The organism is Curtobacterium sp. VKM Ac-1376 (assembly GCF_015351025.1).
In the GTDB taxonomy this organism is placed as follows: domain Bacteria; phylum Actinomycetota; class Actinomycetes; order Actinomycetales; family Microbacteriaceae; genus Curtobacterium.
Genome location: NZ_JADKRV010000002.1, coordinates 115,181 through 343,404 on the forward strand (window position 1 = coordinate 115,181; position 228,224 = coordinate 343,404).

Consider the following 228,224-nt stretch of genomic DNA (forward strand, 5'->3'; position numbering starts at 1 on the left):
GGTCAGGGCACCGACGAGCAGCACCGGGACGCCCACGAAGGCACGCGAGCCACGGCGGCCACGGCGCGGGACCTGGGCACCGGCGGCGGCGGCACGGCGCGAGGCACGGACGCGGGGCGGGCGGGTCCCACCGCTGCGCCGGCGAGGACCGCGACCGCGGCGCTGGTGCAGGAACGCGAGGACGAGCAGCACGAGGCCTCCCAGGACGAACACGCCGCCGGCGACGAGCAGTGGCCCGACCGCAGGGGTCGCGGTGTCCTGCGGCCAGGTCACGGAGACGTCACTCGGGGCGGCCGCCCGGCCGTCGCTCACCACGAGGACGGAGACGTCCTGCGGCAGACGGACGGTGAACTGGCCGGCGCCGTCGTACTCCTGGTACCAGAGGTCGCTGCCCTTCGGCGACGGGACGCTCGTCCCGGTGCCGGTGGTGGTGCCGACGAGCGCGGCCTGCTCGGCGTCGAAGCGGAGCGTGGTGTGCTCGGCGTCCCCGACCCAGGCATCCACGTCGGCGGTCTTGCCGTAGGCGGCGAACACCTTGCCGGACCCGGAAATGTTGATGCGCTGGTACCCGGGGTTCGCGTTGAGGGTCGAGCCGGGGATGACGGTGACCGGAGCGGAACTGGTGGTCGTGCTCTCGGCGACGAGCGAGGACGGCGGGGCGAACACGGTCCGCTGTCCCACCGCCAGCGCGACGAGCAGCAGGCCGATGACGAAACTGACGATCGCCAGGACGAATCGCACGAACACTCTCCCTACCGCGCCGGGGTGGGGATGTCGGCGCGCGAATCAGCCACTCAGAATAGCGAGCAACGCTGGACGGCGCATCAATCCGCGCTGTCTCCGGACTCAGACGACCCCGTCCGGCCAGCACTACAATCAACCGGGGGCCGAACCGGGCCCTCCGCCGACCACCCAGGAGCGACACGTGGCGAACGACGAGGCCGAGTTCGGGACCGAGCTGCGCGGGTACCGCCGCGACGAGGTCGAGCGCTCACTGAACGACCTGCGCCGCGAGCTCATCAAGTCGAACAACGACCGCGCCGAGGCCGCGAAGGAGATCCGTCTCCTGCAGGCCCGCGTCTCCGAACTGCAGGGCGAGCTCGACGAGGCCGGCACACCCACCTACAGCGGTCTGGGCACCCGGCTCGAGTCCACACTGCGCGTCGCCGAGGAGCAGTCGACCAGGCTCATCAGCCAGGCCGACATCGATGCGCAACGCCTGCGTGCCTCGAGCCGCGCCGAGGCCGAGCGCACCGTCCGTGAGGCGCAGGAGGAGGCGAGCGACACCCTCGAGGACGCCCGCACCCGCGCCACCAACGAGCTCACCCGCGCCCGAGCCGAGGCCGCCGACACCGTCGAGCGTGCTCGTGCCGAGGCCGGCTTGCTCACGCAGGACGCCCGGAACGAGGCTGCCGCGATCCGCGGTGCTGCAGTGACCGAGGCCGCGGAGGTCCGCTCCGTCGCGATCCGCGAGACCAACGCGCTGCGCGCACAGGTCGAGCACGAGGTCGCCGAGCTGCGCGAGATCGCCCAGCGCGAGTCGGCCGATGCCCGCACCGCCGCTGCCGAACTCGACCGTGAGACCGAGCACCGCCGCTCCGTCTTCGAGGCCGACCACGCCCGGCGCACGGAGGACCTCGACCGCGAGGAGACCACCCGGCGCGATGCCCTCGAGCGCGAGGTCACCGAAGGACGAGCCGCGTGGCACCGGGAGCGCGACGAGGAGCAGCAGGCCCACGCCCTGGCGCTCGAGACCGGTCGCGCCGAGCTCGAGGCCGAGGTCACCCGCCGCCGCGCCGAGCTCGACAGCGAGCTCGGCGACCGCCGCCGCGAACTCGACGAGGAACTCGCCGCCGCGCGCGCCGAATGGGACCGCGAACTCGCCGCCGCCCGGACCGCGCTCGCGCAGGAGACGGAGGCAGCGCGGGCCCAGCTCCGCGTCGACGAGGAGCAGACCAGGATCGAGAACGAGCGCCTGGTGCAGGAGACCTCCGTCCGCATCGCCCGCGAACTCGAGGAGCACGACACCCGCATCGCACAGGAACGCGCCGAGGCCGACGCGGCCGCCGAGCGGGCGGTCCGCGAGCACGAGAACGCGATCGCCGCACGACGGGAGCGCGAGCACGCCGAGGTGGACGCCGAGATCGCCGACCGCCGCACCGCCGAGCTCGGGGTGCTCGAGGCCGAGCGCATCGCCCTGCGCCAGGAGATCGACACCGCCCGCGCCGACCTGGTGAAGGAGCGCGACGAGGCCCGTGCAGAGATCGCCCGGGAGCGCGATGAGGCCCGCACCACGCTCGAGTCCGAGCTCGCCGCCCGCCGCGACGACGCCGAGCAGGACTACCTGCGGAAGCACCACGAGACGGTGACCGAGACGCAGAAGTACCTGGACGAGGCGAACCTGCAGCTCGCCGAGGCCACCCGCCGCGCGACCGAGGCCCGTGAGCGTGCCGAACGCCTGCAGCAGGAGGCCGACGACCTCGAGCGCACCAGCACCGCCGAGGCCCAGGAGCACGCCCGCACCATCGTCGCCGACGCCCAGGACCGCGTGCACCGCATGGTCGCGGAGGCCGAGGAGCGCACTGCGGGGGTCATCGCCGAGGCCGAGGACCGCTTGGCAGCCATCCGCACCGAGCGCGAGGCGGTCGCTGGGTACCTGGAGAACCTCCGCGGCGTCCTCACGAACGCCACAGGGCTGCTGGGCACCGCACCCGGCGAGTCGTCGGCCCGGGCCGACGACGGCGAAGACTCGACCGGCCGCTGACGGACACCGGCCTGGAGGCGCGCCCCGCGCCTCCAGGCCGGCGCACGCCACGAGCTGGCGCACGCCACGGGCTGGCGCACGTCACGGGCCCGCCCAGATTGCGCGGTGTGCGTGTCAGACCGGCCAGTGCGTCGGCATCGGTGCGCTGCCCGGCACCACGAGGTCGGCGACGGCGTCGAGTACGATCCGCACGTACCGCTCCCCCACCCACAGGTGCTTCGCACCGGCGACGGGGACGACCCGGACGTTCGGGGCGAGCGCGAACCGCCCTGCAGCGTCTGCCGGCTGCAGGAAGTCGTCGTGCTCCGGCACGAGGGCGACGACCGGCACGTCGACGGCTGCCCAGCGCGCGAGTTCCTCGTCGGACGTGCGGTGCAGCGGCGGCGACAGCAGGACCACGCCGGCCACCCTGCCGGCCTCGACGTGTTCGAGCGCGTGCTTGAGGATCACCTCGGTGCCGAAGGACCACCCCACGAGCCACGGAGTCGGCAGCCCGCGGTCGACGACCTCGGCGACGGCCGCCCGCAGGTCGAACCCCTCTGCGACACCGTCGCCGAAGACCCCCTCGGACGTCCCGCGCGGCGAGGTCACCGAGCGGAAGTTGAACCGCAGGACCGCGATGTCGGCGAGGGCCGGCAGCCGGGCAGCCGCCTTCTTCAGCACGTGCGAGTCCATGAACCCGTGCGCGGTCGGCAGCGGGTGGAGGGTGACGATCGTGCCGCGGGCCGGGGCGTCGAGCGGTTCGGCGAGCTCCCCGACGAGGGTGAGGTGGTCATCCGTGACGAGTTCCACGTCCGTACGGCGGGCGGGCAGCTCGGTGGCGGACCGGATCTCGGTCGAGGGGTCGGTCATGCGATGCTCCAGCAGTGGTTGTGCCAGTGCCGCCGAGACGCCAGGTCTGCCGCGTCGCCGAGGACACCGTCGGTACGCCAGACGACCACGTGCGCGGTGCCGGGCACGACGGTGCCACCGCACCCCGGGCAGATGTACTCCTTCTGCGCGGACGCGGCGGAGATCGGCTGGACCTGGTACTCGCGGCCCCGGCGGACCTCGGTGCGCTTCCACCCGCCCATCAGCCGGTCGAGAGCGGTCTCCTCGTCATGGTCGAGGTCGCGACCACGGGGCCGCCGCGGTCGGTTGCTGCGCGGCACCCCGGCAGCCGATCAGTACCAGTTGTTGGCCTGGCTGTGACCCCATGCACCACACGGGGTGCCGTAGACACCGGCGATGTAGTTCAGGCCCCAGGTGATCTGCGTGGCGGGGTTGGTCTGCCAGTCGGCACCAGCGGTGGCCATCTTGCTGCCTGGGAGCGCCTGCGGGATGCCGTACGCACCGCTGGGGTTGTAGGCGTTCACCCGCCAGCCGGACTCCTTGTTCCAGAGCGAGACGAGGCAGTTGTACTGATCGGTGCCCCACCCGCGGGCTGTGACCTGCTCGAGCGCGATCGCCTGGGCGCTGCCGGGGTCGGGCGTGGCGGCAACGGCGCCGAGCGCGTTGGCAGCGGAGACGGGTGCGGTCTCGGTCGCTGCTGCATCCGCGGTGTCGTCGGTCGTGTCCGAGTCGGCCTCGTCCTCTTCGACGACGGGCTTGACCACCTTGGGCGCCGGGACGGTCACGCCGTAGCCGTCGCGCTCCGCGGCGACCTCGGCGTAGGTGCCGTGCGCGGTGTACTGCTGTGGCGCCGGGGCCTTCACGAGCACCGGGGTGTCGACAGCGGCCTGCGCGACGTCGGCCTGGAGCGGGTTGAAGAGTGAACCGCCGACGAAGAGGAACACGCCGACGAAGGAGAACAGCGGGACGGTGGCGCGCTTGCGGGCGAACGTGTTCACCGAGGAGACACGGCTGACCGCTGCCGTGGACGTCACGGTCGCGCGGCGCTGCTTCTGCGCAGGCGAGCCGACCGGTGCACTGACCACGTCGTGGGCGAAGGCTGCGACGCGCTCGTCGGAGACACGGTTCGCCGCCACCGACTTCGGCGTGGCGACCGTCGTCGCCGGCTGAGCCTGCGCGGTCACCCCGAGCGCCGACCTGTCGGTCGTGCGGGTTCGCTGCATTGCCGCGCGGCGCTCACCGGCAGCCTGGAGGCCGAGGTGCTCGCGGGAATCGCGGTCGGAGCTGATGTCTGCCGTGTGCCTGCCCATGAGTAGGAACAGGATAACGGAACGATCACGGAAAACGAAGCACCTGGGGACGGCGCGTCGTCACCGGACCGCGAGCATCACCTCGACGACGGCGTCGAGCAGCGCGTCGACCTGGGCCTCACGGTACCCACCGTGCTTCGGACGGAAGACGATTGACCGGACCTCGGTCAGGCTGAGTGGCTTGCCCTCGCGGAAGTAGCCGGCGAGTCGGGCGGCGAACGTGTCGACGTCCTTCGGGTGGTACCCGGTGCCGAGCACGCTGACCCGGCTGAACCGCTGACCGTCCGGACGCTCGAGGCGCGCCACGACGTCCGACGCCTTCGTCCGGGCCTCGGCGTACCAGGCCTTCTTGCCGACCTCGCTCATCTCACGCTCGCGCTCCCGGGCTGCGAAGGCGTCCTCGAGGCGCTCGAGTGCGGCGTCGACGTGGGACGTGGAGTACCCGCCCTTCCGCATCGAGAACGCGGTGGCGCGGATCTTCGCGGCCTCGATCCCGGGGGCGCTGTCGTCGGCGGAGTAGGCGCGCCGGGCGTCCTCGAGGAAACGCTCGACTTCGTCGACGTCGTAACCGAGGGCGGAACGGGCTGCGGTCGGGAAGGTGGTGGCCACGGCGTCATTCTGCCAGTCCCGACCCGTGGCACAACCTGGACGCGCTGAACGCGACACTCAGGCCGCACGGAGACGGTCGGCGATGAACGGTCAGTGGTTGACGACCAAGTACAGCACGTAGGCGACCGCGGCCGACGGAAGGATGCTGTCGATGCGATCGAGCAGGCCGCCGTGTCCGGGCAGGAACGACGAGATGTCCTTGATGCCGAGGTCGCGCTTGATCATCGACTCGGTCAGGTCGCCGAGCGTGGCAGACCCGGAGATGAGGACGCCGAGCACGACACCGGTCCACCAGGGCAGTCCGAGCATGAGCCAGGCCACCAGGATACCGACGACGATGCTCGCCGCGACGGACCCGGCGAAGCCCTCCCAGGTCTTCTTCGGGCTGATGCGCGGCGCCATCGGGTGCTTGCCCAGGTTCAGTCCGGTCGCGTAGGCACCGGTGTCGACCGCGACGACGATCAGGATGAACCCGATCACCCAGAGCGGGCCGTCGCGCTGTGCTGACAGCAGGACGACGCAGGCACCGAGCAGTGACACGTAGGCCTGCACGAACAGGCCGTTCGTGAGGTCGCGGACCACGTTGCCCGCCGATGGACGCGGCCTCGCGATGGCCACCTCGACCAGACGCCACACGCTGATCAGCACGATCCCGCCGAGCAGGGTGAAGAGCGCTGCAGCCTGTCCGAGGAGGAACGCAGCGGGCACGATGGCGACCGCTACCGCGACGCTCGGGATCCGCGGGACGTCGCGCCCGGCGAAGCGCATCGCGCTCGTGAGCTCGTACACTCCGACGCCGAGCAGGAACGCCGCCGCGACCATGAAGGACGGGGGCCAGATGAGCAGTGTGCCGAGCATGACGACGGCGAACGCGAGCGCGATGCCGATCGCCGCCGGCAGGTTGCGCCCGGTGCGAGCGGTCAGCGCCTCGTTGCGTGCGCCGAGGTCGGCCTTCCGCTGCCGGACCTGCGCTTCGAAATCGGCGCGCGCGGCCCGAGCCCGGGCATCGAAGTCCTGGCGGAGGCCCCGCTTCACGGGCCCGCTCGACGCGGGCCCGTGCTCTGCTGTGGGGCGGTCATCGCCCTGGTCGGGACGACGCATCAGACCTCGAGGAGTTCGGCTTCCTTCTTCTTCAGCGCGTCGTCGATCTGGTCGACGTGCTTCTTCGTCAAGGCTTCGAGGTCCTTGTCGCCGCGTGAGATCTCGTCGTCGGAGATCTCACCCTTGAGCGCGTCGAGGTCGTCCTTGGCCTTGCGACGGATGTTCCGGATGACGACCTTGTGGTCCTCGCCCTTGCTGCGCACGAGCTTCACGAACTCCTTGCGGCGGTCCTGGGTGAGCTCCGGGATCGTCACACGGACGATCTCGCCGTCGTTCGACGGGCTGGCGCCGAGGTTCGGGAACGTCGCGATGGAGCGTTCGATCTCCTTCAGCGCGGACTTGTCGTACGGCGTGACGATGAGCGTTCGGGCCTCGGGCGTCTGCAGCGACGCGAGCTGCGCGAGCGGCGTCGGGGTGCCGTAGTAGTCGACCGGGATCTTCTGGAAGAGCGCGGCGTTGATCCGGCCGGTTCGGACGGTCGAGAAGTCGTCCTTGGCGACCTCCACGGCCTTTGCCATCTTCTCGGTGGCTTCGGTGAGGACATCACTGATCACGGTGTTACTCCTTCGGTACTGGCGTCGAGTCTAGTCAGCGCGGCGGGTCAGTTGCTGACCACGGTGCCGATGCGCTCCCCGCGGATGGCTGCCTGGACGTTGCCGTCGCCCTCCATGCCGAAGACGTGCATCGGCATGCCGTTGTCCATGCAGAGCGAGAACGCGGTGGCGTCGACGACCTTCAGGCCCTTGAGCAGAGCGTCCTGGTAGGTGACGTGGTGCAGTTTCTCGGCCGAGGCGTCCTTCTTCGGGTCGGCGGTGTACACCCCGTCGACGCCGTTCTTGGCGACGAGGACCTCGTCGGCCTTGATCTCGAGCGCCCGCTGCGCCGCGACCGTGTCGGTGGAGAAGTAGGGCAGCCCGGCCCCGGCGCCGAAGATCACGACGCGGCCCTTCTCGAGGTGCCGCTCGGCGCGCCGCGGGATGTACGGCTCGGCGACCTGGGTCATCGCGATGGCCGACTGCACGCGCGTGGCGGCCCCGGCCTGCTCGAGGAAGTCCTGCAGGGCCAGGGCGTTCATCACGGTGCCGAGCATGCCCATGTAGTCGGCGCGACCGCGGTCCATGCCGCGCTGCGAGAGCTCGGCGCCACGGAAGAAGTTGCCCCCGCCGACCACGATCGCGATCTCGACCTCACGGGCGGCGACGGCGATCTCCTTGGCGATGGTGCCGATCACGTCGGGGTTGACACCGAGGGAGCCGGCGCCGAACGCCTCTCCCGACAGCTTCAGCAGTACGCGGCGTCGTCCGGTCTTCTCGTCGGTCATCTGGTCCGCACCCTTCGTCGTGGTCTCGTGGAAATGTACTCGCGGATGTCGCGCGCACCTGCGCGCGAAAACGGGGCCAGGAACCGGTTGGTTCCTGGCCCCGTCACGGGTTCGTTACGCGCCGACCTTGACGCGGGCGAAGCCCTGGATGGTGATGCCGGCGTTCTCGGCGGCCTTCGCGACGGAGATCTTGTTGTCCTTCGCGTAGTCCTGGTCGAGGAGCGCCACCTGCTTGATGTAAGCGTTCAGACGGCCCTCGACGATCTTCGGGAGCGCAGCCTCGGGCTTGCCCTCCTCGCGCGTGATCGCCTCGACGGTCGCGCGCTCCTTCTCGATGGCCTCGGCCGGGACCTCGTCGCGCGTCAGGTACGTCGGGTTCGCGAACGCGACGTGCTGGGCGATCGAACGGGCCTCCGCTGCGTTGTCACCCTCGTACGCGATGACGACGGCGATCTGCGGCGGCAGGTCCTGGCTGGTCTTGTGCAGGTAGATCTCGAAGGCCGAACCCTCGACACGGCGGACCGTTCGGACCTCGAGCTTCTCGCCCAGCGCAGCGGCGGCCTCGTTGACGACGTCGAGGACGGTCTTGCCGTCCAGGGGTGCGGCGTTGGCCGACGCGACGTCGGCGGCACCGGCGGCGGCGACCGCACCGAGCACCTTGTCGGCGAGGGTCGTGAACTTCTCGTTCTTCGCGACGAAGTCGGTCTCGCTCGCCAGTTCGACGACCGTGGCGGCGCCGTTCTCGGAGGTCGCGACGACGACACCCTCGGAGGTGGCACGGTCATCGCGCTTGGCGACGGCCTTGGCACCCTTGATGCGGAGCAGCTCGACGGCCTTGTCGTAGTCGCCGTCGGCCTCGACGAGCGCATTCTTCGCGTCCATCATGCCGGCGCCGAGGTCCTCGCGGAGCTTCTTCACGTCAGCAGCGGTGAAGTTTGCCATTGACTGGAGTCCTTTCTGGACTGTACGTGTGTGGAGAGTGGCGAAGCAGGCGCCGGACCCGGTCGGATCCGGCGCCTGCGACAGGTCACTCGGCGGGGGTGGTCTCCGCGGCTGCCTCGGCCTCGGCCGTGGGCTCCGCGTTCTTCGCCTCGTCGGCGATCGGCTCGCCGATCTCCTTCGCGGCGACCTGCGCGTCAGCGTCGTTCTCCTCGACGGTGCTGCCTTCCGCCGGAGCGGCGGGCGTCTCGGCCGTGGCCGCGTCGTCGCCACCGAGGAGCTCCTGCTCCCATGCGGCGAGGGGCTCGCTGGCCTCGTCGTCGTCCCCGCCGTTGTGACGGGTCTTCAGGCCCTCGGCCGCGGCGTCGGCAACGATGCGGGTGAGGAGACCGACGGAGCGGATCGCGTCGTCGTTGCCCGGGATCGGGTAGGTGATCTCGTCGGGGTCGCAGTTGGTGTCGAGGATGCCGATGATCGGGATACCGAGCTTCTGCGCCTCGTCGACTGCGAGGTGCTCCTTCTTCGTGTCGACGATCCAGAGCGCGCTCGGGGTCCGCGTGAGGTTACGGATACCACCGAGGGTCTTGTGGAGCTTGTCCAGCTCGCGCTTCTTGATGAGGAGCTCCTTCTTGGTGAAGCCCTTCGTCGTGTCGTCGAAGTCGATCTCCTCGAGCTCCTTCATGCGCGCGAGGCGCTTGGAGACCGTCTGGAAGTTCGTGAGCAGACCGCCGAGCCAACGCTGGTTGACGTACGGCTGGCCGACGCGGGTCGCCTGCTCGGCGATGGAGCCCTGCGCCTGCTTCTTGGTGCCCACGAAGAGGATCGTGCCACCGTGCGCGACCGTCTCCTTGACGAAGTCGTACGCGCGGTCGATGAAGGCCAGCGACTGCTGCAGGTCGATGATGTGGATACCCGAGCGCTCGGCGAGGATGAAGCGCTTCACCTTCGGGTTCCACCGACGGGTCTGGTGTCCGAAGTGGACGCCGCTGTCGAGCAGCTGGCGGATGGTGACGACGGCCATGTGCCGTCCTCCTTCTGTGTTCTCGGCGCGCAGGCGTGCTCTCGCACATCGCTACGGACCTGTTGCGGTTGTGTCGACCACGACCGGGGGGCGTGGTCCCTGGTGTCCTGGCACACGACCGCCCACTCGTGAGAGCGGGACCGGTGGTCGGGTGCCGAGCCGAAGACGGCGCTCCGTTGACGACCCTGTGGACACGCGAAGTCAGCGCGCATCAGCGCACTGCTGGATAGATGCTAACAGACGTCGCGGCCCGGATCACGTACGCCTCGCGGCTGACGCGATCCGGGCCTCCCAGCTGACGATCCGGGTGGATCAGGCCTTGGCGCTCACCGTGTCGCCCTCGGCGGAGATGCCCATCTCCTCGAGCGAACGGCCCTTCGTCTCCGGGATCTTGGCGATGACGAAGAACAGCGACAGCAGCGCGAACAGCGCGTAGATGCCGTAGGTGACGGTGAGGTTGAAGCCGGACAGCACCGGGAACGAGATCGTGACGATGAAGTTCGCGATCCAGTTGGCAGCGGAGCCGATGCCGAGCGCCGTCGCGCGGATGCGGTTCGGGAACATCTCGCCGAGCAGGACCCACATGAGCGGGCCCCAGGTGGCACCGAAGGAGACCACGAACAGGTTCGCGAAGATCAGCGCGATGACGCCCCACGAGCCGGGCAGGCTCGGGCTGCCGTCGACGATCACCGACTGCGAGAACGCGATCGCGACCATCGTGAGCGAGACGAACATGCCGGCGGAACCGGCGACGAGCAGCGGCTTGCGGCCGACCTTGTCCACCATGAAGATCGCGATGAAGGTGACGGCGACGTTCACCACCGAGGTGATGGTGGAGATCAGGAACGAGTCCTCCTCCTTGAACCCGACGGCCTGCCAGAGCGTCGTGGAGTAGTAGAAGATCACGTTGATCCCGACGAACTGCTGCAGCACGGCGAGGATGATGCCGACCCAGACGATGGGCTGGAGCCCGAAGCGGTTGCCCCGGATGGAGCCCTTCTTCTCGTTGGCCTCCTTCGCGATGCCGTCCTGGATCTCCTCGATACTCGTGTTGACGGTGTCACGCGGGACGATCTTCGTCATGACCTCGCGCGCGTCGTCGGTCCTGCCCTTGGTGAGCAGGTAGCGCGGCGACTCGGGCAGCGTGATCGCGAGGATGCCGTAGACCACCGACGGGATGACGCCGACCAGGAACATCCAGCGCCACGCCGGCAGGCCGAACACCTCGGCCGACGCACTGCCAGCGGTGACCGCGAAGAACTGGTCGGAGAGCAGGGCGGCGAAGATGCCGAGGGTGATCGCGAGCTGCTGGAACGAGGCCAGACGCCCACGGATCGCCTTCGGGGAGACCTCGGAGATGTACGCGGGGGCAATGACCGACGCGGTGCCGATGCCGAGACCGCCGATCAGGCGCCACAGGACGAAGTCCCATGTGGCGAAGGCGAAGCCGGACCCGACCGACGACACGAAGAACAGCACGGCGGCCCAGAACATCACGCGGGTGCGACCCCAGCGGTCGGCGAGACGACCCGCGAAGTAGGCGCCGAACGCACACCCGATCAACGCCGACGCGACCGCGAAACCGCTCGCCCCGTCGGAGAGGTCGAACTCGCCCTTGATGGCCTCGACCGCGCCGTTGATGACCGACGAGTCGAAGCCGAACAGGAAGCCACCGACCGCCGCCGCGATGGCGAACAGGGTGACCTTCCCCTTGAACGCACGGTCTTCGCCGTGCCCGGTGGTCGTGGACGACACGATGCTCCCTGAGTTCTGCCGCCGTGCGGTCGTGCAGCACGGTGCCCCGGCGGTCGGCTGGTTCGCCGTCCGAGCGGCGTTGCGTGGTCCGGAGCGGCCCCGACTGTACTCCTCGGTGGGGATCCGGTCACAACCGGGGGTGGGATCGGGTCGCGGAGGCCGGTGCGGACGCGGAACGACAGGGTCGACGTCGTACGACAGCTTGGGTTTAGTCGCGCTCGTCGCGGCTCGATTCCTCCCCAGGCCGGGAGGCACGGCTCCCCCTCCACGGATCGCCCCGCGCCCGCCACGGGTCGGCTTCCCCCTACCAGGCTGGGGTCATGCGGCCCATCTCCCCTCGCAGGCACCCCACCTCCCCTGGTCGGCACGCGACGATGTTGCTCGAGGTACTCGCGGTGCTCGCGGCACTCGCGGTACTCGGATCGCTCGGAGCGCTCGGAGCGGGTACGGGTGCGACCACGAGCCCCGGAGCTGGTGGCGATCCTGGTGCCCTGGCACCACGGGTCGCGACGGCGACGGCGACGGAGCGGGCGGCGGCTCCGTCGCCGCGTCCCGGGTCTGCTGCGGCCCCCTGGGGCTGGCCGACGGGGTCTCGGGTGGTCGAGCGTGCGTGGGAAGCGCCGTCCTCCGACTACGCCGCCGGGCATCGGGGGCTCGACGTCCCCGCCGCACTCGGACGGGTCGCTTCGGCGGTGGACGACGGCACCGTGGCGTTCGCGGGGGCGGTGGGGGGCCGGACCGTCGTGACGATCGACCACGGCGGCGGGCTGGTCAGCACGCTCGACTCGGTGACACCGCTGGTCACCGCCGGTGACGAGGTCGAGCAGGGCGACCCGGTCGGGACGGTCTCGGTCGGGCACTGCCCGGCCGCGGCACCGTGCCTGCACCTCGGTGCCCGGGTCGACGGCCGCTACGTCGACCCGATGCCGTACCTGCCGCCCGCGGAGTGGCCCGTGCTGCTGCCCGAGTCGTCGTGGCCTGGTTGACGGGCTTCAGGCGCGAGGGTGGGCGGTGCGGTAGACCTCGCGCAGTCGCGCTGAGGAGACGTGCGTGTAGATCTGCGTCGTGCCGAGGCTCGCGTGGCCGAGGAGTTCCTGCACCGCGCGCAGGTCCGCTCCCCCGTCGAGCAGGTGCGTCGCAGCCGTGTGGCGGAAGGTGTGCGGGCCGCTCGGCCCTTCCCCGGGCAGGTCACCGAGCAACCGCGCGACGACACGGTAGGCGCTGCGGACCCCGAGCCGGGCACCGCGGTCGCCGAGGAACAGCGCTGTCCCGGCCGGCCTCTCAGCCCTGGCGGCGAGCGCCGGTCGTCCGCGCTCCAGCCAGGCCTCGAGGGCATCCCGGGCCGGCACCCCGAACGGCACCACCCGCTCCTTGCTGCCCTTGCCGAGTACCCGAACGGTGAGTCGCCCGCGATCGAGATCCGTGACGTCGAGCCCGACGAGTTCGCTGACCCGGATGGCCGCGGCGTACAGGAGCTCCACCAGCGCCAGGTCCCGGAGCGCCGTCGGATCGTCCGTCGCCGCCCGCGCTCCGAGGCCGTCGAGCATCGTGCGTACCTGGTCCGTGGACACGATGCGCGGCAGGTGGGAAGCGCCCTTCGGCGCGCGCAGCCGGACTCCGGCGTCGGTCGCGGTCACCCCGGTCTCGCTCGCCCACCGGGTGAAGGCCCGCACCGACGACGACCGTCGCGCGATCGTCGACCTGGCGAGCCGCCGCTGATCGGCCTCCCACAGCCAGTCGCGCAGGAGTTCGAGTCCGACGTCGGAGGCATGGTCGGTGCCGCGTGCGGACGCGAACGCCACGAACTGCTCGAGGTCGTTCGCGTAGGCGCGGAGCGTCTGCTCGCTGAGCCCGCGGGCGTGCCGGGCGTGAGCGAGGAACGCATCCACCGCCGCCACGAGCCGGTCACCCGCTCGCTCCTGCTCGGCCTGCTCCGACTGTTCCGCCACGTCGTCAGGGTACGGCCGTGCACCGTCATGCTCGGCCCCACCCGCCGCCGCTCGGGACGACGAGCCCCTGCAGCTGTGCAAGAGCGAGCGCATCGGCGACCTCGGCCGCCGACATCCCGGAGCGCCGGGCGATCTCCTCCTGCGGCAACGCCCGACGGCCGAGGGCATCGAGCACCCTGAGCACCTCGGGGTCCTGGCGCGCGGACAGGAGCGGTTCGTCCGGCACCGCTCCCCCGATGTCCCCCACCGCAGCAGCCCGGCTCCCCGCGACGGGATCACGCGGGTGCACGACGATCTGAGCCCGCCCCTGGGCGATGAGCCGGTGACACCCCACCGACGCCGAGGACGCGAACGCCCCGGGCACCGCGAACACCGGCCGGCCGAGCTGCGCCGCGTGGTGAGCGGTGTTGAGTGCTCCCGAGCGGGCACCGGCCTCGACCACGACCGTGGCGTCGGCCAGAGCAGCGATGAGCCGGTTCCGCGCCAGGAAGCGCCACCGCGTCGGCCGCGTCCCCGGTGCCGACTCGGCCACGAGCGCGCCCTGCCTCGCCACGTTGTGGAGCAGCTGCACGTTGCCGGCCGGGTAGAGCTGGTCGATCCCGCCTGCCAGGACGGCGATCGTCGGGGTCCCGGCGGCGATCGCCACCCGGTGTGCGACGGCATCGATGCCGTAGGCACCGCCGCTGACGATCGCGCAGCCGGCGTCCGCTGCCGTCGAGGTGATCTCAGCCGCTGCCTCGGCACCGGCGACGGTGTTCGCTCGGGAGCCGACCACCCCGAGCGCCACGCGGTCGCTCCCGGGGAGCGGCGCGGCGCTGCGGGTCCAGAGGACGACCGGAGCGTGGGGGCCGAGGTCGTCGACGGCCGACGGCCACCCGTCGGACTCGGGGACGAGCAGGCGCGCCCCGACGGCGGCAGCAGCGGCGAGGGCCTCGCCGACGTCCAGATTGGCGAGCCGCGGCCGCCAACGCTCCACCGCGGTCCGCAGCACGCCCAGCAGCTCCGCGGGGTCCTCTGCTCCGGGTACCTCGGCCTCGACGCACCCGCCGAGCAGCGCATCGAACTCCTGGTCGACCGCCAGCAGGACAGCGCCGAGCGCCCGCTCCGGTCCCAGTCCGGCGAGGAGGTCCCCCGCGACGGAGTCTCCCGGCTCCACGATGACGGACCACGCCACCCGCGACGCCGCCTGCACGAGGTCCACCGAAGCTCCGCCCGCGCCGAGCGCGCGGGCCACCGCGTCGAGCAGGTCGGTCCCCGCCGGCTTCACAGCGCACTCCGCAGGGCGAGCGCGGCGCGGACGTGTCCAGCCGTCGGGCGGTCGGCCGCGTCGAGGTCGGCGAGTGTCCACGCCAGGCGCATCACCCGGTCCCATCCGCGCATGGTCAGCGTGCCGAGGTCGAGCGCCCGGTCGAGTTCCTTCGTCGATCCGGACTCGGCCCGTCCGTCGGCCCGCAGCCACGTGCCGTTGACCTCGGCGTTCCGCGACCAGCCGGTGCCCCGCAGCCGCTCCGTCATGCGGCCCCGCGCCGCCGCCACCTCCGCGCGTGCCTCGGTCGTGGTCGGGGTGCTGCCGTCGGCGCCGCGCATCCGCCCCGTGGTGACGCGGGGCACGAGCACCCGGATGTCCATACGGTCGAGGAGCGGCCCGGACATCCGCCCGAGGTACCGGCGGACAGTGCTCGGCGAGCACTCGCAGGGCTGTCCGTGGGCCCCGCCCGCGTTGCCGCACGGACAGGGGTTGGCGGCGAGCACGACCTGGCACCGAGCGGGGAAGTCGGCGGCACCGGCCGCGCGGTGGATCGTGATCCGCCCAGACTCCAGCGGCTGCCGCAACGCGTCGAGCACCGCCCTGGGGAACTCGGGTGCCTCGTCGAGGAACAGGACGCCGCCGGTGGCCCGCGACACCGCGCCCGGACGCAACATCCCCGACCCGCCGCCGATGAGGGAGACAGCGGAGGCGGAGTGGTGCGGCGCCTCCCACGGCGGCTTGGTGCTCCACGATGCCGGTCCCAGTCCGGCGACCGACCGGACGGCGGCGACCTCGAGCGCGGCCTCGTCGTCGAGGTCCGGCAGCAGGCCGGGCAGACGCTCGGCGAGCATGGTCTTACCCGCTCCGGGTGGACCGAGCAGGAGCGCGTGGTGCCCGCCTGCGGCCGCAGCGATCAGGGCTCGGACGCCGATCGGGTTCCCGACCACGTCCGACAGTTCCGCCACGGGCCGCGGGGCCGCGGGCACCGGGACCTGCAGCACCGGGTCGACCTCGACCGGCGGCAGGAGCGCGCCGGCGTCGATCACCGCCGCCCGGAGCGAGTCGACGCCGCGGATCCGGACTCCGGCGACCACGCGTGCCTCGGTCAGGTTGCCGACGGGCAGCACGACCCGGTCGACTCCGGCGTCGCGTGCGGCGAGCACCATCGGGATCACCCCGGGCACCGGGCGCACCCGGCCGTCGAGTCCGAGCTCTCCGATGTACACGATCCGCTCGGAGACGTCCGGGGCCAGACCGGCCCCCGCGAGCACCGCCATCGCGATGGCGAGGTCGAAGCCGGATCCCCGCTTCGGGATAGCAGCCGGAGTGAGGTTGACCGTGATCCGACGTGCCGGCAGCGGGCAGCCGGCATTCGCCGCGGCCGCACGCACCCGCTCGCGCGCTTCGGCGAGCGACGTGTCCGGCAGACCGATGATGCTGAACGCCGGCAGCTGACTCGTGAGGTGGGCTTCGACCTCGATGCGCCGACCGGTGACGCCGAGCAGGGCGACCGCCGCTGCACGTCCGATGTCCGTCACAGGACACCCGCCAGGTGCTCGACGACGGTTCGCGGTCCGTCGACGTGGACCGCGACGGCGTCGATGCGCACGGACCGCGCGGAGACCTCCGGGTGGGCCTCGAACCACTCGGGGACCAGGCGCCGTAGACGGGCGAGCTTCGTGGCCGTGATCGCCTCGAACGGATGCCCGGTTGCTGCTCCCGAGCGCGTCTTCACCTCGATGAACGCGAGGGTGCAGGAATCCCACGCGACGATGTCGATCTCACCTCTGGCACATCGCCAGTTCCGATCGAGCACGCGGAAACCCCGCGCCTCGAGCCACGTCGCTGCCTGTTCTTCCCCGAATCGCCCGAGTCGGCCGTTCCGGAGTGTTCGTCCCGGTGGACGTTGCACGCTCTGTTCCATGTGGTTGCCTCCACGGCAACGATCGCGTGCGACGGAACGCCTCGGGAGGTGGGCGGAAGAACTGTGGAATCAGTCGGAGGAAACCGCCCTGTGGAGGAAAGAAGAAGGACCCGGATGATCGTGATCACCCGGGTCCTTCTGCACGGTCGCTCAGTGGGCGGCTGCGTACGCTTCCTGCACCTGCGTCGAGATGCGGCCTCGCGAGGAGACCTCGTAGCCGTTCTCCTTCGCCCACTCGCGGATCTTGCCGAGCTCTTCGGAGTTGCCGCGCTTCGGAGCGGACTTCGGCGCGGCGCCGCCGCCCGTCCGGCGACCCGAGACCTTGCGTGCCGCGGCGATGTAGTCGGAGATCGCCTCGCGGAACTTGTCGACGTTGTCGTTCGTCAGGTCGATCTCGTATGACGAGCCGTCGAAAGCGAATTCGACGGTGCGGCCTTCACCGGTGGTGATGGGGGAATCATCGAGGTCGTCAACGAGCTGGACGGTGACCTTCTGCGCCATGTGGTGCTCCTGTTCGTGGGCGGGAAATCCACCCCAGAATAGCGCGGACAATCACCGGAGAGTCCAGATCAGCGGCGATTCCCCGAAAGGACGACAATTGACGATCACTCGTCGAGTGCCAGTTCCTTCGGCAGTTCGAGTTCCCGCGTCGTGAGTTCCTCGACATTAACGTCCTTGAACGTGAGGACGCGCACACCCTTCACGAAGCGGTCGGAACGGTAGACGTCCCACACCCACACGTCGTTCATGGTCAGTTCGAAGTAGAAGTCGTGCTCCGTGTCGCGGCGCACCAACTCGACCTCGTTCGCCAGGTAGAAACGCCGCTCCGTCTCGACCACGTAGCGGAACTGCGACACCACATCTCGGTACTCGCGGTACAGGGCCAGCTCGACCTCGCGGTCGTAGTCGTCGAATTCGTCCTCATCCATTGCGCCCACAGTCTACGGCGACGAACGGCCCCACGGACGACTGCGTCAGCCGACGAGGGCGTCGAGTTCGTCGAACCCGTCGAGGGAGACGCTCGAGGCCTGGTGCAGCCAGGACTTCCGGTGCAGCGCGTGCGCCCCGATCGTCCGGATCGCGTCGTAGTGCGCCGTCGACCCGTAGCCCTTGTTGGACACCCAGCCGTAGTGCGGTGCCTCGTCGTGCGCGGCGATCATCACGGCATCGCGCGCCACCTTCGCGACGACTGACGCCGCAGCCACCGACGCGCAGTCGCGGTCGGCCTTCACCCGCACGACGACCTCGAGCGGTTCCGTCGCGGGGCGGAGCGAGGCCGGCAGCGCACGGCTCAGCCAGTCGAACGAACCGTCGAGCACGACCACGGCGCGGTCGAGGGACAGCCCCTCGGCGACCAGGGACCCGAGCGCCTGCGCACCCGCCGCACCCAGTGCCGGGACGATCCCCTGCCGGTCGACGAACTCCGCCGGTGCCATGCCCACCGCCGTCCGTGCCCACCGTTGCACGACGGGCACGAGGTCGGTCCGACGGGTCTCCGACAGCAGCTTCGAGTCGGCGAGCCCCTGCGGCACCCGTCCGATGTCGAGCGTCACCGCGGCGACACCGACCCCGACGGGTCCGGCGATCGCACCGCGGCCGACCTCGTCCATGCCGATGACCGTCACACGGCCCTCGGCGAGCAGGCGTTTCTCGACCCGCAGCGACGGGCGCACGGCGGTCACTCCTTGCGCTCCTCCACGCCCGCGAACACCTCGGGGTGGTCGTCGAGCCAGGTCCAGCGGCTCACCGGCCACGAGATGACGAACGCGCGCCCGGTGACGTCGGACAGCGGCACGAAGCCCTTCGACGGGGTGTCCCCGTTGTAGCGGGAGTCCTTCGAGTCGTTGCGGTTGTCGCCCATCACCCAGATCGTGCCCTTGGGGACGGTGACGGAGAAGTCGGTGGCGGAGGCCGGAGCGCCGGCGGGCAGCTTCAGGTACGGCTCCTTGATCGGCACGCCGTTCACCGACATCTGCCCGAGGTCGTTGCAGCAGGAGACCTCGTCACCGGGAAGACCGATGACACGCTTGATGAGGTGGTCGTCGCTGTCACCGGTACCGAGGCCGACCTGCGTCAGGGCCCAGTCGATCGCCTTGGCGGGCTGGGTGTCCGGCGTGGCGCTCGGCACCTCGGACCCGGCGAGCCAGCCGCCCGGGTCCTTGAACACCACGACGTCCCCGCGCTTGAGCGAGACCATGTCCGGAACGAGTTCGTTCACGATCACGCGGTCGTTGATCTGCAGCGTGTTCTCCATCGACGCGGACGGGATGTAGAACGAGCGGATCAGGAAGGTCTTCACCAGGAACGACACGAGCAGTGCGGCGATGAAGATGATGACGAGGTCGCGGAGGAATGTGAGGACGCCGTTCCGCTGCTTCTCAGCACGTGGCCTGCGCCTGGAATCCTCTGTCGTATCCGTCATTTCCGCTCTCGTTCGAACCACCGACTCCCCGCAATGGGAAGAGCCCCCCGCCGATGCACAACCGTACATGGACGAGGGGCTCTCAGCGTCGTCCGGCTCGCGGACGGTCACTGTGAAGGCGATCAGGCGTCGCGCTTCTCCTTGATCTTGCGGCGGGCCGCCTTGCCACGGAGTTCGCGCAGGTAGTAGAGCTTCGCACGACGGACGTCACCCTTGGTGACGATCTCGATGTGGTCGATGATCGGCGAGTGCACCGGGAACCAGCGCTCGACGCCGACCTGGAAGCTCACCTTGCGGACCTTGAAGGTCTCGCCGATGCCGTGACCCTGACGGCCGATGACGACACCCTGGAAGACCTGGATACGCGAACGCGTGCCTTCGACGATGTTGACGTGCACCTTGATGGTGTCGCCGGGGCGGAAGTCCGGGACGTCGGTACGCAGCGATACTGCGTCGACGTTGTCGAGGAGCTGGCTCATGTTCGGTTCACTCTCTGCGGACGCACACGGGTCGCCGCGGATCGATGTCTGGAAGATTTGGTGGTGCGTGCCCGGAATCGGCGACTCCCCCGTGGCAGAGTCCAGCCAGGGCACATCGGTCAATACTGCCACAGAGAGCGCGTGGGACAAAACAGCGAGGATGGACCCATGATCGAACTGCGTACCCCCGCCGAGCTGGACGGCCTGCGCGTCGCCGGCCGGTTCGTGGCCGACGTCCTCGACGAGTTGCTCGACGCCATCGACGTGGGTGTGAACCTCCTCGACCTGGATCGGGTCGCCGCGCGGATGATCGCCGAACGCGGCGCCGAGAGCTGCTACGTCGACTACCACCCGTCCTTCGGCAAGTCGCCGTTCGGCAAGAACCTCTGCACGTCCGTGAACGACGCCGCCCTGCACGGCCTCCCCCACGATGCCGCGTTGCAGGACGGCGACCTGGTGAGCCTCGACTTCGCGGCGAGCGTCGACGGCTGGGTCGCGGACTCCGCGGTCAGCGTGCAGGTGGGCACGCCCCGCGACGAGGACCAGGCACTGATCGCCACGGTCGAGCGCGCACTGGCCGCCGGCATCGCGCAGGCGGCCCCCGGCAACAAGCTCGGCGACGTCTCGCACGCCATCGGTCACGTCGCGCACCAGGCGGGTCACGACGTCAACCTGCAGTTCGGCGGGCACGGGGTCGGCCGCACGATGCACGGCGATCCGCACGTGCCGAACGACGGACGCCCTGGTCGCGGGCTGAAGCTCCGCCCCGGCCTGGTCGTCGCGATCGAGCCGTGGCTCATGCAGACCACCGACGAGCTCTACCAGGACGACGACGGTTGGACGCTGCGGAGCGTCGACGGCTCGCGCGCCGCGCACGTCGAGCACACCGTGGCGGTCACCGAGACCGGCCCCGAGGTCCTGACCCTGCGCCGCGCCGAGCGCGCCGGCTGAACCGAACGCGGCCCCGGAAGCGACAGATCGCGGATCGAACCGCCGTCAGGTCCGCGAGAGCGACAGTTGTCCGCGGTCGTTCCGCGGCAGGCTGTCGCGTCAGCGTCAGCGTCAGCGTCAGCGTCAGCGTCAGCGTCAGCGCCGCCGTCGGCGCCGCCCTCAGCAGCGACCGCGCGGCTCCGCGCCGAGCAGCAGGTCCGGACGGACGCGACGCGTCCGCTCCACCTGCTGCTCGTGCCGCCACGCGGCGACCCGGCCGTGGTGCCCGCTGAGCAACACCTCGGGCACGGAGTAGTCTCGCCAGGACGCAGGCTTGGTGTACGAGGGGTACTCGAGCAGGCCGTCCTCGTGGGACTCCTCGACCAGGGACTCGGGATTGCCGACGACCCCGGGGACGAGCCGTCCGACGGCCTCGATCATCGCCATCGCGGCGACCTCGCCGCCGTTGAGCACGTAGTCACCGAGCGAGAGCTCGACCACGGTCGCGCGGGTCGACGCCCACTCGAAGACGCGGGCGTCGATGCCCTCGTACCGACCACAGGCGAAGACGAGGTGGTCGTGCTCGGCGAGCGAGCGCGCGATGGACTGCTTGAACGGCGTGCCGGCCGGCGTCGGGACCACCAGGGTCGACGACCCGTCATCACGGAGCAACGATGACAGCGCCTGGGCCCACGGCTCCGGCTTCATCACCATGCCGGCACCGCCGCCGTACGGGGTGTCGTCGACGGTCCGGTGCCGGTCCGTGGTCCACGAACGCAGGTCGTGCACGTGCAGGTCGAGGATCTTCTCCTGGCGCGCCCTGCCCAGCAGGGAGACGTCCAGTACGGAGAAGAACTCCGGGAAGATCGTCACGATGTCGATGCGCACGGGGCTACGCCTCGTCGGTCGGCGGCGTGATCGTCTCCGGGCGCGACGTGTCCTCCGGGTCCTCGAACAGACCGGCCGGCGGCGTCACGGTGACGGTGCCGGCGGCGATGTCGACCGCGGGCACGATGGCCGAGACGAACGGCACGAGGACCTCACCGCTGGACGGCGTGTCGATCGCGAGCAGGTCCTGCGCGGGCATGTGGTCCACGCGGGCGACGGTGCCGACCTCGACGCCGTCGCGCAGGACCTTCAGCCCGACGAGCTGGTGGTCGTACCAGGCGTCGTCCTCACCCGTTTCGGCGTCGGCGTCCTGCTCGACCCAGAGGATGATGCGCGCCAAGGACTCAGCCCCGGTGCGGTCGTCGATCCCGGCGAAGAACGCGACGGGGTGACCGTTGTACCAGCGGAGTTCGTCCAGCTCGAGGGTCTTGCCCGACCACGGTGAGTCGTCGGGGACCTGGAGCGTGAAGGTGGCGCCCGGGGTGAACCGACGATCCGGGTCGTCGGTGTAGAGCTCGAGCTTGATGCCGCCCTTGAGCCCGTGCGCCTTGGTGATTCGACCCACCCGGAGCTGGGTCGTCTCCCTAGGAATCGGTGTCCACCACGTCGACCCGCACGCGCTTGCCGTCGGCGAGAGCCGCGACGAGGGTACGGAGCGCCTTCGCGGTGCGCCCGGAGCGGCCGATCACGCGGCCGAGGTCCTCGGGGTGCACACGCACCTCGAGGACCTCGCCGCGTGGGGAGGTGGAGCTGGCGACGCGCACGTCGTCAGGGTGATCGACGATCCCCTTGACGAGGTGCGTCAGCGCGGATTCGAGCAAGGACTACGCCTCGGTCGTCTCGTCGGCGGTCTCGGCCTCGTCAGCCTTGGCGGCGGGGGCCGTCTTCTCCGACTTGGGCTTGAGGACGGCCTTCTTCGAGGAGTCGACCTGGAAGGGCTGCTTCGGCTCAGCGAGCTTGACCTTGGACTCGGTGTCCTTCTCGCCCTTGAACTTGGCCCAGTCGCCGGTCAGCTTGAGGAGGGCCGCGACCTGCTCGGTCGGCTGTGCGCCGACGCCGAGCCAGTAGAGCGCACGCTCGGACTGGACCTTGATGACCGAGGGCTCCTCGGTCGGGTGGTACTGACCGATCTCCTCGAGGACACGACCATCGCGCTTGGTGCGCGAGTCGGCGACGACGATGCGGTAGTAGGGCGCACGGATCTTACCGAGACGCTTCAGACGGATCTTGACAGCCACAATTGCTCCTGTTTGCTTTCGTTGTGGTTGAACTGGAACCGCGGGCGTGGGGGCACACACGGCGAAAGCTCGAGAGAGATCGCTCACAGCTGGATAGAGGGTCGAGCTGCGGCGATTCGACCGTTCATTCTTGCAGATTCCTGGCCGGGATGCGAGCCGACTCGCTACGGGGCGAGTCGGCGGACCGCTTCGAGGGCTTCGGACGTCGCCCGAACCGCGTCCACGCTCCGCGCGTCGCGTGCACCACCGACGACGGCGTACGGCACGCCGGCCGACCGGAGGCCCGTGACGAGCCCGTCAGGCGTGTCGCCCTCGGCGTCGATCGCGCGCTCCTGCCCGGCGCAGACCACGACGGTGTCCGCCGGCACCCCGACCTCGTCCCCGTGCTCGTCACGGATCCAGAGCACCCCGGGTTCGACGCGCAGGTACTCCTGGACGCCGCCGATCATCCGCACGCCGGCGTCACGCAGTCGGCCGATGGCGACCCAGCGCGAGGTGATCCCGATCCCCTGCCCGAACTTGCCCGCTCGGCGCAGCACCGTCACCTGCGACCCCGGCCGGGTGGTGCGCGGCGCCGTGGGGAGCCGCTGCGGGACGTCGCCGACGAGCACCTCGGAGACGTCGAGGTCCCACCGCGCCGCGAACTCCCCGGCCCGCACGACCTCGTCCGGCGACTCGGTCAGGAACGCCGCGGTGTCGACACCGATGCCGCCACCGCCGATGATCGCGACGGTGCCCTCGGGGACGCCGTCGCGCAGCGCCCGTTCGTAGGACAGCACGTGCGGCAGGTCGCTGCCGGGGACGTCGATGCTCCGCGGGACCACCCCGGCCGCGAGCACGACGGCGTCGCTGTCGACGAGGTCCCGAGCCGTGGCCGGGCGTCCGAGGCGGATCGTCGCGCCCCGCTCCGCGAGCTCGGCACGGGCGGACCGCACCGTGGCGGCGTAGTCCTCCTTGCCCGGCACGAGTGCAGCGAGGCCGAACTGGCCACCCAGGCGGTCGGACGCCTCCCAGAGGGTGACGTCGTGGCCCCGTCGAGCGGCGTCCACGGCGGCGGCGAGTCCGGCCGGCCCGCCCCCGACGACGTCGACGCGCTTCGGGTCGGTCGTCGGGCGTGCGGGGAACGCGACTTCGCGGGCGGCCCGGGGGTTGACGAGGCAGGACACCGGGGCGCCGACGATGGAACGGTCGAGGCACGCCTGGTTGCAGCCGATGCACGTGTTCACCAGGGCGAACCCGCCGGCGAGTGAGCGCGAGACGATGGCCGGGTCGGCGAGGAACGGCCGGGCCAGGGCGACGGCGTCGATCAGCCCGTCCTGCAGCACCGTTTCACCGTCGCGCAGGTCCGTCATCCGGTTCGAGGCGATCACCCGGACGTCCGGGTACGCCGATGCCCGGACGACGCCGGCGATCCGGGCGGCGTAGGCGAGCCAGGCGCCGTGCGGCACAGCAGCCTGCACGGTCGGGGTACGGGACTCGTGCCAGCCGATGCCGACCGAGATCCCGTCGAGTCCGAGCGGGAGCAGGTCGTGCACGAGGGCGTCGACGTCGTCGTCGGTCGACGAGCCGGGCATCAGGTCCGCGCCGGACAGCCGGATCGTCACGGCGAGCTCGGGCACCGCGGTGCGCACGGCCCGGACGACCTCGATGGCGAAGCGCCGACGTCGGACTGCGTCGCCGCCCCACTCGTCGTCGCGCAGGTTGGTGAGCGGCGACTGGAACTGGTTGATCAGGTACCCCTCGGACGCCATGATCTCGACGCCGTCGAACCCGACCTCGCGGGCGGTGCGGGCGGCGGCGGCGAAGTCGTCGATGGTCCGCTCGACCTCGGCCGACGTCAGCTCGGTGGGCACCACGCCGCGGGCAGCCGCCCAGGGCAGCGCTGACGGGGCCACGACGCGCTGCGGGTCGCCGTGTCGATCCGCCAACCCTGCGGCGAGCGCGTACCGCCCCGCGTGGAACAGCTGCGCGAGGATCGTCCCACCCTCGTCGTGCACGGCCCGGACCGCGACGCGGAACCGTTCGTCCGCTCCCCCGGCGCCGAAGACCGCGAAGTCCGGACCACCCCGCGCCTCGTCGTTCACGGCGATGCCGCCGGTGATGATGCACGCGGCCCCGCCGGCCGCACGTTCGCGGTAGAACGCTGCCATGCCGGCGCCGCCGTCGTCGCGCACCTCGAGCCCGGTGTGCATCGAGCCCATCACCACCCGGTTCGCCAGGTGCAGGGGCCCGAGGGTCCAGGGTGACGCGACGGTCAGGAGGGAGTCCGGCACGACGGGGGCGGAAGCGACGCTGCTCATACGCCTATTCTGCGGCGTCCACGCCCGGACCGTCAGCGGGCAGCACCGCGTCGCGGAGGGGCGACGTGGTGTCCGACCAGTACGGCGGCGCGATGACGGTCAGGCCGCCGTCGACCGACAGCACCTGGCCGGTGATGTAGCCGGCCTTGTCGGACAGCAGGAAGTCGACGGCGTCGGCCATGTCGTCGGCGGTCCCGGGGCGCTGCAGCGGGAGCTTCTCGAGCACGCTGTCCATGGGCGCCTGACCGGGGACCCTCGTGTAGAAGTACTCGAGCGAGTCGGTGTCGATGAGCCCGCCGTTCACCGCGTTGACGGTGATCTGCCGTGGGCCGAACTCGACCGCCATGTACTTCATGTAGGCCTCGCTCATCGCCTTCGCGGCCCCGAGCGCGGCGTAGGTCGGGAACGCGCGGAGCGACCCGTACGACGTCACGACGACGATGCGGCCGCCGCGGTCCATGAGTGCGGCGGCCCGCTGCGCACCGAGCACGAACGAGCGCGCGTTCGTCGCGTAGCTGCGGTCGAGGTGGTGCAGCTTGAGGTCCGCCACGGGCTTGAAGGCGCTCGCGGCGGCGTTCGCGACGAACATGTCGAGGCGCCCGTAGGTGTCGCGGACCAGGTCGAACAGGGCGTCGATCGACTCCGGCTGCTCGATGTCGACCTGCGCCGTGATGCCGTCGCCGCCGGCGGCCCTGACGTCGGCCAGCGATTCCTCGGCCAGGTCGGCGTTGCCCTTGTAGGTCACCACGACGGTGACGCCGCGCTGGCCGAGCTTCTGCGCGAGCAGGCGGCCGATGCCGCGCGACGCGCCCGTGATCAGTGCGATAGGCGCGCTCAGCGCGATGGGTACGTTGGTGCTGTCGGTCACTGCGGTCCTTCAGGTGAGTGGGAGACGAACTGGAGGCGCGGGGCGGGCCCGCCACGGGCCTCCAGTCCGGTGGTTGGTTGCGGTCTAGAACCCGGCCCGGCCGGTCACGACGGCGCGACCGACGATCAGCTTCTGGATCTCGTTGGTCCCCTCTTCGAAGCGCTGCGCGCGCGCGTCGCGGTAGACGCGCTCGATGGCGTTGCGCTTCCAGTAGCCCTGTCCACCGTGCACCTGCAGGGCCTTGTCGGTGACCCGCGCAAGCATGTCGACCGCGACCATCTTCGAGGCACTGGAGAGCGTGCCGGCGTCCGGGCGGTCCTCTTCGTAGGCGCGGGCGGCCTCGAGCACCAGGGCGCGGGCCGCGGCGATGTCGGCGTAGTTCTCGGCCAGGTAGAACTGGATCGCCTGCCGGCTGGAGAGCTGCTTGCCGAACGTCTCGCGCGTGTTCGCGTACTCGACGGCGAGCTCGTTCGCGCGCTCGGCGAGGCCGACGGCGCTCATCGCGACGGACACGCGGCTCGGCAGCAGGAAGCCGCCGAGTGCGACCTCGAGGCCCTGGCCCTCGTCGCCGAGCAGCGCGCTGGCGGGGACCGGCACGTCGGTGAAGCGCAGGATCGCGTGGTCGGTGCCGCGGATGCCCATGGTGTCCGAGTCGTCGATGACCTCTGCACCGGGCAGGCCGCTGTTCGGCATCAGGAACGCGACGGTGCCGTCCTGGCCGGTGGTGCCCTCGAGGCGGGCGGCGATGAGCCAGTAGTCGGCCTTGACGCCGAACGTGATGAGGTGCTTCTCACCGTTCATCACGTACGTGTCACCCTCGCGGCGGACGGTGGTGCGGATGTCTGCGCCGGTGCCCGCGGTCGCCTCGGTCAGCGTGAAGGCGACGAGCTTGTCACCGGCGACGCTCGGCTTGACGACCTGCTCGATCTGCTCGGGCGTCGCGTACGGGGCCATCGCGCGCCAGGTGCCGTTGATGACGTGCACGAGCATGCGGATGGAGGCATGCGAGCGGGAGATGGTCTCCATGATCTCGAGGTAGCGCGAGAACGGGATGTCCCGGCCGCCGAGCTCCGTCGGGGCGGCGAGACTCAGCCACCCCTTGTCCTTGAGCTCCTGGAACAGCTCGGGCGCGACCTGACCGGTGCGCTCGATCTCCTCGGCCCACTCCTCACCCCGACCGCGGACCCACTCGGTGACCTCGGCCTTGAGCTGCTGGAACGTGGTCTCGTCCAGCGACTGGTCGGTGGCGGTGATCGTCATCGTGTCTGGTTCTCCTTCGTCGCGACGAGCGCGGCTGCCTGCTCGCGCAGGACGTTCTTCTGGACCTTGCCCACCGCGTTGCGCGGGAGTTCGGCGGTGTACTCGAGTCGTTCCGGCCAGTAGTACTTGCTCACGCCGGCGTTGTCGAGGTACTGCTGCATCCCCGCGAAGTCGAGCGGCTCGTCGGTCCGCGCGTTGACGACCCAGGCGCAGGCGCGCTCGCCGAGCCGCTCGTCGGGCATCGCCACGATCGCGATGTCGGTGACGAGCGGGTGCTGGTACAGCAGGTTCTCGATCTCCACCACGGGGATCTTCTCGCCACCGCGGTTGATGACGTCCTTGACGCGCCCGGTGATCGACAGGAAGCCCTTCTCGTCGACCTTCGCCAGGTCGCCGGTGCGGTACCAGCCGTCCGCGGTGAAGACGTCGTCGGTCAGGTCGGGGCGGTCGAGGTAGCCGTCGAACATCGTCGGCGAGTGCAGCTCGAAGTTGCCCTCGGTGTCGGCGGGCAGCTCGTGGCCCTCGTCGTCGACGATGCGGATCCGGATGCCCGGCAGCCCCCGGCCGTCGTGTCCGTAGGCCTCGGCAGGGTCGTCACTCGGGCTGGACAGGGCCCCGAGGCAGGTCTCGCTCGTGCCGAAGGCGCCGAGGATGGCGCTGCCGAGCACCGTGCTCGCCCGCTGGGCCAGGGCCCGGGGCACCGCGGCACCGGTCGGCACGAAGATCCGGAGCGACTCGGGCTGCGGTGCGCCGGCCTCGACCAGGTCGACGAGGTCGGTCAGGAACGGCGTCGCGCACTGCACGAAGGATGCCCCCGCGACGCCGAACGCCTGCTCGAGCGCGACCCGCCCGTCCCACACCGGCTGGAGGACCTGCGGTGCTCCGAGCCGGAACGCCAGCAGCATGCCGTACAGGAACCCGGTCTGGTGGGCCAGCGGCGACGGGATGTAGATCCGGTCCGCGCTCGTCAGGCCGGACTGCGCCACGTGCATCGCGGTCGCGAGCCCGAGCGTGCGATGCGGGTGTTGGACGCCCTTCGGCTCCCCCGTGGTGCCCGACGTGAAGAGCAGCTGGCAGACGTCGTCCGGGCCGGGGGCGTGCGAGGCGATCTGGTCGAGGTCGACGTGCACGGCCGCGAGGGCGTTGTCGAAGTAGCGCCAGTGCCAGGCGCTCGCGACGACGCGGTGCAGGGCGTCGGCGGGCAGCGGCGGCTGGTTCGTCGGGGTGTCCCCCTGGCCGCGTGCCTCGGCGCGCAGGACGATGACGTGCTCGACCGACAGCCGGCGGTCCTGGGCCTTCGCCTCGTCGATGACGTCGAGCAGCTCGAGCGCGGGCCGGCGCTTCCGGAACACGTTCGGCAGGAACACCACGCGGGCGTGGGACCGAGCGAGGGTCATGGTCGTCTCGCGCGGGCCGAAGACCGGCATGATCGGGGTCGCGACGGCACCGATCTGGATCGTTCCGAGGGTGATCGAGACGAACTCGCGCCAGTTCGGCAGCTGCATCGCCACCGATTCGCCCCGGCGGACGCCGAGTTCGAGGAGCAGGGCGGAGACGCGGTCGGCCTCGTCCTGCAGCTCCTTCCACGTCGTGTTCACCGGTGCGGCACCTCCGACCTCGATGACGGCGAGGCCGTCGGGGTCGGCCTGCGACAGCGCGCGGACCTTCTCGCTGAGGACCAGGGGGTCGGCGTCGAGGCCGGGGAGTTCGGGCAGGGCGGGGGTGGGCCGAGCGGCAGGGGCGGGCTGCGCGGCAGGGGAGGGCCGCACGGCGTCGAGCGCTTCGTCCCTGCCGTCCGTCGCCGTGGTCGGGGGCGTCTGCGCCGGCGTGCCGAGGTGCGTCCGGACACCGGCGGCCTCGGCTTCCTCGATCCGGTCGTCGTGCGCCGCCCGGGCAGCGAGTCCGTCGCCGACGGACATGTCGAGGCCGACGGTGTTCATCGCCTCGAGGAAGGTGGGGTAGGAGATCCGGTAGGCGCGCGGGTAGGTGAGCCCCGACGTCCCCTCGGCCCGCGACGCTGCGACGGCGAGCGACATGAGCACGCGGTGGTCGTTGAACGACGACATGGGTGCGCCGTGCAGGCCCCCGGGTCCGACACCGGTGACGCGCAGTTCGTCCGCGCCCTGCTCGGCGCGGCCGCCCATCCGGTTCAGCTGGAGCATCGCCGCCACGCGGTCGGACTCCTTCAGCCGGATGTGCGCCACGTTCCAGAGTCGCGTCGTGCCCTCGGCGAAGGTCGCCATCGTCGACAGGATCGGCAGCAGGTCCGGGATCGGCTGGCAGTCGATGTCGAGCGGGCGCAGCGGGGACCCGTCGTGCTCGATCCGCACGAAGCCGGTCTCCTCGTCGATCCGCATCGGTACCCCCATCGCCGTCGCGAGGTCGAGGAACTCGCTCTCGGGGTGGTCCGTCTCGGCGGTGGTCGTCGCCGTCATGCCGCGCAGCAGCAGGTTCGACTCGCGGATGCCCGCAGCGGCGATGCCGAACGCGGCCGAGCCGATGTCCGGCGGGATGACGTAGTCGTGCGGGGTGGCCTGCTGGCCCGCCGGGATCCGGTACTCGAGCCAGTCGTCGGAGACGTCGACCCGGAGCCCGAACTGGCGCATCATCCGCACGGTGAGTTCGACGTACGGCTGCTCGTTGAGTCGCCCCCCTGTGATGTGGATCCGGGTCTCCTGCTCGGCGAACGGCGCCACCAGGAGCAGCCCGGACACCCACTGCGAGAGCGTGCCGGCGATCGAGACGTCGCCGCCGCGGGGCCGCTTCGGCTGGACGGTCACGGGCGGGCAGTCGTTCGTCGCCTCGAGGTCGATGCCCATCTGCTCGAGCGAGGTGAGCAGCGCCTTGATCGGTCGGCGCTGGAAGTACTTCATGCCCGACAGCGTCATCGGTCGGTCGGCCAGCGAGGCCAGGCCGGTCATGAAGTACAGGGTGGTGCCGGAAGACCCCATGTTGAGCAGGCCGTCCGCACCGCGCGAGCCGTGGTCGACCACGTCGGTGGCCTCGTACCGGCCGCCGAGCCCGGTGACGTGGTAAGCGTTGCCGCGGCGCTTGATGTCGACGCCGAGGGCGCGGAGCGTCCCCACCGTCCACTCCACCTGCCGGGTGGCGCTGATCCCGGAGACGACACTCGTACCCCTCGCGAGCGACGCGAGCACCAGCGCGCGGTGCGCGTGGTACTTCGAGACCGGGATGTCAAGTGCTCCGACGAGCGGGCCAGTCGTCCCGCGCACCACCAGCTGCATGCGTACCTCTTCCCTGGAGCGAACATTTCAACGGTACGCCCGGGGTGGAACTACCGAGAGTTCCATCCGCACGATCGGGACAACCGATCGTTGTGCGTGTCCGACAACGATCCGGGCAGGATGTACAGCATGGACATCCGCTTCACCGAGTCCCGCCCGTCGACCATCGGCGTCGAGTGGGAACTCCCGCTGGTCGACCGCTCGACCGGCGACCTCGCGCCCCGCGCCCCCGCCGTCATCGCCGCCGTGCACGAACGGCTCGGTGACCACGACCGCGTCACCGAGGAGCTGCTGACCAACACCGTCGAGGTCGTCTCGAGCGTCCACGACCGCGTGGGCGCGGCGACGAGTGAGTTGTCCGGCATCATCGGCGAGGTCGTCGACGCCGCCGAACCGCTCGACGCGCAGGTGATGTGCTCCGGCACGCACCCGTTCGCACAGTGGGACCAGCAGGAGATCACCCCGGACAGTGAGCACTACACGACCCTCATCGACCGCACACGCTGGTGGGGACGCCAGATGCTCATCTGGGGCGTCCACGTGCACATCGGTATCGACGACCGTGACAAGGCGCTCCCGATCCTCGGTGCGATGCTCGCCTACGTCCCGCACGTGCAGGCGTTCACGGCATCCAGCCCGTTCTGGGCCGGCATCGACACCGGGTACGCCTCGAACCGGGCGCTCATGTTCCAACAGCTGCCGACGGGCGGCTTGCCTCCTGCCCTCGGCGCCTGGGCCAACTTCGAAGAGGTCGTGGGCGACCTCACGCACACCGGTGTCATCGACAGCGTCAAGGACCTGCGCTGGGACATCCGCCCGTCGCCGGGGTGGGGCACGCTCGAGAACCGTGTCTCCGACGGTATCTCGACACTGCACGAGGTCGGGGCCGTCACCGCGCTCGTGCAGTGCCTGGTCACCGACATGTCCGACCGCCTCGACGCCGGTGAGACCCTGTCGACGATGCAGCCCTGGTTCGTCCGCGAGAACAAGTGGCGAGCGGCCCGCTACGGCATGGAGGCGGAGATCATCCTCAACGCCGGGGGCGACGAGCGACTCGTCACCGACGACGTGCACGATCTGGTCGAGCGACTCGACCCGGTGGCCGAACGCCTCGGCTGCCAGGACGAGCTGCACCACCTCGACACCATGATCGCGAACGGCGCGTCGTACCAGCGTCAGCTCCAGGTCGCGCAGGAGAACGGCGGCGACCTGCGCGAGGTCGTCCGCCACCTGGTGACGGAGTTCCGCGACGCGCTCTAGCAGACCTGGTCGTTTCGCGCGTACCTGGCCGGTTCTTTCGACCGGGTACGCCCGATTCGACTTCCCAGCGCGCGTGCGGTGGGAAGGAACGTGCGCAGACGGACGGGAGGCCCGTGGCGGATCCGCCACGGGCCTCCCGTCCGTCAGGTGGTCGCGACTAGCGACCCAGGAACTTCTGCAGCGACGCGAGCTCTTCCTCGGTCGGCGCCTTGCCGCCCTTGGCGCCGCCGAGTCCGAGTCCGGACCCCTGCGGGGCAGCCTGCGGCGCAGCCGCGGCACCGGCCGCGAGGGCCGCGCGCTTGGCCGGGTTACCGACCTTGGACTTCTTCTTGCCGCCCTGCTGCTGCTTCTTGCCGCCGTGCATGCCCGGGATCGGCCCCATGCCCGGCATCTGCGGCACGCCACCGCGGGCGACGGTCTTCATCATCTTCGCCGCCTGCTCGAACCGGTTCACGAGGGCATTCACCTCGGTGACGGTGGAGCCCGCACCGCGCGCGATGCGGAGTCGGCGCGAGCCGTTCAGCAGCTTCGGGAGCTCGCGCTCCTGCGGAGTCATCGACTGGATGATCGCCTCGGTCCGGACGATCTCGCGCTCGTCGAAGTTGTCGAGCGCCTCGCGCATGCCCTTCGCGCCGGGGAGCATGCCGAGCATGCCCTTGATCGACCCGGCCTTGCGGAGCTGCTGCATCTGCTGCAGGAAGTCGTTCAGGGTGAAGTTGTCGGTCGCGATCTTGTCCGCGACCTTGCGTGCCTCTTCCTCGTCGAAGGCACCCTGCGCCTGCTCGATGAGGGACAGGATGTCGCCGAGGTCGAGGATGCGGCTCGCCATGCGGTCCGGGTGGAAGGGCTCGAAGTCATCGAGCGACTCACCCGTCGACGCGAACATGATCGGCCGGCCCGTGATGCTGGCGACCGACAGGGCCGCACCACCGCGGGCATCACCGTCGAGCTTCGACAGGACGACACCGGTGAAGTCGACGCCTTCCTGGAAGGCACGCGCGGTGTTGACGGCGTCCTGACCGATCATCGCGTCGATGACGAACAGGACCTCGTCCGGGTTGACCGCCTTGCGGATGTTCGCGGCCTGCTTCATGAGCTCGGCGTCGACGCCGAGACGACCGGCGGTGTCCACGATGACGGTGTCGTACTGCTGGTCGACCGCGGCCTTGATGGCGTTCTTGGCGACCTTGACCGGGTCGCCGACGCCGTTGCCGGGCTCCGGCGCGAAGACGTGCACGCCGGCCTGCTCGCCGACGACCTGCAGCTGCTGCACGGCGTTCGGTCGCTGGAGGTCCGCCGCGACGAGCATCGGGGTGTGGCCGTCCTTCTTGAGCCACTTGCCGAGCTTGCCCGCGAGGGTGGTCTTCCCCGCACCCTGCAGCCCCGCGAGCATGATGACCGTCGGCGGCTTCTTCGCGAACTCGAGGCGTCGCTGCTGCCCGCCCAAGATGCCGACGAGTTCCTCGTTGACGATCTGGACGACCTGCTGGGCCGGGTTCAGCGCGCGGTTGACCTCGTCGGAGAGGGCACGCTCGCGCACGGAAGCGGTGAACGCCTTGACGACCTCGAGCGCGACGTCGGCGTCGAGGAGCGCCCGCCGGATCTCGCGGACGGTGCCGTCGACGTCGGACGGAGTCAGCCGACCCTTGCTCCGCAGATTGCGGAAGGTCTCGGTCAGCCGATCGGAGAGTGAGCCGAATTGCGCCATGATCCGTCGATTCTACAAGGCTCCCGCCGACGTCACCGGCCGGTTCACCACCGGAGGACGTCCTCGGTGGTTCGACGGCACGGCACAGGCCCCGCCGGGCGGTCCGGAGCCGATCACGGACAGACGGGAGGCGCGGTGCCAGCTGGCACCGCGCCTCCCGTCCGTCTGCCGGGTGCGTCGACGGCTGCCGCCCGGTCCGCGGGCCGGTGAGCGGTCCCGACCCGCCGCGTGCGCGACGCCGAGGTCGCGTGGAGTGTCGTCCGGCGGCGCGGCGGGCGACAGATCGTGCGACCTCGGCGAACCCGAGCGGCGCGTCCTCTGACCGGCAACACCTCGGTGTGCACGAGACGCGGCCGAGTTCGAAGGCGTCTCGCGATGACGCCGGCGTCTCTTGCCCCTTCCTCCCGCGTCAGGCCGCGGCGAGCCGAGCGTGCACGCGCTCCAGGCGGGCGCGCCACCACGCCGTGCGGTCGGGAGACGCGGCGAACCGCTCCACCATCGCCGAGGAGACCTCGACCCGACGCACGGGCACGCGACCGTCGACCGGTACCAGCGGGTCCACCGTGACGTCGCCCGCGAACATCGCCGCCGTCCCGAGCCCCGCGGCGTACCCCGGGGTCATCGCCGCGGCGGCGAGGAACGTCCCCATGCCGAGGCCGACCGAGGTGTCGAGGGCACTCGAGACCACGCACGGCAGCCCGGCCGACGCGATGACCGCCCGCGCCGCCGTGATCCCACCGAGCGGCTGTGCCTTCACGACGAGCACGTCGGCGGCGCCGGCCCGGGCGACCGCGAGCGGATCCGTGGCCTTCCGCACGCTCTCGTCCGCGGCGATCCGGACACCGAGGCCCGCGATCCGCGACCGCAGCTCTGCCAGCTCGGGCACGGTCGCAGCCGGCTGTTCGGCGTACTGCAGGTCGAACGGCGCGAGGCGCTCGAGCGCGACCACAGCCTGCTCGACGCTCCACAGGCCGTTCGCGTCGACCCGGACGGCAGCATCCGGCCCCATCACCCGCCGGACCGCCGCGACCCGGGCGACGTCGTCGTCGACGGTCGTGCCGGGCTCGGCGACCTTGACCTTGGCGGTGGTGCAACCCGGGTACCGCGCGAGCAGGTCGGCGACGTCGTCGGGGGCGATCCCCGGGACGGTGGCGTTGACCGGCACTGAGTCGGCGGCGGGCTCGTGGTCGGTCCACCCGAAGTCGATCGCCGCTCGCAGCCAAGCCGCGGCCTCGGCATCGTCGTACTCGACGAACGGCGAGAACTCCGTCCATCCCGAGGGGCCGCGGAGGACGACGGCCTCCCGAGTGGTGATGCCGCGGAACCGCACCCGCATGGGCAGGGCGACCACGTGCGCGTCGGCGAGGAGTTCGGCGAGGTCGGGGAGCACCTCGCCATCCTCCCACCGCACCCAGGGGCCCCGCCGGTTCCTCGGAGGGGACCGCCAGGGCAGGGCACTAGCATGCATCGGTCGGCCCAGGTCGGCGGAGGGACGACCCGGAACGAGGGAGGCTCGGTGGCGGCGGAACCGCAGCAGCGCGCGTCACAGCAGCGCGCATCGCAGCGCACGACCGACCCGGCACGCGCCGGGAAGCCAGCGGTCGCCCGTTCCGTCGGCGCGGTGCCACCCCGCGACTCCGACGAGTTCGCCCGGCTCATGCACCGGAACACGGTCGACGTCCGGCAGACCGGCGAACGCAAGCGTCGCAACCCCGTCGTCGGGAAGATCGCCCTCGGCCTCGCGGTGGTGTCCGCCGCGGTCGACGCCAGCGCCTTCGCCGTGTTCATGGGTGGCGACACGAACTTCGCGTTCGGCATCTGCTTCGTCGTCGTGTTCCTCACCCTCATCGCCGCCGTCCTCGGCTTCGTCGCGGCGGTCGGGTCGTTCGGCCGCTGGTACGGGGCGATCGGTGTCGTCCTGGCCTTCTTCGCGAACCCCGTGATCCTCATCGTGATCATGGTGTTCGTGGCGCCGGAGATCCTCACCGACATGGGCGCCTGACGGAGCGCACCCGCACGGCCTGACCCGGCCCCACCGGCGCTCGGCGGTACGTTGGGGACATGGCTGCTCCCGTCTCCGACCTGTTCGACCCCGACGTCTGGACCGCGGCTCCGATCGCGGCGCAGTTCACGGACATCACGTACCACAAGCACCTCTCGAAGGGCATCGTGCGGGTCGCGTTCGACCGGCCCGAGGTACGGAACGCCTTCCGCCCGCGCACCGTCGACGAGCTGTACCGCGCCCTCGACGACGCACGCCAGGACCCCCGTGTCGGCGTCGTCCTGCTCACCGGCAACGGCCCGAGCCCGAAGGACGGCGGCTGGGCGTTCTGCTCCGGCGGCGACCAGCGCATCCGCGGGCGCAGCGGGTACCAGTACGTCGGTGACGAGGGCGCGCCGCCCGAGGGGGTCGACCCCGCCGCCGCGCAGGCCTCGATGGGTCGGCTGCACATCCTCGAGGTCCAGCGCCTCATCCGCATGATGCCCAAGGTCGTCATCGCCGTCGTCCCCGGGTGGGCGGCCGGCGGTGGGCATTCGCTGCACGCCATCTGCGACCTCACCATCGCCAGCGCCGAGCACGGCAGGTTCAAGCAGACCGACGCCGACGTCGGCTCGTTCGACGGCGGCTACGGCAGCGCCTACTACGCCAAGCAGATCGGCCAGAAGTTCGCCCGTGAGGTCTTCTTCCTGGCTCAGGAGTACTCGGCGCAGCGCGCGTACGAGATGGGGGCGGTGAACGCCGTCGTCCCGCACGAGGACCTGGAGCGCGAGGCGATCCGCTGGGGAGAGATCGTCCTGGGCAAGTCGCCGACGGCCATCCGGATGCTCAAGTACGCCTTCAACGCCGTGGACGACGGCATGGTCGGCCAGCAGGTCTTCGCCGGCGAGGCCACGCGGCTGGCCTACGGCACCGACGAGGCCGTCGAGGGCCGCGACTCGTTCCTCGAGAAGCGCGCCCCCGAGTGGACCGCGTTCCCCTGGCACTACTGATGGCCCGTCCGCTGGTCGCGACCGGTACGTCGGACCCGATGGCCGTGCTGCGCGGCCTGGAGGCAGCGCTCGCCGGCGGCCCCGCCCTGCTCCCCGTCGCCGAGGGGGCTCCGGCGCTGCCGGCGCCGCCACCGGTCGAGGTCAGGCAGCCGGTCGCCCTGGTCGTCGAGACGAGCGGGTCCACCGGCACGGGCAAACGCGTGGCGCTCTCGTCCGAGGCGCTCCTCGCCGGTGCGGCGGCGGCGGACGCGGCCCTCGGCGGGCCTGGCCGGTGGTTGCTCGCGCTGCCGACGCACTACATCGCGGGCCTCAACGTCCTGACCCGCTCGATCACCGCGGGGACCGAGCCCGTCGTCGTGGCGCCGGGGCACTTCGCGGCGGCGGCCTTCGCCGAGGCGGCCGACCGGCTGGTCACCGGACCAGCAGCACCCCGTCGCTACACCTCGCTCGTCCCGGTACAGCTCGCCCGGGTGCTCGACGACCCCGGTGCCACCCGGGCCCTCGCCCGCTTCGACGCCGTGCTCGTCGGCGGCCAGGCGACCCCGGCGCCACTGCGGCAGCGGGCGCTCGACGCCGGGGTGGGGATCGTGACGACGTACGGCGCGAGTGAGACGAGCGGCGGTTGCGTGTACGACGGCGTCCCGTTCGGCACGGTCCGCACGGCACTCGTCGACGGCGAACTGCACCTGGCCGGGCCGATGCTCGCCGAGGGGTACCTGGCCGACGACGCCAGGACGGCGGCCGCCTTCGTCGAGCGGGACGGGCTGCGCTGGTACCGGACCGGTGACGCCGCGGCCGTGTCCGACGGGGTCGTCCGGGTGCTCGGCCGTCTGGACGACGTGGTGATCTCGGGTGGCGAGAAGGTCCATCTCGGTGCGGTCGAGCGGCTGGTGCGCGAGCTGCCCGGGCAGGAGGCCGCGGTCGTCACCCGACGGCCGGCGGGGGCGTGGGGCGAGGTGCCGGTCGTCGTCACCGACCGACCGCTCGACCTCGGCGTCGTCCGCGGGCACGTCGGAGCGGTCCTCGGCCGTGCGGCACGGCCCGTTGAGGTCCTCGTCCTGGACCGGCTCCCGATGCTGGCATCGGGCAAACCCGATCGTCGGACCGTGCAGGCGCTCGCCGATCCGGCGCACCCGTAGCGACTGCGAGTCCGCCGGGGCAAGTCGGCAATAGGATCGGTGGTCGTGGCACGAACGAAGAACACGACGCAGAAGCAGGGCCGATCGGGCAACCCGGCGAAGGCCGCTGCCCCGGCCCGCACGAAGCGCAGGGCGACCGCACGCGACTGGATCGGCGGCGCACGACTGCGCACCCTGACGCTCGGTGTCGTCCCGGTCGTGATGGGCACCGCCGTCGCGTTCGTCGACAGCGGTGAACCGGGCGACTTCGGCGACTGGATGGCGAAGGACGGACACCTCGCCGTCGCGCTGCTCGCACTCGCCGTCGCGCTGTTCCTGCAGATCGGCGTGAACTACAGCAACGACTACTCGGACGGCGTCCGCGGCACGGACCAGTACCGCGTGGGTCCCGCCCGGCTCACCGGCGCGGGACTCGCGAAGCCCCGCACCGTGCTCACCGTCGCGCTGACCTTCTTCGGGTCGGCCGCGGTCGCCGGGCTCGTCATCGTGCTGCTCACCCAGCTGTGGTGGCTGCTGCTCGTCGGGGCTGCCGCCATCGCCGCGGCGTGGTTCTACACCGGCGGCAAGAAGCCGTACGGGTACAACGCCCTCGGCGAGGTCTTCGTCTTCGTCTTCTTCGGTCTGGTCGCCGTGCTCGGAACGCAGTTCGTGCAGATCCGCGAGGTCACGATCAGCGGGTGGGCGGCCGCGGTCGCCGCCGGGTTCTTCGCGTGTGCGGTCCTCATGGTGAACAACATCCGTGACATCGACGAGGACCGCCTCGCCGGCAAGCGCACGCTCGCCGTGGTCGTCGGCCGTCCGGTGGCGCGGGTGCTCTTCGGCCTGTTCCTGCTGCTGCCGTACGTCGTGCTGCTCTGGTTCGTGCTGCTCTACTTCCGCACGGGCTTCACGTACTTCTCGCTGCTGCTGGCGTTGCCGGCACTCGCGATCGGGGTGTCGTCGCGGAAACCGCGCGAGCTCATCACCGCGCTGCAGCTGTCCTCGTTCGCCTCGCTCGCGTTCGGAGTGGTGCTCGGGGTGACGCTGGCCGTCCAGCCGTAGCGACGCTGTCCGTCCACCCGGAGCGGCGCCGGGGCCCAGCCGGACCGGCTCAGTCGGTGTCGGTGTCGCCGCGGGTCTCGTGCCGGTCGGCCTTCGACACCGGGCGGACGACCGGGGTGGTGGCGTCCGAGTCCGCGGCGTCGACGAAGTCGTCCTCGAAGTCCGAGTCGGCGTCCCGCTCCGGCGCGCCGCGGCGGTTCGCCAGGCTCAGGGCGACCTGCGTGCGCAGTCTGGACAGCGCGATGTACGAGACGAGCAGGCCGACCAGGGCGGCGACGATCGTCGCCCAGTACCAGGGCATCGGCGTCAGGAGCAGGAGGAGCACGAGCGCCGCCGCGAAGATGCCGAGCCGGGCCAGGGTGTACAGGAGCCACGCTTTCACACGGTGAGTCTACGGAAGCGCCGATGGGCAGGGGCGTCACAGGGTCCCGACCTAGACTTCACGACATGGTCCGCTTGTGGTTGATCGTCGCTGTCGCCGCCGTCGCCTTCACGGTGTACGCGGCCATCGACTGTGCCACGATGCCCCACCAGCGCGTCCGTTCCCTGCGCCGCGGCGTGTGGGTACTGCTCGTCATCGTCCTGCCCGTGCTCGGCGGGGTCCTGTGGTTCCTGCTCGGTCGCACGCCGGCAGCCGACCCGGGCACATCCGCCCGGTACCGTGGACCCGAAGACGACCCGGACTTCCTCGGCAGCACGCCGCCTCCGGGGGACACCCTGATGGACAAGGACCAGGACGACGCGACCCTCCGAGACCTCGAAGACCAGTTCCACGACCGAGACGACGACGGCCGCACCGATCGCTGACGGTCCGGTCGGTTCCGGCAGTCCCGCGACCGACACCGCCCTGGCACTCCTGCAGGAGCTCGCGCGCGCCGGCGTCACCGACGTCGTGGTCAGCCCGGGCTCACGCTCCCAGGCGCTCGCGCTGGCCGCCGTCGCGCTGGAACGCGCCGGCGGTGTCACGGTCCACGTGCGACTCGACGAGCGCACGGCGGGCTTCTTCGCGCTCGGGCTCGCCGTCGAGACGCACCGACCCGCCGCGGTGGTCACCACCTCGGGCACCGCGGTCGCGAACCTGCACCCCGCCGTGCTCGAGGCCCACCACTCCGGCGTGCCGATGATCGTCCTCAGCGCCGACCGACCCGACGAACTCCGGGGGATCGGCAGCAACCAGACCACGGTGCAGCCCGGGATCTTCGGTCAGGCCGTCGCGTTCGTCCGCGACGTCGAAGCGCCGTCGTCACACGGCATGGACGCCTCGATCCGCGGCACCCTCCGCACCCTCGCCCGGCAGGCGGTCGCAGCAGCAGCCGGACACGCCGGGCAGCCGGGGCCTGCGCAGCTCAACGTCGCGTTCCGCGAACCGCTGTCGGCGGGACTCTCCGACGACCGGGTCGAGGGGGTCCCGGACGACGAGATCGACCTCGGGTTCGCCACCCGCCGGGCGCACACCGGGCTACCGGTCGCCGACCTCGCCCCCGACGACGAACCCGGCACCGTCGTCATCGCCGGACACGACGCCGGCGAGGACGCCGAGCGGATCGCCTGGGAACTCGGGGCACCGCTCCTCGCCGAGGTGTCGAGCGGTGCGCGCTTCGGCCGCAACCTGGTCGTGACGTACCGCGAGCTGCTGCACGACGCGGACTTCGGCGGCGCCGTCCGCCGAGCCGTCGTGCTCGGCCACCCGACCCTCAGCCGAGAGGTCCCCGCGCTCCTGCAGCGCGACGACGTGGAGACGATCGTGGTCCGAGGACCGGCGGCCGACCCGTTCGACCCGGCCCGTGCCTCCCGACCGGACGCCGCGACCACCTTCGCGTCCGACGTCCGCGTGACGGGCCGGACCGGCCCGGAGCACAGGGCGTGGGTCGGCCGCTGGGTCGGTGCGAGCCGCCAGCTGCTCGGCGCCGGTGACGCGGGCCCGGACCTGGACGCGAAGCGCTCGGCCGACCGAGCAGAGCGGAACAGGTTCCTGCGCGACGAGGTCACGCTCCGGCGCCGCCCCGTCGACCGCGCCATGCTCGCCGACGCCGTGTGGGGCGTGACCTGGCCGCACGACCGGCTCGTGCTCGGCGCCTCGCAGATCATCCGCGTCGCGGACGGGCGGGTGCTCGGCAAGAAGCTGCGGGTGCACGCGAGCCGCGGCCTCGCGGGCATCGACGGCACGGTGTCGACCGCGCTCGGCATCGCGGCGGCCCTCGAGCAGTCGTCGGCCTCGGTCGGCACCACGCGCGTGCTCCTCGGCGACCTGACGCTGCTGCACGACCTGGGTGCCTTCGTCACCGGCACCGAGGAACGCACGCACCGGGTGCAGGTCATCGTCGGCAACGACCACGGCGGAGCGATCTTCCGCGGGCTCGAGGTGGCACGCACGACGCCCGAGGCGGACATGCGGCGGATGATGTCCACCCCGCAGCACGTCGACGTCGAGCGCGTCGTCACGGGCCTCGGCTGGGAGTACCGCCGCGCGGAGACCTGGGGCGACCTCGAGCGCGTGCTCACCGACCCGGCCGAACGCGTCGTCATCGAGGTACCCCTGGCCGACTGAGCCGATCGGGGCACCCGGTCCCGGCGTCAGGCCAGCGCGTCCGTGATCGGGCGGAACTTCAGTGCGGTCTCGGCGACCTCGCGGGCCGGGTCCGATCCGGCCACGATCCCCGCCCCGGCCCAGGCGCGGACGGTCCCGTCCTCGTCGATCCGGGCGCTCCGGAGCGCGAGCATCCACTCGCCGTCGCCCGTCGCGCTCATCCAGCCGACCGGCCCGGCGTAGCGCCCGCGATCGACGTCCTCGAGCTCAGCGACGAGCCGGACGGCCACGTCGGTCGGGGTGCCGGCCACCGCCGCCGTCGGGTGCAGGGCGTCGGCCACGTCGAGCGAGGTGGTGTGCGGCGGCAGCGTGGCCTGCACGTCCGTCGCCAGGTGCCACAGGTTCGGCAGCTGCAGCCGGAACGGCTCGGGGTCGGCACGCAGGTCGGTCGCGAGCGGTCGCAGTGCCGCGAGCAGGCTGTCGATCGCGAACGCGTGTTCCTCGACGTCCTTCGTGCTCGCGGCGAGGGCCTCGGCCGCTGCACGGTCGGACTCCTCGTCGGCACCCCGCGCGGCGCTGCCGGCGAGCACCCGGGCGGTCAACCGCGTGCCGTCGGTGCGGGCGAGCGTCTCCGGGGTGGCCCCGACGAGCCCGTCGACGGCGAAGGTCACGCACTGGGGGTAGGTGGTGGCCAGGTCGAGCAGCAGGGCGCGGTGGTCGGCCCCCTCGGGCAGGGTGCCGACGAGGTCCCGTGCCAGGACGACCTTCTGCGCCGTACCGGCGAGGATGCGCCGGACGGCCTCGGCGACGTTCGTGGTGTAGGTGGCCTCGTCGATGCGACCGGCGCGGAGCACGACGGAGACGTGCGGGCCGACGTGGGGGACCGGCACCGAGGTCCGGGTGAAGGCGAGAGGCTCCGCGCCGACCGTGGTGTCGATCGCGGTGAGCCAGGCCTTGCCGCGACGGCGGCCGACGACCACACGGGGGACGATCAGCACGCTCTCGTCGGCGGAGTCGTCGGCGAACGCGAACGAGCCGAACGCGACGAGTCCCGACCCGCGCAGCTGCACCGGGTCGTCGACGGTCGCGGCCTCGACGACGGCGCGCCAGGTCGCCGCCGCGTCCCGCATCCGGTCCGGGCCGGTGAAGGTGAACCGGACGGCCTCGCCGATTCCGACGATGCCGTCGCCGTTCCGGACGAAGGCGAGGGGACGGTCGCGGAGCGTGTGGCGGAGGACGGCGCCCGGGTCGTCGAGGATCCGGGTCGAGACCGTCAGCGGGGGTGCCGCCGTGGTGGTTCGGGTCACGGCTCCGATGCTACGCGCGCTCGGGGACCCGCCTGGTCGCTGCGAGTCCGGTGATCGCTCGGTCCGGACCTCTAGGATGGATCGGGTGAGCAGAGCGGACCTGAACAAGCGGCCGGACGAGGTTGCGGCGATGTTCGACGACGTCGCGGCCAAGTACGACCTCACGAACGACATCCTCTCGGCGGGCAACGCCCCGCTGTGGCGTGTCGCGACCGTCCGTGCCGTCGATCCCCAGCCGGGCGAGAAGATCCTCGACATCGCGGCGGGCACGGGGACGAGTGCCGCTGCCTTCGCCAAGAAGGGTGCCGAGGTCACCGCACTCGACCTCTCCGCCGGCATGATCGCCGTCGGCCGCGAGCGCCACCCCGAGATCATCTTCGTCGAGGGTGATGCCGAGCAGCTGCCCTTCGACGACGACACGTTCGACGCCGTCACGATCTCGTTCGGGCTGCGCAACGTCAACGACCCGAAGCAGGCGCTCGCCGAGATGCTCCGCGTCCTGAAGCCCGGCGGCCGCGTCGTCATCTGCGAGTTCTCGACGCCGCCCCGTGCGCTGCTGCGGTTCGGCTACGGCACCTACCTGAAGCGCGTGCTCCCCGGCATCGCGCGGCTCTCGAGCAGCAACCCCGCCGCCTACCGCTACCTGGCCGAGTCGATCGACGCCTGGCCCGACCAGCAGGTGCTGACCCAGTGGCTCCGGGGCGTCGGGTTCTCCCTGGTGGCCTACCGCAACCTGACCGCCGGTATCGTCGCACTGCACCGCGGTCGCAAGCCGGTGGCGGACACGGTGCGCGAGTCCGCGGCCCGCCGTGCGAAGGCGCGACGCGACCACCAGAACACCGGCGAGCAGCCGCGCGTCGACCCGGCCGGCGACTGACCGGTCACCCCCACCCGAAGACGGAGCAGCACTTGAATCCGAGCGTCCCGGTCGCGCGTCGCGCGCCGAGCCTCCGCGCCTCGCTGGGCATCGGCGAGCGGTTGTTCGCCACCCCTGCCGACCGGCGCTTCATCTCCGCCGTGGACGACGGGCTCGAGCTCGTCGAGCAGGGGCTCGAGGACGCCATGCGCTCCACTGACACCCTGGCCGACACGACCAGCCGGTACCTGCTGTCCGCCGGCGGCAAGCGCATCCGCCCGACGTTGACCCTGCTCATCGCGCAGCTCGGTGACGGCGTGACCGACGCCGTGGTCAAGGCCGCCGTCAGCATCGAGACCACGCACCTGGCCTCGCTCTACCACGACGACGTCATGGACGAGGCTCCCGTCCGGCGCGGCGTCCCCGCCGCCCAGATCACCTACGGCAACAACGTCGCGATCCTCACCGGAGACCTGCTCTTCGCCCGCGCCAGCCTCATCACCGCCGACCTCGGTACCGAGGGCATCCGGATGCAGGCGGAGACCTTCCAACGCCTGTGCATGGGCCAGCTGCACGAGACCACCGGCCCGCAGCCCGAGGACGACCCCGTACAGCACTACATCCAGGTGCTCAGTGACAAGACGGGTTCGCTCATCGCGACCGCCGCCCGCGCCGGCGTGATGTTCTCCGGCGCAGACCGTTCCTACCTCGGAGCCGTCGGGACGTTCGGCGAGAAGGTCGGTGTCGCCTTCCAGCTCGTCGACGACGTCATCGACCTGGCCCCGGCCACGGACAAGACCGGCAAGATCGCGGGCAACGACCTGCGCGCCGGCGTCGACACCCTGCCGGTCCTGCAGCTGCGTCGGATGGCCGCGACCGACCCGTCGGCCCACGACCTGGTCGAGCGCATCGAGCGCGACGTCAACGGTGCCCCCGACGAGGCCGTCGGCTCGGCCCCGTACCAGTCCGCGGTCGCCGCACTGCGCGAGCACGAGGCCACCGCGGCGACGCGGGCGGTCGCCGTCACCTGGGCGCGCCAAGCCGTCGACGCCCTCGACCCGCTGCCCGACGGCACCGTGAAACGGGCGCTCACCCGGTTCGCCGAATCCGTCGTCGACCGCAGCCGCTGAACAACCCCTCCCGACACGGCGCGCCCACCGCAGCCGGACGGAAGGCCCCCGGGAACCCCCACCCGAACGAACTGGAGACGATCACAGTGCCCACCCTCCGACTCGCCATCGTCGGCGCCGGCCCGGCTGGCATCTACGCCGCGGACATCCTGCTGCGCGAGGCCCACGGCTACGACGTGTCGATCGACCTGTTCGAGCAGCTCCCCGCACCCTACGGTCTGGTCCGCTACGGCGTCGCCCCGGACCACCCGCGCATCAAGGGCATCATCAACGCCCTGCGCGACGTCCTCGACCGCGGTGTCGTCCGGCTGTTCGGCAACGTCCGCTACGGCGAGGACATCACCCTCGAGGACCTCAAGAAGCACTACAACGCCGTCGTCTTCTCGACGGGTGCGATCAAGGACGCCGACCTCGACGTCCCCGGCGTCGACCTCGACGGCTCGTACGGTGCAGCCGAGTTCGTGAGCTGGTTCGACGGGCACCCGGACGTCCCCCGAACCTGGCCGCTGAACGCCGAGAGCGTCGCCGTGATCGGTGTCGGCAACGTCGCCCTCGACGTCTCCCGCATCCTGGCGAAGCACGCCGAGGACCTGCTGCCGACCGAGATCCCGGCGAACGTCCACGAGGGGCTCAAGGCATCACCCGTCACGGACGTGCACGTCTTCGGGCGCCGCGGCCCCGCGCAGGTGAAGTTCACGCCGCTCGAGCTCCGCGAGCTCGGTGAGATGCGCGACGTCGACATGGTCGTGTACGACGAGGACTTCGACCACGACGAGGCCTCGAAGACCGCCATCGCCACCAACAAGCAGGTCATGGTGATCAACCGCGTGCTCGAGCAGTGGCGCACGCGAGAGGTCGGTCAGGCGAGCCGCCGACTGCACCTGCACTTCTACGCGAAGCCGGTCGAGTTCGTCGGCGACGAGCAGGGCAAGCTGACCGCCATCCGCTACGAGCGCACCCGCCCGAACGGTGAGGGCGGCGTCGAGGGGACCGGCGAGATCCGCGAGATCCCGATCCAGGCCGCCTACCGCGCGGTCGGGTACTTCGGCTCACCGCTGCCCGGCGTCCCGTTCGACGAGCGACACGGGGTGATCCCGAACCACGAGGGCCAGGTCCTCGACGACGACAACCAGCAGATCCCCGGTGTCTACGCAACCGGCTGGATCAAGCGCGGCCCGGTCGGCCTGATCGGACACACGAAGTCCGACGCGATGGAGACCGTCCAGCACATCGTCAACGACCAGGCGAGCTGGTGGACCCCGGAGGATCCGTCCGACGCCGCGATCCCCGCCCTGCTCCGCGAGCGTGGTGTCGAGTACACCGACCTCGAGGGCTGGCACAACCTGGACACCCACGAGCAGGCCCTCGGCGCGCGCGACGGTCGTGAACGCATCAAGGTCGTGCCCCGCGACGAGATGATCGACGTCTCGCTCGGACGCGCCGACGAGCCGACGAGCTGACCGCGATGACCGGCCCGCGCCCCGCCCCGCCCACCGCGGAGCGGGGCGCGTCCGTCATCGGCGCGCGGCTGCAGGGCGTCGACGTCGCGCGCGCGGTCGCGTTGCTCGGCATGATGGCCGCCCACGTCGGCGGCGTCGCGGACCAGCTCGAGTGGACCGATCCGGCCACCTGGTCCGCCGTGGCACACGGTCGTCCGTCCGCCCTGTTCGCGGTGCTCGCCGGCGTCTCGATCGGCCTCACGAGCGGTCGGACCGCTCCGCCGGCGCCACCGACGATCGGACGCGTCCGCGCACGCCTGGCGGTCCGCGCCGCGGTGGTGGTCGCGATCGGGTTCGTCCTGATCGCCCTCGACACCCCGGTGTACGTCATCCTGCCGACCTACGGCGTGCTGTTCCTGCTGGTGGTCCCCGTGCTCCGACTCCGTCCCGCGCCGTTGCTCGGCATCGCGGCCTGCGCCGCGGTGCTGTCGCCGATCGTGGCGACCGCGATCGCTCCCGCCTACGCGGACGCCGGCATGGTCGGCGTGCAGCTCGGCCTGGTGTACCCCGTGGTCACGTTCCTGGCGTACGTCCTGGTCGGACTGGCGGTCGCCCGTTCCGGCCTGGGCCCACGCCGCCGGTTCCCGGACGACGCGCCAGCGGCGTGTGGGCCGTGCCGGTGGGGAGAGGCCCGGGGCCGGCAGGTCGCGCTCCTCGCGTCCGGTGCGCTGGTCGCCGCCGCCGCGTACGTCGTCGGCGCGGTCCTCGCCCCGCTGCCGGACGACGCGGCCCTGGCGTTCCCGGGGGTTCCGTACGCGGGGGCGAGCAGCACGCCCGCCGAAGCCCTCGCCCAGCTGTTCCTGTCGCCGCGCGACCACTCGTCGTCGATCGTCGACGTGATCGGTTCCGCAGGGGTGGCGGTCGCGGTCATCGCACTCTGCACGCTCGTGTTCGACGGTCGCGGCCGGATCGCCGAGCGGATCGCGTTCCCGCTCGCCGCGGTCGGCTCGATGCCGCTGACGATCTACTCGGGGCACCTCGTGGTGATCGCCCTGCTGCCCGCGTACCCGGGGTCGGCCGAGGCGTGGGGGTGGTTCGCCCTCGGCTCGGTGGTCTTCGCGATGCTCTGGCGGCGGTTCCTCGGCCGGGGCCCGCTCGAGCGCGTGGTCGGGGCACTGGCGTCCCTCGTCCCGATGCGCTGAGCGTGCTTGGCGGAGGCGATCCGCGCCTCCCGAACGCCCGGTGCGCTACTGCAGCGCCGCCGTCAGCCGCGCGACGTTGTCGAGCACCTGCGACCGACGCGGCCGGTCGAGCCACGCGTCGAGCGTGAGCTCGAAGCTGTGCTCCTTGTAGGCGTCCTGCACCTCGCGCAGCGCTTCGACGAAGCGGCGCCCGCGCACCATGACGGACACCTCGAGGTTCAGGCTGAACGACCGCATGTCCATGTTGCTCGAGCCGATCACCGACACCTCGTCATCGATCGTGAAGTGCTTCGCGTGCAGGATCGTCGGTGCTCGGTACAGCCAGATCCTGACGCCGGCGCGCAGGAGTTCCTCGTAGTACGAGCGCTGCGCGTGCCACGTCATCGTGTGGTCGCCCATCTCGCCGACGAACAGTTCGACCTCGACCCCGCGCTGGGCCGTCGTGGTGATGGCGTAGAGCATCGAGTCGTCCGGTACGAAGTACGGCGACGTGATCGAGACCTTCCGCTGGGCCGAGTAGAGCAGCGCGTTGAAGAGGCGGAGGTTGTTCTCGCCGTCGAAGCCCGGGCCGGACGGCACCACCTGGCAGTCGAGGGCGTCGCCGCGGTCGGCGCGCTGCACGGGGTCGCTCTCACGCAGGAGCAGCTCGTCGGTCTCGCTGTACCAGTCGGTGACGAACAGGGCGTTGAGTCCGGCGACGACCGGGCCCTCGAACCGGGCGAACAGGTCCTTGTAGACCATGCCCTTCTCGACGTGCGCCTTGATGTCGTACGACGCGTCGATCAGGTTCTGTGACCCGGTGAACGCGACCGAGCCGTCGATGACCATGATCTTCCGGTGGTTGCGCAGGTCGGGGCGCTGGAACTTCCCCTGCAGCGGCAGGAGCGGCAGCATGAGGTGCCACTCGAGGCCGGCGCCGTCCATGAACGCGAGCGTGTCCCGGTAGCCGGGGTAGCCGCGGCTGGCCCAGTGGTCGAGCAGGAACCGGACCGTGACCCCGCGGGCCTGGGCGCGGGCGAGCGCCTCGAAGAACGGGCGCGTCGTGTCGTCGAGGGTCGCGATGTAGAACTCGACGTGCACGAACCGGCGCGACTGGTCGATCGCCCTGGTCATCTCGGCGATGGACCCCTCGGAGTCGGGGTAGAGCTCTGCGGAGTTGCCACCGACCAGGGGCATCGAGCCGAGCTCGCGGTTCAGCTTCGTGATGCTCTCGAGCCACAGCGGCCACGGGTGGTCGCGGCGTACGCGTTCGATGCCCTCGGTCTGCTCGAGGATGTAGGCGTTGATCTCGGTCTGCTTCTCACGGCGTGCGCGCGGCAGCTTCGTCGACCCGATGACCAGGAAGACGATGAACCCGATGTAGGGGATGAGGAAGATGGCGAGCAGCCAGGCGGTCGCGGTCTGCGGCTTCCGGTTGATCGGGACGTAGATGATCGAGAAGACGCGGATCGCCAGGTCCAACAGGACGAGCAGGACGGTGATCGCGACGCTGAGCCAGTGCTCCACGGGGTGCCGGTGTCGGGTGTCGTTCAGGCGCCGCGCGTCAGCGGAAGTTGATGAACTGCAGCGGCACGTCGAACTCTTCACCCTTGAGGAGCTGGATCGTGTTCTGCAGGTCGTCGCGGCTCTTCGAGGAGACGCGGAGCTCGTCGCCCTGGATCTGGCTCTTCACGCTCTTCGCGGCGTTGGCCCGCAGGAAGGCGCCGATCTTCTTCGCGACGTCCTGCTCGATGCCGTTCTTGAACTTCACCTCGATGCGGTACTCCTTGCCCGAGGGGTACGGGTCACCGGCGTCGAGGCTCTTCAGGCTGATGTTGCGCTTGATCGCCTTGCTCTGCAGCACGTCGAGCACGGCCTTCGCCCGCTCTTCGGAGTTCGCCTTGATGAGGACGTCCTCACCGCTGAAGGCGATCGAAGCGTCGGCACCCTTGAAGTCGTACCGCTGCTCGATCTCCTTGGCGGCCTGGTTGAGGGCGTTCTCCGCCTCCATCTTGTCGACCTTGCTCACCACGTCGAAGGAACTGTCTGCCATGCGGGACAGCCTAACGGCGGACTGGGCCCACGTCGCCGGTACCCGGATGCCGCGCCAGCGGCGTCCGGGCCGTGCCGATGGGGGGAGGGCCGGTTCCGGCCGCGTGGAGCGGCTCGTGGTGGTCACGACCACCGTCCCGGATCCGCTATGCTCTTGTGCGCGCCTTCGGTTGGTGATCACACCGGCTGGGTGCGCATGGCAAGTTACCCAAGCGGCCAAAGGGATCTGACTGTAAATCAGCCGGCGTAGCCTTCGGGGGTTCGAATCCCTCACTTGCCACCAGCACCGAGAACGGCCCCGTCCATGCGGACGGGGCCGTTCTCGTCTCCGGACGCGCTTCCTCCCTTTCCGGGAGGATGGTCGCATGGCCGACCTCACCCCGTCCCAGTTCGCCGACCTCGCCGAGTCGATCGCCCGCGACGCAGCGGCCCTGGCCGCACGGCGGCGCGCCGAGGGCGTCGAGGTCGCCGATCGGAAGTCGAGCATCGTCGACGTGGTGACCGCCGCCGACCGGGAGGTCGAGGCCCTCATCCGCGCCCGCATCGCCGAGGCCCGCCCCGACGACGCCTTCCACGGTGAGGAGTCCGGCTCCGCCTCCGGTGCGTCCGGTTTCACGTGGGTGGTCGATCCGATCGACGGCACGGTCAACTACCTGTACGGCAGCGCCGAGTACGGGGTGAGCGTCGGCGTCGTGCGCGGTGCCCCGGACCCGATGACGTGGGAGCCCGTCGCCGGGATCGTCGTCGCCCCCGCCACCGGGACCGTCTTCCGAGCGGCGGCCGGGCAGGGTGCGACGCGCGACGGGGTGCCGCTGTCCGTCGGGTCGCCGGCCTCGCTCGCCGAGACGCTCGTCGCCACCGGTTTCGGGTACACGGCCGACCGCCGTCGGGAGCAGGTCCGCGTGCTCGCTGGCCTGATCGGCGAGGTGCGCGACATCCGCCGCGGGGGAGCAGCGTCGCTGGACTGCTGCGCGGTCGGAGCCGGGGTCGTCGATGCCTACTACGAGCGCGGGATCAACCCGTGGGACATGGCGGGCGGGGCGCTCGTGGCGCAGGAGGCCGGGGCGTCGATCCGGATCTGGGAGGCCGGCGGCACCCGGTCCTTCCTGTTCGCGAGCCCGGCGGTCGCCGACGAACTCGAGGCTCTGGTGCGCGGCCTCGAGACCGACGCGCTCGGCGCCCTCCACGCCTGACGACCCGCCGGCCCCTCGGCCCGGGGTGCCCGACGGACGGGTCAGGACTGGCGACGTGCGGCGACGTTTGCTAGCGTGCTCAGGTCCCGTTATCTGCTCGTTACCATCGAGCGAGCCCTTCCCCGATCAGGATCGCCACCGCACGCATGCCGCATTCCCCTCTGTCGTCCGCTCCCACCGACGGTTCCGTCGACGCCGCCACCCCGGTCGTCCACCTGACCCGACGAGCTCGGATCGAGGCGGAGCGCGCAGCGGCCAAGGGCTCGACCACGCTGTCGGCGCAGACCCCGGCGTCCCCGTCCTTCGACGACGTGGTCGGGCCGGCGACGCCGATGACCCCGGCGGCCCCCGTCTCGCCCGTCGACTTCGCGCCGGCCTCGCCCGCGCGGCCGGCGTCCCGGATCGCCACGCCGCCGGCCCCCACCTCGCCGATCGTCCAGGCCGTTCCGGCCCGTACGTCCGCGCGCGCAGCCGCGGCCGCACCGTCCGTCCCGCAGCGGCGTCGCGTCTCCGGCCAGGTCCCCGCGTCCCGCCGTCGGGCTGCGGGCGCCACACGGGCCGCGGCGGCGACCGCCCCGGTCGACCGCGCGACCCGGCACATCGCCGCGTCCTCTCCCCGGACGATCCCCGCCCCGAAGCAGGGCGCCTCGTTCCGCCGAGCGGCCTCGCGTGTCACCGCCGTCGGCGCACTGCTCTTCGTCGCCGGTCTCGTCGTCTCGACGTCCCTGCCCGCGCAGGCACTGTGGGTGCCCGAGTCCGGTTCCACTGCGGCGCGTTCGAGCGCGGGCGGTGCGACCCAGTCGATGAGCGTCGGTGCCTCGGCAGACGGTTCGACCGCGCGCGACCAGTACACGGTGTCGGACGCCACCCAGTACGCCAACGTCGACTCGTCGAGCTTCACGAACGACCCGACCGGCACCATCCAGTGGCCGTTCCTGACCGGGGTCCCGATCACCTCGGGCTTCGGCGGGCGCCAGGTCGCCGGCTGCTCGTTCTGCTCGACGAACCACATGGGCGTCGACTTCGCTCCCGGCGAGGGCACCCCGATCGGCGTCATCGCCGCCGGCACCGTCATCAAGGTGCAGGCGAACGACGGCGGCTTCGGCAACGACGTCTGGGTGGAGCACGACGTGGACGGCAAGCAGTTCGTCAGTGTCTACGGCCACATGGAGGACAACTCCTTCAAGGTGGTCACCGGCCAGCAGGTCGAGGTGGGCGACGTCCTCGGTCTCGTCGGCAGCACGGGCAACTCCACCGGTCCCCACCTGCACCTCGAGGTGCACGTCGACGGGGTCCCCGTGGACCCCCTCGCGTGGCTCAAGGCCAACGCGAACTAGCGGTCGACGACGCGGCACGCCCGGGCGTCGTCACCGGTTCCGGAGCCGTGTCGGAGTTCTGCTATCCTCGTGTGGTGCCGTTCGCGGCACATCGCCCCGATAGCTCAGTGGTAGAGCACCTCCATGGTAAGGAGGGGGTCGTCAGTTCAATCCTGACTCGGGGCTCCGACCCGGTGCGCGTGTCGCTCCGGATCTCTGGCGGGGTAGCTCAGTTGGTTAGAGCACACGACTCATAATCGTGGGGTCGCGGGTTCAAGTCCCGCCCTCGCTACCGCAAGCCCGGCGATCTCCTCGCCGGGCTTTCGTCGTTCCCGGCACCACTCGGCGGTGCACCGAAGCGCGGGACCCCGGCGTCCCTCCGAGACGCCGCCTCGTGCGTGAGGCGCTCCCTCGTGCGTGAGACGCCGCCTGGTGGGTGAGGCGCCGCCGAACACCGCGGCGTCTCACCGGCACCACGGCGTCCTCCGAACACGACGGCGTCGTGCGAACGCGCTACCGCGTCCGGTGCGATCCCGTGTCGGTACGGACCGCGAGCACCCCGGCCGTGCGGAACGCGCTCTCGATCGCGGCGGTGACCTCCTGCCAGTCCGCTCGACGGCGGTTCGCGCCGATGCTGCCGCCCGACACCGCCGTGACGTGGCCAGCCCGCCGCAGCGTGATCGTGGTGGACGCGCCGTCGACGGTCATCGACAGCTCGTACCGGCGGTACTCCCGCGACGGGTGCGCGAGCGCCCCGAGCAGGATGGTGAGCAGCCGGCTGCCGGCGGTCGCGGTGAGCGTGCCGCCCGTCGACTCGACGTGGTGGCCGGTGCTGCGGAGCGCCGCGCCGGCGACCTCCATCGCGGTGCAGCGGTCGCCCGTGTGCACGGCGAACTCCGTCGCGGTGTCCATCGGCCCTCCCCGTCCCGAACGAACTCGTGCCGTGGCACGCGCCGATTCCCCCGAACCGGACGAGGTCACTCTATCCGATGCATCCTCACGGACGGCAGGCCCCAAGACGGGCGTCGGTACACTGCCGTGGTGTCAGTGAACCCCGAGCTCGTCGGCAGGACGTTCCCGCCGGCCCTGCCCTACCTGGTCGGCCGCGAGAAGGTGCGCGAGTTCTCGCGTGCGGTGTTCGCGACCAACCCCGTCCACCACGACCCCGAGGCCGCGCGTGCCGCCGGCTACGACGACGTGGTCGCTCCGCCGACCTTCGCGGTCGTCGTGCAGGAGGCCACACTCGCGCAGCTCCTCAACGAGCCCGACGCCGGCATCGACTTCTCCCGGGTCGTCCACGGCGAGCAGGCCTTCACCTACGACCGGCCGATCGTCGCCGGTGACGAACTCACCGCCACGTTGACGGTGACCAGCGTGAAGACCCTCGGGGGCAACGCGATGGTCACGGCCCAGAGCATCATGAACGACGCCGCGGGGGAGCACGTCGTCACGGCGACCTCCACCCTCGTGGTCCGAGGAGACGACGCATGACCGCCGCACCCACCACCGCGCTCGAGGTCGGCACCGTCGTCGCCCAGCGTGACGTGCACATCACCCGCGATTCGCTCGTCCGGTACGCCGGTGCCTCCGGGGACTTCAACCCGATCCACTACCGCGACGACGTCGCCGCGACGGTCGGGCTGCCCGGCGTCCTCGCCCACGGCATGCTCACCATGGGCATCGCGGTGCAGCCCGTGTCCGAGTGGCTCGGCGACAGTGGCTGGGTCGCGGGCTACGGCGTCCGTTTCACCCGCCCCGTGGTCGTCGACCCGAAGGACGGTGCCACCGTCGGCATCATCGCGAAGGTCGGCACCGTCGACGACGACGGTCGCCCGGTGCGCATCGACCTCACCGTGACCGCCGCCGGGCAGACCGTGCTCGGCAAGGCGCAGGTCACGGTGGTGTTCCGCTGACCGTGTCGGAGCCGGTGCTCGCCGACCTGACGACGCTCCGCGTCGGTGGTCCGGCAGCCCGGTTGCTCACGGCCACGACGACCGATGAACTCGTCGTCCACGCATCCGAGGCGTTCGACGACCACGAGTGGCTCGTCCTCGGCGGCGGCAGCAACCTGCTGGTCGCCGACCAGGGCTTCGACGGCACGGTCGTGCTGGTCCGCACCACCGGCCTCGACGCGGACCGCGATGCCGACGGCGTCACCGTCCGCGTCGCCGCGGGGGAACCCTGGGATCCCTTCGTCGCCACGACCGTCGCGAACGGCTGGACCGGCCTGGAGGCCCTCAGCGGCATCCCGGGCACCGTCGGTGCGTCTCCGGTGCAGAACATCGGCGCCTACGGGGTCGAGCTCTCCGACGTGCTCACCCGCGTCGAGTTCCTCGATGCGGCCACGGGTGAGCGCGCGTGGGTGCCAGGAGCCGAGCTGGCGCTCGGCTACCGCACGTCGACGCTCAAGCGCGGCCGACGCGGTGTCGTGCTGACGGTCGAGTTCCGGCTCGGTCTGGCAGGGGAGCACGGCGTGCCCGTGCGGTACGCGCAGCTGGCCGGTTCGCTCGGCGTCTCGCTCGGTGCCCTCGTGGCGCCCACCACCGTCCGCGACGAGGTCCTCCGGCTCCGAGCCTCGAAGGGCATGGTGCTGGACGCCGACGACCCCGACACCTGGAGTGCCGGGTCGTTCTTCACGAACCCGATCGTCTCCCAGGCCTTCGCCGAGACCCTGCCCGCCGAGGCTCCCCGCTGGCCGGCCGGCTCCGACGTGAAGCTCAGCGCGGCCTGGCTCATCGAGCACGCCGGTGTCCACCGCGGGTACGCGGTGCCGGGGTCGCGCGCGGCGATCTCGTCGAAGCACACGCTCGCCCTCACCAACCGCGGCGGCGCGACGGCAGCGCAGGTCGCCGAGCTCGCCCGCTTCGTCCAGGTGACCGTCCTGAACCGATTCGGTGTCTCGCTCGTTCCGGAACCCGTCGTGGTCGGGGACCTGGTCGGCTGAAGGGGCGCGCACGACGCCCCACGGGCCTCCCGGAACACCGACGGGCCACCTCGATGAGGTGGCCCGTTCTGCGTGGTCGGGACTAGGAGAAGAACGTCGCCAGGCGCGCGACGCCCTCGGCGATGTCGTCGTCACCCAGGGCGTACGACAGGCGCAGGTACCCGGAGGGACCGAAGGCCTCACCGGGCACCACGGCGACCTCAGCGTGCTCGAGGATCAGGTCGGCGAGCTCGAGCGTCGTGGTCGGCGTGCTACCGGCCCACTCTCGTCCGAGCAGCTCCGTGACGTCCGGGTACACGTAGAAGGCGCCCTGTGGGGTCGGCGTCGTGAAGCCCGGGATCGCGTTGAGGCCGTCGACGATCGACTTCCGGCGGCGGTCGAACGCCTCGCGCATGGCGGTGACGGGTTCCTGCGGGCCGGTCAGCGCGGCGATCGCGGCGCGCTGCGAGACGTTCGAGACGTTCGACGACAGGTGGGACTGCAGGTTCGACGCGGCCTTGACGGCGTCGATCGGCCCGATGAGCCACCCGACGCGCCAGCCGGTCATCGCGTAGGTCTTCGCGACGCCGTTGACCAGGATCGCGGTGTCGGCGAGGGCGGGCACTTCGTGCAGGATGCCGGAGAACCGGACGCCGTCGTACACCAGGTCCTGGTAGATCTCGTCGCTGATCACCCAGATGCCGTGCTCGAGCGCCCACTCGCCGATGGCCCGGGTCTGCTCGGCTGAGTACACGGCGCCGGTCGGGTTCGACGGCGAGCAGAACAGCAGTGCCTTCGTCTTCGGCGTGCGGGCGGCCTCGAGCTGCTCGACCGTGACGAGGTAGTCCTGGTCGCTGCCGGCGAAGACCTCGACGGGCTCGCCGCCGGCCAGCCGGATCGCCTCGGGGTAGGTGGTCCAGTACGGGGCGGGGAGCAGGACCTCGTCACCGGCGTCCACGATGGTCTGGAAGGCCTGGTAGACGGCCTGCTTGCCGCCGTTCGTGACGATGACCTGCGACGGGTCGACGGTGATCCCGGACACCCGTGCGGTCTTCTCGGCGATCGCCCGCTTCAGTTCGGGCAGGCCGGTGGCCGGCGTGTACCGATGGTTCTTCGGGTCCTGCGCGGCCTGGACGGCAGCGTCGACGACGTGCTGTGGCGTCGCGAAGTCGGGCTCGCCCGCGGCGAACGAGATCACCGGTCGTCCTGCGGCCTTGAGCGCCTTCGCCTTCGCATCGACCTTGAGCGTCGCGGACTCCGCGATCGCCGCGATGCGGGTCGCGATGCGCTGCCGATCGGTCGGGGCGGGGGCGAGGGTGTCGACGGACACGGGGGCGGTGGACTCGGGGCCGGGGGCTGCGGTGCTCACGGGTGCCAGCCTATCGGCGCGGCACGCCGTGGCGGGGGCCAAGTGGACACCGTGTGACGGACTCCCGTACACTCGACCACCGGAACACGGAACGGTATCGGGCCGTGTCTCGAAGGGCGGTGGCTCAATTGGTAGAGCAGCGGTCTCCAAAACCGCAGGTTGCAGGTTCGAGTCCTGTCCGCCCTGCAACTCTGGAAGGGTAAAAGTTGGCGAGCAAAGACATGGAGACGACGGCGGACGACGTCGTCGCCAAGGCGAAGCAGGACCGGGCCGAGCGCCGCGGACCCATCGCTGCCATCGTGCTCTTCATCCGCCAGGTGATCGGCGAACTGCGCAAGGTCGTGACGCCGACCCGCAAGGAACTCTTCAGCTACACGGGCGTCGTCCTCGTGTTCGTCGTCGTCATGATGATCCTGGTGTCGATCCTGGACTTCGTGTTCGGACTCGGCGTCGGGTACGTCTTCGGCAACGGGCCCACGGCCTGACCCGGACGTCGGCGGCCGTCCGCGGCCGCCCCGAGGAGTACGGTCGCCCGAGACGGCGTCGATCGTGACGGCGTCGACCAGGACCACGACCGCACGCCACCCCGACCCGAACCACCGAACGGAAAGAACCGACTGTGTCTGACAACTCCCGCGATGACATCGACCTCGCGACGGCTGCCGAGCAGTCCTCCGAGGTCGAGGAGAACCAGGAAGGCGACGTCGAGACCGGCGAGGGACGCTCCGTCGAGTCCGCTGAAGAGCGTGCGATCTCGATCGAGAGCGACGACGACGAGTCGCTCGGCCTCAGCTCGGAGCCCGACGACGGCAGCGTCGACGCCGGCCTCGATGAAGCACTGACCGCCCTGCAGGAAGCCCGCGACCCCGAGGCAGACGCTGTCGTCGACGACGCGCTCGAGATCGACTCCGCCGACGAGGCCGAGGCCGCCGTCGAGGCCGTCGAGGACGAGGAAGAGGTCGAGCTCGAGACCGAGACCGCCGCGGAGGCGAACGAGACGCTCGCCGCCGACGAGGCACTCGACGCCGAGGACGACGAAGACGACGAGCCCGCCGAGGTCGACCCGTACGAGGCCTTCAAGGCCGAGCTGCGGATGAAGCCGGGCAAGTGGTACGTCATCCACTCCTACGCCGGCTTTGAGCGCCGCGTGAAGTCGAACATCGAGAACCGCATGGTCTCGATGTCGATGGAGGACTACATCTACCAGGTCGAGGTCCCGATGGAGGACGTCGTCGAGATCAAGAACGGTCAGCGCAAGCTCGTCACGCGCGTCCGGATCCCCTCGTACGTGCTCGTCCGCATGGACCTCAACGAGGACTCGTGGTCCGTCGTCCGGCACACTCCCGGCGTCACCGGCTTCGTCGGCAACGCCCACAACCCGACCCCGCTCCGTTTCGACGAGGCGTTCGGGATGCTGAAGTCCCTCGTGCAGGTCGCAGAGGCCGCCCCGACCAAGGGTGGCGCGAAGGGCAGTGGGTCGCTGCAGGCACAGCCCGCGGCCGAGGTCGACTTCGAGGTCGGCGAGACGATCACCATCAAGGAAGGCTCGTTCGCGGGTCTGCCGGGTTCGATCTCCGAGATCAAGCCGGAGAGCGGCAAGCTCACCGTCCTCGTCTCGCTGTTCGAGCGCGAGACCCCGGTCGAGCTCAGCTTCGACCAGGTCACCAAGCTGTAGCGCTCAGCGCAGACGAACACAGCCACATCCACTACACTGAACGGGTTTTGGCCCGCACGCCTCGTGCGTGTGGGCCTTCACCGCTGTCCGGAACGGCCGGACCAGCGGGAGAGTGCACGGGTCCCCGTGCGTTCGATTCCAGGAGGAAGACAAGTCATGGCACCGAAGAAGAAGGTCACGGGCCTGATCAAGCTGCAGATCAACGCGGGAGCCGCCAACCCGGCCCCCCCGATCGGTCCGGCGCTCGGTCAGCACGGCGTCAACATCATGGAGTTCTGCAAGGCGTACAACGCGGCGACCGAGTCGCAGCGTGGCAACGTCGTGCCGGTCGAGATCACCGTCTACGAGGACCGTTCGTTCACGTTCGTCCTGAAGACCCCGCCGGCCGCCGAGCTCATCAAGAAGGCTGCTGGTGTGCAGAAGGGGTCATCGACCCCGCACACGGTGAAGGTCGCGAAGATCTCGATGGACCAGGTCCGTCAGATCGCCGAGACCAAGCAGGCCGACCTGAACGCCAACGACATCGAGCAGGCCGCGAAGATCATCGCCGGCACCGCACGCTCGATGGGCATCACGGTCGAGGCCTAAGCACCGATCGGGCTCCGGCCCACCACCAGACACCTTTCCGTGGGAGAGCCTCGCCGGCTCGCCAACCACGTATCTCGCAAGGAGACCACCATGGCGAAGAAGTCCAAGGCCTACCAGGCCGCGGCCGCGAAGATCGAGGCCGACAAGTTCTACACCCCGACCGAGGCAGTCGCCCTGGCCAAGGAGACCGGTTCCTCCAAGACCGACTCCACGGTCGAGGTCGCGCTGAAGCTCGGCGTCGACCCCCGCAAGGCCGACCAGATGGTCCGCGGCACGGTCATCCTGCCGCACGGCACGGGCAAGACCGCCCGCGTCATCGTGTTCGCGACGGGTGCAGCTGCTGAGGCAGCGATCGCTGCCGGCGCTGACGAGGTCGGTGGCGACGAGCTCATCGCGAAGGTCGCCGAGGGCTACACCTCGTTCGACTCCGCCGTCGCGACCCCGGAGCTCATGGGCAAGGTCGGTCGTCTCGGCAAGGTGCTCGGCCCGCGTGGCCTCATGCCGAACCCGAAGACCGGTACCGTGACCCCGAACGTGGCGCAGGCCGTCAACGACATCAAGGGCGGCAAGATCGAGTTCCGCGTCGACAAGCACGCCAACGTGCACTTCGTCGTCGGCAAGGCCTCGTTCACCCCGGAGCAGCTCGACGAGAACATCTCGACCGCGCTCGAGGAGATCAACCGCCTCAAGCCGTCGTCGTCGAAGGGCCGCTACGTCATGAAGGGCGCCGTCTCGACGACCTTCGGTCCCGGCATCCCGCTGGACGTCAACAGCATCTGAGTCGAGTGACTCGTGGAAGGGCCCGCACCGGCGACGGTGCGGGCCCTTCCTGCACGTCGGACGACGGTCCCGATAGCGTGGGGCCGTGCGTACCCTCGTGAACTCGCTCCGGCTCATCGCCCTGATCGCCGTCGTCGTCGCGGTCGTCGCGCAGTGGCTGGAGAGCTCCCGGAGCCCGACGTACTCATTCTGGAACTTCTTCGGCTACTTCACGATCCAGTCGAACCTGATCATCGCCGTGGCACTCGCGGTGACGCTCGTCGCCGGGGCCCGTCGCAAGCGGGCGGAACTCGCCGTCTCGGTGCTCCGTGGTGCCGCGACGGTGTACATCGCGACGACCGGCATCGTCTACAACACCCTGTTGTCGAACGCCGACGTCTCGGCCTCCGTGCCGTGGTCGAACGACATCGTGCACAGGATCATCCCGGTGTACGCCGTCCTGGACTGGCTGCTGTTCTCCGACCGGGCGCGGCTGCTGTTCCGGCACGTGTGGTGGTTCCTGGTCTACCCCGCCGTGTGGGTCGTCGTCGTGCTGGTCCGCGGTGCCACGGACGGCTGGGTGCCGTACCCGTTCCTCGACCCGGCGCAGGGCTACGGCGTCGTGGCGATCTACGTCGTCGGGATCGCCGTGTCGATCGGGTTGCTCGGCGTCCTCGTGGTGGGGATGAGCCGACTCCGCCTGGTGCGGGTCTAGGAGCGGAAGCCGCGCAGCTTGTCGAGCACCAGGTCGGCCAGCTGCACGAGCCCGCGGATCTGCTCGTCGTCGCGGTCCACCCAGCGGCACTCCGGCTCGTCGGCGACCGGGACGAAGCCGTCGTGGCGTTCCCAGACGAACAGGGTGCGGTCGGCGCCGAGGACGTACTGCTGCCACCAGACCTGCCGCAGGTAGTGCCGGGGGATGCTGCGCCAGGCCTTCCCGGTGGTCTTGATCTCGGCGAGCACCACGCGGGACGACCCGTCGACGCCGACGCCGTCCGGGGTGGCGAGGTGCGCACGGTTCGCGGCGGCGTGGAACAGGTGGGCCGAGGGCTGGATGCCGTGCGTGGCGGCCACCCACGCGGCGATCACCGGTTCGCGGTCCTTGCCGTGCTCGGTGAACGCGTTGCCGGAGAACCGGGAGCCGTAGCGCTTGTCGGTGACGACGGCGTCGACGGCGCGCAGTGACGCGAGCCGGGCGACGTCGGTGGCGGTGATGCCCATCGCGCGGGCGCGGAGCCAGGCGACGCGGTCGGACGAGTGCGCGACGATGCGCTCGGTGTGGCCGCGCAGGGCGGTGAAGGCGTCACGAGCAGCCGGGGCCGGCGTACCGGGGGCGGGAAGGGCCTCCGAGCCGGGGTCCAGGTCGCCCCACAGGGTGGGCTGCACGGTCGTCACCCGACGATTGTCCCCCCGACCACCGGCAAGACCGAAACCGACGCGCTCACGCGACCTCGGGGTGTGCGTCAGGAGACCAGCTCGCGCCCCTCGGCGAAGGCGACCAGCTCGTCCACCCCGATGGGGGAGAGCGCGTACCCGATGGCGAGCGCGGCGGCGCCCTGCAGTGCGGCGAGGGACCCGGCACGGGACTGCGCGATGACCAGGTGTTCGGTGGCCAGCGGCATCGAGCGCGCGTACACGACCTCCCGGACGCCGGCGAGCAGGTGCTCTCCGGCCTGTGTGATCGAGCCGCCGAGGACGATCACCGACGGGTTCATCAGCGAGATGCACGTCGCCAGGACCTCGCCGATGTCGCGCCCCGCCTGCCGGACGGCGTAGATGGCGTCGAGGTCGGACCGGTTTACCAGGTCGATCACGTCCGCGCTCGTGTGCACGTCGTGGCCCTTGGCACGGAGTGCGCGGGCGATGGCGGGCCCGGAGGCCACGGCCTCCAGGCAGCCGGTGTTGCCGCAGTGGCACGGGACGTCGCCGGCGCTCGAGACCCGGACGTGGCCGATGTCGCCAGCGGTACCCTGTGCCCCTCGCTGCAGCCGCCCCTCGGAGACGATGCCGGAGCCGATGCCGGTGGCCACCTTCACGAAGAGCAGGTGGTGGACGTCGGGCCACCCGTGCTCCCGCTCGCCGAGTGCCGCGATGTTGACGTCGTTGTCGAGCAGGACGTGTGCCGCGATGTGCTGGTGGAGCCACGACGGGACGTCGAAGCCGTCCCAGCCGGGCATGATCGGGGGGTTCGCGGGGCGTCCGGTGGAGAACTCGACCGGACCGGGGACACCGATGCCGATCGCGATGATGTCCTGCCGGCTGCGACCGACCTCCGCGAGGAGCTCGTCGATGGTCTCGACGAGCCAGGACAGCGTGGGGAGAGGACCTGCGGCGATGTCGATCCGGGCCTCGCGGGTGGCGAGCGGTGTCGCGACCAGGTCGGTGACGGCGACGCGACCGTGCGACGCGCCGAGGTCGGCGGCGATCACGAGCCGGGCGCGCGGCTTCAGGGCCACCTGCGCCGGTGGCCGACCCCCCGTGGAGACCGCGGTGTCGACGGCGCCGACCAGCCCGATGTCGATCAGGGAGTCGAGGCGCACGCCGATGGTGGAGCGTGCGAGTCCTGTCAGGGCGGCGAGCTCGGCCCTGGTGCGCGGCACGCCGTCGCGGAGGATCTGGAAGAGCTCGCTCGTCCCGACCGGAGGCGACGTTGCCGTCCGGTTCAAGTCGACCATGTGGGGAGTGAAGCACACATCGATCGCGCCACGCAACGAAGTCCGTCGAGATTCCTCGGACTTTTGCTTGACCGCCGACAAAAGTGCTCGTAGTGTGACGAACGGTCAGTGACGACCGCACCATCTCGACGAGGAGAACCCCCTGGTGACCCAACCGCTCTCGGTCCAGCTCTACACCGTGCGTGACGCGCTCTCGGCAGACCTGCCCGGCACGCTCCGCCGCATCGCCGACATCGGCTACACGAACGTGGAGGCCTTCGGCTTCGTCGACAACGCCGACGAACTCGCCGCGGCCCTGCGCGACGCCGGCCTCGCCGCTCCGAGCGGTCACGCCCGCCTGCTGGACGCGGGTGAGCAGGACCTCGAGCGCATCTTCCACGCCTCGGTCACGATCGGTCTCGGCACGCTCATCGACCCGCACATCGACGAGGCCCGCTGGACCACCCGCGAGGACGTCGAGGCCATCGCCCGCGAACTCAGCGCCCTCGCACCGCGCGCGGCCGACCACGGGCTCGTCCTGGGCTACCACAACCACGCGTTCGAGTTCTCGAACCGCATCGACGGCGTCAGTGCCTACGAGGTCTTCGCCGACGCGCTGTCCGACGACGTCGTGCTCGAACTCGACACCTACTGGGTGCAGGTCGGCGGCGACGACCCGGTGGCGATCATCGGGAAGTACGGCGACCGCGTCCAGTTCCTGCACGTCAAGGACGGCGACGGCTCACACGACGACAAGCAGCAGGTGGCCGTGGGCAACGGCATCATGCCGATCCGCGAGATCATCGCCGCTGCGCCCGACGCGCTGCACGTCGTCGAGCTCGACGACCACGAGGGTGACGTGTTCCAGGCCGTCGCCGACTCCTACACGTTCCTCGAGGGGGCCCGCGCATGACCGACACCGTTGTGGACGACGAGACCACCAGCACCACCAAGACCGGCCCGGTCGGCGTCGGTGTCATCGGCGCCGGGGTCATCTCCGACCAGTACCTGTCGAACCTCACCGTCTTCCCCGACGTGGTGGTCCGCTTCATCGCCGACATCGACCTGCCCCGTGCCGCAGCGCAGGCCGAGAAGTGGGGCGTCCCCGGATCGGGCACCGTCGAGGAGCTCCTGGCCGACGACGACATCGAGATCGTCGTCAACCTGACGATCCCGGCCGCCCACGTCGAGGTCGCCCTGCAGGCCCTCGCCGCAGGCAAGCACGTGTGGGGCGAGAAGCCCTACGCCCTCGACCGCGAGAGCGCCACGCAGCTCCGCGACGCCGCGGCAGCAGCGGGCAAGACCGTCAGCGTCGCCCCGGACACGTTCCTCGGCGCCGGACTGCAGACCGCGCTCCGCACGATCCGCGAGGGTCGGATCGGGAAGCCCCTCAACGGCCTGACGCTCTTCCAGAGCCCCGGCCCCGAGTCGTGGCACCCGAGCCCCGAGTTCCTCTTCGCGTACGGCGCCGGCCCGCTCTTCGACATCGGCCCGTACTACATCACGACGCTCGTGCAGACGTTCGGTGCGGTGAAGAAGGTCACCGCGACGGCCTCGAAGTCCCGTGCGACGCGCACCATCGGCTCCGGTCCGAAGGCGGGCACCGAGTTCCCGGTCGAGGTCCCGACGAACCACTCCGCGTTGATCGAGTTCGAGGACGGCGGGAGCGCGCAGAGCGTCTTCTCGTTCGAGTCGGACAGGGGTCGCACCGGCTTCGTCGAGATCGCGGGGGAGACCGGCACAGTCGTGTTCCCCGACCCCAACAACTTCGACGGTGACACCGAGCTCTACGCGCTCGGCAGCGAGGAGCCCGAGACGATCCCCGCGGTCGGCTCGACCTACTCGCGCGGCACCGGCGTGGTCGACCTCGCACGCTCGCTGCGTGCGGGCGACGAGAACCGCGTCCCCGGTGCGCTCGCCTTCCACGTCCTCGACGTGATGGTCTCCATCGCCGAGGCCGCAGAACGTGGCGAGGCGGTGCTCGTCGAGAGCACCGTGTCGCCCTCCCAGACCCTCCCCGAGGGTTGGGATCCCGCGGAACACACCCTGGCCTGACCGGTCGCGTGCGTCCCGCACCCACAGCAGCACCACTGCCACCACCACCCGCACCACCCGCACCACCCGCACCACCCGCACCACCCGCACCACCCGCACCACCCGCAAGATCCTTGCCCCATCCCTGCACCATCTCAACGACGAGAAAGTAGAGAGTCATGCGCACTGTCACCCGCGCACTGGCCATCACCGCGGCCGCCGCACTCACCGTGTCCGGCCTCGCAGCCTGCTCCTCCGGATCGTCCGGCGACGCCGGCGACTCCAAGACGCTCACCTACTGGGCGTCCAACCAGGGCACGTCCCTGCAGAACGACAAGGAGGTGCTGACCCCCGTCCTCGAGAAGTTCACGAAGGAGACCGGGATCAAGGTCGACCTCCAGGTCATCGGCTGGAACGACCTGCAGACCAAGATCCAGACCGCCGTCACCTCGGGCCAGGGCCCGGACGTCGTCAACATCGGCAACACCTGGGCGACCTCGCTGCAGGCCACCGGCGCCTTCCAGGAGTTCGGTGACGCCGAGATGAAGGCGATCGGCGGTGCCGACAAGTTCGGCAAGGTCGCGCTCTCCACCGGTGGCGCCCCCGGCGAGACGGTCACGAGCGTCCCGCTCTACGGGCTCGCCTACGGCCTGTACTACAACAAGAAGATGCTCGCGGACGCCGGGATCACCCCGCCCACCACGTGGGAGGACATGGTCGCGGACGCCAAGAAGCTGACCAAGGGTGACACCTACGGGTTCAGCCTCGCCGGCGGTTCGTACACCGAGAACTCGCACTTCGCCTTCATCAACTCGGCGCAGAACGGTGGCGAGTGGTTCGACGAGGACGGCAAGCCGACCTTCACGTCGAAGGCCAACGTCGACGGAATCAAGCGCTACCTCGACCTGATGCAGGACGCCAAGGTCGCGAACCCGTCGAACGCGCAGTACGACAACGCGACGCAGTCCACCACGGACTTCGCGAAGAAGAAGGCCGCGTTCATCCTCAACCAGAACAACGCCAACGCGACCATCGAGTCCCTCGGGATGAAGTCGTCCGAGTACGGCGTCGTCGCCCTGCCCGCACCGACCGGCGGCGAGGAGATCGCCTCGTTCCCGGCCGGTATCAACCTCTCCGTCTTCAAGAACACGAAGAACAAGGAGGGCGCGCTCAAGTTCGTCAAGTACATGACGGACATGGACACGCAGACGACGCTGGACAAGCCGTACTCGGCTCTGCCGGTGCTCGCCGAGGCTGCTGACTCCGTCACCGACGAGCAGACGAAGACGTTCCTCGACATCTACAACAACAAGGCGAAGCCGCTCCCGCTCGTGCCCGCCGAGGACCAGTTCGAGTCCACGGTCGGCAAGGCGATGAACGACATGTTCGCCAAGATCGCGACCGGCTCCAAGGTCTCCGAGGCCGACATCAAGTCGGCCCTGCAGACGGCTCAGGACCAGGTGTCCCAGGCCGCCGGTTGATCCTCCCTGGAGGCCCGGGTCGCGTCCGCCGGACGCGCCCGGGCCTCCGCCCCTGACGTTCCAGGGCCGACCACCCGTCGGCCGTGAGGCTCACGCCCCACGCACCCCGCGCCTCTCCCCACGGCCTCGGCCGCCACGCTGCTCCGCAAGCTCCGCATCGCGTCGGAACCGGGCCGCGTGGGCCCACGCCGCTGCCACGGCCCCCGCGGACCGCACCTGCACGCCCCTCCTGCCGAAAGGCCACCGCCCATGTCCACGACGGTCCTGCCCGACTCGGAGCGCATCGACCTGACGCACACGAAGGGTCCGACGATGTCGGGCCGTCCGCCAGGTCGCAAGCGCAAGACCCACTGGCTGCCCTACGCGCTCGTCGCGCCGGCCATCCTGTTCGAGCTGCTCATCCACATCGTCCCGATGCTCACCGGCATCTGGATCTCGTTCATCCAGCTCACCAAGTACTTCATCGCCAACTGGGGCGCCGCACCCTTCGACGGGTTCAAGAACTACCAGGTCGCGATCGACTTCGACCAGGCGATCGGCCGCGGGGTCCTCAACTCGTTCCTCATCACCTGTGCCTTCACGGTCCTGGTCGTCGGGCTCTCCTGGACCTTCGGCATGGCCGCGGCCGTCGCGCTGCAGAAGCCGTTCGCGGGTCGCGGGCTGTTCCGCACCCTGTTCCTGGTGCCCTACGCGCTGCCGATGTACGCCGGTGTGATCACGTGGAAGTTCATGTTCCAGCGTGACTCCGGAGCGCTCAACCACCTGTTGGTCGATCAACTCGGACTGTTCGGCGGGAACGCCCCGTTCTGGCTCATCGGCAACAACGCCTTCGTCGCGGTCGTCGTCGTGGCGATCTGGAAGACCTGGCCGTTCGCGTTCCTGATGCTCATGGCCGGCCTGCAGTCCGTCCCGAACGACGTCTACGAGGCCGCCTCGGTCGACGGTGCGAAGCCGTTCCGCCAGTGGCGCTCGATCACGCTGCCGATGGTCCGCCCCGTCAACGTGACGCTCGTGCTCGTGATGTTCCTGTGGACGTTCAACGACTTCAACACGCCGTTCGTGCTGTTCGGCTCGACCGCGCAGCCACCCGCCGCGGACCTGCTGAGCTTCCACATCTACAACGCGTCGTTCATCACCTGGAACTTCGGTTCGGGTGCCGCGATGAGCGTCCTGCTCCTCCTCTTCCTGCTCGTCGTCACCGGCATCTACCTCGCCGTGACCAACCGGAGGTCCGTCCGTGCGTGAGACAACTGGCGCCAAGTCCTTCAAGATCATCACCCTGATCGTCCTGACCCTGTTCACGGTCGTTCCCTTGTACGTGATGGTCACCACGGCGATCAAGCCGCTCGGCGACGTGCAGGACAACTTCACGTGGATCCCGACCACCATCACCTTCCAGCCGTTCATCGACATGTGGTCGACGGTGCCGCTCGGCCGGTACTTCATCAACTCGCTCGTGGTGTGCACCGTGGCGACGGTGTTCTCGCTCATCATCGCGACGTTCGCCGCCTACGGTGTCTCGCGCTGGAACTTCAAGGGCAAGAGCACCTTCACCACCGCGGTGCTCTCCACGCAGATGTTCCCCGGCGTGCTGTTCCTGCTCCCGCTGTTCCTCATCTTCACGAACCTCGGCAACACCCTGGGCATCCAGCTCGTCGGGTCGTGGCTCGGCCTGATCATCACCTACCTGACGTTCACGCTGCCGTTCTCGATCTGGATGCTCGCGGGCTACTTCGAGACGATCCCGCGCGAGCTCGACGAGGCCGCCATGGTGGACGGTTCGGGCCCGATGGGTGCGCTGTTCCGCGTCATCCTGCCGTCGGCCCGTCCGGGCATGGTGGCGGTCGGGATCTACTCGTTCATGACGGCCTGGGGTGAGGTCCTCTTCGCCTCGGTCATGACGAACGGTCTCGGCTCGACACTGGCGGTCGGTCTGCAGCAGTACTCGACGCAGACGAACGTGTACTGGAACCAGATCATGGCGGCGAGCCTCGTGGTCAGCATCCCGGTCGTGATCGCGTTCCTCGTGGTCCAGCGCCAGTTCGTCGCCGGTCTGACCGCCGGTGCGGTGAAGTAGGCGACAGCCCTTCCACAAGACACCGGTGTTCGTGCTCGACACCCCCGCAGGACGCGGTGCCAGCGCGAACACCGGTGTTCTGCCGTCCCCCCCCCCCGACCACGCGACGATCCGACAGGATGCGACCATGACCGAGACCCGCGGGCGGCAGCTGCTGCCCGGACAGACCAGCCGCGTGCACGTGTACGACGTCGAGACCCGCACCTCGCGGCTCGTCTTCGAGTCCGACTCGGTGCTCGTCGAAGCACCGAACGTCCTCGACGCCGGCACCCTCGTGCTCAACGGGAACGGCGACCTCTGGCTGCTCCGGTTGCCGTCGTCCGACAGCGGTACCGTGCTCGACGAGACCGCACTCGTCCCCGTGCCGATGGACGGCGTCGACGAGATCAACAACGACCACGTGCTCGATCCCTCGGGGTCCTCGATCGTGGTGAGCGCCCGGGACGGTGAGCTCTACCGGGTCCCGCTGCCCGACGGCGGCCCGACGACCCGGATCACCGACGTCGCCGCTGCGCTGCCGGTCCGGCGCAAGTTCTACCTGCACGGCATCGCCCCGGACGGCAGCGCCCTCGCGGCCATCGTCGGCGACCTGTCCGACGAGGGCGTGTGGACCACCGACGTCGCCCTCGTCGACCCGGAGACCGGTGCGCCCACCTTCGTCACACGCGACGAACACCCCGACGACGGCTGCACGTTCAGCCCGTCGGGCGGGATCCTGCTCTGGAACACAGAGCGCTTCACCCCGGGCACCGCGCAGCTGGCCGTGCTCTGGCCGGGGCACGACAGCCCGGTCCGCCTGACCGACGACGACCGCGTGAACTGGTTCCCGCACCTCTCCCCGGACGCTTCGCACCTGCTGTACCTGTCGTACGAGCCCGGCGTGCAGGGCCACCCGGCCGACCACCGCGTCGAGCTCCGGCTCATGCCGGGTTCGCTCGTGCGGGGCGCCCGGATCGCCGTGGTGCCGGAGACCCTCGTCGCGCTCCGCGGCGGGCAGGGGACGGTCAACGTGCCGCCGTGGGCGCCGGACTCGACCTGGTTCGCGTACTGCGACTACCCGGTGGCCTGAGCCGCGGCACCGGACGCGAGCAGGCCGGGAGGCACGGTGCGCTGCGGATGCGCGCCGTGCCTCCCGGCCTGTGCAGTGCGGACGCTAGTGGGCCTCGCGCACCTGCCCCTGCTTGATGTGGAGGCGGCGCTCCGCCCGCTTCGCCACCCACGAGTCGTGCGTGACGATCACGACCGTCAGGCCGCGCTCCTTCCACTGCTTCTCGATGAGGCCCATGATCTCGTCACGGGTCGCCTCGTCGAGTGCGCCCGTCGGTTCGTCGGCGAGCAGGACGCTCGGGTTCTTCACCAGCGCTCGAGCGATGGCGACGCGCTGCTGCTGCCCACCGGACAGCTCCGTCGGCAGGTGGTCGAGCCGCTCGCCCAGCCCGACCTCGCGGAGCGCCGCCGTCGCCCGCTCACGGACCTCGCTGCGTGACCGGTTCGCGAGCGACCCGGCGAACGCCGTCTCGACGTTCTCGAGCGCCGTCAGGGTCGGGATCAGGTTGAAGCTCTGGAACACGAACCCGATCTCGGTCGCCCGCAGGTCGGTCAGTGCACGGTCGCCGAGCTTCGCCACGTCGCGGTCGCCGCCGAGGTGGATCGACCCAGCGGTCGGCCGGTCCAGCGCGCCGAGCATCTGCAGCAGCGTCGACTTGCCGCCGCCGGTCGGCCCCTGGATCGCGACGAGCTGCCCCTGCGGGATCGTCAGGTCGACGTTCGTCAGGGCGGTCACGGTGCGGTTCTTCTGCTTGTACGTCTTGCTGACGTTCGTCAGCCGGTACATCGGACTGGAGGCGCGGTTCGCCTCCGCCGCGTCGGCTGCGGTGTCGGTGCTGGTCACGGTGGTTCCTCCTGGTCGCGTGGTGGGGTTCGCATCGGTGGTCGGGACGGCGCCCGTGGCCGGTCCGGGCATCAGGCGACGCTCCGCAGTGCCTCGGCCGGACGGAGCCGGCTCGCACGCCAGCCACCGAGCGCGCCCGCGAGCAGACCGCCGAGGATCGCCAGGCCGATCGCCAGCAGGATCACCTCGACCGTGACCGGGGCGTGCAGGACGACGTCGGTCGTCGACGCTGTGCTCGCGCCGCCGCCACCGCCGAACCCGCCGGCCGGGGCGCCGCCGCCCGCGCCGCTGCCCGCCGCTGCGGTCGCCGCGCCGCCGGGCATGCCGCCGCCTGCCCCGCCGCCCGCGCCGCCGCCACCGGCGGTCGTGCTCGAGGCGCTCGCCGAGATCGTCGGGCTGATGATGTTCACCACGAGGATGCCGATCAGGCCGGCCGCGGCGCCGAGGACACCGCCGATCAGGCCCTGGACCAGGGACTCACCGGCGACCTGCCGGGTGATCCGGCCGTTCGACCAGCCGATCGCCTTCAGCGTGCCGAATTCGCGGGTGCGTCGGGTGACGCCGGAGATCGTGAACAGGATCGCGATGAGGAAGGCCGCTGCCAGGACCACGATCGACAGCCACTTGCCGAGGTTGGAGACCAGGCTCGACGCGGTGCTCAGGGAGCCGGACACGCTGGAGGCCAGGTCCGCCTCGGTGGAGACGGTCGCCGTGGTGAGTTGCTTCTGCAGCGTGGTCTTGATCGTGCTGACGTCCGACGACGACTCGGCGGACACGTAGATCGAGGTGACCTTGCCGTCGAGGTCGGCCAGCGCCTGTGCGGTGTCGAGCGGGATGTAGGTGTTCGAGCCCGTCGTCGAGGACGACCCGGTCGAGCTGACGATGCCGATCACGGTGAAGTCCGAGCCACCGATGTCGATCGTGTCGCCGACCGCCTTGGACTCGCTCTTCGCGTAGGACGCGTCGAGCACGACGACGTCCTTGCCGGCGTCCTTCGACGTGAACGAGCGCCCCTTCGTGAGCTCGGTGCTGGTCAGCGGACCGACGGCGTCACCGGACACCGGGATACCGGTGACGGTGAACGAGTCGACGCTGAACGAGCCACCGCCGAAGCCGCCGCCGCCGCCACCGCTCGGCGGACCCTGCTGCGTCGTGCTGCTGTCGCTGCTGCTGTCGTCGGTGGACTGCTGCTGGACCTGGCCGGAGAACGTGCTGTTCTCGAGGGTCAGCACGCCCGTCGCCGCGGAGACCCCGTCGGTGCTCGTGATCGTCGACAGGTTCGACGCGTTCAGCGTGCTCGTGCCGCGCGAGACCGCGAGCCTCGACTGGGAGAGGTCCGTCGAGCCGCTGTCGTCGCTGCTGCTGTCGCCCTGGCTGCCGAAGTCGAAGCTCGGACGTCCTCCGCTCGCCGACTGGGTCGCGGTCTTCGTCACCGTGATGTCGGTGCCGACGCCGTAGACGGACTGCAGCACGCTCTTCTGGGCCGCCTGCACGCCGCCCGAGATCGAGGACACGATCACCACGAGGGCGATGGCCAGGGCCATGCCGATCGCGATGATGACGGTCTGCTTCTTGCGGTTGGTGAGCTCGCGCCTGAGGTAGGTCAGGAACATGGTTCTCCTCGGTGGTGGCCGGCGGGGATCACCGGCCGCGCAGAGCACGCGGCGGGGCCGACGAGGAGAACCTATGGAGCGTTGTTGTGGTGCACACTGCCACTTCCGATGAACTGTCTAAGGGGCGCACAGTCGGAACGAACCTCGGGAAGACCGCGCGCTCCGAGCAGGGGAGTACACAGATCGGCCAGGGGCTGCCCACAGATCGCTCATAGGAAACTCTCGATACTCGAAGACGTGACCATCTCCCAGCCTGCAGCAGCCCCGCGCCTCACGCGTGCCGACGGAACCCCGTTGCGCATCCTCGTCGTCGACGACGAAGCCAGCCTCACCGACCTCCTGTCCATGGCGCTCCGGTACGAGGGCTGGGACGTGAAGAGCGCGAACGGCGGGCAGGACGCCCTGACCACGGCGCGGGAGTTCAAGCCCGACGCCATGGTGCTCGACGTGATGATGCCGGACCTCGACGGCCTGCAGGTGCTGAGCCGGCTCCGGCAGAACAACGACGACACCCCGGTGCTGTTCCTCACCGCGAAGGACAGCGTCGAGGACCGCGTCACCGGCCTCACCGCCGGCGGCGACGACTACGTCACGAAGCCGTTCTCGCTCGAGGAAGTCGTGGCGCGCCTCCGTGGGCTCATCCGCCGCTCGCAGATCTCGATCTCGGAGGCCGGGGACTCTCGCATCGTCGTGGGCGACCTGGTGCTCGACGAGGAGTCCTACGAGGTCACCCGTGCCGGACGCTCCATCGAGCTGACCGCCACCGAGTTCGAGTTGCTCCGGTTCCTCATGCGCAACCCCCGACGTGTGCTGTCGAAGGCGCAGATCCTCGATCGCGTGTGGTCGTACGACTTCGGCGGCAAGTCGTCGGTGGTCGAGATCTACATCTCCTACCTGCGCAAGAAGATCGACGCGGGCGAGACCCCGATGATCCACACGGTGCGCGGCGTCGGGTACGTCATCAAGCCGACCTCGTGACCCTGCGGCGTCGGCTCGTCCTGAGCATCGTCGCCCTCGTCGTGGCCGTCAGCGCGGTGATCGGGGCGGCGAGCATCGTCGCCCTCGCGTCGATCCAGACCGACGCGATCGACAAGCAGATCACGAGCGCCACCCACCGAGCGCAGCGGTACCTGCAGGAGAACGAGTCGGGGCAACCCGGCATCGACCTGTCCCGTCCGTCCGGGCAGGCGGCCGGGACCCTGACCGCGTACTTCGTCGACGGCCAGGTCGTGATCGCGAGCATCCTGGACGAGTACGGACGTCCGAGCGGCATCACCCAGTCGAGCGCGCAGGCCCTCGGCACCGTGCGCGTCGGCGCTGAGCCGGCCACGGTCGACGTCGGGGCCGACATCGGTCGGTACCGGGTCGCGGCCGTCACCGTCGGACCCGCTGTCCTGGTCGTCGGCCTGCCGATGGCGCCCGTGGACGACAGCGTGTGGAAGCTGTTCGGCGTCGTGATGACCGTCGTCGCCGCGGCGCTGCTGGCAGGTTCGATCGTCGCCGCGGTCGTCGTCCGGAGATCCCTCCGCCCGCTCGAGCGCGTCGCCGAGACCGCTTCGACCGTCGCCCGGATGCCCCTCGACCGCAGCGACGCCCTCGACGGTGTCCGGGTCCCCGACACCGATCCCCGCACCGAGGTCGGCCGGGTCGGCAGCGCGTTCAACCGGATGCTCGGGCACATCAGCGGCGCCATGCAGGCCCGGGAGCGCTCGGAGCAGAAGGTCCGGCAGTTCGTCGCGGATGCCTCGCACGAGCTCCGCACCCCGCTCGCCTCGGTCCGCGGGTACGCCGAGCTCACCCGACGGATGGGCGGCGACCTGCCGAAGGACGTCGTGTACGCGATGAGCCGCATCGAGTCGGAGTCCATCCGGATGACCTCGATGGTCGAGGACCTGCTGCTCCTCGCCCGCCTCGACGAGGGCCGGGAGATCCAGTTCGACGAGGTCGACCTCACCGGCCTGGTGCTGGACGCCGTGAACGACGCGCACGCGGCGTCGCCCGGCCACGTCATCGAGGTCGACGTCCCGCCGGAACCCGTCTCCGTCGTCGGGGACGCCGCGCGCCTGCACCAGGTCATCGTGAACCTCGTCACGAACGCCAGGACCCACACGCCCGAGGGCACGCGCATCACGGTGGGCATCGCCTCGGCCGCCGGCGGAGTGGACCTGACCGTGCGGGACACGGGCCAGGGCATCGACCCCGAGTTCCTGCCGAAGCTGTTCGAACGCTTCGCCCGTGCCGACAGCTCGCGCTCCCGCACCGTCGGGTCGACCGGGCTCGGGCTCGCGATCGTGGATGCGGTCGTCCAGGCACACGGCGGCAGCGTCGAGGTGACGAGCGAGCCGGGGGACACCGTGTTCACGGTGCACCTGCCGCTCGACCCGGCACGGGCTGCCGCGTCCGCGTCTGCGGCCCCCGGGGGATCCGACGGGCCCGCGGAGTCCGCGGACTGGTCCGCGACGCCGGCTGCGGTGGACGGCACGCACTAGCGGACGGGAGGCGCGGGGCGGGCCCGCACCGCGCCTCCCGTCCGTGTTTGGTCTCGTCCGCGACGTCTGGTACAGTTCTCGAAGCCAAAGACCGCCGGATGTCGTGCTGCTTGCAACGTGTTTGTGAACATCGTGACCGAAGGTCCTCATCCGTGAGGCATCCCGCGCAGGTGTTCCGAACCACTCCTTCCGTTCGCGGGGGAGCAGCTCCGAGCCTCTGCGCCGGAGCTTTTTTCGTGTGTGGGCCTGGGGCTGCCGGCAAGAACCCCAAGGAGAACCATGGCGAACAAGGAAGCTGCGGTCGCCGAGCTCACGGAGTCCTTCCGTAGCTCGAACGCCGTTCTGCTCACCGAGTACCGCGGTCTCACGGTCGCGCAGCTCAAGGAGCTCCGCAACTCGATCCGTGAGCACGCCACGTACGCCGTGGTGAAGAACACGCTGACCAAGATCGCGGCGAACAACGCCGGCATCTCGTCGTTCGACGACGAGCTCGCCGGTCCGTCCGCTCTCGCCTTCGTCCACGGTGACACCGTCGCCGTCGCGAAGTCGCTGCGTGCATTCGCCAAGGCGAACCCCGAGCTCGTGGTGAAGGGCGGTTACTTCGACGGTAACCCGCTCACCGCGACCGAGGTGGACAAGCTCGCCGACCTCGAGTCCCGCGAAGTGCTGCTCGGCAAGCTCGCCGGCGCCTTCAAGGCCTCGCTGTTCGGTGCTGCGTACCTGTTCAACGCACCCCTCTCGCAGGCCGTCCGCACCGTGGACGCCCTTCGCGAGAAGCAGGAGTCCGCGGCCTGACCAGGCACGCGTTCCACACCCACACCACGCATCAGTAAGTAGTAGGAGAAAATCATGGCGAAGCTTTCGCAGGACGAGCTCATCGAGGCCTTCAAGGAGCTCACGCTCATCGAGCTCTCGGACTTCGTGAAGAAGTTCGAAGAGGTCTTCGAGGTCACCGCTGCTGCCCCCGTCGCGGTCGCCGCGGCCGGTGGCGCTGCTGCCCCCGCCGAGGAGGTCGAGGAGAAGACCGAGTTCGACGTCGTGCTCAAGTCGGCCGGTGACAAGAAGATCCAGGTCATCAAGGAGGTCCGTAGCCTCACGTCGCTCGGCCTGGGCGAGGCCAAGGCGCTCGTCGAGACCGCCGACGCCAAGGTCCTCGAGGGTGTCAACAAGGAGACCGCCGACAAGGCCAAGGAGGCCCTCGAGGCCGCCGGCGCCACGATCGAGCTCGCGTAGTCTCGACCGTTTCGGTCACGAAGGCCGCTGCCCCTCGGGGTGGCGGCCTTCGTCGCGTGCGGGGCGTGTGTGCGGGCGGCGGGCGCGCGGGTGCGGGTTGCTTTCGTGGAAGCGACACTTTGCCGCCGAAGGTTCACGGGGAACTGTCGCCTTCACGGCATCGCCTGACCTCGCTTGACGAGATCTGTCGCTTTCGCAGTGCACACGGCTCGGGCCTGGAGGGGCGGCCGCTTTCCACAGATCGACTCCCGGTGTCGAAACTGATCGCCCCGAGCGACAGAGTGCTGTCGTGCACCCCGCCCTCGCGGTCGATCTCCTCGCCACTCGGAATTTCGGCCGGGGTGGGCGGCGGGCGGGTCAGCGCAGGGTGCTGTGGCGGCGGCCGTAGGCGAGGTAGAGCAGGGCGCCGGCCACCATCCAGATGCCGAACGCGATCCAGGTGGTGACGCCGAGGAACACCGCGAGGAGCACGCAGCTGAGGGCGCCGAGGACCGGGACGACGGGGAACAGCGGGACGCGGTACGAGCGCTCGAGGTCGGGCTTCGAGCGGCGGAGCACGATGACGGACACGTTCACCAGGGCGAAGGCCACCAGGGTGCCGATGCTCGTGGCGTCCGCGAGTTCCCCGAGGGGCACGAGCGCGGCGACGATCGTCACCGCGATCCCGATGATGAGCGTGTTCGCGATGGGGGTCCCGGTGCGGCGGGACACCCGGCCGAACACCTTCGGCACCAGGCCGTCGCGGGACATCGTGAGCAGGATGCGGGTCTGGCCGTACAGGACGGTGAGCACGACACTCGCGATCGCGACGACGGCTCCGATCGAGAACACCAGGGCGACGAGGGGCTGCCCGGTGACGTCCACGACGATGCGGACGAGCGAGGCCTCGGACGACGAGAACGCGGTCCAGGAACGCGCACCGATGGCGGCGATCGCGACCAGGATGTACAGCGTCGTGATGAGCACGATGGACCAGATGATCGCGCGGGGCAGGTCGCGGCGGGGGTTCTTCGCCTCTTCACCGGCGGTCGACGCAGCGTCGAACCCGATGTACGAGAAGAACAGTCTCGACGCAGCGGCGGTGACCCCGGCGGCACCCATCGGGGCCAGCGGCTCGAAGTTCTGCGCCCGGAACGCCGTGAACGCCACGACGACGAAGAAGACGAGCAGGGCGATCTTCACGATCACCATGACGGTGTTGACCCAGGCGCTCTCGCGGGCACCCGGAAGCAGGACGACGGTCGCGAGCAGGACGAGGACCGCGGCGGGCAGGTTGACCACGCCGCCGTCACCCGGGGGAGCGGACAGCGCGGTGGGCAGGTGCAGCCCGAACACGCGCAGGGTCTCGTCGACGTACTCGCTCGCGCCCACGGCCACGGCGGCCACCGAGACGGCGTACTCGAGCACGAGGCACCACCCGCAGATCCAGGCGATGCCCTCGCCCATCGTGGCGTAGGTGTAGGAGTAGCTCGACCCGGAGGTCGGGACGGCGCCGGCCATCTCGGCGTACGACAGCGCCGACAGCAGCGCCGCGATGCCCGCGAGGACGAACGAGATCCACACCGCCGGTCCAGCGAGCGGCACGGCGGTCCCGAGCACCACGAGGATGCCGGTGCCGAGCGTCGCGCCGACGCTGATCATCGTCAGGTGCCAGACGCCGAGCGAGCGGCGGAGCGGTGCCCCGTTCACGCCGACGGCTGCCTCGGCCTGCAGCTGCTCGATCGGCTTGCGGCGGGCGAGCTGTGCCCGCAGGGACGTGGGACGGGACGGCGCGGACGACATGGGACCTCGGTGGTGCGGGGACGGGGACGGCACATGCTCGCACGCCCCCTGAACGGGGTCAAATGCCACCGGGGGCAGCGCCGGTACCTTGTCCACAGCCGGACGCCGATGCCCGCCGACGGGGATACGGTTGCTCCATGAGCATGGGACCCAGCGGCCGGGGTGGTGGCCCGCGCGGCAGTGGGCGCATCTCGAGCGGCGACTTCCGCGCGCAGAAGGCCGCCAACGCCGAGGCGCCGAAGATCCCGCACCTGGTTCGACGCATCGCCGCGCTGTTCGAGCCGCACCGCCGGGCGATCGTCCTGACGGTCGTGCTCGTCCTGATCGGTGCGGCCGTCTCGGTCGTGCCGCCGCTGCTCACCCAGCAGGCGTTCGACCGCGGGCTGTTCCCGCCGTCCGGCCGACCCGACGTGCCGGTGCTGGTCGAGCTCGTGACGGCGATGGTCCTGCTGTGGATCGCGAGCGCCGGCGTCGGCGTCTGGCAGACCTACCTGACCGCGACGGTGGGCAACAAGGTCATGGGCGCGATGCGGATGCGCCTGTTCGCGCACCTGCAGCAGATGGAGCTCGCGTTCTTCACCCGCACGAAGACGGGCGTCATCCAGTCCCGGCTGCAGAACGACGTCGGTGGCGTCGCGAGCGTGCTGAACAACACGATCTCGTCGGTCCTCGGCAACACCGTGACCGTGATCGCGGCCGTGGTCGCGATGCTGCTGCTGAGCTGGCAGATGACCCTGGTCGCGGTGGTGCTGCTGCCGTTGCTCGTCATCGCGCAGCGCCGGGTGGGGCAGGTCCGCGCCCGGATCGCGGGGCAGACGCAGGAGTCGCTGTCGGACATGACGGCGATCACGCAGGAGGCGCTGAGTGTCTCGGGCATCCTGCTCGCGAAGAGCTTCAACCAGCAGGCGAGCGAGACCCGTCGCTACGGTGACGAGAACCGCAACCAGATCACGCTGCAGGTCCGGCAGCAGATGTCCGGGCAGTGGTTCTTCGCGATCGTGCAGATCTTCCTGTCGATCATCCCGGCGATCATCTACGTCGTCGCCGCGTACCTGATCATCGGCGACGTCCCGATCACGGCCGGCACGATCGTCGCGTTCACGACGGTGCAGTCGCGCCTGCTGTTCCCGACCGTCGGGCTGCTCCGGGTGGTGCTCGACCTGCAGACCTCCGGCGCGCTGTTCGCCCGCATCTTCGAGTACTTCGACCTGAAGCCCGCGATCACGGACTCGCCAACCGCACAGCCCGTCGACGAGACGAAGGTCGGCCACGTCGCCTTCGAGGACGTCGTCTTCACCTACCCCGACGGCGAAGCCGACAAGCCGACGTTGCGTGGAGTGTCGTTCGAGCTCCGACCCGGGCAGTTCGCGGCGTTCGTCGGTCCCTCCGGTGCCGGCAAGACGACGGTGTCCTACCTGGTGCCGCGGCTGTACGAGGCGACCGAGGGGTCGGTGCGGTTCGCGGGGCAGGACGTCCGCGACCTGGCGCACGAGGACCTCATGCGGCACATCGGCATCGTCAGCCAGGAGACGTACCTGTTCCACGCCACCATCGGCGAGAACCTGCGGTACGCCAAACCCGGTGCCTCGGACGACGAGCTCGAGCGGGCGGCCAGGGCGGCGAACATCCACGACACGATCGCGTCGTTCCCGGACGGCTACGCCACCGTGGTGGGGGAGCGGGGCTACCGGCTGTCCGGCGGTGAGAAACAGCGCATCGCCATCGCCCGCGTGCTGCTCAAGGACCCGCCGGTGCTCGTCCTCGACGAGGCCACGAGCGCGCTCGACTCGATCTCCGAGCACGTCGTGCAGACCGCGCTCGATGCCGCCGCGGCGGGCCGTACGACCATCTCGATCGCGCACCGTCTGTCGACGATCCGCGACGCGGACGTCATCTTCGTCCTCGACCACGGCCGGATCGTCGAGCAGGGCACGCACGACGAGCTCCTGGCGCTCGACGGCACCTACGCGCAGCTGCACCGGCAGCAGAACACGTCGGCGGACGCCGTCCGCCCCTGACGCCGTCCGTCCCGCGGTCCACCTGACCGGGTGACGGACGGGAGGCCCCTGCCCGCCCGCCACGGGCCTCCCGTCCGCCGCGCAGCGCGACCAGGGCGCGCTGTCCGCGCACGACACATCCCAGCGGGCCGGCGGGGCAGCGTCCTAGACTCTCGCCGTGCGTTACGCGAACTCCGTGGTCGACCTCGTCGGCGACACACCGCTCGTCAAGCTCAACCGGGTCACCGACGGGGTGCGGGCGACCATCCTGGTGAAGGTCGAGTACCTGAACCCCGGTGGGTCGTCCAAGGACCGCATCGCCACGCGGATCCTGGACGCGGCCGAGGCGTCTGGTGACCTGCGACCAGGCGGCACCATCGTCGAACCGACGTCCGGCAACACCGGGGTCGGCCTCGCACTCGTCGCGCAGCAGCGCGGCTACCGGTGCGTCTTCGTCCTGCCGGACAAGGTCGGCGAGGACAAGCGGAACGTCCTCACTGCCTACGGCGCCGAGATCGTCGTCACCCCGACCGCCGTCGCGCCGGAGCACCCGGAGTCGTACTACTCCGTGTCGGACCGGCTCGTCCGGGAGATCCCGGGCGCCTACAAGCCGAACCAGTACGCGAACCCGAACGGTCCCCGCAGCCACTACGAGACCACCGGTCCGGAGATCTGGCGCGACACCGAGGGGCAGATCACCCACTTCGTCGCCGGTGTCGGCACGGGCGGCACCATCTCGGGTACCGGCCGGTTCCTCAAGGAAGTCTCCGACGCTCGCGTACGCATCGTCGGCGCCGACCCCGAGGGCTCCGTGTACTCCGGTGGCACCGGCCGTCCCTACCTGGTCGAGGGCGTCGGCGAGGACTTCTGGCCGGGTGCCTACGACGCTGGCGTACCCGACGAGATCATCGCGGTGTCGGACGCCGACTCGTTCGCGATGACCCGGCGGCTCGCCCGCGAAGAGGGCCTGCTCGTCGGCGGGTCCAGCGGCATGGCGGTCGTGGCGGCCCTCCGCGCGGCCCGCGACCTGACCGAGGACGACGTGGTCGTGGTCCTGCTGCCCGACGGCGGCCGCGGGTACCTCGGCAAGATCTTCAACGACCGGTGGATGCGCTCGTACGGCTTCGCCGAGACCGATGACGAGCGCACCGTGGGGTCGCTCATCGCGGGCAAGGACGGCCGCCTGCCCGACCTCGTCCACGCCCACCCGGCGGACACCGTGCGTGACGTCGTCGACATCATGACCAAGTACGGCGTCTCGCAGATGCCGGTGCTCAGCGCCGAGCCGCCCGTCGTCATCGGCGAGGTCGTCGGCGCCGTCGAGGAGAAGGCGCTGCTCGAGCAGGTCTTCACCGGCACCGCGAAGATGGCGGACGCGCTGTCCGGCTTCGTCGGCGACCCGCTGCCCCTCATCGGCGTCGGCGAGTCCGTGTCGTCGGCGCGTCGTGCCCTCGAGTCGGCGGACGCGCTCCTGGTCGTCGCGGACGGCAAGCCCGTCACCGTGCTGACCCGGCACGACCTCCTCACCTACCTCTCCGAGTAAGGAACCCAGCGAGCATGACCGAGTTCAGCACCCGCGCCGTCCACGCCGGCCAGGAGCCCGACGAGACCACCGGCGCCGTCATCCCACCGATCCACCTGACGTCGACGTACGTGCAGGACGGCGTCGGCGGCATGCGCAACGGCTACGAGTACTCGCGTGCCGGCAACCCGACGCGCGACTCGTTGCAGACGCTCCTCGCCGACCTCGACGGCGGCGTCGCGGCGTCGTCGTTCGCCTCCGGCCTCGCCGCCGAGGACGCCCTGCTCCGCGCCGCGCTCGTCCCCGGCGGCCGGGTCGTGATGGGCAACGACGTCTACGGCGGCACCCATCGCCTGGTCAACCGGCTGCACGTGCCGTGGGGCGTCGAGCTCGTCGTCGTCGACATGAGCGACCTCGACCAGGTCCGCGCCGCACTGCAGGGCGCACCGGCGACGACGGTGCTGTGGGTCGAGACGCCGACGAACCCGCTCATGAAGATCGCCGACATCGCAGCACTGGCGACCCTCGGGCACGAGTCCGGCGCGCTCGTCGTCGTCGACAACACCTTCGCATCGCCGTACCTGCAGCAGCCGCTGTCCCTCGGTGCCGACGTGGTCGTGTACTCGACGACGAAGTACCTGGGTGGGCACTCGGACGTCGTCGGCGGCGCCGTCGTGCTGGCGGACGAGGAACTCGCCGCGAAGGTCCAGTTCCTGCAGTTCGGCGCCGGAGCGATCTCGTCGCCGTTCGACGCGTACCTGACCACCCGCGGCATCAAGACGCTCGCGCTGCGGATGGAGCGACACTCCACCAACGCGCAGGCCGTGGCCGAGGCGCTCGTGGTCGCACCGGGTGTCGAGCGCGTCTACTACCCGGGTCTCACCGACCACCCGGGGCACGACGTCGCGGCACGGCAGATGCGCGGGTTCGGCGGCATGCTGTCCGTCGCACTGTCCGGCGGCGCCGAGGCCGCGAAGCGGTTCGCTGAGTCGACGGAGCTGTTCTTGCTCGCCGAGTCGCTCGGCGGGGTCGAGTCGCTCATCGGGTACCCGAGCGAGATGACCCACGCGTCGGTGCAGGGCACCGAGCTCGCCGTCCCGGAGAACGTGGTGCGGCTGTCGGTCGGCATCGAGGCCGCCGGTGACCTGGTGGCGGACCTGCAGCAGGCGCTGTCCCGCTGACCCGGCTGTCCCGCTGCCCGCCTGCGGTCGAACCGCTGAACCGGATCGTGGCAGCGGGGACCGGTCGCTCCGGCCGCGCGCCGTCGTGCCTCGCCCTACGATGATCGGGTGAGCACAACGGCGTCGCGGACGGGTCTGCTGAGCGGACCGTACGCCCTCGCGACGGTCGGCATGGTGGCCATCGTCGGCGTCGCGGCGTTCCAGAACTTGGCGATGACGACGATCATGCCGGTGATCAGCCGCGACCTCGACGGCGAGACCCTGTACGCGCTGGCGTTCGCGGCGCCGCTCGCCGCTGGTGTGCCGGGCATGGTGCTGGCGGGCAACTGGACTGACCGTGCCGGCGGGCGCATCGTGGCCTGGGTGTCCGCGGTCTTCTTCGCGGTCGGCACGGCAGTGGTGATGCTCGCGCCGACCATGGAGGTGTTCCTGGCCGGCCGGCTGCTCGAGGGCTTCGGTGCGGGGGCGATCGACGTGGTGCTCTACGTGCTCGTCGCCCGCATCTTCCCCGCCGCGCTGCACGGACCGGTCTTCGCCGGGTTCGCCGCGGCGTGGGTCGTCCCCGCACTCATCGGTCCGGCCCTCGCCGGCATCGTCACCGACGCGTGGAACTGGCACTGGGTCTTAGCCGGGGCGCTCGCCATCGCCCTCGTCGCGTTCGCCCTGCTGGTGCCGACGCTCGGCCGGTTGCACGCTCCGCCAGCGGCGCTGCGACCGCCGTGGCAGCGGGTGCGGATCGGGTGGTCGGTCGCGGCAGCCGTGTCGATCCTGCTCCTCAACGTCGCGCCGGACCTCCCGCCCTCGGGCACGGTCGCGGCGGTGCTGATCGGACTCGTCGGGACGTGGTTCGCGCTCCGGCCCCTGCTGCCGGCGGGGACCTTCCGCGCGGCGGCGGGGCTGCCGTCGGTGGTGCTGTTGCGCGGGCTGGTGGCGGCGTCGTTCTTCGGCAGCGAGGCGTACGTGCCGTTCCTGCTGCAGGCCGAGCACGGACTGTCCGCGTCGGCCGCCGGGCTCGCGCTGACGGTGGCCGCGCTGAGCTGGGCGGCATCGAGCTGGGCGCACGGACGGCTGGGGGAGCAGCGGCTCACCGCCCGGCGCACGTTCGGGGTCGGGCTCGCGCTGGTCCTGGTGAGCCTGCTGACGGCGTTCGCAGTGGCCGCGCTCGACCTGCCCTGGTCGGTGCTCGTGGCCGGATGGTTCGTCGGAGGTGCAGGCATGGGCGCGATCTACCCGCGCGCCTCGATGCTGACGCTGCGGTTCTCCGGCGAGGGCGACGACGGATTCGCGAGTTCCGCGCTCACGATCGCGGACTCGGCTGGCAGTGTCATCGGCCTCGCGGTGACGGGGCTGCTCTTCACCGCGACCGGGGGTGCCGACGGCACGGTGTCGTTCACCCTGGTCTTCGCCGCGATGATCAGCTTCGCGGTGCTCGCCGTCGCCGCCGTCCGCCGACTCGGACCCGTGCCCGCGCCGGCAGGGCCGTCGCCGCACGCACCGGCGTCCGGGTAGCGTGGCAGACCGGACCGAAGAGGAGACACCGTGCTGCGCATCGTCGCCGTGACCGTCGCCCTGGCGGCGGCACTCTCCCTGGCCGGGTGCCAGGGCACGACGTCGGCAGCGCCCACTCCCGTGCAGAGCACCGACCTGACGAGTTCCGACGGCGGCTTCGCCGAGCATGCCGTGATCGGTGTCGTGCTGGTGCACGAGGACGCTGCCCTCGCCGACGGACTGCGCACCGGACTCACCGACGCCGGATTTCGACCGGACGTCCGCGTCGCATCGGCGACGGGCGCAGCGTCGTCCCAGCGGACGGCTGTCGCCCAACTCGTCCGGAAGGGCGCGAAGGCGCTGCTCGTGCACGCGGCCCGACCGTCGACGCTCACCGGTGTGGTCCAGACCGCCCACGACGCCGGTGTGGTGGTGGTCTCCCTCGGCGACCCGTTGCCCGCGACGGGGACGGGTGGCGACGGGGTCTCCGCGGACTACCGGGTGCCGTCGGGCGCGGACGACGACGACCTGGCGGCAGCGGCGGTCGAGGTGGTGCAGTCGCTGCAGCGCGGGGAGAAGCCGGAGACGAACCCGGCCGAGGGCGACAGCACCGACGCCGAGTAGGCGCTCTCCGGGTCAGTGCGGCCGCGGCTCAGTACGGCTTCGGGTCGGTGCGGATCAGCTCAGCTCCACCAGGCCGGGAACGACAGCGTGATCGTCTCGACCAGGGCCTTCCGCGACCGCCGGGGACCGGCGAGCCAGGCCTCGATCGCCCCGACGAAGCCCTGCGCCACGAAGCCCGCAGCGACGTCGTCCAGGAGCTCGGGGCGGCGGGCGGCACCCAGCTCACGGATGAGCAGGGCGCTCGACACGGTGAAGTGCTCGACCAACAGCCGGTGCAGCGAGGCGTCGTTCGGGTCGGGGAGCCCCTTGCCGTAGATGTCCCGGTGCGTGGTCACGTGCTCGACGACGGCGTTGATCCCACGCCGGGTGATCGCCGTGAACTCGGCAGCGTCCGCACCCCTGGCGGCGGCCGCACGGCGCTCGTCGGCATCGTCCTGGCGGATGCGGTCGAGTTCCGGGGTCAGGACGTCGGCGAGCAGTGATCCGGGGGAGACGGCGTGCGAGTAGAACGTCGCCCGGTTGATGCCGGCGGCGCGTGTCACGTCGGCGACGGTGATCTCCGACACGGGTCGGTCCGCCGCCAGTCGCAGGATCGCCTCGCGCAGCGCAGCCGTGGTGTGCAGGATCCGGGCATCCACCATGACACCCACCCCCTCTTCTGGTCCGGTTCACCCGGTGCCCCCGAGCAGTCCGACGGTACCGCATGGTGCGGTCGTCACGGGGGCCGGTCGCCAGCCAGAACACGCGGGGCACGTGGATCGAGGGCGTCGAGCGCGCCCGTCCGACCGTAGGATGGTTCCACGGACGAATCGATTCGATCGATCCCGTGATCACCGCTCCCGCCCTCACCGTCGAAGGACTCCTGTTTCGTGACCGCGCCCGCCACCACCGGTTCGCTCCGTGTCGTCCTGCACCCCGGAGACTCCCTCTCCCGCGGGCAGCGACTCGTCTACGTCTTCGTCCTGGGTGCCCTCACGGCGCTCGGGCCGTTCACGATCGACCTCTACCTGCCGGCGTTCCCGGCGCTCAAGGAGCAGTTCGGTGTCACCGACGGCGCCGTCCAGCTGACGCTCACGGCAACGACGCTCGGCTTCGCCATCGGGCAGCTCCTCGTCGGCCCGTGGAGCGACAAGGTCGGTCGCCGATTGCCACTCATCATCGCGACGACGGTGCACATCGCCGCGTCCATCGGTGCCGCGACGGCACCGAACATCGAGCTGCTGGCGATGTTCCGCGTCCTGCAGGGCATGGGGGCCGCGGCGGGCGGCGTCGTCGCGATGGCGACGGTCCGCGACCTGTTCGGCGGCAAGCCGCTCGTCCGGATGCTGTCCCGACTGGCGATGGTGAACGGCCTCGCGCCGATCCTGGCGCCGCTCATCGGGTCGCAGATGCTGCAGTTCACCAGCTGGCGCGGGATCTTCGTCTTCCTCTCCTTCTACGGTCTGGCCGTGGTGATCGCCTCGATCCTGCTCATCGTCGAGACGCTGCCGCCGGCTCGTCGCCGCGAGGCCGGCCACTCCACCATGAGGCAGCGGTACAAGGCCCTGTTCTCGGACCGGATCTTCGTCGGTGTCGCGCTCATCGGGGCCATGGTGTTCAGCGGCCTGTTCTCGTACCTCAGCGCCTCCCCGTTCCTGTTCCAGCAGGTCTACGGCCTCGACGCGCAGCAGTACGGACTGCTCTTCGCCGTGAACTCCGTCGGGGTCGTCCTCGGTGTGCAGATCTCGGCACGGCTCGCACAGCGCGTCGGCCCGCAGTGGATCCTGGCCTGCTCGACGGCGACGCTGCTGCTCGCGTCGATCGCGATCATCGTCCTCGACCAGCTCGGCGCCGGACTGGTCGGCGTGCTCGTACCGCTCTGGTTCTTCATCGCCGCGTGCGGGTTCTCGTTCCCGCTCGTGCAGGTCATCGGACTCGCCGCCCACGGGAAAGAGGCGGGGACCGCCGCGTCGGTGCTCGGCGCCCTCAACTTCGGGGTCGCCGGTCTGATCTCGCCCGTGGTGGGCTGGCTCGGCATCACGACCGCCACCCCGATGGCGATGGTGATGGCGTCGACCGCGGCCGTCGCGGTCATCATGCTGTGGGTCGTGGTGCGGCCGCGGACGGTCCCGGCACTCACCCACTGACGACAGGGCGCCCCGAGACGCTGCCGGCGACGGTCTGGAGGCCCGGCTCGCGCCCGACACGCAGCCGCCTGTGACGAGACGCGGCCGGCTCCCGTGCCGCCGCGATCAGCAGCCGTCGCCGTCAGACGCCGAGCAGCCCGGTGAACTCGACGACGAGCAGCCCGCCGACGACGACCGCGGCGAGCCCGCCGACGATCAGGTAGGCCGACCCCAGCTCGTACCAGGCACGGCTCGAGGGGTAGCGCTTCGCGAAGGTCCGCGCGGTGACGGGACGGGGCTCCTCGGTGACCTGCACGCCCAGCACCTCGACGACCTGCTCGAGGCCGTCGTCGCCCCACACGTCCGCCCGGATCCGGAACAGGTGCGCGCCGGTCGCGTCGAACGCCACGAGTTCCCGCACGGTGCGGTCGACCGAGGAACCGTAGGTCGTCACGAGGGCCAGGCTGTGCACCCTGTCGCGGGGGACCCGGCGGTGGGGTGTCGCCACGCCGCGCACCGTCACCTCGTCGTCGTCGATGCCGATGTACGCCGAGCGCAACCGCGCGAAGACGACCCCGACGGCGACGGCGATCGCGACCACCAGGCCGGCGACCACGGCCCACGTCCGGAACGGGAACGAGACCCAGACGAGGGCGACCGCGAGCGGCACCGCAGAGAACACGATGCTCAGCGCGGTGGAGCGGACGAGGGACCGACGGGGTCGCAGGACGACCTCGAAGACACCGGCCCGCACGTGCGGAGTCGTGGGAACAGCCATGTCCCCCATGTGCGACTCCTCGTCCCGTGGGGTGCCCGGGCGCGCGGATCAGCACGCCCTCCGAGCGACGCCCCTGCCACTCGATGCACCGCGGCCAGCCCGTCCCGGAGCCGACCGCTCGGTCAGCATAGGGGACCGACGGGTGCGGGGGACAGCCCGTTCCACCCCGGTGCAGCGTTTCACGGCCAGCCGGAGGAGGACAGGGCACACGCTGGTCCGTCGAGTGGGGGACCGGACCAGCCCCGGTACGACGAAGGACCCGCACCGACCGGTGCGGGTCCTTCGTCGTGATGGCGGAGAATGGGGGATTCGAACCCCCGAGGGCTTGCACCCAACACGCTTTCCAAGCGTGCGCCATAGGCCACTAGGCGAATTCTCCTGACACCGTCTCGCGACGGCGACACCCAATGGTACAGGTTCTCCGCGGCGCTCACGACCGCGTGTCGTTCGGCCGGGTGCTCCCAGACGTCGTGCCGTGTCCGACGACTACCCTGGGCGTCGTGTCGACCCGTATCTACATCACGTCAGCAGAAGGGCACACGGGCAAGAGCACCGTCGCCCTCGGTGTCCTCGAGACCCTCGCTCGTTCCGTCGGTCGTGTCGGCGTGTTCCGGCCCGTCGCCCGTTCGGTCGTCGAACCCGACTACGTGCTCGAGCTCCTGCTGCAGCACACCGCCGTCGGGATCTCCTACGACGACGCGGTGGGGGTCACCTACGACGACGTCCACGCGGACCCCGAGGCTGCGCTCGGCACGATCCTCACCCGGTTCGCCCAGGTCGAGCGGCTGTGCGACGCCGTCGTCGTGCTCGGGTCGGACTACACCGACGTCGGCAGCCCCACGGAGTTGTCCTTCAACGCCAGGGTCGCCGCCAACCTCGGTGCCCCGGTGCTGCTCGTGCTCGGTGGACGCGACACCGCCGAGCGCGAGGCACGCACTCCCGAGGACATGGCCCAGGTCGCGGACGTCACGACGAGCGAGCTGCGGGCGGCACACGCGCAGCTGTTCGGCGTCGTGGTGAACCGCGCCGACCCCGACGCCCTGGCCGCCATCGTCGCGAGTGTCGAGCAGGCCGTGCACGACGACCACCCGGACGTGCCGGTGTGGGCGATCCCCGAGGACCGGGTGCTCGTGGCCCCCACGATCCGCGCGCTGCTGCAGGCCACCGACGCGACCCTGGTCCGCGGAGACGACGCCCTGCTCGATCGCGAGGCCCTCGGCACCGTCGTCGCCGGCATGAGCATGGAGAACGTCCTGCCCCGCCTGATCGAGGGCGGCATCGTCGTGGTCCCCGGCGACCGCAGCGACGTCCTCATCGCCACCCTGCTCGCGAACCAGTCCGAGACCTTCCCGAGCCTGGCGGGCGTGATCCTGAACGGCGGGTTCGAGATCTCGCCCCAGGTGTCGCGGCTGCTCGAGGGCCTGTCCAGTTCGCTGCCGATCGCCCACAACGACCTCGGCACCTACGACACCGCGCTCCGGATCACCCAGACCCGCGGGCGACTTGCGGCCGACTCGCCCCGCAAGGCCGACCTCGCGCTCGCCCTGTTCGAGCAGCACGTCGACGCCGACGCCCTGCGCAACCGGCTGCAGCTCGCCCCGTCCGGTGTCGTCACGCCGCTCATGTTCGAGCACGGGCTGCTCGACCGGGCCCGCAGCTACGGCAAGCGCATCGTCCTGCCCGAGGGCGAGGACGACCGCATCCTGCGTGCCGCGTCGACCCTGCTGCAGCGCCAGGTGTGCGAGCTCACGATCCTCGGTGACCCGGCGGCGATCCGCACGCGGGCGACCGAGCTCGGCCTCGACCTCGAGGCCGCGCAGCTCGTGTCCCCGTTCGACCCCGCGCTCCGCGAGCGCTTCGCCGAGGAGTACGCCAGGCTCCGCGCCCACAAGGGCATGTCGATCGAGCTCGCCCGCGACACCGTCACCGACGTCTCCTACTTCGGCACGATGATGGTGCAGCTCGGCCTGGCCGACGGCATGGTCTCGGGCGCGAAGCACACCACGGCGCACACCATCCGGCCGTCGTTCGAGATCATCAAGACCCGCCCGGACACCTCCGTCGTGTCGAGCGTGTTCCTGATGGCGCTCGCCGACCGCGTGCTCGTGTACGGCGACTGCGCGGTGATCCCGGACCCGACGAGCGAACAGCTCGCCGACATCGCGATCTCGTCCGCCGAGACCGCGACCCAGTTCGGCATCGACCCCCGCGTCGCGATGCTCAGCTACTCCACCGGCGACAGCGGTTCCGGCGCCGACGTGGACAAGGTGCGCGCCGGCACCGCGTTCGTCCGGGAGCGCCGACCCGACCTGCTCGTCGAGGGACCGATCCAGTACGACGCCGCCGCCGACCCCACGGTGGCGCACACGAAGATGCCGGACTCCCCGGTGGCCGGTCGGGCGACGGTCTTCATCTTCCCGGACCTCAACACCGGCAACAACACGTACAAGGCCGTGCAGCGCTCGGCCGGCGCCGTCGCGATCGGCCCGGTCCTGCAGGGCCTGCGCAAGCCGATCAACGACCTGTCCCGGGGTGCCCTCGTGGGCGACATCGTGAACACCGTCGCGATCACCGCGATCCAGGCCGGCACCGCGTCCGACGCACGCTGACCGCGCGACCCGCACCGCGCCTCCAGACCGGCCGACCAGGCCAAGAGCAGAAAGCGACACCACCGTGACCGCAGCCCTCGTCGTCAACTCCGGCTCGAGTTCGTTCAAGTACCAGCTCATCGAGCTCGAGGACGAACGGACGCTCGCCTCCGGGCTCGTGGAGCGCATCGGCGAGTCCGCCGGGGCGTGGAAGCACACGAACGCGCTGACGGGGGAGTCGTCGTCGAACGACGCCGCGTCCGTGCCCGACCACGCCGCCGGCTTCCAGGCGATGATCGACGCCTTCGCGAAGGTCGGCCCGTCGTTCGACGAGCACCCGCCCGCCGTCGTCGGTCACCGTGTCGTGCACGGCGGGACCACCTTCGACCGCGCCACGATCGTGACCGACGAGGTCGAGCAGCAGATCGAGGACCTGAACAGCCTCGCGCCGCTGCACAACCCCGCGAACCTCGAGGGGATCCGCGCCGCGAAGCAGGTGTTCTCGGACGTCCCGCACGTCGCCGTCTTCGACACCGCGTTCCACCAGACGATGCCGCCGCACGCCTACACCTACGCGATCCCCGCCGACCTGGCGGCCGAGTACGCGATCCGCCGGTACGGCATGCACGGCACGAGCCACAAGTACGTCTCGGAGCAGGCCGCGGTGTTCCTCGGCCGGCCGCTGTCCGAGCTCAAGACCATCGTCCTGCACCTCGGCAACGGGGCGTCGGCGGCCGCGATCGACGGCGGGAGGTCGATCGAGACCTCGATGGGGCTCACGCCGCTCGAGGGGCTCGTCATGGGCACCCGCTCCGGCGACCTCGACCCCGCCGTGCTCATCCACCTGCACCGCGAGGCCGGGCTGTCCTTCGACGAGCTCGACACCATGCTCAACAAGCAGTCCGGGCTGCTCGGGCTGACCGGCAACGGTGACATGCGGGACGTGCAGGACGCCGCCACCAAGGGTGACGAGCAGGCGGAGGCGGCGCTCGCCGTGTACCGCCACCGCATCCGCCGGTACGTCGGTGCCTACACGGCGCAGCTCGGCGGCCTCGACGCGGTCGTGTTCACCGCGGGGGTCGGCGAGAACAACGCGTTGCTGCGGCGGCGCGTGCTCGCGGGGCTCGAGCACCTGGGCATCGAGATCGACCCGGACCGCAACGAGCTGGCGTCGCGGGACGCACGCCGTATCTCGACGGACGCGTCACGGGTCGCAGTGCTCGTGATCCCGACGAACGAGGAGCTCGAGATCGCCCGGCAGTCGGCCGCGGTCGCGCTCTGAGGGGCGCGCCGCGCGCGGTGCAGCGCGCGCGGTGCAGCGCGCGCGGTGCAGGCTGCGCCTGCGACATCAGGTCAGGGCGTCCAGCGCCGCGGGGATCGGGGTGTCGCCGCTCGTGACCTCGAACTGCACGCCCACCGCCGCGTCGTCGAGCAGTGCGTGCAACACCACCGTCGCGACGTCGGCACGGGGGATCGAGCCGCGGGGGACCGTCCTGCCGACGTCCACGGTGCCCTGCGGGGGCGTGTCGATCAGACCCCCGGGGCGGACGATCGTCCACCGGAGACGGCGGGCACGCAGGTTCGCGTCCGCCTCGGCCTTCGCGCGCAGGTAGACCTGGAAGACGGCGGCGTCGTCACGCGCCGGCACGACCGCGAGCTCGCGGTCGTACGTGTCCGCCGCCATCGCCGAGATCATCACGTAGCGGTCGATGCCCGCGCGCTCGGCCGCGTCGGCCAGCAGGATCGCGCCGTCACGGTCGACCGTGAGCTTCCGCTCGGCGCCGCTGTCCGGGCCGGCGCCAGCGGCGAACACCACGGCGTCGACGCCGCGGAGGCGCAGCGCGAGGTCATCGCTGCCGAGCTGCTCCAGGTCTGCGACGACCGCACGGGCACCCTGCTGCTCGACGTCGGAGACGTGTGCGGGGTTACGGACGATGGCGACGGCGTCGTGGCCGGCGTCGGTGATCTGACGGGCGAGGAGGAGGGCGATCTGGCCGTGTCCTCCGGCGATGGCGATCTTCATGTGTCCGATCCTGCCCGTCGCATCCGGTAGACTTCTCGGCGGCTCCTCACGTGACGCCATCCAGGCCAACTCCCCCAGGGCGGAAACGCAGCAAGGGTAACCGGGCTCTGGCGGGTGCGTGAGGGGTCTTCTTCGTTGCAGGGGTCTTTTCGCTGCCGGGGTCGGTGCGCCTGCCGGCCCGACCATTCCCGGTGGCGGACCCCCCTTTCGGGGAGGTCCCGCGGTGCTTTCGGTCATCGCCTGCGGACACGAACCTGTTCATGTGTAAAGATCTTCCTCAGGAATCCCCAACCAGGATTTCGACCCTCCACCGCCTCACCAGCGGAGGAGTCCGAGGATCAGGTGGCGGGCGCGCCCGCCAGGAAAAGAGACACGCATGCGCAGGCACGCGTCGCTGCTCGGTACCCGGGTACCCACGGCAGCGTACGAATGGACATGACGGATCACCGGTGCCGGCGGACGAACTCGACGACGAGTATCGGACGACCGGCGTCTCCTCCTGCGCGGCGGCGTCGTCGCCACGGTGACGGCGCTCGTCGCCGCCACCGTGGCGATCCAACCCGCGGCGGCGGCGCCCGCCGACGTCGCCGAGGCCGAGGGGTTGCTGCTCAGCGGCTCGGGCATCGTCGACGTCGACGGCATCGCGCAGCTCGGCGGTGCGTACTCGGCACGCGGCGCGACCTCGGGTGGTGGCACCACGAACCAGCCGCTGAACCTCACGGCGCTCAACACGCTCGGGGTCAACCTCGGCAACGACGTCGACCTGCTCGGCCCGAACGGCATCCTCACCCTCGGTGTCGACGGCCAGTACGCCACGACCTCGGCCACCGGCGCGACGGCGTCCTCCGGCCTGCTCACGAACGACGGCGGCATCGGGGTCGGCACCGGCTCCGGCACCGGTGCGGCGACGCTGGACCTCAACCCGCTGTTCTCGCGCGTCGGCGCGGACACCACGGTGCTCGCGAACGCGCAGCTGCAGGTCGGCGCCCTCGCGTCCCGCATCCAGGCCACGCGCGGCACGACGGTCGAGACGACGACCGACTACCGGATCGCCGGCGCGAACCTGAACCTGACGAGCCCCGCCGTCGCCGGGCTCAGCACCTCGCTGCGGAACGACCTGCGCGCCCTGTCGAGCACGGTGAACGCCACCGTCGGCGCGGACGGCGCCCTGTCCGGCACGACGACCGCGCTGACCGGTGCGCTCCAGCGACTGCTCCGCTCGACGAGCCTCGGACTCGTCAACCTGAACGGCACGAACGTCACCGCCACCGTCGACCTGAACCTCGACGACACGCTGACCCGCGTGCTCCAGGACCCGCTGACCGACGGCGCGGTGACGATCACCCCGTCGACCGGTGCGATCACGGTCGACCTCGACCGGCTCACCACGCTGAACGACCAGCCGGCGAACACGTCGGTGCTGACCGAGGCCGCCGTGAGCTCGATCAACCGGAGCATCACGACGATCCTCGGCACGCAGCTGCCCACCGCGCTGCAGACCGCGGTCGTGAACACCATCAACTCCACCGACGTGCGCGTGGACGTCACGGCGAACGTCAACGCCGTCGGCCTCCCGCTCGCCGCGCTGGCGCTCCGGGCGGACACCACGCTCGGTGCCCTCGCCGGCACCTCGCCCGCCACCGCCACGGTGACCGCGACCGGCGGCCCCCTCGGCCTGAACGTCCTCGGCACGCTGCTCGCCCCGGCGGTCAACTCGATCGTGCTGCCCGCGCTGCAGACGATCGTGCGACCCCTCGTCACGGGCACCGCCCTGACGAACCTCGGCACGACGCTCACGGCGACGACCTCGGCCGCCTCCACGCTGCTCAGCCCGGTCGTGCTGCTGCTCCGCCAGATCGTGGACATCACCGTGAACGCGCAGGACAGCACCGGCTTCCGCGACCCCCGCGGGTACGACACCGGTTCACGGAGCGTGCACGCCCTGCGGCTCTCGGTCCTGCCCGGCGTGGACGCGGCCACCGTGGACCTCGCCACCTCGACCGTCCGTGCGACGGCCTTCACGGCACCGACCATCACGGCGCCCACGGCCGGCCAGCAGTTCAGCGTGCCGTCGGCGACCTCGACCCGCAGCATCGCCGTGAGCGGTGCCGGTGAGCCCGGCGCCACCATCGCCGTACGCCTGGGCGACGGCGTGACCGGTACCGCGACCGTCGCTGCCGACGGCACGTGGACGACGACCATCGCCGACGTCCCCACCGGCGAGTACACCGCGACCGCGACCCAGGCGGTCGGCGGCTCGGCGGCCGGCAGCGTGACGCAGGAGTTCTCCGTCGTCGCGCAGCGTCCGCTGACGATCACCACCCCGACGGCCGGTCAGACCTTCACCACCACGGGGGAGACCGCCCCGGTCACCCTGACGGGCACGTCGACGGCGAACGCACGGATCAGCGTCGACCTCGGTGGCGGCCTCACCGCGACCGGCGCGGCCGACGACGCCGGCGCCTGGAGCGTCACCGTCCCCGAGGTCCCGGTCGGCGAGCAGACGGCGAGCGTCACGCAGACCGTCGGTGACAGCACCTCGAGCCCCGTGACCCGCGACTTCCGGGTCGTGGCGGCGGCTGGGCTCACGGTGGACACCCCCACGGCGGACCAGGAATTCCCGGTCGCCGGTGACACGCGCTCCGTTCCCTTCTCGGGCAGCGCACAGCCCGGCTCCCGTGTCGACGTCGACCTGGGTGGCGGTCTCACCGCGACCACCGGCGCGAACGCCGACGGCACCTGGTCGACCAGCGTCACCGACGTCCCCGTCGGCGAGTACTCGGCGCAGGTGACCCAGACCGCCGGTGGCACGACGAGCACCCCGGTCACCCGTGACTTCACCGTGACGGCGGCACCCGCCCTCATGATCGACGAGCCCGCCGACGGCAGCACCATCACGGTCGCGGACGAGACCTCGACGACGCCCGTGACGGTGTCCGGCACGGCAGCCCCGGACGCCCGGGTCGCGGTCGGCATCGGCGGGTCTTTCACGGCCGTGGTCACCGCGGACGAGGACGGCGCCTGGACGACCACCTTCGCCGACGTCCCGGTCGGTGCGCGCACCGTCACGGCGCGGCAGACGGTCGACGGCACCACCTCGGGGCCGGTGTCCTCCGCGTTCACGGTGGCCGCGGGTGACGCGCTCGTGATCACCTCGCCCGAGGACGGCGACGTGGTCACGGTCCTCGACGCGGACACCACCACCGACCTCGACGTCGCCGGCAGTGCCGAGCCCGGTGCCGGGGTGCGCGTCTCGCTCGGCGAGGGCCTGAGCGCCACCACCACGGCGGACGACGACGGCATCTGGACGGTCACCGTCACCGACGTCCCGGTCGGCCGTCACACCATCACGGCGACGCAGACCGTCGGCGGGACCACCTCGCCGGCCGTCCGTCAGGTCGTCACGGTGCAGGCCGGCGCTCCGCTCGCGGTCACCGCTCCGGCGCAGGACGCCACCGTCACGGTCGCGACCGACGACTCCGAGGCCGACGTCACCGTGCGGGGTACCGCCCAGCCCGGTGCCCGCATCGAGGTCGTCCTGGACGACGGTGACGCGGTGTCCACCACGGTGAACCCGCAGGGCACCTGGTCGGTGGTCCTCGAGGGCATCGGCACCGGTGACCACACCGCGACGGTCACCCAGACCGTCGACGGCGCGACCTCGGCACCGGTCGAACGCGACTTCTCGGTCGAGGCCGGCGACGAGCTCGTCATCGAGGCCCCGACCGACGCGCAGGAGGTCCCGGCCGGCACCGGCGGACAGGCGAACGTCGTCGTCCGCGGCACCGCCGAACCGGGCGCGACCGTCGCCGTGACGATCGACGACGGCGACCCCGTCGAGGTCCTCGCCGACACGGCGGGCGACTGGGCGCTGCCGGCCACGCAGCTCGGCATCGGCGACCACAGCGTCGAGGCCGTGCAGACCGTGAACGGCACCGACGGCCCGGTCGTCACCCGGGACTTCACCGTGGTCCCCGGCAACGCCATCGTCATCGACACCCCGGCGAGCGGCGCACGCTTCGTCGTGGTCGACGGTGACGCCACCGCGACCGTCCGCATCACCGGCTCGGCCGAGCCCGGTGCCGACGTGACCGTCTCTGTCGGTCCCGGCACCCGGTTCACCACCACGGCCGACGCCGACGGGGAGTGGGCGGTCGACGCGACCGGACTCGCCCCGGCCGGCCTGTACACCGTGACCGCGAGCCAGGAGGTCGAGGACGTCGTCACGAGCGCCGTCCCGATCACCTTCGAGGTCGTCACCGCGAACGCGCTGACGATCACGGGCCCCGACACGGACTCGATCACCGTCGCCGGCCCGGACGTCGTCCGCGACGTCACGGTCACCGGCACCGGCCAGCCCGGTGCAACGGTCACAGCGACCCTCGCCGGGTCCGACGACCAGGAGACGACGGTCGGCGCCGGCGGCACGTGGTCGGTCACGTTCCCCGACCTCGGGGTTGACGAGCACCAGGTCGCGGTCACCCAGACCCTGCCCGGCACCGTCTCCGACCCGCGCACCTCCGACCCGGTCGAGCGCACGGTCACGATCGAGGCCGCCGAGGCGGTCACGATCACCGCACCGGGGACCGACGTGGTCCTCCTCGTGCCGGACGCCGACGCCACGCGCGACGTCGTCGTCACGGGCTCGGCCGAGCCGGGCGCACCGGTGACGGTGCGACTCGGCGACGACGAGGCGACCACCACCGTGGACGCGGACGGCGACTGGACGGTCACGTTCGGTGGGGTCGGTGTCGGCACCCCGACGCTCACCGCCAGCCAGACGGTCGGCGGGACCACCGCCTCCAGTCCGGACCAGACCGTCACGGTGCGGGCCGGAACCGCGCTCGCCATCGTGACCCCGGAGGACGGCGACGTCCTGACGGTCGCCGACACGTCCGGCACCGCCGACGTCGAGGTGACCGGTCGGGCGCAGCCCGACGCCCAGGTGACGGTCCGGCTCTCGACCGGCGAGACCGACACGGTGACCGCGGACGAGGACGGCCGGTGGGAGACCACCTTCCAGGACGTCCCGGTCGGTGACCACCGCGTCACCGCGACGCAGGTCGTCGGCGGGCAGACGTCGACGCCGGTGACGGCCGCCGTGTCGGTCCGTGCCGGAGCCCCGCTCGTCGTGACCACCCCGCGGGGTGCCACCACCGTCACGGTGGCGGACGACGACGCCACCACCGGGCTCGACTTCGCCGGCACCGGTGAGCCCGGCGCGACCGTCACGGTCGACCTCGGCGACGGCGGGACCGCCACGGCCACCGTGGACGAGGACGGCGACTGGGAGACGACGGTCGAGGACGTGCCGACCGGCTCGTTCACGGCCTCGGTGACACAGGCGATCAACGGCACCACCAGTGCAGCGGTCGAACGACCGGTGTCCGTGGTCGCCGCTGCCGACCTCACCATCCGTGAGCCCGGCGACGACCCGATCACGGTGGCCGACGGTGACGCGACGACGACCGTGACGGTCGCCGGTGACGCCCAGCCCGGCGCCACGGTGACGGTCACCGTGGACGACCGCGACCCCGTCGAGGTCACTGCCGGTGACGACGGCTCGTGGAGCGTCGGCGTGCCGGACCTCGGCGTCGGCGAGCACACCGTCGAGGTGACGCAGACCGTGGACGGCTCGACCTCGACGACCCCGGTCGAGACGGCGTTCGAGATCGAGGCGGGCGCGCCCGTCGTCATCACCGAGCCGACGGCCGACCAGGAGTACACGGTCGCCGACGGGGACGGCACGACGACGGTCGACGTCGCCGGGACCGCCGAGCCGGGCGCGACCATCGTGGTCGACCTGGGCGACGGAAGCACCGAGTCGACCACCGCGGACGACGACGGCGCGTGGAGCGTCTCGGTCCCCGGTGTGCCGGCCGGCACCACGACCGTCAGCGTCACGCAGCGCATCGACGACACCGAGTCGGCGCCGGTGACGGTGGACGTCCGCGTCCTCGTCGGCGACCCGATCACGATCGCCACCCCGGCGGACGGGACCACGATCCGTGTCGCCCAGCGCGACTCGGTCGCGACCCTCACCGCCGCGGGAGCCGCCGAGGCCGGTGCCGAGGTCCGTGTCACGATCGACGGGGGAGACCCCCGGACGGTGACCGCGACCGACGCGGGGACCTGGAGCGTGGACCTGCCGGACGTCATCGTCGGTGACCACACGATCCGGGCGACCCAGACGGTCGACGGCTCGACGTCCCCAGCGGTGCGCAGCACCTTCACCGTGGCACCCGGTGCCGCGCTGACGGTCACCGCCCCGGCGGACGACACCACGTTCACCGTTCCGAGCACCGACCCCACCGCGACGGTCCCGGTCGGCGGCGAGGGCCAGCCCGGCGCGACGGTCCGCGTCGTCCTCGACGACGCCGACCCGGTCGTGGTCCGTGTCGGCACCGACGGACGGTGGGAGAGCGCCCTCGTCGACGTGCCGGCGGGTGAGCACACGCTCGTCGTCACCCAGGTCGTGAACGGCACGACGTCCGATGCGATCGAGCGCGACGTGACCGTCGTGGTCGGCGCTGCGGACGCGATCGTCGTGACCGCCCCGGCTGACGGCGCCGACGTCCGGGTGCTCGGCGGTTCGACCGACGTCCGCGTGACCGGTACCTCGGCACCGAACGCCGCCGTCTCGGTCCGCATCGACGACGGCACCGCGGTCACCACGACCGCGGACGACGACGGTGCGTGGTCCGTGACGGTGCCGGACGTCGCCGAGGGATCCCACACGGTCACCGCCAGCCAGACGGTCGACGGCGCCACCACGGATGCACCCGAGGTCGGTTTCACGGTGACGGCGGCGGCGCCGGTCACGGTGACCAGCCCGACCGACGGTCAGGCGTTCCCGACCACCGGTTCGACGACGTCGATCCCGGTGAGCGGCACGGCCGAGCCCGGTGCCACGATCGCGGTCGCCATCGACGGCCGCACCGCCAGCACGACCGCCGGCGACGACGGTTCGTGGACGGTCACGGTGAGCGGAGTCCCGGTCGGCGACCACACGGTGTCGGTGACGCAGACGGTCGGCGGTCGGACCTCCGACCCGGTGACCACCGACGTGACGGTCATCGCCGTGCAGGCGACGGACATCGTGATCACGAGCCCCGAACCCGGTCAGCTCATCCCCGCGGACGGCTTCAGCGACACTGGTTCGTTCGCGGTGACGGGTCAGGCCGCCCCGGGCGCGGCGGTGACGGTGACCCTGTCCACCGGACAGGTCCGCACCACCACGGCCGACGCCGAGGGTGCCTGGAACGTCAGCTTCGCGCAGGTGCCCGAGGGGGAGTGGACGATCCGTGCCACCCAGTCCGTGGACGGCACGACGGCGGCGGCCCCCGAGGTGTCGATCGTGGTCGACGCGGTCGAGCCGCTCGCCGTCACCTCGCCCACCCCGGGCGAGCGGCACGCCGCGGACGAGGACGGTGACCACGACCTGATGGTGACGGGCACCGCCGAGCCGGGAGCGACGGTCACCGTGCAGCCGATGGGCCGCGACGCGGTCACGACGACGGTGGCGGAATCGGGCGAGTGGTGGGCCATGGCCGAGCTGCCGGTCGGCGTGCACATGCTGCGCGTGACCCAGACGATCGGCGGAGCAACCTCGCAGGCGCAGATGGTCCGCGTCATGGTCGAGGACCCAGCGGTCGACCCGGAGGACCCGGAGGAGCCCGGCACCCCGGGCACCCCCGGTACCCCGGGGTCGCCCGGTACGCCCGGTACGCCCGGTACGCCCGGTACGCCCGGTACGCCCGGTACCCCCGGTCTGCCGGGCACGCCCGGAACGCCAGGCACGCCGGGGACCGGCAACGGCACCGGGACGGGCACCGGCAACGGTGGCGGCACGGGCACGGGCACGGGCACCGGCACGGGCTCCGGCTCCCGCATCGGTGCAGGTGGCCTCGCCTACACCGGCGCGGAGGTCGCACCGCTCGCCGGCACGGCCGCCGGGATCGTGCTCCTCGGATTCCTGCTGCTGGGGCTCTCCCGCCTCGCAGGCGGGCTCCGTCGCCGCACCCGCGGCTGAGTCAGCACCGCGTCACACACCGCGTCTCTCGTCCGTCGTCAGCACGGACGGGAGGCGCGGTGTCGTGTGCGCACTCGGCCCGCCCCGCCAGGTGGTCCGGCCCGGCAGGAGGACCTGTGGACGGCCACGCGGGTTGTCGGCCGTGACGGCTACCCTTGTCGCGTGGTCACCGCCCTGTATCGCCGTTACCGGCCCGAGAACTTCGCCGAGCTGATCGGGCAGTCGCAGGTCACCGACCCGCTCCGCACGGCGCTCCGCACCAACCGCGTCAACCACGCCTACCTCTTCAGCGGCCCGCGCGGCTGCGGCAAGACGACGTCGGCCCGCATCCTCGCGCGCTGCCTGAACTGTGCCGAAGGCCCGACCGACACCCCGTGTGGCGTCTGCCCGAGCTGCGTCGAACTCGCCCGCGACGGCAGCGGATCGCTCGACGTCATCGAGATCGATGCCGCCAGCCACAACGGCGTCGACGACGCCCGTGACCTCCGCGATCGTGCGGTGTTCGCCCCGGCGCGCGACCGCTACAAGATCTTCATCCTGGACGAGGCGCACATGGTGACGCCGCAGGGGTTCAACGCGCTGCTCAAGCTGGTGGAGGAACCGCCGGAGCACGTCAAGTTCATCTTCGCGACGACCGAGCCCGAGAAGGTCATCGGCACCATCCGGTCGCGCACCCACCACTACCCGTTCCGGCTCGTCCCGCCCGCGGTGATGCTCGAGTACGTCGAGCAGCTGTGCACGCAGGAGTCCGTGTCCGTCGCGCCCGGTGTGCTGCCCCTGGTCGTGCGTGCCGGAGGCGGATCCGTCCGAGACACCCTGTCCCTGCTCGACCAGCTGATGGCCGGCAGCGAGGACGGCGCCATCGCCTACGAGCGAGCCGTCGCCCTGCTCGGCTACACCGATGCAGCCCTGCTCGACGACGTCGTCGACGCCCTGGCCGTCGCCGACCCGGCATCCGCGTTCGCCGCGATCGACCGCGTCGTGCAGACCGGGCAGGACCCCCGCCGGTTCGTCGAGGACCTGCTCGAGCGCCTGCGCGACCTGATCGTCGTCGCGGCGACGAACGAGAGCGCCGCCGCCGTCCTGCGCGGGGTCTCGCCGGACGAGCTCGACACGATGAGCCGCCAGGCCGGGGTCTTCGGTGCGACCGGGCTCTCCCGTTCGGCGGACATCGCGAACCGTGCCCTCACCGAGATGACCGGTGCGACCTCGCCCCGGTTGCACCTCGAACTCATGACCGCCCGCATGCTCGTGCCCGAGGCCGACGACACCCAGCGCGGTGCGCTCGCCCGGGTCGAACGGCTCGAACGGCGCGTCGGTGTCGGCGACGCCGGCGGGCACCAAGCCGGTGCCGGGGAGCAGTCCGCTCCCGCCGCTGCTGCACCCCGTCGTGAGCAGCCGGCTGCCGCGGCTGCCGCGGCTCCCGCAGCTCCCGCAGCTCCTGCTCCGTCCCTCGCCCCGACGCCCACTCCGGCAGCGGCTCGCACGACGACGCCCGAGCGTCCCGTCGAGCAGCCCGCCGCGCCGCAGGCCGACTCCGGAGCCGTGGCTCGCGATGCCGCAGCGTCGTGGGCAGCGGTCGCTCCGAGTGCTCCCGCGCCGACCTCGGCCGAGGCCTCGAAGCCCGAGTCCTCGAATCCCGAGGCCTCGAAACCCGCGGCCGAGCCGGTCAGTCCGTCGTCCACCGGTCAGGGCACGACGATCGGTGACGAGCCCGCCGTCCGGACCGTCGGTGCCGTCGGCTTCCAGCAGATGCGCGACTCCTGGCCGCAGGTCGTCGAGCACGTGCAGCACGCGAAGCGCTCGGCATGGTCGGTCGTCGTCACCGCGCAGGTCACCGCGCTCCGTGACGACGTGCTGACGCTGACGTTCCCGAGCCAGCAGGACGTCGCCTCGTTCAAGGAGATGTCCGATCCGTCGGCCAGCGTCAGCGAACTGCTGCGCGCGGCGATCGTGGACGTGCTGGGCCTCCGCGTGAAGTTCGTCGCGCGCGGGCCGGGGCAGCAGCGGCAGCAGCAGTCTGCTCCGACACAGCAGACCGCACCGACCCAGCGTCCGACCCCGGCTGCCCAGGCGCCCGCTCCGCAGGCCCCCGCTGCCGCCGTGGCAGAGTCCCCGGCACCGGAGTCCGCTGCGGCCCCCACGCCGGCGGCTGCTCCTGGCACGGAGCCGAAGGCTGCGTCCTCCGCAGCGCCGGAGTCGAAGGCAGCGCCGGAGCCGAAGGCAGCGCCGGAGCCGAAGGCAGCGCCGGAGCCGAAGGCAGCGCCGGCTGCGTCCGCGCCGCAGCGCGACCGGGCACCGGCCGATTCGACCCCCGCCCCCTCGGGTGTGCCGGTGACGGACTGGGCCGTCGCGACCATCCCCGCCAGCGACCCCACCGCCGACGCCCTCCCGGAGTCCGTCGAGCCCAGCTGGGCAGCGCCGTTCGGCACCGTGCCGGCGTCCGCGCCGGTCGCCCCTGCCGAGACCACCACGGCGCAGCCGGAGCCGACACCGTCCGCCGCACCGACACGACCGACCGGTGTCACGGCTGGGCAGCCCGACCAGCCGACCACCCCTGGTTCGCAGGCGGCGCCCGAAGCGGCAGACGTGCCTCCCGGCGGTCCCGTCGTGCCGGGCATGCCGGTCGACGACTACCCACTCGACGACGAACCGTACGACGACGGCGCCCCGTTCCCCGACCCGGGGATCGGTCGTGGCTCGGCGCTCGCAGCCGGCGCGCCCGCAGCCGCGGCGTCGGGAGGCCCGGCGCAGCAGGCCGCACCGCAGCGCGCGGCCCAGCCAGCCGCCGCTCCTCCGCGGACGGCTCCGCCCGCCCGTCGTGCCCCGGTGGCTGGTCGCTACGGCGAGGCCGTCGTGCGTGAGATCCTCAACGCCCAGTTCATCGAGGAGACCGCTCTCCACCAGGAAGGCGCCTGATGTACGACGGCATCGTCCAGGACCTCATCGACGAGTTCGGCCGCCTGCCCGGCATCGGACCGAAGTCGGCGCAGCGCATCGCGTTCCACATCCTGCAGACCGAGTCCTTCGACCCGACGCGGCTGTCCGAACTGCTCGCCGACGTCAAGGAGCGCGTGCGCTTCTGCGAGGTGTGTGGCAACGTCACCGAGAACGTCCAGTGCAGCATCTGCCGCGACCCGCGCCGCTCGCCGGCCACGATCTGCGTGGTGGAAGAGGCGAAGGACGTCGCGGCGATCGAGCGCACCCGGGAGTTCCGCGGGCTGTACCACGTGCTCGGCGGCGCGATCAGCCCGATCGACGGTATCGGCCCTGACGACCTGCGGATCCAGCAGCTCATGACCCGCCTGGCCGACGGCACGGTGGACGAGATCATCATCGCGACCGACCCGAACCTCGAGGGCGAGGCGACGGCGACCTACCTCAGCCGTCTGCTCGTCCCGATGGGCATCCGGACGACGCGACTCGCCTCGGGCCTGCCCGTCGGCGGCGACCTGGAGTACGCCGACGAGGTCACGCTCGGCCGTGCCTTCGAGGGACGGCGTGTGGTCGGCGGCTGAGCACCGCGCAGGATCCTTGCGTCCGGGCAGCCCGCACGCAACATCCCCGAAACACCGACTACCATTGTGAGACCGCGTGACCTCGCGGTGTCGCCGTCCCCGGGAGTACCAGCCAGTGGCCTTGATCGTGCAGAAGTTCGGTGGTTCATCCGTCGCGGACGCCGAGAGCATCAAGCGCGTGGCGAAGCGGATCGTCGAGACGAAGAAGGCCGGCAACGACGTCGTCGTGGCGGTCTCGGCGATGGGTGACACGACCGACGAACTGGTCGACCTGGCGCACTCGGTCACCCCCATCCCCGCCGGTCGCGAGCTCGACATGCTCCTCACAGCGGGGGAGCGCATCTCGATGGCCCTGCTCGCGATGGCGATCAAGAGCCTCGGGGTCGAAGCCTCGTCGTACACCGGCAGCCAGGCCGGCATGCTCACCGACGCCCAGCACGGCAAGGCCCGCATCGTCGACGTCACCCCGAAGCGTGTGCGCGAGGCGCTCGACTCCGGTCACGTCGCCATCGTCGCCGGGTTCCAGGGCTTCAACCGCACGACTGGTGAGATCACCACGCTCGGCCGCGGCGGTTCGGACACCACCGCGGTCGCGCTGGCGGCGGCGCTCGACGCCGACATCTGCGAGATCTACACCGACGTCGACGGCATCTTCACCGCCGACCCCCGTGTCGTGCCGAAGGCTCGCAAGGTCGACCGCATCACGAGCGAGGAGATGCTCGAGCTCGCGGCATCCGGTGCCAAGGTCCTGTACATCCGTGCCGTCGAGTACGCCCGTCGGCACGGCGTCACCCTGCACGTCCGGTCCTCGTTCAACAACAACGAGGGCACCATCGTCTACAACCCTGCAGAGGGGGAAACCGTGGAAGAACCGATCATCACCGGCATCGCCGGAGACCTCTCCGAGGGCAAGATCACCGTCGTGGGTGTCCCGGACCAGCCGGGCAAGGCTGCCGAGATCTTCACCAACGTCGCCCGCGCCGGAGCGAACATCGACATGATCGTCCAGAACGTGTCGGCGGCGTCGACCGGTCGGACGGACATCTCGTTCACGCTGCCGAAGGACCAGGGGCAGACCGTGCTGACGGCGCTCGAGGTCGCGAAGGCCGACATCGGCTACGAGAGCATCCAGTACGACGACCAGATCGGCAAGCTCGCCCTGGTCGGCGCCGGCATGCGCACGAACGCCGGCGTCTCGGCGCGGCTCTTCCGCGCTCTGCACGACGCGTCGATCAACATCGAGATGATCTCCACCTCGGAGATCCGCATCTCGGTCGTCACCCGCGCCGACACCCTCAACGAGGCGATGCGGGTCGTGCACAGCGCGTTCGACCTCGACACCGATGCCGAGGCCGTCGTCTACGCCGGCACCGGCCGTTGACCTGCCGAACCACGCTGACCCGCCGACCGATCAGGAGCACCGCATGAGCACCCTCACCGTCGCAGTCGTCGGCGCCACCGGCCAGGTCGGCGCCGTGATGCGCCGCCTGCTCGAGGAGCGCGCGTTCCCGGCCGACCGCGTCCGCTTCTTCGCGAGCGCCCGGTCCGCGGGCACGACGTTGCCGTTCCGCGGCGAGCAGATCGTGGTCGAGGACAGCGAGCTCGCCGACCCGTCCGGCATCGACATCGCGCTGTTCTCCGCCGGTGCCACCGCGTCACGCGCACTCGCGCCGAAGTTCGCCGCAGCCGGTGCGCTCGTCGTCGACAACTCCAGCGCCTGGCGCATGGACCCCGAGGTGCCGCTCGTCGTGAGCGAGGTGAACCCGCACGCCATCGACCAGGCGCCGAAGGGGATCATCGCGAACCCGAACTGCACCACGATGGCGATCATGCCGGTGCTCAAGGTGCTCGACGCCGAGGCCGGGCTCCGTCGCCTCGTCGCGACCACCTACCAGGCAGTGTCGGGCTCCGGCCTCGCCGGGGTCGAGGAACTGCTGGGCCAGGCCAAGGCAGCGCTCGAGCAGGACACCGCCGCGCTCACGCACGACGGTTCCGCCGTGACGTTCCCGGAGCCGGTCAAGTACGTCCGCCCGATCGCCTTCGACGTCGTGCCGCTCGCCGGCAGCATCGTGGAGGACGGCCTGGGCGAGACCGACGAGGAGAAGAAGCTCCGCAACGAGAGCCGGAAGATCCTCGAGCTGCCCGACCTGCTCGTCGCCGGGACCTGCGTGCGTGTTCCCGTCTTCACCGGACACTCGATCTCGGTGCACGCCGAGTTCGAGCGGCCGCTGTCGCCCGAGCGCGCGACCGAGATCCTGTCGACCGCTCCCGGTGTGGAGCTCTCCGACGTCCCGACGCCGCTGCAGGCCGCAGGGCAGGACCCGGCGTTCGTCGGTCGCATCCGTGCTGACCAGTCCGCGCCCGAGGGCCGCGGTGTCGTGCTGTTCGTGAGCAACGACAACCTCCGCAAGGGCGCCGCACTCAACGCGGTGCAGATCGCCGAGGCGATCATCGCGCGCCGCACCGTGGCCGCGTAGCGGCACCAGCGCGAGCAGCAGACGGACGGGAGGCCCGTGGCGGGACCGTGACGGGCCTCCCGTCCGGTTGCGCTCGTCCACAGCACGAGCGCCCGCCGCGTGCTCGCCACCGCCCGCCCCGACCGGGCTGTCGGCGGACGCCGGTAGGATCGCAGGGTGGCAGAGAAGCAGGTGGACCCCATCGACGTCGTCCTCATCGGCGGAGGCATCATGAGTGCCACCCTCGGCGCGATCATCCACCGGCTCGAACCCACCTGGAAGATCCGCGTGTACGAGCGCCTGGGCACCGTCGCGCAGGAATCGTCGAACCCGTGGAACAACGCGGGCACGGGGCACTCTGCGCTCTGCGAGCTGAACTACACGCCCGAGCTCCCGGACGGCCGCGTCGACATCGCCAAGGCCGTGACGGTGAACGAGCAGTTCCAGGTCTCCCGGCAGTTCTGGGCACACCTCGTCGAGATCGGCGTGCTGCCGGAGCCGTCGAACTTCATCAACCCGACGCCGCACATCTCCTTCGTCTGGGGCGAGGCGAACGTCGCCTACATGCGCGCCCGGTACGAGGCGATGCGCGACCACCCGCTCTTCGCCGGCATCGAGTTCTCCGACGACCCGGCCCAGATCCGCCAGTGGGCACCCGCGCTCATCCCCGGCCGCAAGAAGGACCAGCCGATCGCTGCGACCTACTCGGCCGCCGGCTCGGACGTCGACTTCGGCTCGCTGACCCGGCAGCTCTTCGACCAGCTCGAGATCGACGGCGTCGAGTTCGAGCCCTCGCACCAGGTCACCAACCTGACGCGGTCGAACGTGTCCGAGGGCTGGGTCCTCAACGTCCGCAACGAGATCGGCCGGTCCACGCAGCGGATCGCTGCGAAGTTCGTCTTCGTCGGTGCCGGCGGTGGGGCGCTGCACCTGCTGCAGAAGTCCGGCATCCCTGAGATCCGCGGCTACGGCGGCTTCCCGGTGTCGGGCGAGTTCCTGCGCACCGACGACCCCGAGGTGGTCCAGAAGCACTCCGCCAAGGTCTACGGCAAGGCGAGCGTCGGTGCCCCGCCGATGTCGGTGCCGCACCTGGACACCCGCATCGTCGACGGTGGCGCCTCGCTGATGTTCGGCCCCTACGCCGGCTTCAGCCCGAAGTTCCTGAAGCAGGGCTCGGTCCTCGACCTCTTCCGCTCGATCCGGCCGCACAACCTCCGCCCGATGCTGAGCGTCGCGTTCTCGAACTTCGATCTCGTCCGGTACCTGGTCGGGCAGCTCCTCGCATCGAAGCGCACCAAGTTCGAGGCGCTCCGTGACTTCATGCCGAGCGCCCAGCCCGAGAACTGGCACCGCATCACCGCCGGTCAGCGGGTCCAGGTGATCAAGCCCGACAAGGACAAGGGCGGCGTGCTGCAGTTCGGCACCGAGGTCATCACGGCAGCCGACGGCTCCATCGCCGGGCTGCTCGGGGCGTCCCCGGGGGCGTCGACCGCAGTGCCGATCATGCTCAGCCTGCTGCGGAAGTGCTTCCCGGATCGCTGGGACGGCTGGCAGGACGACGTCCGTGCGATGGTCCCGACGTACGGGCAGGAGCTCGGCGGCGACGCTGCGCTGGCCGACGCGACGCTCGAGCGCACGGCGAAGGTGCTCGGCCTGCACCACTGATCCCTCCCGCTTGCGGTGGATTCGAACATGTGTTCGAATGACTGCATGCGGTGGAGTGGACAGGCTATCGATGCCGAGCAGAGCGACGCACTGCCCGGGATGGAGTCGAACAGCGGCTTCGTCCGGAGTGTGACGACACCGGAGTTCGCGGGCGTGACCTTCCACGAGGTCCTGGCGAAGAGCGCCCTCAACCGGGTGCCGAGTGCGGACGGCTCCGGCACCTACGGCTGGACGATCAACCCGTACCGCGGCTGCAGCCATGCGTGCGTGTACTGCTTCGCCCGTCCGACGCACACGTACCTGGAGTTCGACGGCGGCGCCGACTTCGACCAGCAGATCGTGGTGAAGACGAACGTTGCGGACGTGTTGCGGCGCGAGCTGGGCAAGCCCACGTGGGACCGCCACCCGGTCGCGCTCGGCACGAACACCGATCCGTACCAGCGGGCCGAGGGGCGCTACCGGCTCATGCCCGGCGTGATCGAGGCGCTGGCGGAGTCACGCACTCCGTTCAGCATCCTGACGAAGGGCACGCTCCTGCGTCGCGACCTGCCCCGCCTGGTCGAGGCGGCGAAGGTCGTCCCGGTCGACCTCGCGATGTCGATCGCGGTGTACGACGACACCCTGCAGCAGTCGGTCGAGTCCGGCACGCCGACGACGGCCGCGCGGCTCGCGACGGTGCGGGCGATCCGTGACGCCGGGCTCGACTGCGCGGTGTTCCTGATGCCCGTGCTGCCGTACATCACCGACACTCGGGCGCACCTCGACGACGCGATCGGGCGCGCCACGGCTGCCGGGGCGACGAGCATCATGTACTCGGCGCTGCACCTCCGGCCGGGCGTGAAGCCCTGGTGGTTCGAGTGGCTCGACCGTGAGCGACCGGACCTGGTCCAGCGCTACCGGTCGATGTACCTCGACAACACCTTCGCTCCGAAGGACTACCGTCGGTGGTTGTCCGAGCGGATCCGCCCGATCCTGGCCGCGCACGGGATCGGCCTCGGGCGGGTGGACCCGGCGACCGGGTCGATGGGGTTCTCGGACCCCGCGCCGGTGCCCCAGGAGCAGTCGGTGCCGATGGTGTCGCCGCTCAAGCGCGCCGATCCGGGCTTCGACCGCCGGCTCCTCCGTCCGGTCGCGGCGCAGACGCTGTTCTGAGTACCAGCTGGCCCACCCCTTCCGTGGGTCCACGTTCGGGGGACAGCAAGCCCCCGGGGTGGGCGGCTATCATCGTGCGAGTCGCCGGACGGCCCTGCTTTCGGGGTACACGGTCGCTGCTCAGGTGGTTGGATCGTGGGCGGCGCCCTCGCCACCCGGAAGGATCCACCTCGTGCTCGGCATCCCCACGCACCTCGCTCCGCGAGTGAACGCGTGGTCGACCGTGCGAGCCTTCCACGCCGCAGCCGTCGGGTCCCTCATCGCCGCGGCGATCGCCCTGCTGCTGTACCGGCTGTCCGAACCCGACGTGGTCGTCGTCGGCCCGGTGCTGGCGCTGGTCCCGATGCTCGGCATGATCGGCGTGCACGTGCAGTTCGGGACATGGCGCTCCGCGGTGGCCTTCCTGGTCGTCGGCGCGGTGTGCGCCTGGTGGTTCGCACTCGGGGTGCAGCAGCAGGTGCCGACCGGCTGGGTCACCTCGTACCTGCTGTCCCTCGTCGTCATCCCGCTCATCCTGGTCGGTGGCGCCGGTGCGGTCCCGAGCAGGGTGGTGCTCTGGTCGTTCCTCGGGTTCCTGACCGGGAGACTGGCGACGTTGATCGCGATCGTGCAGTCCGACGCACCGCCCCGTCCGCTGGTTCTGGCGTGGATCACCCTCGGGTTCGTCGTCGCCCTCGTGCTCTTCACGACACGCAGCACGGCGCGGTCCGAGCGCGTGCAGCCGGAGCTCCTGCGGTCGGCGCGCGAGGAGCACGTCTCCGCGTACCGCGCCGGTGTCGAGGCCGAGGCGTCCGCGATCCTGCACGACACCGTGCTGAACCACCTCGGCGCGATCACCCTGGCCCCGGACGGTCCGATGGACCCGCACCTGGCCGAGACGGTGGAAGCCGACGTCGCCGTGCTCACCGGCAAGGGGTGGCTCGCGCCCGTGTCCCGACCGCGGCCGGGAGCAGCAGCAGGCGCGTTCGTCGCCATGGTCGACGAACACCGCGCCCTCGGGCTGGACGTCACGGTCTCCGGTGACCCCTCTGCACTCGAGCGGCTCGACCAGCGTGCCGTGACGGCGTTGATCCGGGCCGTCGGACAGTGCCTGGCCAACGTCCGGAAGCACGCCGGCACCGACGCGGCCGAGGTGAGCGTCTTCGACGACAGCGCGTCGTGCACGGTGATGGTGGTCGACGACGGGCGCGGCTTCGACGAAGAGGCCACGGGTGCCGATCGGATGGGGCTTCGTGGTTCGGTCCGTGACCGCATCGGTCGCGTCGGCGGCGAGGTGCAGATCTGGTCTTCGCCGGGTTCCGGCACGAGCGTGATGATGACGGTGCCGTACGGCCCGGTCACCGGGGCGATCACCGTGCCGACGACCACGGCCGACGGGCAGGGCAGCACCCGATGACCGCGACCGAGGCCCGACGCACCGCGCAGCAGTACGACCCGCTCGGCGCCATGGGGTCACGTCCCCTCGCCGTCGTGCTCGGCGCCGCGAGTGTCGTGTGGGCGCTCCTCGTGTCGATCTTCGACCGTGACGTCGCGGGCAGCCCCACCCTCAGCGCGCTCACCGTGCTGCTCATCGCGGCGTCCGGAGCCGTGGTCGTCACCGCGTCGAGCCCGTTCCGTGCACCGTTCCCACGCTCGGCCTACGTCGCCCACGTGGGACTGCTCGGCCTGGCATCCGTCGCGAGCGTGGCCGCGCAGTGGGGGCCGGACCGCAGCGCTCTGAACGACTTCATGTCGCTCATCACGGCGACCGGGATCGTCATGGTCGCGCCGTACCGCCCCTGGACCGACCTGACGATCGGCGGGATCGTGCTCGCCGCGGTGAACGCCGCTGTGTGGGGCCTCGGTGCGGCGACGTTCCCGCACGAGGTCCCGGTGGCGGTGGCGGCGTTCCTCGCCGCGGCGCCGACGCTGGTGCTGACGGCGGCGTCGGCCGTCTTCGCCTGGACCTTCGCCGGTCTCGCGGAACGCGTGCAGATCCGCGCCGGGTCCTACTCCGTCGAACGCGCGGAGCGTGACGGCATCGCGGCGAGCGTGCAGCAGGACCGCTCGACGATCCTGGCCAGCGACGTCGCCCCGTTCTTCGCCGAGCTCCGCACCCGCGAGGTCATCACCGACGCCGACCGGGCCCGGGCCCGCGAGATCGCCGACGGCATCCGCCGGTCGATGGTCGCCGAGGCCGACCGCACCTGGTTCGAGTACGCCGTGCGGATCGAGGGGGGAGCGGCACCGGTGGTCGACGATCCCGACGGCCTCATCGCGACCCTCGACACCGACCAGCGCGCCGTCGTCCGGACGTTCCTGCGTGCCGCGCTCCGTGCCTCCACCGTCGACCCGGCCGGGTTCCGTGCGGTGGTGCGACGAGCCGACGCGGCCACCGCACCGTCGGCACAGGCGCCCGCAACCGGCCGTGTGCTCGTCGAGATCGACCTCGCCGTGGCGGACTCCGACATCGGTGTCCACCGCACGTTCGACCCGTACTTCGCAGTCCTCCGCGTGACGTTCCCCGACCTCGACGTCGCGGTCCGTCCTTCCGCCCTCACACTAAGGTTCTCCTATGACCAGCACTGACCCGAACAGGCTCTCGGAGGGTCTCCCGGCCCGCCCGAACCCGGGAGCACGACGTGTGCGGCTGGCCATCCTCGACGACCACGAGGTGCTGCTGGACAGCCTGTCGAGCTGGATCGCGGTGAACGCGTTCGACTTCGACCTGGCCCTGACCGCGCACACCTGGCTCGAGATGGTCCACAGCGACAGTTTCCCGACCGACCTGGTGTTCCTCGACTTCCAGCTGAAGGAGCCGGTCTCCATCGAGGCCCGTGTCCGCACCTGCCGCGCGGCGGGCGCGAAGGTCATCGTGCTCTCCAGTGTGGACAGCCGCGAATCCCGCGACCGTGCTCTCGCGGCGGGTGCCGCCGCGTTCCTCTCCAAGTCGCTCCCGATGCGCGAGGTCATGGACGTTGCCCGCGACATCATGGGCGTCGCGCGGGAGACCCCGCAGCCGCGCGAGTGGCGTCCGCTGCCCACCGGAGCGGCCGCGCACCAGCGGCCGAAGCTCAGCGCGGGTGAGGAAGAAGCGCTGCGCCTCTACGTGTCGGGCTACTCGACGAACGAGGTCGCCGCGCAGATGAACGTGCAGTACGAGACCGCCAAGACCTACCTGCGCCGCGTGCGCGAGAAGTACAGCAAGGTCGGTCGCCCCGCCTCGAAGAAGTCCGACCTCATCCGGCGGGCCGCCGAGGACGGGTTCCTCGCGTAGTGGCGAAGCTCTACTTCCGCTACGGCGCGATGAACAGCGGCAAGAGCACGGGGCTCCTGCAGGCTGCGTACAACTACGAGGAGCGCGGGCACCGGGTCCTGCTCGCGAAGCCGGCGGTGGACACGAAGGGCGACCGTGAGATCGTGTCTCGCCTCGGCGTCAGCCGGACCGTCGACATCGTGTTCGCGCCCGACGCCGACGTGCGCGACGCCGTCACCGCCGCGGGTGCGCTCGACCCGCAGTCGGACCGCCTGGACGGCATGGTCCGCCCCGTCAGCTGCGTCCTCGTCGACGAGGCCCAGTTCCTCACCCCGCGCCAGGTCGACGACCTGCTGCGCATCGCGGTCCTGGACGAGGTCCCCGTCATCACCTACGGCATCCGCACCGACTTCCGCACCGAGGCGTTCCCGGGCAGCGCCCGCCTGCTCGAGGTCGCGCACTCGTTGGAGGAACTGAAGACCATCTGCCGCTGCGGCCGCAAGGCGGTCTTCAACGCCCGCACCGTGGACGGCCGCTTCGTGTTCGACGGCTCGCAGGTCGCGATCGACGGTGTCGACGTCGCCTACGAGTCACTCTGCGCCAACTGCTACCTGACGGAGTCCGGCGGCCGCCTCGACGGCGCCTGACCGGTCCTGCGGGCGGTCATGACACCCCGTACGGGTTCGGCGAGCGGTCACGTCGCGTCGTCGGTTCGCCCGCTGGGCGACGGGACGTGACCAGTCCGCGAGGTGCGCGCGGCACGTCGTGACCGCTCGGTGCACGAGACGGCACCGAACGGCGGCCGGGAGGCGCGGTGCGGCCCCGCCACGCGCCTCCCGGCCGCCTCTCAGGCCGTCCAGGGCCCGCCGCATGCGTCCGCCGAGTGGTCGCGAACCTGCGCTGGCGCGATGCCCAGGCGACGCCTGGTGACGGGTCGGCGGCCGGACGGCGGCACGTCCGGACCGGTGAGGATCCCGGTCTCGGGCGGAATGCGGGCTCGTCCGCGCGCGTTGGTGACCACATGACCGACGACACCCTGCACCTGTCCGTCCTCGACCTGGCCACCCGCGAGTACGGCCAGTCCAACACCGAGGCCCTGCAGGGGTCCATCGACATGGCCGTGCACGCCGAGCAGCTCGGGTACGAGCGGTTCTGGGTCGCCGAGCACCACGGGATGCCGGGCATCACGTCCTCGGCCCCGGCGGTGCTGCTGAGCGCCGTGGGTGCCGCCACCTCGACCATCCGCATCGGCTCCGGTGGTGTGATGCTGCCGAACCACGCACCGCTCGTGGTCGCGGAGCAGTTCGGCACCCTCCGTGCCCTGTACGGCGACCGCGTCGACCTCGGGCTCGGGCGTGCACCCGGCACCGACGGTGCTACGGCGATGGCGCTCCGCCGCACGGACCGGCTCGACGTGGACGACTTCCCGGACCGCCTGGCCGACCTGATCGGCTTCTTCACCGGGATGGCCGCCGACAACCCGCTGGCGGGCATCCGCGCGGTGCCGGGCTACGGCGACGTGCCGGAGTTCTGGCTGCTCGGGTCCTCCGGCTACAGTGCCCAGGTCGCGGGTGCGCTCGGCGTCTCGTTCGCCTTCGCCCACCACTTCGCGTCGGACAACACCGAGGCCGCGCTCGCGCTGTACCGCGACTCGTTCCGTCCGTCGCGGTTCCGCCAGACGCCGAACGCCCTGATCGGCGTGCAGGTCGTCACCGACGAGGACCCCGCCGTCATCGACGAGCAAAGCGCCCCGGGCATGATCTCCTTCATCCGGATGCGTCAGGGGGCCAAGCCCGAGCCGGTCTCGATGGACGAGGCGCGGGCGTACGAGTTCAACGACCTCGAGCGCCGGTTCATCGCGGCCCGCACGGAGCGTCAGGCCTACGGCAACGCGGAGCAGGTGGCGGCGAAGATCAACGCGCTCGTGGCGTCGACGGGGGCGAACGGCGTGATCGTGTCGCCCGGGGCTGCGCAGGCGCGGTACCGGCACCAGGCGCTCGACGTCGTGGCCGGGCTGCACGCCGCCGGCACGCTCGTGCCCGCGGGGGCGGGCGCTGGTGCCGGGGCGTCGTCCGTCGGCTAGTTCGTTCGCATCGTGCGCGGGAATGGTCGGGTGTCCGGTGGGCACCCGACCATTGCTGCTCACCAAGTCGCGCGGTGCCTCAGGTGAGCAGGCCCAGACGCGTGGCTGCGGCGACCGCTCCGACGCGGGAACCGACGTCGAGTTTGCGGAACACGTTGTAAACGTGCCGTTTGACCGTGCCGATCGCGAGCTGCAGGTCGGCGGCGATCTCGGCGTTGCTGCGCGCGGCGGCGAGGAGTCGCAGCACCTCGAGCTCGCGGTCGCTGAGCGGTGACCCGGCGCGGGCTTCCGTCACGAGGTCGACGGGGAACGTGACCGGTGCGGCATCGGCGTCGGCTGCCCGTGCGATCCGGTCGACGAGTTCGCGGCTCGGGGTGTCCTTCGTGACGAAGTCGACGGCGCCGGCCTCGAGCAGCGTCCGACGCAGCACGGCGTCCCGGTGCATCGTGAGCACCACCACGCGGATGTCCGGACGGGTGCGGCGGATCGTGGCGATCGTCGTCCGTGCCGGAGGGCCGTCCAGCTCGACGTCGAGCAGCAGCACGTCGATAGCGGCGGCCTCGGGGGAGTCGAGCACCTCGGCCGGCCGCTCGCCGTGTGCGACCACGCGGATCGTGGGGACCGCGGCCAGGAGGGTGGCGAGTCCCTCGCGGAACAGCCGGTGGTCGTCGACGATGGCGACGTGGGTGACGGTCACAGCGTCCCCCTCGGGATCGTCAGGCGGACGGTGGTGCCGTGTCCTCGGCTCCCGCGCACGCTCTCGACGTCGAGTTGTGCGCCGATCACCGCGGCACGTTCGCGCATGGTCTGCTGTCCGAGGCGACCGTCCGTCCCGTCGTGCGGGTCGAAGCCCGGGCCGTCGTCGGCGACCGTCGCGACCAACGCGGTGGGTGACCACGAGAAGCGCACCGACGTCGTCGATCCGGGGGCGTGCTTGCTCCGGTTCGTGAGCGCTTCGAGCAGGATCGTCAGGGCTTCCTCGGCCTGCCAGTTCGGCAGCGTGGTCGCCGTGCCGGTCGACACGATGGCCAGGCGGTCGTCGTCGGGGAACAGGTCCTTCGCGTGCCGGGCGAGGGCCTCGTCGAGCAAGGCGTCCCCGACGCGGGCGTGCAAGCTCACTGCGAGGTCCTGCACGTCCCCGAGGGCACCACGGAGCAGCCGTGCCGCGTCGTCGAGCTGCCTGGCGCGTTCGCCCGCCGGAGGGTCCGTGAGCAGCACCAGGTCGAGTCGCTGCAGTCCGGCGAGGATCCCGTGGGCGACCCGGTCGTGCAGGTCGCGGGCGATCTGCGTCCGGGAGTCCAGGTGCGCCGTCGTGACGCGTTGGCGCAGTGCCTCCGTGTAGGCGACCGCGCCGGCCGGGAACCGGCTCCAGATGCCCGCGTGCAGCGCCCTGGTGGCCCGCAGGACCTCTGCGGTCGACGTCGCGCCGACCTCGTCGATGAAGACAGGAAGGTAGGCGTCGAACAGCATCTCGGCGGCGAGCATGGCGCCGGCCGGGTGTCGGGCGTGCTCGGCGTGCAGAGCGCCGGTCGCCAGGTGCTCCGGGTCGAGGAAGGCGTGGCTCACGACGCTGCCCTCGGCACCGGCGGCGTATCGCTCGTGGGCCTCGGTGATCATCGACCTGACGTTCTCCGCCAGGTTCGCGGCCAGCACAGGGTCGTCCGCGAGATCGGGGAACTCCGCGGCGATCGTGGCGAGCACGGCGGCGAGGGGGTGGGCGTTGTGCATGACGCTTGCGAGCGTAGCTGCAGGGGGCACACCTGACGGGGGAGCGGGGTCCGCGTGGGTCCTCCGACACATCCATCCGATGGTCGTGCGGGGGAAAGCAGAAGGCCCCGGTTCCGGAGAACCAGGGCCTTCTTCGTACTGTCTCAACACAGTGTCGGGGTGACAGGATTTGAACCTGCGACCTCCTCGTCCCGAACGAGGCGCGCTACCAAGCTGCGCCACACCCCGCGGTGTGGTCACTCCCTACCGGAGCAACCCCAGAAGTCTACCCGATGATCGGTGATGCTCACGACCACCGGGTGAACTCCCGGGCGCGTCGGATCAGGAGGCCCGAGCGGTCAGGGTGACGACGACGGCCTCGGGTCGGCAGGCGAACCGAACCGGCGCGTAGATCGATGTTCCGAGACCGGCCGAGACCTCGAGCCAGGACCAGTGGTTCCGGTGCTGCCACTTGTGCAGCCCGCTGGCGTACCGGCGGGGGAGGTCGGAGTTCGTGACGAGCGCGCCGACTCCGGGGACCGCCACCTGACCGCCGTGGGTGTGCCCGGCGAAGATGACGTCGGCGCCCTGGGTCACGAAGGCATCGAGCACGCGACGGTAGGGGGCGTGCGTGACACCGATCGCGACCGGTGCGGGGCCGTCCTCGTCCTCGGACCACGGCACGTCGCTGCGCATCTCGTCGACGTTGGTGGGGAGCAGGTCGAGGCGGTCCCAGTCGCGGTGCGCGTCCGAGGTGCCGAACAGCTCGAACCGTGAGCCGCGGAGTTCGATCGCGTGTGCCTGGTCGTTCAGGTCGAGCCAGCCGAGCGACTCGAAGAACGCCGTTTGCCGATCGATGTCGAGACTGACGGGCTCTGCCGCTCTGTGCATCCGACTCGGCCCGGAGAAGTACTTGAGCGGGTTGCGCGGGGAGGGCCCGAAGAAGTCGTTCGACCCGTAGGCGAAGACACCGGGCACCCCGCGGAACGGCTCGAGCGCGTACTCCACGGCAGCGTTGGCGGTCGCATGGCCGAGGTTGTCGCCGGTGTTCACGATGAAGTCCGGCTCGACCAGGCTCAGGTCGCGCAGCCACTGCTGCTTGTCGGCCTGCCACGGGGCCATGTGGATGTCGGACAGGTGCAGGACGGTGACGTCCCGCGAGCCCGGCGGGAGGACCGGGACGGTCTCCCACCGGATCCCGAAGCGACGACGCTCGACCAACGAACCCCACGCTGCCGAAGCGGCACCGACGGCCGCACCCGCTGCGAGGACACCGAGCGCGGCGCGCCCGCGGGTCACTTGCAGTCCTTGGGGGCCTTGCCGTTCTTGTCGCCGTACAGCTGGATCGTCACGTCGGCGTTCTTGTCCGCCGCCGCACTGATCGCAGGGTCGACGGCCGCGACCTTGCAGGTCTTGCTGCCGCCGCCCTTGGCGTAGTCGTCCGACAGGTTCACGCTCGTGAAGCCGGCGTCGTTCAGGGCCGATCGGGCGTCGCCGAGGGAGTCGCCGCCGATCTCCGGCACGGTCGCCTGCGTGCCGTCCGAGGTGTAGACGGTGACGCTCGAACCCGACGACAGGAGCGCACCCGCCGCCGGAGAAGTCGACAAGACCGAACCAGGACTCCCCGTGCCGGGGCGCGCGCCGCCGTCGACGTAGGTGAACCCGGCGCCGGAGATGGCAGCGCGGGCCTCGTCGACCGTCTTGCCCTGCAAATTGGTCAAGGCCTTCGCATTGCCGCGCAGTGCCGACTGCTGCGGGTCGGTGAACGGCCCGGCCGGGTAGACGGCGTTCACCGGGGTCTGCGCCTGTCGCCAGACATCGGCTCGGACACCGGCGTACGTGCCGTTGACGCCGTTGCTGAAGTTCCGGAGGTTGGTGAGCTTGCCGTCGGTGTTGCCCTGCCAGTAGGCCGTGGCGACACGCGAACTCGAACCGACCAACCAGATCTGGTTGCCGTCGTCGGTGGTACCCGTCTTGCCGAAGAGCTGCGTGCCGTCCGCTGTCTGGGCACCGCGCGCGGTACCACCCGAGATCGTCCCCTTCATCGCGTAGATCGCTGCACGTGCCACCTCGGGGTCGATGGCCTGCTTGCAGTCCTTCGTCTGGCCACCGAGCTGCTTGCCCGACGGGGAAGTGATCTGGTCGATCGCGATCGGCTTGCAGTAGATGCCGTTGTTGGCGACGGCCGCGTAGGCGGCAGCCATCGTCATCGGCGCGATCTCGTTGACGCCGAGCACCGAGGAGGGGGTGTACTGCAGTTCGCCACCATCCGCACGATGGACTCCGAGGGACTCCGCCGTGTTCCGGATGTCACACAGGTCGAGCTTCTGGGCCATGTTGAGGAACGCGAGGTTGATCGACGCCGCGGTGGCGGCCGCGACGGTGTAGTTGCCGCTTTCACCCGCGGTGTCGTTCTTCGGGTTGTAGTCCCCTGCCGTGATCGGCTCGCCACACGCGGTCCATCCGGTCGACATGTTGCGCGGGGTGCCGCTGACGACTTCGTTCAGTCCGTGTCCGGCCTGCAACCAGGCCAGCAACGTGAAGAGCTTGTACGTCGAACCCGTCTGGAACCCGCCGGAGTTGCCGTACTCGTAATCGACGCTGTAGTTGATGCTCGTCGACGACGGCGCGGATTCCAGGGACTCGTCGAAGTCCTTGTTCTGCGCCATGGTCACGATCCGGCCGGATCCGGCCTCGATCGAGTTCAGTGTCGCGCCGAGGGCCAGGTTCGTCTCGGCCTTGTTGTCGTACGTGTTGAGGATCTGCTTCTGCTGGGCGTTGAGGTCGATGTTCAGCGTCGTCTGGATCTTGTACCCGCCGTTTCGCCAGGCGGTGTCGCGTGCCTTCTGCGACGAGCCGAGCTGCGACATCTCCTGCACGACCTTGACCGCGTAGTCGCAGAAGAACTGGGATCCGTCGCCGACCGAGGCTCGGCAGCCCTGCGACGGCTCGGTCAGGTGCACGTAGTCGGCCGGATTCGACAGTCGAGCCGCGCGGTACTCGTCCTCGGTGAGGTTCTTCTGGTCGTACATCGAGCGCAGGATGACGTTGCGCCGGGCGACGTTGGCGTCGTACTTCTTCGAGCTCGACAGGTTGCGTGCCTCGGGGTACTGCACGATGGCGATGAGCGATGCGGCCTCGGCCGGGGTCAGGTCGGTCGCGCTCTTGTTGTAGTAGTGCTGCGCCGCGGCCTGCACGCCGTAGGTCTGGTCGCCGAAGTAGGCGATGTTCAGGTAGGCGGTGAGGATCTCCTTCTTGGAGTACTTCTTCGCCAGCCCGATCGCGAGCTTCATCTCTTCCAGCTTGCGGGGGATGGTCTGCTCGACGGCCTCGTTGTAGGCCTTCTGCTGCTCCTCCTTCGTGGGGAGTTCGAGCGCCTGCTGCATCTTGATGTTGCGGACGAGCTGCATCGTCAGCGTCGAACCACCGCCGGACTCGCCGAGCCCACCCGCGATGCTGCCCACGCCGGCGCGGATCAGGGAGGTCATGTCGACGCCACCGTGGTCGTAGAAGCGCTTGTCCTCGCCGTCGATGGCCGCGTTCTTCAGCTGGTCGCTGATCTGGTCGAACTCCAGCTCTTCGCGGTTCTGGTCGTAGACCGTCGCGAAGTGCACCGACTCGCCACCCGAGTACGCGTACAGCTCGTTGCGCTGCGGCAGGTCACCGATCTCGATGTACTCCGGCAGGGACTCGAACACACCGATCGTGGACGTCGTCGTGACTCCGGCGACGGCGATGGCCGGCGTGACGCCGATCGTGACGAGCAGGCCGGCGAGGGCACTGAACCCGACGAATCCGATGAAGGCGCCGACTGCTGAGACGGGCTTGGTCCGCGATGCAGACGTCTTCTGGGCAGACATAGGATGCAGCCTAAACGACACCCCCGACTGAAAGGCTGGCAAGGAACCGCATGACTCGCTGGGAGTACTTCACCACGCCGCTGATGATCCACAACACCACCGCGATCCTCAACAACTACGGGGACGAGGGCTGGGAGCTGGTCCAGATCGTCACCGGTCCCGAGGGCGGTCTCGTCGCCTACCTGAAGCGCCCCAAGGCCGACGCGTGAGCGTCTCCGACCGGCTCGCGGAACTCGGCCTGACGATCCCCGCGGTGGCCGCACCCGTCGCCGCGTACGTGCCCGCCGTCCTGACGGGCCAGTACGTCTACACGGCGGGTCAGCTGCCGTTCGTCGACGGTGCCCTGCCCGTGACCGGCAAGGTCGGCAACGGTGTCGACGCCGAGACCGCCGCTGGCCAGGCACGCGTGGCCGCGCTGAACGCCCTGGCCGCCGTGCAGTCGGTCGCCGGATCGCTCGACCGCGTTGCCCGTGTCGTCAAGGTCACCGTGTTCGTCGCCTCGGACCCGTCCTTCACCGGTCAGCCCGGGGTCGCGAACGGCGCGTCGACCCTCGTCGGCGAGGTCTTCGGCGACGCCGGCGTCCACGCGCGGAGCGCGGTGGGCGTCGCCGTGCTCCCGCTGGACGCGCCGGTCGAGGTCGAGCTGGTGGTGGAGCTCACCGCCTGACGGCAGCGACCGACGGCACGAACGTGAGCAGGGCCTCCAGTCCGAGACGGACGGGAGGCCCTGCTTCCGTTCCCGGGACTACATGAGTTCGGCGATGGTCGCCATGATCGTCGGATCGGCGAGCGTCGTCGTGTCGCCGATGCGGCGGCCCTCGGCCGCGTCGCGGAGCAGCCGCCGCATGATCTTGCCGGAGCGCGTCTTCGGCAGCTCCGGCACGATGACGACCTGGCGCGGCTTCGCGATCGCACCGATGCGCTTGCCGACCCAGTTGCGGAGCTCCGCGGAGGCGGTCTCGCGGTCGACGTCGGCGGCGGCCTCGCTGGTCAGGATGACGAAGGCGACGACGGCCTGCCCGGTGGTCTCGTCGGCGGCGCCGACCACGGCGGCCTCGGCGACGCCCTCGTGGCCGACCAGGGCGGACTCGATCTCGGCCGTCGACAGGCGGTGCCCGGAGACGTTCATGACGTCGTCGACGCGCCCCTGCACCCAGATGTCGCCCTGCCCGTCGAGCCGCGCTCCGTCGCCGGCGAAGTAGCGGCCGGGGAACCGCGACCAGTAGGTCTCGACGAAGCGGTCCGGGTCGCCCCAGATGCCGCGCGCCATCGAGGGCCACGGCTCGGTGATGGTGAGGTAGCCGCTCTCGCCCGGGTCGGCGCGGTTGCCGTCGTCGTCGACGATCTCGGCGACGATGCCGGGCAGCGGCGTCTGCGCGGCGCCGGGCTTGAGCTTCGTGACGCCGGGCAGCGCGGAGATCATGATCGCGCCGGTCTCGGTCTGCCACCACGTGTCGACGATGGGCGTGCGGTCGTGGCCGATGACCTGGCGGTACCAGTTCCACGCCTCGGGGTTGATGGGTTCGCCGACGCTGCCGAGCAGCCGGAGGGTCTCGAGGCTGCGGGCCTCGGGGATCTCGCGGCCGGCCTTCATCGCCGCACGCACGGCGGTCGGTGCCGTGTACAGGACGGTGACGCCGTAGGAGTCGACGAGGTCCCACCAGCGGCCGGGCTTCGGCTCGTCGGGCGTGCCCTCGTAGAGCACCTGGGTGACGCCGTTCGCCAGGGGGCCGTAGACGACGTACGAGTGCCCGGTGATCCAGCCGATGTCGGCGGTGCACCAGTAGACGTCCTTCTCCGGGTGCATGTCGAACACGTTCTTGTGCGTGTACGCCGCCTGGGTCAGGTAGCCGCCCGAGGTGTGCACGATGCCCTTCGGCTTCCCGGTCGTGCCAGAGGTGTACAGGATGAACAGCGGCGTCTCGGCGGGGAAGGCCTCGGGCGTGTGCTCCGGTTCGGCCTTGGCCAGCTCGTCGTGCCACCACAGGTCACGGTCGTTCCAGGCGATCTCGTTGCCGCCACGCTTGACGACCAGGACGTGCTCGACGGTGTCGGTGCCCTCGCCGGTGAGTGCCTCGTCGACGGCGGGCTTGAGGGCGGAGACCGCCCCGCGGCGCCAGCCGCCGTCGGCGGTGACGACGAGCTTCGCGCCGGCGTCCTCGATGCGGGCGCGGAGGCTCTCGGCGCTGAAGCCGCCGAAGACGACGGAGTGCACGGCACCGATGCGGGCGACGGCCAGCATCGTGACGACGGCCTCGGGGATGAGTGGCAGGTAGACGACCACGCGGTCGCCCTGGCCCACTCCGAGGTCGGTGAGCATGTTCGCGGCGCGCTGCACCTCGGCGGTCAGCTCGGCGTAGGTGATCCGGCGGGTGTCGCCAGGCGCGCCCTCGAAGTGGATCGCGACCCGGTCACCGTTCCCCGCGCGGACGTGCCGGTCGAGGCAGTTCTCGGCGACGTTGAGCTCGCCGTCCGCGAACCACTTCGCGAACGGGGCGCCGGACCAGTCCAGGGTCTGCGTGAACGGCGTGCGCCAGTCGATGAGCGAGCGGGACTGCTCGGCCCAGAACGCCTCGCGGTCCGCTGCCGCCGCGTGGTGGAGGTCCTCGCCCGCGACCGCGTCGGCCACGAACTCGGGCGGCGGGGGGAAGGTCGCTCCGTCGTCGTTTCGGGGATCGGTCTGGGTCGGAGTGGACATCGGTGTCCTTTCGCGTCGTTGCGTCCTCAGGGTGCATCCATCGTTGCGTCCGCTGACCGCATTGGTGGTTGCGTCCTCCGAGCACATCCATCGTTGCGTCCTCTTGGCGCATCCGGAGACTACCCCTCGGCCGAGTTCTCGCACGGCACGCCGGGTGGTCGTGTCCGGGGTTGCCCCGGAGGGCCGATCGTGGGGTACAGTGGTTCCTGCTGGACTCGTTTCCGGCGGCATCGAATCGGATTCCCCCCAATCCCTCGGTGTCAAGGCGGCACCTGTTCCCCCCAACCGGTGCCGCCTCTTCTGTTCTCCGGGCTCGGGCTCGAGCCTTCGCGGCTCGCCGGACCGCGTCGTGGGGCTCCGATCCGCGCGGGTACGCCGGTCGTGTGGACAGACCGGTCCATGCTTGCGCATCGACTCTTCCTCGTGGGCGTAGCACGTGCTACGCCCCTTTCCGCCGCCGGGGGCAAGGGGGATCGTCGAGGCGGGCGGGGTCGGTGTCGCATCATCCACCGGGGTACGCCTTTCCTTTTCGGGGGACAAACCGGTCCGTTGGTGGGGGGAAGAGCGATTGTCCACCGATGCGCACCCTGTTTGATGGGTGCACGTCCGTTCTCCCTACTGTCGGCGGCATGCCGTTGCACCGTGCTCCGCCCTCGTCGCCGTCGCGTTCGTCGATCGCCGCTCCGCCGGCGCTGCCGTTCCTGCCCGGAGCTGCACCACCCGCGCGACGCCGTGCCGACGGCGTGCTCGAGTTCGAGGAGCTCGCCACGCTGGTCGCCGACGCCACGGTGACGGACGTCCTCGTGCTCGGGGGCGTGGGCACCTGGGTCGACCGTGGTGCCGGGCTCGAGGCGGTGCCACCCCGGCTGACGGAGGGGCGCGCCCGCGAGCTCGCGACCCGGCTCGTCGCGCTCGGTGGCCGGCACGTCGACGAGACCACGCCGTGCGCGGACGTCCGCCACGGTGACGGCGTCCGCGTGCACGTCGTGCTCGCCCCGGTGTCCCTCGTCGGGACGGCCGTCTCCATCCGGTTGCCCCAGGTGCAGCGTCCGACACTCGCCGGCCTCGAGCGCGCCGGGACCTTCGAGTTCGTCCCGCGAGCCGTCGTCGAGGACGCCGTCGCCGCCCGCCGCAACGTCCTCGTCACCGGAGCGACCGGCAGCGGCAAGACGACCCTGCTCGCGGCGATGCTCGGCGGTGTTCCCGTGGACGAACGGATCGTGACGGTCGAGGACGTCGCCGAACTCCGCATCGCGCACCCGCACGTCGTCGCCCTCGAGGCTCGTCAGGCGAACGCCGAGGGGACGGGCGCGCTCGGTCTCGACCGGCTCGTGCGCGAGGCACTCCGGATGCGCCCCGACCGGATCGTCGTGGGGGAGTGCCGGGGTGCCGAGGTGCGTGAACTCATGTCCGCGCTGAACACCGGCCACGACGGCGGAGCGGGGACCGTGCACGCCAACGGTCTGGCGGACGTCGCGGCCCGGCTCGAGGCACTGGGTGCGCTCGCGGGACTCGGCGTCGAAGCGCTCGCCCGCCAAGCCGTCAGCGCCTTCGACCTGGTCCTGCACGTCGAGCGCCGCGCCGGGCAGCGACGGCTCGGCGGGGTCGGTTCGCTGCGCGTCGGAACGGACGGGAGGCTCGAGGTGCGGCCGGAGGACGGGCTGCGGTGAGCCGACGCGCCCCTGCCGACCCGGCGCGCGTCGCGGGCGCGCTCGACCGCGTGGCGACGCTGGTCGCGGCGGGCGTCCCGCCCCCGCGGGCGTGGCAACTCGTCGGCGGCCTGCCCGGGGTCGGGGGACCGGCGCAGCGTGACATCGCCGTCGTCCTCCGGGTTGCCGACCGCACCGGATCGCCGGTCGCGGACACCCTCCGGGGGCTCGCCGGTGCGCTGCGACGCACCGCCGCGTCGGACCGGGCGATCCGGGTCGCGCTCGCCGGACCGCGCACGAGCGCACGGGTCGTGCTCGCACTGCCGCTGTTCGGCCTCGGGCTCGGTGCCGCGTGGGGTGCCGGCGCGGTCGAGGTCCTCGTCGGGTCACCCGCGGGCTGGGTGTGCTCGGCGCTCGCCGCCGTGCTCGTGCTCGTCGGGCGGCACTGGAGCGCCAGGCTCGTCCGGTCCGCAACCCCCGACGGGCGCGTGCCGGGTGTGCTCCTCGACGCCTGGGCGGTGGCAGTCTCCGGGGGAGGGTCCTGGACCACGGCGGCCGACGCGGTCGCCGAGGCGTCGGCAGGTGCGGTCCCGCCGACGGGAGACCTGGCCCGGCTCCGGGAGGTCCTCGACCTGGCCCGTCGCGCCGGTGTGCCCGCAGCGGGGCTGCTGCGCCGCGCCGCCGAGGACGTCCGCGACGAGGCAGCGGCCGACGGGCTCGCAGCGGCGGAGCGACTGGCGGTCCGGCTCGTCCTGCCCCTCGGGGTGTGCGTGCTGCCGGCGTTCGTGCTCGTGGGGGTGGTGCCCGTCGTGGTCGGAGTCCTCTCCTCCACCGTGGCCGGGGTCGGGTGAGCTCTCCACAGATCCCAGCGGAACGCTCGGTCGACGCGGCCGTCCCGACAGGCTGGTCCCACCGCAACAGAGAGGACGGACCCCATGAGCACCACCCCATCTCCCACCCGCCGTACCCGCCGCACCGTCGGCCGGTGGCGTTCCCGCTTGCAGGACGACCGTGGGTCGGCCACGGCCGAGTACGCCGTCGTCATCCTCGCCGCCGTGGCCTTCGCCGGTGTGCTCGTCGCCGTCATGCGCTCGGGCGAGGTCCAGACCATCCTGACCGACCTCGTCCGCGGTGCCCTCTCACTGTGAGCGCGGTTCGGTGACCGTCGAGTTCGCTGTGGCGCTCCCCGTGGTGGCGCTCGTCCTGACCACGCTCGTCGCGGCGGTGCTCGTCGTCGACGGGCAGGGCCGGCTCCAGCTGGCCGCGGCCACCGCAGCCCGCGCCATCGGCCGTGGGGACGACGCCGACGGCCGCGCCGCCGCCGCCCGGATCGCGCCGGGGGTCTCGATCGCCGTCCGGTCCGACGACGGGTTGGTCTGCGTCGACGCCACGCGCGGCGGGACCGGACCCTTCGCGGCACTGCCGCTCAGCGCGACCGGTTGCGCCGCGACACGGGGACGGTGACAGGGTGCGGCGCGGCGCGCAGGACGGCTCGGCGACCGTGCTGCTCGCGGCGGTCCTCGGCGTGGGCGTCCTGATCGCCTCGGCGGCGCTCGCCGCGGCCGGTCACCGCACCCAGGCCATCCGGGCTGACGGTGCTGCCGACGCGGCTGCCACCGCCAGCGCCGCGGCCGCCACCGGTCTCGTTTTGGGGGAGCCGTGCGTCGTCGCGGCCAGGGTCACCACCGCGAACGGTGCGACGCTCACCGCCTGCGAACTCACCGCCACGACGGCACGCGTTCGCGTCCGCGTGGGCACCGGACCGTTCGCCGTCGGCGCGGTCGCGGTGGCCGGTCCGGCGGACGGCCCGCCCGAACACTATGTGTATGGTGTGCCTGTCGGCCCGTGGTCACCGATGTCCCGGTCGACCCGGACACGCTCGTGACCAGGGCCGATCAGCACCATCGATCAAGGAGACACGTGCCAGGCACGAAGAAGCTCGTGATCGTCGAGAGCCCTGCGAAGGCGAAGACGATCGCGCAATACCTCGGTGACGGATACGAAGTCCAGGCCTCGGTCGGACACATCCGCGACCTCGTCGAGCCCAAGAACCTGCCGCCCGAGCTCAAGAAGGGCTCTCTCGGCAAGTTCTCGGTGGACGTGGACAACGGCTTCGAGCCGTACTACGTCGTGTCCGACGCCAAGAAGAAGACGGTCTCCGAGCTCAAGCGTGCGCTCAAGGACGCCGACGAGCTCTACCTCGCAACAGATGAAGACCGCGAGGGTGAAGCGATCGCGTGGCACCTGCTCCAGGTCCTCAAGCCGAAGGTCCCCGTCAAGCGGATGGTCTTCCACGAGATCACGAAGGAGGCGATCCAGCGCGCACAGGAGGCCACCCGCGAGCTCGACACCGCCCTCGTCGACGCGCAGGAGACCCGCCGCATCCTCGACCGGCTGTACGGGTACGAGGTCTCGCCGGTCCTCTGGCGCAAGGTTGCTCCCGGCCTGTCCGCCGGTCGTGTGCAATCCGCCGCGACCCGCCTGGTCGTCGACCGCGAGCGTGAGCGCCTGGCCTTCGTCTCCGCGAACTACTGGGACCTCTCCGCCCGGTTCGAGAAGGCCGGTGAGTCCACCTTCTCCGCTCGACTCGCCCGGATCCACGGCACCCGCGTCGCATCGGGTCGTGACTTCGACGACCGCGGCACCATGAGCGGTGAGGTGGTCCGCCTCGACGAGGCCGCTGCCGCGTCACTCACCACGGTGCTCGAGCGGGCCGGTGACGCCACCGTCCGCAGCGTCGACTCGAAGCCCTACACTCGTCGCCCCGCCGCGCCGTTCACCACCTCGACGCTGCAGCAGGAGGCCGCGCGCAAGCTCCGCCTGTCGCCGCGTCAGACCGCCCGTGCCGCGCAGACGCTGTACGAGAACGGCTACATCACCTACATCCGTACCGACTCCGTCTCGCTCTCGCAGCAGGCGATCGATGCGGCTCGCAAGCAGGCGGCCGACCTCTACGGTGCGGCCACCGTGCCGGACAAGCCGCGCCTGTACGCGAGCAAGAGCAAGAACGCCCAGGAGGCGCACGAGGCCATCCGTCCCGCCGGCGACTCCTTCCGCACGCCGCAGCAGCTCCAGGGCACGCTGACCGGTGTGGAGTGGCGCCTCTACGACCTCATCTGGAAGCGCACGATCGCGTCGCAGATGGCGGACGCCAAGGGTTCGACCGCGTCGATCGTGCTCGGCATCGCGTCGTCCGAGTCCGTCGAGGGCATCGCCTCGACCGCGAACGGCACGGACGCCGAGTTCACGGCGTCCGGCACCGTCATCACCTTCCGCGGGTTCCTCAGCGCCTACGAAGAGGGCCGCGACGAGGACCGCCACGAGGCCAGCGAGCGTGCCGGGCAGGACGTCGCCCTGCCGAACGTGACCGAGGGGGAACACCTCGCGGTCACCGACGTCGAGGCGAAGGGGCACGACACCACGCCGCCGCCGCGCTTCACCGAGGCGAGCCTCATCAAGACGCTGGAAGAGCTGGGGATCGGGCGCCCGTCGACCTACCCCACGATCAGCCCGACGATCATCGACCGCGGCTACGTCTCGCTCCGCGGCACACAACTCGTGCCGAACTGGATCGCGTTCAGCGTGGTGCGCCTGCTCGAGCAGTACTTCGGCGAGCTGGTCGAGTACGACTTCACCGCGGAGATGGAAGAGGACCTCGACCGCATCGCGCGCGGGGACGCGGACCGCGTCGACTGGCTCAAGGGCTTCTACTTCGGTGGCGGCGACGGCGAACAGCGCGGACTGCGGACCGTCATCGACAACCTCGGTGAGATCGACGCGCGCGAGATCAACTCCGTCGAACTCGCGCCGGGCCTCACCCTCCGGATCGGTCGCTACGGTCCCTACATCGAGGTGCCGAGCGACGACCCGGAGAAGCCCCGTCGCGTCAACGTGCCCGAGGACCTCGCTCCTGACGAGCTGACGGTCGAGAAGGCGAAGGAGCTCGTGGACGCCCCCGTCATCGGCGACCGCGTCGTCGGCATCAACCCGGAGACCGGGAAAGAGGTCCTGGCGAAGGACGGCCGCTTCGGTCCCTACGTCACGGAGCGCACCCCGGAACCGGAGCCCACCGTCGACCCGAAGACCGGTGAGGTCGTCGCGGCGACCACCGCTGCCGGACCGTCAGCGGCCGAGGTGACCGCCGAGAACGCCGCTGACACGACGACGACCGCCACGAAGGCCCCGGCGAAGAAGGCCCCCGCGAAGAAGACGACGAAGAAGGCTGCGGCGCCGAAGGAACGGACCGCCTCGCTCTTCAAGTCGATGGACCCGCAGACGGTCGATCTCGAGACCGCGCTGAAGCTCCTCGACCTGCCCCGCGTCGTCGGCCAGGACCCGGAGACCGGCAACGACATCACCGCGCAGAACGGGCGCTACGGGCCGTACCTCAAGAAGGGCACGGACACCCGGACCCTCCCGAGCGAGGACGCGATCTTCGACATCGACCTGCCCGGGGCGCTCGAGATCTTCGCCCAGCCGAAGTACGGCGGCAACCGGACCGCAAGTGCTGCGCTCAAGGAGTTCGACGCCGACCCGGTGTCCGGCAAGCCGATCAAGATGAAGGACGGCCGGTTCGGTCCGTACGTCACCGACGGTGAGACGAACGCGACGATCCCGAAGGGCGAGGACGTCGAAGCGGTCGACCACGCCCGCGCCGTCCAGCTCATCGCCGACAAGCGCGCCAAGGGCCCGGTGAAGAAGAAGACGCCGGCTCGCCGGGCTCCGGCGAAGAAGAAGTGACCGGTCGGTTCATCACGCTCGAGGGCGGCGACGGCGTGGGCAAGACGACCCAAGCGGAGCTGCTCTCGGCGTGGCTCGCCGACCACGGCCGGACGGTCTTGCGTACCCGCGAGCCGGGCGGAACCGACCTCGGTGTCCGGATCCGCGAGATGGTGCTGCACGAGCGAGGCCACGTTGCGCCGCGCGCTGAGGCCCTCCTCTACGCGGCTGACCGGGCGCAGCACGTCGAGACGGTCGTCCGCCCGGCGATCGCCCGCGACGAGATCGTCCTGCAGGACCGCTACATCGACTCCTCCGTCGCGTACCAGGGCGTGGCGCGCGGGCTCGGCGGGGACCAGGTCCGCTCGGTCTCCGAGTGGGCGGCCGACGGCCTGGCGCCGGACCTGACGATCCTGCTCGACCTCGACGTGTCGGTCGGCCGTGCGCGCGTAGCCGCCGCCCGCGGTGACACCTTCGACCGGCTGGAGTCCGAAGCCCAGGCGTTCCACGAGTCGGTCCGCAGCGCGTTCCTCGCCATGGCGGATGCCGAGCCCGAGCGCTTCCTGGTCATCGACGCTGCAGCGTCCACCGAGGACGTCCAGCGCGCCATCCGTGCTGCGGTCGCACGGCTCGTCGCGATCGACGCGGTATGACAGTGGTCACTGACAGGATGTTCCCGTGAGCGTGTGGGACGGCCTGACCGGGCAGGAAGAAGCTGTCGCGTCGCTCCGGAACGCCGCCGAGTCGACGGACGGCACCGGGGGCATGACCCACTCGTGGCTCATCACCGGGCCGCCCGGTTCCGGGCGCTCGAACGTCGCGACGGCGTTCGCCGCGGCGCTCGTCGGCAACGGGCCGGACGACGACCACACCCTGCGGCAGATCACCGCGAAGACCCACCCCGACGTCGCGGTGCTCACCACCCAGCGGGTCATCATCACGATCGACGAGATCCGGCAGCTCGTCACGTCGTCGCACTACTCGCCCTCGGTCGGGCAGTACCGTGTCGTCATCATCGAGGACGCCGACCGCATGACCGAGCGCACCTCCAACCTGCTGCTCAAGGCGCTCGAGGAGCCCCCGGAGCGCACCGTGTGGATCCTCTGCGCCCCGAGCGAGGCCGACCTGTTGCCGACGATCCGCTCGCGGGTCCGCTCGGTGCGCCTCCGTGTGCCCGGCATCGAGTCCGTCGCCGATCTGCTCGTCACCCGCACCGGTGTCGACCGCGGGCTCGCGATGGACGCCGCGCGCCAGGCACAGAGCCACATCGGCATGGCCCAGCGCCTCGCCACCAGCGAAGCGGCCCGTGACCGCCGTCGTCGCACCCTGATGACCGTGCTCGGCGTGCGGAGCGTCGGTGATGCCGTCATGGCCGCGGCCGACCTGCTCGCCGTCGCCGACGAGGACGCCAAGTCCATCACCGAGCAGCGCGACTCCGAGGAGCGCGACGCAGCTCTGCGTTCGCTCGGGGTCGAGCCGGGCGGCACGATCCCGCCGGCACTCCGGTCGCAGCTCCGCGCGCTCGAGGACGACCAGAAGCGTCGTGCGACCCGGAGCCTGCGCGACGGTCTCGACCGCATCCTGGTCGACGTCTCCTCGCTCTACCGAGACCTGCTGCTGCGCGGACTCGGTGCGCCGGCCGAACCGGTCAACCTCGCCATGCGGGAGCAGCTCGAGCACGCGCTGCCGACGGTTCCGCCCGCCGCCGCGCTCGAGGTGCTGGACGCCGTCGCGCTCGCTCGGCAGCGGATCGCCGCGAACGTGGCCGCGCTCCTGGCACTCGAGGCGCTGCTGGTCACGATCGCGCGCGCTCGCCGCTGACGACCGCGCCCGCGGCCGAGGGCCGGACGTGCGAGCCCCCGCGCCGCTTGCGGCTCAGCGTGCGACAATCACGACATGCCCGACGCTGAACCCGGACTGCGCGAACGGAAACGCCGCGCCACCCGCCGCGCCATCCAGCAGGCCGCGCTCCGGATCGCCATCGAGCACGGGCTCAGCGCCGTCACGGTCGACGAGATCTCCCGTCGCGCCGACGTCTCGCCCCGGACGTTCTTCAACTACTTCCCGAGCAAGGAACAGGCGATCCTCGGCGACGACCCACGGCTGCCCGACGACGGCGCGCTGCAGCAGTTCGTCGACAGCGGACCGACGGGGGACCTGCTGGCGGACATCGGCACGCTCCTGGTGCACTCCACCCGCGAACTCATCGAGGAGCGCGGGCTGATCGAGGAGCGGCAGCAGGTCCTGCGGGCCAACCCGGAACTGTTCGGCCGGCGCATGGCGTCGATGAAGGAGTTCCAGGCAGAGCTGCAGGCGGCCGTCCAGCGCCGGCTCGAGCGGGCGGAACCGGAAGTCGCGGCGGACCCCGATGTGCTCCGCCGGCGAGCTGGCCTGGCGGCCATCGTGGCCCTTGCCGCCCTGCGGCACGCCTGGTGGGAGTGGTCCGGTTCCGGAGCCGGCTCGCACCTCGCCGACGAGCTCGAACGGTCCTTTGCCGAGCTCGGTGTGCTGGTTTCGCGTTCACTCGTCTGAACCTGTATAGTCATTGCTCGTGCCGCTCCGGACATGGAGTGTGCGCCGCCTTAGCTCAGTCGGTAGAGCGATTCACTCGTAATGAATAGGTCGTCGGTTCGATTCCGACAGGCGGCTCCGAAGAAAATCCCCGTTCGCACCGGTCGTTGGACCAAAGCGAACGGGGCTTCCTCGTGGGGGCAGTGCACACAGCAGTGCACACATTAGCTCGCCGCGCGAGCCTTGTCGTAGGGGGGACTGGCGGAGGCTCCGGCGATTCAGTTGTACCGACACAGGGCCTCGGGCAGGATGCCAGTATGAGGATTCCTTTCACGCGCGTCGGGTTTGCAGTCGTCGTCGCTCCTGCGCTGCTTGTCCTCACTTCATGCGCCGGCTTCCCTTCCGCCGAGCCAACCCCGACGCCGAAGCCGTTTCGAACGACCGGGACGATCACGGTCCCGATGGACATCAGCGAGTCATTGCCGCTGCAAAACGGTAGCCCGGCGGTCGGCAACCCTTGCGTCCCGCAAGCAGGCTACGACGACATCGCCGCAGGCGCGCAAGTTGTGATCTCGGACACAGACGGGGAAACGCTTGCAGTCGGTGAGCTTCGAGACGGGTACCTGCAGGACGGCCCCGGGGGCAGCGCGTTCTTCCAGTCTGTCTGCGAATATCCCTTCATCGTGTCCCGGATTCCGCAGGGCGAGAAGTTCTACGCCGTCCACATCGGCAATACGAACCGCGGGGAACGGAACTACACGCAGGCTCAGCTCGAAGCGGGTGAGATCGCACTTTCGATCGGCGGATAGTCGCAGGATCTCGACGTGGTTGCCCCCGGACGAGGGTCGCGGTTCACCGGATCCTCGCCGTATGCTCAGCCGGTCCACAGCAAGAACAAGGGGAACCCGATGACCGAGTACCAGTCCGCACCCACCGCACCGCCCGCACCGCAGAAGCGCTCCAACCCGCTCGGGCTGACGGCCCTGATCGTCGGCATCGTCGCCATCATCGGCTGCGCGATCCCGATCGTGAACTTCGTGTCTATCTTCCTCGGCTTCGTCGCCGTCGTACTCGGCATCGTCGGGCTTCTGCAGAAGAACCGTGCCCGCGGTCTCGCGATTGCCGGCACCATCCTCGGTGCCATCGCACTGATCGTCGGCATTACGACGGCATCGATCTACTCGGCGGCGGTCAGCAGCGTCTCCGACGCCCTCGAGTCGTCCGCGCCGGCCGCGACAGAGGATGCCGCATCATCCACCCCCTCGAAGGAGCCGTCCGAGGAAGCGTCGGAGGACACGTCCGAGTCAGACGTCCCTGCCGAGTACACGTCCGCGCTCACGTCCGCGCAGAACTACTCGGACATGATGCACATGTCGAAGGAAGGACTCCGCACTCAGCTGACCTCCGACGTCGCCGACCAGTTCTCCGACGAGGCCGCCGACTACGCCGTCGAGAACGTCGACGCCGACTGGAACGCCAACGCGCTCGCTACCGCGAAGAACTACCAGGACACCATGAGCATGTCGCCCGAGGCGATCCGCGACCAGCTCACCAGCGACGTCGCCGACAAGTTCACCCAGGCCGAAGCCGACTACGCCGTCGCGCACCTGAACGACTGACACACCGAACGGCGAAAAACCCCGCAGACCTTCGCGGGTCTGCGGGGTTTTTCGCCAGCGGCCTTGGGTGACCATGGGTCTTCGAGGCGGAGTGACCCCTACGATCTCGACACGACGTCTGACTGACTCACTCCTGCCCAGGTGCACGACGAGTACGGCTACGGCCTCGAGCACCTGAAGAAGCTCCGGTACGAAAAGAAGGGCTTCCCGTACTACAAGCCCACCGAGCGCAAGGTGCTCTACAAGCGCTCCGGGATCGACGCGTTCATCGAGGCAAGCAGGGTGGACGCGTCCAAGATGCGACGGCACAACACTTAGGACCGCAGCTTTTTGCGACTCGGGCTCGCCCAGAGGTCGACCGATGGCGTCGCGAGCTTCTCGAGGACCAGCGCCGGCTGAAATCGCCACAGCCTTCCCATCCTCAGCGATGGGATGTCACCGGCCCGCGCGTACCTGATCACGGTTTCGTAGGACACCCCAAGGATCCGCGCCATCTCGTGTGCGTCAACTAATGCTTCGCCCATACGGTCACCGTACGGCCGAGGCGGTCGTTTCTTGACCCTGCTGTCGGCTTCTCTCCGATGCGCAGCGTTCGATGCGGGTATGGAACTGGAAGACGTGAACACTGCTGACCAGGCCGCGGAGTACCTGAAGCTAACGCCGGAGAAGCTCAAGCGGCTCGCTCGGGCACGGGGAGATCGGTTGCGTGAGAGCGGGCCCGGAGCGCGCGTGGGTGTGGCGGGACGCCGCCCACCCCGATACCGTCGACGCATGACGACCGAGGGCAAGCTCATGATGACGAGCGAGGCAGACGGCACCTTCACCATCACCCGCATCGCGGACGAAGCGGTTCTGGGTCGGATGACCCTTGACGACTTCAGCCGTTGGCACGCGTGGCGCGAGAACGCAGCCGGTGAGCGTGAGTACCTCGGCGTCTTCGAAGACGACGGCGACGGTATCGCCGCCATCGAAGACGCGGCCGAGAACGACCGCTGAACGACGAAACACCCCCTTGAGCGCCCCAAGTAGCTCGAGGGGGTTCGTGTACCGGAGTCAGTCGTCGAGGTCGCCTGCGTACCCGTCCTCCGCCTCGCGGTGCTCCCGCACCGATTGGTCCCCTACCAAACAGGGGAGCGCGGAAGCATCAGGCGTCGGGCATGATGTCCGCATGGGGACATTGACGTACACACAGCAGTCGAGCCGCGCGCGGATCCTGATGCGAACCCTGCTCGCACTCCTCGTCGGGTGCGGTCTCGTTCTCGGCACCGCGACCACTGCGCAGGCTGCCGACGGCGTGAAGATGCCGAACGTCGTCGGGCTGTCAGCGAAGACAATTCGCAATCTGCTGACGGAAGAGGGCTTCATCGTGAAGCTGAAGCCCAAAGCGCACGGACCAGTCGTCATGCCTTCGCATTGGAAGGTCACTGGCCAGAGCGTGAAGGCCGGCGAGCAGATCGAGCCCGGCGACAAGATCAAGCTGACGGTCAAGCTCAAGAAGAAGTACGCACCGGGGAGCTCCAAAGAAGCGTCCGCGACGCCGACCGCCGATCCCGAGGTGACCAGCGCAGGCCTCGATCGCGCTCATGCGGGCACTGCGTGCGACCAGTACGGCGAACAGCAGTACCCGTACGGCTGGAAGGGGCACACGATTCTCGGCGTGATCGCCGCTGAGAACCAGGGTGACCACTACTTCTGGAAGTTCGAGGCAGACGTCACGAACGCGTACAACGCTGAGGCCGCCGCCACGGTCGAATGCACCGTGGGTGGGTCGAACGACACCCCCCAGGTGACCGAGTTCAACGTCTACTGAGAGTCATGCCCGCGGGTGGGATGGATCAGGTTGAGGCGTCCGCTTCCTGACGCATCCGCAACAACGAAAGCCCCCCTCGAGCTCCCGAAGGAACCCGAGGGGGCTTGTCGTTCGTCAGATGAGCGAGAGCGCCTTGCGTGCTTGCCAGGCCCTCACGGCGTCGTGGCCGGCGCGTGCGAGGTCGAGGTGCCCCTTGTCGTTGGGGTGTACCTGGTCGCTGGTGAGGATGTCGGTGTTCTTGTCCCAGTAGCCGAGCTGGTTCGGGTCAGCGACGATCAGGTTAGGAAACTCCGCTGCCATCTGATCGACGATCGCGTTGAACGCATCGAGTACCGCGTCCGATCCGTTCGGGAATGAGGTCGATGCGGCGTAGTTGAGGAGGTGCGGCTCCTTCATCCATAGCACAGGTGGGGGCGTCGGACTTACAGGCAGTACGGCGTCAATGTACAACGATGTCCCGCCCGTCTTGGTGAACCGGACTGTGTGCCCCCGGGTAGACGCCGGGGTGCGGTACACGTAGACCACGGCACTCGTGATGCTGGTGTTGGACAGGTCAAGGCCGGTCGCCAGGGCGGCCCCGGAGGTCTGGTCGGTGATGTCAACGATTGCGCCAGCAGTGCCCGCGCCTCTCCCGATGGTTGCGATGAAGACGTCGCGATCGGCTGGGACCGTGTACTCGAAGTAAGATCCGGCAGCGGAACTGAATACCGCGGATCCGCCGAGGAACGCACCGGTGCCTCGCTGCCAGGTAGTTGCCGACTTCACGATCCGGGGGTCGGTGTCTTCGATGATCTCGGACGCACCGAGGATCGCCATCATGCTTCGAGCGTTGTTCGTCGCGCTCGTGATGTCAATTGCGGTCGCGCCGTTCAGACGGGCGGAGTTGATCAGCGTTTCGAGGACGACGAGGGCTTTTGTGCCTGGCACCCATGGCAAGGCACCTCCTGCGACCCGTCCGAGCGCGTTGTCGATTGTCGTGCCGCCGACTGCTCGCTTTAGGTCGTTCGCTGCGCCCCCGTCACTCGTGGGGTACGTGAGGCCGAGCGCTGTGGCGAGCCGTCGCGCCCAGTAGTGCGATGCGTCAGTCAGGCCCTGTTCTGCGAGGAACGAGTGTCCGTATGTGATGAGCTTCGCCCTACTGCCGGCGCTGACCGGCACCGTCGGCAGTGCCGATGCAGCCCCGGCCACGGCAGCGCCTTCCGGTGCCGCCGGGTTCGCGAGGTTCGCGGCGAGGGTAGTCCGGACGGCGTCTGGCAGCTGGTTTGAGCCCTCGTCCAAAGACGGGATCGGACGTCCGCTCGCGGGCGTATACAGTCCGGTCGCGGCGTTGAAGGGGATACCTGCAGCGGAGTCCGCAACAGCCGCACCTTCCGGGGTGGACGGGTCTCCGAGGTTCGCGGCCAACTGTTCCCGGATCTGCGCGGGCAGGTCACCGGTCGCCGTCGCAGTCATGAACACGGGCAGGTCCGACCACAGGCTGTACCCGTCGCCGATCTTCACCACCCGGTTCGTTTCGTCGTACCCCCACTCACCCGACAGCAGCGCCGTGCTGCTCGCCTCCCAGAACTCCGCACTCTTGCGGCGCATCTGCAGTGCTGCGTCCTGCGTCGTTGCCATGCTGGCCTTCTTCCAATGTCACGGCCATGCGGCCTAGTTCACGTTCCAGGGGGTTACGCCGGACGGGACCCGAGCGTCGGCCACTTGCTGTCGTCGCGGGCCTGACGTGCCGCACTGGCCCGGTCGATTTTCTGCTGCTCCGTCTTCGTGAAAACGATCGGCGGCTTCGTCCGCTCAACAGCCGCGGTGAGTGCGTCGTTGGAGTCGGTGAGGATCGTCACCATCAGGTGTTCCGCGTCACGTTCGCTGATGACCTTGTCGAGGTCCGAACGGACCGCGCGGAGTTCATCCCACACCTCAGTGATCGCTACGTCTCGAGCAGACGCGGGACGGGGTGGGAGGCGTCGCTGCACGAACAGCAGGACCGCTCCGACAGAACCGCCACCAGCGGTGATGAGTGCGATGAGTACAGAATCACTCACGTCGGTCCTCCGGCTTCGGTACCTCCTCGCGCTCCGACAAGTGCAGCGCTCGGTAGAACGGGACGACGGAGACAGCCATCGGGAGGACCGCGTACGCAAGCCGTTCCCAGTCCCCGTCAGTGTGGGTGCGCACGATGATCGACACCGCGTACGCGAATAGGGACAGGATCAGCACGTACTCGGCGATGATCTCCACCAGCAGCACACGCTCGGGCAGGGGATGCTTCGACGGCAACCGTTCCCGGTACCGTCGGGACACCTGCACGCCGATCATTGACGTCACCGACGCGAGGATGATGACCGCGGGGATACCCACCGACCACGCACGCCCCAACGTCACCTCAACAGTCGCGATGCCGAAGATGGCGGTCAGGACGCCGTAAAGGGCAAGGAATGCGTACTTGACGGTGAGGGTGACGTACAGCGACGGGTGTGGTTCGTACTGCACGTCATCACCCCACGCCCGTCCGATGGCGGTCCGCATCCTGCGCGGTCGTTCCGTCACGGCTCACCCTGCTCAGTGCGCAGGTCCGCGGTCGACGGTTCGTACTGCGCCGGCTGCAGTTCCGGGGTGGCCGGGTTGATGGCGTTCTTCGGGAGGAACGCTGCGAGGAACCCTGCGACGAAGCCGACGACGACAGCGCCAGCCGCCGCACCAACCTTCGCCGTGTCGATCTTCCCGTCAGCCCAGAACCCGGTCACCGAGATGCCGCCGATCGCGAGGGCCGCACCAGCGACACCCGCCGACCATGCCTTCTTCGCTCGAGCGCCCAGGTTCGTGAGGAACGTGGTCAGCCACGACGGGGTGGTTGCTTCGTGCTTACCGTTGTCGGTCACGCTGCGTCCTCCTCTGCGAGAGCAGCCTTCACGGCCGACTGGAACTTCGCGGACACTGCGACGCCGAGGGAGTCACGGCGGTCACGGCAGTCCTGGATCAGACCGGACACCTGCGCCGACGAGAGTTCCTGGAACAGGCTCGTCTCACCGGCAACAGCGTGGGAGTAGGTGATGGCGCGGGAGCTCGACACGGGGGTGAACGACAGCTCACCGATCGCGTACTGCTTCTTCGTCTTCTCGGACGTGACGTACAGCATGTCTGCCTCAACTTTCGGAGTGGGGGGCTTGACGGGTGCGGCGGGTGCCGCGGAACTGGTCGACGCGGACGGGGTGGCGGTGATGCGCGTACGTGCGTCCGGGTACGGGGCGGCAGCTTCGGCGCGGGTAGCCATCTCGTGATGCCACTGCTCACCGAAGTTCACGCCCGTCCACGTGCCACCACGGCCCTCGACGATCTGGTGCAGACGGTTGAACTCGTCGTCGTAGAGGGCACGGTTCGACCCGTCCGGCATCGTGACGCCGAAGTCGATCGCGTTGCCGTGCAGCACCTCGTCATGCCGTGACGTGAACGGGGCTGCGACGACGACACCGAGGACGAACCGGTTGTTCCACAGGCTCGTCTGCCGATCACGGGACCGCATGGCCTCGTTGACGGACAGCGTGCCCGAGCGGCCCTTGGATCGCAGGTACGCGTTGAAGTCGATGATCGTCGACAGCACTTGCAGGGCAATGCGTTCCGACGACACGTACTGCTCCACGCCGCGGAGGTCCCCGTATGAGGACCTGCCGACGCTGAACTTGGCGACCATGACGGCCCCTTCCATGACGAAAGGCCACCCCGAATGGGATGGCCTAGAGGATTGAGTGGTTGGGGGTCAGAACGACACGACGCCGATCTGCACACCCTTCGTGCGGATCGTGTCCGACCCTGCATCAGCGTCGAGGAACGCACGGATCACGTTCGACCCGCCAACCGTGCGAGCAATACCCGACACGGAGAAGAAAATCCCCGCACCGCCCTGAATACGGGACAGGCGGCACGACGACGGGTGCAGCACGTTCTCGTCGTTCAGGACCACTGACAGCAGCCCCGACGCGTCCTCCTGATGCGAACCCACCGCAGTACCCGTCACAGTGATGAACACCAACCGGTCACCGTCGGTGTAGAACTGCTCACCAGCGATACGCACACGACCCGCAGCCGGAGTCACATCCGTGTCCACGTTGTCATCCGCAGACGGCATCGCACTGATCGCCTGAGCACGCCGCCACAACGGTGACGCAGCAGTACCCGTCGACCGGTACGCGAAATCCACATCGATGCAGTACGCCTCCGTCCCCCGAAGGAACAGCAGAGGACTCATCTGCAGCAACGCCTCACGCGTCTCCACCTGCACCGACGGTCGTATCTTCGGCAACGGTGAATACAGGGTCGCCGCAGCCAACGTCTGCCCAGCACTCCGAGTGAACTGGTGCAACGTCAGGAACTCCTGCCCCGCATCAAGCGGCACAGTCGCGCCCTTCAACACCACCAGCTTCACCGGCTGGGCAGGGTTCGACGGGGAGTACAGCAACCCCACGTAGTACTTCGTTGACGACGTCACAGCAGGCACCGGCAGGGTCACGTCCGCATCGATCTGATGCCCGAACCCGTTCACCACCGCACGCGCATACCCCGACACTGTCGACTTCCGCACCGTCACCGTGTCATTCGTGTTCACCGTGATCGCGTACGGGTTCCCCCAGTCATCGAGGATGCCGTTACCGACCGCCCCCACCGTCTGCGCCCACACGCCATCGGTGAGGTCAGCACCGACGATCGGGCCTGAAGTTTCAGCCATGCTTATCTCCTAGATCGCTTGTAGGCGGTCGATAGCGCGCAGCGCCTTCGCGACCTTCGTGTTCGTCTTCGTGGTCCACTTCGACGAATCCCGCGACCCGACAACAGCCGAGATCACTTCGTTCGCTGCGCCCTGCTGCGCGGTCACCGTCGTCGTCACTTCCCTGACAACGTCAGTGAGGTCGATTCCGTCGACACTGACCCCGACCTTGTCGCCGACCTGCCAGTCCCGCCGGTAACGCACGTCAGGCTGATCGGTGACGGTGAACGACACTGACACCGGGTTCGCGCCGTCAGACAGTGCATCTGTTCCCGCGTCGGCGAGCTCAGTCGTGTCGGTGGTTTGCCGTTGGTCGATGAGCTGTTCAATTTTCCGACCCCACGTCGCCTCAGCGGTGGTGTCGACTTTCTCGACAAGGATCCGGTCAGCGCCCTCACCGCCACCAGCAACAACCGCGTCAGTGACCGTGGGGCGCTCGAGCGTGTACGACCAATCCGACCCGATGACAGCGCCCGTGAATGAGCCGGCGGTGCCGAATCGGACGTTCGCCGACAGGTCAGCGACCGGGCGGACCGTGGTCTGCAGGAACGGGCCGAGCGTGTCTTCGTCCTGCGCGATGTCGTAGTGGAGGCCACCCGACTCGGCGACATCGGCGAGAACCGTCCCGACCTTGTCGAAACGCCCCTTCACCGTCGTCGTCTTCCCCCGGCCAGCCGATGCAGGCACCCGAAGGCCCGCGATACGGCGAGACGCGAGTGCGCCCGGGCCGACGTTCGCGTTGATGTAGTTGAGGAGCACCGTTTCAGCGGGGCCGGTGCGGTTGTCGTAATCCGTTGACTGCGCCGCCCACGACTGCGCCGGGTTCGGTGCCACCAGACGGTCATCGGGGAGCGTCGTATCCGACCATCCAGACACCGTCGATTGCTTCGAGCCGCGTGCGATCGACACGATGTCACCCGACATGATCTTCACGCCATCACGGAACAGGATCACCCCGTTCCCCGCCGACAGCAGACCGGTCAGCCCTTCATTCAGACCCGTCACCGACCACGCGCCAGCCTTCACACCCGTCACGTTGTGCCGTTCAATGACAGTCAGCTTCGACCAGAACCGGACCGGGTTGAACCGTCGCCGCAAATCCTTCGCGCGAGGCACGATCATCCACTGACCACTCACCATGCCGCCTTCCACTGCGTGAACCACGACATGTCGACCGCGGCATCCTCACCAGCAGTAGCAAGCTGAATGCTCACCAAGTTGACGCCAGGACGCAGCGGGGAGAACGTTGCACCCATGCTGATTCGATCCCACGCGATCACACCATCGAGGCGAGCAGACCGTGCACGCGGATCCGTGACCAACCGCAACGTCTGACCCGTCGGCACACCAGCAGGAACCGAAATCAGGGTCCCCTGGTAGCTGATCGTCACCGACGGGATCGGACCGGTGAACGTGAACTCCGGCCACACCGGCACATCACCATCAACGAGGATCGGCATGTTCGAACCGACCGTCACCGACGCGCTGATCTGCCGAGGCCACGGATGCGTATCATTCCCGTCACCGAGGAACACCGTGCCAGGAGCCGCCGAATACGACTGAGTTGTCGCATCACGTGCCCGCCAGAACGGTGCCACCGCAACCAGGTTCAGTGCGAACTTCTCCCAATCGGAGCCGCCATCACCACCACCAAGCACGCCCTCCCAACCGGAGCGGTACGTCACATCGAGAAGCCGGTCACCATCAGCCGACGCAACCCCAAGACGGAACGTGCCATTCAAGCCAAGCAGGTCCGCATCCCAATCAGTCGCCACAGACCGCAGCTCCGCAAGCATCTCGAAGAACTCCGCCTGCGACTCCCACGAGAAAAACGTCAACGGTAGGAAAATCGGCCGCTCGAGCACGTTGACTTCCTGCAGCCACGACCCAGGCATCCCCGGCGTCGTCCCCGTCACCACATCAACCGGCGGCAACCCGAGACCCGTAGCACCCGGCATCAACGCCCGACCGTTCGTTCCAGACAGCGGCACGATCACCGAACCGTCCAACGACTCCAACCAGAACGACCGCAACTCACGTGGCGGTGCAGGCGGCTCCGGGAACGCATCCGCACCCTGCAACCCGTTCCCGTCGATGATGAACGAACCATCACCATTACCGTCGATGATGAAAGTGCCATCACCGTTCCCGTCGATCGTGTTCTGCGCCATGCGAGCACCTTCCTGATCAGCCGGTGAGCACTTCGATCTGATGCATCGCGTTCAAGAACTTCTGCTCAGTGAACGGCTCGCCGTGGTATTCGAACGTGGGTGCGTACGTCTTCGCCGGGGACGATGAACCACCCTCGAGCGCGTCGGAGATGCGCGGCGTCAACGGCACCACCGCTTCGTCGTACCGGCCTTCACCGACGTTGACGAGCGTGCCGCCAGGACGCCGACCCACAAGCGCGCCGGCAGCGAGCTGCGGAACCTGCCCCGACATGCCCTTGAACTCGAAGTGCCACGGCTCCCGCTGCGAGAACCCGAGGCCAGTGTTCGCCCAGCCGTACTTCGCACCGTTCGAACGGAGCCAGTCCTGACCGCCCGCAACATCCGCCGCGAGCCCGAGACCGTGCACAGACGTCCCAGGCGACGCAGCGAGGTTGCCGCCGCTCTTGAACAGCGACCACCGGTACTGCTGCGCCTTCAAGTCGCGGTAACCCTCCGTCAGCCGGAGAGCGCCACCAGACGCCCGATACGCGGTGTTCCACGCAGACGCAGCAGCCTTCTTCAGCAGCCCGCCAGTCGCACCAACACCGGAACCCGGAGCGAACCCGAGCGCCTGAGCCAACGACGTCGAAGGAAGGTTGCCGTTCGCCCCGTTGCCGCCGAACGTGCCAGCATCACCCGTGTCACCGATGCCCTTGATCTTGTCGATGACGCCGGAGAGGACCTTGCTGCCGACGCCCTTCGCCATGTCGAGCATCGCGCCGGCACCGGGTACCTTCCCGATCATGCCCTTGACGAGCTTGCCGAGGGTGCCCGTCGGGTCGGAGACGATGGACTTGGCGGTCTCTGCGGCGTTCTTCGTCCAGTCCCACGCCTTGCCAGCCTTGCCCTTAAGCCAATCCCAACTTGACGACGCAGCACCAACGAGCCCGCCATTCGCGTACCCGTTGTTCGCGATCGCTTGCAGCCGACCAACGCCAAGACGCTCGGTCTGCTCCTTCGTGAACACGTACTCGCCGCGGTGCACGATGCCAGCCGGTTCGTACTTCCCGCCTGGACCCGTGTAGCCACCCGTCGCGAACCCCTTCGGGAGTTCCACCTTCGGCAGGGGGTCGGTGTGGAAGACCTTCGCCAGCTTGTTGAAGTTGTCGATGATCCCGCCTTGGATGACGGTCTCGACAATGAACTTGATCGGAGCCTTGACGACGGACTTCACCAGGCCCCAGGCTTTCCCGATGCCATCCTTCATGGCGGTGAACGCCTTCGGGACGGTGTTCTTTGCGATGTCCACGATCTTGTCGAAGACGGGCTTGATCCAGGAGTTCCAAACTCCGCGGACGACGGTCCCGATTCCATCGAAGACGGGCTTGATGATCGAGTCGCGCAGCCACGTGAACACGGGGCCGAGAGTGTTGCGGAGGAAACCGACCACGGCCGAGAAGATCGGCAACACGACACCGTTCCACCACGTGGAGAACATCGCGCCGATGAACCCGAACACCGGCTGGATCACACCCGTCCACAGCCAAGTGAAAGCCGCACCGAGAGTGTTCACGACCGCGCCGCGGATCAACGCAGCAGTCGGGGCGATGACGCTAGTCCAGAGCCACCGGAAGATCGCGCCGACGAGCTGGAAGATCGGCGAGATCCACGTCGACCACAGGTAGCTCACAGCGCTTCCGATGGCAGTAAGAGCTGGCTGCACAGCGGTCTTCCAAAGCCACACAAACCAGCCACCCACAGCCTGCGCCGCGACGGAGATCAGCGAGAAAGCGCCGTTGACGAGGTCGCGGAACCAGCCGATGTTGTTGTACGCCCACACGATGCCTGCCACCAGCGCCGCGAGAGCAGCGACGACGATACCGATCGGGTTCGCCGCCAGGGCCGCGTTCAACAGCCACTGACCAGCCGCAGCCGCCCGAGCTGCAACAGCCGACGCAACAGTCGCCACCCGCTGCGCGACCAAAGCTGCGCGGCTCCGCAACGACGCCACAGCGCCGACGTTCGTTGCCGCCGTGTTCGACGCGGTCGCGGCAGTGTTCGCGCGAGTCGCCAACGCGGTCTGATACTCGAGGCGCGCCGCGTCGAGACGCAACGCGTTCCGGCGAATCTGCACCGGCAAAGCCAGGAGCTCCGCGGTACGCAGCACGACCGACGCGGCCGCAGTGGCGCGAGTGGCGAGCTGCCAGGCGATGAAACCAGCAACGATCAGCGGCATGTACTTGATGAGAGTGTCGACGTGGTCAGCGAGGAAACCGAGGACCCCAGCGAGGACCGTGATGCCAGCCGCCGCAAGCTTGCCGACAGAGTCACCGAGCTCCGGAAGCTGATCACGGAACGCAGCGAAAGCCGGGGTCAGCTTCGACAGGGACTCACCGACACTGCCCAGAGCCGTGTCAGTGTCACCACTGCTCAGCGACGTGAAGATGCCGCGCACCTTGCCCGCGAAAGCAGACGCACCGGCAACGACCTTGCTGAAGTCGACACGGTCGATCCACCCAGCGAGGGCGGCCATCCCCACTGTGACCTTCTCGTTGAGGGTGTCAGCGAACGGCTGCAACGCGACGCCGGCACGGTCCACGGCGTTCATGACGGACGTGAACAGTGCAGGCGCAGCAGCTACCCCACCGGAGAGGAACATCGCACCGATACGTCCGAGAGCGGCACCAACGTTCGCCCACGCGCCGCGCACAGTCTCACCTGACGCGAGCGCCGCGCCACCGATGTTCTCCTCAATGACCTTGCGGAACGTGGCCGCGTCGACCTCGCCCTTGCGGACCATGTCGGACAGGTCGTCGGCGGAGACGCCGTACTCCTTCTGCAGCCACTGGAAGATCGGGATACCCCGGTCGGCGAGCTGATTCAGGTTGTCCGTGTAGACCTTGCCGGTGGTCGTCGTCTTGTTGATGATCGACCCCATCTCATCCAGCGAGACGCCCGCGATGGACGCAGCATCCGCTGTGAGAGTGAGGTACTTCGTGAGATCCTGGCCGGGCTTGATACCGGCGGCGACAGCATTCGACGCGACAACCGCAGCGTCGCCGAGACCAAACGCGGTGCCCTTCACGGACGCCAGAGCGGAATCCATGATCGTGGCGATCTGCTTCGTCGAATTGCCGAGGCCCTTAAGCTTCCCCTGCGCGTCGTCGATGTTCAGGAGCCGATCAAGGCCCTTCTTCGCGGCGACACCAGCGATCGCCGCCCCGATGGCCGCGACAGACCCACCAACGATTGCGGTGGTCTTCGCGGCCATCTTCCCGGCCGACGCCAGGAACGAACCCGACATTTTGCTACCAACAGACGCACCCAGAGCAGACGGGTTGATCTCGTTCTGTAGCTTCTTGCTGAACCCACGGGCACTAGGGGCCACCGTGACGTAGGCGATCGCTGATTCAGTAGCCACAACAGCCTGCTTTCTGGTCGTTCGTCAGACGCTCATGTGGGTCCGGTTGCTCTTCGATGCGTTGCAGCGCAGGTGCGCGAGCTGCAGATTCGATGGCACGTCGAGACCGCCGTTTGCGCGTGGAATGACGTGGTCAACTGATTTGCGCATGACGTCCGGGAATGCGAGTGCCATGTCGACTTGGGTCGCGCAGATGCCACAGACTGTCCCGTCGCGCTGCGCGATCTCATCAGCAGTCATTGCCCAGCGCGTCTGTTTCTTGCATGAGGAGCAAAGCTGCGAGTCAGCGCGTCGGAATTGCCCGCGGCGAGTCAGCTCGAGCAGGTCGATCGAGTCGCCACAGGCGGCGCACGTTTTCACGGTCGGGCGCCCCCCTTTGTGCCTGCTGTCCATCACTTGACAGCGGCCTGAGCAATGCTTTCGGCGGCGGCTTCCCGGGGCGACTGGGCTGCCACAAATGACGCAGTTCGCGCCGACCGCTGCCCACTTGTAGGAGAACGGCTTCACTTCACCCTTGCGCCGCCACTGCGAGTAGTGCGCAGCGCACCAAGTGCGATTTCGCACGGCGTTTTCGCAACCCTCAACCGAGCATTGAGCAGGCACGCGCGGTGCTGGATCCGCAGTTGTGCCCGATCGCAAAAACCGCTGATAATGCCGAGGGCAAAGTCCGCGTGCGCCTCTCGTGCCCACAATGGACTCGCACTCGGCAACGGAACAAGGGTCGGTTTTCGGCATCGCTCAGCCCCTGTTCTTTTTAAGCACCTCCCGCGCTTCCGCAGGGGAGAGAGTGGTCTTGCCAAGTCGGCTGGTGTTGCTGTCTTTCCACGGCCGCGGGTACGGCTTCGGCCGGCGACCGTTGCTGTTTGCCGCGTAGAAGGCGTCGATGAAGTCGGCCTGCTGGATCCACTCGCGAGACACGGGGAAATCCCACCCATGCGTCGCGGCGAATAGCACCGAAGACGGCTCCCGTGTCGCGACACGCAGGAGGCGGTCGACCTTTACGTGGTCGACCGCCTTTCCCCACGCGTCACGAATGGAGCCGTCATCGCGCAGGTCAAGCCCGAGCTGATGCAGCTCCCAAACAAACTCGTCAGGGTAGGACTCCGCTAGTTCCCGGAGTCCTTGGATTCCCCCAGGCCCACGTGCTCCGACCACGCCTCGAACACTGCGCCGAGGTCTTCCATGTCGAGAGCCGACTTGAAGTTCTCCGGGACGACGAGCGCGTAGAACGTGTCCACGAGGGCAACACCGACCTCGCGCTGCCACTGCTCCTGCACGTCCTTCGCAGGGTTCTTCGGCTTCTTGTTCTGCGCCTGTGCGGTCAGGATCTCCGCGGGGATGCGTCCGGGGAGCGTGTACTCGGTGCCGTCGTACTCGACGACGAGTGCGGGGCGGCTCTTCGCCTTGATCTGCAGTGCCTTCACGGCGGTGGTCTCGGTCATGCGTATCTCCTGGCTCGGTTGAGAGTGCTCGGGTGATGTGGGGCGGTGTGCCGGAGCCCGAGCGCTCCGGCACACCGGTCAGTCACTTCGTGGGCGTAGTCGCCTTGGAAGTGGTCTTGGAGTCCGGCTCGGCGTCAACACCGGTCGGAACATCGGCGGGCTTCGTCTCCTTGACATCGCCCGTGACACGCACCCAGTAGTTCTTGTCCTGAGAAGCGCGCTGCTCGACGGTGACCTTCTTGATCTCGCCGGACTGGACGTGCCGGACAAACAGGGTCTTCGCAGTCATGCTCACGCCCCCGTCGTGGTGTCGAGGCTCGAGTACCACTTGACGGCCGAGTAGGTCTCGTCACCGTCTGTGATCTCGTAGCCCGTAACGGTGACCTCGTAGCCGATGGGCTCGCCACTGGCGTAGACCTGCTCACCGACCTCGGTCACTTCACCGTTCGGGACATCAATGCGAATGATGTCGTCGTCGTCAATGACGTCGATGACGAACGACTTGCGGCCACCGGTCTTCGACGGGTTGACCTTCACCGAACCGTTCGTGGCGACCTTTGAGCCGTAGTAGAGCTCGATGTTCTCCTTCTTGGTCTCAAGAAGGATGAAGGCGTACGTGATGGACGACTCAGTGACAACCTCTCGCAGGAGGGCACCGTTCTGCCACCCACGAATCTGGTTGCTCGACCGCTCGCGGCTTTCAGTGACCCCGCCGTCACCGACATAGCCAAGGTCGGTGTGTTCTGCGGAGAGGGCGATGGTGGCATCGGTGGGGCGGGTCGCGGTGGTCGGGGCGGCGTAAACTGCCCCGGTCACGGCCACCCTGACGTTTGAACTGTCGAGCATGTGCTCGCCTTTCGTCGGTGATTGTGGGCGCGACGGCCCCTGATATCCCCGGCTCGGAGGGGAAGTGGTCCGGTAGTCCGGACATGCAAAAGGCCCCGCCGATTGGCAGGGCCTTCAAGAAAGTGGGTCAGAGGTTCCGGCCGCGATGCCGGACCTCGAGTTGCGCGGTCTGCTTGAAGAAACCGTCCGCAGCGGGATCCGAGTTCGGTCCGCCATTTACGTCAGCGTGGAGAATCGGCCGACCATCAACCATCCCGCCCAGACCGCGCGACGTAGCCAACCCGAGAACAAGATTCATCAGGTCAACGGAAACGCCCTCATCGTCGGCGATCACATCAACCGTCACATACGAGGTGCGAACCGTGTCACCCGTACCGCCACCAGGACCCGTCGTCAGCACCACCGCACGGCGGCTGTTCGCACCCATCCGGTTCGACACATCCACACCAGCCGTAAACGGTTCACTGCGAGCCGACAACAGCACGCCCATGCGGACGATCAGATGCGCCAGGAAGTCGTCATACACGATGCCGTACACGTGACCTCCTAACGAGGCGTCGCATTGCTGAGGACAGAACGGATCGCAGCCACAAGCCGCGCCCTCTCCCACATCTCAGCCTCAACACGGAGACGGACACGAGAGTTCGAAGTGCCGACACCAGTACGGATCGCGGTGACGGTCGCGCCACCGGGGATCTGCGTGGCGATGCGATCCGCGTACGGACGCAACTGATCCTCGATGCCCTTCGACGCGAGGACGGCACCGAAGCCGCGACGGTTCAGGACGACGCGTGACTTAGGCACTGACGTAGTCCGAACGTCGCACGATGAGGACGTCGCCGGGATAGCGGCCGCGCGGGTGCACCCATCGCGCCTTGGGGCCATCCGCCTCGTACCGTTCCCCGTAGATGGTGAACGCATCCGACTCGGTCACGTCAGTGCCAGGATGCAGGTAGAGCGTGCCGCCGTACTCCAGCAGAACTTGCTCAACGCCTTCTGATTCGCCCTTGACCGCGGGCGCGAACCCAACAATGTCAAGTTCCGTGGTCGCCTCAGTGAACGTGGGCTTTCCGTACCGGTCTTTGCCTGACTCGGTAAGGCGGATCCGGGCGATTTTCACAGCTGAGAACCAAGCGGCACGTACGGGGCCGAGAACGGCGAGGTTGACGGGATCATGTCGATCGTGAACGCGCCTCGAGAGCGTGTGCCCTGCAACTTTGCAAGCTCATCGTCGGTGAGTCCAAGACCTCCTGGCACGTCGCCCCCGTAAGTAGCGGACTCCGTGAAAGGGCCCGTCGTCGTGTTCCGCTGCCGAACGCCCTCCGGGTTGCGGAAAACACGAGTGACCATAGCCACAACCACATCACGGGCCGTGTCTAGCAGGTCAGTGGAGGCCCCAAGCTCTGCCTCAGCATCAATACGGGCCTGCAGGTGGGGGACACGAAAGCGAATCTCCCGCTCGGCCCGCGCAACCCAATTCGTTACCCTATCAACATCGGTAGGGGCGTCAGAACCTATCCACGCGTCCAACACATCATCAGCGCTCGTCCAGGCCATGACGCCCCTCCCTCTGCTTACTCGGACTTCTTTGGACGCCCCACGGGACGCTTCGGATCAACCGGCTTGTCCGTTGAAACCCACCCTTGACGGATGAGCTTCACCGCCAACGCCGGCTCCACCTCAACGAGGGAGCCGGCAGGCGACTTCAACCCCACCATCAGACCGCCGCAGGCTCGTTGTACTTCACGAACGAAGCCACGTCGGCGACGTCCCATGCGTACTCGGCCTCCGCGCGAATGGCGACCAGGTTGTTCTCGAACAGCGACACCAGTTCGCCATTGATGGTCACGGATGCCTGCGTGGAGATGTCGTAGCTGATGCCACCAACAACGCCCCAGACTGCCTTGGACCAGTTTCCACCGAAACCGAGGACGGTGCCGTTGCCGACACCATCGCCGATGTACGACGGGCGACCGAGCACGCGACCGGCACGCACAACCTCGGCGGTCTCGACGGTGGGGCTGTCGATGAACAGGGGACGCCCGTTCGTGTCGACCGCACCGTTGAAGATCGGCTCAGCCATGCTGTCGAACCCGAAACCGGTGAGGCGCTTGCTGTCGTTGACGAGCAGCGACAGGCCGGCGTTGATGTCCGCGAAGATTCCGCCATCAGTCTGAGCCGCAGAACCGAGGGTGACAGCCTTGGTGGTGGCGTTCAGGAAGTTGCCTGCACCGAACGGGCTGTTGGTGCCGTAAGCGGCTGCGCTGTCGAACGCCAGCGCGAACGCTTCCGCAAGGTCGAGGCGCAGGTCGTCGATGTAGCCGCCCGGGTTCGCTCGAACCGTCTCAGCCGACACGACCGAGATCGCAGCGAGCTTCTTGGGGCTGATCTTACGCAGCGCCTTGCCGCCCGAGGTGGTCGGCTTCTGGCCACCCTCAGCAACCCATGCGGCGGTGGGCTTGGAGGTCGTGTAAGCGATCTCCACACCGTTCGCCCCAACGGGGATCTTGCGGGCGAGCTGCTGGAACACCGACGCGCGGCGTGCCTCAGCGAAAATGTCGCCAGCCTCGGTGGGCTTGATGAATCCAGCGAACTCGCTGGTAGTGGTGGGGGCAGTCTGAGCCATCACCAACTCCTAACTGTGGTTGGGGGCATCAACTGATGCCGAGAGCTTTACGCAGCGCGGATTCGAGCCCGTCGCCGTTCAGTGCAAGGTTTGGGTGACCGCCCTCATCGGGGATGACCAGAGTGGCCTTATCCTCGGAGGTCTGTGCGCCCCTAAAAGCAATGAGTGCGTCCGCAGCAGCCTCGAGCTCCTCCTGCGTACTGCCCGAAAGCAAGCCGGCAGGAACACCCTTCGCCGCTGCAACCTCGGCGCGCGTCTTCCCGGACTTCAGATCCGCGTTCTCGCGCTCAAGAGCCGCCAGCCGTTCCGCTGTGCGCTCCGCTTCGGTCTTGTTCGCTTCCTCAAGCGCCGCCAGACGCTTCGCCGCCTCCTCGTTTTCGGTAGCGCGTCCAAGGTTCTCCTTGGCTCGCGTTTCCCACTTACGGGCTTCGGCTTTCCAGTCCGTTTCCTTTGCGGAATCGGCTTCAACGTCATTGGTGGTCTCTGCGGGTGCTTCACTCATTGCTGTTCTCCCATGCGGGTTTCCCTCGGCCGTGCGGCGTCGGTGGATCTATCGGAATGCCCATGCGGGCGATGATCCCACCAAGACGGCGGGAAGTTTGCGTTAGTCGATGCCCACGCCGGCGGCATAAGCGCGCTCATAGCGGGACAAGTCGTAACCTTCCGGGAGGTCATCTATCGACCGGCCCGGGAGAATCGTGCAGTTACAGTCGTCGTGCCACGAGTTCGATTCACCAGCAGCGGCAGCCGTCGCATACACAAAACCGCGCGAGGCCAACATCGTGCAAAACGCACAGGTCGCCCCGGCGGGAACCCGCGCAAATCCTGTCGGCACCGGATCGGTTGAGGCGGACCGGAACACCGTTTCCCGACCTGACTGCAACACCAGACGCTGCGTAGCCCCAGCCAGAGCGGCAAGAGCCTGGGCAGGCTTCGGCTCGTCAGCGAACAACGGACCAACCGCCCACCGCGCCGCGCCCTCTGCCTGCTCCGCCGCCGGGGGTGCAGCAAGAACAGCGCGGTACCGAGCCGACGACGGGGGCACATCCCGCAGCTCGTCGTAGAAATCAGCAGCCAACAGCGCCGCAGCATCCCCGTAAGCGGCGATCAGTTCAGGGAAGAATTCCAGCAGAGCGTCCCGGACCAACGCCGGGTTGCCCGCTAGATTCAATGCCCCCCAAAACGAGCTGAGGTCGTTACGCGCCAACTCCACTAGGTCCAGGTTGTTCGACCGGAACGAGGCCACCTGCTGCGCTGTCGCCACTTGCCGCCCCATTCCTTATCTGCTGCGCGGCGGCGACAAGGCCCGTTAGGCGGCTACCTGCCTGCTGTCGACGCTGATCAGCTTGGAAGCGCGTGATCTGCTCGCGCGTAAACCCAGCCATCTCAAGGCCAACCTCAGACGTGCCGAGACCATCAATGACCGCCGCCCGCTTCACGAACGCATCCGCCTGAGCAGAAGGCGAAACAACAGCAGGATCCGTGAACTGAGCCGACAGGCGACGCAGTTCGGCAGGGACGGACGTGAGCCCATCGCGCAACATCACCGCAAGATTCATGGCATCAACCGCACCCTGCGCCCAGACCGTGTTCGCATCACGCGTTTTCGTGATCAGCGATTCCTTGGCCGCAAAAATGGCATCGGCAGACGAGGGGTTTGACGCGTCAGCGAACTTCACCTCGAGGTCTTGGTCATCCGCAAACTGCGCCTGCCACATACGCAGCTGGTCAGTGTGCGGTTGCGGAGACGCGCCAGTGAACCTGTGCAGGTCCGGCTTATCCTCGCCATCCTCAAAGTCGAGAGCCTTCATGCGGCCCATGACCGCCGACCACTTGTCGTCACCAACGAACTTCTGAACATCCGCGCCGAACAGGTAGTACTCCGGCGCGGAATAGAACTCAGCCGACACCTCAGCGCGGACAATGGTTCGCAACGCAGCATCGGCGTAGTACATCGCCGATCGGGTGATACGCGAGTGCCCGAAAGGCCGCTTCAGCTCAGGCGAGAACACCAGCGGCGACACCGAAACGACGCCGAGCGGGTTACGGCGGATGTCGGCAGACCACCCGCGCGAGTTGCGCGACAGAGTGACGACCTTCTCGGGGGTGTGCATGATCAAAACCGCGGGGCGGTTCGTGTCGTCCACACTCACGATGGACAAGAAGCCACGGATGCGCCGGCGACGGAGATCCCACACCGCGGCAGAATCATCAGCGGCACGGGGAAGTAGCAGCACCTCGGGTTCACCCGACTGCACATCACCGCTCGTCACAGTCAGGAAGGAGCACCCGTGGACAGCCGAAGACACCTTTGCCTGCGGGAACTCCATCAGGAAGCGGTTGTCATACGCGATCTCCTCGACACCAAACGGGTTTTCGTCTGCACCAGGGAGAACGAAACCCTGAAACTTTGACCGATCAGTGACAGCGTGGACGCCCTTAGCGATCCACCCCAGAGAAGCGTTCACGCCGCGCATCTGAGGCGGCAAAGAAATGCCGAAGTCCTTGAGGGCAGCTTCGCCGTCGTAGTACACCGACCGCGTAAGGTTCGTGGGGCGTTTCTGATCCCAGACGTGGATCAATTCAGCAAGCAAGCTCGCGTCGGAAGCGTTCAGAGCCATCTGTGCGCCGGAATCGATCACAAAATCACTCCCCTCTTCTCGTTTACGTCACGCGGTTTGCGTTTGCTGGTTCGTGCGCCCCACAAGGCCAACGAAATGGCCTCCACGGGTGTCTCGTCGCCATCAACAGTCGTGGCCATCCACCCGCCCCGCTTATCCCGGTCGACAACGGCAACCGACTCATCAAGCACCTGCTGCCCATCGGACAACAGGTGCGTCATCGTTTTCGCCTCAACCGAATCAGCGAGCATCGCGCACGCCTGCAAATACTGGGGGGTCGAAACAACCCGGATGCGCTTCTCGTTCACCTTGCGCTCGAGCAACAACTGCTTGAGAACGCCAGCACCAGCCGCACCACCGATGACGATGCCGCCACAGCGACGCCACCGCGCCACCCCGCTGCTGTCCTTCTCGCAGAACCAATCCGCAAGAGGAGCAAGACCCCCACGCTCGTCCACGCCAAGACCGGTCTTGTCGATCAGCTCAACGTGCACCTCGTCGTCACCGTGCGCCTGACCGCCCGCCACGGACACCCGAAGGCCGTCCATGGAGAACGCGACACCGAACGACGGAACACCCACAGGAGCAGCCTTCACGCCCCGCTCGGCCCACACCAGCTCGGAGAACGCCCGTCGACCCTGGCCCAAATCTGAGAGCCAGATGCCTAGGCGGTCCTGCGCAAACTCTTCCTTCGTGTACGACTCGAACTCGCCCTGAACAATCTCGTGATTGATGCGAGTGTTCCAGGCCGGGTTAGCTTGCCAACGGGTCAGCGTCGAGGCCGGGTTGAAGTCGTCAGCGGACGGATCCGCGCCCCACTCGGCCCAAGCAGCCGCCGTCGAAACACCGTCAATCGCTGCGGTACGGATCGACTCGAAAACCTCTCCGTCGTCTTCGCGCGTAGGCGGCGTACCCAACAGCCACACCTGCGGGTTGGGCATTGCCGACATCGTGGAGTTGATAGACACCCATGCGGACCGCTTTAGACGCTGCGCCTCATCGAGCAACAGGCAATCGGACGAGAAACCACGACCGCCAGCGTTGGTGCGCGCCTTGAACTGCACCGACGCCCCGTTGCGGAACTTGACCGCTTCGCGGTTCAGCGCATTCATAATCCCGTTGGGCTTCACCCGATCCATTAGCCAGCCGTTGCCGTCAGCCTCAAGGATCTCGATCAGCTTCCCGAACGCTTCACGCGCCGTGTCCTGCTGGTGAGCCGAAATGACAATCTTCTGCTCACCGAACAACAGCACGCCGGCCAACGCTCGAGCAACCAGCAGTTGCGACTTCCCGTTCTGCCGGGGGACAGAGACGCCCACACGCTTAGCGGCCCAAGTCGCGTCAGAACGTTCGCCCATCGACGCCTCGAGGATGAGTTCCTGCCAGCCATCCAACTCGATACCAGCGCGAGCAGATAGGTCAGCAACGTCTTCCCAGGAGTTAGCCCGCGCCCCCGACGGCTTTACCAGGACGCGCGGTGGAGCCTCCCCGAGCAGACCTACGGCGAGCGATCTCGTCAACCGGATCACCAACCTTCTCGGACTTCGACTCCAACTCCGCAATCGTCACATCCAAGGCCCGCCACTGGTTCATCAGCGGCGCACGTTTGTCCGGATCCGACTCCATAACCGAGTCCCACATCACGCTTCGAGCCGCCTTCAAATCATCAAGACGAGCCATCTGCGCGCCTCCCGAACCGATCTGACAATCTCTGTGTGAATGTTGGCCTATAGCTGTGGGGGTGCCTTCAGGGGGCAGGGGAGGGGCGTAGGCCCGGGGTGGCCGGCGTGTTTAGTCGGCTGCACGAGGTGGTGCTGCCACACGTCCGCGTGAGACCTGCAGAATGGGTGCTATTGGACTCGGCGGTTGGTCACCATATGGGCGAGGCTTGAACCTTAGGTGCTTCGTCTTCCTTGCCCGCTTGCAATGCATGCCATTTGGTTCGCGCTTCGGCAAGCGTCATTGTTGACTTCCACTGATTGTGGACCCTGTGCATTAGGTGAGTGTTGCTGCGAAGATAAGGTGACCCGCCTCGAGCGCGAGGCACGTCTTCGTCCACCTCGCCACGCATTGGATGAGGTATACATCCAGTGCAGGCCGTGCTTACGCAGCGCGGCCCGTGCGCGTCTGACGTCATGGTGAGTGACGGGTCGACAGGTTGGTCACACAGCGCGCAGTTGCGTTCCTCGGCTTTGACTCGCTTGACTAGTTCGCGGCGTCGGTGGCCGTTGGCGTTCTGCGAGGGTGCGGGCATTTCACTGCACTCCGTTGTGTAATGTCAGCGCTCCCGGGGTGGCTGCGTCGAGGCATGCCGGGTGGGCCATGTTGATGCCCCTGGGTTAGCTGCGGTGTCCTCGCCAGGGGTGGGTCTTCGGGATGCGGACGCGCTTCCACTTCACCTTGACCTCATCGCTCGTGACGATGGGGCGGCCCTGTTCATCGTTCTGGACATAGGCGACCTTGATGTACCGGCCGTTGATGCGGCGGGCATGTTCGTCGAGGACGTAGGTCTTGTGCCGGACGATGTCAAGCACTCGGTCATAGTCTTCGGTGCCGCGGCGGATGAGGTGGTCGCGGTCCCATCGGGCAGCGGCGATCATCTCGGGGGTGACGCGGACCGTTGCGTAGCTGGCAGCCATCAGCGAGCCAACGCAACGTCAGAGCGCTTCGCCGGGGCGGACCATCCGAAGAGGTCCCGGAAGAATCCGGTGACGCCGTCGACGATTCGTTTGCTGGCGATGCGGGCATTACGCTGCCTGATCGGGTCGAACCCGCGTTCCTTGCAGAGGCGGTCGTAGATCGGTGCGGTCATGCTTCCACCGGCTCGGGGTCCCCGTACGTGGTGGTCTTCTGCACGGTGGCGAGTACGACGTCGGGCTCGAGCATGGCGGCCCTCATGTTGCTCTCGATGCGGTGGAGTTCGTTGATGGCTTCGTCTTGTTCGACGACGTAGGAGCTGATTGCTTTGCCGTCGCGTGCGACGGTGTAGACGGTTTCGATGATTGGGTCGGCCATGTGGTCAGCTCCGATCTTCGTTCACCATGCTGCGGTCGCGATCATGTTGATGGCCCCGTATGCGATGACACCGACGAGGATGATGGCGAGCACGATGCCGAGTGTCTGCCATGCGAGTTCACGCTTGGTCATGGTCGCTCCCCGCATCGCGCACATCTAATGATGTAGTTCAGGTTCTCTAGATGCTGAGCTTCGACACGTGACCCGACTCGTATGCCGCTCATCTCGTGCCTGTATCGCCATTGATGCCACCCGGTCCAGCAGAGGATGCGTCTCAGCATTTAGTCCCTGTCCTCGATCGGTTGCTCGAACACGGCGTCGATGGCTGCGATCAACGCGGCGGGTGGGTGCAGGTGAATCTCTGGTCTGCGGTTGGTGCGTGTGCGGTGTGCACTGAGCTCGTCGTCCATGACGTTCTCGCTTAGGGGTTGAGGGTGAAGCCTGTCCGGACTTATGTTGGCAGCTGCCGGGTCTCCGGGTTCCGCGTGTCACCAGCGGGTTACCTCGGGCTCGGCAGCCAAGTGTCAGTCGCCGTTGCTCTCGGCGCATTGGAGGCAAAACGAAAGCTGGCCGGCGTCACCGTTCACGCCATCGTCGCTGATGGCGGTTACGTTGATGGCGGTTTTGGAGCAGCCGTGCTCGTCGCACCAGTCTTCGGTGACACGCGGGACGCTGGGCATCATGTAGATGTACATGCCACCCTCCCATCTGATCGCGTGGCGTGGTCCTCGTTGAGCCGTAACCCGAATACGTCTCAACGAGAAGAGGATCCCTGACTCAACGTCGCAGTTGTGTGTTGCGTGCGGCCAGACTTCGCAGCGTGTGCGTTGGTGGCGGCGGTGCGGTGTTGTTTTGACCGACGGGTCAGGGAAGTTGTTGGGGTGGGCTCAGGCCGGATTCGAACCGACGACGTCTCCGTTATGTGGGAGCGCTCATTGCCTCAAGCGACTGAGCCCAGTACCGCGGTTGTTGTCGCAGGCGCGGTGTGCTGCGGGTGCTAGGTCACCGTCCTCGCGGGGCTGGCGCTTGACCTGATGTCCGACGGCAGTTCTGAAATCTGGCAACTTCGCTAAGGGATGCTTCTGTTCAGCCGATAGCGGAAGTCATGTGGTGGACAAACTCAAAGCGCATCGACGACCTTGAAGCCGCGATCGCCGACCTCCAGAAGAAAATTGAGCCGCCGACGCATGCGGGCTTGGTCGGGACCAAGCCCGTAACCACGAAGACTCGGTGGGGCGCACTGGGCACGGTCGTCGTCTTCGCGGTGGTCTTCGGCTTCATCATGTACGTCAGCATCGTTTTGGGTCCTGGTAAAGACAATCCAAAGGAAGCGGTCGCTTTGGGCGGTGCGTTCGGTGTTGGCGTCTCAGTGGTCGCTTCGAATGTCACGGCCTTGCTCAACGAGTGGGAGCGACCGCGAGACGCTGGCTTCGAAAGCTGGATGAACATGATCGCTTTCGGCGCTGGCTTGGTCGGTGCCGCGCTCGTGCTCATCAGCGTCTTATAGGGGAACTACTAGCGGAGCTGCCTCGCATAGGCGCTTTGCCGTCTCGCATTGAGCGCCCCGGCAGATTCGAACTGCCGACCCTCGAGGTAGAAGCTCGTTGCTCTTCCGCTGAGCTAGGGGCGCGGAGTACCAGTCGGGGCCGGGCTGGTACAAGTAATGCCCGCCGGTTCCCCGGGCGGGCATGCGATGTCACGGACATCTTAACCGACGGATGAACAGGCGCGCAAGTACGCGAATCACATGAAGTCGGAACGAGGAGACTGTGGGGCAACCGCAGCCTCCTCGTTCCGCTTCTAGACCTCGGTGTCTGCCAGGGGAGCCGGTTCCGCTCCCACGGGCCGTCGCATATTCGTGGTGAGGCGCTGCACCTGCTTGCCCCGCCAGATGTCCCGGACCTCGCTCGCACGTACGAACACGGTGCCACCCTTCGTGTGCGTGCCCAGACCGTCCTCCCGGATGTAACGGTTCAGCGTCTGCGACGTCAGGCGCATCTCGGCGATGGCCTGCTTCTTGGTCCACCACTCAGCGGGCTCCGGAGCTTCCTCAACGCGGATGTCGCCGAAGACCAGCGACCGCATGTCATGGTCCTTCGTGAGTGCTTTGGCGTTGCTCTCGAAGGCGCAGTAGCCGCAAACGAGCACGATGTCGGCGGCTTCACCACCATGCACCTCGCCGCGACGCTCGATCACCATCTTCGGTTCGCTGCACACCGGGCACTCGCGAGGGAGGGTCGGCCTGGCTCGCGGTCCACGCATCGGGAACCGCGCCTGCAGCTGCCCCAGCATGTCTTCGACCGCAATGAGGTAGTCGCCGGCGTCGGGCTGCCGACGGATCGAGTCGTGGTGCAGCAGCAGCCACGTCGTCAGCGTGCGCGTGAGGCCCCACGCACCCAGTGGCGTGACCGTCGACCGGAACCCCTGGGGGCCACCGTCAGTCGTCCAGGCGTACGTCGCAGTGACGGGTGGCTGGATGTGCAGAGCGTCGGACCAGTAGCGCACCCAGTTGAGTAGGTGCGCGTAGACCCGGTCAGACGCCTCGAGGGGGTCGACCCGGATGGGGAAGGGAGCCTCGCTGCTCGACGCGCGAGGCTGCCCGTCCGACGGCTGTGCCCCGCCGGGGACGACGAGCCCGCGGATGTGGGCAACGTGGTCCGCGGCGTTGGTGAGCTTCGCCCGGACGTAGGAAGCGGTGACGGCGACGTCGATTGAGTCGTCATCAGTTGCGGTAGCGGTGTCGAGGGAGACATCGGTGTTCAAGGGAGCTCCTTAAGGGTGCTACGACGAGCGCTTCGGTGTTGAAGCGCTCGCCGTGGGGGAGGTGGGGGTCAGGCGGGCATCCACGGCATCTCGCCGGCAATGCCGCGGCGGAGGCGGTGGGGCCAGTCGCGGGGGTCGCGGTCGCCTCGCCAGCGGACGACGGTGACCATCGAGTCGTCGTCTTCGAGGGTGCGGAGCCCCAGGCCGAACTCGGGCCAGCCGAGGAGCGCGGCGGAGCCGCGGGGGCGTAGGTCGCGTTCGCCGCCGAGGGACTTGCCGTGTCCGGCGTGCGCTTCCATGAGCATCGCGACGCCGCGTTCTCGGAATCCGTCGAGCGCGACGATGAGCGGGGCTGCGTCGTCGTCGTTGTTGATGGCCTGGGGGACGAGCTTGTACAGCGGGCCGATGAGGAGCATGTCGGGCTGGTGACGGTCGATGAGCCGGTGGACCTGGTCGACGTCGGCCTGCCGGGTGAGGTCGAGCCGGATGCCCGCCGAGATGAGCACCTGTCGGCCGGGGTCGACGCGGCCGTACGTGCGGGCCATGTTCGCGACGTAGCGGGTGTTCCGGGACCACTGCAGGACGGTGTTCTCGGCGTCGATCGCGAGGACGCGGACCGGTTCGATCTGGCGGCCGTCGAACGGGTGCAGTCCGGACGCCGCGGCGATCGCGACCTGGCGGGTGAAGTAGCTCTTCCCGGACCCCTCGGAGCCGGTGAGGACGAGCCGGTCGCGACGCTCGAGCAGGCCGGGGATGAGCCAGTTCTGGGAGTCGGGCACGGCGAGGACTTCGTCGAGGTACAGCGGCTGCAGGACGGCCGCGCCGACTGCGGACCTGCGCCGGCGCACCTCGTCCTTCACCTCGAGGCGTTCCATCTCGTACGCGACCTGGCGCTCGAAGTCCTCGTTCACCGGCTCCGGCTCGACCTCGGGCTCCGGCAGGCGGGCCAGGCGGAACTCCTGCCAGGTGTGGCCGGCAGCGATGTGGTCCGCTGCGTCCTTCCCGACGATCGGTTCGAGGACGACGACTTCCGACTTCCCGTCGAGGAGTTCCCGGACCTGCAGCGCGTGCTTCATGCCGGGCTCGTCCATGTCGCGGACCAGGAGCACCTTCTTGCCGTGCAGCGGCGCGAGGTCGAACATCGCCGCCTTGCCAGCGCCCATCGCCGTGCAGACAGCGACGAGGCCCAGCGATTCGAGTGCGTGGACGTCCTTCTCGCCCTCGGCCATCCACACCGGGTCTGTCTGACCAACCCGCTCGACGCGGTACAGGTCCCGGCCCTTCGTGTTGCCGGACTGCCGGAACCGCTTGTCGGGGGACCGGTGTACGACCCGGCCGTCGTGGTACTTGTACTCGACGCCCTTCTGCTCGTCGAACAGGTCCTGCATGGACAGGTTGAGCTCGGCGAGGACGTCCGGGGTGGGGTCTGAGTGCGAGTGGATGAGGGTCTGCCCCTCGACCGAACGGATCGACACCGACCGGTCCTTCGCCGAGTGCCCGGGGGCTTGCGCCTCGGCCGCCTCGTTGCCGCGCATCTGCACGATGAGGCCCCGGTCGTGGAACGCGCCGACGACTCGGTCGAATGATGCCCTACCCATCGGTCTCCTTCCCGACCTCGCCGTACTCGTCCGCGGTGAACGAGCCGGTCACGTACATCAGCCGCTCGCGCAGCTGGTTGGCTTCCTGGCGGTGCTCGGCGGCGCGGGCAAGGGCTTCGTCCCGCTGCCGGCGGAGCTCAGCCCGCGTCGTCATGGCTCGCCTCAAGCACCCCGCCCGGTGCGGAGTACTCGGAGTCGTTCTCGATCGCGTCGACCGCCCACCGTTGCCCTGCCGGCGGCAGCGGGTGCGGTCCACGGGCTTCCCTGGTCCGAGCGAGGCGGATCCGCTTCTGCCGCTGCAGGTGGCCCGGCTCGAGGTAGACGCCGGGGTTGTCGCGGCGGAACTCGTTCATCAGGTCCGCGGCCTCGTCGTACGACATGTCCGGCAGCGTCTCCGCCCAGACGGACGCGGCGAGGTCGGTGACCTTCCGGTTATCGACTGCTGACGCCCGCGCCAACAGTTTGAATGCTTCCTGCTGATCCATCGTTGCCTCCGTACTTCCGCTGGTAGTCGAGTGCGGCCTGTTCCGCGTTGGTGAGTGAGCGCGGCTGCTGTTCCATCCGCTGTCTGCGTTCGGCGAGGGCGCGGGTCTTGAGGGTGTCGAACTTCTCGCGGAGCTTCGGCATCGACAGGATGTTCCCCTGCCAGAACTCGTCGGTCTGTGACCAGCGCATGACCCACTCGACTTGCTCGCGGGTGTACCCGTCGAGCCGCATGAGTCGGTCGCCAGCGGACCACCAGGTGACGCCCACGGTGCCGACCTTGTTCCCGTTCGCACGGATGAGCTCTGCGAGCAGATCGCAGAGGTAGATCACGTCGTCGGAGAACGCTCCCTGGTCGGTCGCGGCAGCGTCCGACGGAGAACCTTCTTGTACTTCTTCTTGTAGTTTCTTGATAGAGGAAGGATTCCCCGAATTCGGGGCTTCCTGTCCCCGATTCCGGGGCTTCCTGTCCCCGAATTCGGGGGATCGATTCCCCGAATTCGGGGAATCGGGGGAGCCGGCACGAACGAGCGGTCGCCAGGACTTCGTGTGATCCCAGTTCCCGCCGATGCGGTGCTCGACACTCTCGACGAATCCGCCGTCCCGGAGGTCCTTCGTGGCTCGGTCGACCTGCTTCTCGGACAGTCCGACTTCCTCGCCGATCTGTGCGCTGGACGCCGGCCACCAGGCCACTTCGTTCTCGTCGATGTGGCGCTGACCGCCGTCGTTGCAGCGGAAATGGATCCGCGCCCAGACGAGCGCCTGATTCGCGCCGCCCAACCGCTTCACCAAGGCCGCCCGGACGATGATGAAGTCGGACGCGGTGACTTCCTCCTGCGGCACCCCCGTCACACCGCCGCCTCCGCCCGGATGGCCCGTGCGAGCATCGTCGCGACGGCGGGCAGCTGCCGGTTCACGTCGGCGTGCTGTAGCCGCCCCTGCTGCCCGTACACGGCCAGCCGGAGGACGTTCTGCAGCTGCAGGAGGATGCCAAACGACACCCCCAGGACGTTGTCCGGGTTCGGGTGCGCCGGCGAGCGCTGCCGGTCTGTGCGCTCGACGACGTGGTCGAGGGTCGAGGAGACTGCGAGGTGATGGGTCACGCGGCATCACCCTCGCCCTTCGCCCGAAGTGCGTCGGCTGCGGATTCAGCGGCCGCCTTCGCTGCACGCCCTTCGGCGTTCGAGAAGGCCAGGTCGATCGAGTACCCGAGTACCGCCTGTACGGACTCCTTCGTGTCGAAGCGCGGCCAAATGTCCATCTGCACGTGCGGACCGATCGCGATCCCGTAGAAGACCGGGGTGTCGTCGTCGTAGCGGTAGAGCTCGGGTGCCGTCTCGCGAGTGGGTACCCAGTTGCGGTCCGGCTTGTCGTACCCGAGCGCTTCGCAGACGAGCAACGCGAGTGCGCGGTCAGCGGAGTCGAGGAGCGCGATTTCGACGGCGTCCTCGGGCATGTTTCGCATGCCGATCAGGCCGTCCAGGGAGTCGCCGATGCGGTCGTGCGCCCGGAGGTACGCGCCCTTGATCGCGTCGAGCGGGGTGTTCGGGGTGGTGTCGATGGGGTTGGTGTTGATGCTCACGGGGTGTCTCCGTCCGTGTAGGTGATGCCGAGGGGGAGGCCCTGCCGGATCGCGGCTGCCTTCGTGGTGAGGGATGCGGCGAGCGCATCAGCGGTGTCCGGGCTGAGGGTGAGGGTGTGGCCGTCGCAGTCGAAGCCGTTACCGCGGAATGAGCCGCGGAGAGGGGTGAGATCGATGACGACGACGGGCGGGTCATCCTCGAACTGCTCGGACGTGACAGGCAGGGTCATCGGGTGTCTGCCTTCACGGTGCCGACGAGCAGACCGAACGCGTTCACGCCGTACTCGGTAGTGGCCTTGTTGATCTCCGCCTCGGCGTTCTCCTCGGGCGTCTGGCAGGAGGGGCAGAGGTACCCGACCACCACGCCCCGCTTGACGGTGGCGTTCCAACCGTTGTCGGCGTTCGGGTTCCGGTTCCGTCGACGGCATCGATCGCAGCGCACGAGGTGGTTGCCGGGGCCGTTGGTCTTGAACGTCTCACTCTTCGGCATCAGCGAGTCACCTTCGCGCCCTTGCCGTTCAGGACGGCCGCGTAGGCCGACGCCTTCTTGTACGCGTCCGTGAGAGCGAGGAAGGAGTCGGGGGTGAGCGCGAAGTCGTCGGAGACCTCGGTGTAGACGGACCACTCGCTGTCCTGCTCGTCGAACCAGGCGACGTCGATGGTCCACCCGTCGCCCTCAGCGTGGTCGGCGTGGTGGTACCCCGGCATCGCGGTGGTGCCGGTCATGGTGTCGATGTGCTTCGTCCCGTCGCAGCCGAGTGTCGGGCACGGGCGAGGCGGGTCCTTCATCAGGCGGCAGATGGCCTCGGTGACCTTCCCGACGTAGCTCCGAGCCGGGTTGAACAGGCCGTCCTCGACCTTCGCGAGGTATGCGGTCGACGTGCCAGCCATTGCGGCGACGAGCGGCTGGGAGACGTTGTGACTGGTGCGCAGGTGCTTGAGGGAAGCGCCAGCGCGGTTCTTGTTGACGGTCATGCGTTCACCTCGGAAGGGTTGTCGAGCAGCATCTGCAGCTCGAGCTCAATGAGCGGGTCAGGTGCGTCGACGTACAGAGCGGTGCGCCACATGCGCTCACCCGTTCGGGAGTGCTGTGACTCGCGCCCCTCGGAAGGGAGGTCGTATGGGAGCGTTCGGGGGAGCAGGACGCGCCAGGCATCGCATGCGACCCACTCGCCATCGGTTGCGCCAAGCCCGACGATGATTTCGATACGTCGTGAGTCGGGGTAGATCTGGATTTCTCCGACCCAGCGGATGACTTCGCCGCCGTGGACCGTTGGTGTGACCTTCGTGACAGTGGCGCGCCGAACGGTGATCGGGAAGCTGGTGGCGCTCCGGAGTCCCGCAGTACCGATAGTCATGCGCTGACCGCCTGAGTCTCGAGACGGAACACGAAATCGAACGACAGGTCCGCGTAGTTCGGGACGATGCCTCCGAGGACGTACGTGCCGATGACGGTGAAGACCAGTTCGACGGGCTCGCCTTCGTCCCATCCCCACTGGTAGCCGACCTGCGGGTTGAGCCCCAGGTGCCCGGGTGCGTTCGAGTCGATCCGTTCGGCGCGCAGCTGGTCCGCCATATGCGGGTTGTTCAGGCGCTGCTCGAGGATGACGCTGTACCGCTCCCCGATTGCGGGGGTGCGTCCGCGGCGGGCGTCGACCCACATCATCGGAAGTTCGATCGTGCCGGTGCCGTACTGCGTGACGATGGTGTTGCTGTCAGTGGTGGGCTGTGCGAGCATGGTCATTGGTTGTTCTCCTAGAACGATTTGGCCCCGGGCGTTCCAGCGCTGACGGGGCCTTAACTTTTGGTCTGTGAGGGTCAGAGGGCGGACGGCAGGAACATGGCGGCGAGGACTGCGGCGAAGAACGCGGTTGCGCTCAGCCATTCCTTAAGTGCGTGCATGGGTGCTCCTTCCACGGCGAGCGCCGTCGGTTCGGGGGAGAGGGGACGGACGCCGGCGTAGGGGAACGCCGGCGTCCTGGTGCTTGCCATCGGGTGCCGATCCCGATGTGCCCCCGCCGCCGCTTGTGCGTCGACTCCTGGGGACGGGCTGTCGCAGCAGTTCGACACCCGGCGTGGTGCGCTCGTGGTGGTGCCCCGTCGCTGCGACGGAAGTGTGTGTCTTGCTGTGTTGCCACGCTGTTGAGTTCTGAAGGTGCGAGTGCGGCGAGGGCGTGCCCCTGTGGGGGCTGCTTCCAGGCGCACCGACCAGCGCCGTCCGTGCGGCGCGTTCAATCGGAAGATGCGGGGGAGCGGCTAGGAGCGCTCGGAGAGGCTGGCCGCGTGGCGGTCGAGATCCTCCTTGCGGAACTTGATCCGCTTCGTGTCACCGACGGGGATCAGTTCGCCCTTTGCTCGGAGGTCGTCGATGTCCCGAAGTGAGCAGCTGAGGTAGTACGCGGCTAGCTCGCGTGTGAAGAGGGCCGGGGCGAACTCGATTCGGAAGTTGGCTCCGACCGTCATGCGGCAGCCCCTCCGGCGTTCTCAACGAGGACTGGGAACGAGATGGCTTCGAAGGAGACACCAAGGGCATCCGCGAGGCGTCGTAGCACTGCCGGCGACGGTTGTCTCGAGCCGTTCTCTAGCTTGGTGAGGTAACCCGGGTCGAGCTCTGCCCGTTTGGCGAACTGCCCGTGGCGGAGGCCGGACAGCTCGCGGATCGTCCGGAGGGCCGTCCCGTTGAGTCGTCGTGTCTGCATGTGTCCAATCTAGGCAAGAGGGATAGAAAGCGCAAGCATGGCAAGGATAAGTTTGGCAAGTCCCCGAACTGGCGCGGTTCTGGCCTTGCAACAGTTGTCCATCGTTGCCTAGCCTCGGGGGGTGATCATCACGTGGACGGAACTCAAGGACGCTCGAGCGCTGAAGGGCTGGACCCAGCAGCAGCTGGCCGATGCGGTCGGGGTTCACCAGAAGACGATCGTGAACTGGGAGTCGAAAGGGGTGCCACCGAAGGCTGCTTACAAGGTGCAGCGAGTGCTGGGCGATGAGCTCGAGTACGTCGAGCATGTCGGTAGCGGCCAGAGCACGCTTACGCTCGACGAGTACCGGGATATCAAGGAGCAGATTCGATCACAAGACGAGGAGCGCGAGGAGACTCGTGACGCTGCCGATCGGGATGGTGAGGATGCTGCGTGGAGCACCCAGGAGACCGCCAACTTCGAAGCCCTGCAGCTCGAGGAACAGCAGGCCGCGTACGACGCTCGGGTTGCGCTGCAGGACACTCTTGCTCAGTTCGACACCGTGACTCTCTTGAAAGAGGTCGAGCGCCGCGTCAGGCGTCTGCAGGCTGAGGCTCGGGATCAGATGAGTGATCGCTCGCGTCGGACGGACGGCTAGTCGGATCCATCTGCGCAACCAGCGCGGCTTGCGCGATGTCGGCGTCGCTGCATCCGTACTGTCGTGCCAGCTCGATGTAGTGACTCAAGACTCGCTTGTCGTTAGCCAGGTCGGCGGTGGCTCGCTGGATGTAGTCGAGGGCCGCTGTTCCCCTTGTAGGGTTCACGTCAGGTTCTCCTTATCTGTCGAGTGGGACGAGCCAAGAAGCGGTCCGGCGTTAGCGCACCGGGCCGCTTCGCTCGTTCAGTCTGTTGTCGAGTGGATGAGGCGAGTGTGGACCCTTGTGGAGAGAGCGACAAGCGGCTCTGTGGATAACTCTGTGGATCGGCAGCGTGGCGCGCCGGGAGGGTGTGTGGACAACTGTGGACGGGGCTGTGGAGACATGTGGAAAGAATGCGCCCGTACGCTGCTCTGATCAGCCTTTTCCTTCTTCCACAGATTGTGTGGAGAACTGAGGTTCAAGTAAGCATTGAAGGTTAGCGAGAAAGAGTCTGCAATAGCTCGCTATCGCCGCGTCGGACCCCACGGGCTCCAGGCCCCCAGATACGGCTGTAGATCTTGCGCGGACGGCGCAGGGAATGTGGGGTTAGCGAGTGCCCGGAAGGAGTCAAGCCGGTTTGCCACTCGCTCGCCCGTTGCGATCCACACCTGCAGGGCTTCGTCAGATCCGTCGTCGCGTCGCTGGAGCTCATCGACGAACGCGCGCACCTCCTGATGCCGACGCCGCGCCGATGCCTGTTCCAGTAGCAGCGCCTCCTCCTGCGCCGCGCGGAAGAGCACGCGAGCCTGAGCCATCGCTGCCTCCCGATCTCGCTCTTTTCGCTCAGCGATCGCGTCGGCGCGCTGCCGAACGGCCCGAGCCTCGAGTCGCGATACCTCGACGAAGCGGAAGACCTCGCCTAAACGGTCTTCGATGCTCAGCGACTTAGTGTCTGACCACTTGCGGCCATCGAAGCTGAATCCAGGCCGAGCGGCTCGCACCTCGAGGGGCCGCGACTCGCAAGCGCCTTCGCTGTGATGCGGTGTGCGTAGTCAACCCTCGGGGTACGCGTCGCGAGGAGCCCCGTTCGCCACCCAGCGAAGCACGCTGATCTGCTTGTCGTTCAGATGGTCTGCTGCCCGGCCCATGCGATGCATTGTGGCCGATCGTCGACGCGGGCGTCGAGGGAGTCGCCCGATCCTTTCGGCCGAGGGTGCTCGAGGTTCTGAAGGGATGACCTCACAGCTGGTGGCCTTTGACGAGTCGTTCGTGTCTACCCGGTAAGTTGAGGGCACCATCACGGCGAGGGGCCGTGCCAAAACATTGGAGGCAGCCTTGCCCGCTTTCCCAAAAGATGACTTGTACGAGAACGTGAACGAGATCGCAGACCGGGAGGGCCTGATCTGGGACGGTCACTACGGAAGCCCCTACGACGTCAACGAATTGATCCCGAAAGAGCTGCGCGACGACAGGCTGAGCAGCGACCGTGGTCACTTTGGCGCGCTCTTCGATCACACCAAGCGCTTCAAGCCACGGGGCTCAGGCGCGAAGAAGCCAGTGCTCGCGATCTCGTCTCCCTACGCCTTCGACGAGGACGACCTCCGGCCCCTGGCTGCGGAGTTCGCTGAGCGATTCGGCCTTGAGTACCGATTCAACGACCCTCGAGATCGAGTCTATGTGGCCGAGGGAACCATCCCGATCACGTTCTGGCGAGCAGACTTGCACGACTTCGTCGGCTGATCCGGGTCTACTGGAACCTGCATCGTGGCGAACTAAGCGCCTGAACCGTGATGACTGCCCTCCGCGCCCGCTTCCCCCGGAAGTAGTCGGAAGCCCGCCATCGCGTCGTTCAGCTCGCCTCGTAGACGCTCAACGATTCGCTTCTTGGACGGCTCAAGAACGTCAAGCGCCTCATAGGCCACGGCTGAAACGCGTCCCAGGCGGCGGAGCAGCACTCGTCGATCCTCAACATCGGCAGATCGGGCTGTTCCAATCCAATCGCGAAGGCGGTTGAGCTCGGGTAGGACGCGAGTCTCGAAGATCGCCTGCACCTCCTCGGGAGGCTGCCAGTGGGACTCCCCGGTGACCCAGGCCGCGGTCCAACGTCCCTCCTTCATCTCTTCGGCGTTCCTTGACTCGATCTCCTCGATGTACCGAGTGACCGGATGTGGGTACCGGTTCGCAGCGGCACGCGCGATGGTCGTCGTTGTGCTCCATGGCACGACGAGTCCGTCCGGGGCCTGGAAGTTCGGCTCCATGAGAAGCGTCTCCTCCTCGATGCCAAGAAAGCGGGCCGCAGCAGCGACGTCGAGTAGCTTGCTGGACCCCGAGACGTCCATGTTGAACTCGACCAGATCCATCGGCACGGTCTTCCAGAGAATGATCTCGACGCAGCGAAGATCGTCGCGGTCAGGTCTCGCGGACCGGACGGCGCGACGCGCCATGTCGGCGGCGACGTACTCGTCACGCTCGTCCCAGCGCACTTCGAGTCGGGACGTCGGAACCCACCGCCGCTCGCCCTGCCATTCGTCCGCAACGAGCTCCACCCGGACCTTCATCGGTTTCTTGTCGCCGACCGCCAGGACTTTGGCTTCGTGGAATCGTGCTGACGATGGACTGGTGCGATACGCCCATCGGTCTCCGACTGCGAGCTCTGATGCCTCTGCCACAGGATCAAGGATCGCTCATGCCCATCGCCAGCGGGTGCACTGATCGACGAGATCGTTCGGATCGATCCAGCGCGACGGGTCCGCCGGTGCATAGAACGTATGGACGCTGCTCGGGTTGTCTGCGCTCAGCCGCCACTTGACCTGCTCGCCGTCCTCGTACTCGAAGATGTAGTCCTGTTCGAGCTGGAACGGCAGGCCGTCGTAGTCGTCGAGCTGGTGCCAGGTGTCGGCCTGGCCGCTTCGTTCTTCGCCAAGTGCCAGGATCGCGTACGCGATTGCCGCGAGACCAGGGCCCGTTTCTTCGGCAGCCTTCGCAAGGTGCTCGGCCTTGGCCCTGTAGCTGTCCATCGCTCTCCTTGGAATGCTGCAAGCACGAAGGCCCCCTCTGACCGAGGGGGCCTTCGTGTAGTCAGTGTCGCCGAAGCGTCAGGATGTTCCACACCGCGAAGGCGGTTGGGACGAAGGCCCACAGCGGCGAGGTACCGTCCTGCGCCACCCCTATCAGAACCAGAACAATCGCCACGAGAGCAACAAGGAGCAGCGCGACGCTCATCAGGTCGATGTGATCAAGCCAGTTGCGGCTACGACGCGCGTGGTGCGAGTGCATCTCCGTCATCTGTTCCTCGCCTCGTTCGCTCTGCGTTGACCAGGGACCAGTCTGTGGTGGTGCGCCCGTTCGTGATGGTACGCACTTCGCGGATCGTCACCTGGAAGATGTCGTTCTTGTGGAGAGAGGTGCCTTCGTCGAGCCCGCGGAGAAAATCCTCGTCTTCGATGGTAGCAAGCCGCGTTGCGGACGCGGTCTGCACGCGCCACTTCTGTCCAGGTCGGAAGTCAATGCTCTGCAGCTTAGCTTCAGCGGTGAAGGTCTCGACCTCTTCGGAGACCTCATCAACTTCGGCAGCAGCTTCGCGGTACTCGGATCGGGTGGCGACAGCATCAGGAGCCGCAGCCATCAGCTCGGCCGTCGGCTGATCGACCTCCCCGTCGCGCAACTCCATCCGGTCGGCTTCGTCGCTGAGAGGAGCCATCATCTTGCGCAGGGCGGTACGGGTTGGGCGTTTCATCGTGTTCAGTCGCTGCCACACGGACCGGGGGACTTCGTTGACTCCGGAGCCGGGCCACTGCAGCTTGACGTTGCCGTTGTCGAGATACTCGATGTCGGTCGGCTCGTCCCCACGCAGTTTCTTGAGCCCGATGTCGAACGCCTTCGTAACGACGCCGCCCACAGTGCCCGAGATGGCGGCGGCGGCGTCCGGGTTCTCCGCAGCCCACTGGATAAGAGCTTCCACGACAAAGGACCCCTCCTTGACCGGGCGCACACGGACCTCGGGTGGCATGCCATCGCCGAAGAGCCCCTGCTTCGCCATGTCGCTAGTGAACTCGACGAGCCCCTGCAAGACGTCGGCGACTTCCGCGGCGTTGATGGCGTGCACGGAGTTCGTCTCGTCAGCGAAGCGAAGCTGCAACACGCCGTCCCGGATCTCGCCGTACTTCTCCGCGTGAGTCGCGCTGTCGTCAACCATTTCCACCCCTCCTGGTGCGACCGTCGCACAAACCCTGTCAACCTACCCAGCGCCGAGGTCTAGTGCCTACCCCTCAAGCAGGGGGCCTCAGTGTGCGAGAGCGAAGTGTTCCCCGAGCTTGTCCATCGCCTCGCGAGCCGCGGCGGACGACACGTGCTGGTACCGACGTGTCACAGCCTCGGACTGGTGGCCGACGATCTCACCGATGATCTTCGCGTCGACGCCGAGCTCCATCAGGACAGTCGCCGTCGTGTGGCGCGCCCAGTGCGTCGTCGGGACGGGGGAGCCGGGCTTGCGGTCCTCGTCAGCGATGATGCCCGCCTCAAAGAGGATGTCGCGCCAAGTCTGCTCATCCTCGCCCCACAGGTACGGTTCGCCGTTCGGCTTCCGCCAGATCAGTCCGTAGGGGTTCGGCCGGTCGGCGGTCTTGATGAGGTAGCGGCGGAGCGCTTCGGCGAGCGCCGGCATCAGCGGCACGTATCGCGGTTTGCCGGACTTCGGTCGGATGAGGCAGAGGCGTCCGTTCAGCTGCTGGTACTCGAAACCGTCCGGGATGCGGAGCCGTCGGTTCGAGCAGGAGCCGGCGCGCTTCTTCGCGCAGCGCCACGTGCCGTCGTCGAGGTGGCCGCATCCGTGCTCGAAGGGCACCTCGGACAGCGCCCACTCGACATCGATCGTCGGCTGTTCGGAGTCGAGGTCGAGGGATTCGAGCCGCGCGCCGATCCGCTCACCTTGACGCAGCCCACTTAGGAGGGCGACCCACCAACGGGTTCCGTCGTCGTGCTCGGCGGCGATCTTGAGGACCGCGAGGGCTGCTTCGGTACTGAGCGCTCCGCGGTTCGACTCGCCCTGCACGGGTGCGTTGACGTCCTCGCAGACGTTCCGCGCGGCGATCCCCTCGACTCGCGCGGACTCGAGCATGAGCGACAGCACCTGGTACGCCTTCCGCGACGTCGACGACGAGCGGCCGGCGTCAGCAACGGCTTTGGTCATGATGCGCACGTCAGACGGCTTGAGGAAGGCCACCTTCTTCGCGCCGATCGTTGGGACGATCCAGTTGCGCGTGACGGACTCGTAGGAGAGCAGCGTGTTCGGCTTGAGGTTCGGCTTCCCGACTGTCTCAAGCCAGTGGGTCGCCCATTTGTCGACAGTGGTCTTCGTGTCGAGTGCGGTGCCGTGCTGCTGGATCTGCTTCTTGATCGTATCGAGCTTGCGGCGCGCACCCTCCTTGGTCTTCGACGTCACCACGCGTTGGCGACGGCGGCCGTCGGGGTGGAAACCGTCGTCAATGACGCCCCGGTAGAGCTTGCCGCCGCGGATGGCGTAGAGCCCTCCATCGCCGGAATCTCGCTTCCTCGGCACTGTTCCTCCAGGTACACACATCAGTACACACACATAACCGCAACCATGTGTTTGCAGTTGCACTTCTCGATGGTAGCCCGATCCGCATAGGTACGGGGATCCGCCCGCCAACTTCGGCGCTCGTCGAGTGCCCCCAGTCTACCGCTCCTATTCACTCGTAATGAATAGGTCGTCGGTTCGATTCCGACAGGCGGCTCCACCAGAACCCCGGTCAGCCCCTCGCAACAGGGCGCTGACCGGGGTTTTCGTATTCCGGATGGAGCGGCTGTCACTCGGTCGAGGGGCAGACATCGTGTCGCACGGGAGCTAACCTTGTCCGCGATACGGGGGACAACGTGACCGAGTACCAGCCCGAAGCAGCCGACGTCGGCAGGACACCGGCGGTGCGCTCGTGCTGAGGCGTGTCCTGGTGGTCGTGGTCGTGGCCGCTGCGGCCGGTGCACTCGCGGTGACCGCGGCCGCCGTGCCCGAGGGGAGCGCGCCCTCGGGGTCGAACGCATCGGCCGATCCGACGGCTGCGACCAGCCCCACGCCGTCCCCGACGATGCCGTCCTACCTGGCGAACCGCGAGCCCACCTACTCCGAGGACTTCGACACACCCGCGGCCGCGGGTGGGCAGTTCGCGGCGACCTACCGTGAGTCGTGGCAGCCGTACCCGGACGGCACCGGCGGCAAGTACTACTCCGACAAGCTCATCAGCGCGCATGACGGGTACATGGACGTCGCCATGGACGGCGAGCACGGCGCGGCTGGCACCTTCGGCACCCCGACCGACGCCTGGTCGCACGTCGGTGGCACGTTCAGCATCCGGGCCAGGGCGACCGGCGGTGACGGCAACGGTGCTGCGGTGATGCTCTGGCCGACGTCCGACGCCTGGACGGACGGGGAGCTCAACTACCCGGAGGGGCAGTTCGACGGATCGCCGCGGGTGTTCCACCACTCGATGCTGCAGGGACTCGAGCGCGACACCGAGACCTACAACACCCGGGTGTCCTGGCGGGACTGGCACACCTACACGACCGAGTGGATCCCCGGGAAGATCATCCGTTACTACCTGGACGGCAAGCTCGTCTTCACGGTGCCGCGGAACGTCCCCACGACCCCGCACCGGTACATGTTCCAGATCGGCAACTGGGGTGACCCGGGGCACCTGCAGATCGACTGGGTCCGCACCTACGACGCGGAGTGAGGGCGGCGCCCGCGCGGCACTCCTGCGCGCAGCGCGGTTCCCCGTTCTGGGGATGCCGGAGCGCAGCTGCTCGGGCCACGATGGAACGCGATCCCGTTCCTTGTCCCGAGAGGTCCTCATGCTGCTGTCCCTGGTCTACATGAGCTCTGCGGCCGAGGTGTTCGACCAGGAGCGACTCGACGCACTGCTCGAGCACGCCCGCGACCGGAACGGCGCCGTCGGACTCTCCGGGTTGCTCGTCTACAAGGACGGCCGGTTCATGCAGCTGCTCGAGGGCCCCGAGGCAGCGGTGCTCGAGACCTACCAGCGGATCATCGACGACCCGCGCCACACCGGCGTCGGGCTGCTGGTGGAGGAACGCATCCACACGCCGCGTTTCGGCGAGTGGACCATGGCGTTCGACCGTGAGCCCGACGCGGACCTGCCAGACGGCTTCGACGCGTTCCTCGCCGAGGGTGACCGGAGCGCGGACACCAGCCGTGCTCGCGAGTTGCTGCGGTGGTTCCGGAACCACCCGATGGCGGCTCCGGACGCAGCCCTCGGCAAGCACCGGCGCTGACCGCGGGCGGCACCCGACCCGGCACTGGTAGACAGGACCCATGACGGTTCGCTGGGGAGTCATCGGTACGGGCGGCATCGCACGGTCCTTCGTCGGCGACTGCGTCGCGGCGGGGATCGTGTTCACCGCGGTGGGCAGCCGCACGCGCGAGCACGCCGAGAAGTTCGCCGCCGAGTTCGGCATCGAGCGGGCGCATGGTTCCTACGCGGACCTCGTCATGGACGACCAGGTCGACGCCGTCTACGTCGCGACCCCGCACGTCCGGCACGCCGCAGACGCCCTGCTCGCGATCCGCGCCGGCAAGCACGTCCTGGTCGAGAAGGCCTTCACCATGACCGCCGAGAGGCACGCACGGTCGTCGACGCGGCCCGACAGGCCGGCGTCGTGGTGACGGAAGCGATGTGGACGCGGTTCCTGCCGCAGATGGCGATGATCCGCGAGGTCCTCGCCGAGGGGCGGATCGGCCGCCCGATGGTCGTCGAGGCCACCCACCACCAGGCGCTGCCCTCCGACCCCGGCCACCGGTTGCGCGACCCGGCACTCGGCGGCGGTGCGATGCTCGACCTCGGGGTCTACCCGGTGTCGTTCGCGGTGGACGTGCTCGGGGTGCCGACCTCGCTCGTGGCCGCCGGCACGCTGAGCGAGCAGGGGGTCGACGAGCAGATGGGCCTGGTCCTGACGCACGAGGGCGGTGCCCAGTCGATGATCCACTTCGGGATGGACCTGCGCAGCCCGAACACGGCGTCGATCATCGGCGAGACCGGTCGCATCGACCTCGACTCCACCTGGTACACGCCGACGACCTGGCGGATCCGCGACCGTGACGGTGCGGTGCTCGAGGAGTTCGACAGCCGCGAGGAGCTCACGGGCTACGGACACGAGGCCCGCGCCGTCGAGGCGATGATCGCGTCCGGTGTGCACGAGGGCGGGCCGATGGACCCGGAGGAGACCGTCGCGATCATGGGCGTGATGGACGAGGCACGTCGCCAGGTCGGCGTCCGGTACCCGGCCGACGGTCTCGCGCCGACTCCCTGATCGGGCCCACGATCACGACGGAGTGCAGACCCGGCCTGGAGGCTCGTGCCGCAGTTCCGTAGGATCGGTCGCGATGTCCTCGCAGCAGCCCACCCCGCGTTCCGTCCCGGAGCGGCTCCGTGCCGCCGTCCTCGCGGCGCGCGCGTCCGCTGCGCGGCGCCCCCTGCCGTGGATAGCCGGCGGGCTCGCGGCGCTCCTCGTGCTCGGCTCGGGTGGCGCGGTCGCCGTGGCCGCCGTGACGACACCGGACACCCGCACCGCGGCCGCACCGAGCGTGACCGGGAGCGCGTCGTCTAACCCGGACCGGCCGACCAGCACGGAACGTCCGCGGACCCCGAGCCCGACGCCGACCGCCGATGCGCGCGCCGTGCCGGCAGACCCCGCTGGTCCCTCCGCCCTGCGCACCTGCTCGATCGCGACGGCGGCGTCGGCGAGTGGTCTCGGCGACTTCGAGGGGTACGTGATGGACGCGAAGAGCGGCAAGGTCCTGTTCTCGAAGAACGGTGACCGGGCAGCCCAGACCGGCAGCGTGATGAAGACCCTGACCTCGGCGACCGCGCTCTCGGTCCTCGGCGGAGACCACCGCATCCCGACAACCGTCGCCCGCGAGTCCGCGAACACCGTCGCGCTCGTCGGGCACGGCGACGCCACCCTGTCGGCCGGGGGCGGCACCGTGTACCCGGGCGCCCCGACCCTGGCGCAGCTCGCGCAGCAGGTGAAGGCGAAGGTCGGGAACACCCCGGTCACGACGATCGTCACGGATGACACCTACTGGAGCGACACCGACGCCTGGGACCCGACCTGGCCGGTGTCCGAGCGCACGATCGGGTACCAGCCGAAGGTGACCGCGCTGATGGTCGACGGCGACCGGGCGAACCCGGCGGCGGCGACGTCACCCCGGTCCGAGGACCCGGTCGGACGCGCCGGCACCGCCTTCCGCACGGCACTGGCGAACGCCGGGGTCGCGGGCGCCGGCTCGGCCCAGATCGTCAAGCGTGCGACGACCGGGACCGAGACGATCGCCACGGTCTCGTCACAGCCGGTGTCGACCCTCATCGGGCAGATGATCCCGAACTCCGACAACACCCTGGCCGAGATGCTCGCGCGGGTCTCGTCGAAGGAGTCCGGCTCGAACGGTTCCGCGGCGTCGCTGACCTCGGTCTACCAGTCCGCCATGCGGTCCTACGGTGTCGACCCGACCGGCATCGTCATCAAGGACGGTTCGGGGGAGAGCGCGTCGAACGCGGTGTCGCCGAACTTCGTCGCCCACCTCATGGTCCAGGTCGCCGCAGGGGCGAAGGGCCTCGGCACGCTCGCCAACGCCCTGCCGGTGTCGGGGCAGTCCGGCACCCTCGCCAGCCGGTTCACGGGCGCCAACGCGGTCGCGCGCGGCAAGGTGCACGCGAAGACCGGCTGGATCGACAGCGCGAACACCCTCGGCGGCTACATCGATGCAGCCGATGGCTCGCGGTTGACCTTCGCGTTCTACGCCATCGGCTCCCCGCGCGCGGCGGCCCTCCCCGCACTCGACGCGGTCACCGCCGCGACCTACTCGTGCGGGAGCAAGCTCACCGGGTCCTGAGCCGCCGGGTGTTGGATGGAGTCATGGCAAGAGCACTGCTCGTCGTGGACGTCCAGAACGACTTCACCGAGGGCGGTGCGCTCGCGGTCACCGGGGGTGCGGCGCTCGCGGAGCGCATCACCGCATTCCTCGGCCGGCACGGCGACGAGTACGACCTGATCGTGGCGTCCCGCGACTGGCACCACGGTGACGACGACAACGGCGGGCACTTCGCCGGCGCCGAGGGTCCCGACTTCATCGACACCTGGCCGGTGCACTGCGTGGCCGGCACCCCGGGCGCCGACTACCACCCGGAGCTCGACACCGCCCTGATCGACATCGACGTCTTCAAGGGCCAGGGCACGCCGGACTACTCGGCGTTCCAGGGCCGCACCGAGGCGGGTGTCCCGCTGCCCGAGGTCCTCGCCGAGCACCGCGTGCACACGATCGACATCGTCGGCATCGCGACCGACCACTGCGTGCGCGCCTCGGCGCTCGACGCCCGTGCAGCGGGCCTCGACGTCGCCGTGTACGAGGACCTGGTGGCCGGCGTCGACGACGACCGCAGCACCGCGGCGCTCGACGAGATCCGGGTGGCCGGCGGACACGTCGACCACAGCGACATGGACGAGGGCCTCGCGAACCCAGGAGGAGCACGACTGTGACCAGCACCACCACCAGCACCGCCACCAGCACCACGACGACCACTGACGCGGCGACGGAAGCCGACCTCGTCACCGACGTCGGGGACGACCACGTCCGCGTCGAGGGTGTGCCCACCGGACTCTTCATCGGCGGCGCCTGGCGTGCGTCGTCGAGCGGTTCGACCTTCGCGGTCCGGGACCCCTCGACCGGTGACGTCCTGGCCGAGGTCGCCGACGCCACCCCCGAGGACGGCATGGCGGCACTCGACGCCGCGGTCGCCGCGCAGGAGTCGTGGGCCGCCACCGCGCCGCGCGAGCGCTCCGACGTCCTGCGACGGGCGTTCGACCTGGTCCACGAGCACGCGGAGGACCTCGCGGCGCTGATGTCGCTGGAGATGGGCAAGCCCCTGGCCGAGGCCCGCGGCGAGGTCGTGTACGGCGGCGAGTTCCTCCGCTGGTTCTCCGAGGAAGCCGTCCGGATCACCGGCGACTACCGCACCAACCCCGAGGGCACCGGCCGTGCGATCGTGCTGAAGCGCCCCGTGGGCCCCGTGTACGCCATCACGCCGTGGAACTTCCCGCTCGCGATGGCAACCCGGAAGATCGGCCCAGCCCTCGCGGCCGGCTGCACGGTCGTGGCGAAGCCGGCCGAGCTCACGCCGCTGACGACCCTGTTCCTGGTCGAGCTGTTCCGCCGTGCCGGGCTGCCGGACGGCGTGCTGAACGTCGTGCCGTCCCTCGATGCGAAGGGTCTGTCGGCGCCGATCATCGCCGACCCCCGGCTGCGCAAGTTGACCTTCACCGGCTCGACCCCGGTCGGGTCCGCGCTGCTCAAGCAGGCCGCGGACAACGTGCTCAAGACGAGCATGGAGCTCGGCGGAAACGCCCCACTGCTCGTCTTCGACGACGCCGACCTCGACACCGCGGTCGACGCCGCGATGCTCGCCAAGTTCCGGAACACGGGCGAGGCCTGCACCGCCGCAAACCGGTTCTTCGTGCAGGACGGGATCGCTGACGCGTTCGTCGCGGCCCTCACCGCCAGGGTCGAGGCGCTCCGGGTGGGCCGGGGGACCGAGGACGGTACGACACTGGGCCCCGTCATCGACGACCGCGCGGTGGACAAGGCCGCGGGGCTCGTCGACGACGCCCTGTCCCGCGGCGCACGGCTCGTCACCGGCGGACACCGGGTCGACCGCCCTGGCACCTTCTACGAGCCGACGGTCATCGATGACGTGCAGCCTGGATCGGAGATCCTGACGACTGAGATCTTCGGCCCGGTCGCCTCGATCACCCGGTTCAGCACGGAGGACGAGGGAATCCGGCTCGCGAACGACACCGAGTACGGGCTCATCGCGTACGCGTTCACGACGGACTTCCGGCGCGGCCAGCGACTCGCGGAGCGGCTCGAGACGGGGATGCTCGGCCTCAACACCGGCGTCGTCTCGAACGCCGCGTTCCCGTTCGGCGGGGTGAAGTCGTCCGGCCTCGGCCGAGAGGGCTCGCACGAGGGCATCGAGGAGTACCTCGAGACCGTCTACGTGCTCACCCCGGACCCGTTCGCCGCCTGATCGGCGGTCCGGCTCAGACCAGCAGCTGGTGTTTCGCCAGCTCACGGTAGAGCGGCGTCGACTCGACCAACTCGGAGTGCGTGCCGGTCCCGACGACCCGGCCGTGCTCGAGCACGACGATCACGTCGGAGTCGACGACGGTGGACAGCCGGTGCGCGATGACGAGCAGCGTGCGGTCCTCGGCGACGGCGTCAATCGCGAGCCGCATCTTCTGCTCGTTCACGCCATCGAGCGAAGACGTCGACTCGTCGAGCAGCAGGATCGGGGGAGCGGCGAGCAGGGCCCGGGCGATCGCCAGACGCTGGCGTTCACCACCGGAGAGCATCACGCCGTCCTCACCCACCTGGGCGTCGAGACCGCGGGGGTCGCGGTGCAGGACCTCGCCGAGGTTCACCGCCTCGAGAACGCGGACGCAGTCGTCCTCGGTCGCGTTCGGCGATCCGAGCAGCAGGTTGGCGCGGAGCGTGCCGGCGAGCACCGGCGCGTCCTGCTCGACGTAACCGATCTGGGCACGGAGCTCGTCGCGGTCCAGGCCGCGCACGTCGATGCCGCCGAGGCGGATCACGCCGTCGGTGGGGTCGTAGAACCGTTCGATCAGCGACAGGGTCGTCGACTTGCCGGCACCCGAGGGACCGACGAGTGCGACGCGTGCCCCGCGCGGCACACGGAAGGACACGTCGTGGAGCACCACGTCGCCGGCCGGCTGCTCGTCGGCGGGGCGATCCGGGCCTCCCGGCCGTTCCGACGCACCGTCCGGACCGGAGGCGTCCGCCGGAGCCGCGTACCGGAACGAGACGTGCTCGAAGGTGATCGCGTCGTCGGTCGCGACGGCCGGGGCGGGGTGCACCGCAGCGTCGTCCTGGGACTCGGTCGGCAGGTGCAGGATCTCCTCGATGCGGCCGAGGGCACCGAGCGCCTGCGCGACGGCGACGACCGCGCCCATCGCCTGACCGAGCGGCATGATCATCATGAAGAGCAGCAGGATGAACGTGATCAGCGTCGCGATGGTGATGGTGCCGGCTGCGACCTGCGCGCCGCCGACACCGAGGACGGCGATGAACGCCACCTGCATCACGATGCTCGCGACGGGGACGACGAAGGCGGACATCTTCGCGATGTCGAGGCCGCGCTGGTAGGCCTCGGTCGCGTGACCGTCGACCTCGCGCACCTCGCGCTCGGTGGCCCCGGCGGCACGGATGGTGCGGACGGCACCGATGCCGCGCTCGACGGCGGCGGTGAGGTCCCCGACCTTCTCCTGCGCGCGCTTCGACGCGACCCGGATCCGACGGCTGAGCCCGCCGACGACGACGATCGCGATGATCACGATCACGATGACGATGCCGAGCAACAGCGGGTCGATGATCGCCATCGCGACGATGGCACCGATGAAGGTGAGTGCACCGCCGATGGACTCGATCAGGCCCTGGGTGAGCACGGCGCGCAGGAGCGTGGTGTCGCTGCCGACGCGGGACACCAGGTCCCCGGTCCGGCGCGCATCGAACTCCGAGATCGGCAGGTTGAGGATGCGCGCGATGAGCTTGCGCCGGGTCGAGAGCACGACACCCTCGCCCGCGCGCTGGAGCAGGAAGTGCTGCACGCCGTTCAGCACGCCGGCGACGAGCACGAGCCCGACCAGCAGCCACACCAGCGTGCTGAGGGTGGTGCCCTGCTGCACGGCGGTGACGACCTGATTGACCAGGAGTGGCTGGGCCAGGGCGGCCCCGGCACCGAGGATGCTGAGCACGATGATGACGACCATCGCCGGCTTGTTCTCGAACAGGTAGGACAGCAGGCGGCCGAACGTCGCGCGGGGGCCGTCGGAGGTCTTCGGGCGTGCGAAGGGGAAGCTCATCGTGGTCCTAGTTTCTGCCGTACTTCTTGTGCACTGCCTGTCGACTGACACCGAGCAGGGTCGCGATCTCCTGCCACGACGCTCCGGCGTTGCGGGCGGCGCGGGCGGCGAGCTCTTCGGTCCGGTCGAGCTCACGGCGCAGCTCCCGCACGCTGGCGAGGGCGGAGAACGGGTCGTCCCCCGAGGCTCCGGCCGCGAGGCTCGTGATGGTCGGTCGGTCCATGCGCGTCAACCTACATTGACGTGCCGACCTTGTCAACCTGCGTTGACGAGGTGCGTAGGGGCGGCAGACGCCGGCGTCTTCGTTGGACGCCGCCGAGATCGCGCGACGCCGCCGAGATCGCGAGACGCCGCCGAAGTCGGCGGCGTCTCGACGGGCAGGCGGCGTCTTGCTGACACGACGGCGTCGTGCGCGTCTCAGGCGTCGGTGAAGTCCTTCGACTTCGTCTCACGCACGAACAGCAGCGCGACCAGGGTCACGACCGCGGCGATCGTCAGGTACAGCCCGACCAGGAAGATGTTCCCGTCGGCCTTCCACAACGCCAGGGCGATGGTGGGGGCGAGCGAGGCGCCGAGGATCGAAGCGACGTTGTACGCGATCGCCGAGCCGGTGTACCGGACGTTCGTGGGGAACAACTCGGGCAGCAGGGCACCCATCGGCCCGAACGTCAGCCCCATCAGCGACAGCCCCACGATGAGGAACGTCACGACCGTGATCGGCCCGGTCGACGCGGCGAACCAGATCTGGAACGTGAGACCGAACAGGGCGATGCCGACGGTGGTCGGGATGAGGGTCTTCCGCCGGCCGAACCTGTCGGCGAGCATGCCGGCGATCGGGGTGAAGATGCCGAAGAACACGACGCCGATCATGAGGAGTGTCAGGAACTCGCCGCGGCTGTAACCCAGGCCGATCTTCGGGACGAGGGGCCCCGCCTCGGCGCCGGTGGTGCCGTAGGAGAGTGTGAACGTCGTCATGAAGTAGAAGAGCACGTAGGTGGCGACCATGCCGAAGGTGCCGACGATGAGCGCCCTCCACGACGTGCGGAACACCCGGCCGAGCGGGACCTTCACGACGGTGCCGGACTCCTGGACCCCGCGGAACACCGGCGACTCGACGAGCTTGAAGCGCACGTAGAGACCGACGATGACCAGCACGGCGGAGAGCAGGAACGGGATGCGCCAGCCCCAGGCCTGGAAGTCGGCGTTCGGGGCGCCGTCGGCGCCGGCGGGCATCGCGGCGTTGATCGCTATGAACAGGCCGTTGGCGAGCAGGAAGCCGATCGGGGCACCGAGCTGCGGCATCGAGCCGAACACTCCGCGCTTGCCCTTCGGGGCGTTCTCGGTCGCGAGCAGGGCGGCACCGGACCACTCGCCGCCGAGGCCGACACCCTGTGCGAAGCGCATCACGGCGAGCAGCACGGGCGCCCAGATGCCGATCGAGCCGAACGTCGGCAGGCAGCCGATCAGGAACGTGGCGGTGCCCATCACGAGCAGCGACGCGACGAGGGTGGTCTTCCGGCCGATGCGGTCACCGAAGTGACCGAAGATGACCGAGCCGATCGGGCGGGCGAAGAACGCCAGCGCGAAGGTGACGAACGACGACAGCTGCGAGGCCGTCGGGTCCTCGTTCGGGAAGAACAGCGTCGGGAAGACGAGGACCGCGGCCGTGGCGTAGACGTAGAAGTCGTAGAACTCGATCGACGTGCCGACGAGGCTGGCGATGACGACGCGCGAGCGGGGGTTGCCGGCGGGGGCCGGGGAGTCGGAGGTCGGGGGTGCGGGTGCCGGTACGGCGGTCATGGATGCGGAGGTCTCCGTGGTGCGCGCTCCCGTCGGGGAGCGCAGGGGGCCGGAACGGCGGACACCGATCGGTTCGCGCGGGGTGGCGCGGGCACTGGTCGGGTGCGTTCGGTTGAGGGGGGACCGCTTGTGACGGAAGACCTGATCATACGACAGATGTCGCCTGCCTGCGAATCAGCCCAGAGTCAGCCCGCGGCTCCGGCTCCGGCCTCGAGGTGGGCGGGCAGCTCGTGGCCCATCCGATCACGCTTGGTGTCGAGGTAGCCGGCGTTCTGCGGCGAGACGCCGACGACGAGCGGGACGAGGGACTCGACCGTGATGCCGTGCTCCTCGAGCTGCCGTCGCTTCTCCGGGTTGTTCGACAGCAGACGGACCCGGGTGATGCCGAGGTCGGCGAGGATGCCCGCGGCTCCGCCGTAGGCCCGGGAGTCGGCGGGCAGGCCGAGGGCGAGGTTGGCGTCGAGGGTGTCGAGGCCGTCCTCCTGCAGGCGGTAGGCCTTCAGCTTGTTGATGAGGCCGATGCCGCGCCCCTCCTGCCCTCGCAGGTAGACGACGACGCCGCCCTCGGCAGCGATGGTGTCGAGCGCCGCGTCGAGCTGGGGGCCGCACTCGCACTTCAGCGACCCGAAGGCCTCGCCCGTCAGGCATTCCGAGTGCACGCGGACCAGCGCGCCGTCCGAGGGCAACGACCCGTCGGGCAGGGTGCCGATGATGGCGACGTGCTCGGCGCTCGTGACGAGGTCTCGGTAGGCGCGCATCTGGAAGGTGCCGTGCGTGGTCGGCACGTTCGTCGACACCTCGAAGTGGACCGGGCTCCCCGGCGTGGAGGAGGTCAGCGCGTCGCTCATGTGGTGCTCCGGTCGTTCGTGGACCCGTCGTCGTGGTGGTCGAGTGTCGCACCGTCGTCCAGATGCTGCGGATGCTCCGGGGGGCCGGGGTGCTGCGGTCGGGCTCGGACCAGCAGGTCGGGCCCGAGAGCGGTGGTCGACAGTACGTCCAACCGCCGACGCGCCGGCATGCTTCCCACGCCGAGGTCGCCCAGTGCGACACGGGGCCCGCCGAGGAGCACCGGCGCGACGTAGACGAGGTACTCGTCGGCGAGCCCTGCGGCGATGAGTGCCGAGGCGACGGTCGGTCCGCCCTCGACGAAGACCGAGTGCACGCCGTGCCCGCGCAGGGCACCGAGCGAGGTGGCCAGGTCGTGTCCGGGCAGGGTGACGAGCCCGCGCGGGTGCCGACGGACCGCGGCGTCGGCCGGAACCGCGCGGTCACCGAGCACCACGGCGAGCGGCTGGTCGGCGAGCAGTTCGCCGGCGTCCCCGCGCGCGGTCAGGCTCGGGTCGTCGGCCAGGACCGTACCGGTGCCGACGAGGATCGCGTCGTGGGCGGCGCGCTGTTCGTGGACGTGCTGCCGCGCGGCGGCGCCGGTGATCCACTTGCTCGTACCGTCGGCCGCGGCGGCGCGACCGTCGAGGCTCGACGCCCACTTCACCGTCACCCACGGGCGACCGAGCCGGACCGAGAGCAGCCAGCGCTCGAGGAACGCTTCGGCCTCGGAGGCGAGCACACCCGAGACGACCTCGAGGCCCGCGGCGCGGAGGCGGTCTGCGCCCCCGTGCACGTCCGCGCCCGGGTCGTCGATCGCGTACACGACCCGGGCGACGCCGGCCTCGAGGAGTGCGACCGCGCAGGGGCCGGTGCGGCCGGTGTGGTTGCACGGTTCGAGGGTGACGACGGCCGTCGCGCCACGCAGGTGCTCCGGATCGACCTTCGCCATCGCGTCGACCTCGGCGTGCGGGGTGCCGGCGCCCTTGTGCCAGCCCTCGGCCAGCACGTCCCCTTCCGGGGAGAGGATGACGGCTCCGACGCGGGCGTGGTCGCCGACGGCGGGCCCGAGAGCCGCGAGTTCGAGACCGCGGCGCATCGCCCGGACCTCGGAGGGTCGTGCCGTGTCGCTCACGAGCCGAGCTTACCGGCGGGGTTGGGTGACGCGTCACCACGTATTGTGCGGGTGCTCAGGCGATGGGCCAGGGGATGGCGGAGGCGGGGCTGCCGTCGGCGCGCCGCAGCGCCGTCCAGGCGGTGGTCGGAGCGCCGTCGCGCGCGGGGATGCGTGCTTCGCCGAGGCCGGTGTACGAGAACCCGGTGGCGCGAGCGACGCGCGCCGAGGCCGTGTTGCCCTCGTAGCACTCCCAGTAGACGTCCGGGGCACCGGCCTCGAAGGCCCAGCCGACGACGAGGTCGACGGCGTCGCGCATGAGCCCGGTACCGCGTGCCGACGGCGCGAGCCAGAACCCGAGGTCGCGGCCCGCAGTGCGGTAGCTGATGACGCCCTCGAGCCAGTTCGACCCGGAACGTCGGATCGCCCAGGTGTACTCGCGGTCCGATGCCCATCCGGGTCCGACGAGTGCGTCGACGAACGTCCGGGCGTCCTGCTCACGGTAGGGCGTCGGGACGGTGGTCCAGCGGACGATCTCCGGGTCCTGACAGGCGTCCGTGATGGCTGCGGCATCGGCCCGAGTGGGCACGTCGAGACGGACCCGGGCGGACTCCAGCGTGACGGGTCGCATCGTCAGCCGCGCGACCTGGGCACGAAACCGATACGGTCGTAGACCCGTGCCAGGGTGCCCTGGGCGATCGACTCGGCGCGGTCGGCACCGACCGCAAGCAGGCGGTCGAGCTCGGCCGGGTCGTCGAGCAGCTCGAGCGTGCGGGCGCGGACCGGTTCGAGCTCGGCCACGACGGCGTCGGCGACCTCGCCCTTCAGGTCGCCGTAGCCCTTGCCGGCGAACGATTCCTCGAGCGCGGCGATCGAGGTGCCGGTGAATGCCGACAGGATCGACAGCAGGTTCGTCACACCGGGCTTGGCCTGGCGGTCGGCCCGGATCTCGCGCTCGGCGTCGGTGACGGCCGACTTGATCTTCTTCGCGGTGCGCTTCGGGTCGTCGAGCAGGCGGATGAGGCCGTTGTCCGACGCTGCGGACTTGCTCATCTTGCTGGTCGGGTCCTGCAGGTCGTAGATGCGCGCGGTCTCGGTCAGGATCCGTGCCTCGGGCGTGACGAAGGTGTCACCGAACCGCGAGTTGAAGCGCCCGGCCAGGTCGCGCGTGAGCTCGACGTGCTGTCGCTGGTCGTCGCCCACCGGCACGACCCTGGTGTCGTAGAGCAGGATGTCCGCGGCCATCAGGATCGGGTAGGTGAAGAGTCCGACCGATGCGGCCTCGGCACCCTGGCGCGCCGACTTGTCCTTGAACTGGGTCATCCGGCTCGCCTCGCCGAAGCCCGTCAGGGTGTTGAGCACCCATGCCAGTTCGGCGTGCGCGGGCACGTGGGACTGCACGAACAGCGTCGCCTTGGACGGGTCGATGCCCGAGGCGATGTACTGCGCAGCGGTGGCCCGGGTGTTCGCGCGGAGCTCGGCCGGGTCCTGGGGCGAGGTGATCGCGTGCATGTCGACGACGCAGTAGATCGCGTCGTGGTCGTCGAGCAGGGTCCTCCACTGCATGAGCGCCCCGACGTAGTTGCCGAGGTGCAGCGATCCGGCGGACGGCTGGATGCCCGAGAAGATGCGGGTCTTGGTCATGGTGGTGCTCCGGTGCGTCAGGTGAAGCGAGAGAAGAGGGGTCAGAGTTCGTAGTCGACGACCACGGGGGCGTGGTCGGACCATCGCTGGTCGTACGCCGCGGCGCGGTCGACCGTGTACTCCGTGACCTTGGCAGCCAGGTCGGGCGTCGCCATCTGGTAGTCGATGCGCCAACCGGTGTCGTTGTCGAACGCCTGACCGCGCCACGACCACCATGTGAACGGGCCGTCGACGTCGCCGGCCTGGGCGCGACCCACGTCGACCCAACCGAGCCCGGGGCCCGTGGAGCCGTCGGCACCCTCGACCGGTTCGCCGTCGGCGCCGAAGAACCGCGAGAAGTAGGCGCGCTCGCGCGGCAGGAAGCCGGCTCGCTTGACGTTGCCCTTCCAGTTCTTGATGTCGCGTTCGTCGTGCCCGACGTTCAGGTCACCGACGACGACCGCGAGCGGGTTGTGCTCGCGGAGCGCCGGCAGCCGCTCGGTCATCGCGTCGAGGAACTTCCACTTCTCGTCCTGCTTCGGGGTGTCGACCTCGCCCGAGTGCACGTAGGTGGAGACCACCGTGACCGTCGTGCCACCGATCTCGTAGTCGGCCTCGAGCCAGCGGCCGGCCGAGTCGAAGTCGTCCGGGCCGAGCGCCACGCGGTGGAGCTGGGCACGCCTGTGTCCAGCACCGTGTCGGGACGCGATCGCGACACCGGCCCGGCCCTTCGCGGTGGCTGGGTCGTGCACGATGTCCCACTCGTCACCGAGCAGCGCCGCCAGGTCGTCGCTCGACGCGCGCACTTCCTGCAGGGCCAGCACGTCGACGTCGCGGGTGGCGAGCCAGTCGCCCATGCCCTTGCGGAAGGCGGCGCGGACGCCGTTCACGTTGACGGATGCGAGGCGCAGGCGTGTCATGCAGAACACCTTATCGGCGGGTGCCGACAGCCCTGGACGCCTCCACGGACGCACGGGAGGCACGGTGCCAGCCGGCACCGTTGCCTCCCGTCCGCTCTGTGGTCGCGTGCAGGACGCGACCTGCGCGATCAGGCCGCGTCGTGGTCCGTCTTCAGGAACTCGACCAGGCTGTCCGCGGTGGTCTCGGCGTCGTCGCCCGACACGGTGAGGGTGACCTCGTCGCCGTTCTCGATGCCGAGCCCGAGCAGGGCGAGGATGCTGCCGGCGTTCCCGGACTTGTCGCCCTTGGCGATCGTGACCTGGTGCCCCGACGCCGTCACGGTCTGGACGAAGAGGGATGCGGGGCGAGCGTGCAGGCCGGATGCGCTGGCGACGGTCACGGTGCGGGTGGCTTCGGACATCGATGTACTCCTGTCGATGGGTGGTTGGCTCATGCTAGCGAGCGCTGGGTGGGCGGGAACGGGGCACGGTCAGGGTCGGCCGGGCCAGAAGACCTCGGTGCCGGCGGCCTCGACCTCGCGGACCAGGTCGAGGTTGACGGCGGGGTCGGTGATGATCGTGTCGATCGCGGCGAGCGGGGCGACGCGACCGAACTCCTCACGGCCGAACTTGGTGTGGTCGGCGAGCAGGATGCTCCGGCGGGCGGACTTGATCATCGCGCTCTTCACGGCGGCCTCGGCCATGTTGTGGGTCGTCAGGCCGCGCTCCGGGGTGATCCCGTTGATGCTGATGAACGCGACGTCGACGCTCACCATGCCGATCAGCTGGTGCGTCCAGGTCCCGACGCCGGCCAGGGAGTCGCTGCGGATGTTCCCGCCGAGCAGGTGCAGGTCGATGCCCGGGCGGTTCGCGACGGCGGTGGCGACGGGGAGCGAGTGCGTGACGACCGTGAGCCCGCGGTCGGTCGGCAGCATCTCGGCCAGGCAGATGGTCGAGGTGCCGGCGTCGATCATGACCGAGCCGTTCTCGGGCAGTTCCGCCAGGGCGGCCTCGGCGATGACCATCTTCTCGGTCTGGTTGATGCCGCCGCGGTCGCCGACGCCCGGGTGCAGGGTGATCCGCTCGACGGGGATGGCACCGCCGTGAGCGCGTCGGACGAGGCCGCGGCGCTCGAGACTCGTCAGGTCGCGACGGATGGTCTCCGGCGTGACCGCGAGCAGCTCGGCCAGTTCCTTGACGTCCACCCGGCCCTGAGCGCGCGCCTGCTCGACGATGCGCTGGTGGCGTTCTGGTGCGTACATCGGACCTCGTCGTCTCGGTCGGAACGGAACGGACATGCTCGGGCACGGTATCGGCGCCGTCGCCGGCCGCGGTCGATCCGCCAGACGCAAACGGGCATCTGTTTCTGTATTTTTATCCCCGGATGTGTTTGTTTGTCAACGCGGATCGGGGTAGTGTGCTGCTCAGCCGCACGGATGTGGTCCGTCTCCGTGTCGCGTACACCGAACGAACCACCCGGCATGAACACCCCACCGCAAGCGCGTGTGAGATGAAGGAGTCTCGAATGTCCGAACTGCTCGGCACCGGCGTCGGCCGTGGCGTGGCCCACGGCCCCGTGCTCCGGATGGCTGACCCGCTCGGCGAACCGTCGAAGGACGCCCTGGTGGGTTCGGCGGACGACGCGAAGCAGGCCGTGCACGACGCACTGGCCGCCGTGGCGGACGACCTCAACAGGCGCGGGCAGCTCGCCGGTGGTGACGCCCAGGCAGTGCTCGAGGCCCAGGCGCTCATGGCGCAGGACCCCACGCTCCTCGACGACGTGCACACCCGCATCGACGGCGGCACCAACGCCGAGCGTGCTGTCCACGAGGCGTTCGCCCAGTTCCGCGACCTGCTCGTCGGCATGGGCGGCTACATGGGCGAGCGCGCAGCCGACCTCGACGACGTCGCCCAGCGCATCGTCGCGAAGCTCCGCGGCGTGCACGCCCCCGGTGTCCCCGAGTCGGACGCCCCCTTCGTGCTCGTCGCCCGTGACCTCGCTCCGGCCGACACCGCCCTGCTCGACCTCGACAAGGTGCTCGCACTCGTCACCCGCGACGGCGGCCCGACCTCGCACACCGCGATCCTCGCTCGCGCCAAGGGCATCACCGCGATCGTCGGCGTCACCGGCGCCGACGACCTGGTGGACGGGCAGCACGTCGTCGTCGACGCGATCGCCGGCACGGTCGTGACGGACCCCGACGCCGCGCTGGTCGCGGACGTCGAGCGCCGCATCGCCGACCGCCTCGCCGCTGCCGCTGCGCCGCTCACCGCCGGTGCGCTCGCCGACGGTCACGTCGTGCCCCTGCTCGCGAACCTCGGCAGCCCCGCCGACGCCGCCGGCGCCGTTGCTCTCGGTGCGGAGGGCGTGGGGCTCTTCCGCACCGAGTTCCTCTTCCTCGACTCGCCGAAGGCCCCCACGGTCGACGAGCAGACCGAGTCGTACCGCCAGCTCCTCGCGGCGTTCCCCGGCAAGAAGGTCGTCGTGCGCGCGCTCGACGCCGGCGCCGACAAGCCCCTGCCGTTCCTCACCGACAAGGACGAGGAGAACCCGGCCCTCGGGCGCCGCGGCCTGCGTGCCCTGCGGAACCACCCCGAGGTCCTGCGCGACCAGCTCACCGCGCTCGCCCAGGCCGACGCCGCGACCGAGGCCGACCTGTGGGTCATGGCCCCGATGGTCGCCGACGCCGAGGAGACCGAGTACTTCGTCACCCTGGCCCGCGAGCTCGGCATCCGTACCGCGGGCGTCATGGCCGAGGTGCCGTCGCTCGCGCTGATGGCCGAGCAGGTGTTCCAGAACGCCGACTTCGTGTCGATCGGCACGAACGACCTGACCCAGTACACGATGGCCGCCGACCGCATGCTCGGCACCGTCGCGTCCTACCAGGACCCGTGGCACCCCGCCGTCCTGCGCCTCGTCGCGCAGCTCGGCACCGCGGGCGCCACCGCCGGCAAGGCCGTCGGGATCTGCGGCGAGGCAGCAGCCGACCCGCTGCTCGCCGTCGTCCTGGTCGGTCTCGGGGCCACCACCCTCTCCATGACCCCCGCGGCCCTGGCCGACGTGCGCGCCGAACTCGGTCGCTACACGCTCGAACAGGCCCGCGAGATGGCGACGGCGGCACTCGCCGCGAGCACGGCGGCGGCCGCGAAGTCCGCTGCCGCGTCCGCGGTGCACCCCGCCTGACCCACCACCCCCCAGCACCACCCGATCCCAGCACACCCGACCCCAGCACCACCATCCCCATCACACCGCAGCAGCTCCACCACACAGAAAGTCACCGCACATGACAACGTCGTCCGTTGCAGCGCCCGACGCACCCGCGAAGTCGCGGGGCGGCGGACGCGTCGCCGTTCAGAAGTTCGGCACGTTCCTCTCCGGCATGGTCATGCCCAACATCGCGATCTTCATCGCGTGGGGCATCATCACCGCCTTCTTCATCGAGACCGGCTGGACGCCCGTCGGCGTCCTCGGCGGGTTCGGTGAGACGGCCGGCGTCGCCAACCCCGGCCTCGTCGGCCCGATCCTGACCTACCTGATCCCGCTCGCGATCGCCATCCAGGGCGGCCGGATGGTCTACGACACCCGCGGTGCAGTCGTCGGTTCGATCATGACCATGGGCGTCATCATCGGCGCCAACGGCACGACGATGATCCTCGGCGCGATGATCTGCGGGCCGCTCGGTGCCTACCTGATCAAGCAGATCGACAAGATCTGGGACGGCAAGATCAAGCCCGGCTTCGAGATGCTCGTCAACAACTACGCGGCCGGGATCCTGGGCTTCGGCCTCGCGATGGTCGGCTTCTTCTGGCTCGCGCCGCTGTTCAAGCTCATCGCCGAAGGCCTCGGCGACATGGTGGACTTCCTCGTGCAGCACTCGCTCCTGCCGATCGCCAGTGTCATCATCGAGCCGGCCAAGGTGTTCTTCCTGAACAACGCCATCAACCACGGTGTGCTCGACCAGCTCGGGGCTGACCAGGTGAAGGAGTCGGGCAAGAGCATCCTGTTCCTGCTCGAGGCGAACCCCGGCCCCGGCCTCGGTCTGCTGCTCGCCTTCACCTTCTTCGGTGTCGGCATCGCCCGCTCGACCGCTCCCGGCGCGATCATCATCCAGTTCTTCGGTGGCATCCACGAGATCTACTTCCCGTACGTGCTGCAGAAGCCGATCCTGTTCATCGCCGTCATCCTCGGTGGTGCCACGGGCGTCGCGACGAACGTCGCGTTCCAGTCCGGGCTCGTCGCCCCCGCGTCGCCGGGTTCGATCTTCGCGGTGCTCGGAGCGACGGAGCGCAACAGCTTCCTCGGCGTCATCCTGTCGGTCATCCTGTCCGCGGCGGTCTCGTTCGCGGTCTCGTCCTTCTTCCTCCTCGCCAGCCGCAAGCGCGACCTGGCGAACGGCGGCGGCGACATGAGCGCCGCGATGGCGAAGCTCCAGGCCAACAAGGGCCGTGACGTCAACGCGGCGACCTCCGGCCTGCTCGGCAACAACTCCCCGGCCAACGAGGAAGAGGCCGAGGCCTCCCTCGGCGGCGTCGGCTCGGCGAGCACGGCGACGGCGACGAAGGTCCAGAACCTGGTCTTCGCCTGCGACGCCGGCATGGGCTCGAGCGCGATGGGCGCCAGCGTCCTGCGCAACAAGATCAAGAAGGCGGGCATCGAAGGGGTCACGGTCTCCAACAAGGCGATCGCGAACCTGTCCGGTGACGAGGACCTGATCATCACGCAGGAAGAACTGACGGACCGCGCCAAGCAGAAGAACCCGAACGCGCAGCACGTGTCGGTCGGCAACTTCATGAACGCGCCGCAGTACGACCAGGTCGTCGAGCAGCTGAAGAACCAGTAACGCCACAACCAGTAACGAAGTGCAGTATCGGAGGGGACGGGTCTGACCCGTCCCCTCCATCACGTCCTCAACACAAGGAGAACCCCCGATGCCCGTCCTGCAGGAGAGCCAGATCCGCATCCACACCGAGGACACCGCGCCGACCAAGTCGGAAGCGATGAAGGAGGCGGCCGAGATCCTCGAAGCTGCGGGCTCGGTCACGGCCGACTACTACCCGGCGATGCTCGAGCGCGAGAAGAGCGTGTCCACGTACATGGGCAACTTCCTCGCCATCCCGCACGGCACCAACGACGCCAAGGACGCCATCAAGTCCTCCGCCCTGTCGTTCATCCGCTACGCCAGCCCGATCGACTGGGACGGCAACCCCGTGCGCTTCGTCGTCGGCATCGCCGGCGTGAACAACGAGCACCTCGACATCCTGTCGAAGATCGCGATCGTGTTCTCCGATGAGGACGAGGTCCAGAAGCTCACCGACGCCGCGGACACCGCCGCGATCCTGTCGATCCTCGGCGAGGTGAACGAGTGAGCACCAGCACCGCCGTCCACTTCGGCGCCGGCAACATCGGCCGGGGGTTCGTCGGGCTGCTGCTCCACGAGGCCGGGTACGAGGTCGTCTTCGCCGACGTCGCTGCCCCGCTCATCGACGCCCTGGCTGCCGCCGACTCGTACACGGTGCACGAGGTCGGGGCGGGCGCCCAGGACCACGAGGTCACGAACTTCCGTGCGCTGAACAGCGCGCAGGACGAGGACGGGGTGGTCGCCGAGATCGCCGCCGCCGCGATCGTCACCTGCGCCGTGGGCCCGAACGTCCTGCGGTTCATCGCCCCGGTCATCGCCCGCGCGCTCGTCGCCCGCGCCGCCGCCGCCGCGCCGATCGCCGTGATGGCGTGCGAGAACGCCCTCAACGCCACCGACCGACTGCGCGAGTTCATCGTCGCCGCCCTGCCGGAGGACGGCCGCGACGAGGCGCTGGCGAAGGCAGTCTTCGCGAACACCGCGGTCGACCGCATCGTGCCCGCGCAGCCCGAGGGCGGCGGACTCGACGTGACCGTCGAGACCTACTACGAGTGGGCGATCGACCGCACGCCGTTCGGCGGGAACGAGCCGGAGATCCCCGGGGTGCACTACGTCGACGGCCTCGCCGCGTCCATCGAGCGCAAGCTGTTCACGGTGAACACCGGTCACGCCACCGTCGCGTACCACGGCTTCGTCGCCGGGGCCGACAAGATCTCCGACGCCATCGCGATCCCCGCCGTGCGCTCCGCACTCGAGTCCGTGCTCGCCGAGACGAGCGACCTGCTCATCCGACGGCACGAACTCGACCCCGAGGTACACCGGGCCTACGTGCAGGCCATCATCGGCCGGTTCGAGAACCCGCACCTGCCCGACACCGTGACCCGTGTCGGCCGCCAGCCGCTCCGGAAGCTGTCGCGCGACGAGCGGTTCGTCTCGCCCGCCGCCGCGCTGGCCGAGGACGGCACGGAGCCGACGGCGCTGCTGGACGCGATGGGTGCGGCCCTGCGCTTCGACGTCGTGGACGACGAGCAGAGCGTCGAACTGCAGGCCCTGCTGGCGTCGGATGCATCCGACGCGGACGTCGCCACGCAGATCACCGGTCTCGCTGCGGAGCACCCGCTGCACGCCGCCTTCACGGACCGGATCCGGTCCGCACGCGCCTGACGACGTCAGCACCGACGAACGGGAGGCCCGTCACCAGCTGGTGACGGGCCTCCCGTCCGTCCACCGGTTGCCTCGACCACCGTGGGCCGCGACGCGTACCGTCGCCCCCATGGCGAAGCACTGGGTGGCCCCGCGGTTCGGCGGCAGCGAAGTCCTGGAGTCCGTCGACACCGAGGTGCCGGCGCCCGGCCCCGGCGAGGTCACGATCGCCGTCCGCGCCGCCGGCATGAACCCGGCGGACACGAAGCACACCCGCCAGGGCGACCCCGCGGACCTGCCCATCGCCATCGGGTACGAGGTCGCCGGGGTCCTGTCCGCCGTCGGTCCCGACACCCGGATCGCGTCCGGCGGGGGAGCGGTCGGCGACGAGGTCCTCGCCTTCCGCATCAGCGGCGGCTGGGCCGAGTCGGTCACGGTGCCCGCGGCCGACGTGTTCGCCAAGCCCGCCTCGCTCGGGTTCCCGGAGGCCGCGAACCTGCTCCTCGCCGGCTCGACCGCCGCCGACATGCTCCGCGTCAGCCGCGCCGAGGGGCGCGACACCGTCCTGGTGCACGGCGCCTCGGGCGCGGTCGGTGTCAGCCTGCTCCAGCAGCTGCGGCTGCTCGGCACCCGCGTCATCGGCACCGCGTCGGAGCATGGTGCGGACGTCGTGCGACGCTTCGGTGGCGAGGGGGTCGCGTACGGCGACGGCCTGGAGGCGCGTGTCCGTGATCTCGCACCCTCCGGCATCGACGTGGCACTGGACTGCGTCGGCACCGACGAGGCCGTCGACGTCTCGCTCGCGTTGGTCGCGGACCGATCGCGGATCGTGACGATCGCCGCGCCGGCCCGGGCCGCGTCGGACGGGATCGCCGCGGTGGGTGGGCCCGACCGGCGAGCAAGGCCTTCCGCGACTCGGTGCGGCAGCGGCTCATCGACCTCGCCGGTGCCGGGCACCTCGAGGTGCCGGTGGCACGGACGTTCCCGCTGTCCGAGGCGAAGGCCGCGGCGGAGCTGCTGGAGTCCGGGCACCCCGGGGGCAAGCTCGCGCTGCTGCCCTGAGGGGGAACCGGTGTCGTCCGCTCGGATGACCCGCATCGGTGCGGGGGAGTGCCACACTGTGGACCGACAGCCCCGCGCCGGAAGGAACCACGAACATGAGCGACCAGTACCCACCTCGGGACCCGTACGGGCAGCAGCCGGGGCCGTACGGTCACCAGCCGGGGCCGTACGGCCAGCGGCCCGGTCCGTACGGGCAGCCTGGGCAGTACGGCCAGCCCGGTCAGGGCCAGCCGGGTCCGGGGAAGTCCGCGCCGCCGCTCTGGGCACCCTGGCACGGCATCCCGTTCCCCCAGGCGTTCCTGCGGTTCTGGAAGAAGTACGTGCGGTTCGACGGCCGGGCCAGCCAGTCGGAGTACTGGTTCTGGGCGCTCTGGTACCTGATCGGTTCCGCGGCGGCAGGCATCATCGGCAGCGGCTTCGACGTGCTGCCGTTCGTCGACGACGGTTCGGACGGGCTGGGCAGCCTCTGGAGCCTGGCCTGCGCGCTCGGCTTCATCGCGCTGACGGTGCGACGGCTGCACGACGTGAACCTCAGCGGTCTGCTCGCACTGCTGTTCATCATCCCGCCGATCGGCATCCTGTTCTCGTTGATCATCGGCCTGGTCTCGGCGAACCCGCAGGGGCGGCAGTACGACCGCCCGCAGCAGGGGTAGCGCGCCGTCACGGTCCCGACGGAGCCTCAGGAGTTCTGGTTGACTCGAACACGAACATCAGCCAACACTCGAGGGGGACCACGTGAGCGACCAGTACCCGCAGAATCCGACCGGCCAGCCGAACGCGCAGTTCGGCGGCGCCCCGCAGTACGGCCAGCAGCCGCCGACCGGACCGAACGGCGAACCGCCGCTCTGGGCGCCGTGGTACGGGATCTCGTTCGGCAAGGCCGTGAGCCGGTTCTTCAAGAAGTACGCCACGTTCAGCGGGCGCGCGAGCCGCAGTGAGTTCTGGTGGTGGTACCTGGCGAACGTCATCGTCGGCATCGTCCTCGGCATCCTGTACACGATCGGCTTCGCCACCTCGGAGCGCTCGACCGTGTCGATGTCGTCCGCGACGTCGGCCAGTGTCCAGTCGACCGTCACCGAGCCGTCGGCGCTGTTCATCATCGCCGGCATCCTGTCGCTGCTCTGGTTCCTGGCGATCATCGTGCCGTCGCTCGCCCTCGGGTGGCGCCGCCTGCACGACGCCAACCTGTCGGGTGCGCTGTGGATCATCGCGATCTTCGTGAACATCGTCGGTCTGGTCTTCGGCCTGCTGCCCTCGAACCCGGAGGGTGCGCGCTTCGACCGGCCCGACGGCAGCCGATGACCAACGACGGGACCCCGCAGTGGGGGCAGCCGGACCAGGGCCAGCAGCCGGGGTACGGGCAGCAGCCCGGGTACGGCCAGCAGCCGGGGTACGGCCAGCAGCCGGCGTACGGCCAGCAGCCGGGGTACGGCCAGCAGCCGTTCGCCCAGCCCTACGCTGACCCGTACCCACAGTTCGCGCAGCCGATCCCGGTCGGCCCCGACGGCGTCCCGCCGCTCTGGGCACCGTGGTACGGCATCGGGTTCCTCGACGCGTTCCTCCGGTTCTTCAAGAAGTACGCACGCTTCGACGGGCGTGCCAGCCGGAGCGAGTTCTGGTTCTGGGTGCTCGCCAACGCCATCGTGACGATCGTGCTGTTCGGCGGGTTCTACGCGATCCTCATCGCGTCGATCGTGTCGAGCTCCACGGTCGACGAGTACGGCACCACAACGGGGAGCAGCGCACCGTCGCCGTTCGCCTTCGTCCTGCTCGGGCTGTACTTCCTGTGGTGGCTCGCCACGATCGTGCCGACGTTCGCCCTCGGGTGGCGTCGCGTGCACGACGCCAACCTGGCCGGACCGTTCTGGCTCATCACGCTGGCCACAGGAGCCGCGGGCATCGTCTTCGGGTGCCTGCCCCCGAACCCGGGCGGCGCGCAGTACGACCGCCCCGACCAGCAGTAGCACCGGCAACGAGAACAGCCCGCCCCACGCGTCGAGCGTGCGGCGGGCTGTTCTCGTGACCCGTGAGTCGGAGGGGTCAGACCACCCGGAGGCGGACGAGCGCGCCGTCGACGACCAGATCACGCACGGTGGCGGCCGGGTCGGCGATCTGGAAGCGCAGCGCGCCACCGGGCTGCTCGAACCACGGCTGCACGAAACGGACGTTCACCAGGAACGGGCGATCGACGACGTAGCGGTGGGTCTCCGGCGACGAGGAGACGTGCGGCGGCAGTGACCGGCTCGGCAGCGGAGTGTCGAGCGGGTGCAGCAGGTACCCGTCCGGTCCACCGATGCGGTCGACGGGGACACCGGCCGGGATCTGGATCGTCAGGCCCTGTTCGCCGGCCTGCGCGACCTGCTGCGCCAGCTGCGGGTAGGTCGTCGCGGCACGGTCACGAAGCCCGTCGAGCTCGTGGCGCGGGATGTCGCGCGGGGCGGGGAACGGACGGTTCAGGAAGCGACGGAGCATCTCCACCGCGTCGTCCTCGCCCGTGGCCTGCGCCAGCCGTCGAGCCGTGCCGTAGTCGACGACCTCGAGCGCGTAGCCGGAGGCGTCGGTCTGGACGATGCGGAGCGCCCCCTCGACCGGCGGCTCGTGCAGGGTCTCACCGGGGAGCTGCACGTACCGGGTCGTGTAGCCGAGTTGGTCGAGGATGGGGCGGGTGTCCGCGAACGTCATGATCGGGAGCCTATCGGTCGGCGTGATGCGGAGCCTTGGACGGAGCCGGGACTACGCCCGGCCGCGCATGATCGCCTGCTTGACCTCGGAGATCGCCTTCGTCACCTGGATGCCACGGGGGCAGGCGTCGGTGCAGTTGAAGGTCGTTCGGCAGCGCCAGACACCTTCCTTGTCGTTGAGGATGTCGAGACGCACGTTCGCCGCGTCGTCGCGCGAGTCGAAGATGAAGCGGTGCGCGTTCACGATCGCGGCGGGCCCGAAGTACTGCCCGTCGGTCCAGAAGACCGGGCAGGACGAGGTGCACGCGGCGCAGAGGATGCACTTCGTGGTGTCGTCGAAGCGGGCACGGTCGGCGACGGACTGCACGCGCTCCTTGCCCGGCGTCGGGGCGACCGAGGATTGCAGGAACGGCTGGACCTCACGGTAGGACTGGAAGAAGGGTTCCATGTCGACGACGAGGTCCTTCTCGAGCGGCAGGCCCTTGATCGCCTCGACGTAGATCGGCTTCGAGACGTCGAGGTCCTTGATCAGGGTCTTGCACGCCAGCCGGTTCCGCCCGTTGATGCGCATGGCGTCCGAGCCGCAGACACCGTGTGCGCAGGAGCGGCGGAAGGTCAGTGAGCCGTCCTGCTCCCACTTGATCTTGTGCAGGGCGTCGAGGATGCGATCGGTCGGCAGCATCATGACGTCGAAGTCCTGCCAGCGCGGCTCGTCGTCGACGTCGGGGTCGAAACGGCGGACGATGACCGTGACGGAGAACGATCCGGGAGGGGCGTCCTGCACGGTGTCGGTGCGGGGTGCGTCGGAGACCAGGGTGTCGGTCATCTCAGTACTTCCTCTCCATCGGCTCGTAGCGCGTCACGACGACGGGCTTCCAGTCGAGCGTGATGTGGTCGTCGGCGAGTGACGAGTGCGGATCGCCCGTCAGGTACGCCATGGTGTGCTGCATGTAGTTCTCGTCGTCGCGCTTCGGGTAGTCGTCGCGCATGTGGCCCCCGCGGCTCTCCTTGCGGTTCCGTGCCGAGTAGACCACGACCTCGGCGAGGTCGAGCAGGAACCCGAGCTCGACGGCCTCGAGCAGGTCGGTGTTGAAGCGCTTGCCCTTGTCCTGCACGGAGACCTGCATGAAGCGGTTGCGGAGCGTGTGCAGGGTCTCGGTGACGCGGGCGAGGGACTCGTCGGTGCGGAACACCTGGGCGTTCTTGTCCATCTCCTCCTGCAGCTCCTTGCGCAGGGCGGCGACGCGCTCGGTGCCGGTGGAGGCACGGAGCTGGTCGAGCATCCCGCGCACAGCGGCAGCGGGGTCCTCGGGCAGGGGGAGGAACTCGGCCGTCTTGACCCACTCGGCGGCGTTGTTGCCCGAACGCTTGCCGAAGACGTTGATGTCGAGGAGCGAGTTGGTGCCGAGTCGGTTCGACCCGTGCACCGAGACGCAGGCGCACTCGCCGGCGGCGTAGAGGCCGGGGACGACGGTGGTGTTGTCGTACAGCACCTCGGCGTCGGTGTTGGTCGGGATGCCGCCCATCGCGTAGTGCGCCGTCGGCATGACGGGCACCGGCTCGACGACGGGGTCGACGCCGAGGTAGGTACGGGCGAACTCGGTGATGTCGGGGAGCTTCGTCTCGAGGACCTCGGCACCGAGGTGTGTGCAGTCGAGCAGCACGTAGTCCTTGTTCGGACCGGCGCCGCGACCCTCGGCCACCTCCTGCACCATGCAGCGCGCGACGATGTCGCGTGGTGCGAGGTCCTTGATGGTGGGGGCGTACCGCTCCATGAAGCGCTCACCCGAGGCGTTGCGGAGGATCGCGCCCTCGCCGCGGGCGCCCTCGGTCAGCAGGATGCCGAGACCGGCGAGCCCGGTCGGGTGGAACTGGAAGAACTCCATGTCCTCGAGCGGCAGGCCCTTGCGCCAGATGATGCCGACGCCGTCGCCGGTGAGGGTGTGCGCGTTCGACGTGGTCTTGTACATCTTGCCGAAGCCGCCGGTCGCGAAGATCATCGCCTTGGCGTGGAAGACGTGCAGCTCACCGGTCGCGAGCTCGAACGCGACGACGCCGGCCGGCTGCTGACGGGTGACCCCGTCCTCGCCCACCACGTCGACCATGATGAGGTCGAGCGCGTAGAACTCGTTGTAGAACTCGACGCCGAGCTTCACGCAGTTCTGGAACAGCGTCTGCAGGATCATGTGGCCCGTGCGGTCCGCGGCGTAGCAGGCCCGGCGCACCGGGGCCTTGCCGTGGTCGCGGGTGTGGCCACCGAAGCGCCGCTGGTCGATCTTGCCCTCGGGGGTGCGGTTGAACGGCAGGCCCATGTTCTCGAGGTCGATGACGGCGTCGATCGCCTCCTTCGCCAGGATCTCGGCGGCGTCCTGGTCGACCAGGTAGTCACCGCCCTTGATCGTGTCGAAGGTGTGCCACTCCCACGAGTCCTCTTCGACGTTCGCCAGGGCCGCGGCCATGCCGCCCTGTGCCGCACCGGTGTGGGAGCGGGTCGGGTACAGCTTCGAGATGACGGCCGTCTTCGCCTTCGGGCCGGCCTCGATCGCGGCGCGCATGCCCGCGCCTCCGGCGCCGATGATGACGATGTCGAACTGGTGGTGGTGGACGGTGGTCTCGGTCACAGGGGTCTTTCCGTCGACGGTGGGAAGGGCAGCAGCGCTGGTGGTGCTACTGCGCTGGGCAGAAGGAGGGCAGGTCCGCGGCGGCGGCACCGGCGGGGCACGGGTCGAAGGTCCAGCAGACGAGCAGCCCGAGGACGATCAGCACGGTGCACGCGACGAGGATCGCGGCCAGGAGCGTCTTCCGGATGCCCGGCTTCGCCACGTAGTCGTTGACGATCGTGCGCATGCCGTTCGAGCCGTGGATGAGCGCGAGGACCAGCATGAGCGAGTCCCAGACCTGCCAGAAGGGGTTGGCCCACTTGCCGGCGACGAAGGCGAAGTCGATCTGCTTGACACCTTCGCCCGCCACCATGTTGACGAAGAGGTGGCCGAAGATCAGCACGACGAGCAGCACGCCCGAAGCGCGCATGTAGATCCAGCCCCACTTCTCCCAGTTGGTGGTGCTGCGGGCCGCTGCGGCCGAGCGGGGAGGTTCGACGATCTGTGTGGTCATCTCCGTGCCCCTCAGTTGAAGTCCGCGACGAGGTTCATGAGCTGGCGGGGCAGGAAGCCCGCGATCGCCACCGCCCACAGGACCATGACGATCCAGAACATGGCCCGCTGGTACTTCGGGCCCTTCGACCAGAAGTCGATCAGGATGATCCGCAGCCCGTTGAACGCGTGGAAGACGATGGCCATGACCAGCGCGATCTCGCCGATGTTCATGAGCGGGCTCTTGTACGTGCCGATCACCGCGTTGTACGCCTCTGGAGAGAGCCGAACGAGCGCCGTGTCGAGGATGTGCACGAGCAGGAAGAAGTAGATGGCGACGCCGGTGATGCGGTGGAGGACCCACGACCACATCCCGATCGAACCGCGGTAGAGCGTGCCCTGTGGCGTCCGGGAGGCTCGAGGAGCTTCTATCGAGACGTCGGGGACCACGGTCGCCGTACCCCCGCCGGTGTGCTCAGCCATGAGCTCGTCCTTCCATAGGACGGGCTCGCCCGATCGGCGAGCCCTTGCCGTTCGTGTTCGTGTGGAACACGACCCATCCTATGCGCGAGCGCTGACCTTCTCGTCCCGACCGGCCCGCAGGCCCCGTCCGACGGGCGGCGCGCCGATGGTGCGGGCCGTGTCGTGGTGGTCGAGGAGCTGGTCGCCGACGGCCTCCCACGTGGTCCCCTCGACGCGGAGCCGACCGGCCGAACCCATCCGCTCGGCCAGGGCACGGTCGTGGTGCAGCCGCAGGACGGCGTGCCGCAGGGCCTGCGGGGCATCGGCGTCGTAGAGCTCGCCGTCGAGCCCCGGCGCGACGAGGTCCAGCGGGCCGCCGGACGCCGGGGCGATCACGGGCAACCCGGAGGCGTGGGCCTCCTGCAGGGTCTGCCCGAAGGTCTCCGCCGGCCCGGTGTGCACGAACAGGTCGAGCGCCGCGTACGTGTCGGCGAGGGCGTCGCCGCGCAGGGGGCCGGTGAAGGTGACGTCGAGGTGCCGGAGCCGCCGTTCGAGCATCGCCCGCGAGGGGCCGCCGCCGGCGACGACGACGCGGATGCCGGGGACGCCGCCGAGTTCGGCGAGCCGCTCGACCTCCTTCTCCGGGGCCAGACGTCCGACGTACCCGACGATCGTCTCGCCGTTCGGGGCGAGACGACGGCGGAGGGCGCGGACGTGTCCGGACGTGCGACGCGACGGGTGGAACAGCTCGGTGTCGACCCCACGGCCCCAGCGTGCGACGCGGGGCACGCCGTCCTCGGCGAGCATCGCGGCGGTCGCGCTCGACGGCGCGAGCGTCAGCGAGGCGCCGGCGTGGATGCGACCGAGGATCTTGCGCACCAGCGGGACGGTCGCGGTCAGGCCGTTGCGGCGGGCGAACCCGGCCACGTCGGTCTGGAAGACGGCGACGGAGGGGATGCCGAGCCTCCCGGCCGCCGTGATGGCGCGCCCACCCAGCAGGAACGGACTGGCGGCGTGGAGCACGTCGGCGCCGGAGGCGGCGAGGATCGTGTCGAGGACGGGGTGGGGGAGCGCGACCGGGAACTGCCGGTACGCGACGGCGGGGACGCGGTGGACGTCGAAGGAGCGGTAGCGCTCGAGGGTGCTGCGGGACCGGAACTGCGCGAGCCCCGGGGTGTCCGGAGCGATCACGACCGCGCGGTGACCACGCCGTTCCAGGTGGTCGAGGACCGCCAGGACACTGGTGGTCACGCCGTTGAGGGTGGGCAGGAAGCTCTCGGTCACGACGGCGACGGTCCGGGGGGACGTGCCGCGCTCCACGCTGCGTGCGCTCATGGTGTTTCCCATGCTCCGCGCGTGACGTGACCCGGCGGGGCCGACGACGTGAACGGGACGCGCGCGCCGGGTGAACAACGCGACGGGCGACGCTGCGGGAGCCCGCATGCGGGAATCGTGCGGAGACCACCCAGGATCCGCCCGGTGGGACCGGTACGGTGAGCGCGTGGCTGACGCTCTCGAAGACTTCTACGCGATCATCCCCGCAGGGGGCATCGGATCGCGCCTGTGGCCGTTGTCGCGTGCGGACGCACCCAAGTTCCTGCACGACCTGACGGGCTCCGGCACCTCGCTGCTGCGGCAGACCTGGGACCGCCTGGCGCCGCTCGCCGGCGACCAGCGGATCATGGTCGTCACCGGCCGTGCGCACCGGGTCGCGGTGGAGTCGCAGCTGCCCGGCGTCGAGGACCACAACGTGGTGCTCGAGAGCGAGCCGAAGGACTCCACGGCGGCCATCGGGCTCGCCGCCGCGATCCTCGTCCGTCGCGAGCCCGACGTCGTCATCGGTTCGTTCGCAGCCGACCACGTGATCGGGGACGCCCGTGGCTTCCGACGCTCGGTGCGCGAGGCCGTCGCCGTCGCCCGCGCCGGCTACGTGACCACGATCGGCATCACCCCGACGGAGCCCGCGATCGGCTTCGGCTACATCAACGCCGACACCGTCGCGCTCGACATCGAGGGCGCCCCGACCGCGCACGCGGTGAAGTCGTTCGTCGAGAAGCCGGACCTCGACACCGCCCGCTCGTACGTCGAGCAGGGCAACTACCTCTGGAACGCCGGCATGTTCATCGCCCGCGCCGACGTGCTGCTGGCCGAGATCGGCCGGACGAAGCCGGAGCTGCTCGCGGGCATCAACGAGCTCGCCGACGCATGGGACACCTCGGCGCGCGGTGCCGTCGTGGACGCCGTCTGGCCCCTGCTCGAGAAGATCGCGATCGACTACACGGTCGCCGAACCCGCCGCGGCGGCCGGACGCATGGCGGTCGTCCCCGGTGACTTCGACTGGGACGACGTGGGCGACTTCGCCTCGCTCGCCAAGCTGCAGTCCGGCGGTCGGCCGAACAACCTCGCCGTGCTCGGGGACGGCGCCCGCATCCTGGCGGACTCGTCGAGCGGCATCGTGATCTCGCACAGCCAGCGGCTCATCTCGCTGATCGGGGTGGAGGACATCGTCGTCGTGGACACCCCCGACGCGCTGCTCGTGACCACCAGCGCCAACGCGCAGCGGGTCAAGAGCGTGGTGGATGCTCTCAAGATCAGCGGCCGCGGGGACGTCCTCTGACGCCGTCGTGCCGGGCTGCCGTCCGGTGATGTTCCAGGTGTAGGGTCGCTGGGGAGCGACATGGGGAGGACACGGGGGCGATGGTGGACCTCGAGTTCGACGCGGGGGACGCGTCAGCGCTGGCGAAGGCGGTACGGGCAGCGGCAGCGACCCTGCGCGGACAGGGCGGGAGCCGGTCGGGTGCGGCGGAGTCGGCACTGGCGGACTTCGCAGGCTCGTACGCCGACCGGTTCCGTGACGCCGTCGTCATCGAGGCCGAGGACCGCGGCAAGCTCGTCGGGGTCCTGACCGACCTCGCCTCCGGGATCGACCGAGCCGTTCAGCGCGTCGAGCAGGAGCGCGAGCACGCCCGCGAGCACGCCGCCTGGAAGGTCCGAGAATCCGAGCGTCAGCGGTCAACCGCGGACGCGCTCGCCGGACCGTTCTCCGGTGCGGCGGTCGACGTTCCGCTCCTCGTGCGCATGGGTCCAGGTCGACCGCGGCAGCATGCCGGCCGGCTTCGACCGCTACGCCCGGCACCACGAGGAGAGGAAGGCATCCGTGGACCCTGACACCGCGAAACAGCAGATGATCGACGCCATCGACGACGTCACTGGGCGTCTGGGCGGCGAGTGGAAGCCGCGAACTGGGCCCGATTACTCCGAGAGTTGCGGCTTGTCCGGAGGGGAGAAAGGTGCGCACTGGGTGTACCTCACCGGCCGGACTTCAAGCGGCGACTCGGAGGACCCGGAATCTGACGCGAAGGCGACGCTCGCCCGCTGGAAGTCCCAGGGCATGAAGGTCGAGCGCTGGGCTGACCCCGATGGGCCTGCGATCGTCGGCAGCGGTGGTGGTTCGATCGACTCCATCAACCTCTACGCGTTCCCGGGCAACTACACCGTCGAAGCCATCTCGCTGTGTTTCCCGGGTGACGCCGACGAACTCTGACCTCCAGAGATCCGCCGCTCCGACGACGTCCTGTAGCGCTCCACCGACAAACCCCTCGAACTGGGGGTCTGTGTGCGACCCTGCGTTACGGGCGCGTTTCGGCGGGGTCGCGATCCCGTAACCGATCCGCAGGACCCCCGCAACCGGTCCTGTACCGACCCGACGGTCGTGTACTGTCGCCACGATCGCCCGGAACGCACGTGGTCCGGGCACGCTCCCCGGAGGAACCAACCCGTGACATCTCGCACCCGACAGGTCGTCCTCAGCGGCCTCGCGCTCCTCGGCACCGCCGCCGTCCTCGCTGGCTGCTCCGCAGCTCCGTCCGACACGGAGACCGCCAAGAAGACCGACTTCCGCCCCTGCATGGTCTCCGACGCCGGTGGCTTCGACGACAAGTCGTTCAACCAGCTCGGCTACGAGGGCATGAAGGACGCCGCCAAGGACCTCGGCGCCACCTACAAGGAGGCCGAGTCGAAGGACGCCACCGTCTACGACTCGAACATCGAGCAGCTCGTCGGCCAGAACTGCAACCTCATCGTGACCGTCGGCTTCAACCTCGCCGACGCCACGAAGAAGCAGGCCGCGGCGAACCCCGACACCGACTTCGCGATCATCGACGACAACTCGATCGACGCCAAGAACGTCAAGCCGATCACGTTCGACACCTCGCAGGCGGCGTTCCTCGCCGGCTACGCGGCCGCGTCGTACTCGAAGACCGGCGTCGTCGGCACCTTCGGTGGCATGCAGATCCCGACCGTCACCATCTTCATGGACGGCTTCGCGGACGGCGTGAAGTACTACAACGAGCAGAAGGACAAGAGCGTCAAGGTCGTCGGCTGGAACGTCGACACCGGCAAGGGCTCCTTCACCGGTGGCTTCGAGGCCGGCACGCAGGCGAAGTCGGTCGCGCAGACGCTGCTCGATCAGGACGCCGACGTGATCCTGCCCGTCGGTGGCCCGATCTACCAGTCGGCTGCTGAAGCGATCAAGGACGCCGACAACGGCTCCGTCCTGATCGGTGCGGACAGCGACCTCTACGAGGCCGACCCCCGCTACAAGGACATCGCCTTCACCTCGGTCGAGAAGGGCATGCGCCCGGCCGTGAAGGACGTCGTCGAGCAGGCTGCCGACGACAAGTTCTCGAAGACCCCGTACGTGGGCACGCTCGAGAACGACGGTGTCGGCATCGCGCCGTTCCACGACTACGAGTCGAAGGTCGACAAGGGCCTGCAGGGCGAGCTCGACGACATCAAGGCCGGCATCATCGACGGCTCGATCAAGGTCAAGACGCAGTCCTAACCCGATGAACGCGGGCGGGGGTTCCTCCCTCGCCCGCGTTCTCGTGCGCCCGCGTGGCGCGCGCGAGACAGAAATAGACTCCCGAACATGAAGCTCGAACTCCGCGGCATCACCAAGCGGTTCGGCGCCCTGGTCGCCAACGACCACATCTCGCTCACCGTCGAGCCAGGTGAGGTCCACTGCCTCCTCGGTGAGAACGGCGCCGGCAAGTCCACCCTGATGAACGTGCTCTACGGTCTGTACGACGCGGACGAGGGCGAGATCCTCCTCGACGACGTCGTCCAGGACTTCGACGGCCCCGGCGACGCCATGCGTGCGGGCATCGGCATGGTGCACCAGCACTTCATGCTCGTGCCCGTGTTCACGGTCGCCGAGAACGTCATGCTGGGGCAGGAACAGACCACCTTCGGCGGGCGGCTCGACCTGGCCGGTGCCCGCAAGCGCGTGCAGGAGATCTCCGACCGCTTCGGGTTCGACGTCGACCCCGACGCCAAGGTCGAGGACCTGCCCGTCGGCGTGCAGCAGCGCGTCGAGATCATCAAGGCGCTCTCCCGCGACGCCTCCGTGCTGGTGTTCGACGAGCCGACGGCCGTCCTCACCCCGCAGGAGACCGACGAGCTGATGGGCATCATGCGCCAGCTCCGCGAAGCCGGCACCGCGATCGTCTTCATCACCCACAAGCTCCGCGAGGTCCGCGAGGTCGCCGACCGCATCACCGTCATCCGGCTCGGCAAGGTCGTGGGCGAGGCCTCGCCCACCGCGACGAACAACGAACTCGCCGCGCTCATGGTCGGCCGCGCCGTCTCGCTCGTCGTCGACAAGGCACCGTCGACCGGCGGCGCGGACGCCCTGGTCGTCGAGAACCTGACCGTGACCGACCCGTCCGGCATCGTGCTCGTCGACGACGTCTCCTTCACGGTGCGCCGCGGCGAGGTCCTGGCGATCGCCGGGGTGCAGGGGAACGGGCAGACCGAGCTCACCGAGGCGATCATCGGCCTCGAGCCCGCGCACGCCGGCCGCGTCACCCTGGACGGCAAGGAACTCACCGGCCGCAGCGTCAAGCAGGTGCTCGACGCGGGCGTCGGCTTCGTGCCCGAGGACCGCAAGGAGGACGGCCTGGTCGGCGAGTTCACCATCGCCGAGAACCTCATGCTCGACCGGGCGGACCACGCCGAGTTCGTCCGCGCCGGCACCATCCGGTCGGCCGAGCGCGACGCCTTCGCCGACGCCAAGATCGCCGAGTTCGACATCCGCACGCCCGGTCGCACCACCGCGGCCGGCCGGCTGTCCGGCGGCAACCAGCAGAAGATCGTCCTCGCCCGCGAGCTGAGCCGTGAACTCCGTCTGTTCGTCGCCGCGCAGCCCACCCGCGGAATCGACGTCGGATCGATCGAGTTCGTCCACAAGCGCATCGTTGCCACCCGCGACACCGGTGTGCCGGTCATCGTCGTCTCCACCGAGCTCGACGAGGTCGTGGCCCTGGCCGACCGCATCGCCGTGATGTACCGCGGCGGCATCGTCGGCATCGTCCCCGCGACCACCCCCCGTGACGTCCTCGGCCTCATGATGGCCGGGGAGATCCCTGAAGGAACGGAGCTGGCCGCGTGACCGCGCAGGAACCAGACAACACGCAGCCCACGGTCGGCAACGCTGCGGACGCCCCGCTCACCGACGACCGTCTGCAGGAGGTCGAGTCGACCCCGCACCTGATGACGGACTCAGCGGAGGACACCGAGCGCCGCAACGGAGCCGGTGGTGACCGCTGGCAGGCCGCCCTGCAGGGGATCCTGAACGGGTCCGTGCTCGTCACGGTGCTCGCCGTCGTCCTGGCGCTGGTCGCATGCGGGGTCCTCATCGCCCTGACCGACGAGAACGTCCGTGCCACGGCCGGCTACTTCTTCGCTCGTCCGACCGACATGCTCCAGGCGATCGGCACCGCGGTCGGCGGCGCCTACGCCTCACTGTTCCAGGGCTCGGTGTTCAACTTCGGTGCCGACTCGTTCCAGCAGGCGATCGGGCCGCTCACCCGCTCCGTCGACTACGCCGTCCCGCTCGTCGTGGCCGGCCTCGGCGTCGCGCTCGCGTTCCGCGCCGGCCTGTTCAACATCGGCGGGCAGGGCCAGATCCTGATGGGGGCCGCCGCCGCCGGCTGGGTCGGGTTCTCGTTCGACCTGCCCGCAGCGATCCACATCCCCCTGACGATCGTCGCCGGCATCGTCGGCGGTGCGGTCTGGGGCGGCATCGTCGGGGTGCTCAAGGCCCGCACCGGGGCGCACGAGGTGATCGTCACGATCATGCTCAACTACGTCGCGCTCTACCTGGTCAGCTACCTGCTCCGCACCCCCGGTCTGCTGCAGGCACCGGGCAGCAGCAACCCGATCTCGCCCGCCACGAAGGACAGCGCGCTCCTGCCGCAGCTCTTCGGTGTGCGGTACGGCGTCGACCTCGGCTTCGTCGTCGCGATCCTCGCGGTCGTGGTCGTCTGGTGGCTCGTCAACAAGTCGTCCCTCGGCTTCCGCTTCCGCACCATCGGCGAGAACCCCCGTGCGGCCCGCGTCGCCGGCATGAGCGTCCCGTCGCTGACCATCTGGGTGATGCTCATCTCCGGTGCCCTCGTCGGCATCGCCGGTGCGTACCAGGTGCAGGGCGCGGTCACGACCGGCTTCACCTCGGGCATCGACGCCGGCATCGGCTTCGACGCGATCACCGTCGCGCTGCTCGGCCGCTCGAAGCCGTGGGGTGTGTTCTGGGCGGCGATCCTGTTCGGCGTCCTGAAGAACGGTGGGTACGCCATGCAGGCGGCCAACGGCATCCCGATCGACATCGTCGGCGTCATCCAGGCCCTCATCGTCCTCTTCATCGCGGCGCCGCCGCTCGTCCGCGCGATCTTCCGGATCCCGCAGCCGGGGGCACGCAAGCGCACGAAGACGAGCAAGAACAGCAGGAAGGCGGTCGCCGCATGAGCACCCTCAGCCCCACCGCGGCCCCCGCGTCGCCGCTCGCCGGTCGCCCCGTCGAGACCACCCGGAGCTGGAAGCTCCCGATCGGGTACGCCGTGTTCACGGTGCTCGCGGTCGTCTTCTTCGTCCTGCTCAGCCGGGCCGGCACCACGACGTTCCGGTTGGCGAACGCGGGTGACTTCGTCGCGCTGCCGGACGTCCCGCTGCCCGCGGCCCCGACCGGCTACGTCGTCGTGCTCCTGCTGGCGATCGCGACCGTCTACGCCTTCGTCGAGGTCCGGGCCTCGCGGCACGTCCCGCTCTGGGTGACGTCGGTGTTCGCGATCGTGTTCGTCGTCGGGTTCCTCACCTGGGCCGCGGCCGGCGCCACGGTCCCGCTGCCCGGCCTGCTCGTCGGTGCACTCGGCCTGAGTGTCCCGCTCGTGTTCGGTGCCCTCGGCGGCGTGATCTCCGAGCGCGTCGGCGTCGTCAACATCGCCATCGAGGGCCAGTTCCTCGCCGGCGCGTTCACCTCGGCACTCATCGCGTCCATCACCGGTTCCGCGTGGGTCGGCCTCGTCGGCGCGCTCATCGCGGGTGTGCTCGTGTCGTTCATCCTCGCGGCGTTCAGCATCAAGTACCTGGTCGACCAGGTCATCGTCGGTGTCGTCATCAACGCGTTCATCTCCGGCCTGACCGGCTTCCTGTACTCGCAGGTCCTGTCGCCGAACGAAGAGACGCTCAACATAGGCATCCGCTTCCCGCGGATCGAGATCCCGCTGCTCCACCAGATCCCGGTCATCGGCCCGGTGTTCTTCGAGCAGACCGTCGTCGTCTACCTGGCCTACATCGCGGTCGCGGTGGTCACCTTCGGGCTGTTCAAGACGCGCTGGGGCCTGCGCCTCCGCGCGGTCGGCGAGCACCCGCAGGCAGCGGACACGGTCGGCATCAACGTCACGAGCACCCGGTTCTGGAACGTCTCCCTCGCCGGTGCGATCGCCGGCCTCGGTGGTGCGTACTTCACGCTCGACGCGACCGGTGGCTTCACGAAGGACATGACCGCCGGAGCGGGCTACATCGCCCTGGCCGCGGTGATCTTCGGACGCTGGGACCCGATCAAGGCGACCCTCGCGGCGCTGCTGTTCGGCTTCGCGTCGAACCTGCAGAACACGCTCAGCGCGACGCAATCGCCCGTGCCGAGCGAGTTCCTGCTGATGCTGCCGTACGTGGTGACGATCTTCGCCGTGGCCGGCCTGGTCGGGCAGTCGCGTGGTCCCGCCGCGTCCGGCAAGCCCTACATCAAGAGCTAGTCCCGATCACACCGGCCTGGAGGCGCGGCACATGACCCACACGAACGCCCAGGGTGACCAGGGGGTCACCGCCACCGACCCGGCGGACGCCGCCACGGGCCTCCCGGTCGACGACGTGGACTGGGGCGCCCTGCGGGACGCCGCCACGGCCGCGATGCGGCGCGCCTACGCGCCGTACTCGTCGTTCCCGGTGGGTGCTGCGGCGCTCACCGACGACGGCCGGATCGTCTCCGGCTGCAACATCGAGAACGCGAGCTACGGGGTGACGCTCTGTGCCGAGTGCTCGCTCGTGTCGCAGCTGCACATGACCGGCGGCGGCAAGCTCGTCGCGTTCACGTGCGTCGACGGCGACGGGGCGACCCTGATGCCGTGCGGGCGCTGCCGACAGCTGCTGTTCGAGCACTCGACCGAGGGCATGCTCCTCGAGACCGTATCCGGCATCCGCACCATCGACGAGGTGCTGCCCGACGCGTTCGGACCGCGCACCCTCGCCACCTACCAGCAGGAGCACTGACATGGCCGTCGAGCCGTTCGACACCGTCGACCTCATCCGCACGAAGCGCTCCGGCGGCGCCCTGAGCACCGCCGAGGTGGACTGGCTCGTCGACGCGTACACGCGCGGCTACGTCGAGGACCCGCAGATGGCCGCGATGGCGATGGCGATCTTCCTGAACGGGATGGAGCGGCGTGAGATCAAGGACCTCACGCTCGCGATGATCGCGTCGGGGGAGCGGATGTCGTTCTCGTCGCTCGGCAAGACGACGGTCGACAAGCACTCCACCGGCGGTGTCGGCGACAAGATCACGCTGCCGCTCGCGCCCCTGGTGGCGTCGTTCGGCGTCGCGGTGCCGCAGCTGTCCGGTCGCGGCCTCGGCCACACCGGCGGCACGCTCGACAAGCTCGAGTCGATCCCCGGGTGGCAGGCATCGATCTCGAACGACCGCATGATGCAGGTGCTGCAGGACGTCGGCGCGGTCATCTGTGCGGCCGGCTCGGGCCTGGCACCGGCGGACAAGAAGCTCTACGCGCTCCGCGACATCACCGGCACCGTCGAGTGCATCCCGCTCATCGCGTCGAGCATCATGTCGAAGAAGATCGCCGAGGGCACCGGGGCGCTCGTGCTCGACGTCAAGTTCGGGTCCGGCGCGTTCATGCCGACGTACGAGGCATCGCGGGAACTCGCGCAGACGATGGTCGACCTCGGCAACGACGCCGGCGTCGCGACCTCGGCGCTGCTGACCGACATGGAGGTCCCGCTCGGGCTGACGATCGGCAACGCGCTCGAGGTGCGGGAGTCCGTCGAGGTGCTCGCGGGCGGCGGACCGGCCGACGTCGTCGAGCTGACCGTGGCGCTCGCGACCGAGATGCTCACGCTCGCCGGACTGCCCGACGCCGACCCGGCCGCGGCGCTCGCGGACGGTCGCGCGATGGACACCTGGCGTCGGATGATCGAGGCGCAGGGCGGGGACCCGTCCGCCGCGCTGCCCGTCGCCCGCGAACAGCACGTCGTCATCGCGCCGACGTCCGGGGTGCTCACACAGCAGGACGCGCTGCCGTTCGGCGTCTCGGCCTGGCGGCTCGGGGCCGGTCGTGCCCGTGCGCAGGACCCGGTGCAGGCCGGTGCGGGCATCGAGCTCCACGTCAAGCCGGGGGACACCGTGACCGAGGGCGAGCCGCTCTGGACGCTGCACTCCGACGACGCGTCGCGGATCCCGCGCGCGCTGGAGTCGCTCGAGGGCGCGTGGACCATCGGCCCGGAGGGCTCCGCTGCCGCGGTACGTGGGCCGATCGTGCGCGAGCGCATCGGGTCCTGAACCCGGCCACCCGACGAACCGGAGGCTCCCTGCACACCTGTGGGAAGCCTCCAGTGTCTTCCGTTGTGGGTTGTGCACAGGTGCCTGCGCGGCGGCGGTGACCACCGATAGCCTGGGGGCATGAGCGCCGACGCCCCGACCTACCGCCTGCCCGACGCCGGGGCGGTCATCAACGACCTGCCGAAGGTCTCGCTGCACGACCACCTCGACGGCGGTCTGCGTCCCGCGACCATCATCGAGCTCGCGGCCTCGGCGGGTGTGTCGCTCCCCACCACCGACCCGGCCGAGCTCGGGCAGTGGTTCGCCGACCAGTCGAACTCCGGTTCGCTCGTCGAGTACCTGAAGACGTTCGACGTCACCACGTCGGTCATGCAGACGGCCCCGCAGCTCACCCGCGTCGCGCGTGAGTTCGTCGAGGACCTGGTCGCCGACGGCGTCGTCTACGGCGAGGTCCGCTGGGCGCCGGAGCAGCACCTGCAGGGCGGGCTCACCCTCGACCAGACGGTCGAGGCGGTGCAGGCCGGCATCGAGGAAGCCGTCGACGCCGCCGGCGGGCGCATCCGCGTCGGCCAACTCGTCACCGCGATGCGACACGCCGACCGCTCGCTCGAGATCGCCGAACTCGCCGTCCGGCACCGTGACGCCGGAGTCGTCGGCTTCGACATCGCCGGTGCTGAGGCCGGGTTCCCCGCCTCGAAGCACCGCGCCGCCTTCGACCACCTGGCTTCGGAGCTGTTCCCCGTCACCGTGCACGCGGGCGAAGCCGACGGGCTCGCCTCCATCCGGTCCGCGCTCGTCGACGGCCGGGCGCTCCGCCTCGGGCACGGCGTCCGGATCTTCGAGGACGTCGCGCTCTCCGACGCCGGTGACGGCTCGACCCTGGCCTCCCTGGGCGAGGTCGCCTCGTGGGTCCGCGACCGCGAGATCCCGCTCGAGGTCTCGCCCTCGTCCAACCTGCAGACCGGCGCGATCGCCGCGTGGGGCGACGACCTGGCCGACCACCCGTTCGACGTGCTCTACCAGCTCGGGTTCCGGGTCACGGTGAACACGGACAACCGCCTGATGAGCCGGACCTCGCTGTCGAAGGAACTCGCGCTGCTCGCGGGGACGTTCGGCTACGACCTCGACGACCTCGCCGCGTTCCAGATCAACGCCGCCCTCGGGTCGTTCCTGCCGCTCGAGGACCGCGAGGAGATCATCGCCACCATCACGGCCGGGTACCAGGAGGCCTGACGCATGGGACTGCCGCCGCTGCCGGACACCGCCGTCGTCCTCGGTGCGGACGCGCCCGCGTGGCGTGACGCGATGCGCCTGGTCGGCGGTGCGCTCGTCGCCTCGGGCGCGACGAGCGACGAGTACACCGACGCCATGATCGGCATGGTCGAGGAGCACGGTCCGTACATCGTGATCTCACCCGGACTCGCGTTCGCGCACGCCCGCCCGGGCGGTTCGGTCGTGCGCGACGGTCTGGCGGTCGTGACGCTCGCATCGCCGGTGGCCTTCGGGCACCCGCACAACGACCCCGTGCGGGTCGTGCTGGGGCTCGCCGTGGCCGAGGTCGGCACGCACCTCGAGTCGATCGGCGAGATCGCGAACCTGTTCAACGACCCGACCGTCACGGGGCGGATCGCGGCCGCGGCCACGGCGGACGAGGTCCGCTCGATCATGGGGGTCTCGTCGTGAAGATCGTGACGATCTGCGGTGCCGGCATCGGCTCGAGCGGCATCCTCAAGGTGAACGCGGAGAAGGCGCTCGACACCCTCGGGCTGTCGGCATCGGTCGTGGCGGCGGACGTCGCCTCGGTGCGGGACGTCTCCGACGACGCCAACGTGATCCTCACGAGCCAGGAGTTCGTCGAGGCGATCGGGGACACCTACGCCGAGGTCATCGTCATCCGGAACCACTTCGACCAGGGCGAGATCACGGCGGCGGTGGACCGGGCGCTCGGGGAGCACTGAGGGCTTCGTCTGCCCTTTAGAGTTGGGGCATGAGCACCGAGAACCCGCTGAACGACCCCGCTGCCGACCCGTTCGAGGTCGCGCGGGCCGCCGCCGCCGTCATCGCCGAACAGTCCGGAATCGAGCAGCACGACATCGCCCTGACACTCGGTTCGGGCTGGGGCAAGGCCGCCGACATCATCGGCGAGACCGTGTCCGAGATCCCGGCGGACCAGGTGCCCGGGTTCAGCGCGTCGGCGGTGCCCGGACACTCCGGCACCATCCGCTCGATCCGCTTGGCCGACGGTCGGCACGCGCTCGTCATCGGCGCGCGCACGCACTACTACGAGGGCCACGGCGTCCGCCGGGTCGTGCACAGCGTCCGCACCGCCGCGGCGACGGGTGCCTCGATCATGGTGCTGACGAACGGTGCGGGTGGCATCAAGGAGCACTGGACCCCCGGTACGCCGGTGCTCATCAGCGACCACATCAACCTGACCGCGGACAGCCCGCTCGAGGGCGCGACGTTCATCGACCTGACGGACCTCTACTCGACCCGACTGCGCGACGTGGCCCGGTCCGTCGAACCCTCGCTGGACGAGGGCGTCTACACGCAGTTCCGCGGCCCGCACTACGAGACCCCGGCCGAGGTCCAGATGGCGAAGACCATCGGTGGCCACATCGTCGGCATGTCCACGGCGCTCGAGGCCATCGCCGCGCGCCAGGCCGGCATGGAGGTCATCGGGTTCTCGCTCATCACGAACCTCGCCGCGGGCATCCAGAAGACGCCGCTGTCGCACACCGAGGTGCTCGAGGCCGGCAAGCAGGCCGAGCCGGTGATCGCCGACCTCCTCGCGCGCGTGGTGACGGCACTCGGGCGGGCGGCATCGTGAAGCTCGACCTCGATCAGGTGCTCGGCACGGCGCGGGCGTGGCTCGCCCAGGACCCGGACCCGGAGACGCGCGACGAGCTCGCCGAGGCGATCGACGCGGCCGTCGACGGAGACGGTCCTGCTGTCCGGGCCCTCGCCGAGCGGTTCGACGGCCGGCTGCAGTTCGGGACCGCCGGACTCCGCGCCGAACTCGGCTGGGGTCCGCTGCGGATGAACCGCGTCGTCGTGACCCAGGCTGCGGCCGGACTCGCCCGGTTCCTCACCGACACCGGCCGGTCCCGCAGCGTCGTCATCGGCTACGACGGCCGGGTGAACTCCGACGTCTTCGCCCGTGACACTGGCGAGGTCATGCGCGGCCTCGGGCTCGAGGTCACGCTGCTGCCCTCGGCCCTGCCGACCCCGGTGCTCGCGTTCGCCGTGCGGCACCTCGACGTCGGCGCGGGCGTCATGGTCACCGCCAGCCACAACCCGCCGCGCGACAACGGGTACAAGGTCTACCTCGGGCAGGGCGACGAGGGGTCGCAGATCGTGCCGCCCGTCGACGGCCTCATCGCGGACGCCATCGCCGCCGTCGCCGCCGGTTCGATCGCGGACCTGCCACGCGGCACGGACTACACCGTCGCCTCGTCGGCGCTGTTGGACGCCTACGTGGCCGCGACAGCCGCGACCGTCCCGACCCCTGCCCTCGGGGTCGATGCGCAGCCGAAGGTCGTCTACACGGCCATGCACGGCGTCGGGTGGGAGACCGCACGGGCGGTGTTCGTCGCCGCCGGGTTCGCCGAACCCGCCGTCGTGCCGGAACAGATCCACCCGGACGGTGCGTTCCCGACCGTCTCGTTCCCGAACCCGGAGGAGCCCGGGGCGATGGACCTGTCCATCGCCCGCGGTGTTGCCGTCGGTGCGGACCTGGTGATCGCGAACGACCCCGATGCCGACCGGCTCGCGCTGGCGATCCCGAGCGTCTCGGACACAGGTGCTCCGACGTACCGCCGGCTGTCCGGCAACGAGGTGGGCTGGCTCCTGGGGTGGCGGGCTGCCGTCCGCGCGTCCGAGGCGGGCGCGACGGGTACCCTCGCAGCGTCGATCGTCTCGTCGCCGGCACTGGCTCGTGTCGCCGCCCGACACGGGCTGGAGTACCGAGACACCCTCACCGGCTTCAAGTGGGTCTCACGGGTGCCCGAGCTGCTGTTCGGGTACGAGGAAGCACTCGGGTACCTCGTCGACCCGTCGGTCGTCCGTGACAAGGACGGCATCTCGGCGGCACTCGCGCTGCTGTCGCTGGCGACGGACCTCACCGCCGCGGGGTCGTCGGTCGCCGACCAGCTCGACGCGTTCGCCGCTGAGTTCGGAGCGTTCGCGTCCGGCCAGGTCGCGACCCGCGTGGACGAACTGTCGCGCATCGGGGAGATCATGGCCTCCCTGCGGTCCGCGCCGCCGGCGTCGCTCGGCGGGCTGGACGTGCTCGCGGTGACGGACTACTCGGAGGGTGTCGAGGGCTTCCCGCCGTCGGACATCCTGCGCTACGACCTGTCCGGCGACGCCCGGGTCATCGTCCGCCCGAGCGGCACCGAGCCCAAGGTCAAGGTCTACATCGACACCGTCGCGGACGCCCCGGCCGAGGCCCAGCGTCTCGTCGACGCCCTCGCCGCGTCGGTGCGCCCCCTGGTCTCGTAGCGCGGCGGCCGGCCCGCCCGCAACCAGGTTCCGGACACAGCACCGCGCATCTTCGCGGTGCTGTGTCCGTTCCGCAGTTTCGCGTCGGGCCGGTACCGCTCCACAACGGCAACAGGTCGGCTGGTTCTCCACAGCGCCCGGGTGATCGTGCCGCAAGCGGCCGCCGGGACGACACGCTGTCCCGATGGAACGCCTCACGCTCATGACGACACCGGTGGACAGCGCAACGGCTCGGAGCATGCGGCGCAGAACGGAGCGGGGCGAGTTCCTCCGCATCGGCCACGGCGTGTCGACGCCCGCCCAGGCGTTCCGCGATGCGTCGGAGCCGGCTCGTCACCGTGCCCGGATCGACGCCGTCCTCGCAGCCTCCCGTCCGGGTCTGATCGTGTCGCACGCGTCGGCCGTCGTCATGCACGGGCTGCCCTGGTTCGGGCCACTCCCGGATCGTGTGGTCCTCAGCGATCTCACGCGCGACCGCGCGCAGCGGCTGCGGTTCAGCGACAAGGTGCCGGCGCGTGGTCGAGACGTGGCGACCGTGCTGATCGACGGGGTCGAGACGACGGACCTGGTGACGACGGCCATCGACGTTTCGCTCCGATCTGACCGGGGCCATGCCCTGGTCGTCCTCGACGCGGTGCTCCGACGAGGGGTCGATCGTCGCGACCTGCTGGCCGAACTCGAATCGCGACCGACACGCCGCGGCGTCCAGCGGGTCCGAGCGCTCCTCGAACTCGCGGATGGTCGGATCGAGTCCGTCGGTGAGAGCCTCGCGCTGTTGGTGATGCACGATCTCGGGTTGCCGCGGCCGGAGCTGCAACACGAGTTCTCCGTTGACGGCCGATGCGTTGCGCGGGTCGACTTCTGGTTTCCCGAGCACGGGGTGGTCGTGGAGTTCGACGGACTCGTCAAGTACCGGGCCGGCGATGTCCGGGGCGCGCGGACGGCAGAGGCGGTGGTGATCGCGGAGAAGCGACGAGAAGACGCGGTGCGTTCGGTGCCGTCGGTCCGGAATGTCGCGAGGCTGATCTGGCGGGAAGTCCTTCCGGGAGGAGATGCTCCGTCCACGCTCCGGAGGTCCGGACTCCCGGTCCCAATGGCGAGCCGCACAACGCCGACGTGGTGACGCACCGTGGAACGGACACAGCACCGCGCAGATGCACGGTGCTGTGTCCGGAACCTGGTTCCGCGGAAAGAAGGCCCGGGCTACGCGATCTCGAGCAGCACGTGCCCGGACGAGACCGTCTGGCCGACGGGGGCGTTCAAGCCGGTCACGACGCCGTCCTTGTGGGCCTGCACGGGCTGCTCCATCTTCATCGCCTCGAGCACGACGAGCAGGTCGCCCTTCACCACGGTGTCACCCTCGGCGACCGCGAGCTTGACCACGGTGGCCTGCATCGGCGACGCGACGGACGACCCGGTCTTCGCGATGCTCCCGCGGACAGCCGACGAGCGGCGCTTGGGGGGAGCGGTCGGACCGGCGGGGCGACGGCCGGCAGCACCGGAACCAGCACCACCACCGACGATCGACGGCATGGTGACCTCGATGCGCTTGCCCTGCACCTCGACGACGACGGAGTCGCGCGGCGTCGGCTCCGGAAGCGACTCGGGTGAGCCGCTCCACGCCGGGATGTCGTTGTCGAACTCGGTCTCGATCCACTGCGTGTAGATGCTGAACGGGACGTCGTCCGGTGTCGCGAACGCCGGGTCCGAGACCACCGCGCGGTGGAAGGGCAGCACGGTCGGCAGGCCGGTGACCTCGAACTCGGCCAGCGCACGACGGGAACGCTCGAGCGCCTCGGCACGCGTGGCACCGGTGACGATCAGCTTCGCGAGCATCGAGTCGAAGGACCCGGACACGACGTCGCCGGACACGACGCCGGAGTCGACGCGGACGCCCGGGCCCGACGGTGCGTTGAAGGCGTGGACAGGGCCCGGCGCTGGGAAGAAGTTGCGACCCGGGTCCTCGCCGTTGATGCGGAACTCGAAGGAGTGGCCGCGCGGCGTCGGGTCGTCGTAGTCGAGCACGCCGCCCTCGGCGATGCGGAACTGCTCGCGCACCAGGTCGATGCCGGTGATCTCCTCGGAGACGCAGTGCTCGACCTGCAGGCGGGTGTTCACCTCGAGGAAGGACACGGTGCCGTCGGCGCCGATGAGGAACTCGCAGGTACCGGCGCCGAGGTAGCCGACCTCGCGCAGGATCGCCTTCGATGACTCGTACAGCGCGGTCTGCTGCGCCTCGGTCAAGTACGGCGCCGGTGCCTCTTCGACGAGCTTCTGGTGCCGACGCTGCAGCGAGCAGTCGCGGGTGGACACCACGACGACGTTGCCGTGGGCGTCGGCGAGGCACTGGGTCTCGACGTGGCGCGGCTTGTCGAGGTACTTCTCGACGAAGCACTCGCCCCGACCGAACGCGGCGATGGCCTCACGCGTTGCCGATTCGAACTGCGACTCGATCTCGTCGCGGGTGCGGGCGACCTTCAGGCCGCGACCGCCACCACCGAAGGCCGCCTTGATGGCGACGGGCAGACCGACCGCATCGGCGAACGCGACGACCTCGGACACGTCCTGCACGGGTTCGATGGTGCCGGGGGCGAGCGGCGCGCCCACCTTCTCGGCGACGTGACGCGCGGAGACCTTGTCACCGAGCCGCTCGATCGACTCCGGCGAGGGGCCGATCCAGATCAGCCCGGCGTCGATGACGGCACGGGCGAAGTCGGCGTTCTCGGCGAGGAACCCGTAGCCGGGGTGCACGGCGTCCGCGCCGGAGCGGCGGGCGACCGAGATGATCTTGTCGATCACGAGGTACGTGTCGGCGCTCGTGGTGCCGTTCAGCGCGTAGGCCTCGTCGGCGAGGCGCGCGTGCAGGGCGTCACGGTCCTGGTCGGCGTAGACCGCGACCGAGGCCTTGCCCGCGTCGCGGGCCGCGCGGATGATGCGGACGGCGATCTCGCCGCGGTTCGCGATGAGGACCTTGCTGATGCGGGGCATGACACATCAGCGTATTCGTGCGGCGGGAGTGCGTTTTGACCGGCGCCCACAAAGAACCACCGCAAAGAGGTGCGGATGTCTACAGCGACCACAGATCCTGCCAGGCGATGCCGAAGCCCCGGAGCAGCATCGAGCGCAGCATCGGCAGGGACATCCCGATCACCGCGGACGGAGCGCCGTCGATGCGCGTGATGTACGCGGCGGCCCGTCCGTCGATGGTGAACGCGCCGGCGACCTCGAGCGGTTCGCCGGTCGCGACGTACGCGTCGATCTCGTCGGCGGACACGTCCTCGGCGAAGGTGAGCACCGCGCTGTCGACCGCGACCACGCGGTCGCCGTCGGCAGCCAGGGCCGACCCGCCGGGCGCGACGTCCCCCAGCGACGGAACGTCGGCTGGTGACGTGACCAGGGGGCGGACGGGAGGCACGGTGCCGGCCGGTGCCGTCCCTCCCGTCCGTCCCGTTGCCGGGTCCAGACCGCGGCGACGGTCGATGACGCAGTGGCCGCTCCACAGCGTGCCGCCACCGGCGGCGAGCATCTGCCGCCAGCGCTCCCGAGCGACGTCGGGGTCGTGCGGCTTGCCGTACAGCCGCCCGTCGACCTCGAAGGCGGAGTCGCCGCCGAACACCACGCCGTCGACGGGTGACCCGGCGACGGCGGAGTCGGCGACGGCGGACGCCTTGGCGACGGCGAGGAGCGAGACGAGTTCCGGACCGGTCAGGTCGCGGCCGAGCACGGCTGCCGCTGCAGCCCCGACGGCGTCCTCGTCGACCCCGGGCGAGACGAGCACCGGTTCGATCCCCGACTGGGCGAGGAGTGCTCGGCGGGCGGGGGATGTACTCGCGAGGTACAGACGCATGGGACCATCTCACCATGGGTGAATCCGTCGGCACGCTGCTCGAACTCGACGTCACCGGGATCGCCCACGGCGGTATCTCGGTGGCGCGGCACGAAGGCCGGGTGGTCTTCGTCTCGGACGCGATCCCCGGGGAGCGCGTCGTCGCCCGGGTGACCGAGGACCGCAAGAAGTCGTTCTGGCGCGCCGACACGGTCAGCGTCGTGACGCCGAGCGAGCACCGCGTCGACCATGTCTGGGCCGAGGCCGCGCTCGACCGTGACCCGGAGACGCGCCCGGGCGGTGCCGAGTTCGGACACATCGCCCTGCCCCACCAGCGCACGCTGAAGCACGACGTGCTCGTCGACTCGTTCGCGCGGTTCGCCCACCTGGACCTGGCGGAGGTGCTCGGCCACGACGTCGTCGTCGAGTCCGCCCCCGGCGACGACGCGGCGAACGGCCTGGGCTGGCGCACCCGCGTCCGCCTGCACGTGGACGAGCAGGGCACCGCGGGCCCGTTCGCCGCGCGCTCGCACTCGGTGATCCCCGTGACGAGCCTGCCGCTCGCGACCGCGGTCGTGCAGCAGAGCGCCCCGCTCGGTCGCGGCGTCATGCCCGGCTCGTCGGTGATCGACGTCCTCGCCCCGAGCGGTTCCGAGGGGGCGCGACTCGTCATCGACGAGCAGAAGCCCACCGTGGTGACCGAGGTTGTCGGGGAGCGCACGTTCCAGGTCGACGACAACGGTTTCTGGCAGGTGCACCGGGCCGCGGCCGCCGTGCTGACCGAGGCTGTGCAGGACCTCGTCGATCGTGACCGCCTCGACCCCGAGGGCACCCACCTCGACCTGTACGGCGGTGTGGGGCTGCTCGCCGCCGCACTCGGCGACCTCGTCGGCCCGAAGGCGCGCATCACGAGCGTCGAGAGTGCCGGACGTGCCACCGAGCACGCGCAGGAGAACCTGTCCGAGTGGCTCGGCGCCCGCGCCGAGACCGGCCGTGTCGACCGCTGGTTGTCCACGACCGTGGCGAACGCCTCCCGCGCCGAGAAGGACCGTCTCCGCGCCGGCACGATCGTGCTCGACCCGCCGCGCGCCGGTGCGGGGCGGGACGTCGTCGTGCAGATCGCGGCGCTGCAGCCGGAGCAGGTCGTCTACGTGGCGTGCGACCCGGTGGCGCTGGCCCGCGACGTGGCGACCTTCGCGGACCTGGGGTACCGGCTGGAGGCGCTGCGGGGGTTCGACCTGTTCCCGCACACGCACCACCTGGAGGCCGTCGCGCGCCTCACGCCGACGCGCTGACTCCGATCTGCACGGCCTGCTGCACGACAGCTGTTGCCTGGCCTGGTCCCCACCGATCGGCGACCGGCCCGCGTGGCGGACCGGACATGCCCCGCGCCTGAGTCCGGCCTGGGTATCCTGAGTCGTTGATGGCACGTCGGTTTCAGGGGCTGGCGTCGCGCATCGGAACGAGAGGCCACTGTGGCAGCAGGAACGACACCCACCAGCAGCGAGACGTCGGGGGCGGCCACCAGGCCGGTCCGGGTCGCGATCGTCGACGACCACGAGTCCGTCCGACTCGGGATCCAGGCGGCGTGCCAGAACGAGGGGTTCGAGGTGGTGCTCACTGCCGCGAGCGTCCCCGAGTACGTCCAGGACCTCGACGGGCGAGAGGTCGACGTCGTCGTCCTCGACCTGTCCCTCGGCGACGGCTCGACCGTCACCGAGAACGTCAAGGGCGTGCAGGGAACCGGTTCGGCGGTGCTCGTGCACTCGATCGCGGACCGGGTCGCCAACGTCCGTGAGGCGCTCGCAGCAGGGGCTGCCGGCGTCATCCCGAAGTCCTCGGCCACCAAGACCGTGATGGCCGCGGTCGCGACGGTCGCCCGCGGTGACGTGCTCAACAACCTCGAGTGGGCGAGCGCCATCGACGCCGACCGCGACTTCGCGAAGGCGCAGCTCGGCCGTCGCGAGCGCGAGATCCTGCACCTCTACGCATCGGGTCTCCCGCTCAAGCTCGCCGCGCAGCAGCTCGGCATCGGGTACTCGACTGCCCGTGAGTACCTCGACCGCATCCGCGTGAAGTACGTCGAGGTCGGCCGTCCAGCCCCGACGAAGGTGGACCTGCTGCGTCGTGCGGTCGAGGACGGGATCCTCCCCGGGCTCGACTCCGGCATCGACCCGGACCAGGACGGCCGTTGACCCGGCCCGCGCGCCGGTGACGAGCGACTGACACGTGCGCAACGAGGAACGGACGCCACGGGAGACGGTGACGGAGACGCTGGCGGGGGACGGGCTCGCGCCGTTCGGGGCGGATCCGTCGCGAGCCGTGCGGGCGACGATCACCCAGGCCTCGATGGAGCGGGTGTTCTCGATCCTGCTCGCCGTCGCGGTGATCGGGTTCGGCGTGGCCGACGCGCCCGCGGTGCTCGCGCAGCTGCCGTACCTGCATCCGGTCTGGGGGCCGGTGTCGGCGATCACGGTCGCCGCGTCGTTCCTGTTCGTCAGTGCGTCGGCGATCGTGCCGCGCCTGGCCCAGCCGGCGCAGATCCTGTGCGCGCTGGTCTTCCTCGTCGCGCTCGTGACCTGGCCGTTCACGGTCCAGGGCGCGTTGCCCGACGATCAGGTGCCGTGGCCGTGGTGGCTGTGCAACGTCGGGACCATCGCCGCGGCGCTCGGGCTCGCGACCTGGCGCGCCACCCTCTACAACGCGGTGGTGCCGACGGTATTCATCCTGATCCGCCTGAGTCCGGCCGGTGGCGAGGCCGGCGTCACCCGGGCGCTCCTCGACGGCGTGTACACGGCCATCCTCGGTGGCGCCGCGCTGGTGCTCATCGTGACGCTGCGACGTGCGGCCGCCGCGGTCGACAACGCGCAGGCCACGGCCGTGCGACGGTACTCGGCGGCCATCCGTGAGCACGCCACCGAGGTCGAGCGGGTGCAGGTCGACGCCATCGTGCACGACAGCGTCCTGACGACGCTCCTGTCCGCCGCGCGAGCCGACACGCTCGAGGCCAGGACGCTCTCCGCTCGGATGGCCCGGAATGCGATCGACCACCTGGCCGCCGCCGCCGATGCTCCCGAGGAGGTCGCGCCCGTGCGGGTGGTCGACCTCCGCCGTCGGATCGCCGCGTCCGTGTCGGGGCTCGGCGCCCCGCTGACGGTCGCCAGGGCTGCGCCCGGATCGGACGCGGTGTCGCTGCCCGCGGCCGCGGCCGACGCGCTGGCCTCCGCCGCGGTGCAGGCCGCGGTGAACAGCGTCCAGCACGCCGGAGCGGACGTCGGACGCTGGGTCACGATCGAGCACGACGCCGACGGTGCCGTGCGGGTCGAGGTCGGCGACGACGGTGCCGGTTTCGACGTGCGGACGATCCCCCCGGAGCGCCTCGGCGTGCGGCGGTCGATCATCGAACGGATGTCCGCGGTCGGCGGGGCAGCGGAGATCCGGACCGCCCCCGGTGCGGGGACGACCATCGCGCTCACCTGGCCGGCGCCGGCACCAGCACCGGAACCCCGATCTGCGCCCGCGGCCCAGGGAGGCATCGCATGAGGGTCTCCGCCCCCGCGAGCATGGCGAGGGGACTCGCCGCGCTCTTCTCCGTCTACCACCTGGTGCTCGCGTTCACGACGCTGCCGAGGGTCACCGACGTCGGTCCGGTCGTGGCGTGCATGGTCCTGTACGCGGCGGCGACCGCCATGGCCCTCCTGGTCAGGGGAGCGGTGCTGCCGGTGTGGCTGACGTGCTTCTGCCTGGCCACCGCCGTGGTGATGCCCATCGTCGCGGCACCCGTCGTCGAGCTCGGCGACGCTCCGGGCTACGCGACGTGGTGGGTTGCCGCCGTGGGCACGCTCATGGTGATCCTCGTCGTCCGGCAGCGGATGCCGTTCGCCTGGGTCGGCGTGCTGTTCCTCGCAGTCCACACCGTCGGCTGGGCCGGCCTCGACGCCCTCGGGTCCCTCGGCGTGCTGGGCAGCGTCGTCTGGGTGGCGGTCGGGACTGCCTTCGCCTCGGCGATGAACCGTGCGACGCGCGTCACCCGCGACTTCGTCCGCGCCGAGCAGGAGACCGCCGACTGGCAGGCCGCCCAGGACGCCCACGTGTACGAGCGGCAGTTCCGGCTGAGCCAGACCACCCGCATGGCACTGCCGATGCTGCAGCGGATCATCGACTCCTGCGGCGACCTCGACGAGGTGGACCGTGCCGAGTGCCTGCACCTCGAACAGGCCATCCGTGACGAGATCCGCGGGCGTTCGCTCCTGTCGGACGACGTTCGCGACGAGGTGATGCGCCTCCGTCGCCGCGGAGCGACCGTGCAGCTGCACGACGACGGGGGACTCGACGACCTCGACGCACCGGACATCCGTCGCATCCACGCCCGCGTCGCCGAGGCGCTCCGACAGGCTCGCGACGCCGACAACGTCATCGTCCGCACCGTCAGCGAGGGGTCCGACTCCGCGGTCACCGTCGTCGGGCTGCGGCTCGACGGGGCGGCGAGTGAGTCCGCGGCGCTCGGGGCCGGCCCGGACGACGACGACGGTGACGACGACGACTCGGTCGCGCTCTGGCTCGAGATCCCGCGGCACGAACGCACGTAGCGCGCCGGGCTCGGCGGGGCCGCGCGCGTGGTGCTGTCCGGGGCGGGTCCCGACGTGATGGGGGACAGCCGGGAGGCCCGTGGCGGGGCCGGCACGGGCCTCCCGGCCGTCCCGTGGTCGTGTGTCGAGGGCTGTGGGCGCGCGGAAGCGACCATGTCGGTGTCGTACGACTCCGACGTGTCGATCCGCGGCGGTACCGGCAGCGGCAGGCACACGCCAGCACGGCGCCGGAACGGGGAACGGGCCGGTCGGAATCCGACCGGCCCGTTCACGACCCGAGGCTGAGCGACAACCCGAATGTCGCCCTGCCTCGCAGCGGACGGTGGCTTCGTACCCTAGTCGGCCACCGACCTGCGATGTCTTTCGCTGAAGGACACCGAACACCACCTACTATGCCCACCCCCGAGCCGCGTGTCAGTCGTCATTATGGGGGACAATTCCGGCATCTTCGGTCCACATCGACGAATCATGCCCCCCGATCGAGGGGAGACCGACCGGAAAGTGCTCCCTGCAACCACGCGGACCGGGCAGCAGCGAGGGGTACATCAGCGGAGCGATCGTCCCCAGGAACCCGGTCCGTGCTGGAGCGGGCGACGCAACCCGCGCGCCGAGACGTCCCAGCCCGTGCGGGGCCGGTCGACCACGGCGGCGCGACCGGCGACCGCGGCCTCGTCGGTCTGGCGCTGGAGGACGGCGACGACGGCGGCGAGTTCCTCGGGGGTCGGCTCGCCGGCGACCACCCGGACGTCCGCCACCGAGGTCGGCTCGTCCGAGGGCACGGCTGCTGCGTGGCGGCCCATCAGAGGGGGATGTTCCCGTGCTTCTTCGGCGGCAGGGTCGCGCGCTTGCCGCGCAGGGACCGGAGGGCCTTGATGACCGAGACACGCGTGGCGTGCGGCTGGATGATGCCGTCGAGCTCGCCGCGCTCGGCCGCCAGGTACGGCGACGCGACGTTGTACGTGTACTCGTTCGCGAGCTTGGTGCGCACGGCGGCGACGTCCTCGCCGGACTCCTCGGCGCGCTTGATCTCGGCGCGGTACAGGATGTTGACGGCGCCCTGGCCGCCCATGACGGCGATCTCGGCGGTCGGCCAGGCCAGGTTGATGTCGGCGCCGAGCTGCTTCGAGCCCATCACGATGTACGCGCCGCCGTAGGCCTTGCGTGTGATGACGGTGACGAGCGGGACGGTGGCCTCGGCGTAGGCGTACAGCAGCTTCGCGCCGCGGCGGATGACCCCGGTCCACTCCTGGTCGGTGCCGGGCAGGTAGCCGGGCACGTCGACGAGGGTCAGGATCGGGACCCCGAACGCGTCGCAGAACCGCACGAAGCGTGCGGCCTTCTCGCCGGCGTCGATGTTCAGTGTGCCGGCCATCGCCTGCGGCTGGTTCGCGATGATGCCGACGGTACGGCCCTCGACCCGGCCGAAGCCGATGAGGATGTTCGGCGCGAAGAGCGGCTGGACCTCGAGGAACTCCCCGTCGTCGACGATGTGCTCGATGATCGTCGTGACGTCGTACGGCTGGTTCGTCGAGTCCGGGATCACGACGTCGAGCTCGTGGTCGGCGTCGGTGGTCTCGAGCTCGGGCAGGACGTCGTAGGCCGGGGGGTCGGACAGGTTGTTGTCCGGCAGGAACCCGATGAGCGAGCGCGCGTAGTCGAGCGCGTCGGTCTCGTCCTCGGCCAGGTAGTGGGCGACGCCGGACACCGCGTTGTGGGTCTGGGCGCCGCCGAGCTCCTCGAAGCCGACGTCCTCGCCGGTGACGGTCTTGATGACGTCGGGGCCGGTGACGAACATGTGGCTGGTCTTGTCGACCATGATCACGAAGTCGGTCAGGGCGGGGGAGTACACCGCACCGCCGGCAGCCGGACCCATGACGATGGAGAGCTGCGGGATGACGCCGGACGCCTGGGTGTTCAGGCGGAAGATCTCGCCGTACTTGCCGAGCGCGACCACCCCTTCCTGGATCCGGGCGCCGCCGGAGTCGAGGATGCCGATGATCGGCACGCCCGTCTTCAGCGCGTGCTGCATCACCTTGATGATCTTCTCGCCGGCGACCTCGCCGAGCGACCCGCCGAAGACGGTGAAGTCCTGCGCGTACACGGCGACGTTCCGACCGTGGATCGTGCCGACACCGGTGACGACCGCGTCACCGTAGGGGCGCTTGGCGTCCATGCCGAACGACGTGGTGCGGTGGCGGACGAACTCGTCGAACTCCACGAAGGAGTTGTCGTCGAGCAGCTGCTCGATGCGTTCGCGCGCGGTGCCCTTGCCCTTCGCGTGCTGCTTGGCGATGGCGGATTCGCCCGCGGCGGTCACGGCCTCGTGGTACCGGTCGCGGAGGTCGGCGAGTCGGCCGGCCGTCGTCGACAGATCGGGGGTGTCTCCAGAAGTCACCCGCTCACCCTACCGGCGGCCGGGACGGCACCGGTTGGAGGACCCCCACGGTTCCTGCCCGTACATTTGCGTGCATGTCCACATCCCCGTCGCCGTCGTTCTCCGCCACCAGCGAGGCGGTCCGGTCGGCGGGCGCGACGATCACCACCCCGGCCGAGACCGGTTCCACGAACGCCGACCTGCTCGCGGTTGCCACCGAGCAGCAGCACGGCAGCGTCGTCGCGACCCTGCACCAGACCGCGGGGCGCGGACGGCTGAACCGGACCTGGACCGCACCGGCCGGCGAGACGCTGGCCGCGAGCCTGCTCGTCCGCGCCGACCTCGACGACCACGACCGCGGCTGGTTGCCCCTCGTCGCGGGTACGGCCATGCGCGACGCGATCGTGGCGGTGCTGCCCGTCGGAGCCGAAGTGCTCGTGAAGTGGCCGAACGACGTCCAGATCGCCGGCGAGAAGGTGTGCGGCATCCTCTGCCAGGTCGGCGTCGACGGCAGCGTCGTGGTCGGCGCCGGCGTGAACCTGACGATCCCCGCCGACCGGCTGCCGACCCCGACGTCCACGTCGCTCCTCGTCGCGGGCGCCGCCGATGACGCACCCGCCCTGGCCGACGCGGTCCTGTCCGCTTTCCTGCGGTCCGTCCTGGAGGCGGTGGCCGGCCTGGTCACGGGTGGTCCCGCCGCCGAGTCGGTCCGGTCCCGCGTCCGCGCCGCGTGCAGCACGATCGGTCGCCGCATCCGCCTCGAGCTTCCGGACGGCACGGTGGAGGAAGCCGAGGCCACCGGCATCGACGACGGCGGCCGGATCACGATCCGGGACCGAGCGGGGGCCTCCAGGGGCGTCGCGGTGGGGGACGTCACCCACCTGCGGTATGCATGACGGCATGACCGCCGAGCCCCCGCCCGAACGCGTCGTCGCACGCCTGCGACCGCACGCGCGTCGGCTCGTGCGCCCGGCGGTGTTCGTCGTGCTCGTCACCGCGGCGGGCGGCTTCGGCTTCGGCGTGTTCCAGGCGCAGCTGGCCTGGTTGAACGCCGTCGTCGCCGTGGTCGTCGTGGTGCTCGTGGTGTTCGGCGGTGCGGTCCCGCTGTTCCGGTGGATGTCCGAGCGGTACGTCGTCACCACCCGCAGACTGGTCGTGGTGAACGGTCTCGGCACCCGGACCCGACGCGAGCTCCTGCACTCCCGCGGCTACGACGTCACCGTGCGGCGGCGCGGGCTGCAGGGACTGTTCCGCTCCGGCGACGTGCTCGTGTTCCCGGGCGACGACCCGGCCGTGGTGCTCGCGGACGTGCCGCACGCCGATCTGGTGGTCGCCGTCCTGCACGACCTGGTCGAGGCGTACGAGGCCCGTCGCCGGCACCGCGAGCCCGACTGGGACGAGATCGTGGGCGGTCCGGACCGGCCGCCCTGGGGGGACGTCCGGGCCTGAGACCCGAGTTCCGCGACACCCTGCTGCGGGTGCCGCCGTGAGACTTCGGCCAGAAACCGGTACCGTCTTCGACGTGCGTATCTCTGTCATCGGCTGCGGCTACCTCGGTGCCGTCCATGCCGCCTCAATGGCCAAGCTCGGACACGAGGTCGTCGCTGTGGACGTCGACCCGGTCAAGATCGAGCGGCTCGCCGCGGGCGAGGCCCCCTTCTTCGAACCCGGGCTCCCCGAGATCCTGACCGAGGCCCTCGAGTCCGGTCGGATCCGCTTCACGACGGACATGGCCGAGGTGGCCGGCGCCCGCGTCCACTTCCTGGCCGTCGGCACGCCACAGGGCCCGACCGGTGCCGCGGACCTGACATACGTCAACGCCGCGGTCGCCGCGCTCACCCCGCACCTGTCCGCGGGCGAGTTCGTCGTCGGCAAGTCGACGGTGCCGGTCGGCACCGCCGCGCGGCTCGCCGCCGAGGTGTCCGAGGTCGTCCCCGGTGCGACGCTCGTCTGGAACCCTGAGTTCCTGCGCGAGGGCTTCGCCGTGCAGGACACCATCGCCCCCGACCGCTTCGTCTACGGCGTGCCCGAGGGTGCGGCCGGCCAGCAGGCCGTCGCCGCGCTCGACGAGGTCTACGCCGAGGCGCTGTCCACCGGCACACCCAGGCTCGTCGTCAACCTGCCCACCGCCGAACTCGTGAAGATCAGCGCGAACGCGTTCCTCGCGACGAAGATCTCGTTCATCAACTCGATGGCCGAGATCGCCGAGGTCGCCGGCGCCGACGTCACCGCGCTCGCCGACGCCATCGGCCACGACGCCCGCATCGGCCGCAAGTTCCTGAACGCCGGTCTCGGCTTCGGTGGCGGCTGCCTGCCCAAGGACATCCGGGCCTTCCAGGCGCGGGCGAACGAGCTCGGCGTCGGGGAGTCCCTCGCGTTCCTGGCCGACGTCGACGCCACCAACCTCCGTCGTCGTGCGCACGTGGTCGAGCTCGCACAGGAGCTGCTCGGCGGCGTCGTCACCGGCAAGCGCGTCGCGGTGCTCGGCCTGGCGTTCAAGCCGAACTCGGACGACGTCCGCGACTCGCCGGCCCTCGACATCGCTGCCCGCCTGCAGGAGCTCGGCGCCGTCGTCTCGGCGTACGACCCGGAGGCCGTCGTCACCGCCCGCCGCGTGCACCCGGAGCTCGACTACGTCGAGAGCTCCGCCGAGGCCCTCGGCGGTGCCGACCTGGTGCTCGTGCTCACCGAGTGGACCGAGTTCCGCGAACTCGACGCCACCGCTGCGGCAGCGCTCGTCGCGACGCCGATCGTCATCGACGGCCGCAACTGCCTCGACCGCGACGCATGGACCGCCGCGGGCTTCACGTACCGCGGCATGGGCCGCTAGACCGGACGCCACCGGGCGCCCCGCGCCCACCCGACACGACAGGAGGCCCGGTGCCGGTCCGAGGGCCCGGCACCGGGCCGCCTGTGCGTCGTACCGGGCCGCTCCGTCAGCGGATCGCCGCGCGGAGCACGGCGCGGTAGCGCTCGCCGATCCGCTCGGTGGAGAACTCCGCCGCCGACACCACGGCCTGCTCCTGGTAGCGCGTGCGGGCGCCGTCGTCGGCGAGCACACGCTGCAGGGCGGCCCGCAGCGCCGGGACGTCACCGGGGGGCACCAGGACGCCGCTGTGGTCGTCCTGCACGACGTCGCGGATGCCGGGCAGGTCGCTCGCCACGATGGCGGCACCGACGGCAGCGGCCTCGAGCAGGGTGACCGGAAGCCCCTCCTGGTCGCCGTTCGCGGCCGGGATCGACGGCACGGCGACGACCGTGGCCGCCGCGAGGGTCTCGAGCACCTCGCTGCGCCCGCGCTGACCGAGGAAGGTCACCGGTAGCCCGGCGGCCTGCTGCTCGAGCTGCGCGCGGTAGGGGCCGTCCCCGACGACCGTGAGCCGCCACGGGACCTCGGCGCCGAGCCCGCGCAGTGCGTCGATGAGGTTGCCGAAGCCCTTCTTCTCGACGAGCCGGCCGACGGCCACCACGTGGTGCTCCTGCGCGGGCACACGGGCGCGGGTGTCGCGGGCGGGACCGAGGTCGACCCCCATCGGGATCACCGTCGACCGAGACTCCGGAACGCCCCACTCGGTCAGCCGCTCACGCATCTCGGAGTTCACCGTCGTGACGTGCGCCGAACGTGCGAAGATCCACCGCTTCAGGCGGACCAGGGGCGCCGCACGGAGCGCGTAGACGTCACCGCCGTGGGTCGTGACCACGACGGGGACGCCGGGGGCCGCGAGCGTCGCGACGAGTGCCTGCGGGATGGCCCAGTGCGCGTGGATGACGTCGGGCTTCGCGGAGCGCACCACGCGGCGCACCGCCAGGTACTGCGCGAGCACGAGCGCCGGCACCTGCACGATGCGCGAGCGGCGCTCCTTGAGGTTGTCGAGGATCGCACCGTCGGCCAGGTCCTCGAAGCGGCGAGGGAAGTACGGGTACCGCCGGACGGCCACGTCGCCGAGGCGTTCCTTCGCGGCACCACCGGGCACGCGCGGGGTGAGCACGAGCGTGTCGAACTCGGTCGCCTCCTGGTGCGCGAGGTCGAGCACGAACGCGGGGACGCCGTCGTCCGGCCGGGCCGGGAACGTCGAGCCCAGGACGAGCAAGCGGGGGCGGTCCTGGTGGGAGCGGGTGGAGCGGGTGGTGCGGGACATCGTGCCTTTCCGGGGTGGCGGGAGGACGGTACCGGTAGGCTCTCCACCCGTGCGCGTTCTGATCCACAATAGCGATTCCCCCCACAACCGCGGGGACCGGGCGATCCTCGCCGG

General features: G+C 69.7%; 226 protein-coding genes, 10 tRNA genes, 1 other RNA gene and 3 pseudogenes (2 of these 240 running past the window's edge). 119 read left to right on the forward strand and 121 right to left on the reverse strand.

The features are described 5' to 3' along the window. Window positions 1–741, reverse strand: the 5' portion of a protein-coding gene (locus ITJ56_RS03405; protein WP_194627682.1) for a hypothetical protein. 1,002 nt of this gene lie to the left of the window's left edge; only the first 741 of its 1,743 coding nucleotides appear in the window; the start codon lies at window positions 739–741; its stop codon lies beyond the left edge, outside the window. Between the two features lie 184 nt (window positions 742–925). On the opposite strand from ITJ56_RS03405, the gene ITJ56_RS03410 reads away from it, so the two are divergent. After that, on the forward strand, window positions 926–2,764 hold the full coding sequence (locus ITJ56_RS03410) for a hypothetical protein (RefSeq protein ID WP_194627684.1): 1,839 nt from the start codon (window positions 926–928) through the stop codon (window positions 2,762–2,764). Window positions 2,765–2,878: 114 nt separating this feature from the next. Here ITJ56_RS03410 and ITJ56_RS03415 read toward each other — a convergent pair whose 3' ends face one another. From ITJ56_RS03415 to ITJ56_RS03460, 10 genes are all read right to left on the reverse strand, one after another. Further along, entirely contained in the window at window positions 2,879–3,616 is a 738-nt protein-coding gene (locus ITJ56_RS03415; protein WP_194627685.1) for an alpha/beta hydrolase, read from the reverse strand. After that, window positions 3,613–3,915, reverse strand: a complete 303-nt coding sequence (locus ITJ56_RS03420) for a hypothetical protein (RefSeq protein WP_194627686.1) — start codon at window positions 3,913–3,915, stop codon at window positions 3,613–3,615. The genes ITJ56_RS03415 and ITJ56_RS03420 overlap by 4 nt, the downstream gene beginning before the upstream one ends. Before the next feature lie 12 nt (window positions 3,916–3,927). After that, a complete protein-coding gene (locus ITJ56_RS18270; protein WP_416354748.1) occupies window positions 3,928–4,680 on the reverse strand; it encodes a transglycosylase SLT domain-containing protein in 753 nt (250 codons plus the stop codon). Between the two features lie 285 nt (window positions 4,681–4,965). Beyond that, the gene (locus ITJ56_RS03430; RefSeq protein WP_194627687.1) at window positions 4,966–5,514 is read right to left on the reverse strand and encodes a DivIVA domain-containing protein; all 549 of its coding nucleotides are present in this window, start codon (window positions 5,512–5,514) and stop codon (window positions 4,966–4,968) included. Window positions 5,515–5,604: 90 nt separating this feature from the next. After that, on the reverse strand, window positions 5,605–6,549 hold the full coding sequence (locus ITJ56_RS03435) for a phosphatidate cytidylyltransferase (protein ID WP_194627688.1): 945 nt from the start codon (window positions 6,547–6,549) through the stop codon (window positions 5,605–5,607). Between the two features lie 65 nt (window positions 6,550–6,614). Beyond that, window positions 6,615–7,169, reverse strand: a complete 555-nt coding sequence (gene frr / locus ITJ56_RS03440) for a ribosome recycling factor (RefSeq protein ID WP_194627689.1) — start codon at window positions 7,167–7,169, stop codon at window positions 6,615–6,617. 47 nt (window positions 7,170–7,216) lie between these two features. Then, entirely contained in the window at window positions 7,217–7,936 is a 720-nt protein-coding gene (gene pyrH / locus ITJ56_RS03445) for a UMP kinase (RefSeq protein WP_017888241.1), read from the reverse strand. Window positions 7,937–8,050: 114 nt separating this feature from the next. Beyond that, window positions 8,051–8,878, reverse strand: a complete 828-nt coding sequence (gene tsf, locus ITJ56_RS03450) for a translation elongation factor Ts (RefSeq protein WP_194627690.1) — start codon at window positions 8,876–8,878, stop codon at window positions 8,051–8,053. A gap of 85 nt (window positions 8,879–8,963) precedes the next feature. Continuing rightward, the gene (gene rpsB, locus ITJ56_RS03455; protein WP_194627691.1) at window positions 8,964–9,896 is read right to left on the reverse strand and encodes a 30S ribosomal protein S2; all 933 of its coding nucleotides are present in this window, start codon (window positions 9,894–9,896) and stop codon (window positions 8,964–8,966) included. A 312-nt stretch (window positions 9,897–10,208) separates the two neighbouring features. Continuing rightward, window positions 10,209–11,651, reverse strand: coding sequence for a sugar porter family MFS transporter (locus ITJ56_RS03460; RefSeq protein WP_323749710.1), 1,443 nt, complete (start codon window positions 11,649–11,651; stop codon window positions 10,209–10,211). A gap of 374 nt (window positions 11,652–12,025) precedes the next feature. Between ITJ56_RS03460 and ITJ56_RS03465 the strand changes: the two genes are divergently transcribed. Next, window positions 12,026–12,637: a murein hydrolase activator EnvC family protein gene (locus tag ITJ56_RS03465; protein ID WP_194627693.1), complete on the forward strand. Its 612-nt coding sequence runs from the start codon at window positions 12,026–12,028 to the stop codon at window positions 12,635–12,637. Window positions 12,638–12,643: 6 nt separating this feature from the next. Here the strand turns inward: ITJ56_RS03465 and ITJ56_RS03470 are convergent, their stop codons facing one another. The 9 genes from ITJ56_RS03470 to rplS all read right to left on the reverse strand — a co-directional run bounded on the left by ITJ56_RS03470 (window position 12,644) and on the right by rplS (window position 19,674). Then, window positions 12,644–13,600, reverse strand: a complete 957-nt coding sequence (locus ITJ56_RS03470) for a tyrosine recombinase XerC (RefSeq protein ID WP_323749711.1) — start codon at window positions 13,598–13,600, stop codon at window positions 12,644–12,646. A 25-nt stretch (window positions 13,601–13,625) separates the two neighbouring features. Beyond that, a complete protein-coding gene (gene dprA / locus ITJ56_RS03475) occupies window positions 13,626–14,867 on the reverse strand; it encodes a DNA-processing protein DprA (protein WP_194627695.1) in 1,242 nt (413 codons plus the stop codon). After that, window positions 14,864–16,387 (reverse strand): YifB family Mg chelatase-like AAA ATPase, encoded by a 1,524-nt coding sequence (locus ITJ56_RS03480; protein ID WP_194627697.1) that lies wholly within the window; start codon window positions 16,385–16,387, stop codon window positions 14,864–14,866. The genes dprA and ITJ56_RS03480 overlap by 4 nt, the downstream gene beginning before the upstream one ends. After that, window positions 16,384–16,773: a YraN family protein gene (locus tag ITJ56_RS03485; protein WP_194627698.1), complete on the reverse strand. Its 390-nt coding sequence runs from the start codon at window positions 16,771–16,773 to the stop codon at window positions 16,384–16,386. The genes ITJ56_RS03480 and ITJ56_RS03485 overlap by 4 nt, the downstream gene beginning before the upstream one ends. A 150-nt stretch (window positions 16,774–16,923) precedes the next feature. Continuing rightward, window positions 16,924–17,274 carry a histone-like nucleoid-structuring protein Lsr2 gene (locus ITJ56_RS03490; protein ID WP_194627700.1) on the reverse strand — a complete coding sequence of 117 codons (351 nt, stop codon included), beginning with the start codon at window positions 17,272–17,274 and terminating at the stop codon, window positions 16,924–16,926. A gap of 104 nt (window positions 17,275–17,378) precedes the next feature. Beyond that, window positions 17,379–17,702 (reverse strand): DUF2469 family protein, encoded by a 324-nt coding sequence (locus ITJ56_RS03495; protein ID WP_017888251.1) that lies wholly within the window; start codon window positions 17,700–17,702, stop codon window positions 17,379–17,381. A gap of 45 nt (window positions 17,703–17,747) precedes the next feature. Next, on the reverse strand, window positions 17,748–18,455 hold the full coding sequence (locus ITJ56_RS03500; RefSeq protein ID WP_194627702.1) for a ribonuclease HII: 708 nt from the start codon (window positions 18,453–18,455) through the stop codon (window positions 17,748–17,750). Continuing rightward, complete coding sequence (gene lepB, locus ITJ56_RS03505; RefSeq protein WP_194627704.1) at window positions 18,452–19,195, reverse strand: signal peptidase I; 744 nt, start codon at window positions 19,193–19,195, stop codon at window positions 18,452–18,454. Before lepB ends, ITJ56_RS03500 begins: the two co-directional genes overlap by 4 nt. A 122-nt stretch (window positions 19,196–19,317) precedes the next feature. Continuing rightward, entirely contained in the window at window positions 19,318–19,674 is a 357-nt protein-coding gene (rplS, locus tag ITJ56_RS03510; RefSeq protein ID WP_194627706.1) for a 50S ribosomal protein L19, read from the reverse strand. A gap of 168 nt (window positions 19,675–19,842) precedes the next feature. On the opposite strand from rplS, the gene map reads away from it, so the two are divergent. Then, window positions 19,843–20,625, forward strand: coding sequence for a type I methionyl aminopeptidase (map, locus tag ITJ56_RS03515; RefSeq protein WP_194627708.1), 783 nt, complete (start codon window positions 19,843–19,845; stop codon window positions 20,623–20,625). 159 nt (window positions 20,626–20,784) lie between these two features. Here the strand turns inward: map and trmD are convergent, their stop codons facing one another. The 8 genes from trmD to aroA form a co-directional block, all read right to left on the reverse strand. Beyond that, entirely contained in the window at window positions 20,785–21,492 is a 708-nt protein-coding gene (trmD, locus tag ITJ56_RS03520) for a tRNA (guanosine(37)-N1)-methyltransferase TrmD (protein WP_194627710.1), read from the reverse strand. Window positions 21,493–21,496: 4 nt separating this feature from the next. After that, window positions 21,497–22,057 carry a ribosome maturation factor RimM gene (gene rimM / locus ITJ56_RS03525; protein ID WP_194627712.1) on the reverse strand — a complete coding sequence of 187 codons (561 nt, stop codon included), beginning with the start codon at window positions 22,055–22,057 and terminating at the stop codon, window positions 21,497–21,499. Between the two features lie 19 nt (window positions 22,058–22,076). Then, window positions 22,077–22,313: an RNA-binding protein gene (locus ITJ56_RS03530; RefSeq protein ID WP_194627714.1), complete on the reverse strand. Its 237-nt coding sequence runs from the start codon at window positions 22,311–22,313 to the stop codon at window positions 22,077–22,079. A 3-nt stretch (window positions 22,314–22,316) separates the two neighbouring features. Next, a complete protein-coding gene (rpsP, locus tag ITJ56_RS03535) occupies window positions 22,317–22,730 on the reverse strand; it encodes a 30S ribosomal protein S16 (protein WP_194627716.1) in 414 nt (137 codons plus the stop codon). A gap of 164 nt (window positions 22,731–22,894) precedes the next feature. Next, complete coding sequence (locus tag ITJ56_RS03540) at window positions 22,895–25,030, reverse strand: FAD-dependent oxidoreductase (protein WP_194627718.1); 2,136 nt, start codon at window positions 25,028–25,030, stop codon at window positions 22,895–22,897. Window positions 25,031–25,034: 4 nt separating this feature from the next. Next, entirely contained in the window at window positions 25,035–25,898 is an 864-nt protein-coding gene (locus ITJ56_RS03545; RefSeq protein ID WP_194627720.1) for an SDR family oxidoreductase, read from the reverse strand. Between the two features lie 84 nt (window positions 25,899–25,982). Continuing rightward, window positions 25,983–27,158 (reverse strand): acyl-CoA dehydrogenase family protein, encoded by a 1,176-nt coding sequence (locus ITJ56_RS03550; protein WP_194627722.1) that lies wholly within the window; start codon window positions 27,156–27,158, stop codon window positions 25,983–25,985. Beyond that, window positions 27,155–30,403: a 3-phosphoshikimate 1-carboxyvinyltransferase gene (gene aroA / locus ITJ56_RS03555; RefSeq protein WP_194627724.1), complete on the reverse strand. Its 3,249-nt coding sequence runs from the start codon at window positions 30,401–30,403 to the stop codon at window positions 27,155–27,157. Before aroA ends, ITJ56_RS03550 begins: the two co-directional genes overlap by 4 nt. A gap of 120 nt (window positions 30,404–30,523) precedes the next feature. Between aroA and ITJ56_RS03560 the strand changes: the two genes are divergently transcribed. Further along, on the forward strand, window positions 30,524–31,663 hold the full coding sequence (locus ITJ56_RS03560) for a glutamate--cysteine ligase (RefSeq protein WP_228517115.1): 1,140 nt from the start codon (window positions 30,524–30,526) through the stop codon (window positions 31,661–31,663). Between the two features lie 157 nt (window positions 31,664–31,820). On the opposite strand, the gene ffh is transcribed toward ITJ56_RS03560, so the two are convergent. Further along, a complete protein-coding gene (ffh, locus tag ITJ56_RS03565) occupies window positions 31,821–33,371 on the reverse strand; it encodes a signal recognition particle protein (RefSeq protein ID WP_194627728.1) in 1,551 nt (516 codons plus the stop codon). Window positions 33,372–33,780: 409 nt separating this feature from the next. Continuing rightward, entirely contained in the window at window positions 33,781–34,761 is a 981-nt protein-coding gene (locus ITJ56_RS03570) for an o-succinylbenzoate synthase (protein WP_323749712.1), read from the reverse strand. 126 nt (window positions 34,762–34,887) lie between these two features. Here ITJ56_RS03570 and ITJ56_RS03575 point away from each other — a divergent pair, with 126 nt between their 5' ends. The 4 genes from ITJ56_RS03575 to ITJ56_RS03590 are packed head-to-tail and all read left to right on the forward strand — an operon-like array spanning window position 34,888 to window position 38,542. Continuing rightward, window positions 34,888–35,373, forward strand: a complete 486-nt coding sequence (locus tag ITJ56_RS03575) for a hypothetical protein (RefSeq protein WP_194627732.1) — start codon at window positions 34,888–34,890, stop codon at window positions 35,371–35,373. A gap of 59 nt (window positions 35,374–35,432) precedes the next feature. Beyond that, window positions 35,433–36,362, forward strand: coding sequence for a 1,4-dihydroxy-2-naphthoyl-CoA synthase (locus tag ITJ56_RS03580; protein ID WP_194627734.1), 930 nt, complete (start codon window positions 35,433–35,435; stop codon window positions 36,360–36,362). Further along, on the forward strand, window positions 36,362–37,501 hold the full coding sequence (locus tag ITJ56_RS03585) for an AMP-binding protein (protein ID WP_194627736.1): 1,140 nt from the start codon (window positions 36,362–36,364) through the stop codon (window positions 37,499–37,501). The genes ITJ56_RS03580 and ITJ56_RS03585 overlap by 1 nt, the downstream gene beginning before the upstream one ends. Before the next feature lie 39 nt (window positions 37,502–37,540). Then, a complete protein-coding gene (locus ITJ56_RS03590) occupies window positions 37,541–38,542 on the forward strand; it encodes a 1,4-dihydroxy-2-naphthoate polyprenyltransferase (RefSeq protein ID WP_194627738.1) in 1,002 nt (333 codons plus the stop codon). Between the two features lie 49 nt (window positions 38,543–38,591). Here ITJ56_RS03590 and ITJ56_RS03595 read toward each other — a convergent pair whose 3' ends face one another. Beyond that, on the reverse strand, window positions 38,592–38,924 hold the full coding sequence (locus ITJ56_RS03595) for a DUF4229 domain-containing protein (protein WP_194627740.1): 333 nt from the start codon (window positions 38,922–38,924) through the stop codon (window positions 38,592–38,594). A gap of 65 nt (window positions 38,925–38,989) precedes the next feature. Here ITJ56_RS03595 and ITJ56_RS03600 point away from each other — a divergent pair, with 65 nt between their 5' ends. Together ITJ56_RS03600 and menD are read left to right on the forward strand one after the other, a co-directional pair. After that, a complete protein-coding gene (locus tag ITJ56_RS03600) occupies window positions 38,990–39,349 on the forward strand; it encodes a PLDc N-terminal domain-containing protein (protein ID WP_194627741.1) in 360 nt (119 codons plus the stop codon). A gap of 49 nt (window positions 39,350–39,398) precedes the next feature. After that, window positions 39,399–41,090: a 2-succinyl-5-enolpyruvyl-6-hydroxy-3-cyclohexene-1-carboxylic-acid synthase gene (gene menD / locus ITJ56_RS03605; RefSeq protein WP_323749718.1), complete on the forward strand. Its 1,692-nt coding sequence runs from the start codon at window positions 39,399–39,401 to the stop codon at window positions 41,088–41,090. Window positions 41,091–41,116: 26 nt separating this feature from the next. On the opposite strand, the gene ITJ56_RS03610 is transcribed toward menD, so the two are convergent. Further along, window positions 41,117–42,376 carry an isochorismate synthase gene (locus ITJ56_RS03610; protein ID WP_194627743.1) on the reverse strand — a complete coding sequence of 420 codons (1,260 nt, stop codon included), beginning with the start codon at window positions 42,374–42,376 and terminating at the stop codon, window positions 41,117–41,119. A gap of 85 nt (window positions 42,377–42,461) precedes the next feature. On the opposite strand from ITJ56_RS03610, the gene ITJ56_RS03615 reads away from it, so the two are divergent. The 4 genes from ITJ56_RS03615 to ITJ56_RS03630 all read left to right on the forward strand — a co-directional run bounded on the left by ITJ56_RS03615 (window position 42,462) and on the right by ITJ56_RS03630 (window position 47,003). Beyond that, entirely contained in the window at window positions 42,462–43,253 is a 792-nt protein-coding gene (locus ITJ56_RS03615; protein WP_194627746.1) for a demethylmenaquinone methyltransferase, read from the forward strand. Window positions 43,254–43,285: 32 nt separating this feature from the next. Next, complete coding sequence (locus ITJ56_RS03620; RefSeq protein WP_194627748.1) at window positions 43,286–44,362, forward strand: polyprenyl synthetase family protein; 1,077 nt, start codon at window positions 43,286–43,288, stop codon at window positions 44,360–44,362. Between the two features lie 86 nt (window positions 44,363–44,448). Beyond that, entirely contained in the window at window positions 44,449–45,822 is a 1,374-nt protein-coding gene (locus tag ITJ56_RS03625) for an FAD-dependent oxidoreductase (protein ID WP_194627750.1), read from the forward strand. Window positions 45,823–45,827: 5 nt separating this feature from the next. Further along, window positions 45,828–47,003: a heparan-alpha-glucosaminide N-acetyltransferase domain-containing protein gene (locus tag ITJ56_RS03630; protein WP_194627752.1), complete on the forward strand. Its 1,176-nt coding sequence runs from the start codon at window positions 45,828–45,830 to the stop codon at window positions 47,001–47,003. Window positions 47,004–47,048: 45 nt separating this feature from the next. Here ITJ56_RS03630 and cls read toward each other — a convergent pair whose 3' ends face one another. Then, the gene (gene cls / locus ITJ56_RS03635) at window positions 47,049–48,509 is read right to left on the reverse strand and encodes a cardiolipin synthase (RefSeq protein ID WP_194627754.1); all 1,461 of its coding nucleotides are present in this window, start codon (window positions 48,507–48,509) and stop codon (window positions 47,049–47,051) included. Between the two features lie 37 nt (window positions 48,510–48,546). Next, window positions 48,547–49,035 (reverse strand): YajQ family cyclic di-GMP-binding protein, encoded by a 489-nt coding sequence (locus tag ITJ56_RS03640; RefSeq protein WP_194627756.1) that lies wholly within the window; start codon window positions 49,033–49,035, stop codon window positions 48,547–48,549. Between the two features lie 197 nt (window positions 49,036–49,232). Here ITJ56_RS03640 and ITJ56_RS03645 point away from each other — a divergent pair. The 5 genes from ITJ56_RS03645 to ITJ56_RS03665 all read left to right on the forward strand — a co-directional run bounded on the left by ITJ56_RS03645 (window position 49,233) and on the right by ITJ56_RS03665 (window position 51,835). Continuing rightward, window positions 49,233–49,317: transfer RNA gene (locus ITJ56_RS03645), tRNA-Tyr, on the forward strand. Window positions 49,318–49,399: 82 nt separating this feature from the next. Further along, complete coding sequence (locus ITJ56_RS03650; RefSeq protein WP_194627758.1) at window positions 49,400–50,227, forward strand: inositol monophosphatase family protein; 828 nt, start codon at window positions 49,400–49,402, stop codon at window positions 50,225–50,227. Window positions 50,228–50,373: 146 nt separating this feature from the next. Next, window positions 50,374–51,564: a peptidoglycan DD-metalloendopeptidase family protein gene (locus ITJ56_RS03655; protein ID WP_194627760.1), complete on the forward strand. Its 1,191-nt coding sequence runs from the start codon at window positions 50,374–50,376 to the stop codon at window positions 51,562–51,564. Between the two features lie 93 nt (window positions 51,565–51,657). After that, window positions 51,658–51,729, forward strand: a tRNA-Thr gene (locus tag ITJ56_RS03660). 32 nt (window positions 51,730–51,761) lie between these two features. After that, window positions 51,762–51,835 (forward strand) — tRNA-Met (locus tag ITJ56_RS03665). A gap of 221 nt (window positions 51,836–52,056) precedes the next feature. Here the strand turns inward: ITJ56_RS03665 and ITJ56_RS03670 are convergent. Then, the gene (locus tag ITJ56_RS03670) at window positions 52,057–52,455 is read right to left on the reverse strand and encodes a hypothetical protein (RefSeq protein WP_194627762.1); all 399 of its coding nucleotides are present in this window, start codon (window positions 52,453–52,455) and stop codon (window positions 52,057–52,059) included. Between the two features lie 129 nt (window positions 52,456–52,584). Between ITJ56_RS03670 and ITJ56_RS03675 the strand changes: the two genes are divergently transcribed. From ITJ56_RS03675 to ITJ56_RS03685, 3 genes are read left to right on the forward strand one after another with little or no spacing between them, the layout of a single operon-like run. Continuing rightward, window positions 52,585–53,034, forward strand: coding sequence for an FAS1-like dehydratase domain-containing protein (locus tag ITJ56_RS03675; RefSeq protein WP_194627764.1), 450 nt, complete (start codon window positions 52,585–52,587; stop codon window positions 53,032–53,034). Continuing rightward, window positions 53,031–53,456, forward strand: coding sequence for a MaoC/PaaZ C-terminal domain-containing protein (locus ITJ56_RS03680; RefSeq protein WP_194627766.1), 426 nt, complete (start codon window positions 53,031–53,033; stop codon window positions 53,454–53,456). The genes ITJ56_RS03675 and ITJ56_RS03680 overlap by 4 nt, the downstream gene beginning before the upstream one ends. A 2-nt stretch (window positions 53,457–53,458) precedes the next feature. After that, a complete protein-coding gene (locus ITJ56_RS03685; RefSeq protein WP_194627768.1) occupies window positions 53,459–54,487 on the forward strand; it encodes a UDP-N-acetylmuramate dehydrogenase in 1,029 nt (342 codons plus the stop codon). Between the two features lie 82 nt (window positions 54,488–54,569). Here ITJ56_RS03685 and ITJ56_RS03690 read toward each other — a convergent pair whose 3' ends face one another. After that, the gene (locus ITJ56_RS03690; RefSeq protein ID WP_194628184.1) at window positions 54,570–55,796 is read right to left on the reverse strand and encodes a pyridoxal phosphate-dependent aminotransferase; all 1,227 of its coding nucleotides are present in this window, start codon (window positions 55,794–55,796) and stop codon (window positions 54,570–54,572) included. A 152-nt stretch (window positions 55,797–55,948) separates the two neighbouring features. Here ITJ56_RS03690 and ITJ56_RS03695 point away from each other — a divergent pair. The 6 genes from ITJ56_RS03695 to ITJ56_RS03720 all read left to right on the forward strand — a co-directional run bounded on the left by ITJ56_RS03695 (window position 55,949) and on the right by ITJ56_RS03720 (window position 59,572). After that, window positions 55,949–56,021: transfer RNA gene (locus ITJ56_RS03695), tRNA-Trp, on the forward strand. A 35-nt stretch (window positions 56,022–56,056) separates the two neighbouring features. Then, window positions 56,057–56,320, forward strand: a complete 264-nt coding sequence (secE, locus tag ITJ56_RS03700; protein ID WP_371830607.1) for a preprotein translocase subunit SecE — start codon at window positions 56,057–56,059, stop codon at window positions 56,318–56,320. Between the two features lie 134 nt (window positions 56,321–56,454). Next, window positions 56,455–57,510, forward strand: a complete 1,056-nt coding sequence (gene nusG / locus ITJ56_RS03705) for a transcription termination/antitermination protein NusG (RefSeq protein WP_194627770.1) — start codon at window positions 56,455–56,457, stop codon at window positions 57,508–57,510. A 156-nt stretch (window positions 57,511–57,666) separates the two neighbouring features. Continuing rightward, on the forward strand, window positions 57,667–58,098 hold the full coding sequence (gene rplK / locus ITJ56_RS03710; RefSeq protein ID WP_017888638.1) for a 50S ribosomal protein L11: 432 nt from the start codon (window positions 57,667–57,669) through the stop codon (window positions 58,096–58,098). Between the two features lie 90 nt (window positions 58,099–58,188). Then, window positions 58,189–58,878 carry a 50S ribosomal protein L1 gene (gene rplA / locus ITJ56_RS03715; protein ID WP_194627772.1) on the forward strand — a complete coding sequence of 230 codons (690 nt, stop codon included), beginning with the start codon at window positions 58,189–58,191 and terminating at the stop codon, window positions 58,876–58,878. Between the two features lie 85 nt (window positions 58,879–58,963). After that, window positions 58,964–59,572 carry a Pr6Pr family membrane protein gene (locus ITJ56_RS03720; RefSeq protein ID WP_194627774.1) on the forward strand — a complete coding sequence of 203 codons (609 nt, stop codon included), beginning with the start codon at window positions 58,964–58,966 and terminating at the stop codon, window positions 59,570–59,572. Here the strand turns inward: ITJ56_RS03720 and ITJ56_RS03725 are convergent. Together ITJ56_RS03725 and ITJ56_RS03730 are read right to left on the reverse strand one after the other, a co-directional pair. Beyond that, window positions 59,569–60,252 carry a YqaJ viral recombinase family protein gene (locus ITJ56_RS03725; RefSeq protein WP_194627776.1) on the reverse strand — a complete coding sequence of 228 codons (684 nt, stop codon included), beginning with the start codon at window positions 60,250–60,252 and terminating at the stop codon, window positions 59,569–59,571. The two genes, ITJ56_RS03720 and ITJ56_RS03725, sit on opposite strands and share 4 nt — an antisense overlap. Before the next feature lie 68 nt (window positions 60,253–60,320). Continuing rightward, window positions 60,321–61,532 carry an ROK family transcriptional regulator gene (locus tag ITJ56_RS03730; protein ID WP_194627778.1) on the reverse strand — a complete coding sequence of 404 codons (1,212 nt, stop codon included), beginning with the start codon at window positions 61,530–61,532 and terminating at the stop codon, window positions 60,321–60,323. A 145-nt stretch (window positions 61,533–61,677) separates the two neighbouring features. Between ITJ56_RS03730 and ITJ56_RS03735 the strand changes: the two genes are divergently transcribed. The 6 genes from ITJ56_RS03735 (at window position 61,678) to ITJ56_RS03760 (ending at window position 68,172) form a co-directional block, all read left to right on the forward strand. After that, window positions 61,678–62,424: a sugar phosphate isomerase/epimerase family protein gene (locus ITJ56_RS03735; RefSeq protein WP_194627780.1), complete on the forward strand. Its 747-nt coding sequence runs from the start codon at window positions 61,678–61,680 to the stop codon at window positions 62,422–62,424. After that, window positions 62,421–63,566: a Gfo/Idh/MocA family protein gene (locus ITJ56_RS03740; RefSeq protein WP_194627782.1), complete on the forward strand. Its 1,146-nt coding sequence runs from the start codon at window positions 62,421–62,423 to the stop codon at window positions 63,564–63,566. The genes ITJ56_RS03735 and ITJ56_RS03740 overlap by 4 nt, the downstream gene beginning before the upstream one ends. A gap of 158 nt (window positions 63,567–63,724) precedes the next feature. Beyond that, window positions 63,725–65,026, forward strand: a complete 1,302-nt coding sequence (locus ITJ56_RS03745; RefSeq protein WP_194627784.1) for an extracellular solute-binding protein — start codon at window positions 63,725–63,727, stop codon at window positions 65,024–65,026. A gap of 249 nt (window positions 65,027–65,275) precedes the next feature. Beyond that, on the forward strand, window positions 65,276–66,271 hold the full coding sequence (locus ITJ56_RS03750; RefSeq protein ID WP_194627785.1) for a carbohydrate ABC transporter permease: 996 nt from the start codon (window positions 65,276–65,278) through the stop codon (window positions 66,269–66,271). Beyond that, window positions 66,264–67,103, forward strand: a complete 840-nt coding sequence (locus ITJ56_RS03755) for a carbohydrate ABC transporter permease (RefSeq protein WP_194627787.1) — start codon at window positions 66,264–66,266, stop codon at window positions 67,101–67,103. The genes ITJ56_RS03750 and ITJ56_RS03755 overlap by 8 nt, the downstream gene beginning before the upstream one ends. Window positions 67,104–67,230: 127 nt before the next feature. Next, window positions 67,231–68,172: a TolB family protein gene (locus ITJ56_RS03760; RefSeq protein WP_194627789.1), complete on the forward strand. Its 942-nt coding sequence runs from the start codon at window positions 67,231–67,233 to the stop codon at window positions 68,170–68,172. Window positions 68,173–68,256: 84 nt separating this feature from the next. Here the strand turns inward: ITJ56_RS03760 and ITJ56_RS03765 are convergent, their stop codons facing one another. After that, window positions 68,257–68,937, reverse strand: coding sequence for an ABC transporter ATP-binding protein (locus ITJ56_RS03765; RefSeq protein ID WP_194628186.1), 681 nt, complete (start codon window positions 68,935–68,937; stop codon window positions 68,257–68,259). A gap of 128 nt (window positions 68,938–69,065) precedes the next feature. Continuing rightward, window positions 69,066–70,607 (reverse strand): ABC transporter permease, encoded by a 1,542-nt coding sequence (locus ITJ56_RS03770; RefSeq protein WP_194627791.1) that lies wholly within the window; start codon window positions 70,605–70,607, stop codon window positions 69,066–69,068. A 237-nt stretch (window positions 70,608–70,844) separates the two neighbouring features. Between ITJ56_RS03770 and ITJ56_RS03775 the strand changes: the two genes are divergently transcribed. The 4 genes from ITJ56_RS03775 to rplL all read left to right on the forward strand — a co-directional run bounded on the left by ITJ56_RS03775 (window position 70,845) and on the right by rplL (window position 74,329). Then, the gene (locus ITJ56_RS03775) at window positions 70,845–71,585 is read left to right on the forward strand and encodes a response regulator transcription factor (RefSeq protein WP_194627793.1); all 741 of its coding nucleotides are present in this window, start codon (window positions 70,845–70,847) and stop codon (window positions 71,583–71,585) included. Next, entirely contained in the window at window positions 71,582–73,096 is a 1,515-nt protein-coding gene (locus ITJ56_RS03780) for a sensor histidine kinase (protein ID WP_194627795.1), read from the forward strand. The genes ITJ56_RS03775 and ITJ56_RS03780 overlap by 4 nt, the downstream gene beginning before the upstream one ends. A 279-nt stretch (window positions 73,097–73,375) precedes the next feature. After that, entirely contained in the window at window positions 73,376–73,891 is a 516-nt protein-coding gene (gene rplJ / locus ITJ56_RS03785; RefSeq protein WP_123655473.1) for a 50S ribosomal protein L10, read from the forward strand. A gap of 54 nt (window positions 73,892–73,945) precedes the next feature. Continuing rightward, window positions 73,946–74,329: a 50S ribosomal protein L7/L12 gene (gene rplL, locus ITJ56_RS03790; protein WP_194627797.1), complete on the forward strand. Its 384-nt coding sequence runs from the start codon at window positions 73,946–73,948 to the stop codon at window positions 74,327–74,329. A gap of 357 nt (window positions 74,330–74,686) precedes the next feature. On the opposite strand, the gene ITJ56_RS03795 is transcribed toward rplL, so the two are convergent. Continuing rightward, entirely contained in the window at window positions 74,687–76,111 is a 1,425-nt protein-coding gene (locus ITJ56_RS03795) for an amino acid permease (protein ID WP_194627798.1), read from the reverse strand. 143 nt (window positions 76,112–76,254) lie between these two features. Between ITJ56_RS03795 and ITJ56_RS03800 the strand changes: the two genes are divergently transcribed. From ITJ56_RS03800 to ITJ56_RS03820, 5 genes are all read left to right on the forward strand, one after another. Next, complete coding sequence (locus ITJ56_RS03800; RefSeq protein ID WP_194628188.1) at window positions 76,255–78,129, forward strand: ABC transporter ATP-binding protein; 1,875 nt, start codon at window positions 76,255–76,257, stop codon at window positions 78,127–78,129. 157 nt (window positions 78,130–78,286) lie between these two features. Continuing rightward, a complete protein-coding gene (locus ITJ56_RS03805) occupies window positions 78,287–79,651 on the forward strand; it encodes a cystathionine beta-synthase (protein WP_194627801.1) in 1,365 nt (454 codons plus the stop codon). A gap of 14 nt (window positions 79,652–79,665) precedes the next feature. Then, window positions 79,666–80,811 (forward strand): cystathionine gamma-synthase, encoded by a 1,146-nt coding sequence (locus tag ITJ56_RS03810; protein WP_194627803.1) that lies wholly within the window; start codon window positions 79,666–79,668, stop codon window positions 80,809–80,811. Between the two features lie 108 nt (window positions 80,812–80,919). After that, window positions 80,920–82,320 (forward strand): MFS transporter, encoded by a 1,401-nt coding sequence (locus tag ITJ56_RS03815; protein WP_194627805.1) that lies wholly within the window; start codon window positions 80,920–80,922, stop codon window positions 82,318–82,320. 30 nt (window positions 82,321–82,350) lie between these two features. Beyond that, window positions 82,351–82,923, forward strand: coding sequence for a substrate-binding domain-containing protein (locus tag ITJ56_RS03820; protein ID WP_194627807.1), 573 nt, complete (start codon window positions 82,351–82,353; stop codon window positions 82,921–82,923). A 59-nt stretch (window positions 82,924–82,982) separates the two neighbouring features. On the opposite strand, the gene ITJ56_RS03825 is transcribed toward ITJ56_RS03820, so the two are convergent. Next, the gene (locus tag ITJ56_RS03825) at window positions 82,983–83,564 is read right to left on the reverse strand and encodes a TetR/AcrR family transcriptional regulator (RefSeq protein WP_194627809.1); all 582 of its coding nucleotides are present in this window, start codon (window positions 83,562–83,564) and stop codon (window positions 82,983–82,985) included. Between the two features lie 228 nt (window positions 83,565–83,792). Between ITJ56_RS03825 and ITJ56_RS03830 the strand changes: the two genes are divergently transcribed. Further along, window positions 83,793–85,049 carry a multidrug effflux MFS transporter gene (locus tag ITJ56_RS03830; protein WP_194627811.1) on the forward strand — a complete coding sequence of 419 codons (1,257 nt, stop codon included), beginning with the start codon at window positions 83,793–83,795 and terminating at the stop codon, window positions 85,047–85,049. A gap of 121 nt (window positions 85,050–85,170) precedes the next feature. Here ITJ56_RS03830 and ITJ56_RS03835 read toward each other — a convergent pair whose 3' ends face one another. Further along, window positions 85,171–85,815: a hypothetical protein gene (locus ITJ56_RS03835; RefSeq protein WP_194627813.1), complete on the reverse strand. Its 645-nt coding sequence runs from the start codon at window positions 85,813–85,815 to the stop codon at window positions 85,171–85,173. A 282-nt stretch (window positions 85,816–86,097) separates the two neighbouring features. Next, window positions 86,098–86,185 (reverse strand) — tRNA-Ser (locus ITJ56_RS03840). 121 nt (window positions 86,186–86,306) lie between these two features. Here ITJ56_RS03840 and pta point away from each other — a divergent pair. Both pta and ITJ56_RS03850 read left to right on the forward strand, forming a co-directional pair. Then, window positions 86,307–88,415: a phosphate acetyltransferase gene (gene pta, locus ITJ56_RS03845; protein WP_194627815.1), complete on the forward strand. Its 2,109-nt coding sequence runs from the start codon at window positions 86,307–86,309 to the stop codon at window positions 88,413–88,415. A gap of 64 nt (window positions 88,416–88,479) precedes the next feature. Then, window positions 88,480–89,676, forward strand: a complete 1,197-nt coding sequence (locus tag ITJ56_RS03850; RefSeq protein ID WP_194627817.1) for an acetate/propionate family kinase — start codon at window positions 88,480–88,482, stop codon at window positions 89,674–89,676. A gap of 66 nt (window positions 89,677–89,742) precedes the next feature. Here ITJ56_RS03850 and ITJ56_RS03855 read toward each other — a convergent pair whose 3' ends face one another. Further along, a complete protein-coding gene (locus ITJ56_RS03855) occupies window positions 89,743–90,417 on the reverse strand; it encodes an SDR family oxidoreductase (protein WP_194627819.1) in 675 nt (224 codons plus the stop codon). Between the two features lie 37 nt (window positions 90,418–90,454). Between ITJ56_RS03855 and ffs the strand changes: the two genes are divergently transcribed. From ffs to ITJ56_RS03920, 13 genes are all read left to right on the forward strand, one after another. Beyond that, an RNA gene (gene ffs / locus ITJ56_RS03860) (signal recognition particle sRNA small type) lies at window positions 90,455–90,551 on the forward strand. 389 nt (window positions 90,552–90,940) lie between these two features. Continuing rightward, the gene (locus tag ITJ56_RS03865) at window positions 90,941–98,449 is read left to right on the forward strand and encodes a choice-of-anchor G family protein (protein ID WP_194627821.1); all 7,509 of its coding nucleotides are present in this window, start codon (window positions 90,941–90,943) and stop codon (window positions 98,447–98,449) included. A gap of 162 nt (window positions 98,450–98,611) precedes the next feature. Further along, window positions 98,612–101,368, forward strand: a complete 2,757-nt coding sequence (locus ITJ56_RS03870; protein WP_194627822.1) for a DNA polymerase III subunit gamma and tau — start codon at window positions 98,612–98,614, stop codon at window positions 101,366–101,368. Then, a complete protein-coding gene (gene recR, locus ITJ56_RS03875) occupies window positions 101,368–101,967 on the forward strand; it encodes a recombination mediator RecR (protein ID WP_194627824.1) in 600 nt (199 codons plus the stop codon). Before ITJ56_RS03870 ends, recR begins: the two co-directional genes overlap by 1 nt. A gap of 115 nt (window positions 101,968–102,082) precedes the next feature. Beyond that, window positions 102,083–103,348: an aspartate kinase gene (locus tag ITJ56_RS03880; RefSeq protein ID WP_194628190.1), complete on the forward strand. Its 1,266-nt coding sequence runs from the start codon at window positions 102,083–102,085 to the stop codon at window positions 103,346–103,348. A gap of 43 nt (window positions 103,349–103,391) precedes the next feature. After that, the gene (locus ITJ56_RS03885; RefSeq protein ID WP_194627834.1) at window positions 103,392–104,444 is read left to right on the forward strand and encodes an aspartate-semialdehyde dehydrogenase; all 1,053 of its coding nucleotides are present in this window, start codon (window positions 103,392–103,394) and stop codon (window positions 104,442–104,444) included. Between the two features lie 156 nt (window positions 104,445–104,600). Further along, window positions 104,601–106,088, forward strand: coding sequence for a malate:quinone oxidoreductase (locus ITJ56_RS03890; RefSeq protein WP_194627836.1), 1,488 nt, complete (start codon window positions 104,601–104,603; stop codon window positions 106,086–106,088). 45 nt (window positions 106,089–106,133) lie between these two features. After that, entirely contained in the window at window positions 106,134–107,240 is a 1,107-nt protein-coding gene (locus tag ITJ56_RS03895; RefSeq protein ID WP_194627838.1) for an Rv2578c family radical SAM protein, read from the forward strand. A 172-nt stretch (window positions 107,241–107,412) separates the two neighbouring features. Next, window positions 107,413–108,636 carry a sensor histidine kinase gene (locus tag ITJ56_RS03900; RefSeq protein WP_194627840.1) on the forward strand — a complete coding sequence of 408 codons (1,224 nt, stop codon included), beginning with the start codon at window positions 107,413–107,415 and terminating at the stop codon, window positions 108,634–108,636. After that, a complete protein-coding gene (locus ITJ56_RS03905; RefSeq protein WP_194627842.1) occupies window positions 108,633–109,808 on the forward strand; it encodes a hypothetical protein in 1,176 nt (391 codons plus the stop codon). Before ITJ56_RS03900 ends, ITJ56_RS03905 begins: the two co-directional genes overlap by 4 nt. Continuing rightward, a complete protein-coding gene (locus tag ITJ56_RS03910; protein ID WP_228517118.1) occupies window positions 109,795–110,496 on the forward strand; it encodes a response regulator transcription factor in 702 nt (233 codons plus the stop codon). Before ITJ56_RS03905 ends, ITJ56_RS03910 begins: the two co-directional genes overlap by 14 nt. Next, entirely contained in the window at window positions 110,496–111,122 is a 627-nt protein-coding gene (locus ITJ56_RS03915) for a thymidine kinase (RefSeq protein WP_194627844.1), read from the forward strand. The genes ITJ56_RS03910 and ITJ56_RS03915 overlap by 1 nt, the downstream gene beginning before the upstream one ends. A gap of 374 nt (window positions 111,123–111,496) precedes the next feature. Continuing rightward, window positions 111,497–112,558 carry an LLM class flavin-dependent oxidoreductase gene (locus ITJ56_RS03920; RefSeq protein ID WP_194627846.1) on the forward strand — a complete coding sequence of 354 codons (1,062 nt, stop codon included), beginning with the start codon at window positions 111,497–111,499 and terminating at the stop codon, window positions 112,556–112,558. Window positions 112,559–112,637: 79 nt separating this feature from the next. On the opposite strand, the gene ITJ56_RS03925 is transcribed toward ITJ56_RS03920, so the two are convergent. From ITJ56_RS03925 to ITJ56_RS03945, 5 genes are all read right to left on the reverse strand, one after another. Continuing rightward, window positions 112,638–113,255 carry a response regulator gene (locus ITJ56_RS03925; protein ID WP_194627848.1) on the reverse strand — a complete coding sequence of 206 codons (618 nt, stop codon included), beginning with the start codon at window positions 113,253–113,255 and terminating at the stop codon, window positions 112,638–112,640. Further along, window positions 113,252–114,286 carry a sensor histidine kinase gene (locus tag ITJ56_RS03930; RefSeq protein ID WP_194627850.1) on the reverse strand — a complete coding sequence of 345 codons (1,035 nt, stop codon included), beginning with the start codon at window positions 114,284–114,286 and terminating at the stop codon, window positions 113,252–113,254. Before ITJ56_RS03930 ends, ITJ56_RS03925 begins: the two co-directional genes overlap by 4 nt. 154 nt (window positions 114,287–114,440) lie before the next feature. Further along, window positions 114,441–114,514: transfer RNA gene (locus ITJ56_RS03935), tRNA-Pro, on the reverse strand. Window positions 114,515–114,607: 93 nt separating this feature from the next. Beyond that, complete coding sequence (locus ITJ56_RS03940; protein ID WP_194627852.1) at window positions 114,608–115,564, reverse strand: metallophosphoesterase; 957 nt, start codon at window positions 115,562–115,564, stop codon at window positions 114,608–114,610. Beyond that, window positions 115,561–118,125 carry a transglycosylase domain-containing protein gene (locus ITJ56_RS03945; protein WP_194627860.1) on the reverse strand — a complete coding sequence of 855 codons (2,565 nt, stop codon included), beginning with the start codon at window positions 118,123–118,125 and terminating at the stop codon, window positions 115,561–115,563. Before ITJ56_RS03945 ends, ITJ56_RS03940 begins: the two co-directional genes overlap by 4 nt. A 50-nt stretch (window positions 118,126–118,175) precedes the next feature. Here ITJ56_RS03945 and ITJ56_RS03950 point away from each other — a divergent pair, with 50 nt between their 5' ends. Together ITJ56_RS03950 and ITJ56_RS03955 are read left to right on the forward strand one after the other, a co-directional pair. Next, window positions 118,176–118,334, forward strand: a complete 159-nt coding sequence (locus ITJ56_RS03950; protein WP_017888699.1) for a DUF4177 domain-containing protein — start codon at window positions 118,176–118,178, stop codon at window positions 118,332–118,334. Continuing rightward, on the forward strand, window positions 118,331–118,792 hold the full coding sequence (locus ITJ56_RS03955; RefSeq protein ID WP_194627861.1) for a RidA family protein: 462 nt from the start codon (window positions 118,331–118,333) through the stop codon (window positions 118,790–118,792). Before ITJ56_RS03950 ends, ITJ56_RS03955 begins: the two co-directional genes overlap by 4 nt. A 78-nt stretch (window positions 118,793–118,870) precedes the next feature. Here the strand turns inward: ITJ56_RS03955 and acs are convergent, their stop codons facing one another. Then, entirely contained in the window at window positions 118,871–120,823 is a 1,953-nt protein-coding gene (gene acs / locus ITJ56_RS03960; RefSeq protein ID WP_194627863.1) for an acetate--CoA ligase, read from the reverse strand. A gap of 629 nt (window positions 120,824–121,452) precedes the next feature. Between acs and ITJ56_RS03965 the strand changes: the two genes are divergently transcribed. The 13 genes from ITJ56_RS03965 to ITJ56_RS04025 all read left to right on the forward strand — a co-directional run bounded on the left by ITJ56_RS03965 (window position 121,453) and on the right by ITJ56_RS04025 (window position 131,639). Further along, complete coding sequence (locus ITJ56_RS03965) at window positions 121,453–122,493, forward strand: CpaF family protein (protein ID WP_228517119.1); 1,041 nt, start codon at window positions 121,453–121,455, stop codon at window positions 122,491–122,493. Beyond that, window positions 122,490–123,323: a type II secretion system F family protein gene (locus tag ITJ56_RS03970; protein WP_194627865.1), complete on the forward strand. Its 834-nt coding sequence runs from the start codon at window positions 122,490–122,492 to the stop codon at window positions 123,321–123,323. The genes ITJ56_RS03965 and ITJ56_RS03970 overlap by 4 nt, the downstream gene beginning before the upstream one ends. 84 nt (window positions 123,324–123,407) lie before the next feature. Beyond that, entirely contained in the window at window positions 123,408–123,620 is a 213-nt protein-coding gene (locus ITJ56_RS03975) for a DUF4244 domain-containing protein (protein ID WP_228517120.1), read from the forward strand. 10 nt (window positions 123,621–123,630) lie between these two features. Beyond that, complete coding sequence (locus ITJ56_RS03980) at window positions 123,631–123,936, forward strand: TadE family type IV pilus minor pilin (protein WP_194627867.1); 306 nt, start codon at window positions 123,631–123,633, stop codon at window positions 123,934–123,936. Window positions 123,937–123,940: 4 nt separating this feature from the next. Then, entirely contained in the window at window positions 123,941–124,357 is a 417-nt protein-coding gene (locus ITJ56_RS03985; protein WP_194627869.1) for a helicase, read from the forward strand. 35 nt (window positions 124,358–124,392) lie between these two features. Beyond that, window positions 124,393–127,212: a type I DNA topoisomerase gene (gene topA / locus ITJ56_RS03990; RefSeq protein ID WP_194627871.1), complete on the forward strand. Its 2,820-nt coding sequence runs from the start codon at window positions 124,393–124,395 to the stop codon at window positions 127,210–127,212. Next, a complete protein-coding gene (gene tmk / locus ITJ56_RS03995) occupies window positions 127,209–127,844 on the forward strand; it encodes a dTMP kinase (RefSeq protein ID WP_194627873.1) in 636 nt (211 codons plus the stop codon). The genes topA and tmk overlap by 4 nt, the downstream gene beginning before the upstream one ends. Before the next feature lie 25 nt (window positions 127,845–127,869). Further along, on the forward strand, window positions 127,870–129,012 hold the full coding sequence (locus ITJ56_RS04000; RefSeq protein ID WP_194627875.1) for a DNA polymerase III subunit delta': 1,143 nt from the start codon (window positions 127,870–127,872) through the stop codon (window positions 129,010–129,012). 75 nt (window positions 129,013–129,087) lie between these two features. Further along, entirely contained in the window at window positions 129,088–129,723 is a 636-nt protein-coding gene (locus ITJ56_RS04005; protein ID WP_194627877.1) for a TetR/AcrR family transcriptional regulator, read from the forward strand. A gap of 44 nt (window positions 129,724–129,767) precedes the next feature. Next, a tRNA-Thr gene (locus tag ITJ56_RS04010) sits at window positions 129,768–129,840 on the forward strand. Between the two features lie 323 nt (window positions 129,841–130,163). Next, on the forward strand, window positions 130,164–130,511 hold the full coding sequence (locus tag ITJ56_RS04015) for a hypothetical protein (protein WP_194627879.1): 348 nt from the start codon (window positions 130,164–130,166) through the stop codon (window positions 130,509–130,511). 99 nt (window positions 130,512–130,610) lie between these two features. Next, window positions 130,611–131,321, forward strand: coding sequence for an Ltp family lipoprotein (locus ITJ56_RS04020; protein ID WP_194627881.1), 711 nt, complete (start codon window positions 130,611–130,613; stop codon window positions 131,319–131,321). Between the two features lie 141 nt (window positions 131,322–131,462). Further along, window positions 131,463–131,639 carry a hypothetical protein gene (locus ITJ56_RS04025; RefSeq protein ID WP_194627883.1) on the forward strand — a complete coding sequence of 59 codons (177 nt, stop codon included), beginning with the start codon at window positions 131,463–131,465 and terminating at the stop codon, window positions 131,637–131,639. Here ITJ56_RS04025 and ITJ56_RS19090 read toward each other — a convergent pair. Further along, entirely contained in the window at window positions 131,636–132,157 is a 522-nt protein-coding gene (locus ITJ56_RS19090) for a helix-turn-helix domain-containing protein (RefSeq protein ID WP_416354745.1), read from the reverse strand. The genes ITJ56_RS04025 and ITJ56_RS19090 overlap by 4 nt on opposite strands. On the opposite strand from ITJ56_RS19090, the gene ITJ56_RS04035 reads away from it, so the two are divergent. Together ITJ56_RS04035 and ITJ56_RS04040 are read left to right on the forward strand one after the other, a co-directional pair. Next, window positions 132,093–132,317, forward strand: a complete 225-nt coding sequence (locus ITJ56_RS04035) for a hypothetical protein (protein ID WP_194627887.1) — start codon at window positions 132,093–132,095, stop codon at window positions 132,315–132,317. The genes ITJ56_RS19090 and ITJ56_RS04035 overlap by 65 nt on opposite strands. Window positions 132,318–132,537: 220 nt before the next feature. After that, entirely contained in the window at window positions 132,538–133,131 is a 594-nt protein-coding gene (locus ITJ56_RS04040; protein WP_194627889.1) for a PASTA domain-containing protein, read from the forward strand. Window positions 133,132–133,245: 114 nt separating this feature from the next. On the opposite strand, the gene ITJ56_RS04045 is transcribed toward ITJ56_RS04040, so the two are convergent. The 27 genes and pseudogenes from ITJ56_RS04045 to ITJ56_RS04175 form a co-directional block, all read right to left on the reverse strand. Further along, window positions 133,246–134,748 (reverse strand): hypothetical protein, encoded by a 1,503-nt coding sequence (locus ITJ56_RS04045; protein ID WP_194627891.1) that lies wholly within the window; start codon window positions 134,746–134,748, stop codon window positions 133,246–133,248. Window positions 134,749–134,801: 53 nt separating this feature from the next. Continuing rightward, window positions 134,802–135,170, reverse strand: a complete 369-nt coding sequence (locus tag ITJ56_RS04050; RefSeq protein ID WP_194627892.1) for a hypothetical protein — start codon at window positions 135,168–135,170, stop codon at window positions 134,802–134,804. Beyond that, window positions 135,163–135,618 carry a hypothetical protein gene (locus tag ITJ56_RS04055; protein ID WP_194627894.1) on the reverse strand — a complete coding sequence of 152 codons (456 nt, stop codon included), beginning with the start codon at window positions 135,616–135,618 and terminating at the stop codon, window positions 135,163–135,165. The genes ITJ56_RS04050 and ITJ56_RS04055 overlap by 8 nt, the downstream gene beginning before the upstream one ends. A gap of 53 nt (window positions 135,619–135,671) precedes the next feature. Then, the gene (locus tag ITJ56_RS04060; RefSeq protein WP_194627896.1) at window positions 135,672–136,007 is read right to left on the reverse strand and encodes a hypothetical protein; all 336 of its coding nucleotides are present in this window, start codon (window positions 136,005–136,007) and stop codon (window positions 135,672–135,674) included. Then, window positions 136,004–136,816, reverse strand: a complete 813-nt coding sequence (locus ITJ56_RS04065; RefSeq protein ID WP_194627898.1) for a hypothetical protein — start codon at window positions 136,814–136,816, stop codon at window positions 136,004–136,006. The genes ITJ56_RS04060 and ITJ56_RS04065 overlap by 4 nt, the downstream gene beginning before the upstream one ends. 66 nt (window positions 136,817–136,882) lie before the next feature. Then, window positions 136,883–137,848 (reverse strand): hypothetical protein, encoded by a 966-nt coding sequence (locus ITJ56_RS04070; RefSeq protein ID WP_194627900.1) that lies wholly within the window; start codon window positions 137,846–137,848, stop codon window positions 136,883–136,885. Window positions 137,849–137,857: 9 nt separating this feature from the next. Continuing rightward, window positions 137,858–139,039, reverse strand: coding sequence for a siphovirus ReqiPepy6 Gp37-like family protein (locus ITJ56_RS04075; protein ID WP_194627902.1), 1,182 nt, complete (start codon window positions 139,037–139,039; stop codon window positions 137,858–137,860). Further along, window positions 139,021–140,058, reverse strand: a complete 1,038-nt coding sequence (locus tag ITJ56_RS04080) for a phage distal tail protein (protein ID WP_194627903.1) — start codon at window positions 140,056–140,058, stop codon at window positions 139,021–139,023. Before ITJ56_RS04080 ends, ITJ56_RS04075 begins: the two co-directional genes overlap by 19 nt. 895 nt (window positions 140,059–140,953) lie before the next feature. Beyond that, window positions 140,954–143,341, reverse strand: a pseudogene (locus tag ITJ56_RS04085) (tape measure protein); the annotation flags it as partial. Between the two features lie 141 nt (window positions 143,342–143,482). Next, window positions 143,483–143,698, reverse strand: coding sequence for an HNH endonuclease (locus tag ITJ56_RS18275; protein ID WP_228517121.1), 216 nt, complete (start codon window positions 143,696–143,698; stop codon window positions 143,483–143,485). Window positions 143,699–144,196: 498 nt separating this feature from the next. Continuing rightward, complete coding sequence (locus ITJ56_RS04095) at window positions 144,197–144,376, reverse strand: hypothetical protein (RefSeq protein ID WP_194627909.1); 180 nt, start codon at window positions 144,374–144,376, stop codon at window positions 144,197–144,199. Window positions 144,377–144,564: 188 nt separating this feature from the next. Beyond that, the gene (locus ITJ56_RS04100; protein WP_194627911.1) at window positions 144,565–144,900 is read right to left on the reverse strand and encodes a hypothetical protein; all 336 of its coding nucleotides are present in this window, start codon (window positions 144,898–144,900) and stop codon (window positions 144,565–144,567) included. An 82-nt stretch (window positions 144,901–144,982) separates the two neighbouring features. After that, entirely contained in the window at window positions 144,983–145,195 is a 213-nt protein-coding gene (locus tag ITJ56_RS04105) for a hypothetical protein (protein WP_194627913.1), read from the reverse strand. Further along, complete coding sequence (locus tag ITJ56_RS04110) at window positions 145,192–145,746, reverse strand: hypothetical protein (protein WP_194627915.1); 555 nt, start codon at window positions 145,744–145,746, stop codon at window positions 145,192–145,194. The genes ITJ56_RS04105 and ITJ56_RS04110 overlap by 4 nt, the downstream gene beginning before the upstream one ends. 127 nt (window positions 145,747–145,873) lie before the next feature. Further along, entirely contained in the window at window positions 145,874–146,284 is a 411-nt protein-coding gene (locus tag ITJ56_RS04115; protein ID WP_194627917.1) for a hypothetical protein, read from the reverse strand. 258 nt (window positions 146,285–146,542) lie between these two features. Continuing rightward, the gene (locus tag ITJ56_RS04120) at window positions 146,543–146,866 is read right to left on the reverse strand and encodes a hypothetical protein (protein WP_194627919.1); all 324 of its coding nucleotides are present in this window, start codon (window positions 146,864–146,866) and stop codon (window positions 146,543–146,545) included. Continuing rightward, complete coding sequence (locus ITJ56_RS19095) at window positions 146,863–147,303, reverse strand: Gp19/Gp15/Gp42 family protein (RefSeq protein WP_194627921.1); 441 nt, start codon at window positions 147,301–147,303, stop codon at window positions 146,863–146,865. The genes ITJ56_RS04120 and ITJ56_RS19095 overlap by 4 nt, the downstream gene beginning before the upstream one ends. 160 nt (window positions 147,304–147,463) lie before the next feature. After that, a complete protein-coding gene (locus ITJ56_RS04130) occupies window positions 147,464–148,372 on the reverse strand; it encodes a phage major capsid protein (protein WP_194627923.1) in 909 nt (302 codons plus the stop codon). 28 nt (window positions 148,373–148,400) lie between these two features. Then, window positions 148,401–148,874 (reverse strand): hypothetical protein, encoded by a 474-nt coding sequence (locus ITJ56_RS04135; RefSeq protein WP_194627925.1) that lies wholly within the window; start codon window positions 148,872–148,874, stop codon window positions 148,401–148,403. A gap of 102 nt (window positions 148,875–148,976) precedes the next feature. Then, window positions 148,977–149,636, reverse strand: coding sequence for a hypothetical protein (locus ITJ56_RS04140; protein ID WP_194627927.1), 660 nt, complete (start codon window positions 149,634–149,636; stop codon window positions 148,977–148,979). Further along, window positions 149,569–151,014 (reverse strand): phage portal protein, encoded by a 1,446-nt coding sequence (locus ITJ56_RS18830; RefSeq protein WP_194627929.1) that lies wholly within the window; start codon window positions 151,012–151,014, stop codon window positions 149,569–149,571. Before ITJ56_RS18830 ends, ITJ56_RS04140 begins: the two co-directional genes overlap by 68 nt. Further along, window positions 151,011–152,522: a terminase large subunit gene (locus tag ITJ56_RS04150; RefSeq protein ID WP_194627931.1), complete on the reverse strand. Its 1,512-nt coding sequence runs from the start codon at window positions 152,520–152,522 to the stop codon at window positions 151,011–151,013. Before ITJ56_RS04150 ends, ITJ56_RS18830 begins: the two co-directional genes overlap by 4 nt. A gap of 810 nt (window positions 152,523–153,332) precedes the next feature. Continuing rightward, on the reverse strand, window positions 153,333–153,632 hold the full coding sequence (locus ITJ56_RS04155) for a hypothetical protein (protein ID WP_194627933.1): 300 nt from the start codon (window positions 153,630–153,632) through the stop codon (window positions 153,333–153,335). Next, on the reverse strand, window positions 153,632–153,805 hold the full coding sequence (locus ITJ56_RS04160; RefSeq protein ID WP_194627935.1) for a hypothetical protein: 174 nt from the start codon (window positions 153,803–153,805) through the stop codon (window positions 153,632–153,634). The genes ITJ56_RS04155 and ITJ56_RS04160 overlap by 1 nt, the downstream gene beginning before the upstream one ends. Beyond that, window positions 153,802–154,008 carry a hypothetical protein gene (locus ITJ56_RS04165; RefSeq protein WP_194627937.1) on the reverse strand — a complete coding sequence of 69 codons (207 nt, stop codon included), beginning with the start codon at window positions 154,006–154,008 and terminating at the stop codon, window positions 153,802–153,804. Before ITJ56_RS04165 ends, ITJ56_RS04160 begins: the two co-directional genes overlap by 4 nt. Before the next feature lie 524 nt (window positions 154,009–154,532). After that, a complete protein-coding gene (locus tag ITJ56_RS04170) occupies window positions 154,533–154,703 on the reverse strand; it encodes a hypothetical protein (RefSeq protein WP_194627939.1) in 171 nt (56 codons plus the stop codon). A 188-nt stretch (window positions 154,704–154,891) separates the two neighbouring features. After that, window positions 154,892–154,963 (reverse strand) — tRNA-OTHER (locus ITJ56_RS04175). 150 nt (window positions 154,964–155,113) lie between these two features. On the opposite strand from ITJ56_RS04175, the gene ITJ56_RS04180 reads away from it, so the two are divergent. After that, complete coding sequence (locus ITJ56_RS04180; RefSeq protein ID WP_194627941.1) at window positions 155,114–155,515, forward strand: hypothetical protein; 402 nt, start codon at window positions 155,114–155,116, stop codon at window positions 155,513–155,515. A gap of 51 nt (window positions 155,516–155,566) precedes the next feature. On the opposite strand, the gene ITJ56_RS04185 is transcribed toward ITJ56_RS04180, so the two are convergent. From ITJ56_RS04185 to ITJ56_RS04260, 16 genes are all read right to left on the reverse strand, one after another. Then, window positions 155,567–155,638, reverse strand: a tRNA-Arg gene (locus ITJ56_RS04185). Between the two features lie 170 nt (window positions 155,639–155,808). After that, entirely contained in the window at window positions 155,809–156,771 is a 963-nt protein-coding gene (locus ITJ56_RS04190) for a hypothetical protein (RefSeq protein ID WP_194627943.1), read from the reverse strand. 68 nt (window positions 156,772–156,839) lie between these two features. Next, on the reverse strand, window positions 156,840–158,369 hold the full coding sequence (locus ITJ56_RS04195) for an AAA family ATPase (protein ID WP_194627945.1): 1,530 nt from the start codon (window positions 158,367–158,369) through the stop codon (window positions 156,840–156,842). After that, entirely contained in the window at window positions 158,362–158,523 is a 162-nt protein-coding gene (locus ITJ56_RS04200; RefSeq protein ID WP_194627947.1) for a hypothetical protein, read from the reverse strand. The genes ITJ56_RS04195 and ITJ56_RS04200 overlap by 8 nt, the downstream gene beginning before the upstream one ends. Beyond that, the gene (locus ITJ56_RS04205) at window positions 158,507–158,854 is read right to left on the reverse strand and encodes a hypothetical protein (RefSeq protein WP_194627949.1); all 348 of its coding nucleotides are present in this window, start codon (window positions 158,852–158,854) and stop codon (window positions 158,507–158,509) included. The genes ITJ56_RS04200 and ITJ56_RS04205 overlap by 17 nt, the downstream gene beginning before the upstream one ends. After that, window positions 158,802–159,704 (reverse strand): hypothetical protein, encoded by a 903-nt coding sequence (locus ITJ56_RS04210; RefSeq protein ID WP_194627951.1) that lies wholly within the window; start codon window positions 159,702–159,704, stop codon window positions 158,802–158,804. The genes ITJ56_RS04205 and ITJ56_RS04210 overlap by 53 nt, the downstream gene beginning before the upstream one ends. Next, window positions 159,701–159,955, reverse strand: a complete 255-nt coding sequence (locus tag ITJ56_RS04215) for a hypothetical protein (RefSeq protein ID WP_194627953.1) — start codon at window positions 159,953–159,955, stop codon at window positions 159,701–159,703. The genes ITJ56_RS04210 and ITJ56_RS04215 overlap by 4 nt, the downstream gene beginning before the upstream one ends. After that, complete coding sequence (locus ITJ56_RS04220) at window positions 159,952–160,434, reverse strand: hypothetical protein (RefSeq protein ID WP_194627954.1); 483 nt, start codon at window positions 160,432–160,434, stop codon at window positions 159,952–159,954. Before ITJ56_RS04220 ends, ITJ56_RS04215 begins: the two co-directional genes overlap by 4 nt. Next, complete coding sequence (locus ITJ56_RS04225) at window positions 160,431–160,664, reverse strand: hypothetical protein (RefSeq protein WP_194627956.1); 234 nt, start codon at window positions 160,662–160,664, stop codon at window positions 160,431–160,433. Before ITJ56_RS04225 ends, ITJ56_RS04220 begins: the two co-directional genes overlap by 4 nt. Beyond that, on the reverse strand, window positions 160,661–160,924 hold the full coding sequence (locus ITJ56_RS04230; protein ID WP_194627958.1) for a hypothetical protein: 264 nt from the start codon (window positions 160,922–160,924) through the stop codon (window positions 160,661–160,663). The genes ITJ56_RS04225 and ITJ56_RS04230 overlap by 4 nt, the downstream gene beginning before the upstream one ends. Further along, window positions 160,924–161,409, reverse strand: coding sequence for a helix-turn-helix domain-containing protein (locus ITJ56_RS04235; RefSeq protein ID WP_194627959.1), 486 nt, complete (start codon window positions 161,407–161,409; stop codon window positions 160,924–160,926). The genes ITJ56_RS04230 and ITJ56_RS04235 overlap by 1 nt, the downstream gene beginning before the upstream one ends. Further along, window positions 161,406–161,792 (reverse strand): hypothetical protein, encoded by a 387-nt coding sequence (locus tag ITJ56_RS04240; RefSeq protein WP_194627961.1) that lies wholly within the window; start codon window positions 161,790–161,792, stop codon window positions 161,406–161,408. The genes ITJ56_RS04235 and ITJ56_RS04240 overlap by 4 nt, the downstream gene beginning before the upstream one ends. Then, window positions 161,789–162,178 (reverse strand): hypothetical protein, encoded by a 390-nt coding sequence (locus tag ITJ56_RS04245; RefSeq protein ID WP_194627963.1) that lies wholly within the window; start codon window positions 162,176–162,178, stop codon window positions 161,789–161,791. Before ITJ56_RS04245 ends, ITJ56_RS04240 begins: the two co-directional genes overlap by 4 nt. 74 nt (window positions 162,179–162,252) lie before the next feature. Beyond that, window positions 162,253–162,426: a hypothetical protein gene (locus ITJ56_RS04250; protein WP_194627965.1), complete on the reverse strand. Its 174-nt coding sequence runs from the start codon at window positions 162,424–162,426 to the stop codon at window positions 162,253–162,255. A gap of 264 nt (window positions 162,427–162,690) precedes the next feature. Continuing rightward, window positions 162,691–162,897 carry a helix-turn-helix domain-containing protein gene (locus ITJ56_RS04255; RefSeq protein ID WP_194627967.1) on the reverse strand — a complete coding sequence of 69 codons (207 nt, stop codon included), beginning with the start codon at window positions 162,895–162,897 and terminating at the stop codon, window positions 162,691–162,693. Beyond that, a complete protein-coding gene (locus ITJ56_RS04260; protein WP_194627975.1) occupies window positions 162,894–163,133 on the reverse strand; it encodes a helix-turn-helix domain-containing protein in 240 nt (79 codons plus the stop codon). Before ITJ56_RS04260 ends, ITJ56_RS04255 begins: the two co-directional genes overlap by 4 nt. A 121-nt stretch (window positions 163,134–163,254) precedes the next feature. Between ITJ56_RS04260 and ITJ56_RS04265 the strand changes: the two genes are divergently transcribed. Next, window positions 163,255–163,770, forward strand: a complete 516-nt coding sequence (locus tag ITJ56_RS04265) for a helix-turn-helix transcriptional regulator (protein WP_194627977.1) — start codon at window positions 163,255–163,257, stop codon at window positions 163,768–163,770. Window positions 163,771–165,121: 1,351 nt separating this feature from the next. After that, window positions 165,122–165,490 carry a hypothetical protein gene (locus ITJ56_RS04270; RefSeq protein ID WP_194627979.1) on the forward strand — a complete coding sequence of 123 codons (369 nt, stop codon included), beginning with the start codon at window positions 165,122–165,124 and terminating at the stop codon, window positions 165,488–165,490. Between the two features lie 32 nt (window positions 165,491–165,522). On the opposite strand, the gene ITJ56_RS04275 is transcribed toward ITJ56_RS04270, so the two are convergent. The 5 genes from ITJ56_RS04275 to ITJ56_RS04295 form a co-directional block, all read right to left on the reverse strand. After that, on the reverse strand, window positions 165,523–166,419 hold the full coding sequence (locus ITJ56_RS04275; RefSeq protein WP_194627982.1) for a hypothetical protein: 897 nt from the start codon (window positions 166,417–166,419) through the stop codon (window positions 165,523–165,525). A gap of 15 nt (window positions 166,420–166,434) precedes the next feature. Then, the gene (locus ITJ56_RS04280; protein ID WP_194627984.1) at window positions 166,435–166,767 is read right to left on the reverse strand and encodes a hypothetical protein; all 333 of its coding nucleotides are present in this window, start codon (window positions 166,765–166,767) and stop codon (window positions 166,435–166,437) included. A 61-nt stretch (window positions 166,768–166,828) separates the two neighbouring features. Further along, window positions 166,829–167,035: a hypothetical protein gene (locus ITJ56_RS04285; RefSeq protein ID WP_194627986.1), complete on the reverse strand. Its 207-nt coding sequence runs from the start codon at window positions 167,033–167,035 to the stop codon at window positions 166,829–166,831. After that, the gene (locus ITJ56_RS04290; RefSeq protein ID WP_194627988.1) at window positions 167,001–167,945 is read right to left on the reverse strand and encodes a hypothetical protein; all 945 of its coding nucleotides are present in this window, start codon (window positions 167,943–167,945) and stop codon (window positions 167,001–167,003) included. The genes ITJ56_RS04285 and ITJ56_RS04290 overlap by 35 nt, the downstream gene beginning before the upstream one ends. A gap of 87 nt (window positions 167,946–168,032) precedes the next feature. Further along, complete coding sequence (locus ITJ56_RS04295) at window positions 168,033–169,307, reverse strand: tyrosine-type recombinase/integrase (protein ID WP_194627990.1); 1,275 nt, start codon at window positions 169,305–169,307, stop codon at window positions 168,033–168,035. A gap of 102 nt (window positions 169,308–169,409) precedes the next feature. Between ITJ56_RS04295 and ITJ56_RS04300 the strand changes: the two genes are divergently transcribed. The 8 genes from ITJ56_RS04300 to ITJ56_RS04330 all read left to right on the forward strand — a co-directional run bounded on the left by ITJ56_RS04300 (window position 169,410) and on the right by ITJ56_RS04330 (window position 175,863). Beyond that, window positions 169,410–169,506 (forward strand) — tRNA-Thr (locus tag ITJ56_RS04300). A 210-nt stretch (window positions 169,507–169,716) separates the two neighbouring features. Further along, complete coding sequence (locus tag ITJ56_RS04305; RefSeq protein ID WP_323749713.1) at window positions 169,717–170,496, forward strand: glycoside hydrolase family 16 protein; 780 nt, start codon at window positions 169,717–169,719, stop codon at window positions 170,494–170,496. A gap of 100 nt (window positions 170,497–170,596) precedes the next feature. Further along, window positions 170,597–171,055, forward strand: a complete 459-nt coding sequence (locus tag ITJ56_RS04310; RefSeq protein ID WP_228517123.1) for a BLUF domain-containing protein — start codon at window positions 170,597–170,599, stop codon at window positions 171,053–171,055. Window positions 171,056–171,095: 40 nt separating this feature from the next. Further along, window positions 171,096–171,446, forward strand: coding sequence for a Gfo/Idh/MocA family protein (locus tag ITJ56_RS18285; RefSeq protein WP_228517124.1), 351 nt, complete (start codon window positions 171,096–171,098; stop codon window positions 171,444–171,446). Continuing rightward, window positions 171,440–172,090: a Gfo/Idh/MocA family protein gene (locus ITJ56_RS04315; protein ID WP_228517125.1), complete on the forward strand. Its 651-nt coding sequence runs from the start codon at window positions 171,440–171,442 to the stop codon at window positions 172,088–172,090. The genes ITJ56_RS18285 and ITJ56_RS04315 overlap by 7 nt, the downstream gene beginning before the upstream one ends. A 73-nt stretch (window positions 172,091–172,163) precedes the next feature. Next, window positions 172,164–173,672 carry a D-alanyl-D-alanine carboxypeptidase/D-alanyl-D-alanine-endopeptidase gene (dacB, locus tag ITJ56_RS04320; protein WP_194628000.1) on the forward strand — a complete coding sequence of 503 codons (1,509 nt, stop codon included), beginning with the start codon at window positions 172,164–172,166 and terminating at the stop codon, window positions 173,670–173,672. A 23-nt stretch (window positions 173,673–173,695) separates the two neighbouring features. Then, complete coding sequence (locus ITJ56_RS04325) at window positions 173,696–174,316, forward strand: isochorismatase family protein (RefSeq protein ID WP_194628002.1); 621 nt, start codon at window positions 173,696–173,698, stop codon at window positions 174,314–174,316. Window positions 174,317–174,423: 107 nt separating this feature from the next. After that, window positions 174,424–175,863 carry an NAD-dependent succinate-semialdehyde dehydrogenase gene (locus ITJ56_RS04330; RefSeq protein ID WP_194628199.1) on the forward strand — a complete coding sequence of 480 codons (1,440 nt, stop codon included), beginning with the start codon at window positions 174,424–174,426 and terminating at the stop codon, window positions 175,861–175,863. A gap of 13 nt (window positions 175,864–175,876) precedes the next feature. Here ITJ56_RS04330 and ITJ56_RS04335 read toward each other — a convergent pair whose 3' ends face one another. From ITJ56_RS04335 to ITJ56_RS04380, 10 genes and pseudogenes are all read right to left on the reverse strand, one after another. Then, window positions 175,877–177,715 (reverse strand): ABC transporter ATP-binding protein, encoded by a 1,839-nt coding sequence (locus tag ITJ56_RS04335; protein WP_194628004.1) that lies wholly within the window; start codon window positions 177,713–177,715, stop codon window positions 175,877–175,879. Window positions 177,716–177,722: 7 nt separating this feature from the next. Further along, a complete protein-coding gene (locus tag ITJ56_RS04340) occupies window positions 177,723–177,938 on the reverse strand; it encodes a hypothetical protein (protein ID WP_111084200.1) in 216 nt (71 codons plus the stop codon). Between the two features lie 194 nt (window positions 177,939–178,132). Then, on the reverse strand, window positions 178,133–179,515 hold the full coding sequence (locus tag ITJ56_RS04345; RefSeq protein WP_194628006.1) for an MFS transporter: 1,383 nt from the start codon (window positions 179,513–179,515) through the stop codon (window positions 178,133–178,135). Window positions 179,516–179,700: 185 nt separating this feature from the next. Continuing rightward, window positions 179,701–180,330, reverse strand: a pseudogene (gene ribA / locus ITJ56_RS04350) (GTP cyclohydrolase II); the annotation flags it as partial. A gap of 29 nt (window positions 180,331–180,359) precedes the next feature. Beyond that, the gene (gene ribD / locus ITJ56_RS04355) at window positions 180,360–181,439 is read right to left on the reverse strand and encodes a bifunctional diaminohydroxyphosphoribosylaminopyrimidine deaminase/5-amino-6-(5-phosphoribosylamino)uracil reductase RibD (protein ID WP_228517196.1); all 1,080 of its coding nucleotides are present in this window, start codon (window positions 181,437–181,439) and stop codon (window positions 180,360–180,362) included. Window positions 181,440–181,530: 91 nt separating this feature from the next. Further along, entirely contained in the window at window positions 181,531–182,085 is a 555-nt protein-coding gene (locus ITJ56_RS04360; RefSeq protein ID WP_194628010.1) for a GNAT family N-acetyltransferase, read from the reverse strand. Between the two features lie 2 nt (window positions 182,086–182,087). Further along, window positions 182,088–183,098 (reverse strand): tryptophan--tRNA ligase, encoded by a 1,011-nt coding sequence (gene trpS / locus ITJ56_RS04365; protein WP_194628012.1) that lies wholly within the window; start codon window positions 183,096–183,098, stop codon window positions 182,088–182,090. 41 nt (window positions 183,099–183,139) lie between these two features. Then, entirely contained in the window at window positions 183,140–183,997 is an 858-nt protein-coding gene (locus tag ITJ56_RS04370; protein ID WP_194628014.1) for an exodeoxyribonuclease III, read from the reverse strand. Window positions 183,998–184,125: 128 nt separating this feature from the next. Then, window positions 184,126–184,398, reverse strand: a complete 273-nt coding sequence (locus ITJ56_RS04375) for an HPr family phosphocarrier protein (protein WP_022905912.1) — start codon at window positions 184,396–184,398, stop codon at window positions 184,126–184,128. Between the two features lie 69 nt (window positions 184,399–184,467). Then, window positions 184,468–185,238, reverse strand: coding sequence for a DeoR/GlpR family DNA-binding transcription regulator (locus ITJ56_RS04380; RefSeq protein WP_194628016.1), 771 nt, complete (start codon window positions 185,236–185,238; stop codon window positions 184,468–184,470). A 263-nt stretch (window positions 185,239–185,501) separates the two neighbouring features. Between ITJ56_RS04380 and ptsP the strand changes: the two genes are divergently transcribed. The 9 genes and pseudogenes from ptsP (at window position 185,502) to ITJ56_RS04420 (ending at window position 193,502) form a co-directional block, all read left to right on the forward strand. Further along, the gene (gene ptsP, locus ITJ56_RS04385; protein ID WP_194628018.1) at window positions 185,502–187,160 is read left to right on the forward strand and encodes a phosphoenolpyruvate--protein phosphotransferase; all 1,659 of its coding nucleotides are present in this window, start codon (window positions 185,502–185,504) and stop codon (window positions 187,158–187,160) included. 100 nt (window positions 187,161–187,260) lie between these two features. Beyond that, window positions 187,261–188,817 (forward strand): PTS mannitol transporter subunit IICB, encoded by a 1,557-nt coding sequence (locus ITJ56_RS04390; protein ID WP_194628020.1) that lies wholly within the window; start codon window positions 187,261–187,263, stop codon window positions 188,815–188,817. Between the two features lie 88 nt (window positions 188,818–188,905). Continuing rightward, window positions 188,906–189,343: a PTS sugar transporter subunit IIA gene (locus ITJ56_RS04395; RefSeq protein ID WP_194628023.1), complete on the forward strand. Its 438-nt coding sequence runs from the start codon at window positions 188,906–188,908 to the stop codon at window positions 189,341–189,343. Then, entirely contained in the window at window positions 189,340–190,497 is a 1,158-nt protein-coding gene (locus ITJ56_RS04400; protein ID WP_194628025.1) for a mannitol-1-phosphate 5-dehydrogenase, read from the forward strand. Before ITJ56_RS04395 ends, ITJ56_RS04400 begins: the two co-directional genes overlap by 4 nt. 226 nt (window positions 190,498–190,723) lie before the next feature. Beyond that, window positions 190,724–191,272: pseudogene (locus ITJ56_RS04405) on the forward strand (alcohol dehydrogenase catalytic domain-containing protein); the annotation flags it as partial. A gap of 23 nt (window positions 191,273–191,295) precedes the next feature. Next, complete coding sequence (locus ITJ56_RS18290) at window positions 191,296–191,538, forward strand: zinc-binding dehydrogenase (protein ID WP_323749720.1); 243 nt, start codon at window positions 191,296–191,298, stop codon at window positions 191,536–191,538. 95 nt (window positions 191,539–191,633) lie between these two features. Next, window positions 191,634–192,191, forward strand: coding sequence for a DUF805 domain-containing protein (locus ITJ56_RS04410; RefSeq protein WP_194628027.1), 558 nt, complete (start codon window positions 191,634–191,636; stop codon window positions 192,189–192,191). 82 nt (window positions 192,192–192,273) lie between these two features. Continuing rightward, the gene (locus tag ITJ56_RS04415; protein ID WP_194628029.1) at window positions 192,274–192,840 is read left to right on the forward strand and encodes a DUF805 domain-containing protein; all 567 of its coding nucleotides are present in this window, start codon (window positions 192,274–192,276) and stop codon (window positions 192,838–192,840) included. Continuing rightward, window positions 192,837–193,502 (forward strand): DUF805 domain-containing protein, encoded by a 666-nt coding sequence (locus ITJ56_RS04420; RefSeq protein WP_228517126.1) that lies wholly within the window; start codon window positions 192,837–192,839, stop codon window positions 193,500–193,502. Before ITJ56_RS04415 ends, ITJ56_RS04420 begins: the two co-directional genes overlap by 4 nt. A gap of 76 nt (window positions 193,503–193,578) precedes the next feature. On the opposite strand, the gene ITJ56_RS04425 is transcribed toward ITJ56_RS04420, so the two are convergent. The 6 genes from ITJ56_RS04425 to ITJ56_RS04450 form a co-directional block, all read right to left on the reverse strand. Further along, complete coding sequence (locus ITJ56_RS04425) at window positions 193,579–194,220, reverse strand: TNT domain-containing protein (RefSeq protein ID WP_194628038.1); 642 nt, start codon at window positions 194,218–194,220, stop codon at window positions 193,579–193,581. 51 nt (window positions 194,221–194,271) lie between these two features. Next, window positions 194,272–195,045: a succinate dehydrogenase iron-sulfur subunit gene (locus ITJ56_RS04430; RefSeq protein ID WP_194628040.1), complete on the reverse strand. Its 774-nt coding sequence runs from the start codon at window positions 195,043–195,045 to the stop codon at window positions 194,272–194,274. Between the two features lies 1 nt (window position 195,046). Continuing rightward, window positions 195,047–196,840, reverse strand: coding sequence for a succinate dehydrogenase flavoprotein subunit (gene sdhA, locus ITJ56_RS04435; RefSeq protein WP_194628042.1), 1,794 nt, complete (start codon window positions 196,838–196,840; stop codon window positions 195,047–195,049). Between the two features lie 46 nt (window positions 196,841–196,886). Then, on the reverse strand, window positions 196,887–197,333 hold the full coding sequence (sdhD, locus tag ITJ56_RS04440; protein ID WP_194628044.1) for a succinate dehydrogenase, hydrophobic membrane anchor protein: 447 nt from the start codon (window positions 197,331–197,333) through the stop codon (window positions 196,887–196,889). A gap of 11 nt (window positions 197,334–197,344) precedes the next feature. Next, window positions 197,345–197,794: a succinate dehydrogenase, cytochrome b556 subunit gene (gene sdhC, locus ITJ56_RS04445; protein WP_228517127.1), complete on the reverse strand. Its 450-nt coding sequence runs from the start codon at window positions 197,792–197,794 to the stop codon at window positions 197,345–197,347. Window positions 197,795–197,872: 78 nt separating this feature from the next. Beyond that, complete coding sequence (locus tag ITJ56_RS04450) at window positions 197,873–199,108, reverse strand: glycosyltransferase family 4 protein (RefSeq protein WP_228517128.1); 1,236 nt, start codon at window positions 199,106–199,108, stop codon at window positions 197,873–197,875. Window positions 199,109–199,274: 166 nt separating this feature from the next. Between ITJ56_RS04450 and ITJ56_RS04455 the strand changes: the two genes are divergently transcribed. The 15 genes from ITJ56_RS04455 to ITJ56_RS04525 all read left to right on the forward strand — a co-directional run bounded on the left by ITJ56_RS04455 (window position 199,275) and on the right by ITJ56_RS04525 (window position 214,305). After that, window positions 199,275–200,390 (forward strand): mannose-1-phosphate guanylyltransferase, encoded by a 1,116-nt coding sequence (locus tag ITJ56_RS04455; RefSeq protein WP_194628048.1) that lies wholly within the window; start codon window positions 199,275–199,277, stop codon window positions 200,388–200,390. 80 nt (window positions 200,391–200,470) lie between these two features. Then, entirely contained in the window at window positions 200,471–200,941 is a 471-nt protein-coding gene (locus ITJ56_RS04460; protein WP_194628050.1) for a hypothetical protein, read from the forward strand. After that, complete coding sequence (locus ITJ56_RS04465; protein WP_194628052.1) at window positions 200,931–201,317, forward strand: hypothetical protein; 387 nt, start codon at window positions 200,931–200,933, stop codon at window positions 201,315–201,317. The genes ITJ56_RS04460 and ITJ56_RS04465 overlap by 11 nt, the downstream gene beginning before the upstream one ends. A gap of 234 nt (window positions 201,318–201,551) precedes the next feature. Beyond that, window positions 201,552–202,616: a BMP family lipoprotein gene (locus ITJ56_RS04470; RefSeq protein WP_123681416.1), complete on the forward strand. Its 1,065-nt coding sequence runs from the start codon at window positions 201,552–201,554 to the stop codon at window positions 202,614–202,616. A gap of 87 nt (window positions 202,617–202,703) precedes the next feature. Further along, entirely contained in the window at window positions 202,704–204,224 is a 1,521-nt protein-coding gene (locus ITJ56_RS04475) for an ABC transporter ATP-binding protein (RefSeq protein ID WP_194628054.1), read from the forward strand. Beyond that, a complete protein-coding gene (locus ITJ56_RS04480; protein ID WP_194628056.1) occupies window positions 204,221–205,579 on the forward strand; it encodes an ABC transporter permease in 1,359 nt (452 codons plus the stop codon). Before ITJ56_RS04475 ends, ITJ56_RS04480 begins: the two co-directional genes overlap by 4 nt. Continuing rightward, the gene (locus ITJ56_RS04485; protein ID WP_194628058.1) at window positions 205,576–206,865 is read left to right on the forward strand and encodes an ABC transporter permease; all 1,290 of its coding nucleotides are present in this window, start codon (window positions 205,576–205,578) and stop codon (window positions 206,863–206,865) included. The genes ITJ56_RS04480 and ITJ56_RS04485 overlap by 4 nt, the downstream gene beginning before the upstream one ends. A 31-nt stretch (window positions 206,866–206,896) precedes the next feature. Next, on the forward strand, window positions 206,897–207,379 hold the full coding sequence (locus ITJ56_RS04490; protein ID WP_194628060.1) for a cytidine deaminase: 483 nt from the start codon (window positions 206,897–206,899) through the stop codon (window positions 207,377–207,379). A 1-nt stretch (window position 207,380) separates the two neighbouring features. Continuing rightward, the gene (locus tag ITJ56_RS04495; RefSeq protein WP_194628063.1) at window positions 207,381–208,679 is read left to right on the forward strand and encodes a thymidine phosphorylase; all 1,299 of its coding nucleotides are present in this window, start codon (window positions 207,381–207,383) and stop codon (window positions 208,677–208,679) included. 120 nt (window positions 208,680–208,799) lie between these two features. Next, on the forward strand, window positions 208,800–209,912 hold the full coding sequence (locus ITJ56_RS04500; RefSeq protein ID WP_194628064.1) for an adenosine deaminase: 1,113 nt from the start codon (window positions 208,800–208,802) through the stop codon (window positions 209,910–209,912). Window positions 209,913–209,915: 3 nt separating this feature from the next. After that, entirely contained in the window at window positions 209,916–210,362 is a 447-nt protein-coding gene (locus ITJ56_RS04505) for a PTS sugar transporter subunit IIA (RefSeq protein ID WP_194628066.1), read from the forward strand. Beyond that, a complete protein-coding gene (locus tag ITJ56_RS04510) occupies window positions 210,359–210,637 on the forward strand; it encodes a PTS sugar transporter subunit IIB (protein WP_194628067.1) in 279 nt (92 codons plus the stop codon). The genes ITJ56_RS04505 and ITJ56_RS04510 overlap by 4 nt, the downstream gene beginning before the upstream one ends. A gap of 29 nt (window positions 210,638–210,666) precedes the next feature. Further along, the gene (locus tag ITJ56_RS04515) at window positions 210,667–211,509 is read left to right on the forward strand and encodes a purine-nucleoside phosphorylase (protein WP_194628068.1); all 843 of its coding nucleotides are present in this window, start codon (window positions 210,667–210,669) and stop codon (window positions 211,507–211,509) included. Then, window positions 211,506–213,182, forward strand: a complete 1,677-nt coding sequence (locus ITJ56_RS04520; protein WP_194628069.1) for a phospho-sugar mutase — start codon at window positions 211,506–211,508, stop codon at window positions 213,180–213,182. Before ITJ56_RS04515 ends, ITJ56_RS04520 begins: the two co-directional genes overlap by 4 nt. Before the next feature lie 448 nt (window positions 213,183–213,630). Further along, window positions 213,631–214,305 carry a hypothetical protein gene (locus tag ITJ56_RS04525; RefSeq protein ID WP_194628070.1) on the forward strand — a complete coding sequence of 225 codons (675 nt, stop codon included), beginning with the start codon at window positions 213,631–213,633 and terminating at the stop codon, window positions 214,303–214,305. Window positions 214,306–214,385: 80 nt separating this feature from the next. On the opposite strand, the gene ITJ56_RS04530 is transcribed toward ITJ56_RS04525, so the two are convergent. Together ITJ56_RS04530 and ITJ56_RS04535 are read right to left on the reverse strand one after the other, a co-directional pair. Next, entirely contained in the window at window positions 214,386–216,170 is a 1,785-nt protein-coding gene (locus ITJ56_RS04530) for a biotin carboxylase N-terminal domain-containing protein (RefSeq protein WP_194628071.1), read from the reverse strand. Window positions 216,171–216,249: 79 nt separating this feature from the next. After that, a complete protein-coding gene (locus tag ITJ56_RS04535; protein WP_194628072.1) occupies window positions 216,250–217,029 on the reverse strand; it encodes a Maf family protein in 780 nt (259 codons plus the stop codon). Window positions 217,030–217,043: 14 nt separating this feature from the next. Here ITJ56_RS04535 and ITJ56_RS04540 point away from each other — a divergent pair, with 14 nt between their 5' ends. The 4 genes from ITJ56_RS04540 to ITJ56_RS04555 all read left to right on the forward strand — a co-directional run bounded on the left by ITJ56_RS04540 (window position 217,044) and on the right by ITJ56_RS04555 (window position 221,597). Continuing rightward, window positions 217,044–218,303: a class I SAM-dependent RNA methyltransferase gene (locus ITJ56_RS04540; protein WP_194628073.1), complete on the forward strand. Its 1,260-nt coding sequence runs from the start codon at window positions 217,044–217,046 to the stop codon at window positions 218,301–218,303. 180 nt (window positions 218,304–218,483) lie between these two features. Further along, complete coding sequence (locus ITJ56_RS04545; RefSeq protein ID WP_194628074.1) at window positions 218,484–219,203, forward strand: response regulator; 720 nt, start codon at window positions 218,484–218,486, stop codon at window positions 219,201–219,203. Window positions 219,204–219,270: 67 nt separating this feature from the next. Beyond that, complete coding sequence (locus ITJ56_RS04550; protein WP_194628075.1) at window positions 219,271–220,551, forward strand: sensor histidine kinase; 1,281 nt, start codon at window positions 219,271–219,273, stop codon at window positions 220,549–220,551. Continuing rightward, window positions 220,548–221,597, forward strand: coding sequence for a hypothetical protein (locus ITJ56_RS04555; RefSeq protein ID WP_194628076.1), 1,050 nt, complete (start codon window positions 220,548–220,550; stop codon window positions 221,595–221,597). Before ITJ56_RS04550 ends, ITJ56_RS04555 begins: the two co-directional genes overlap by 4 nt. A gap of 545 nt (window positions 221,598–222,142) precedes the next feature. Here the strand turns inward: ITJ56_RS04555 and ITJ56_RS04560 are convergent. Further along, window positions 222,143–222,397: an acyl-CoA carboxylase subunit epsilon gene (locus ITJ56_RS04560; protein ID WP_194628077.1), complete on the reverse strand. Its 255-nt coding sequence runs from the start codon at window positions 222,395–222,397 to the stop codon at window positions 222,143–222,145. After that, entirely contained in the window at window positions 222,397–223,992 is a 1,596-nt protein-coding gene (locus ITJ56_RS04565; protein ID WP_194628078.1) for an acyl-CoA carboxylase subunit beta, read from the reverse strand. Before ITJ56_RS04565 ends, ITJ56_RS04560 begins: the two co-directional genes overlap by 1 nt. Window positions 223,993–224,066: 74 nt before the next feature. Between ITJ56_RS04565 and ITJ56_RS04570 the strand changes: the two genes are divergently transcribed. The 3 genes from ITJ56_RS04570 to ITJ56_RS04580 all read left to right on the forward strand — a co-directional run bounded on the left by ITJ56_RS04570 (window position 224,067) and on the right by ITJ56_RS04580 (window position 226,801). Beyond that, window positions 224,067–224,867: a biotin--[acetyl-CoA-carboxylase] ligase gene (locus ITJ56_RS04570; RefSeq protein WP_194628079.1), complete on the forward strand. Its 801-nt coding sequence runs from the start codon at window positions 224,067–224,069 to the stop codon at window positions 224,865–224,867. 4 nt (window positions 224,868–224,871) lie between these two features. Next, window positions 224,872–225,420, forward strand: a complete 549-nt coding sequence (locus ITJ56_RS04575; RefSeq protein ID WP_194628082.1) for a PH domain-containing protein — start codon at window positions 224,872–224,874, stop codon at window positions 225,418–225,420. Between the two features lie 73 nt (window positions 225,421–225,493). Continuing rightward, window positions 225,494–226,801 (forward strand): UDP-glucose dehydrogenase family protein, encoded by a 1,308-nt coding sequence (locus tag ITJ56_RS04580; protein WP_194628084.1) that lies wholly within the window; start codon window positions 225,494–225,496, stop codon window positions 226,799–226,801. 106 nt (window positions 226,802–226,907) lie between these two features. Here ITJ56_RS04580 and ITJ56_RS04585 read toward each other — a convergent pair whose 3' ends face one another. Next, window positions 226,908–228,110, reverse strand: coding sequence for a glycosyltransferase (locus tag ITJ56_RS04585; RefSeq protein ID WP_194628086.1), 1,203 nt, complete (start codon window positions 228,108–228,110; stop codon window positions 226,908–226,910). A 49-nt stretch (window positions 228,111–228,159) separates the two neighbouring features. Between ITJ56_RS04585 and ITJ56_RS04590 the strand changes: the two genes are divergently transcribed. Beyond that, window positions 228,160–228,224, forward strand: partial view of a polysaccharide pyruvyl transferase family protein gene (locus ITJ56_RS04590; RefSeq protein WP_194628089.1) — the 5' end (the start) only. It continues 1,159 nt past the right edge of the window; the window shows 65 of its 1,224 coding nt (coding positions 1–65); the start codon lies at window positions 228,160–228,162; its stop codon lies off the right edge, out of view.

Coding starts and splice junctions, on each gene's coding strand:
- ITJ56_RS03415 (WP_194627685.1), bottom strand. CDS start 3,616: ATGACCGACCCCTCGACCGAGATCCGGTCCGCCACCGAGCTGCCCGCC.
- pyrH (WP_017888241.1), bottom strand. CDS start 7,936: ATGACCGACGAGAAGACCGGACGACGCCGCGTACTGCTGAAGCTGTCG.
- tsf (WP_194627690.1), bottom strand. CDS start 8,878: ATGGCAAACTTCACCGCTGCTGACGTGAAGAAGCTCCGCGAGGACCTC.
- rpsB (WP_194627691.1), bottom strand. CDS start 9,896: ATGGCCGTCGTCACCATCCGCCAGCTGCTCGACAGCGGCGTCCACTTC.
- ITJ56_RS03465 (WP_194627693.1), top strand. CDS start 12,026: ATGTTGCTCGAGGTACTCGCGGTGCTCGCGGCACTCGCGGTACTCGGA.
- ITJ56_RS03485 (WP_194627698.1), bottom strand. CDS start 16,773: ATGGAACAGAGCGTGCAACGTCCACCGGGACGAACACTCCGGAACGGC.
- ITJ56_RS03490 (WP_194627700.1), bottom strand. CDS start 17,274: ATGGCGCAGAAGGTCACCGTCCAGCTCGTTGACGACCTCGATGATTCC.
- ITJ56_RS03495 (WP_017888251.1), bottom strand. CDS start 17,702: ATGGATGAGGACGAATTCGACGACTACGACCGCGAGGTCGAGCTGGCC.
- lepB (WP_194627704.1), bottom strand. CDS start 19,195: ATGACGGATACGACAGAGGATTCCAGGCGCAGGCCACGTGCTGAGAAG.
- rplS (WP_194627706.1), bottom strand. CDS start 19,674: ATGAGCCAGCTCCTCGACAACGTCGACGCAGTATCGCTGCGTACCGAC.
- map (WP_194627708.1), top strand. CDS start 19,843: ATGATCGAACTGCGTACCCCCGCCGAGCTGGACGGCCTGCGCGTCGCC.
- ITJ56_RS03540 (WP_194627718.1), bottom strand. CDS start 25,030: ATGAGCAGCGTCGCTTCCGCCCCCGTCGTGCCGGACTCCCTCCTGACC.
- ITJ56_RS03550 (WP_194627722.1), bottom strand. CDS start 27,158: ATGACGATCACCGCCACCGACCAGTCGCTGGACGAGACCACGTTCCAG.
- aroA (WP_194627724.1), bottom strand. CDS start 30,403: ATGCAGCTGGTGGTGCGCGGGACGACTGGCCCGCTCGTCGGAGCACTT.
- ITJ56_RS03560 (WP_228517115.1), top strand. CDS start 30,524: ATGTACAGCATGGACATCCGCTTCACCGAGTCCCGCCCGTCGACCATC.
- ffh (WP_194627728.1), bottom strand. CDS start 33,371: ATGGCGCAATTCGGCTCACTCTCCGATCGGCTGACCGAGACCTTCCGC.
- ITJ56_RS03580 (WP_194627734.1), top strand. CDS start 35,433: ATGGCTGCTCCCGTCTCCGACCTGTTCGACCCCGACGTCTGGACCGCG.
- ITJ56_RS03585 (WP_194627736.1), top strand. CDS start 36,362: ATGGCCCGTCCGCTGGTCGCGACCGGTACGTCGGACCCGATGGCCGTG.
- ITJ56_RS03600 (WP_194627741.1), top strand. CDS start 38,990: ATGGTCCGCTTGTGGTTGATCGTCGCTGTCGCCGCCGTCGCCTTCACG.
- ITJ56_RS03630 (WP_194627752.1), top strand. CDS start 45,828: ATGACCGGCCCGCGCCCCGCCCCGCCCACCGCGGAGCGGGGCGCGTCC.
- ITJ56_RS03640 (WP_194627756.1), bottom strand. CDS start 49,035: ATGGCAGACAGTTCCTTCGACGTGGTGAGCAAGGTCGACAAGATGGAG.
- ITJ56_RS03650 (WP_194627758.1), top strand. CDS start 49,400: ATGGCCGACCTCACCCCGTCCCAGTTCGCCGACCTCGCCGAGTCGATC.
- ITJ56_RS03655 (WP_194627760.1), top strand. CDS start 50,374: ATGCCGCATTCCCCTCTGTCGTCCGCTCCCACCGACGGTTCCGTCGAC.
- ITJ56_RS03670 (WP_194627762.1), bottom strand. CDS start 52,455: ATGGACACCGCGACGGAGTTCGCCGTGCACACGGGCGACCGCTGCACC.
- ITJ56_RS03680 (WP_194627766.1), top strand. CDS start 53,031: ATGACCGCCGCACCCACCACCGCGCTCGAGGTCGGCACCGTCGTCGCC.
- secE (WP_371830607.1), top strand. CDS start 56,057: ATGGAGACGACGGCGGACGACGTCGTCGCCAAGGCGAAGCAGGACCGG.
- rplK (WP_017888638.1), top strand. CDS start 57,667: ATGGCACCGAAGAAGAAGGTCACGGGCCTGATCAAGCTGCAGATCAAC.
- rplA (WP_194627772.1), top strand. CDS start 58,189: ATGGCGAAGAAGTCCAAGGCCTACCAGGCCGCGGCCGCGAAGATCGAG.
- ITJ56_RS03730 (WP_194627778.1), bottom strand. CDS start 61,532: ATGGTCGACTTGAACCGGACGGCAACGTCGCCTCCGGTCGGGACGAGC.
- ITJ56_RS03740 (WP_194627782.1), top strand. CDS start 62,421: ATGACCGACACCGTTGTGGACGACGAGACCACCAGCACCACCAAGACC.
- ITJ56_RS03745 (WP_194627784.1), top strand. CDS start 63,725: ATGCGCACTGTCACCCGCGCACTGGCCATCACCGCGGCCGCCGCACTC.
- ITJ56_RS03750 (WP_194627785.1), top strand. CDS start 65,276: ATGTCCACGACGGTCCTGCCCGACTCGGAGCGCATCGACCTGACGCAC.
- ITJ56_RS03760 (WP_194627789.1), top strand. CDS start 67,231: ATGACCGAGACCCGCGGGCGGCAGCTGCTGCCCGGACAGACCAGCCGC.
- ITJ56_RS03765 (WP_194628186.1), bottom strand. CDS start 68,937: ATGTACCGGCTGACGAACGTCAGCAAGACGTACAAGCAGAAGAACCGC.
- ITJ56_RS03770 (WP_194627791.1), bottom strand. CDS start 70,607: ATGTTCCTGACCTACCTCAGGCGCGAGCTCACCAACCGCAAGAAGCAG.
- rplJ (WP_123655473.1), top strand. CDS start 73,376: ATGGCGAACAAGGAAGCTGCGGTCGCCGAGCTCACGGAGTCCTTCCGT.
- rplL (WP_194627797.1), top strand. CDS start 73,946: ATGGCGAAGCTTTCGCAGGACGAGCTCATCGAGGCCTTCAAGGAGCTC.
- ITJ56_RS03795 (WP_194627798.1), bottom strand. CDS start 76,111: ATGTCGTCCGCGCCGTCCCGTCCCACGTCCCTGCGGGCACAGCTCGCC.
- ITJ56_RS03800 (WP_194628188.1), top strand. CDS start 76,255: ATGGGACCCAGCGGCCGGGGTGGTGGCCCGCGCGGCAGTGGGCGCATC.
- ITJ56_RS03810 (WP_194627803.1), top strand. CDS start 79,666: ATGACCGAGTTCAGCACCCGCGCCGTCCACGCCGGCCAGGAGCCCGAC.
- ITJ56_RS03825 (WP_194627809.1), bottom strand. CDS start 83,564: ATGGTGGATGCCCGGATCCTGCACACCACGGCTGCGCTGCGCGAGGCG.
- ITJ56_RS03835 (WP_194627813.1), bottom strand. CDS start 85,815: ATGGGGGACATGGCTGTTCCCACGACTCCGCACGTGCGGGCCGGTGTC.
- ITJ56_RS03855 (WP_194627819.1), bottom strand. CDS start 90,417: ATGAAGATCGCCATCGCCGGAGGACACGGCCAGATCGCCCTCCTCCTC.
- recR (WP_194627824.1), top strand. CDS start 101,368: ATGTACGACGGCATCGTCCAGGACCTCATCGACGAGTTCGGCCGCCTG.
- ITJ56_RS03885 (WP_194627834.1), top strand. CDS start 103,392: ATGAGCACCCTCACCGTCGCAGTCGTCGGCGCCACCGGCCAGGTCGGC.
- ITJ56_RS03895 (WP_194627838.1), top strand. CDS start 106,134: ATGCGGTGGAGTGGACAGGCTATCGATGCCGAGCAGAGCGACGCACTG.
- ITJ56_RS03905 (WP_194627842.1), top strand. CDS start 108,633: ATGACCGCGACCGAGGCCCGACGCACCGCGCAGCAGTACGACCCGCTC.
- ITJ56_RS03910 (WP_228517118.1), top strand. CDS start 109,795: ATGACCAGCACTGACCCGAACAGGCTCTCGGAGGGTCTCCCGGCCCGC.
- ITJ56_RS03920 (WP_194627846.1), top strand. CDS start 111,497: ATGACCGACGACACCCTGCACCTGTCCGTCCTCGACCTGGCCACCCGC.
- ITJ56_RS03930 (WP_194627850.1), bottom strand. CDS start 114,286: ATGCACAACGCCCACCCCCTCGCCGCCGTGCTCGCCACGATCGCCGCG.
- ITJ56_RS03945 (WP_194627860.1), bottom strand. CDS start 118,125: ATGTCTGCCCAGAAGACGTCTGCATCGCGGACCAAGCCCGTCTCAGCA.
- ITJ56_RS03950 (WP_017888699.1), top strand. CDS start 118,176: ATGACTCGCTGGGAGTACTTCACCACGCCGCTGATGATCCACAACACC.
- acs (WP_194627863.1), bottom strand. CDS start 120,823: ATGTCCACTCCGACCCAGACCGATCCCCGAAACGACGACGGAGCGACC.
- ITJ56_RS03965 (WP_228517119.1), top strand. CDS start 121,453: ATGCCGTTGCACCGTGCTCCGCCCTCGTCGCCGTCGCGTTCGTCGATC.
- ITJ56_RS03975 (WP_228517120.1), top strand. CDS start 123,408: ATGAGCACCACCCCATCTCCCACCCGCCGTACCCGCCGCACCGTCGGC.
- ITJ56_RS04005 (WP_194627877.1), top strand. CDS start 129,088: ATGCCCGACGCTGAACCCGGACTGCGCGAACGGAAACGCCGCGCCACC.
- ITJ56_RS04015 (WP_194627879.1), top strand. CDS start 130,164: ATGGACATCAGCGAGTCATTGCCGCTGCAAAACGGTAGCCCGGCGGTC.
- ITJ56_RS04020 (WP_194627881.1), top strand. CDS start 130,611: ATGACCGAGTACCAGTCCGCACCCACCGCACCGCCCGCACCGCAGAAG.
- ITJ56_RS04035 (WP_194627887.1), top strand. CDS start 132,093: ATGACGACCGAGGGCAAGCTCATGATGACGAGCGAGGCAGACGGCACC.
- ITJ56_RS19090 (WP_416354745.1), bottom strand. CDS start 132,157: ATGCGGGTGATGGTGAAGGTGCCGTCTGCCTCGCTCGTCATCATGAGC.
- ITJ56_RS04040 (WP_194627889.1), top strand. CDS start 132,538: ATGCGAACCCTGCTCGCACTCCTCGTCGGGTGCGGTCTCGTTCTCGGC.
- ITJ56_RS04045 (WP_194627891.1), bottom strand. CDS start 134,748: ATGGCAACGACGCAGGACGCAGCACTGCAGATGCGCCGCAAGAGTGCG.
- ITJ56_RS04065 (WP_194627898.1), bottom strand. CDS start 136,816: ATGGTCGCCAAGTTCAGCGTCGGCAGGTCCTCATACGGGGACCTCCGC.
- ITJ56_RS04070 (WP_194627900.1), bottom strand. CDS start 137,848: ATGGCTGAAACTTCAGGCCCGATCGTCGGTGCTGACCTCACCGATGGC.
- ITJ56_RS04080 (WP_194627903.1), bottom strand. CDS start 140,058: ATGGCGCAGAACACGATCGACGGGAACGGTGATGGCACTTTCATCATC.
- ITJ56_RS18275 (WP_228517121.1), bottom strand. CDS start 143,698: ATGACTGCTGATGAGATCGCGCAGCGCGACGGGACAGTCTGTGGCATC.
- ITJ56_RS04100 (WP_194627911.1), bottom strand. CDS start 144,900: ATGACCGAGACCACCGCCGTGAAGGCACTGCAGATCAAGGCGAAGAGC.
- ITJ56_RS04110 (WP_194627915.1), bottom strand. CDS start 145,746: ATGCTCGACAGTTCAAACGTCAGGGTGGCCGTGACCGGGGCAGTTTAC.
- ITJ56_RS19095 (WP_194627921.1), bottom strand. CDS start 147,303: ATGGCCTGGACGAGCGCTGATGATGTGTTGGACGCGTGGATAGGTTCT.
- ITJ56_RS04130 (WP_194627923.1), bottom strand. CDS start 148,372: ATGGCTCAGACTGCCCCCACCACTACCAGCGAGTTCGCTGGATTCATC.
- ITJ56_RS04135 (WP_194627925.1), bottom strand. CDS start 148,874: ATGAGTGAAGCACCCGCAGAGACCACCAATGACGTTGAAGCCGATTCC.
- ITJ56_RS04155 (WP_194627933.1), bottom strand. CDS start 153,632: ATGGCTGCCAGCTACGCAACGGTCCGCGTCACCCCCGAGATGATCGCC.
- ITJ56_RS04160 (WP_194627935.1), bottom strand. CDS start 153,805: ATGACCGCACCGATCTACGACCGCCTCTGCAAGGAACGCGGGTTCGAC.
- ITJ56_RS04165 (WP_194627937.1), bottom strand. CDS start 154,008: ATGGCCGACCCAATCATCGAAACCGTCTACACCGTCGCACGCGACGGC.
- ITJ56_RS04170 (WP_194627939.1), bottom strand. CDS start 154,703: ATGTACATCTACATGATGCCCAGCGTCCCGCGTGTCACCGAAGACTGG.
- ITJ56_RS04180 (WP_194627941.1), top strand. CDS start 155,114: ATGTGGTGGACAAACTCAAAGCGCATCGACGACCTTGAAGCCGCGATC.
- ITJ56_RS04195 (WP_194627945.1), bottom strand. CDS start 158,369: ATGGGTAGGGCATCATTCGACCGAGTCGTCGGCGCGTTCCACGACCGG.
- ITJ56_RS04200 (WP_194627947.1), bottom strand. CDS start 158,523: ATGACGACGCGGGCTGAGCTCCGCCGGCAGCGGGACGAAGCCCTTGCC.
- ITJ56_RS04205 (WP_194627949.1), bottom strand. CDS start 158,854: ATGGATCAGCAGGAAGCATTCAAACTGTTGGCGCGGGCGTCAGCAGTC.
- ITJ56_RS04225 (WP_194627956.1), bottom strand. CDS start 160,664: ATGACCCTGCCTGTCACGTCCGAGCAGTTCGAGGATGACCCGCCCGTC.
- ITJ56_RS04230 (WP_194627958.1), bottom strand. CDS start 160,924: ATGCCGAAGAGTGAGACGTTCAAGACCAACGGCCCCGGCAACCACCTC.
- ITJ56_RS04235 (WP_194627959.1), bottom strand. CDS start 161,409: ATGACCGTCAACAAGAACCGCGCTGGCGCTTCCCTCAAGCACCTGCGC.
- ITJ56_RS04240 (WP_194627961.1), bottom strand. CDS start 161,792: ATGACTATCGGTACTGCGGGACTCCGGAGCGCCACCAGCTTCCCGATC.
- ITJ56_RS04245 (WP_194627963.1), bottom strand. CDS start 162,178: ATGACCATGCTCGCACAGCCCACCACTGACAGCAACACCATCGTCACG.
- ITJ56_RS04250 (WP_194627965.1), bottom strand. CDS start 162,426: ATGGCAAGCACCAGGACGCCGGCGTTCCCCTACGCCGGCGTCCGTCCC.
- ITJ56_RS04255 (WP_194627967.1), bottom strand. CDS start 162,897: ATGACGGTCGGAGCCAACTTCCGAATCGAGTTCGCCCCGGCCCTCTTC.
- ITJ56_RS04260 (WP_194627975.1), bottom strand. CDS start 163,133: ATGCAGACACGACGACTCAACGGGACGGCCCTCCGGACGATCCGCGAG.
- ITJ56_RS04280 (WP_194627984.1), bottom strand. CDS start 166,767: ATGGACAGCTACAGGGCCAAGGCCGAGCACCTTGCGAAGGCTGCCGAA.
- ITJ56_RS04285 (WP_194627986.1), bottom strand. CDS start 167,035: ATGACGGAGATGCACTCGCACCACGCGCGTCGTAGCCGCAACTGGCTT.
- ITJ56_RS04290 (WP_194627988.1), bottom strand. CDS start 167,945: ATGGTTGACGACAGCGCGACTCACGCGGAGAAGTACGGCGAGATCCGG.
- ITJ56_RS18285 (WP_228517124.1), top strand. CDS start 171,096: ATGACGGTTCGCTGGGGAGTCATCGGTACGGGCGGCATCGCACGGTCC.
- dacB (WP_194628000.1), top strand. CDS start 172,164: ATGTCCTCGCAGCAGCCCACCCCGCGTTCCGTCCCGGAGCGGCTCCGT.
- ITJ56_RS04325 (WP_194628002.1), top strand. CDS start 173,696: ATGGCAAGAGCACTGCTCGTCGTGGACGTCCAGAACGACTTCACCGAG.
- ITJ56_RS04335 (WP_194628004.1), bottom strand. CDS start 177,715: ATGAGCTTCCCCTTCGCACGCCCGAAGACCTCCGACGGCCCCCGCGCG.
- ITJ56_RS04340 (WP_111084200.1), bottom strand. CDS start 177,938: ATGGACCGACCGACCATCACGAGCCTCGCGGCCGGAGCCTCGGGGGAC.
- ITJ56_RS04345 (WP_194628006.1), bottom strand. CDS start 179,515: ATGACCGCCGTACCGGCACCCGCACCCCCGACCTCCGACTCCCCGGCC.
- ribD (WP_228517196.1), bottom strand. CDS start 181,439: ATGCGCCGCGGTCTCGAACTCGCGGCTCTCGGGCCCGCCGTCGGCGAC.
- ITJ56_RS04360 (WP_194628010.1), bottom strand. CDS start 182,085: ATGCGACCCGTCACGCTGGAGTCCGCCCGGGTCCGTCTCGACGTGCCC.
- trpS (WP_194628012.1), bottom strand. CDS start 183,098: ATGACCAAGACCCGCATCTTCTCGGGCATCCAGCCGTCCGCCGGATCG.
- ITJ56_RS04370 (WP_194628014.1), bottom strand. CDS start 183,997: ATGACACGCCTGCGCCTCGCATCCGTCAACGTGAACGGCGTCCGCGCC.
- ITJ56_RS04375 (WP_022905912.1), bottom strand. CDS start 184,398: ATGTCCGAAGCCACCCGCACCGTGACCGTCGCCAGCGCATCCGGCCTG.
- ITJ56_RS04380 (WP_194628016.1), bottom strand. CDS start 185,238: ATGTACGCACCAGAACGCCACCAGCGCATCGTCGAGCAGGCGCGCGCT.
- ptsP (WP_194628018.1), top strand. CDS start 185,502: ATGTCCGAACTGCTCGGCACCGGCGTCGGCCGTGGCGTGGCCCACGGC.
- ITJ56_RS04390 (WP_194628020.1), top strand. CDS start 187,261: ATGACAACGTCGTCCGTTGCAGCGCCCGACGCACCCGCGAAGTCGCGG.
- ITJ56_RS04395 (WP_194628023.1), top strand. CDS start 188,906: ATGCCCGTCCTGCAGGAGAGCCAGATCCGCATCCACACCGAGGACACC.
- ITJ56_RS04410 (WP_194628027.1), top strand. CDS start 191,634: ATGAGCGACCAGTACCCACCTCGGGACCCGTACGGGCAGCAGCCGGGG.
- ITJ56_RS04420 (WP_228517126.1), top strand. CDS start 192,837: ATGACCAACGACGGGACCCCGCAGTGGGGGCAGCCGGACCAGGGCCAG.
- ITJ56_RS04425 (WP_194628038.1), bottom strand. CDS start 194,220: ATGACGTTCGCGGACACCCGCCCCATCCTCGACCAACTCGGCTACACG.
- ITJ56_RS04430 (WP_194628040.1), bottom strand. CDS start 195,045: ATGACCGACACCCTGGTCTCCGACGCACCCCGCACCGACACCGTGCAG.
- sdhD (WP_194628044.1), bottom strand. CDS start 197,333: ATGACCACACAGATCGTCGAACCTCCCCGCTCGGCCGCAGCGGCCCGC.
- sdhC (WP_228517127.1), bottom strand. CDS start 197,794: ATGGCTGAGCACACCGGCGGGGGTACGGCGACCGTGGTCCCCGACGTC.
- ITJ56_RS04450 (WP_228517128.1), bottom strand. CDS start 199,108: ATGAGCGCACGCAGCGTGGAGCGCGGCACGTCCCCCCGGACCGTCGCC.
- ITJ56_RS04460 (WP_194628050.1), top strand. CDS start 200,471: ATGGTGGACCTCGAGTTCGACGCGGGGGACGCGTCAGCGCTGGCGAAG.
- ITJ56_RS04475 (WP_194628054.1), top strand. CDS start 202,704: ATGAAGCTCGAACTCCGCGGCATCACCAAGCGGTTCGGCGCCCTGGTC.
- ITJ56_RS04485 (WP_194628058.1), top strand. CDS start 205,576: ATGAGCACCCTCAGCCCCACCGCGGCCCCCGCGTCGCCGCTCGCCGGT.
- ITJ56_RS04490 (WP_194628060.1), top strand. CDS start 206,897: ATGACCCACACGAACGCCCAGGGTGACCAGGGGGTCACCGCCACCGAC.
- ITJ56_RS04495 (WP_194628063.1), top strand. CDS start 207,381: ATGGCCGTCGAGCCGTTCGACACCGTCGACCTCATCCGCACGAAGCGC.
- ITJ56_RS04500 (WP_194628064.1), top strand. CDS start 208,800: ATGAGCGCCGACGCCCCGACCTACCGCCTGCCCGACGCCGGGGCGGTC.
- ITJ56_RS04505 (WP_194628066.1), top strand. CDS start 209,916: ATGGGACTGCCGCCGCTGCCGGACACCGCCGTCGTCCTCGGTGCGGAC.
- ITJ56_RS04515 (WP_194628068.1), top strand. CDS start 210,667: ATGAGCACCGAGAACCCGCTGAACGACCCCGCTGCCGACCCGTTCGAG.
- ITJ56_RS04530 (WP_194628071.1), bottom strand. CDS start 216,170: ATGCCCCGCATCAGCAAGGTCCTCATCGCGAACCGCGGCGAGATCGCC.
- ITJ56_RS04535 (WP_194628072.1), bottom strand. CDS start 217,029: ATGCGTCTGTACCTCGCGAGTACATCCCCCGCCCGCCGAGCACTCCTC.
- ITJ56_RS04540 (WP_194628073.1), top strand. CDS start 217,044: ATGGGTGAATCCGTCGGCACGCTGCTCGAACTCGACGTCACCGGGATC.
- ITJ56_RS04555 (WP_194628076.1), top strand. CDS start 220,548: ATGAGGGTCTCCGCCCCCGCGAGCATGGCGAGGGGACTCGCCGCGCTC.
- ITJ56_RS04560 (WP_194628077.1), bottom strand. CDS start 222,397: ATGGGCCGCCACGCAGCAGCCGTGCCCTCGGACGAGCCGACCTCGGTG.
- ITJ56_RS04570 (WP_194628079.1), top strand. CDS start 224,067: ATGTCCACATCCCCGTCGCCGTCGTTCTCCGCCACCAGCGAGGCGGTC.
- ITJ56_RS04575 (WP_194628082.1), top strand. CDS start 224,872: ATGACCGCCGAGCCCCCGCCCGAACGCGTCGTCGCACGCCTGCGACCG.
- ITJ56_RS04585 (WP_194628086.1), bottom strand. CDS start 228,110: ATGTCCCGCACCACCCGCTCCACCCGCTCCCACCAGGACCGCCCCCGC.